We start from the raw sequence: 230,686 nt of genomic DNA, 5'->3' as shown, positions 1-230,686 counted from the left end.
ATGTCAGGCGCTGAACGCGCGGACATCGTGCGCCAGCCCCGGTGTGTCGAGCGGCCCAGATCGCTCGCGGCGGCACGAGGCTTCGCCAGGCCACATGACGATTCCTGAGCAGCGTGGGCGGCGGGAGGCGCCGCGCGTCGCCGGCGGCGCTCGCGAACATGGGTGTTCCCGCGCGAACGACCGATGGATCGATGCCTTTCATCGGAGCCCTGCTATCGTGGGGTCAGGGGCCAATGTGGTCCGCCTCCACACGGTCCCCGCAGGTGCCATTCCTGCTTTTACCGTCAACTTCGTCTCGCGACGTAAATCCACCGATGCCTGCCGCTGCGACGAGCGGCGTGAGCTCGCCATCGATAGCACCTCTCACGCGCGGGAACGAAGGACGAAGGCGAGAAAACCGGTTCAACGACGACGGGGATCCACCGTGAGCGCGCACAACATGACATCGCTGCATACGGACAGCACGACGAGCACGACGAGCACGACGACGCCCGCATCGGCCGAAAACCACGAAAGCAACGCGATCGATCGGCCATCGCTCCGGAGCGCGGCGCCTCCGGAGCTCGAGCCGACGCTGCGCCGAACGCCCGATGACGGCCAGGGGCGAGGCGCCGACACCCAGATGACCGCGAGCCTCTTCTCGACGTCGACATCGAAGACGCCGGGAGAGATCGACTCGGCCATGAAGATCCTGGCCAAGTCGGTCGCGCGGGAGCTGAGCAAGCATGGATATGGTCCTCGGGAGGCGATCGTCCTCTCGACGGAGCTCGTGCGGCTCATCTCTGCCGAGCTCGAGCAACGCAGGAAAGTGCACCAGGCCTCGCTGCCGAACGGCGCCGGCCACGAGCGCCTGTCGTAGGCGGGCTCACCCGCACGCCCAGCGAGCGCGGGGCCGCGCGCAGGGGGATCGATCCCGGACCGGATCGATCCCTCGGCCCGGTCCCCTGCCGAGGTCTCCGAGGCCGGGGCGCGCCCCGGCCCGGCCGCGACGTGGGGCCGCGCGCGTCGACGCGTCGACAGATGGCGCGCGACGCGCGCATCCCCCGCTCGGGGGCGCCCCGAACCTGGCCCAGATGTGGCCCGAGCCTGGCCCAAACGTGGAGTGAGCGCCGCCCGCGCCTTGTGGGATCACGGCCGCTCGGATAGGCTCCCGCCCGCTCAGCGCACCGGCGCGAGGAGGATGGATCCGGATGATCGGGCGAGAAGGAGCCTGCCAAGTGCAATTGCCTGTTTCGGGTGTCGCAGAGGTGAGCGCGAAGGGGCGCGCCGAGGTCTCCCCTCCCCGCGCCGTCCGGGCCGCTTTCGCCGGGCGCGGCCTGGCCGCGCTGCTCGCGTCTGCGCTCCTCGCCGGGTGCGGCTACACCGAGTTCGAATGGCAAGCTCAGCTCGACCGGTCCGAGCGCCTCCAGCGCGAGCTCGTGGCCAGCCAGGCGCGGGTCCGCCAGCTGGAGGAGCAGGGCCCGCGCGGCGACGCGGCGGCCGAGCCGCACTGGGCGAACGATCCGATCTCGGGCCTCGACGTCGGCCTGGGCGCGACGCCGTCGCGCGGCGAGCCGGCCGGGGCCCGCCCGGCGTCAGAGCGCGACAGCGACGTCCTGAGGGCGTTCCTGCCGGTCGCCGCCGGAGAGGTCACGGTCGCGCCGCGCGACGGCCGCGTGGTCATCTCGATCCCGAGCCGGGTCCTGTTCAAGGGGAACCGCGACGCGCTCTCCCCGGCGGGGGAGAAGGTGCTGCGGGACATCGCCGCGATCATCCGCGGCAACGAGCCGCTCAAGGGCCTCGACTACCAGGTCGTCGGCCACACGGCGAGCGGCGCGCCGGGCGTGGCCTGGCGCAACGGCTGGGACGTGACGGTCGCCCAGGCGCGCGCCGTGCTGCTCTTCCTGGCGCAGCCCAAGGAGGCCGGCGTGCCCCTCGCGCGGCTCAGCCTGGCGAGCTTCGCCGATCTGCCGGCTGCCGACGCGGGCGGAGGCGCCCCGGCGCAACCGCCGGAGCCGCGCGTGGAGATCGTGATCGAGGGGACAGCGCAGCTCCCGGAGGGCCCCGTTCGCCCTGCAGGCGCGGCACCGACGGGTGCGGCACCGGCTGGCGCAGCGCCGGCTGGCGCAGCACCGGCTGGCGCAGCACCGGCTGGCGCAGCACCGGCTGGCGCGGCCCGCCCGGGAGCTGGCACGAAGGGTGGGGACGACACGTATCCGTGAGAGCGACGCGAGGGCTGCCGCGGCCATCCGGCCGCGGTGAGCCCGTCATGCGCCGCGCAGCGCGTCGACCCTTCTCCTGAGCGCCGCAGCGTCCCCGAGCTCGCCCAGCAGCGCGCGCACCGCCTCCGGCGCGGCGGCCGCCACGGCGTCGCGGACCTGCGCCCGCAGCCGCCGACCGCTCGCGGCGAGGTAGGCCGCCGCGAGCGCCGCGGCCACCTCCCCGTCGGCGCCACCGCGCTGGAGGAGCGCCCCGGCCAGCGCGCAGAGCGCTTCGATCGCCTTGGCGACCTGGGCGCCGTAGATGGGGTGGGCCGAGTCGACGCCCTGGTCATGGCACGCCGCGAGGCACAGGGCCGTGCTGGTGAGCCGGCCGAGATCGGTCGAGTCGCCGCGCTCCCAGAGCCCGGACGCGAGCTGCTCCTCGAAGAGGCTCCCCAGGCCGTGGCCCTGGGGCGGGACTCCAGGGGCTGCGCTCGGCGCCGGCGCGACGGCCGCGGCCGGCGGGGGCACGTGCTGCGGCGCCGGCGCGGCGGCCGGGGCCGGCGGGGGCACCGGGTGCGGGGGGCCGCCCGGCGCGGCGGCGGCCGAGGGCGCGACCCAGCTCACCGACCGTTCGTCCGAGCCGCGCGCGGCCGCGGCCCCCTCGGTCGGCTGGAAGAGCTGCTTGGCGCGCGCCAGCAGGCCGCGCGCGGCCGGCGCCGACCTGGGCGGGGCGGCGGGCGCCGCGGGAGGGGGCGCCCCGGGAGCGGCCGCGGAGGCCCTGGCCCTCATGACGACCGGACCGCCGATCATCGGGCCGCCCCCGCCCATCGACATCGCGGCGTACACCGCGGGCGCCGCCGGGCCGCGGTGGCTCGACATCCCCCACCCCGCCGGCGCGCTCACCGGCACGGGCCGCGCCTCGGGCTGCCCATGGGCCCGCCGGTCGCCCGTCCGCCGCTCGATCACGACGAACGACGCGTGCTTCGACGCCACACGGTGCCGGACCGCGAGGTCCACGATGCGCTTCCGCATCGCCTCGGCGCGCTTGCCGGACAGCGCGCGCTCCGACTCCTCGAGCTCGCGCACCCGCGCGCCCGCCCACAGCGCCTCGAGGCCGGGCCGCGACGCCTCCGCCGCGAGCTCGACCGGCACGTCGAGGTGGAAGCGCTCCCCGCGCAGGGTCCCGCGCAGCGAGAGGCGCCCCATCCCCGGCTGCCCGTAGCGGCCGTAGAGCACCCACGGCTCCCCGTCGACGAGCGCGGGGCGCTCGGCCGGCGCGAGCTCGCCGACGTCGATCCCCTCGAAGCGCGCCTCGAGCCCGGTGACCCGGACCGCCGTCGCCCGCGCGAACTGGGCCGTGACCTTCTCGTCGATGCGCTCGCCCGGGTGGATGAACTCCGCGGCGCCCTCCGTCCGGCGCGCGAGATCGTTCACCAGCACGTCGCTCACGTTCGTGCCGATGCCGAACGTGTAGATCCGCACCCCCTTGCCCCGCTCGACGACGCGCTCGACGATCTGCGCCTCGTTGCCCACCTGCCCGTCCGTCAGCAACACGACCACGCGGTCTCGCTCCGCGTCCCCGAGCATGCCCATGGCCGCGAGCAGCGGCTCCAGCATCTCCGTCCCGCCGTCCGCGCGGAGGCCCTCGACGAACGCGTCCGCGGCCTTGAGCGTCGCCTGTGTGAACGGGGCGAGCGACGGCTCGATCGCCCGGAAACCGCTGGAAAACGCGATCACCCCGAACCGATCCCCCTCGGCGAGGTGACGGAGGCAAAGCCGGAGCGCGCGCTTCGCCTGGTCGATCGACTCGCCCTGCATGGATCCCGACACGTCGACGACGAACACGACGTCGCGCCGGGAGGACGCCCGCTTCGCGTGCGCATGCGTGTCGAAGAGGTCCGGCACCACGGTGAGGGCAAAGGTCCCCTCCTGGCCAGGGGTCCTGTCGCACACCACACCTGCCTGAACGCCGGGCGCGCCCGCCGCGAGCAGCACGATGTCGCGATCGAGCGCGGCCTTGTCGTTCCGGAGCGAGACCCGCTGGCGATACCCCTCTTCGCGGCGCACCGAGAGCGCGTGCGAGGGGCTCTCTATCGCGACGTCGCGCCCGAGGTCGAAGACGATATCCACGGTGATCCCGTAGTCGACCCGCGCGATCTCGGGGGAGATGCGGTCGGCGTCGGGCACGTCGCCCGTGGGCGCGTGGACGCCGTGCGCGGTCCGGTCGCCCCCTGTCGCGCCCGGCATGTAGCGGGGCGCGACGAGGGTCGGGATCATGAGCCGCAGCGCCCCCTCGTCGGCCGTGAGCGCCTGCACGAACGCGACCTCGACGACCGTCTCCTCCCCGGGAAGGAGGTTGCCGACGCTCGCCGTGAACACGTTGCGCCGCTCCTCGTCGAGCAGCGCCGCGCCGTGGCCTGTGGCGATCGCCTCGTCGTAGGCCTGGAACGCCTCTTCGCGCTCCTTGACCTCCCCCTCGAGCCGGCGGCCGGCGCACTCCATGGCGAAGCCCGCGATGCTCGCCTCGCCCGGGAGCGGGAAGGTGTAGATCGCCTCGATCGGGCGGCGCTCCTCGTTCCGGTAGCGCTGCCGCACGACGAGCCGCGCCGCGCCGCCGAGGACCTCGCCCGAGAGGGAGACGCCGAGCAGGGGGACGGGGTGGCCCTCGGAGGAGCGAAGGCACGAGATCGGCGACGGGTGCGAAGGATCGTGGGAGGGGTTCATCGCGAGCCTTTCGGGGCAAGGGTTGTGTAGCGAGACTCGATATCGAGGGCGATGCGCCGCGAGCGCTCCGGGGCGTCGGTCCGCACGTGGAGCTCCACCCCGTCGGCGATCTCGACCCGCTCCCAGCGCTCGCCGCGCTGTGCGCCGGAGCCGACGGGCGGAGCCGCGGCGACCTCCTCCGGGGCGGCGCAGCGCACGTCCGGATCGCGCGGCGGCGCCCCCGCGGCGATGCGCTCGATCTCGTCGAGGCCCGCGCCCGCGAGGCGCGCCTGGATCTCCTCGAGCGGCAAGTGCGCCAGCTGGAGGACCTTGATGGCGCGGAGCCGCGCGAGGTGCTCTCGCCCGTAGGAGGTGTCCTTCCCGCGGAACTCCGGCGCCGGAAGGAGCCCGCGCTGCACGTAATACCGCACCGTGCGCGGCGCCACCCCCGCCTCGCCCGCGAGCTCGTCGAGCTTGTACGTCATCACGAGGAGCACCCTGCATCGAGACACTACAACTGTCAAGTATACAGTTTCAGTCTCTCCGCGCCCCGCCATCTTCGGCGCAAAATTGAACAGGGAGCCGGGGAGACGGGGAAATCTGGGATTTTTCTCCTCGACTCCCTGCCTCCCTGTGGATTCCCCCGGAGGATTCGAGGGGGTGTTTCAGAGCAGGTACTTGACCCCGAAGCCAAACTCGATGAACCCGAGCCCAGCCGGGTCCGAGACGACATCGGCCTTCCTGTTCCAGAGGAACTTGTAGCGATAGCAGGTGCCGTCGCACCCCTCCTGATCCTTCTTCTTGAAGGGCGCCGCCAAGCGCAGGGAAGCGCCGCCGGAGACGACGAGGTGCTTCGAGAGGGCGGGCACGCCGACCATCACCTCGATCCGAGGGGTCACGGCGTTCAGGAGGACGCGGCCCGAATCCTCGTACTCGACCGCCTCCGAGCGCCGGAGCGCGAGCTCGCTCAGCGGGGCGAGGAGGTCGATGAAGGAGGGCTGGAGGGCGAGATAATAGGCATCCGTAGAACGCACGACGCCGCGCAGGTTGATGGTGTTCGCGGACGGCACGATCCTCGGCGATCCGCCCTCGGCGTCGATGTAGCTCGGGCTCCACGACACGCGCAGCCCCATGTCGGGCCTGTAGAAGGCGTGACCCCACGGGCGATCCATGCCGCCCCCCGTGCCCAGCTCCCGGAGCACCTCGACGGAGGCCTCCCGGAACGCGGCCCGGTCGGCGTCCGAAGGTACCTTGTCGTTGGCCGTCGCGAGCACGTAGACGATGAGCGCCTCGGCGAAGCGCCGGTAGATCTCGACCTGATCCCCCTCGCCTCCGGGGCGCGAGGAGAAGAACGTCCTGATCGCGCGGCTCGCTGCCTCCCCGTACTCGCCCTGGCTGGCGAGCCGGATCGCCGGCCAGAGGTCCGCCTGGAGGTCGCCGATCTTCGTCAGCGCCGAGGACTGTCGCTCGATCTGAGCGCAGATCTGGCCGATCAGGTCCCTGTCACAGAGATCGCGGAGCGCGCCGCCGGCGGCGCCGATGACGTTCACGAAGCTCACGAGCTCCAGGTTGCTCGCGCCGCCCCGGGTGCCGATGTTCCACTGGACCCGGAGGCGATCGAGGTTGCTCAACCTGGAGCGCAGCTCCCGGGCCCGAGCGGCGGCGTCTGCCTCCCCGGCGGCAGGTGCGGCGGACGCGGCGGGCACGGCAGACAAGAGGACAGGGATGATCTCGTCGAGCTTCTTGCCGCCGCGCAGGACGTCTCGCGTGACCAGGACCGCCTCGTCCAGGAGTGTTCTCCTCGCGGCGTCGTCCGTCACCTCGAGGGCCTTCGCCGCGGTCGCCCCGACCACGACCGCGGCTGCCCTGATGAAGTGCTCCTCCGCCAGGGCGTCTTTCCTCTGGAGAATGGCGCGGACGGCGAACGCGAGCTCGCACGCGTAGCTGGTCCCTGACGCGGCGCTCGCGCCGCAGTCCTTCTCGAGCGGCGATGGCGCGCCAGCGTCGGTGACGCCCGACGCGAGCTCCTCCCTGAGCACGGAGACACAGGTGTTCAACGACCGCGGGTCGAGCCTCGTCCACGTCAGCTTGCTCGCCGCCGCGCGCTCGGCGCGGGCGTCGTCGGCGCTCGCGAACTTGTGCAGGAGCTCGATGCTCTGCGTCCCCTGCGGCTTCTTTATCTGGCCCTCGTTCGACGTCAGCCCGACATAGACCATGTGCCCCGCGAAGCCCGCGACCTCGTCCGTGACGCTCGTCCGGATCGCGCTGAACTGCCGCCGGAAGACCCGCTGGAGCGTGAGGGGGAAATAGGTGAGGATCGGGAACCCGCTCCGCAGGACGGGCTTCAGCGCGTCGCGCCGCTTCTCGAGCGCGTCCTTCTCGGGGCCCGCCGCCGCGTCTTCGAGCTTGTCGAGGATCCCTGCGTATTCTTCTAGGCGCTGATCCACGCTCGCCAGGCGCGCCGTCTGGCACACCAGGTTCGGGGCGACCGCCTCGGCGACCTCCCGCTGGATCAGATCCTCGATGATCTCCCTCACGTCCTCGTAGACCGCGTCGGCGATCTGCGCGCGCGCCGTTCCCGCGAAGCTGATCACCGCCATCGCAGCGGCCGCGCACGAGATCGCGATCTTCCGGTGGTGTCTCGCCATGGCACTCTCTCGGCTGTCGCTCGATGGACGGCCAGCTCGCTCCCATCGCAGCACGACCCCCGGCGGGAGACCATCGCGCCTTCGACGGTCCCTCCGGCGCGTCACCGACGCGTCAGCCCGTCAGACCGACGCGATCGTCACCCCGATCCCTGGCAGCGCCTCGACCCAGTACACCGACGAGAACCCCTCTTCGGTGAACATCCGCTGGAACTCCTCCCCCGTCCGGTGCTGGACGAACCCCGGGTCCGCGAGCACCGAGATCGTCCGCGCCAATTCGATGAACCACGCGGGCCCGGGATCGGCGATGAACGCCTTCCCGTGCGGCGCCAGCACCGTCCGGAACGCGCGCGCGGCAGCCGCGCCGTCCGGGTAATGGTGAAACGACAGGCAGCAGAAGATGGCGTCGAAATAGCCCTCGAACGCGGCCGGCGGCCGCGCCACGTCGGCCTGGAAGAAGGCCATGTTCCGGCACCCCGCCGCCCGCGCGTTGCGGTGGGCCGTCTCCACCATGCCTCGCGAGAGATCGGCGGCGATCACCTCCCCCTCCGGGACCAGCCGCGAGAGCTGGATTGCCGCGCTCCCCGGCCCGGCCGACGGATCCAGGATCCTCGCGTTCCGCGCCAGGTGCGGCCGGAGGAGCTCGATCACCTCGGCGACGATCGGATCCGAGAAGGGACGGACCAGAGCGTCATAGTCCGCCGAGTGCGCGTCGAACTCCCGCACGCCCTCGTAGTCGTCCGGCTCGGCCGGGAGCAGCTCGGGCTCGCCATGCTGGAGCGTGAGCCGCTGCCCGCCCCCCGCCGGGACGCCGTGCACCGGCGGCGCGCCGAGCGTCGCGGGCACGTAAAGGCCGAGCTTCTTCCGGTAGATCGCCGGCTGAAACACGGCCGCGTTCCACCAGTGCAGGGAGAGCGCCAGCTGGTGCATGAGGTAGAGTCGAATCTGGTCGTTCACGGCGGATCTCCTCGCTGACTCCAACTCGCGCCCTTTGCCAACACCGGCGGTGCCTCGCGGCGGCGCGCCGCTCCCGCGCAGGGTAGGCGTTGACCGCCGAGCGCCCTACCCGATATAGTGCCTTCGAAACAGGGCTCACGGCCCGGACGCATCGCCCCTGGCCCGCCCTGAACCGCGGCGCCCATCGCGCCGAACGAGGAGACCCGATGAGCCTGTCCCCATCGTTCGCAGGGACAGCGAGGTTCGACGTGCGCGCCGAGCTCGGCCACGGCGCGATGGGCACGGTGTACCGCGTGTACGACCGCGAGCTCGACACCGAGGTCGCGCTCAAGACCATGCGCCGCCTCGGTCCCAGGGAGCTCCTCCAGCTGAAAGCGGAGTTCCGGTCCCGGGCCGGCGTCGCGCACCCGAACCTCGTCGAGCTCCACGAGCTCTTCGTCGGTGAGGACCTCTGCTTCTTCACGATGGAGCTCGTCGACGGGCTGGATCTGTCGAGCTGGCTCCGGCGGGATCTCGCCCTCTCCGGCGGCGCCGCCGCGGCCGACTCCGCCCTCCTCGGCAGCACGCTCGGCGAGGTCGTCGAGAGCGGCACGGCGCCCGTGGACTGGGCCCGCCACGCGATGGCCGAGCAGGCGCTCGCGGCCGGCGCCCCGCCGCTTCACCGCGTTCAACCGGCGCCGCGCGCGCTCGCCGCCGCGGCGCCGGCCGCCACGACAGCCGCGTCGTGGTCGCGGCTGCGGCGCGCCCTGGCCGGGCTGGTGGAGGCGCTGCACGCGCTGCACGAGTCGGGGCGCGTCCACCGTGACGTGAAGCCGGCCAACGTGTTCGTGACGCCGGGCGATCGCGTCGTCCTCTTCGACTTCGGCCTTGTCACGGAGCTGCGCGCGGCGGAGGCGGACGGCGGCGCGCAGAGGATCGCCGGGACCCCAGCCTACATGGCGCCCGAGCAGGCGCTCCGGGAGACCGTCACGCGCGCCGCGGATCTCTACGCGGTGGGGGTCATCCTCTACGAGGCGCTCACCGGCGCGCTCCCGTTCTCCGGCGAGGTGGCGACGCTCCTCCACAACAAGGTCCACCTGACCCCGCGGCCCGCGCGCGCCGTCGCGCCGGACGCGCCGGGAGACCTCGCGGAGCTCGCGATGGCTCTCCTCTCGCGCTCGCCCGAGCGGCGCCCCCCCGCCGAGCAGTGCATCGCCCGGCTGACGCGAGGAAGCGACGCCATCGCGGCCACGAGCGCGCTCGTCGGCGCGCCGGCCGCAGGGCGGCGCCGCCCGTTCGTCGGCCGCGCGGACGAGATCGCGGCGCTCCAGGACGCCGTCGACGAGGTCGCCGAGCTGCGGCGGCAGGTCACGGTGCACATCCACGGGCCTTCGGGGATGGGGAAATCCACGCTCGCGCGGGAGTTCCTCGCCAGCCAGCGCCTCGCCGGCGCCCCGCTGATCCTCGAGGGGCGCTGCCATCCGCAGGAGAGCGTGCCGTACAAGGCGCTCGACGCGGCGATCGACGCGATCGCCCGCTTCCTCGACACCCTGCCCCCGGCCGAGGTCGAGGAGCTGCTCCCGCCGAACGCCCACGCGCTCCTCCGCCTCTTCCCCGTGCTGGCGAAGTTCCCCGCGTTCCGCGGCGCGGCGGTCCCCGCGGCGCTGCCCGAGGCCATCGAGCTCCGGGCGCAGGGCGCCACGGCGCTGCGCGAGCTCGTCGCCCGCGTCGCGGAGCGCCGCGATCTCATCCTGTGGCTCGACGACGTGCAGTGGGGCGACGTCGACTCCGCGCCGCTCCTCGACGAGCTCTTGCGCGCCCCCGCGCCGCCGTTCCTCCTCCTCCTGACGTACCGGACCGACGAGCGCGAGACGAGCCCCCTCCTGCGGCACCTCTCGAGCGTCGCGCGCGACGCCGGGCCGTCTCGGGTCGTCACCATCGCGCTCGGCGCGCTCGGCGCCGAGGAGGTCGCCGAGCTCGCGCGCGGCTTCCTCGGCGTCCAGGGACCCGCGATGCAGCGGCAGCTCCAGGCCATCGTCGCCCACGCGGAGGGCAACCCGTTCATCGCCGGCGAGATGGCCCGCTACCTCGACGCGCGCGCCGCCGGACGTGCGCGCGGCGGCGCCGAGGCGCTGCCGGAGCACCTCGACGCCGCGCAGGTCGTGCTGGCGCGGATCCGGTCGCTCCCGCCCGAGCAGCGGGCCCTGCTGGAGGTCGCGGCGGTGGCCGGCGGCCCCGTGGAGCGCAGCGTCGCGCTCGACGCCGCGGGGCTCGGCGAGCGGGCGCGGCCGCTCGTCGTCCAGCTCCGCGACGCGAACCTGCTGCGCGAGGTCGCCGCTGGCGGCGCGATCGCCGTCGCCGCGTACCACGACCGGATCCGCGAGGTCCTCGTCGGCGCGATGGCGGACGGCGAGCGCCGGGCGAGGCACCGCGGCATCGCGGAGGCGCTCACGGCGCGCGCCTCCACCGACTTCGACGCGTTGCTGCTCCACTGGGAAGGCGCGGGCGATCGCGCTCGCGCCGGGCAGCACGCGATCCGCGCCGCGGATCGCGCCGCCGCCGCGCTCGCCTTCGACAACGCCGCCGCCCTGTACGAGAAGAGCCTCGCCCTCCTCGGCGACAGCGCCGAGCGCCCGGGGCTGCTCGAGCGGCTCGGCGAGGTCCTCGCGAGCCGCGGCCGCGCGCCCGAGGCCGCGGAGCGCTACCTCGAGGCCGCGGCCGCGCTCACCGGCGCCGGCTCGATCCGCCGCGTCAGCGATCTGAAGCGGCGCGCGGCCGAGCAGTACATCAAGAGCGGCCGCTTCGAGCAGGGGTGGGGCGAGATGCGCGCGGTGCTCGAGGAGCTCGGCATCCCCGTGCCGGGCTCGGCGCTCGGCACCGTCGGAACGGCGATGCTCCGGCGGATCGCGTTCCTGGCGCGCCCCGTGGAGGTCGAGCGCAAGGTGTTCACTCCGGCGCCGCCGGACGAGCAGCACCGGATGGACGTGCTCTGGAGCGCCACGACGAGCTGGGCGATCGTGAACTACACGCTCTCGGATCTGTTCCGGCTGATGCACCTGCGCCGGGCGGTCGCGTCGGGCAACGCCTCGGAGCTCTGCAGGGCGCTCGCCTATGAGGCGTCCATGGAGGCGCACGTCGGCGGGCGCTTCTTCGACGGCAATGTCCGGAAGCTGCTCGCGAAGGTCGAGCGCCTGGCGCAGCGCACGGGCGATCCGTACGACCGGGCGTGGCAGCACCTCGCGCTCGCGAACGTCGGCTACACGGGCGGGCGGTGGCGCGAGACGGCCGAGGCGTGCGCGCGGGCGGACGAGGTGTTCCGCGAGCGGTGCCCGGGTTCGGCGTGGGAGCGCGTCACCGTGGCGGTGTTCTTCCACCAGACGCTCGCCATGCTCGGCGATCTCACGAGGCTGCGCGGGCGGCTCGCGGAGCTCCAGAAGGACGCGGCGCTGCGGGGGGACATCCACGCGAGCTGCGAGGCGTACATCAACGAGCCGGCGCTCGTCTGGCTCGCCGACGACAGGATCGGAGAGGCGCGCGAGCGGGCCTCGCAGGCGCTCGCGGCGCAGTCGACGCGGGCCCCGCGGTGGCCCGTGAACGCGTACCGGCGGCAGCAGTACGCGGACCTCGTCGCCGCCGTCTACGCGGGGGCTTACCAGGGCGATCCCTGGCCGGCGTGGGCGGCGGTGGAGGCGCAGTGGCCGGCGATCAAGGCGGCGTTCCTCCTGCCGTTGCGGATCACCGGGCTCTTCATCCGGCACGCGCGCGCCCGGGCCGCCCTGGCCGCGGCCGCTGCCCTGCCGAGCGACCGCTGCGCGCCGCCGGCAGGCGTCGGCCGGGGCTGGACGAGGAGGGCGCTTCTCGAGGACGCACGGGGGCAGGCCGAGGCCATCGCCCGGGATCCGGCCGGGAGCGCGGCGCCGCTGGCCAGCCTGGTGCGCGCGGGGCTCACGCGCCTCGGGGGCGGGGGGTTCGCGGCGCAGCGGGAGCTCGCGCGGGCGATCGAGGGGTTCGATCGGCAGGAGATGGCGCTCTACCGGGAGGCGGCGCGCTACGCGCTCGGCGAGCTCCGCGGCGGCGCGGAGGGGGCGGGGCTCGTGCGGCGGGCCGAGGCGTGGATGGCGGACCAGGGCGTAAAGAAGCCGCGATCGCTCGTCGCGGCGATGGCGCCCGGGCTGGTGCTCACGCGCGGGTAGCGGCGCGCGGATCACGGGAGCGGCTCGCCGCGCGCGGCCCGGGCCGCGTTGCGCATCTGCTCATCGATCTCGCGGCGGTACTTGCGCAGGACGTCGAGCATCGAGTCCCACCCGCCTTCGGGGTAGATGGAGCGCAGCAGGGTCTCGAACGCCGCCTCGAACGAGTCCGGGAGGGAGGCGCCGAGCTTGTTCGGCGCGGCGCCGGAGATCTTGGCGTTGATCGTGTGGGAGAGGAGCGACGGGATCGTCTCCAGGCCAAACACGTCCCACGGATGCGGCAGGCCCAGGTCGAAGTTCCGCTCGTCGGCCTGCTTGGCCAGCATGAAATCGGGCATCTCCCAGCGCTCCGGGTTCCAGATCTTGCAGTAGTCGCCGCCCGGCGTCGCCGTGTAGAAGACGCTCGAGCGCATGTGCCGCGCCTCCTCGATGCGCTCCTCCTCGTCTTCGTCCGCGCGCGCCCTCACGGCCTCCCGGTGCCGCGGCGACCACCTGCCGGGGGACGTGGCGAGCCAGTGGTCGAGGATCGCGTTGGCGGCGTGCCGGCCGGACTCGTTCGCGGCCTCCATGGTCGTCATGCGCGTGAAGGTCTTGAGGTAGACGCCGGCGAAGACGAGCTTGTCCCAGTGCACGAGGTAGCCGCCGTGCCTCGCTTGCCACTCGCCCTCGAGCCGCTTCTCCTCGGGGTAATCGGGCGGGAGATTGAAGGCGACCGGGCTCGGGTCCCACGGCTGGGCGCCCGGCCGGTTGCGCCAGTCGGCCTTGATGGGAACCAGGTACGGTGTGCGGTTGCGGACCGGGCGCTCGACGTCGGGCGGATCCTTCCCGAACTCGATGTTCCGGTCGATGTGGAACCAGGTGGGGCGCGGCGGGATGCCCGCGAACGGGCTCCCTGTCTGGCCGCGCGGGGTTGCGAGCCGGATCTCCTTCGTGATCTGCCGCCAGACCTCGTCGGCGATCTCGTTCGCCGTGCACTCCCACATCGACTTGCCGACCACGCGGCCGCCATCGGCCTTTGCATCCCAGTCGCAGAGGTCGACGGTGATGAGCGAAGTGAAGCCGTCGCGCTTCTCCGTCGGGCGTCGGGTCCAGAACTGCGCGCTGTTGATCGAGGTCAGGGCCCATGCGGCCTTGTTGAAGAAGACATAGCCGTCGTTGAGCTTGAAGTCTTCGTTCTTGAAGAAGAACTGGATGCCGGACATGGTCTGGAACCTGTCCCAGAGCTGGAGGCCGAATTTTCCGGACGGGCTCCGTGCCTTCCCTGGCCCCTCCTCGGGCGGCTCCGGGCGCACCCGCGTCGTGAACCCATCCAGCCCGAGGGGCACGCCGATCCGGCCCCTGTCACCGGGCGCGCCATAGAGATTCCGGGTCACCTCCTCTGCCGTCCTGGGATCGGTCGCGATGACGTAGTAATCGGATTCGTAGCTCTCGGGGACAGGCCCGGGGCCTTGCGTGTCAGCGGCTTCGTCGGGCAGCCACACATGAGGCACGACGGTCGGTTTGCCGTCCTTTTCCTCCAGCTCGACATGGACCAACGTCCCCTGAACGAACTCGACGCCGAGCCGCGTCGTGAGGTACTGTCTCCATGGGTCGAGCCACGCCTCGCTGGTGGGGCCGTTGAGCGTGCCGTCGACCTTCGCGGCCGGCTGCAGCCAGTTGTAGAAGAGCTGGACCCAGGTGTTGCCGCACGTCCTCGCGTCGCCCCACACCGCATCGAACGAAGCCAGGGTACGCGCCTGTGTCGTGATATCCCGCTTGAACCGCTCGCTGTATTTGTACCGATAAGTGTCTGTCCTGGGATCGTACCCCTGAAGGTACTCCCACCAGGAGATCGCCTCCAGCTCCGCGGATCGCCGTTTCGAGCAGGTGCTCATGTATCGAAGCGTCCTCAGCATGAACTGCAGGACGTCGAGCGGCGTGTAGCCCAGGTCACGGAGCACCGACAGGCGCTCCTTGCGCTCATAGGCCGACTCCGGGGGCGAGCGGGGCAGGATGAGCGGGCTGAGCCCGTTCTGAGCGACGCCCTGGTTGGGCGTTGGCATCACGTTGTCGTAGACACTGCGACCGGTCTCGCGTCCGCTCTCATCGAGGATAGGGATCCGGCGCATCGTGTCGAACACGTGGTTGTAGTACGAGGGAAAGAAGCGGAACCCATGCTCACCGGGCAGCATGACGCGGCGCACATCGACCACGGCGACGCGGTTGTGCTCCATGGGCTCGCCGAGCACCGAGGCAGCCAGCTCACCCGGCCGAGCCCAACGTGCCTCGACGCGGAACTGACGACTTCTTTCTTTCGGGAGGCTATCCGTGATCAAACCAGAGATAGCCTTCGCCCGGGCCTCGGCGAGCCCTTTAGAATAGAGCGCCTGGGGCGAACTCCCATCCTCGGTGCCCTCACGACGCAGTCTCGGCTCTTTCGGATCGACCTCGGCGCCGACGTAACCGGTAACCGTAATCCTGTGGATCTCCTTGTCGCCTGTGTTCTCGAACAATCTTGTCAGCGCGTTGCGCAGCGCGGTCTTCTCCGTCTCCTCCGGCTCGCGGGCCCCTTCACCGAACTGAACGGTGACGGGACGCCACGGGGTCGCGCGGAGACCCCCAATTTCCTCGCCAGCCTCCGGGCTGCGCGGCGCCGCCGGCGAGGGGGATACATCCCCTTGTGCGGGCGGAGACTCCGACGAAGGGAGTTCCTTGGACGAGGGCATTACTCGGTACAAGTCGAACGATGGCTTCTCTGCCCGTATGATCGGGTCCGCCAGCTGCTGAACCATCAAATTCGACTGCTTTGACTCGCCGCTCCCCGACTTCGGTTTCTCCTGCACGTACTCGCACAGCGGCCCGAACCATATGCGCATCGAGGCTCCAACGAGATCGCGGCGCGAAGAGTCGAGGTTCTTGCCGCTCTGGCCCTGAGTCCGCGAGGGACGCTCTGAGACGTACAGCGTCACACGGATCGGGTCGATTCCATCCACGAGCTTGACCTCGCCCGCCGCACGAAACGTCAGATCGGCGGGTAGGTCGACGTGCGACTTTACCAGGCTCCACACGCGTGCCCTCGCGATCCGCAGGTGGCGTTCAGCGAGCTCACGGACGTGCGGATAGCCGGGTCCGCTACGTCCCGCCGTGACCACGAACCAGAGCGCGAGTTCTGCGCCGCGACGCTCAAGACTATCTTTGAGCCACGCCACGACATCATCTTTATTATCGATGCCGTCCCCGTCGGCTAGCAGATTAACAGAAATTGCACTGCCCGCTTTCAGTAGCTTCCATGGATTCGCTGGCTGCGCCTGCCCTCCGATCGGACTCAAGGTGAGCGGTGGGCTGTTGATGCGAGCCATAGTCGGATGAAGTCGCCAGACTTCCTCAAAAGCTTGTTTGACGGCCGCGGCACGCTTGCGGTGCAGATCATCGCCGATCAATTGGTCGGGGTCGACGTAGCCCTGGATTTCCACCTTTTGCGCCTCCGGAAAGTTGGAGAAGCACCAGTAGAGCTGTCGCTCGAGCTTGCTGCGATCGTCTTTGTGGATCCAATCGCTCCGGTGGCGGAAGCGGACCTTCAGCTGAACTATCTGATTGCGAGCGGGATGGAGCCGCGCATCCGCCGCCGACAGCTCGCTCTGACACCAGAGAGGCCGCGACTCGCCCGTATCATCGCGACGCGCCGCTGCGTACTGCGTGCGGGCAGCGCCGCCAATGGCCATCCCGAGCGCTCCGCGCTTGTCGTAGGCCGTATCGCATTCAACGACACGGACCTTGAATCCGCGTTCGGCCAGCTCGTGGGCGACGGTCAGCCCTGCGATCCCGGCGCCGTAGATCGTCACACTCCGCGCGCGGTCTAGCTCCTCTTTGTCTCTCGTCTCGCAACTGGGGCTCAATTTGTCCGTCATGGTAACCTCACCGCCGACTCGCGTCCGAAGTGATGTCGTCAGACCCGACGGAAGGCGGTCCTTCGACGTTCAAGCGCGCCTCGACGACCTGGCGGATGCTCATGATGAGCCGGATGAGGGCCTCACCTGTCCACGAAGGTGTCTGCTCGGCTGGCGAGAAGTGCTCGCCCTTGGGTCGCGCCGCGCTGCCAGGCGCGAGGCCCGGCGCCCACGACATGAGCATGGGTAGCGCCTCGATATTGACGAGATCCCAGGGGGGCGCGAGCTTGCGCGCGAAGCACCATGCGTCGTAGCGCTTCATCTGGGCGAGCTCCGGGATCTCGTGGTCTTCCGGATTCCATACCTCGCACAGATCCGTGACCTGACGCGCTTCGCTGCGGAGCACGCGGTTTGCTGAGCGTGGATTTCGCGCCCAGGGGGGCACGAGCGAGCCGAAGGCGCCGTGCGAGCGGCGCTCGGCCAAGCGCGTGCGGTTTAAACTACAATTGGCTGACGCCCAGAGCGTCACGAAGGCGCACGCCCCCCTTACCCCCCACGATCATTTCGGCTGGTTTCATTTTCAATTGAGCCAGCGGGCGAGCTGCGAGCACGTCGGCACGTGCAGGGTCGTGCCCCGACCCGACCGGGCCAACCTTCCCGGAACGAGGATCAGCGCGCGGCGCAGCCACGGCGTTCGCCAGCTCGCCAGGTGCGGAACGTGCTCCAGCACATAGCGGCGCATCAGGTTGGCCGTCAGCAGCTTCAGCAGCAGCGCGGCATGATTGGCGTTGAAGCAGTGGCTCGGCACGCGACCGCATCCCCACCCGTGCTTGAGCTCGCCAATGAGCGGCTCGATGCCCGCGCGCAGGTCATACCGCGCCGCGACGTCTTCCGGCGCTTCGACCGGCTCGTTGGTCAAAAAGACCTGCACCGTGTAGTCGAGCCCCTCCCAAAGGTTGATCTGCTTGCCATTCTCCCGGTCGCGTGTGCGTACGGCGATGACGCGGACCCCATCGGGCCAATCGCGGCGCCGGAAGAGCACCTCGGTCACCTGCCGTCGAGGACGACCGTCGGCATCTCGGTCGATGGTCCGCCATCCGGTGGCGTACGCGATCCTGCCCACCAGATCGGGGCTCATCCGCGCCTTGGTCAGGAAAAAGCATCCCTTCGCAGCAACGGCGTGCATCAAGGCGCTGCAATCCCCAGCGCCATCGATCCGTACGTAGATGGCTGCACTCGGAGCTGCGGCGCGCGCGCGATCAATGCACTTCTCGACGAAGGGCACATCGGCTTCGCCGAAGCTCGTGTCGCCCGGTCGCAGCTTGGCCCCGACGATGGCGTCAACCTCGGCGATCCGCGCCAGGATCGGATGATAGCTCGGCCGGCCGTGGTAGCGCGGGTTCGGGCCCGGCCGCGCCCCCTCCTGCATTCCGAAGAGCGGCTCCACGGTGGTGTCGACGTCGATATGCACGAATCGGTGCTTTCGGCGAGCAACCAGGGCAAGCCCGTGATCGACGACCATGCTGTGCAGCGCCTCGAGCGCATCGTCGTCGAAGCGGCACAGGTCCCGGTAGACGGTGTCGATGCTCGGGACGACCCCGCCGGCGAGGCGTACGAAGAGCGGATCGACGGCGAGCGCCTCGATGCCGAAGACGCGCTCCTCGCCGGCGAGCGCGCCGTCCATCAGCAGGCGCATCTGCGCGGCCATCGGGTAGATAACCGAGCGACCCGACTTCAGCCGGAAGAACCTGCGGCTCAAGGCCGCGTCGACGCCAAGCTCCCGGATGAAGGCGCCGAATGGGGCAAGCCCTGCGATGCCCGTCAGATTCTTCTCCGTGGGCGCGATGTGAATCATGGCAGGGTTTGGCCGCCGGATTCGCTCCTGGTGCCGCCCGTCGCCTTTCCTCTTGAACCCGAGTTCGCGCCGGCGCACCTTGGAGGTGCTCGGCGTGTGCCTTCGTTTGGTCATAGCAACCCGGACGGGTCGCCACGCCGAGCCTTTCTTTCAAGGCGTTCCTTTTACAGCGCCGGATTTCTCACGCCCCGGATCGGATTTCTGGGCGCGAAATCCACGCTGAGTGCCACCCCTCTCCGGAGGTCGACCATACCTCGTCGAACACGGTGTCCTTCCCGTGCTTCCCATGACTGGAGGCCAGATGCGCTCCCTGCGACTTCGCCAGGTTATCCTGCAATATCGCGTTCACGGCGCGCCGCGCGGACTCGTTGGCAGCCTCCGGCGTCGCCGTCCGCGTGCATGTCTGCATGTAATCCCCTACGAACACCAACTTGTGCCGGTGAATTACATCGGTGGCGCTGCGACCCGGCCGCGGCGCGCCGGGCCGGCGGCTCCACTCGCCCTTCTGCGGGATGGCGTACATGGCATCGCACCGCACGATCGGCCCGGCGTCCACGGCGTCAGCGCTTGGTCCCGCCCCGGTCTCCCTGATAGACCCCTTGTAGACGACGTTGTCATCGATGTGGTACCAGCGCGGCCGGAGCGGAGGAGCTCCCTCGGGGAGCCTCGTCCGGAGGTGAGGCTCGATACGCCTCCAGACCTCCTCGGCCAGCTCGCGGCGCGTGCACTGCCAGGCGCTGCGGTCTGCGAGCGGCCCCTGCCCCGCCGGCGTATCCCACGCGAGGATATCAACGCTGACCATTCCATTGAATCCGTTGCACGTCACGCGCGGCGGATAGTGCCAGAGTTTGTCGCTCGTCACGACCGTCAGAGACCAACCGGAATCGCGCACACAGAAGTACGCAGGTTCGATCCTCGCTCGCTCGTCGGTGACGAAGAAGTACTGGATGCCCGCCAGCGGCTTGAGGCGCCCGGCCGGCGGCGGGTCGTCCGCGTCCGCGTCGACCCACTCCGAGAGCTGGGCGGGGACATCGCCGTCGAGCTTCCATGTGAGCTGGCGCGTGGTCAGTATGCCGGTCGCGACAACATAATAATCGGCCGCGCTGCACACCTCTTGTCCGTCGGCCTCCCCGTCCTCGCAGAGCGGCTGGTAGTGCGCGACGACCTCTCCCCTTGCCGATTCGAGACGAGTGAGTTTTCCGTGTGTGAATTTGACGTTGAGACTCTTCAAGTACTCTTGCCACGGTGCGAGCCAGGCTTCGGTCGTCGGTGCGTTGAACGCCTGGTACGGCTTCGGCGTGGGGCGGATGGATGTCGTGAGCACCTGCAAGAACACATTGGCACACGTCCGCGCATCGCCCGCATCGGCGCTCATTCCGGTCACAATTCTGCAGAGCAGGGAGAGGTCGCTCCGAAACACGTCAGAGTACCGATAGCGGGGGATGCGAAGGAGGTTGTCACGCCCTTCGAGGTACTCCCAGAACGACAAGCTCGCGAGCTCCGCTTCACGCCGCTCCGGGCAGATCGTCGCGTACCGCAGCAGTCGGAGCAGCAGTTGCGCGAAGCTGCCAGGATCGTCACGCAGGCGCGCGAAGAAGGCCGCTGGTGTCCGGAGGTCGATCGCCTGGCCTTGCTGTCGAGCGGCGCTCCCCCCCCAGTCCGCGTCACCCCTGCCGAAGAGCGGATTCAAATTGTCGAGCACGACCCGTTCGCCGGCGGCGACGGCTGCGTCCGAAGGCCCCACGAAGATGCGGCGTAGCGTGTTGGTGAGGTGCCGGTCATAGGGCGCGACAGCGAATGGCCGATGTTCACCAGGCAGCATCGTCGGCAGAAGATGGAGCTGCGTTCTCCGCGTCGAGGCCTCGGAATTCAGCCCGCCCTGGGAGGGGTCCAGCGGCTCTCCCCGCAGCCATTCCTGGACGGCCCCCGCGAGCGTGACGTCGCTCGGATCGTGGCACTCGAACGGCCACATGAACCAGCGTGGCCATCGATGGTTAGCTGTCATGACCCTGTAAGCAGCGACCAGCGCATCGACCTTCTCGGCCCCTGCCGGCGTCAATGTCTTCTCGCTGGCATAGAACTCGATATCCGTGGGCAAACTCTGTTCGACATCGACGTAAACCACAAAATGACTTTCCGGCGGCGGAGTGAGGGGATGCACATTGACACTGCGCAAGATGACCAGCTCGCGATGAGGCTCGGTGCTCACGAGGCGCGCCCTCCCGCGCAAGCGATCCTCAATGAGGCGCACGCCCCACTCGGCCCTCTTCATACTGTCGGCGTCCGCATGCAGAACAGATGCGTCCACATGAACGATCACCCAAGGCGATCGCGTATAATTTTCTGTAACGCGATCGAGTATGCGCCCGATCATCTCGACGCTTCGCTCGCCGTCGCTGGACAGACGCGGCATCATGGGCCGCGAGTCGATAAATGTGATAGCTATCGGGAACACGTGCCCAAAGCGCACCTGGACGCCCAGGCATCCCTCTGCCTCTTCTCCTGTCCGTGCAAGGACGCCCTCCGCTTGCTTCTCCGTTGCATCTGCGGCCGCTGCGCGCGTTCCCCCTTCGCATTTGACATCAATGCGATGAAGCACATTGATCCCTGTCGCAGGATGGAGCATCTCCGCTGCGCGGGCTTCCGTCCGGGCAGACTCTCTCACCGGACCTTTGGCTCTCCCGCGCTCGTGCGCGCGTGCTTCATTCTCGAGCGCAGCACCCAGTTCATATTTCAATGCATCTTCGACCTGCTTGCTCCAGATGGCCAGGAGCCTCTCCAGTTTGGCCACTTCGGCTGAGTTCGCCGGATTCTCGGAGCCTTGGACTCCGGAGATCTCCACGCAGTACCAGGCTCGATTCGCCCTGGTCTCTGCGTCGCTTCGCCTCGGAGCGCAGCACGCTCGAATTTCGTCCACGATCCCCTTCAGCATCTTCGCCTTGTCGGCGGGAAGCCGCGCGCTTTCACTGGCCAACTCATCCTCGGGACGCTTGAACGGGATTAGAATCGGTAGCTGACGAGTGGACGCTTTCCCCGCCCAACCCAGCGCAGAGGAAGGCACCTCCGCGGTGGCGGTGGGGAGCGACGGTTCCCAGGAGTCCGGGTCGGAGAACGGGTCGGCCAGCACATACTGCGTCCGGACTTTGCCGCCCAATGCGAGCGAGCGCTTCACGCGCCCGCGATTCTTGAGGTCCGGGGCCAAGGCCGTCGCCATTTCGATCACCTCGACATCGAACCCGCGCACCGCGAGCTCGTGCGCGGCGGTGAGCCCGGCGATGCTGGCCCCGAAGACAGTCACCTTGGGCATGCCTTTTCTATCTGCCACGTCACCCTCCTCGCTCCCCGAACCTCACGCCTCTTCATCCCCCGCGAGCAGCGCCTGGAACCGCTCCAGTAGCCGCGGGAACGACGGACACCGCACAGCGCCGTGCACGTACGTCGATAACCCGGAGAGGACCTCCACCAGGCTGTCGACCGGCGCCACCGCCTCCACCTCGTCGGCGAGCACCGCGTCCGCGAGCGACCGCCGCGCCTCGAGCACGTCCCGGATGGCCCGCCGGCTCGCCGTGATCGACGCGTCCGCGCCCGCGTCGTCCTCCGGGCTTAGCCGCCGCACGCGCGCCGCCGCGCCCTCGAAGACCGCCGCGAAGATCTCCCCGTCCACCTCGATCCGCACCGTCCTCCCGGCGAGCCGCGCGCACATCCGGGCGTACGCCTCTGGCAATTCCCTGGCGAGCGTCGCGAGCGACTCGTCGAGCAGCGCCGCCACGGAGCCCCTAGTCGCGGATGAACTCGAAGACACCGGGGCCCTCCATCTCGACGCGCGCGCCGCGGACGCGGCCCTCCACGGTGACCCGGCCGCTCACCTCGTTGAGCGTGATCACCCCTTCCAGATCGTGCTCGCTCGGCATCACCACCTGGGCGACGTCCTCCGACTCGAAGCGCACCCGCAGGTCGTCGCCGTCGCCGCGCGCGCGCACCTCCATGCGCCGCGGCACGTCGCTCGCCGTGCCGGGCGACAGCATCGCCATGACGCGCGGGATCTTGAGCGGCCTCGTGAGATCGAAGCAGCCGTCGTGCGTCACGCTCATCTCGTCGTCGCGGAAGATCCGGAACGGGTGCGCGCCCCGCCAGAGGAACAGCCCCTGATAACGCGCCACCGAGCGGCCGCGGTCCGCCATCCGCACGTGGACGAGGCTCCACTCGTTGCCAGCGTCCCACGGCAGCGCCGAGCCCCACTCCCACGAGAAATCGTCGCCCCAGAGGAAATGGCCCCAGTTGTGATCGTGGTACGCGGGCGCGGCCTCGATGCGCTCGGCGCGGCCGCCGACCGAGATGGTGCCGCGCGCCACGAGGCGGGGCACGAACGCCCACGAGAGGTACCGGTCCCGCGAGAGCGGCTGATTCGACGAGAGCGCGGGGAAGGTCGTCGGCACGAGCTCGAGCTCGGCCGCGATCGGGCGGCCGCGCAGCGCGATCGAGAGCAGGTACCGCCCGCGATCAAAGCCCATCGCGTTGCGGCCGAAGCGCGCGCTCATGCCGCCAGGGATCACGTCGACCTCGGCCTCCTCGAAGCGGTCCATGTCGCCGTCCCAGCCGGCCCCGACGCGCGCGAGCACGATGAGCCGCGCTGTCTCGGCGCGCCTCGCGTCGCGGGCCCAGCGATCGTCGATGAGGTTGAAGTTCACGAGCAGGTGAGCCGCCTCGGTGTGGACAAGGAAGTGCTGCCACTCCTTGTGATCCGCTCTGCCGGTGAGCCGCGATGGCGAGCGCCGGAAGTAGTCGATCCCGGGCAGCGCGGCCGTGATCTCCGGCGACGGCGCGGGGAAGGGCGGCGCGGAGATCACCGGAGCAGATCCCGGAGCTTCGCCGCCTGGACCGCGGGCTCCTGCGCCCCCGCGGCGTCGCGCCGCGCGGCCTCGGCGTGCGCGGCGCGCAGCGGCTCGATCTCGGCCATCAGCGCGCGGCGGAGGGAGATCGCGCCGAGCACCAGGTAGAGGAGCTGATCGCCAGCGCCGCGGCGGTCGCGCGCCGACGTGACACGCTGGGCGCCGTCCGACGGCGGCAGGCCGCGCGCCTCGGGCGCGTCCGTGGGCGGCTCGGGCGCGTCCGCTGGCAGCTCGGGCGCGTCCGCCGGCAGCTCGGGCGCGTCCGCCGGCGGCTCGGGCGCGTCCGCCGGCGGCTCGGGCGTCGGCGGCGTCCCGGGGAGGAACGCGTCGAGCCTGCGGCCCACCGAGATGGCGCCCAGGAGCAGGTGCAGGAGCACATTGCGGTTCGCGAACTCGTCGCGGACGCTATCGAGCAGGGGCACGGCCGCCCTCCCCGGGTGCGTCCCGCAGCGCGCTCAGCAGGCTGTCGAGATCGGCCGACTTCGCGGCGCGGAGCAGCGCTTCCAGGTACGCCGAGGGGACGATGGTCTCTGGATCTTCTTCCAGCAGGTTGAGCGACACCGCGTCCCACACGCGCCGGCCGTGGCGGAGCAGATCCGAGGACCCGAGCGCCGCCGTCCACGCGGCGCCCTCGGGGGTCGCCGCGAACCGCCTCCCCTCGGCGATGAGGGTAGAAAAGGCGGCCTGCGCCGCGACCGGGTGCCGGAGCAGGAGGAGCTGCGCCCGGCGCAAGACATCGACGATCTCGCCCTCGCGCGGATCGGCCGTGGCCCCCTCGGGCGGAGCGGCCCCGCCGGCGCTGTCCGGCCCTCGCGCGGAAGCGCGCATGGCCGGCGCGACCAGGCGCTCGATAAGGAGGTCCTGGATGCGCCGCATCTCTTCATAGATGAGCGCCTGGATGCGGATCCAATCGAACATCGAGGGCAACGGTGGCAGTCCCGGCGCAGGCGCGACCCACCATGGACTGCCGGCGGCGCCCGGCGACGGCGCGCCGCCGTCCTGCGCCACCTCGGGGCCCGCGGCAGGCTCACCGCCCGACGACCCCGGCGGCGTGGCGTCGCGGGGAGCTCCCGGAAGCGGTCCTCCCGGAAATAGCGCTCCAGGAAGCGGCCCTCCCGCAAACGGCACTCCCGGCAGCGGCCCTCCCGCAAACGGCACTCCCGGCAGCGGCCCTCCCGCAAACGGCACTCCCGGCAGCGGCCCTCCCGCAAACGGCACTCCCGGCAGCGGCCCTCCCGCGAGCGGTGCTCCCGCAAACGGCGATCCCAGGAACGGCTGCGCCACGCTGGCGCGATAGGCCTCCGCGAACATCCGAAAGATCTCTTCCATCACTCACCTGACGCGATCGAGCACATACGAGACCAGAGCCTCCAGGAGATCGCGGTGCGCAGACGGCAGCAGCCATCCTTTGCAGGCGTCGAGCGCGCGCTGGGCCTCTTCCACCCAGGCGCGCGCCACCGCCCGCGCGTGCTCGATGCTGTCGTATCGAGCGATCAGCTCCTGCAGAAAGCGTACCTGCTCGGTGGTCTTCACGGCGTCGCCCCCGCGGTGCGCCTCTGCCAGCGCGGCGCGCAGCTGATCGCGCCCGGCCGGGGTCAGCTCTCCTCGATCGACCAGCCGCGCGAGGGTCGCGTCGATCGCCGGAGGCACCGCCGGCTCCCCCTCCACGCCGCGCGGGCGGGCCAGCGACAGGATCCGCGCCGCCTCGGCGCGCTCCTCCGGCGTCGCGCGGCGCATCATGTGGAGCAGCATCAGCGTCCGCTTGCCTTCCCAGAGGTCGCCGCCGATCTCCTTGCCGTACTCGCCCACGTCGCCGGCCAGGTTCAGGACGTCGTCCTGGATCTGGAACGCGACGCCCAGCCTGCGCGCGAACTCGGCGATCCGCTCGGTGCGCTCGGGATCGAGGCGCGCCGCGATCGCGCCGAGCACGACGGGCGTGATGAAGCTGTACCAGCAGGTCTTCTGCTCCACCATGTGGATGTAATCGTCGTCCGAGAGGTCCCAGACCTCCCGGCGCACCCAGTCGAGCTCGAGGGCCTGCCCCTCCACCGACTCGCGCGTCATCCTCGCCACCGCCTGGAGGATGCGCAGCGAGGGGCCCAGCCCGATGACGCCGACGTTGTCGAGCAGCGGCTGGAGCGAGAGCGCGAGCATGGCGTCGCCCACGTTCACCGCGATGGGCACGCCGTGGGCGCGGTGAAGCGTCATGCCGCCGCGGCGCATCAGCGACTCGTCCTCGATGTCGTCGTGGATGAGGAAGGCGTTGTGGTAGAGCTCGAGCACGGCGGCCGAGCGCACGACCGCCTCCAGCTTGCCGCCGAGCGCGCGGCACGTCGCGATGCAGAGCGCCGGCCTGAGCCCTTTGGCTTCCCGGAGGGGGTAGTCGAGCATCAGCTCGTACAGCGCCCCGCCGGAGCGCCGGTCTGCCGGGATGATGCGCCGGATCTCCGCGGCCGCGAGCGCGCGGCACTCCTCCAGATAGTGAATCAGCTCTGCCGGTGTCATCGCCGGGATGGGTCGCTCTGCGAGAGGCGCGGGCCCGATTCCTGGAGGTGGGGTCGAACGGCCACGACGGGCATGATGGTCACAAATTTCACTCGTGATCGGAATCGCGAAGGGAGACTCCGGCGAGGATCCTTGCGCCGTGGCGCCGTTATTTCGATTTCCTCGTGTCGTCGCCGGGACCACGGGCGGGGTGCTCTTCCAGTCCGAGCTCGCGCAGGCGCCTCCGCAGACCTCTCTCGGAGACCTCGAGCCATTCCACCATCCGGTCCACGTCGCCGGAGCACGTCGCGTGGGCGCGGGAGATGTCCTCGGCCGACAGGGACCCGGCCGTGCGGAAGCGCGCGTTGCCCTGGATGACGGCGTACAGCGACGCGCGCGAGATGCGGAGCAGGCTGGCTGCAGCGGCGAGGTCCCAGCGGCTCGCGCGCAGGGCCTCCGAGACCTCGTCCTCGCTCAGCTCGGCCGGCTTGCGGCGCCCTTCGGGGTGCGCTGCGTCGAGCGGCGACGAGGCGTCGCGCGGCGCGGGCGCCGGGGGCGCGCTGCTTCCTGCGGCGAGCCTCGGCTGGGCCGGAGCAGCAGGATCGCCCTCCGGGGGGCTGGAGATCGGCGCGGCTACCCCGGCCGGCAGGCTCGTTCCGGACGCGGCTACCCCGCCGGCCGGCGGGCCCGTTCCAGACGCGGCTCCGACGGCCACCGGGCCCGCTCCAGACGCGGCTCCGACGGCCGGGCTCGCGTGCATACCGTGCAGGAGCCTCACGACGCTGGGAACGAACTCGACCCGGCTCCGGCCGCGATTGCCGATGACGAGCTGCCGCGCGACGTTGCGGAGCTGCCGGACGTTCCCCGGCCAGTCGTAGTTGACCAGGCGGGCGACCAGCGAGGCGGGGAGCCAGAGCTCCCCCTGCTCCGGAGCCGAGCGGAGGCGGTGCGCGTCGCCGAGGTGTGCGAGCTCCTGCTCGCAGAAGTGCAGCAGGAGAGGTCCGATATCGTCACGGCGCTCGCGCAGGGCAGGCACCCAGAGTTCGTAGGCAGCCAGGCGGTGGAGCAGCGGCGCGCGAAAGCTGCCCTCGGTGATCTTCATGTCGAGATCGGCGTCCGTGGCGGCGAGCAGGCGCGCGTCGATCTTCTGCGGGCGCTCCGCCCCCACCGGCTGGATCTCGCCTGTCTCCAGCGCGCGGAGCAGCGCGACCTGGATCTCCTGAGGCGCCTCACCGACCTCGTCGAGGAACAGCGTCCCGCCGTGCGCCTGCGCGAAGAAGCCGGCGTGACGCCGCACGGCCCCGGTGAACGCGCCGCGGTCGGCGCCGAAGAGCTCCGAGACCGCGAGCGTGCCGGGGATGGCGGCGAGGTTCACGGCGACGAAGGGCCCGGCGCGGCGCAGGCTCGCGCCGTGGATGGCGCGGGCGACGAGCTCCTTCCCGGTCCCGGTCTCCCCGCGGATGAGCACCGGGACGTCGAGATCGGAGACGCGGCGGATGTCCTGGCGCAGCCGCTGCATGGCGGCGCTCTCGCCGAGGAGATCGGCGCGCACCGGATCGTCGCCCAGGGTGACGAACGTGGTGCCGGTCGCGATCGCGGCCCGGGTGAGGTGCAAGAGGAGGACGACCCTGCCAGCGAGCTCCAGCACGACGCCGCGCTGGAGGTCGTGGGCGGAGAGCTCGATCGCGCCCCGCAGCGGCTCACCCCCGACCGCGACGTGCGTGCGGCAGTCGCCGCGATCGAGCCGCACGCCGCTCCCGTTCGCCGTCAGGAGGAGCGGGCCGCGGCTCAGGTTCCGGTCAGCGAGCGGCTCGGCGTCCGGCTGGCTCCGCGAGGAGAACGCGGGGCTGACGCGCGAGAGCAGCACCGGCTCGCCCGCGGCGAGCTCGTGCAGCACCGCGTAGGCGCCGATACGCTCGATCAGCGGGTGGTAGGCGATCGTCAGCGCCGGGACCAGGACCGGCTGGACGAGCCCTTCGTCGACGGCTTGCGATCCACGCCAGGTGTCGAGCGCAGCCGCGGCGACAGCGACGGTGCGCGCGGGATCGGTCTCGGGATCAGGGGCCGTGCGATGCGCCATCGAGCCAACCGCGGAGTGTAGGGCGGTTCGCCGCCCGTCCGCAACAGCGGGTAGCCGGACGGCCTTGGGAGACCGTGAGAGCAGGGCACAACGGCGGAGCGCACCGCCGCGCGGCGGAGCAACGGCCCGTCGCCGACGCGTCGGTTGCGGGCCGACGCGTCGATGACACGTCGGCGCGTCAACGCGAGGGCCAGCCCTCCCGGCGATCTGCCCCCTGCCGTGCCGCCGACACGTCAGCTCCCGGCTGACGTGTCAGTGACGTTCCGCCGAGAGGGCTCCGGGCAATGCCCCCCGGCCGCTGCCCGACGCCGGGAGGCGACTTCGCCCCCCAGCGACGAGGCACGCTCCTTGCCATTACGAGAGGATGAGCACCGCGCCGCTGAGCGACGGCGGGCCGCGTCGGATGGCGTCGAGCAGAGCCGAGCGGCAGCGCTTCGCGAGGAACGAGCTCTCGTTCGAGAGAGCGAACACGACGCCGGTTTCCCGCTCGACGCCGAACGGCACCCTCAGAAATCCACAAGAACTCGCCCACACCCCGGAGTGAAACATGCTCAGACATCCTCGATGGGCCGCCGCGTTCGTCGCGCTCGCTTCAGCGCGACCCGCCTTGGCAGCGGACCCCCCGGCGCCCACGATTGAATCATTGTCTCAGAAAATACTCAACAACTCGGAGAAGGCCATACTGCAGGCGGAGGCGGGGCGCCTCGAAGAAGCGAAGAAGACGACGGACGAGCTCGACGCGGACGCGAAGACCCTCGCCGCCACGCCGGCAGCAAGCGAGGAGGAAGCCCGCAAAAAAGACGTCGCGGAGGTGACGAAATCAACGGCAGACAAGGCCGTGACCGCCAAAGTAGATGCCGTGTGCGGAGGCGGCGCCCGGTTTCACCCGTGCTTGTACGTGGGGGTCTTCGTGGCCAGCGGCTCGCTCACGACGGTGTCGCCGGGGGCCTACCACGCAGGGCAGACGAGCCACGCGCTCGTATCGGCCGCGATCCCCGCGGCGGGGATCCGTCTCCCGATGGACACGAAGGGGCGCCTCTCGGGCGAGCTCGGCCTCCTCTCGATGCTCGTCTCCAAAGATCTGGCCGCGAGCGAGCGAAACGGTTGCCGGGTCGCGAACGGCGACTTCGAGAAGAGGCTCCCCTGCGAGGCCGACGCCACGATCTCTCCCGCGTTCGGCGCGTACCTGGGCGTCACCCTCGGCACCGGCGACATCGGCCTCCTCACCCTGATGGGCATGGGCGGCGCCGCGACCACCTCGCTCGACAGGTCGCTCCACCCCTACGTGGGATTGGCAGTCGGGCTCGTCAACCTCAGCAAGACATTCAATCTGTAGCGCCGAAGGAGCACTCATGAGACGCTTCGCAATGCGCCTCGTGGCGGCCCTCGCCACGTTCGCCGGACTCGCCGCCGCGACCCCTGCGTGCGACCAGCCGAGCGGCTGCGACGATGCCAAGAGCGAGATAGAGACGACCCTGAAGGACGTCTGCAAGGACCCTGCATATCAGAACACGCCGTTTTGCACCTGCTGCGTGAGCAACGATTTCTACTCGGTCGACAACGAATGCGGCTGCCGCGGGCTCAACTTCGACGCCGAGGCCTGCTACTTCCGAACGGCGGACGAAGCTCGTCCGGCGGCGCGGCAGGCCATCGAGTTCGCGAACAGCATCTGCGAGGAGCGCACGCCGACGTTCCTGAACAGGAACGGCGAGAGCCAGCAGTGCGGCGCGAGCCGCGCAGCGTCATCGTCGTCTCAAGCGTCGAGCTCTAGCGCCGGGGGCGCCGGGGGCGCCGGAGGCGCGGGCGGCTCGACCACGGGCGGCGGCGGCGAAGGAGGCAAAGGCGCCGGAGGCAAGGACGGCGAGTAGCCGCTCCCCGCCGTCTGCGCGCTGGGCGCTCGCCGGAAGGCCGACGAACGCCCGCGCTGGCGGCGGGCCGCCGCATGCGGAATGTCGCCGGCTCACCGCGGCGACGCACACCCGCCGGGAGGGCATATGGCCGCCGACGTGACCATGGGCGGGACAGGGCTGATCGAGGGCAGGCTCCGCGCCTCTTCGGTCGACCGCCGCGCCGCGCGCGCGACCGAGCCATCGATGGTTTGCTCTGCCCCATCGCTCGACGGCATCATGCAGCGTTACGCGGCGGGCGAGGCGAGCGCCTTCGGCGAGCTCTACCGGACCCTCGCCCCACGACTGCACCGCTTCTGCCTGCGCCTCACGCGGAGCCGCAGCGACGCGGACGATCTCTTCCAGGACGCGTTCCTCCGGCTCCACCGCGCGCGCGCCTCCTACGTTCCCGGCGGGCCGGCGCTCCACTGGGCCTTCGCGATCGCGCGCTCCGCGCACCTGGACCGCGCCCGCCACCGCCAGAGACGTCGAGAGGACCTGCACGGCCCCGACAGCGGGCCCACCACGCTCCGCTCCTTGCCGAGCCGCGACGGCTCGCCGGAGGACGACGCGTGCACGCGCGACATGGCGCTGGTGATCGATCGCGAGATCGCTCGGATGTCCGAGAAGACCCGGAGCGCCTACGTCATCTTGAGGGAGGAGGGGCTCAGCGTCGCCGAGGCGGCGAGCGTGCTCGGCACGACGTGTGACGTCGTCAAGCAACGCGCCCATCGCGCGTACGAGCAGATCAGAGCTGCCCTGCGCGGCGCCGGGTGGGACGAAGACACGCTGTGACCGAGGAGCACGCGGAGGGTGACGACGACCCTCGGGGGTGCAGCACCAAGCAGGGCGCGGCGCCGATGGCGCGTCACCGACGCGTCAGCCGCCGGCCGACGCGTCAGAGTGGAGCGCCCGCGGAGCGGGTCCTCCGTGCTTGCGCTCATTCGTCGACCCACGCACGGCGGCGTAGGCAGGGACGTACCGCGCCGCGGCATCGAGCGCGCAGGCACCACGCTGCGTCGCGGTCGCAGGTACGGGTCCTGCTTGCTCGGTTCGTTCACCCCACGTTGACGACCGGCGCGCCACCCTGGGATGGCTCAGGCCATGGAGACGAGATCTGAACCATGAGCGAATCAGGCTGGAGGCCCTCGACGTTCGATGGTCGTGACATCCCGTTCCGCGCGCCGCCGCGGGCAGCTGAAGATCAGCGACCTGTCTCTGGCGAACGCCTCGCGGAGGACGGCAGCTTCACGAACCTCCCCTTCCGGCATCGTCTATCGTGTCCCCGCTCAGGCGCTCGCGTGGCTGACCGTGGGCAAGGAAGAGAGGCTTCACTCGACCTTGAACATCGCGCAGTATGGCGCGATCGCGGCGCTGCCAGGCGATCTGGACGGGGAAGCGGGCGAGGTTGCGATGTCGTACTCGGTCAAGCTCGCACCGTCGTCGGGCGCCCTGCTCAGCATGTCATCGTCGAGCTCACCGGTGGACGCGGCTGCAGTGGAGTCGTTCGGCGGGAGCGTGACGAGGGCGATCGACGCCGCGAAGACGCGCAAGGACGCGGTCGACAATGCCGGGATCGACGCGCTGGAGAAGGAAAAGAAGCGCCTCGAGTTGCTCCGCGACATCGGCAACCTGCAAAAGGAGCTGAACGGGCCTTCCATTCAGTGAGCGGCGCGGCCGGCCTGGCGCCCGCCGGTCTCCGCAGGAATACGACTCCTGGCCCTGACGTGTTCAGCCTGAGGTGATCTACCACATGAGTCCTCACCTGAGACAAAAAAGAAGCCCAATCCTGGCCGCGCTCGCGCTGACCTCGCTCAGCACCAGCTGCGGCCTCCCGACGGACCCGTCCGGGTACATGTCCCCGGCAATGGACACGTCGTTCAGCGGGCCGCTCGGAATTTCAGGGATCGCCATCTCGGATAGCCAGCGGTCGGCTGGCACCGGGCTGGCAGCGGCGACCGAAGATTGCGCTCCCGTTGGCAGTGGAAGCGGCATGTTCGAGCTGAGCTTGGAGAGCTCAGGAAGAGCGGCATTCCACTCAGACATCGATCCACAATTTGACGCCTGCGTAGCCGCTCGAGTTGGAGATTACGCGCTACCACCGGCCCTAGTTCGCGGCTACATCCGGTGGCACCGCCCAAGCGACCTGCCGAGGATGAAATATCCTTTACCCAAGGCATCATCGCGGGCTACATTGAGGACATCCGATGCCCCCGCCCAGTCGTTGAAGCTGGCCTCGGAGAGGATCGCCGACAGGCTTGCTCGCGCCGGGTACACGCGAACCTACTGGTTCGGCCTTCTGGATGGATTCGCCATCGTCACGCCGCCAGAGAAGATCGGAGCGAACAACAAGCCGCTGTACCCGGAGCCGGAGCGACGATTCTCGACCGACTTCGACACCACTCCAGACGCCATCTGGGACATCGTCGTACACCGGCTGAGGCGAACGTTCATCAACGACAGCACCCGGTACCGAATGTTCATATTCACGTGCACGAGCGGATCCATCAAGGACAGCGACCGAGTCGGCACCCTTGAGACGTTCATTGCGCCGGAAGCGGGAGACACGTCGTCCTCCATTCCTCTCGGCATCCCGGATACGCTGCCATCCCGCCAATACGCCGTTCGCGCACTTGCATATGTATTCGAGCGCCCAGAGAAGGGCGCGGAGGCGACGTTGGTCCAGAGCGGAGTCAGCGCCTCCGAGCACCTCTCAGCGGCACAGATCAGCATCACGCCATAGCGAGGCACAGCATGGACACAAAGCCACTCCTCGACTGCCAGCGCGCCTTGGCGCTACTTTGGATGGGGTTCTTCGCCGCCATATTGATCGTCGTGATAGCGCAGACGAGCTTCGGCAATGTCTTCATGACCGCGAAGGGAGAGGACTTGCAGAAGAGCGTCTGGCAGTGGATGTTGCCAGCGACGACGCCGACATTGATCCTGGTGATGGGCGTGCTCGTGAACTGCGAGCTCGTCGCCGCTGCCAGACAAGAGGCACAGCGTCGGCGGGTGTCGAAATTCTTCTTCCACCTCACGCTGGGAGCCTCGGCGTTCTATCTGACGATCGTGCTGCTCCTGCCCATCGGCGCCCCTCACAAGGGGAATGCCGCCGAGGCCGTCGACATGCTTCTTCAATCCAATGTCTACATGACTCCGATTCAAGGTCTGATCAGCGCCGCCCTCGGAGTCTTCTTCTTGTCGCCCAAAGAATGACGCGCGCGGGCGGGCCAGCACCGGCGATCTCGGGCGCATCGCCGTCGTGACGGGGATGCCCGCGGCGGCCGCCTGCGGCTCCACGCCCCGCTACAGCTTCCCGAGCGACGCGCGCACGTGCCCGATGAACACCTTGATCTTCGGTATCTCCGACAGCGCCCCCGGGACGCTGAGCCGCACGGGCCGCTCCTGCCCCACCACGTCGGGCAAGACCGGCACGAGCACGTCCGGCCCCACGTCGGGGTCGGGCACGAGCGCGTCGGGGACGAGGCCGATGCCCAGGCCGGAGATGCAGCAGTGCCGGATGAAGTGGATGTCCGTCGCGATGAGGGCCGGCTGGACGGTGAAGGGCGCGCCCCGCCATGTCCTCCAGGTGCGCGCGTCCTCGCCCGGGGCCTGCCACGCGAACAGCTCATGGTGCTTCAGATCGTCGATCGTCCGTGGCGTGCCGCGCTTCTCCAGGTACGCGCGGCTGGCGATGAGCCACTCGCGGACGCGCAGGACGACGTGCGATATCCAGTGTCCGCTCGGCGCGTCCTCGCCGAAGTGGACGGCGATGTCGATGTCCGTGAGCGCCTCCCCCAGCGGATCGTTGCTGAAGCGGCAGTGGACGTGGAGCCTCGGATACGCGCTCCGGACGGCGGCGAAGAGCGGCGTCATCATGTGCGGCGGCAGCCCCACGGGCAGGATGACCCGCAGGGTGCCCGAGGGCGCGTCGCCCACCTCCCGGATCGAGGCGAGGAGCGCGGCGGCCTCCTGCACCATGCCGCGCCCCTTCCGGGCGAGCACCTGCCCGGCCTCGGTCGGCACGACGCCGTTCCGCACGCTCTCGAGCAGGAGGACGCCGGCGCGCGCCTCCAGCGACGCGACCTGACGCCGGAGCGTCGTGCGCGACGAGCCGAGCGCGCGGGCCGCGCCCAGGAAGGAACCGGCCTCGACCACGGCGAGGAAGGCGCGAAGCTCTTCGAGGTCCATACACCCTGCCACTGTCCGCATTCTAGCCAGGGGTGACCGTCTTCGGCCATCCACATGCGGCGCCGCTCGATAGTGTCGCGGAAGGAGGAGACAAGTCGATGGCACGAGACGATTCGCACGCGCTCACGCGCACAGCCTCGCTCGCGGCGCTAACCCTCTCCCTCGCGGCGCTCGCAGGCTGCGGCGGAGGCGAGGAGACGAGCACGACGAGCACGACGCCGCAGACGACGTCCACATACGAGGACCCCCCCGAGCTCCAGCCGGGCGCGGATGGAGCTTACGAGCTGCGTTTCGGCCCGAGCGAGGTCGAGATCGACGGGCGGCGGTTCTGTCTCCGCGCGTACAACGGAATGACGAGCGGCCCCACGATCCGCATTCCGAAGGGCGAGGATCGCAAGGTCCACGTGAACCTGCATAACGACTTCACGAAGAGCGACTTCCGCGAGATCGCGAGCATGATGGGCCATGGCAGCAGGTCGTGCCACGACTTCAACCTGACGAACTTGCACGGCCACGGCCTGCACGTGCAGCCCAACTTCGCGACGGACGATCCCGCGGACCCGTGCGAGGGGGACGGCTGCGCGCCCGAAGGGAGGTATTTCGGCGACCACGTGCTGCACGAGGTGGGGCCGGGAGAGAGCGCCCGGTACCGCTGGGACCTGGACGAGGACGGGATCCACCACGAGGGCACGGACTGGTACCACCCTCACATCCACGGCTCCACGGCCATCCAGGTCATGGATGGGGCCGCCGGGGCGCTCCTCATCGAGGGCGCGCTCGACGAGCTGCCCGGCATCGCCAAGGCCAGAGAGCGGGTGATGGTCATGACGCAGGTGCCCATCGATCACGAGAACACGGTGCCCTTGAAGGAGGGAGAGGAGTGCACCGAGGACAACCTGTCGGTGACCGACTTCCTCGCCGTCGAGTCGCTCCGGGCCACGCTGATCAACGGCAAGCTCAGGCCGCGGCTCACGACGCCCCCCGGGCAGGTGGAGCGCTGGCGCATGGTCTACGCGGGCAGCCCGGACGAGATGGGGATGAAGCTCCACGTCGCGAAGGACGATTCGTGCTCCGACTTCGACAAGACGCCCATCGAGACCACGCAGATCGCGCGCGACGGGCTGACGCTCCCGCAGTTCTACAGGAGCGACACGGTGTGGGTCTCTCCCGGGTACCGCGCCGACGTGATGGTGAAGATGCCTGAAGGCAAGCAGACGCTCTGCCTCGTCGGGCGCCGGCCGAACGATCTCCTGGGGAGCGTGATCGCGATCGTCGACGTGGACCCGGGCGCGGGCGAGCCCACCGAGGTGAACCTGCCCGCGGAGGCGGACGTGGCCGCGCTCGCGCCGCCCACCTCGTGGACGGGCACGGTCGACGGCGAGCAGATGGAGGTGAGCTGCGATTCGCTCGAGAGCGTGCACCAGAAGGTGGTGCTCCTCGTGCCCACGCCGGGGAGCAAGCCGCCCGATCTCAGCAGCGATGTGGCGCTCATGTCATGTGACCCGGGAGAGCACCCGCACGAGGTCGATCCGGACGCCCCTGTGTGCATCTGCCCGGATCCGAACATCAGCTGCCGCAAGTTCGACGAGCGGCGCGCCCGCGGCTACCGGAGCGATCGCGTCATGACCGCCGGGAGCCCGGAGCGCTGGGAGATCCGCGCGTTCGACGGGCACCCGTTCCATATTCACATCAACCCGTTCCTCGTGTGCCCCAACAAATCGAACAAGGAGCCCAACTTCGCCCACTGGCGGGACACGATGTGGGTCCAGGCCGAAGACGGGCCGCGCGACGTGATCATGAACCCCCGGAGGTTCACGGGACAGTTCGTGCTGCACTGCCACAAGCTGAACCACGAGGACGAAGGGATGATGGAGCTCGTCGAGATCTGCAACCCGGGAGATGAGGAGTGCCTGTGCCAGGGGACGGACGAGAGCGGCGCGTGCATCTCCCAGGCGGGGTGTCAGCCGGACGATCTCGCGTGCCAGTTCGCAAAGACGGCGACGGACGCGTACCCGGCGCCGCCGCCGCCGAACCCGGAGCTCTGCGGGCCGTGAGCTCCCCTCGCGGTCGCTGACTCGCCGGGTGGCACTCACGTTGCCTGACGCCGCGGGCGAGGTGAGAGCACGATGGGAATGGACGGAGGCAGGCGGCCAGAGGTCGTGGTGATCACGGGGGCGTCGGCGGGCGTCGGGCGCGCCACGGTGAGGCGGTTCGCGCGCGAAGGCGCGCGCATCGGCCTCGTCGCGCGCGGGCTCGACGGGCTCGAGGGGGCGCGGCGCGAGGCAGAGGACGCCGGGGCGAGCGCGCTCGTCCTGCCGACCGACGTCGCCGATTTCGCGCAGGTCGAGGCCGCGGCCGCGGCCGTCGAGGAGCGCTTCGGCCCGATCGACGCCTGGATCAACGTCGCGATGACGTCGGTCTTCTCGCCGGTGAAGGAGACGCGACCGGAGGAGTACGAGCGCGTCATGAAGGTCAACTACCTCGGCTATGTGCACGGGACGCTCGCGGCGCTCTCGCGCATGCTCCCCCGCGATCACGGCGCGATCGTCCAGGCGAGCTCCGCGCTCGCTCACCGGAGCATCCCGCTCCAGTCGGCCTACTGCGCGTCCAAGCACGCGATCGTGGGCTTCACCGAGTCGCTGCGCAGCGAGCTGTTCCACGACAGGAGCCGCGTGCGCGTGAGCATGGTGCACCTGCCCGCGATGAACACGCCGCAGTTCCTCTGGTCGAAGTCGCGCCTCCCCTACAAGCCACAGCCGGTCCCGCCGATCTTTCAGCCCGAGGTGGCCGCCGACGCGCTCTACTGGGCCGCGCACCACGACCGCCGCGACGTCATGGTCGGCCTCCCGACGGTCAAGGCGATCTGGGGAAACCGCGTGATCCCCGGGCTGCTCGATCGATGGCTCGCCCGGGTCGGGTACACGCGGCAGCTGACCGACGAGCCCGCCGATCCCGATCGCCCCGACGACCTGTGGGCGCCCGTGCAGGGCGATTTCGGCGCCCACGGCCCGTTCGACCGGCGCTCGAAGCCCTCGAGCCCGGAGCTCTGGCTCGACCTGCATCGCGGGTCGCTCGGCGCCTTCGCGCTGTGCGCGGCGGCCGTGGTCGGGTTCGGCGCGCGCAGGGCCGCCGCGCGGCGCGCGAGCCCATGGCGGCGCCTCCTCACGTAAGTCCTCACGTAAGCAAAGCGCCGCCCTGCCTGCCCGCGCCCTGCCCGCGCCCGCGCGCATAGCGCACGCTCGCACGCGCAGCCGCGGCACGCAGCGCGCGGCGCGGCGAGGCGGCACGTTTGTCGCACGCCGCGCTGGGTCGAGCTCACGTACGAGCTCGCAGCGAGGGAATCATGGCCCAGACCGTCGGCGAGTTCCTGCTGAGACGCCTCGTCGCGTGGGGCGTCCGGCGCGTCTATGCCTATCCGGGCGACGGCATCAACGGGATCGTCGGGGCGTTCCACCGCGTTCCGGACCTCCGGTTCATCCAGGTGCGGCACGAGGAGATGGCCGCGTTCATGGCGTGCGCCCACGCGAAGTTCGCGGGCGAGGTCGGCGTGTGCCTGGCGACCTCGGGGCCCGGCGCGATCCACCTCCTGAACGGGCTCTACGACGCGAAGCTCGACCATCAGCCGGTCGTGGCCATCGTCGGCCAGCAGGACCGCGCCGCGCTCGGCGGGCACTACCAGCAGGAGGTCGACCTCGTGACGCTCTTCAAGGACGTCGCGCACGAGTACGTGCAGATGGCGTCCTCTCCCGCGCAGATCCGCCACCTCATCGACCGCGCGATGCGCATCGCCAGGGCGGAGCGCACCGTCACGTGCGTCATCGTCCCGAAGGACGTCCAGGAGCTCGACGCCGTCGAGCAGCCTCCGCACGCGCACGGGACCGTGCACTCCGGCATCGGCTACGCCTCGCCGCGCGTCGTGCCGAAGGAGGAGGACCTGCGGCGCGCGGCCGACGTGCTCAACGCCGGCAAGCGGGTCGCGATGCTGATCGGCCAGGGCGCGCTCGGGGCCGCGCCGGAGGTCACGCGCGCCGCCGAGATCCTCGGGTGCGGCGTCGCGAAGGCGCTGCTCGGCAAGGCGGCGCTCCCCGACGACCTGCCCTGGGTCACCGGCGCGATCGGCCTGCTCGGCACCAAGCCGAGCTGGGAGATGATGGCCAACTGCGACACGCTCTTCATGGTCGGCTCGAACTTCCCCTACCCGGAGTTCCTGCCGGAGGAGGGGAAGGCGCGGGGCGTCCAGATCGACATCGACGGCCGGATGCTCGGCCTGCGCTACCCGATGGAGGTCAACCTGATCGGCGACTGCGCCGAGACGCTGCGGGCGCTCATCCCCTACCTCAAGCTCAAGACCGACCGCTCGTGGCGGCGCAAGCTCGAGGAGAGCGTCGCCGACTGGTGGAAGGTGCTCGAGGCGCGGGCGATGAACGACGCCAATCCGCTGAACCCGCAGCGCGTCTACTGGGAGCTGTCGCCGCGGCTGCCCGACGGCTGCATCCTGACCGCCGACTCCGGCTCCTCGGCGAACTGGTACGCGCGCGACATCAAGGTCCGGGCGGGGATGATGGCCTCGCTCTCGGGCACGCTGGCGACGATGGGACCCGCGATGCCGTACGCGGTCGCGGCGAAGTTCGCCTTCCCCGACCGCCCGGTCGTCGCGATGGTCGGCGACGGCGCGATGCAGATGAACGGCATCAACACGCTCATCACCGTCGCGAAGTACTGGCGCGAGTGGAAGGACCCGCGCCTCGTCGTGCTGGTGCTCAACAACCGCGACCTGAACCAGGTCACCTGGGAGCTGCGCGCCATGAGCGGCGACCCCAAGCTGGAGGCGTCCCAGACGCTGCCCGACTTCCCGTACGCGGCCTACGCCGAGGCGCTCGGGCTCCGCGGCGTGCGGATCGACCGCCCGGACCAGGTCGCGCGCACCTGGGACGAGGCCTTCCGGGTCGACCGGCCGGTGGTCGTGGAGGCGATCACCGACCCGGAGGTCCCGCCGCTGCCGCCGCACATCACCGTGAAGCAGGCCGCGATGCTCACGTCGGCGCTGCTCCGCGGCGACCCGGGCGGGCGCGGGATCGTCCGCCAGGCGTACCGCGACATGATCGAGAGCTGGATCCCGCACCGGGGCTGACGATGGCCGACGAGGAGCAGCGCGCGTCGGTGCCGATCGAGCGGATCGAGGTGGCCGCGTACACCATCCCGACCGACCGTCCGGAGTCGGACGGCACGCTCGCGTGGCGCGAGACGACGCTGGTCGTCGTGCACGCGTCGGCCGGCGGCGAGCGCGCGCTCGGCTACACGTACGCCGACGTCGCGACGGCGCGGCTCGTGGCCGACCGGCTGGCCGGCGTCGTGCGCGGGCGCGACGCGATGGCCGTCCCCGGCGCGTGGGCCGCGATGGTGAGCAGCGTCCGCAACCTCGGCCGGCCGGGGATCGCGCAGATGGCGATCGCCGCCGTCGACGCGGCGCTGTGGGACCTGAAGGCCCGCCTGCTCGCGCTCCCGCTCGCGACGCTGCTCGGCATGGCGCGCGACCGCGCGCCCATCTACGGCAGCGGCGGGTTCACCTCGTACACAGAGGCCGAGCTCGCGGAGCAGCTCGGCGGCTGGGTCTCCGCGGGGATCCCGCGCGTGAAGATGAAGGTGGGGCGCGATCCCGACGCGGATCTCGCGCGCGTTCGCGCGGCGCGCCGCGCCATCGGCCAGGACGCCGCGCTGTTCGTCGACGCCAACGGCGCCTACTCCCGCAAGCAGGCGCTCGCCTTCGCCGAGCGGTTCGCCGGCGAGGGCGTGCGCTGGTTCGAGGAGCCCGTGACCTCGGACGATCTCGACGGGCTGCGGCTCCTCCGCGACCGGGCGCCCGCCGGCATGGACATCGCGGCGGGCGAGTACGGCTACGACCTCGTCTATTTCCGCCGCATGCTGGACGCCGGCGCCGTCGACGTCCTGCAGGCGGACGCGAGCCGCTGCGGGATCACCGGCTTCCTCGCCGCCGCGGCGCTGTGCGAGGCGCGATCGCTCGACCTGTCGTGCCACTGCGCCCCCTCGCTGCACCTGCACCCCGCGTGCGCGGTGCAGCGGCTCGCGCACATCGAGTTCTTTCACGATCACGTCCGCATCGAGCGGATGCTCTTCGAGGGCGCGGCGGCGCCCGCGGGCGGCGCGCTCGCCCCGGACCTCGCTCGCCCCGGCATGGGGATCTCGCTCCGGCGCGCCGACGTCGAGCGCTTCGCGGTGTGAGGAGAGATCATGCAGCACGTCGAACAGCAGCAGGAGCAGGAGCGAGAGAAGGCGCCCGCGGAGGGCAGGCCGGCCGAGGCCGTCCAGCGCGAGATCGATCGCGGCGTGATCCGCTTCCCCGGCGAGCGGCGCGTGCGGCTCGCGCCCGCGGCCGGCCCCGAGGTGGAGGCGCTCGCGGACGAGCTCTCGCGCACGGTCGAGGGGGAGGTGCGCTTCACCGCGGGCGACCGCGCGCTCTACGCGACCGACGGGTCGAACTACCGGCAGCTGCCCATCGGCGTCGTCGTGCCACGCCACAAGGACGACGTGATCGCCGCCGTCGCCGCGTGCCGCCGGCACGGCGCGCCCATCCTCGCGCGCGGGGGCGGCACGAGCCTCGCCGGGCAGACGTGCAACGTCGCGGTCGTGCTCGACTTCTCGAAGTACATGCGCGGCGTCCTCGAGTTCGACCCCATGCACAAGCGCGCCAGGGTGCTGCCGGGCACGGTGCTCGACACCCTCCGCAACGCCGCGAACGAGTTCGATCTCACGTTCGCGCCGGATCCCTCGACCCACGAGTACTGCACGCTCGGCGGGATGATCGGCAACAACTCCTGCGGCACGCACTCGGTCCTCGGCGGGCGCACGGCCGACAACGTGCACGAGCTCGAGGTGCTGACCTACGACGGCCTGCGGCTGCGCGTGGGGCCGACGAGCGAGGAGGAGCTCGACGCCATCATCCGCGCAGGCGGGCGGCGCGGGGGCATCTACGCCGAGCTGCGCGCCATCCGCGACAGGTACGCCGATCTCATCCGCGCCCGCTACCCGCGGATCCCGCGCCGCGTGTCGGGTTACAACCTCGACGAGCTCTTGCCGGAGAACGGCTTCCACGTGGCGCGCGCCCTGGTCGGCACCGAGGGCACGTGCGTCACCGTGCTCGAGGCCACCCTGCGCCTCGTCGGCTGGCCCAGGTTCCGGTCGCTCCTCGTGCTCGGCTACCCGGACGTGTTCTCCGCGGGCGATCACGTCCCCGAGATCATGCGCTTCCAGCCGATCGCGCTCGAGGGGATCGACGACCGCCTCATCGAGGACATGCACAAGAAGGGGCTGCACGAGCGCTACCTGCGCTACCTCCCGGAGGGCCGCGGCTTCCTGCTGGCCGAGTTCGGGGGTGACACCCGGGAGGAGGCCGACGCGCGGGCGCTCGACGCCGTACGCGCGCTCGAGCGCGGGCCGAACCCGCCGTCGATGAAGCTCTACGACGACCCCGACCAGGAGAACGCGCTCTGGGAGGTGCGCAAATCCGGCCTCGGCGCGACGGCGCGCGTCCCGGGCGAGCCCGACACGTGGCCCGGCTGGGAGGACTCGGCCGTGCACCCGGACAACCTGGGCGGGTACCTCCGCGACCTGCGCGCGCTGTTCGATCGCCACGGCTACCAGCCCGCGCTCTACGGCCACTTCGGGCAGGCCTGCGTGCACTGCCGCGTCGACTTCGACGTGACGACGCCCGAGGGCATCCGCAACTGGACCCGCTTCCTCGACGAGGCGACCGATCTCGTGGTCCGCTACGGCGGCTCGTTCTCCGGGGAGCACGGCGACGGACAGGCGCGCGCGCAGTTCCTGCCGAAGATGTACGGCGAGGAGCTCATCGAGGCGTTCCGCCGCTTCAAGGCGGCGTGGGATCCTTCATTCCGCATGAACCCGGGCAAGGTCGTCGACCCCTACCGCGTCGACGAGAACCTCCGCCTCGGCGCCGACTTCCGCCCCGCCGCCGTGGAGACGCACTTCCGTTTCCCGGACGACGACGGCGACTTCACGCGCGCGACCCTGCGCTGCGTGGGCGTGGGCAAGTGCCGGCGCCACGACGGCGGCACGATGTGCCCGAGCTACATGGTGACGCACGAGGAGGAGCACACGACGCGCGGGCGGGCGCGCCTGCTCTTCGAGATGCTGGAGGGGAGCGAGCTCCAGGGCTTCCGCGATCGCGAGGTGCGCGAGTCGCTCGACCTGTGCCTCGCCTGCAAGGGGTGCAAGGGCGAGTGCCCGGTCCACGTCGACATGGCCACCTACAAGGCGGAGTTCCTGTCCCATTACTACGCGCGGCGGCTGCGGCCGCGCGCCGCCTACACGATGGGGCTCATCCACTGGTGGGCCCGCCTCGGGCAGCTCGTGCCGGGGCTCGCGAACCTCGTGACGCAGACGCCCGCGCTCGCGGCGGTGGCGAAGAAGATCGCGGGCATCGCGCCCGAGCGGAGCATCCCGCCGTTCGCGCGGACGTCGTTCCGGCAGTGGTTCCAGGGGCGGCCGCGGCGCAACGCCGGCGGACCGCAGGTCGTGCTCTGGCCGGACACGTTCAACGACCACTTCTTCCCGGAGACGGCGATCGCCGCGACCGAGGTGCTCGAGTGGGCGGGCCACGAGGTGATCGTCCCGGAGCAGAAGCTCTGCTGCGGCCGGCCCCTCTACGACTTCGGCTTCCTGAAGACGGCCAAGCGCCTGCTGCGGGACGTGATGAGCGCGCTGCGCGACCCGATCGAGCGGGGCGTGCCGGTGGTCGGCCTCGAGCCGAGCTGCGTCTCGGTCTTCCGCGACGAGCTCCACGGGCTCTTCCCCGACGACCCGCTGGCGACGAAGCTCCGGCAGCAGACGCACATGTTCGGCGACTTCCTGAAGGGGGCGGCGGGGGGCGATCCAGCCCGTCCGTCGCCCGGCGGGCGCGGGCTGCCGCGCCTCGATCGGCGCGCTGTGGTGCACGGCCACTGCCATCACAAGGCGATCCTCGAGATGGACGCCGAGCGCGACGTGCTCCACGGCATGGGCCTCGACGTCGAGCTGCTGGACTCGGGCTGTTGCGGCATGGCAGGCGCGTTCGGCTTCGAGGAGGGCGCCAAGTACGACGTCTCGATCCGGTGCGGCGAGCGCGTGCTCCTGCCCGCGGTCCGGTCGGCGCCGACGGACGCGCTGATCGTGGCCGACGGCTTCAGCTGCCGCGAGCAGATCAAGCAGACGACCGACAGGCAGGCGCTGCACGTCGCCCAGGTCGTGCGCATGGCCGCGCTGCACGGCCCCGAGGGGCCGGCGGGCGACTACCCCGAGCGCGCCTACCTGCCCGGGCCCGCGGACGTCTACGTGGCGCCGCGGACGACGGTAGCGGCGCTCGCCGCGGCGCCGGCGGGCGCGGCGCTCCTCTGGGCGGGCGGCCGCCGGCTCGCGGCCGAGCGGCGACGGGCGCGGCGGCGCGAGCGATGGCTCCCGGCGGCGGGCGTCGCGGCCGCGGCGCTCGCGGCGGTGGGGCTGCTCGGGCGGCTCGCGCGGCGCCGCGGGTCGCGATCGCCGGCGCCGCGATGAGGGCGGGGCCTCGGGCGCGCGCGGGTGCGCGGGTGGAAGAACGCCTGCGCGCCCGGCGCCGGCGGCAGGGCCGGCCTGCGCTGCCCTGTCACGAACGCGCTCGGGCGTTCCTCAGCGCCCTCCACCCCTCCGGGAGCGAGAGCGCGAAGACGACCATGTTGGCCGTCAGGGCGACGAGGCAGTACGCGCACCAGGCCCTCTCCCGTCTCCGCATCTGGACGAAGAGCCACCCCGACACGGCCGCTTCGACGGCCGCCTTGGCCGCCACGGCGACGGGGATCCCGGGCGTGTCCCTGGCGCGCTCTGCGCCTCCCCAGCCGGCCAGCGCCAGGTTGGAGGCGAAGCTGGTGAGCGAGATCGGCGCGTCCGGCAGCGTGAGCCCGAACGCGATATCGGAGCTCGTCACCTTGTCCGAGTCGAACCCTGGGAGCGGAGGATCGGGCAGGTGCTCGATGATCCCGAGCTGAAACAGCGAGACGACCGCCATGCTGGCGCCGCCCGCGAGGGACGCGACGGCGATGAGACGGCGCCGGGCGAGATCGCTCGATCGGCCGCGCCGGAGCGCGGCGCGAAGCGCGCCGGCGCCGGGCAGGCGCGACGCCCGCCGCCGCCTCGCCCGCCGATCACTGCCCGATGCGCCCTGGTCTTTCCTCATGATGTCACCCCCTCTCGAGCGCGCGCCTGCATGCGCCCGGCCCCGAGCGCCTGCGCCGAAGGGCCGCACCACACGCCCAGCGCCAAGACGACTCGATTCAACGACTTACGACAATCGCAAGCAATTGCAACGAAATTGCAAGCCATCGCAAAAGGGGGCTGGGATGGGAGCTCATGAGTCGACTCGCCGTGCTGAACCGGGGAGCGAGCGCCGGCCGCGGTCGGACGCCGGGACGGGCGAGCGTTCGCCGAGCGAACGGCAGGAGCGCAAGAAGAAGGTGCTCACCCAGGGCACCTCCTCGATGGCGCAGAGCATCGCGGATGCGATCGTCCTGAAGCAGGGCGGCGTCTTCCTGGTCACCGAGCAGGGCGGCTCGATCCCCCTGCAGGGCGAGCACGGCTTTGGCCTCTACTACCACGATTGCCGGTTCCTGAACGGCTATACCGTCGAGCTCGACGACGCCCGGCCGGAGGTGCTCGCTTCGACCGCGGAGGCAGACCACGCAGGCGTCTTCCGGCTCGCGAACCCCCGGATCCTGATGCGCGAAGGGCACATCATGTCCGAGCACGACGTCGGCCTCCGGTGGGAGCGGGTCATCGACGGCGATGCGACAGCGGTCTACGAGAACATCACGGTTCACAACTATGCTCGCTCGGCGGTCGACCTCGAGGTGAAGCTGACCTTCCGCGCCGAGTTCGAGGACGTTTACGCGGTCCGCGGCCTCATGCCCGAGGCGCTGGGGAAGGTCTGCGCCCCCACGGCGAACGACGACGCACTGCGCTTCTCGTACGATGGCGCCGACGGCCTCCAGCGCGCCGTGACCATCCGCTGGGGCTGCCGGCCGGACGCGATCGACGGCACCTCCGCGCTCTTCCGCGTCCGGCTGCCGCCCGGGCACAGCCAGGCGGTCTCCCTCGTGATCTCGCTCTCGGAGTCCTCCGGCGCGGCGCCCGCCCATCGGCACGCGCCCGCGCCCTCGTGCTCGGGGGCCGACGTCGCGGCGGCGAAGCGGCGGGGAGAGGAGCACCTCGCCGCGCAGGCGCAGGAGAGGGCCCACGTCGAGACCGACAGCCTGCTCGTCAATCGCGTCCTCGCGCGATCGTTCACCGACCTGCTCCTCCTGCGGACCCCGCTCGATCACGACACGTTCTTCGCCGCGGGCGTGCCGTGGTACACGGCCCTCTTCGGCCGCGACAGCCTGATCACGGCGCTCGAGGTGCTGCCCTACCAGCGGACCGTCGCCGTCGATACGCTGCGGCTGCTCGCGCGATTCCAGGCGCGCGAGCGCGATCCGTGGCGCGACGAGCAGCCGGGCAAGATCCTGCACGAGCTCCGGGTCGGCGAGCTCGCGCGGGTCGGCGAGATCCCCCAGACACCGTATTACGGGAGCGTCGACACGACCGCTCTGTTCCTGATCCTCATCTCACGGCACGCGGCGTGGACAGGTCGGCTCGACGTCTTCCACGAGCTCAGGGAGAACGTCGACGCGGCGCTCGGGTGGCTGTCGAGCCCCGAGGCTCACCCGGAGATCAACGGCTACCTGGCTTATGACTCGACCTCGAAATCGGGTCTCGTCAACCAGGGATGGAAGGACTCCGGCGACGCGATCGTCAACGAAGAGGGGCAGATCGCGGAGCCGCCGATCGCGCTCGTCGAGGTGCAGGCGTATGTGTACCTCGCCAAGTCGGGGCTTGCCGATCTGTTCGAGCGCGCGGGCGAGGCGGAGACGGCCTCGCGGCTCCGGCGCGAGGCCGCGGACCTGAAGGAGCGCTTCGAGCGGGATTTCTGGCTCCCGGAGCGAGGGGTGTACGCGCTGGCGCTCGCGAACGGCGGCCGCCGCGCGGCTGTGTGCTCGTCCAACGCCGGACACGCGCTGTGGGCGGGCATCGCCGACCCGTCCAGGGCGCGGACATGCGCGGAGCGCCTGCTGTCGGAGAGCATGTATTCGGGCTGGGGCATCCGCACGCTCGCGGCGGACGAGAAGGCCTACAATCCGATGTCGTATCACCGCGGGACCGTGTGGCCCCACGACAACGCGCTGATCGTCGCCGGGCTGCGCCGCTACGGCCTCGACAGCGAGGCGCGCACCGTGTTCGGCGGCATCGTGAGGGCCGCCATGTATTATCGAATGTACCGGCTGCCGGAGCTCTTCTGCGGCTTCCCGCGCGGCGAGCACGGCGCTCCGGTCCGCTACCCCGTCGCGTGTCACCCGCAGGCGTGGGCCGCCGGGGCCGTCCCGTACATGCTCGCCTCGCTCCTCGGGCTCGAGCCCGAGGGCTTCGAGCGGCGCCTGCGCGTCGTTCGTCCGGTCCTGCCCCGGCTCGTTCGCCGCGCCACGCTGCGCGGGCTGGCCGTGGCGGACGGCCGCGTCGATCTGGAGTTCCGGAGAAAGCGGGGCGACGCGGTCGAGGTCGACGTGCTGCGGGTCGAGGGCGATGTCGACGTCGTGGTCGAGGAGCGCTGAGCCCGGAGCTCATCGGCACTCGCCGGCTGAATTGAATCCCTCCCCGGCGCCCGTCGCGCGCCGCCCCGCTGGCGGGTGATGGTCAACTTTGCCCGAGAAAGATCACAGGGAGACGGGGAGATTTACCAAGTTCTTCTCCCCGCCTCCCCGCCTCCCTGTTGAAATTTGACCAGTACCCGTCGGCGGGGCAGGTCGGGTCAGACCGCCGGCGGCTCGGTCTGGCGCTGCCACGCGCGGTGCATGGCGATCGCCTTGATGAACGCCGGCGCCGCCGTGGCCACCGCGTCGTCCGGCAGGACGAGGAGGCCCGGATCGGCGTCCGCGCCGGCCGCCGCGGCCCTCACGCCCGCGGCCTCGGCGAGCGGCGCGGCCGACGCCGGCACGAGCAGGGGCTTGCAGTGGCGGTACTGGAGCTGGACGAACTCGACAGCGAGCCCGTCGCGCGCCAGCGCCGCCGCGCCCCCGCCGGGCGGCAGCGCCGCGGCGTCGAAGAGGACGCTCGGGGCCGCCTCGATCGTGACCTCGACCGGCAGCTCGTCGCCCTCGGCGGTGCGCACCACCCCGAGGCGCGCTCCGACGTAGCGGGGCACCGCGCCCGCCAGCAGCAGCGCGTCGTAGAGCGCGCTCGCCGCCGCCCCGCTCACGCCGTCGGCGACGAGGAGCGCGACGCGGCGGCCGAGGATGCGGCCATCGCCGGGCCGGGCGAACAGCGACAGGGCCGGCGACGCCGCGACCTCGGGGTTCTTGACGGGCGGCGCCACCATCGAGAGCGGCTCGGGGAGCGGCATGCCGAGGTCGGCCGCGACGCGCGCGGCCAGCCCCTCGTCCACGTTCCGCAGCATCCGGACCATGCGTTCGCGGATGGCCTGCGTCTGCACGCGCGTCAGCTCGAAGCGGAAGGCGCGCGCGATGTGCGCGCGCTCGACGGGCGTCTGGCTCGCCCAGAAGAGGCGCGCCTGCGTGTAATGGTCCGCGAACTTCTCGGGCTTCGCGCGCAGCTTGCTCGGCTCGGTCGCGGCCTGCTGCGCCAGGAGCCGCTCGGCGACTGTGGCGAACCCGCGCGCGCCGGCCTGGAAGGGGCAGCCGCCGGCGAGCGAGTTGGGCTCATAGTTCACGCGGCCGCGGTTGATCGCCTGGCGGTGGAACCCGTCGCGCTGGTTGTTGTGCACCTCGGCGACCGGCGCGTTGATCGGGATCTCGTGGAAGTTCGGCCCGCCGAGGCGCGTGAGCTGCGTATCGAGGTACGAGAAATTGCGCCCCTGCAGCAGCGGGTCGTTCGTGAAGTCGATGCCGGGCACGATGTGCTGCGTGCAGAACGCGACCTGCTCCGTCTCGGCGAAGAAGTTGTCGGGGTTGCGGTTCAGGACGAGCCGGCCGACGGTGCGCAGGGGCGCGAGCTCCTCCGGCACGATCTTGGTCGCGTCGAGCACGTCGAAGCTCCACCGCTCGGCCTCGGCCTCCGTGAACGTCTGAATCTGCAGGAGGTACTCGGGGAACGCGCCGCCCTCGATGGCCTCCCAGAGATCGCGACGGTGGAAGTCGGGGTCGGCGCCCGCGATCTTCACCGCCTCGTCCCAGTCGAGCGAGTGCGTGCCGAGCATGGGTGTCCAGTGGAACTTCACCAGCGTCGCCTCGCCGGCCGCGTTGACGAGCCGGAAGGTGTGCACGCCGAAGCCCTGCATCGTCCGGAAGCTGCGCGGGATCGCCCGGTCGCTCATGTGCCACAGGATCATGTGCATCGACTCGGGCATGAGCGAGATGAAGTCCCAGAAGGTGTCGTGCGCGCTCGACGCCTGCGGCATCTGGTGGTGCGGCTCGGGTTTGACGGCGTGCACCATGTCCGGGAACTTCATCGCGTCCTGGATGAAGAAGACGGGGATGTTGTTGCCTACGAGATCCCAGTTGCCCTCTTCGGTGTAGAACTTCACGGCGAAGCCGCGCACGTCACGCACCGTGTCGGCGCTCCCGCGCTCGCCCGCCACGGTCGAGAAGCGCACGAAGACCGGCGTCCGCTTGCCGACCTTGGCGAACGGCGCGGCCTTGGTGAGCGAGGTGATGTCTTCGGTGCACTCGAAGTAGCCGTGCGCGCCCGACCCGCGCGCGTGCACGACGCGCTCGGGGATGCGCTCGTGATCGAAGTGGGTGATCTTCTCGCGCAGGATGAAGTCCTCGAGCAGCGTCGGGCCGCGCAGCCCCGCGCGAAGGGAGTTCTGGTTGTCGCCGACGGGCACGCCCTGGTTCGTCGTCAGCGCCCGACCGAGCGAGTCGACCCGATGCTTCTGCAGAGGTCCCTGGTTCGGGTTCTCGCCCGGCGCCGCCTTGGCGCCGTTCTTCTCGGACTCGTTGCTCTCGGTGATCGTGCTCGCGGTCGCGTCGAGGTTCTCGGGCTTCGCCGTGGCACCCTGCGGCGGCTGTGGCATTTTGCCGCGTAGCGCGTACTCGGCGCTCTTGTTCACGTTCTCGGAGATCGCAGCGACGAGCGCTTCCGTGGCGTCGACCTTCGCGTCGAGGCGGTCGGCTGCCGCGGCGTTGCGGACAGCGGCGTCATCGCTGCTCGTCCCGCTGCCGAGCGCGGTCGCCGCGCGCTCGAGGAGGCTGCGTTTCGTCCGTGCCGCCCGCGGCTTCGCCGACGGGCCGCCCATCGATTGTTTCGCGCTGCCCGCGCCCTTTTCGGTCGGCGCTGGATCACTGGACGACAGCTTCGCGGGGTCTTTGCGATCGGTCATGAGATGTCCTCCCGGAGAGCCGGGGTTTCAGCAAAGAACGCACCAGCACGCGAGCTTCAGGCAAGCGCGGGCGACCGACGCACGGCCGAGCCCGTTGCGGTGCCTCGGTCGGCCCGCCGCGGCCTGGTGGGGCGTCGACGTGCCGCCGGCCGCGGGCGCAGACGGGGCGCGCGTGAGCCAGAGTTCCTCCGACCGCAAGGCGCGCCGGACAAGGCCTATCGCCTCGCAGCGCATCATCCCGGACCCGCCAGCCACCCTTCGATCGCCGGTGTTCGCCGTGCTGCGGTGCGAGCGCGATCCATCAGAAATGAGACTGCCGCCACCTCGGCCCCAGCGGTGAGCTGGCGAGAATTGCATGAAATGTCGCGCCTCCAGGTGCGCCGCCGTATCGCCCCTTTCCTGAAGCCATTCCGAATTACTTCCCGGACCAGGGCGGCGCTCCCTTGATCTGGGCGGGGATCGACGCGTGGCCTCACGCCACACAGATTCAACACGGCGTCGCTCGGCGCCTCGACCCGCCAAGGCGGTCTTCATAGCCAGCCCCCGGCATACCGACGCTCGCAACCACAACGCCCACAAACAACGGAGAAACAAATGATCTTTGAAAGCATTCACGCCGCAGGGAATTACATACCCCCAAGAATAGACAAACCAGCCTCCACGACACACAAGGGGCTAAAAGGCCTACCAGCAACAGCAGGCACGGGATTTTTTCAGACCATGACACAGCACTTAACAATGACCAGAAGAGGATTCTACGATCGCAAGATCGCCGAACTTCTTGCTTTCGCGTCATCATGGACATACTCGGACATCAGTACATATGCGTACGCGATGGCAAACCACGGCCTGAAGAACAACAACTGCGTTTCCATCACATTCACGAATGACGCACTGTTCGTCGACACTTCAGCGTTCATCCTGCAAAGCCAATTCAGTGACGCCGCGATCATCTCCTTCCGAGGGACAAAGATCCGTGGCCCGATCAACTGGCTCACCGACGCAACCGCTCGAAGAGAGTCCTTCCTCTCCGCTGGAGAAGTTCACGGTGGCTTTCACCGCGCCATCCGGGCGATCTGGCCTGTGCTCAGGCCGTTGCTCATTGCCGTCGCCGAAAGGAGATCCGTCTGCGAAGAGCTCGAGTACCAGAAGCGAATATGGCTAAAGTCCTGCGGAGACACGACGCCGCATGAGTTCCCGAGCGACGAACCCACAGGTACAGTGGAAGAGCCATCAGCCGCAGCCGAGGGACCGCCTGCCCCGGCCATCAACGACCCCATCATCCCAAACGAGCCACCCATATTAATTTTGCCCGAAAAGAAGCCGCCTGCAATTTACATCACGGGGCACAGCCTGGGGGGAGCTCTGGCGGTTCTCGCTGGCGCGATACTTCATCGAGACGATGATTTCAGCACGCAATTCGGCTCTGCCGTCCGTGGCATTTACACTTACGGACAACCGATGGTCGGCGATTCCACATTTGCCCGCGAGCACAAGGACAGCATCGGCACGATCCTGTTCCGCCATATTTACGAAAGGGACATTGTACCTCGCCTTCCACCCATTACCATGGGGCGATTCGAACACATCGGACGAGAGTACCACTCAACCGAAACAGGATGGGCGCTGCGGGACGAGCCGGCGCGTAGGGCGATAACGGCCGGCGTCAGCAACATCATCGGCATCGCGGCCTGGTTGACGCAGGATGTGCTCCCCGTCAGCTGGCTACGCCTGCCATTTTCGTGGGGCCACCACTCGCCGATCAACTATATGCGAGCGTCGATGATCGCCGATCCGGGTGCCGAGTTCGATCCCTTTGCGCCCACCGTGTGAGCGCTACCTGCCATCGCGAACCGGGCGCCGCCCCTCACGTTGACGGTCCGTTTCGCCCGGCTCGTGCCTCTGCGGGAGCGCCTCCCGGAAGGCGCGGGCGCCGCTGGACGCTGGAGGAGGTCGAGGAGCTCCTCGGGCCACCCCGACGCCAGCGTCACGCAGCGCTACGCCCATCCCGCAGACTCCGCCCGCGACGCAGCGGCAAGGGAGACCCATCGGGCGTCCGGCGTATGGGCCGATCGATCAGCCCATGACATCTGGGCTGGCTCTCGTAAGTGCCCGAGATCCTTCGGCACCCCCGGCAAGAATTGAACTTGCGACCTTCGGTTTAGGAAACCGCTGCTCTATCCACTGAGCTACGGGGGCAGGGGCAACAGCCGCTACGGGCGCCGGACCCTGGCACACCTCGCCTCACGCATCAAGCCAGATCCCCAGCCACGCCCTCGTCCAGCCCGCTCTTCCGCCGCGCCTCACCGGCCGACGCTCCTCTGCCGGCCGCCAGCCCGCGCTCTCCCACCGGCCGCCGCTCTCCGCGCGCCCCAGCGGCCGACGCTCCTCTGCCGGCCGTCAGCCCGCGATCTCCCACCGGCCGCTCTCCGCGCGCCTCGATCACCTCCACACCTCGCCCCAGAGCGCCGCCCCGATCGCCAGCGCGGCCGCGCCCCGCATCAGCCCTGCCCGCAGCGCCGCCACGGCGCGCTCGCGGTCCCCCCGCACCACCCGGGCGATCTGCTCCGCCCCCCGGTAGGCATGGGTCGGCCTCACCACCTCGACCTGCACCTCGTCCCCGAGGCCGAGATCGATCCTCTCCCCCGTCCCCTTCCCCCCGGCCCGCGCAGCGCTCGCCGCTCCGCCGTCCTCTCCCGCCGCCATCGCACCCGTCGCTCCCGCCTCGATCTCGGCTGCGATCCGCTCCGCGACCTCGTCCCCCGCCCCGCTCCGCTCCCGCGGCAGCTTCAGCACCCTCGCCATCGCCACCGCGTCGACCATGCACAGCCCCGCCACCACGGCGAACCCCATCGCCGCCACGAGGCGCTCCAGGTCGGGCGCCGCCGCCCCGGGCAGCCCCGACCCCAGCTGCAGGGCCACCGCGGTCACCGCCGCCGTCGCCGCCCACACCGCCCGCCTATCCGAGAGCGCCACGGTCGATCCGGCGCGCGCCCGCCCGACGCGGTTCGCCGCGCTCAGCACCACCGCGAGCGCCGGAACGAACGGCAGCGCGAACACGGCGCCGAACGCCGCGCCGACGATCATCCCCGCCGGCCCCGCCACGAGCCCGATGGTCATCCCGTTCACGACGCCGGCCACCACGATGGCCCACAGCGCCAGCATGCCCGCCATGAACGGCCCTCGGCGGGTCCACTTCCCCGGCGCGCCCACCCACGGCGCGTCCACCCACGGCGCGCCGTCCACCGGCGCCTCGCCCGCGCCCAGCGCCATCGCGCCATCGCCCCGGACCCCTCCGATCCGCGGCGTCAGGTAGTGGCCCAGCAGCGCCGCGACGATAGGGGTCACGCCCGCGAGCAGGAAGCGGGGCACGAGCTCATCCATCTCGAGAACGTCGGCCGTGAGCCAGCCCCCCACGAGCCCGATCGCCCCGCAGGGGAGCACGAGCGACACGGGAGCATCAGGCGACATGGAATCGGACGTTGAACGCGGCATCTCGAAACCCTCCGGCTCGTTCGTTCCTCTTCGACGCGCAGGCCCTCGAGCAGCTTCCAGCTCTCTGTCGCGCTGCCCGACCTTCCATCATCCCACCACGGCGCTCCACGCGCGCTGCACACGGTCCGCGCCATCAGCCCGGCCCCGCCTGCGGGTAGTGGCTGAGCGCCACAAGGTTCCCGTCGGGATCGCGCGCGTACATCGTGTAGGCGCTCTCCCGCTCGACGACCACGCCCCCCGCGGCCAGCCGGCGACGCCAGGCCTCCCGCTCGGACGGCGCGATCCCGAGGGCGACGCAGTGCCAGCCGGGCGCCTCGTCGGCGCGCGTCGGCCCGGCGGCCCCCGCCCGCTCCACGGCCAGAAAGGCGCCGCCCCCGAGATCGAGCCACACCGACCGCGGCGCTCCGGCGTCGTCCGTCCAGCGCCGCACCACCGGCAATCCGAGGACGCCCGCGTAGAACGCCTCGGCCCGCGCCAGGTCGCCCACGACCACGGCGAGGTGATGGACCGACAGCGACGCTACCGTCCCGCTCATGCTGCGCTCTCATTTCAGCGCCTTTCACGCGGCGACGCACCCGAAAAGCCACGCAGGCGCCGCGCGGTTGGCGCCTCGCCGACGCCGGGCGCTCGATCGGCCGACGCCGGGCGCGCGGCGCGCTCGACGTGCTCGATCACCGATGCGACCTGTCTTGCCCCGGCAGGGCGCCTCGTCTATGGTCCCGCTCGCGGACGCGCTCTGCCCGGGGAGTCGCACAGTCCGGTAGTGCACGAGCTTTGGGTGCTCGTTGTCGCGGGTTCAAATCCCGCCTCCCCGACCCTCTCCGACAATCCTCGCCCCCTCGCGAGCCCGGCGGTCGAGCTGAGCCCCATGGCCCCGGCCCCGTGGCTCAGCTCGACCGCCGCGCGCGTCCCCATCGCACCCGGCACGCCCCCGCCGCGCATCGAACTTGGCCTCCTCGGGTCCGCTGCGCATAGTCCCGCCGATGTCGACGCCCGTAACACTCCTGCTCGGCGCATGCCTCTCCTTGCCCCTCCTCGCAGGGTGCGGCGGGCCGCAGACGGCCGCCCCGGCAGCGGCTCCGGCGCCGCGCGCGCACAGCGCGGCGCCGTCCAGGCAGGCGGCGCCCGCCGGGCAGCTCGCCCGCGCCGACGTCGACCGGGTGCTGATGCAGGGGCCGCCCTGGATCCTTCGGCGCGTGCCGGTCGAGGAGGTCGTCCGGGCGGGCGCGTTCATCGGCTGGAAGATCCTCGCGCTGCCCGCGGACTGGAGCAGCATCGAGCTCAAGACCGGCGACGTCGTCACCCAGGTCAACGGCTCGACCCTGGAGCGCCCGGACGACCTGTTCGCTGCCTATCGCGCCCTGGCCAGCGCCAGCGAGCTCAAGATCGCGTACGAGCGCGAGGGCGCCGCGCGCGAGCTCGTCGTGCCCATCTTCGGGGCCCCGTCCAAGGAGACCGTCGAGGCCTTCGCGAGCGACAGCCCCCCGCGCCGCCCGACGACCTCCCGGCCGCGGGGAACGACGGTGATCGAGGAAGACGACGGCGGCGCGCCGCTCGACGGCAGCGCGCCGTGAAGCGCGTGCGGGCGCCGCGCGCCGATCACGCGGCGCCGGGCCTCACATGTCGAAGGCCAGCCCCAGGACCCACGTCGAGGTGCCGACGTGCATCTGCGGGCGCGAGCCTAGCCCGTCGAGGTTCGCGAACATCCACTCGCCGAACAGGTACGTGTGGTTGATGCCCGTCGTCTCATCGAGCTGGGAGGCCGAGCGGAGGTCCAGCCAGTTGAGCGCGAGCATCCCGCCGAGCGCGAGGTGCGTGCCCCACGTGATGCCCTCGCCCCGGACGCCATCGGGCTTCGGCGTGCCGGGGCCCGACGTCGTGGTCCATAACCCCATCCCCAGGCCCACCTTCGCGTAAGGCACGATCGGGACGCCCGTCTTGCGCATCAGCTCGTCGGCGCGGAGGACGGCCGACAGGTGCATCGGCATGATGGTGAGCGAGGTCTCCTCTGCCTCGGCCCTGTCGTCGCTGCCCGCCACGAAGGCCTTCGCCGACGCCGACGTGTACCCCCAGCCGAGCCCTGGGCCGATCGCCCCGACGTACGGGATCCGGAGCGGCAGCCAGTCGACCTCGACCCCGAAATAGAAATTCTGGCCGTCGCCGAAGGTCTTCCCGTAGGGGCCCGCGCCGGAGAACTCCTCGTCGACCTGGGGAGAGTACGGGGCGAAGCGGAGCTCGAACGCGAAGCTCTGAGGAGACGCATAGCGCTCCTCCCGCTGGATCCTCGACCGATCGTGCTGCCGCCAGTCGCCCACCCCGTGGCTCGTTTGCGCGCCGGCCACGGAGGCGGCGAGGAGCGCCGCGCCGCCGGCGAGGCCGGCGACCAGCTGATGACGGAGATGACAGATCATTCGCTCTCCTGCGTGAAGGAACGCGCGTGCGCGTGTGCGTGGCGTCGACGACGACGGCTCCTGCGCCACAACCCGAGCGCCGCGCCGGCCGCGACGGCGGCGAGCGGCGCGGCGGCCCACCGGCCCGCCCCCACCGGCCCTTCGATGCTGCAAAAGCCCCCGCCGGCTTGCCCGCCGGCGTCCCGGTACTGCTCGAAGAACCCGTCGACGTCGGTCGCGGTCGCACAGGAGAGCGCCGACAGCGGCCCGGCATTCCCGACCTGGTCATAGGCCGCGACGCCGACGACATACGACTTGCCGTTGACGACGCCCTCCGTGGCCTCGCCGCGGCTGGCCCTCCCCACGCTGCCGCACTGGTACTTGGAGTCCGGGATCTCCCCCGACACCAGGAGCGACGACTGGCAGCCGGAGCTGCCGCCGCTTGTTGTGCCGCCGCCGCTCGTTGCGCCGCCGCTCGTTGCGCCGCCGCCGGCTCCCCCTGCTCCGTCACCGCCTCCAGCGGCTCCGCCGCCGCTGCCGGATCCCCCTGACCCGCTCGACGCTGCAGCGGATTGCCCCCCATCATCGCAATAGAGGTAGTAGCCCTGCACGTCCTCGTCCTCGTTCTGCGTGTAGTCGACGAGGAGACGACCATCTCCGGGGTGCGCCACCACGCCGGTCGGCGGCTTCGGGCCCTGGAGGTCCATCTTGGTGGTATCCCACTTGGCGGAATCCGGATTGTCCTGGTCCGAGGATTCGAGCCGCAGAAAATAGATGTTCAGGGGGACCGCGCCGGTGCTGGCCCTCGTGCTGTCGCACCCCTCCGCGCCGAGGGCCTCGGCGATCGCCTTCGCCGACACCTTGACGACCATCGTGTCATCCAGGTTGGACTGGGCCGACACCTGCTTGCACCGCGTGCCGGTGTCGCGGTTCGAGTACGCAAGGCAGTCCAGCGACTCGCTGACCCAGACGGCGAGCGTATCGCTCGTCGAGAAGCCGCTCAGCGTGAGCGTGAACTCGAGATCGTTGTTCGTCACGCAGTCCTCGCGGCTGATCCAGAGCGGGTACTGCGCGTCCGGCCGCTGCAGCTCGGTCCGCTTCACGTCGGTGCTGATGGTCACCGTCGCGCCGGCCTGTCGCGCGCCTCCGGCGAGCGCCGCCGCCGCGAGGGCCACCGCGCAGAGCCGGGGGAGGTGCCGCCGCCCTCGCGGCCGGGGCCGCACGAGATACCTTGTCGTGTCCATGGGCGCGTCCTTTCAGCACAGCTCGTACCACGCCGCAAATGCCCCGCACAGCCCTTCGAACGGCGGGGAAAACGGTCGTGCGCCCACGCCGGAGACCGCGTCGAACGCGCCCTCGGAGGCCCCTGCGGTCCCGTCGGAGGCGTCCTTGGAGGCGTCCTCGACGCCCCACCTCGGAGGCTCGGAGGCGCGCTGCATGACGAGCTGGCCATGCTCGCCGTCCGTTCCTGACAAGTTGGCATCGACGCCGCGGAGCAGCAGGGTGAGCGAACCGCCGCGCGGCGCCATGGGTCGACGTGCGCGCTGCGTGGCCCGAAACACGCGCTCTTCGAGGGAGCTCGGCTAGCTTGAGGCACGTGGACTCGACCGACGCCGTTCCTCCGGAGCCGGGCTCGATGGCAGGGCCGAGCGCGAAGGAGCGCGCCACGGCGCCGGAGCCGGCGCGCGCTGGGCAGCCCGGCCAGCCCAGCGAGCGCCCGGAAGGCGCGCCCTCGTCCCTCGCGTCCGGGGCCACCCCGTCGGTGCGCCCGACCTCGATCCGGCCCAGCCGGCTGCCGCCGAGCGGCGCCGCCCCCGACGCCGACACCGCCGTCCTCGGCGTCCCGCTCACCCGTGTCGAGCTGCACCGGACCGCGCTGCTCTTCTGCCTGCTCTTCCTCGCCGCCCTCCTCTTCGTCGTCGGCCGCTCCGCGCGCGACGCGCTCTTCCTCACCAGGTTCCCCGTCACCTGGATCGCGCCGATGTGGATCGTGTACGGCGCCGCCTCCGCCGTCGCCGCGCTCGCGTACGACCGCGTCGCCCGCCGCCTGCCGCGCGCCCAGCTGTGCGTCGCCTTCGCCCTCTTCGGCGCCGTCACGTTCGCCCTGCTGCGCGTCCTCATCGGCCAGGAGGTGCGCGCCGCGATCCTGGTCTTCTACATCTGGTCCGAGATCATCGCGAACTTCACCGCCGTCCTCGTCTGGGCCGTCGCCCAGGACCTGCACGATCCGCGCAGCGCCAAGCGCCTCTTCGGCCTGATCGGCAGCGGGCGCGTCGTCGGCACCGTCGCCTGCGGCTTCGCGACGGGCGCCGTCGTCCGGTGGATCGGCACCGAGAACCTCCTGTTCGTGCTCATCGCGGCGCTCCTCGCCATGGCCGCGCTCACGACCGCGCTCGCGCGGCGCCACCCGCTCGGGCGGCCCCCGTCCGGCGACGAAGCGCTCATCCAGGCCCGCCTTCCGCGCCTGGAAGTGTGGCGATCGCGCTACGCCCTCACCGTCGCGCTCCTGACCTTCCTCCTCTTCACGGTCCTCACGATCGGCGACTACCAGTTCAAGGCGATCGCCCTCACGGCCTACCCCCACGTCGACGAGCTCACCCGGTTCATGGGGTTCCTCTACGGCGCCATCGGCGTGGTCGGCCTCCTCGTGCAGCTCGTCGCGACCCCCCTGGTCCTCCGGCGCCACGGCGTGCTCGGCGGGCTGCTCGCCATGCCGGCCGCGTTCACCGCCAGCACCGTCGCGCTGCTCGCGGCGCCGTCGCTCGCCTGGGGCGCGATCCTCAAGCTGAGCGACAACGCGCTGCAGCTCACGATCTACGACGCGACGATGCAGCTCTTGTTCTTCCCGTTCCAGCCGGCGCTGCGGGAGCGGGTGCGGACGCTCGTCTCCACGATCGCCAAGCCCCTCGGCTACGGGCTCGGCGCGCTGATCCTGCTCGCCGTGGCGCCCACCGCCGCGACGGGCCCCGCGCTCGTCGAGGAGGCCGCGTGGATCGGCGTCTACTCCCTCCCGCTCTGCGCCGCCGCCATCGCCCTCCTCCCGCTCGTGCGGCGCGGCTACTTCGACGCCATGCGCCGGACCTTGATGCGCCGCCAGATCGAGCCGGACAGCGTCGCGTACGGCCCCCAGACGCGCGCGATCCTCAAGGAGGCGCTCTACAGCCGCGCCATGATGCAGGTGCTCTTCGCGGTCGAGCAGCTCCAGCAGCTCGACCCGCCCCTCGTGCGCGAGGCCGTGCCCGCGCTCGCGCGCCACGGCTCGGCCAGGGTGCGCGCGCTCGCGGTGCGCCTCGCGGCCGAGCTCGAGCACGAGGAGGGCGCCAGCATCGCGCGCGCGGCGATCCACGACCGGAACACCGACGTCCGCGTCGCCGCCGTCGCCGCGCTCGCGGCGCTGCTGCGGGAGGACGCGCACGACGAGCTGCTCGCGCTCGCGCGGGAGAGCGACGCCGCGGACGCGGACGGCGGCGAGGAGCTCCGGGCCGCCGCGATCGCCGCGCTCCTGCGCTACTGCGGCCTCGACGGCATGCTCGAGGGCGCGCCGCGGCTGCGCGCGCTGCTCGACAGCCCGTCGCCCCGCGATCGCGTCGCCGCCGCCCGGATCCTCGGCCTGGTCGGCCACGCGTCGCTCCAGCGCGCGCTCGCGCGGCTCATCGGCGATCCCGACCCCGCGGTGCGGCGCGCGGCCGTGCGCTCGTCGTCGAGCGTCGCCGACCCGCGCCTGCTCCCCCTGCTCGCGGACGCGCTCGCCGAGCGCGCCCTCGCGCCGGCCGCGGCCCGGGCTATCGAGGCGCTCGGCGACGACGCCATCCCGGAGCTCGCGGCGCGCCTCGGCGACGACGGCACCCCGCGGGCCGTGCGGCTCGCGATCCCGCGGGTGCTCGCGCGGCTCTGCAGCCACGACGCGCTCGACGTGCTGCTCGCCCGGATCGACCACCCGAACGAGGCCCTCCGCCAGAAGGTGCTCGCGTCGGCGTCGCGCCTGCGCCTCGCGCTGCGCGCGCCGCCGGCGCCTCTCCGCGCGATCCGCGCCTGCATCGACGACGAGACGGTGGAGCACGTCCGCACGCGCGAGGCGTACATCGCGGTGCGCCCGCGCGTCGCCGGCGCGCTGCTCGATCAGCACCTGCTCCGCCGGCTGCGGAAGGGGCTCATCCGCGTGCTCCGGCTGTGCGAGCTCGCCTACCCGCGCGAGGTCGTCGCCCTCGTGCGCACCCACGTCTTCGGCCCGGATCCCGCGCTGCGGGCCAACGCGTTCGAGGTGCTGGAGTCGCTCCTCGACCGCCAGCTGCGCGAGCGCCTCGTCTCCCTCGTCGAGCGCCTGCTCGAGCTGTCGGCCGCGTTCCCCCGGAGGCCCGCGCCGCCGGAGGCCGGGGTCATCTCCTGGATCCGCCACGAGATCGTGCGCGGCGACCCCTACAGCGCCGCGCTCGCGCTCGATGCCGTCGCCCGGAGATCCATCTCCGGCGCCGCCGGGGACGCGCTCGCCGCGACCTACGATCCGGACCCGCTGGTCCGCGAGGCGGCCGCCATCGCGGTCGCCGTCACGTCGCCGCCGGGCGCCCGCGAGCGCCTGGGCGCGCTGCGGGCCGACGAGGATCCCGCGGTGGCCCGTTACGCACGATACTGGACGGTCACCGGCGGCACCGGCATCGACCCCGAGGACGAGATGTACACGACGATCGAGAAGGTCCTGTTCCTCCAGCGCGTTCCGCTCTTCTCCCGCGTGGCCGGCGACGATCTGGTGGCGCTGGCGCGCGGCTCGCTCGTGGTGTCGCTGGTCCGGGGCGACGTCATCTTCCGCCAGGGCGAGCCGGGCGGCGCGCTCTACTCGATCATCTCGGGCGAGGTGAGCCTCACCCTGGACGGCCGCGAGATCGCGCGCCTCGGCGCGAACGACGTGTTCGGCGAGATGTCGCTCTTCGACAGCGAGCCGAGGGCCTCGACCGCGGTGGTGACCGAGGACGCGGAGCTGCTCCGGGTCTCCGCCGAGGATTTCCACGAGGCGGTGCGGGAGACGGCCGAGATCGCGGACGCCGTGATCCGGGTGCTGAACCGGCGCCTGCGCGAGGCTGACCGCAAGCTGGCCGACGCGCACGCGCGGCTGTCGCTCCTTCCGAAGCCGCCGGCGCTGCCCGGGAGAGCGCCGCCCCCGGGGGACGAGACGCCGGCGCTCGACGACAGCGACCTCGATTGAGGAGCGCCGACGCCTCAACATCGGTCGGGTTCCCGTGCCTCAACCTCGGTCGGGCGCAGCGGCGCATGACACGCCAGCGCGGCGCTCCGGAACGTGGCCTGCAATGTGCAACGTCGAGCGCGCAGGGACGTCTGAAGAGATCCGAGGGCGCCCGAGGCCAGCCCGACCTCTCCCTGGCACCCCCTTCCAGAAGGACCCATCATGCTGCCGATGCCTCTCCCGCTGTCCGCTTCCCCCTCGCGCCCTGCCCCCGCGGCGCCGGGCATCCCCGGGGCCCGGCTCCGCCGGCTCGGCGGCGCCCTGCCGCTGCTCGCCGCGCTCATCGCCGCGCCCGCGAGCGCCGCCGCCCAGCCCGCCGAGGCCGCGCCGGTCCAGGTCGATGTCCGCGTGAGCGCGCAGGCGCAGATCGAGGCGGACGAGTACGAAGACACCGACCCGAGCGCCCTCGTCGAGTTCCAGCAGCCGCTCGCCGCGTACGGCACCTGGGTCGACGACCCGAGCTACGGCACGGTCTGGGTGCCCTCCGCGGTCGTGGTCGGCCCCGATTTCGCGCCCTACCAGACAGCGGGCCACTGGGCGCTGACCGACGACGGCGAGTGGCTCTGGGTCAGCGACTACACGTGGGGCCACATCCCCTTCCACTATGGCCGCTGGGTCTGGATCTCCTCCCACGGCTGGGCCTGGATCCCGGGGCGCACGTACGCCCCGGCGTGGGTCGTCTGGCGCGTCGGTGACGCCGGCTACGTCGGCTGGGCCCCGATGCCGCCGACCTACACCTGGAGCAGCGGCGTCGCGGTCTCGCTGTGGACCGTCCCCCCTGCCGCGTACGTCTTCTGCCCGACGACGCACGTCTTCCACCGCCACGTCCACACGCACGTCATCCGCGATCGCGAGGTCGTCCGGCGCGTCGCCGCGCACTCGCACACCTACAGGCCGGCGCGGCCCACCGCGAGCAGGCCCGGGCGCGCCGACGTCCGCCCGGGCGGCGACGGGGGCGCGGGCCGCTCGAGCCCGTCCCACGGCATCCGTCCTGGCGGCTACCGGCCGGCCTCGCCGTCGCTCGCGGAGGCCGGCGTCCCCTCCTCGGCCGCGCCGAGGCACCGCGACAGGCCGGATCCTCGCGCCCTCGCTTACGCCCACAGGAGCACGACGCCGAGCGCACGCCTCGCGGCCCCGCCGGCGCGCCGTCCGGCGTCGCCCGCGGGCGACGACCGTCGCGCGGCGCCCGCGCTGCGCACGCCGCTGCACCCGCGGGGGACGCGCGACGGCGACGCTCCGGCCCCGGTCGCCAGGCCGGGCCTCCCGGCGCGGGGCGTGTCCGACGCGGGCGCGCTGCACCGCGCCGGCGTGAGCCCATCGCACCGGCCCTCGCGGCCGGCGGTCACGCCGGCGTCGCCCCTCCCCGCCCCGGAGACGCCGGCCTCCCCGGCGCCGCGCCCCGTCGGCACGCCGGCCGCCACGCGCGACCTCCCGCACCGATCGCCGTCGGCCACCGCGCCGCGACCGCTGCCGCAGGCGACGCCGGCGCCGCAGCCGATCGCGAAGCCGCGCGCGCTCCCGAGCGCGCCGTCGTCGCCGCCGCGCCCCAGGTTCCACCTCCCGTCGGGCCCGGCTCCGGGGAAGACGGCGCCGGCGTCCGGTCGCCCGCGGTCGAGGTAGCGCTTGGTCCACGTCTTGCGACGTCCACGAGCAGGAGAAGATCCGATGACTCTTTCCGCTGACTTTGTGAAGCGTCGTTCACTGGGGCTGTGGTCGTTCCTTCTCGTCGCCGCGCCCCTCGCCTCGGCCGGTTGCATCATCGTCGACGAGGACGGCGACCACGATGGCCATCATGTCCACGATGACTGGGACGACGGCGACGACGGCAGCGTTCCCCCGCCGCCCGCGGACGACGTGCGGCGCGTCGCCGTCGACACGGACGCCACCCTGAGCACCGAGCCGGGCGAGGGCGTCGGCATCTTCGTCGAGTACACGGCGGGCGGGACGTGGACGCTCTGGACGACCTGCGACACCAACACCTCCAAGGTCGTCTGCAGCTTCGATCTCTATGCCTCGGTCGACACGTCGTCCGAGCTCATCGACGTCGCGGGGATCGAGATCGAAAAGACGGACGAGACGCGCCTCGTGGACATCGGCGTCGCGTATTTCCACGCTGAGACCGGCTCGGACATCGACGCGATGACGTTTGCCACCACCCCGGGCGCCGTCGTCCGCTTGGAGGCCCACCTCGACGGGGCGCCGGAGCCCCGCTTCGTCTACTGGTTCGGCGACGGCGTCCTGCACGAGGGCGCGCCCAGCGACCCGATCGACTTCAAGCCGACCGCGCCCTGAGGGCGCGATCCTGACGCTCCTCCCGCTGCCCGCGCGGCGGGAGGAGCGCCCGGCGAGGACGCGCGCCGCTCGGGGCTATTTCTTCGCCTGGATCGGCTGCCCCTCGACGTCCCACGCCTCCGGCTCGCCGAGGCCGATCGCCTGGAGCTGCGGCAGGATCTCCTGCCGCGGTCCCACGACCACGACGGTCGCCCCCTTCGGATCCACGGCCCTCGCGAGCTCCGCCAGGGTCGCCAGCGTCGCGCCCTGCCGCGCCTTGCTCGCGTCGCCGTCGAACGTCTCCGGCAGCTCGAGCCGCGCCAGCGTCCCGAGGCGCTGCGCGGTGCGGTTCACTGTCTCGTAGGCGGAGACGAGATCCGCGCGGTCCTGCGCCTGCACCTTCGCCAGCTCGTCACGGGTCAGCCCGGAGTCGGCCATCTTGGCGAGCTCGGCGAGCATCTCCTTCAGGGCGGGTCCGGTCGCCTCGGTGACGACGGAGGCCCGCGCCACGAACGCGCCCGGCAGCCTCGTCTCGGTGAACGCCGAGCCGGCGCCGTAGGACCAGCCGTGATCCTCGCGCAGGTTCTGGTTCAAGCGCGACGTGAACGAGCCGCCGAGCGCGGAGTTGACGAGCTGGAGCAGCGGCCGCCGAGGATCGCTCGCGGCGACCCCCTCCCGCACGGCCGCGATCACCGACTGCGGCGCCCCCGGGCGGTCGACGAGCACAAGCCGCGGCGGCTTCCAGGCCGGCGCGGCGGCCGCCGCGCCCTGCGCTGCCGGCGCGCCCTTCGCGGCCGGCGCGGCGCTCGCCGCCGCGCCCTTCGTGGCCGGCGCGGCGCTCGCCGTGGCGCCCTTCGCCGACCACGTCCCGAGATCGCGCGAGAGCGCCTGCTGCAGCTCGTCCCGGGTGATGTCGCCGACCACGGTGATCACCGCGCGGTCCGGGCGCCACGCCGCCTTGTAGAACGCCTTCACGGCCGGGAGGCCGATCGACTTCGCGTCCGCGACCAGCCCGTCGACGGGGTGCCCGTACGGCGTGCCCGGCCCGTGGAGCGCGGCCATCGAGACCAGCCCCGAGACCCGCGTCGCGTCGTCGCCGCGCTTCCTGAGGTCGTTCTGCCAGAGCTCGCTGACGCGCTTCCACTCCTTCGCCTCGAACCGCGGGCGCGCGACCACGTCGGCGAGCAGCGAGAACGCCTTGTCGAAGTTCTTCTTCAGCACGGAGAGCGTCGCGACGCTGCCGTCGGCGCGCGCCCCGACCGAGAGCGTCGCGCCGAGGTCGTTGATCGCGCTGGACAGCTCCACCGCGCTCCGCGTCCCCGCGCCCTCGTCGAGCATGTCCGCGGTGATGTGCGCGAGCCCCGCCGCGCCCTTCGGATCGTCCGCCGCCCCCGACGCGACGGAGATGGCCACGGACACGATCGGCAGCGTGTGGCGCTCGAGCAGCCACACCTTCGAGCCGTTCGGCCCGTCGAGCACCACCGGCGCCGGCGGCGTGAACGGCTGCGGCTTCGGCAGCTCCGGCCTGGGCCCGAGCGGGTCCGCGGGCTTCGCGGCCGCCGGCGGGGCGCTCGGACGCGGCGCCTCCGCCCGGGCTGCGGACTGCGCCGGCGTCCTCGGCTCGCAGCCGAGGGCCGCGGCGACCAGCGCGATCATCGCGCCTGCGTGTGTCGCTCTCATTTCGTCACCGCCTTCTTCGCGTCTTCGCTGCCCTTCGGCACGACCCGCAGGATCACCCGGGCGTCGGGATCCAGGGTGCTCTTCGCGTACGCCTGCAGCGACTCCGCTGTCGCGTCGCGGTAGCGCTTCAGATCCTGCTCCACGAACCCGGGCTGGCCCTTCGACGTCTCGTACCGGTTGAGCATCGAGGCCCGGCCGGCGACCGACTCGAGCGCCGTCACGAAGGCGGTCTCGTACTGGTTCTTGGCCCGGTCGAGCTCCTCGCGGCTCAGCTTCGCGTCCCGCACCTTGGCGAGCTCCGCGTCGATGGCGGCCTCGACCTTCTCGAGCGGCACGCCTGGCCGCGCGATCGCCTCGACGGTGAACGTCGAGCCGAGATCGCCGGAGTGCTGCACGGCGCTCACCTCCTGGGCGAGCTGCTTGTCGTAGACGAGGGCCTTGTAGAGGCGGCTCGCCTTCCCCTGCTCGAGCGCCGTGGCGAGGAGGTCGAGATCGGCGTCGCCCGGCGCGTACTGCGGGGGGCTGTGCCAGGCCATGACCACCTTGGGGAGGTTCACGTTGTCCTCGATCGTCTTCCGCACGACGCCGCTCAGCTTCACCGGCGCGGGCGTGGTCGCCGCGGGGACGGGCCGCTCCGGGATGCCGCCGAAGAACCGCTCGATGAGGTCGCGCGTCTTCTGCGCGTCGAAGTCGCCGGCCACGACGAGGGAGACGTTGTTCGGCACGTACCACCGCCGGAAGAACGTCGTGACGTCGTCGACGGTCGCGGCCTGGAGGTCCTCGTGCGAGCCGATCACGGGGTGGTGGTAGGGGTGTCCCTCCGGGTACATCAGCGAGGGCATGAGGAGATCGACCTTGCCGTAGGGCTCATTCTCGCTCGTCTGGCGGCGCTCGTTCCGCACGACGTCGCGCTGCGCGTTGAGCTTCGGGAGGTCCATGCTGTCCGCGAGCGACGAGAACCGATCGGCCTCGAGCCAGAGCAGGAGCGGCAGCGTGTGGGCCGGCGCCACCTCGTGGTAGTCGGTCCGGTCCTCGCTGGTCCACGCGTTGTTCCAGCCGCCCTCGGCCTCCATCCACGCGTCGAACTGCTTCGTGGGGACGCGGTGGGTGCCCATGAACATGAGGTGCTCGAACAGGTGCGCGAAGCCGGTGCGCCCCGGCTCCTCGAACCGCGAGCCGACCTTGACCATGAGGTTCAGGGCGACCATCGGCAGCGCGTGGTCCTCGTGGAGGATCACGGTGAGGCCGTTCTTGAGGGTGTACTTGGTGAACGGGATGTCGAGCTTCGGCGCCTGCGAGGCCGCGGACTGAGGCGCGGTGGGTGCGGACGCCGGGGCTGCGGCCAGCGCGGGCGCCGGGGCCGCGGCTGGCGCGACCTTCGGAGCCGCGGGCGCCGGGGCCGCGGCCGGCACGGGCGCCGGGGCTGAGGCTGGCGCAGCCTTCGGAGCCGCGGCTGGCGCGGACGCCGGGGCCGCGGCTGGCGCAGCCTTCGGGGCCGCGGCTGGCGCGGCCTTCGGCGGTGAGGACGTGGCCTCGGGCGGAGCTGCTGGTGCGGGCTTCGGCCCGGACAGAGAGAGGGCCGCGGCCACGGCGACCAGGATCGGCCCGGTGGAGCGCGGGAGCGGCGGGTGACGCGCGCGGGTCTGCATGAGCCCGAGGGTTGCGCCGGTCGCGGGCGGAGCGCAAGCGGGCGGGAGCATGGATACGGAGCCGCGCCCGGCCAACGGGTGTGGTTGTCAGTTTGTCACGAAGGACGAACGCACCACAGATGCAGAAGGAGCGTGCGACGCGGACGGGGTAGGGTGGGGTTTACGAGGGCTGAGCGCCGGCCGGTGCCGTGGACGCCGCGGGCGGAGGCGGAGGCGCTGCCCCCGGCCGGTTGCCGGCCACCTTGCCCTCTGCGGTCTTGCGGGCCTTTTCCCGCCGCGCTGCAGCGCGGCGGCGCCGCTCGTAGGCGCTCGTGACCTCGCGGACGATCTCCGGATGGCGGCGGAAGACGTGCGCCGCCGTCTTCCGGATCGCGCCGATGCGCTCGAGCATGAGGTGCAGGAGCTGATTGCGGGTCGCGGTCGCGGCGGCCGAGGTGTCGCCGTCGGGGATCGTCTGCAGCGCTCGCCGTTGCAGGTCCTCCGCGAGCTTCCTGGCCTCGACGATGAGGCGGACATCGAACTCCTCATCTGCCTCGACCAGGCGTTCCTCGAGCGACGCCGCGAGCCCCGCGTAATCGCGGAGCGCCTGGGAGAGGGCGCTGGAGCGCTGGCCGTCCTGCGCGTGAAACTCCTTGATGCGCGCGAGCTGCGCGTCGGCGGGCTCGTCGACGTCATCGTCGAGCAGGAACTCGAGCGCCGACTCGAGCTCATCGACAACGAACCTGGCGCGCTCTCCGACGTCGGCCACGGCGGGGTCGACGATGAGGAGCAGCCGAGTCTGCGCCTCCTGCACGGCGTGGACGATGGAGAGCAGATCGTCGCTGCTCGAAGCGGGCAGTCGGTTCTTGACGCGCTTGAGGCCCGGGCGATCGCCGTCGGGCTCCCAGTACTTCTTCACGAACGCCGCGGCGGCGACCGCCTCGCGCACGGCGACGTCGTACGGCAGGCTCAGCGGGTTATCGGTCCGCCCCTGCTCGGCGGCGGCCTTGACCCAGCGATCGTAGTCCTTCCCCTGCTTGGCCATGATGATTGCTCGACCCCTCCTCCTGCGTCCCTCGCCCCCTCCGGGCGCGGCGCGGAGACGCGAAGATGAGTCCGCTCGAAGCGCTGTCCAGAGCAGACGCACGATCCGGACGCGATCGAGGTCCACCGGAGGGAAAAGCGTCGGGGTGGGATGTCCTGATGGCCGGCTGCCCTGTCCTGAAGACCGGGTACCCTGTCCTGATGACCGAGCAGCGTGTCCTGATGACCGGGTACCCTGTCCTGATGACCGAGCAGCGTGTCCTGATGACCGGGTACCCTGTCCTGATGGCCAGCTGCGTGTCCTGATGGCCGGGTGCCCTGTCCCGAGGGAGACAAACGCGGCAAGTTCGGCCCGTACAAGCCAAGATGATGAGTCTTTCTCATGTTCAGGAGAGCCCGGTGGCAGGACGGTTCTTTGGCAAAGGTCAGTCCAGAGCGCTCGAAGGGCTGCGGGCCTGGTATGATGCGGGCCGCCCCGCGGCATGCATCGTCCACGGTCCGCCCGGCGCGGGGAAGAGCACCGTCCTCGAACGCTTCTTCTGTTCGATCACCGCTCCTGGAACGCTGAAGCTCGTCGTCCACGCTGGACGCGTGTTCGGTGCTGCCTTCGAGGAAGAGGCGCTCGCGAGGCTCTCAGCAGGTCCGTGGCCCGAGGGCACAGGGTTCAGCGAACATGCTTTCGGCGTTCGCACGAGCCTCGTGAACCGAATCATGAACTGGGACGGCGACGACGGGCAGCCGCAGCTCCTGCTCGGTCTCATCGCGCCTGACGCATGCGTGGACTGGCCGGAGAACCCGCGCCGTTCTGTGCTGGACGACCCGGGGCCCGCCGCGCGTGTGCTGGTGGCGGTCTCCGGCACGCGCGATGTCGCCGAGCGGTGGGCAGAGCGCCTCAATTTCCGCACCGAGCGCGTGACGTACATTCCGGTCGACGGGTTCCGTATCGATGAGATCGATCCAGCTCTCCGCGACAAGCTCGCCTGGGCGGCGGTCGACGGTCCAGGTCCACGCGCCCATGTAGAGGCGATCGCGACCTCGCTTCGCGAGCGTGGTGCAGTGCGGTTGGAGACGCTCATGGCGATCCTCGCGTGCGCGTTCGCGCCGCTCGACATCTCCGCGCTGGCTCTGCTCCTCGATGCGCAGGTGGCCGAGGTGACCGGGTGGCTCGATGCGCACCGCGACGCCCTGGATTCGGTGATCATATGGCATGAAGAGGGTCACCGGATTCGCTTTCGTCACGAAGCTTTGCGCGCCGCCTGGGCGGCCGCGAACCAGGAGCACGTGGCGCTCGCCGAGCGACGGTTCGCTGAGGCTGCCCAGGCCCTCGTTCGCACCTGGGAGGGCGTCGACAACGCCCAATCTCGCGCGCTGATCTACCTCCGCCGCTATGCCGGCGATCACCTCGTCGCGTCGGGAGCGCCGCACGCCGATCTCCTCCAGCTATGCGACCCGCGGTGGGCCTGGCCGCGCTCCCGCGAGGATGTCGCCGCGCGCCGGATGGAGCTGGGGCGCGTGCGACGCACGCTGACGGCGCCGCTTGACGGCGCGGACGCCATGGGAATCCCGTCCGAAGCGCTATCGAGCTTCGTGAGGCTCGCGATGGCGCAGGGCGCGCTCGCGACGCTGCGCCACGCGTGGCCCCCTGAGGCGGACGAGCCCGGCAAGGAGGCGTGGAACGACACGGAGCGGGCGCTCGCCGTGGCGCTCTTCGCGCTCGCGGCGCACGCCTCACCATCGCTGCGCGCACACATCGAGGCGCGCGCGCTCGACGTCGTACGTCGGACCGGCGCCGCGTGGCGCGGCGATGGGTGGGAAGATGCGCTCGCATTGCTCACCGCGGCGCGTGCTGCGTCCGGGGGCGAGGCCGCGATGTGCGCGCGCTGGGCGGTCTCCGCCACATGGCGTGCGGAGAAAGGGCCCGACATCTACTTGCACGCGTGGCTCACCGCAGCCAGCTTCCTGCCCCCGTCGGAAGCGGTAGCGCTGGTCCAACAAGCCATCGAGCGCGCGCTGGTGAGCGCGAAGCCGGGGCGTGCGCTCGCGCAGCTCGCCGCGCCGGAGGGGCAGGCGCTCGCCCTCTTTCGCGCGGCGATGTCCCTCGAACCGAGGTCACGCGCGAACGCCCTGGCACCGCTCTTGTCGAAGCTGCCCGATGACGAGCGGGCCAGAGCCGTCGGGGTGGTGTTCGATGCGTTCTTCGTTGACTTTGATGCAGACGCGGAGCGGCTTGACGACGAGACCTGCACCACGGCTGTTGTTCCATTCCTAGGGCTGGTTGAGCTCTCGAAGCTCTTTGACGATCCGACGACGGGAATGGGCGCCGCGTTGGCCGTGCGGTTCGCCCAGCTCGGTGCGCCGGGACGCGTGCTCGACGTCATCCGAGAGCTCTGTGGCGGTGGCACCCACGGCGCTCGCGCGCTGCTCCGCGCCGCGGCGACCGAGGGCGGCCGCTCCCTCGTGCAAGCCGCGCGCAAGGCGGTGGCTGCGCTCGACCCCGCATGGGTCGCCGCGAAGCTCGTCTGCGAACACCCAGCCGAAGCCATCCAGGTGCTCGGCCTCGATGCTGCCGTCGAAATCGCCGAACGGGCAGGCGGAGGTGGCTCCGAGGCAGCGCGCATCACGGCCCTCGCGGCGCTCTGTCGCGCCGCCCCCGAGCCGTCGCGCCCTGCGCTCGCCGCGCGTGCCGTCGCTGCCTACCACGACGATCGAGATACCGACGGGCTGGAGAGCGTGGTGCGCTGCGCACCCTGGATGTCACTTGCGGACGCAGCGAAGCTGTTCTCCGTGAGCCTCGGGAACGCAGCCGAGCAGGTCACGCTCGTCGCGACCCTGAGCCGCTGGGGCGGCGTGGAACAGCTCGCGCCCCTCATCGCGCGCATCGGCGGGGAGGACGCGCTCGCCGCCGTCGCCGACGTCCTGCCCGAGGCGCTCCGGTGGATCTCGCGGGCGGAGGCCGGCTAGGACGTCGACTCGCACCCGCAGCCCGCGCTTCGGGTCCAACGACGCGAGCCGTGACCGCCGCTGGCGACGCGCCCGTAGCCTGCTGTGAAGAACCCTGCGCGCCTGGGTAATGCATTGCTCTCCATACAGCGGTCGCCGCGCTGACCGCTTCGCACCTCGCCCCCTCGAAGAAGTCGGAACGTTCGGAATTCTCGGAATTCTCGGATGCGCGGCGCGCGCTCCGACACCGTGTGGCAGGGCACGACGCGTGCTTTATCGCCGCCGGCGCCCGCAAAGCGCCTGGTGAATCGCTCGCGTACAGCGCGGGCGGCTTTGCCGCGTTGGAGCTCCTTTGCCTCGTGAGGGTGCTTTGAGACGACGTCTGCCTCGGATTCACGCGTTGCTCGCCCCCTTATCGGCGGCGATGCTCTGGTCCGCGCCCGCTCGCCCCGACGAGCCGCCGCAGCTCTCCTGGGACAAGCCGGTTCGCTGCATCCGGTCGCCAGACGGCGGCGCGGTGCGCGTTCAATGCGAGCCAGGCCCGGAGGGCGAGCGCTGCCTCGTCGCGCCCGATCACCTGGCCTACGACGGCGGCGCGCTCGACAAGGTGCAGCCGTGCAACGTGGTTGAAGACGCCTCGGCCTACCGGGCCCTGACCGCGCGCGGCGCCCGCCTCGTCGCCGCGATCGCCGAGGCGCCGCCGGGCTACGCACGCTCGGCCGACGGCAAGGCATTTCAGGTCAAGTTCGATCTCCTGAACCGGCTTTACCTGGGCGCGTCCTGGCTGCCCACGTTCCATGGCAACAACGGGCTCCCCGTGCCCGCGAGCTTCCCCCTGGGCCGCGGGAGGGCCGAGGCCGGCATCCACGTGAGCGTGCTCTCGACGCGCTCCCGCGCCCGCCATGACCTGCGCATCCTCGAGGGATCGGCCACGTTCGACGATCTCGAGCTCTCCGGGGTGCTCCTCAGCTACGATTACCAGCACCTGCACCGGCGGCCAGCCCACTGGCTCAGCACCTTCGTCGGTAAGCCGCGGCTTTACCCGATCTCGCCGCGGATGGGCTGGGGCTTCCGGGTGGTGTCGGTGAACGACCGCCCTCCCGCGCGCCGGGACACGCTCGACGTGGAGTTCGGCGAGGTCCATCTCGCGTGGAATCCGTGGCAGTCGAACGACATGTACAGCCATGTCCGGTTCGAGGCGGGCGCCGATCTGGGGGAGTACTGGGAGCACCGATCGGAGATCGACGACGGCCTGGACACCGGCGCTCTTTACGTTGGCCCGACGGGCGCCATCAAATCGCGCTTCAGCCTCGGCGAGGGCGGCCTCCACGCGCTCTCGACCGCGTTCACCTACCGGCGCCCGAGCATCGCGGCCGGGAGCGGGAGGGGAGCGGCGATGAACCGCATCGAGGCCACGGTCGCCTACGAGGGCATCCTCCTCGCGATCAACGATCAGCCCATCTCGCTGCGGCTCGCCGCGATGGGGGTGAGCCGCAACGACCTCGACAGCGATGTTCGCGACGTGGAGGTCAAGGCCGCCGCGGGCCTGCGGGTGTCGTTCTGGGCTCCCCCGCGGGTGTTCGAGCCGATGCCCGTCTTCGAGGACCCGTGACGGCTCGGCGCCGCTTCGCCGCGCTGCTCGTCATGGCGGCGGCCACGGCGCTCTCCCCGCGCGCCGGCCGCGCCGAGCCGGCGCGCGGGGGGAGCGAGGGCGCCGGCGGAGGCGATACCGCTGTTTCCGAGGAGGGCCGGCGCTTCCGCGTGCGCTTCGACCCGGCGAGCCGGGTGTGGCTCGGCATCGGGTCTGCGCTGCACCGGGGCGCGGGCGGGGCGATCGAGATCGAGCCCGAGATCGACGCGGGCCTGGCCTACCGCGCGCGCAGCGTCACGGGCTCCGGGCCGGGCCGCGTGATCTGGCAGTCGGATCACCGCGTCCTCGCCGGCCGGGTGTCTCCGACGGGGCAGGCGCTCGACGGCGTGCCCGCGCTCGACGGCGTGCCCGCGCTCGACGCGGCGCTGTACGGCGCATCGTTCCTGCGGCACGACGAGTCGCCGCGGGTGGTCTTGCCCATGTCGCCGCCCATCGCGGTCCCCTTCCCCTTCGACATCGGCGTGGAAGCCGAGGTGGGCCGGGTGAGCATCCCCTCGATCCCGCAGCGCCGGGGCGACGGATCGCCGGCGCCGCTGGTCCGGCTCGGCGTGGCGCGCGCCACGGCGATCCTCGATCCGTGGCGCACGGGCGAGGCGGGCCGCAGCTTCGAGATCGGGCTCGGGGTCCGTTATGACGTCGACGCTTACTACGCCGAGTCCACCTCTTCCCAGGCCGCGCCCGCGCGCCGCACGCTCGGTGAGCCCAGGGTGGTCCACCGGATCGCACCCATGACCGCGGGCTCGCTGCGGCTGCGCCTCCAGAGCGGCGACGGGCTGACGGTCTTCGATGGTCGAGGCGACGTCGTCCCGCACTGGACGAGCGAAGGGCGCTGGCGTGTCCTTGTGCGCTCGGCCGCGCACGCCGAGAGGATCCTGGCGGCGATCGACGATCAACCCATCGCCGCGGTGCTCGAGGGCGAGTACCGGCTGCTGCCGCCCGCCCTGGATGTGCAGGCGGTCCACGATCTGCGCGTGAGCCTCGGGCTCGCGTTCACGCTGGCGCTGCGCTAAGGCGACGACCGGGTTGAAACCGCCTGACGACCGCGTCTCGCCCCCGCGCCCGTCCCCCGCGGGGCGCCGCGGGCGCTCCGTTGCAGCTCGCCGCCGCACACCTCGCTTGGGATGAACCATGGCGCTCGCGCTCGTCGTGGGGTTCCTGCTCGGTTATCTCGGATCGATCCCGGCGGCGGGGCCGCTGGCCGTCTTGCTGGTGGCCGCGGCGCTCGCGGGGCAGCCCCGGCGCGCCTTGATGCTCGCCGTCGGAGGAGCCTTTGCCGAGGGGCTCTGGGCGCTCGCCGCGGCGCGCGGGCTCGGGTGGGTCCTCGAGGCGCACCCCGCGATCGATCGCGCCCTGCGGACGGGCGGCGCGGCGCTCGTCGTGGCGATGGGCCTCGCCCTGGCGCTCGCGCCGCGGCGCGCCGCCGAGGCGCCGTCCTCGGGGCGAGCGACATCGGCGCTCCTGACCGGGTTCGTGCTCGTCGCGCTCAACCCGTCGTTCCTGGCGTCGTGGATCGCCTCGTGCGCCGTGCTCCGCGCGTACCCTGCCCTCGCGCCCGCGGTAGCGCCGGCCCACGCGGCCGCGCTCGCGGTGGGCGCAGCCGTGGGCGTGGTGAGCTGGTTCGCGACGCTCGGGCGCTTGCTTGCGCGCTACCGCGAGCGGCTCGGCGCATGGCACGGGCGCCTGGTGCGCGGCCTCGGGTGGACGCTGGTGGCGCTGGGGCTCGCGGGGCTCGTGCAGCGGCTCGCGTGAGATCCGTGCCCTGTGTGGACGCCGGTCGCGCGCACGCATAACGTCGTCCGGATGGGGGTAGGCGCCGGCAGCCTGCGTGGTCCGGTCGTATGAACGCCCTTCCCACCCCGGCATCGGACCGCGCGGCGAGCCCTCGGTCGCGCGCCTCGGACGCGTCGCCGCGCGCGATCTACCGCAGGCTGCGGGCCGGCGAGCCGGCCCCGGAGGATCTCGCGGGCGAGCCCGCGCTCGAGGCCACGGCCCCCGACGGCATCGAGGCGTTCTTTGCGGCCCTGACCGCGCTCCGCGACGAGGACGAGCGATGCGGCGCGCCCGGCGACGAGGGCGAAGGCCCCGCGCGGGTCCTGCTCGGCTACGCGCCGACCGCGCTGCTCGACGGGTGCTGGCTCGCCGCGGCGGTGCGCGTGCGCCACGCGGACGGCGCGCTCGGCGCGGCCTGCCTCGACGCGTTCTATCTGGAGTGCGGCGAGGGCGACCCGGCGCGGCACCACGGCGCCCTGTACGGCGCCGCGCTGGCCGCCGCGGGGCTCGCGCTGCCCGATCTCGCGAGCCCCGGATTCGAGCGCTCGGTCTGCCTCGCCGACGCGGACTTCGCCCTCGCGATCCCGGGGCTCCGCATTGCGCAGCTCGGGGCCGCGAGGCTGCCCGAGGCGCTGGGCCACCACGCGGCGGCCACGGTGCTGGGCCCGCCCGCCGCGGTGCGCCGGGCCGCGTCGCGCGCGCGCTGCGACGGCCTGTATTTCGCCGAGCACGCGGAGGGCGCGGAGACGGCCCGCCGGGTCCGCGATCTCGCGCGTCGGTGCCTCGAGGCGCACGCCGCCGGCGGGGCGCCGGACTGGCCGCGCGTGTGGCGCGGCGCGTGGTCGCTCTGGGCCGCGCGGCGCGCGTGGCTCGCGTCGCTCCGGCCCGCCGCGGCGCCGTCCGCGTGGGAGGCGATGCTGGCGCTCGTCGAGGCGAAGGCGCGCCACGCGTTCGGATTTCACGGCCGCGTCCGGCTCGACGGACAGGCGCTGGACGGCGCGCTCGATCCGGCGCGGCTCGACGCGCGCGGCATCCTCCTGCGCCTCGCGCGCTCGCCGTGGATCGTGCCGGGGAGGCCCGACGAGAGCCCGCTCGTCACCCGCTCCGTGCAGTTCGGCGGCCCGATGTTCGGCGTGTTCACCGACGCCGAGGTCGACGTGATGCGCGCCTGGATCCGCGCGCTGATCGAGGCGCCGGAGCCTCCGGCCCCCGTCCGCGCATCGCGCGGCGGGGACGAGCGCGCCGGCTCGCCGCGCGTCGATCACGACGAGGCCTCGATCGACGGGAATGGTCGAGGATCCACCCCTCGCGCGCAGGTAGGCGCGGGGCTCCCCCTGCCGGAGCTGTACCACCGGCTGCTCTGCGCCCGCGGGCCCGGGGACGTGGACCGCGACGCGGGCGAGCTCGCGCAGGCGCACGTCGAAGGGGTGCTCCGAGAGGTGCACGGCGAGGTGTCCCCCGCCCGGCTCGCCGCGGATGGGCGCTGGCCCTGGTCCGCCGCGGGGCTCTCGCGCTGGGTCGACGCGCGGCTGCGCGAGCAGATCTTCGAGGAAGGGCACGCCAACGCGCAGTCCACGGCGGGACCGCATGCGGCCCGACGCCCCGAGCGCGAGCGCACGCAGCCCGCCGACGACGCGGGCATCGCGCGAGAGCTCACGCGCGACGAGGCCGTCTGGCTGCTCACCCAGCTCGCGCCGGCGGCCGTGATCGACGGCGCGTGGCTCCAGGGCGCGACGGCCCCCGGCGCGTTCCGCACGCCGGTCGCGGCGCTCCTGCTCCGGATCTACCGCGACGAGCTCGGCGCGGGCGTGCCCGCCCAGCACCACGGCAACGTGCTGCGCAGGGCGCTCGCGGAGCAGGGCGTGACGCTGCCGCCGTGCGACGCGCGCGCGTTCATCGAACGGCCCGACTTCCTCCCGCAGGCGTTCTCGATGCCCGTGCTCTGGCTCGCGTTCGCGCAAGGGTCCATGGCGCTCTGGCCCGAGCTGCTCGGCCTCAACCTGGCCATCGAGATGGCCGGCATCGGCCGCGGGTACGCGACGGCCGCCTCGATCCTGCGGCGCCACCGGATCGACCCGTACTTCTTCGACCTGCACAACACCATCGACAACGCCGCGTCGGGCCACACCGCGTGGTCGATCGAGGCCATCACCCGGTTCATGGACGCCTGCGCGGCGCCCGGCGACGCGCTCGCGATCGAGCGCGCAACGCTGCGGATCTGGCGCGGGTACGCCGCGTACGCGCGCGCGAGCCGGCCGCTCGTGCGCGCGGTCGCGGTGCGCCTCGGCCCACGGCTCGGCTGGCGCTGGCTCCGGCGACATCTGCTCGGGGACACGGGGAGGTAACGATCCATCATGTGCGGCATCGTCGGAGCGCTGGATCTGGCCGGGCGACGTACGTTCGATCCGGCGCGCCTCGACCGCATGGCGGCGAGCGTGCGGCACCGCGGCCCGGACGAAGGCGCCTCCTTTTCAGCGCCGGGGATCGCCATGGCCACGCGGCGCCTCGCCGTCGTCGACGTCGCGGGCGGCCGCCAGCCGATGGCCGACGCGGGCGGCCGCGTGTGGGTCTCGTACAACGGCGAGCTGTTCAACCACGCCGAGCTGCGCCGCGAGCTCGCCGCGCGCGGGCACGCGCAGCGCACGCGGTGCGACACCGAGCTGTGGCCCGGGCTCTACCTCGACGCCGGCGAGGGCGCCTTCTCCCGCGCGCGCGGGCAGTTCGCCGTGGCGCTCTGGGATCGCGAGGCGCGCACGCTGCTGCTCGGCCGCGACCGGATCGGGATCTGCCCGCTCCACTACGCGGTGGCGGACGGCTGGCTCCTCTGGGCCTCGGAGATCAAGGCGATCCTGGCGAGCGGGCTCGTGCGCCCCGAGGCCGATCCGGCAGGGATCGACCACGTCTTCTCGCTGTTCGCCGCGGGCACGCAGCGGACGTGCTTCCGCGGCGTGCGCTCGATCTGGCCCGGGCACTACCTCCGCGCGCAGGGCGGCGCGGTGGAGCAGCGGCGCTACTGGGACCTGGATTTCCCGGCCCAGGGCGAGGAGCGGCGCGTCGCCTCGCTCGACGCGCTGATCGAGGAGACGCGCGCCTGCCTGCGCGACGCCGTGCAGCGTCGCCTCGTCTCCGACGGCCCGGTGGCGACGTACCTGAGCGGCGGGCTCGACTCGACGCTGGTGCTCGGCCTCGCCCGGGAGGCCCGCGGCGACGCGCCCATCGCGTCGTTCACCGTCGGCTTCGACGGCGCCGGGCCCGACGAGCGACGCCGCGCGACCCGCAGCGCGGCGCGCCTGGGCGCGCGGCTCGAGACCCTGGTGCCCTCGCCTGCGGAGATCATAGAGACCCTCCCGCGTGTGGTGGAGGCCGCCGAGGGCCCCGTGATGGACACGGCCGACGGGTGCGTGCTCCTGCTGGCCGAGCGCGCCGCGCGCCGGGGGTTCAAGGTCGTGCTCACGGGCGAGGGCGCGGACGAGGCGATGGGCGGCTACGTCTGGCACAAGACCCACCGCGCCATGGAGCGCCTCGCCCGCGTCCACCCAGCCTTGCCGCGCGCGATCCGAAGAACGCTGGCCGAGCTCGCGGCGCCCGGCACACCCGCGCCCACGTTCCAGGACCATTTCGGCGACGTTCGCCCGAGCCTCCTCGACCTGTACGAGCCGCTCTCCCGCGCGCGCTGGCTGTTCTATTCGGATACGATGGCCGAGCGCGTCGCGGGCCACGATCCGTTCTCCGAGCTCGACATCGCGCCAGCGCGGATGCGCCGCTGGGATCCGCTGAATCGGTCGCTCTACGTGGAGTACAAGCTGATGCTGGCCGGACACCTGCTGGTGGGCAAAGGCGACCGCGCGGCGATGCGCTCGGGCGTGGAGCACCGCTACCCGTTCCTCGATGAGGCCTTCGTCGAGCTCTCCAGCGGCCTCTCGCCGGCGTACAAGCTCCGCGGGCTGCGGGAGAAGTGGCTCCTGCGCGAGGTGGCGCGGCGGGTGCTCCCGCGTGACGTCGCCGACCCGCCCAAGGGGATGTTCAAGGCCCACGCGCTCTGCGCGCTCGGGCCCCAGCCCCGCTGGATCGCGCAGCTCGTGAGCCCCGAGTCGCTGCGAAAGACGGGCTATTTCTCGCCCGCGAAGGTCGCGCGCGAGCAGCGCTTCCAGCGGATCCTTCCCGCGCTCGCCCCGCGGCGGATCGTCGCCGACGGGAGCTACACCGCCGTGGTCACCACGCAGCTGTGGCACCACCTCTTCCTCGGCGGCGGGCTGTGCGAGCTGCCCGCGTGGTCGCCGCCGGCGCCCGCAGCCGGCCCAGCGCCCGCGGCCGCAGACGAGCGCGCGGTCGCGTCGATCGAGAGGACGGTCCCATCGTGAGCCTCCAGCGCTCCGCCGATCCCGCGCTCCATGGCCACGAAGGCAACCCTCGAACGCCGCTCCACGACGGAGAGGCCGCCGCGCGCGAGGACCGGCTGCACGCGGCGGTGCGCCGGCGCTGGGACCGCATCGACTGGACGCGCCCGATCCCGGCCGATGCGCTGGTGATCCCCGAGGCGCACTACATGGACGTCGCGGGCCTCGGCCTCACGGAGCGCCAGCGCGTCGCGATCAACCGGCTGTTCGCGTGTTTCACGTGCGAGCTGTTCATCCACTTCGAGGGCTACGTGATCCGGTACCTCGAGCGGTCGGCCCACCGCGCGCCGTACCTGTCCGCGCCCGTCATCGCCCGCTTCGTCGCCGAGGAGCGCACCCACGCGGAGATGTTCCGCCGGCTCCTGCACAGGCTCCGGCCGGATCTCTACCCGACCGACGCGGCGCCACCGCGCTTCCTGCGCTGGGGCCGCGGCGACGACGCGGCGCTGCGCCTCGCCCCGGCCGGCACGTTCTTCCTGCTCGCGTGGTACTTCGAGGAGATCACGCTCTTCGTGCCGCGGGCGATCGAGGCCCGGCCCGACCAGAGCGCGGCGCTCGTCGCCGAGATCATGGCCCTGCACGCGCGCGAGGAGGCGCCGCACGTCGCCATCGACGAGCGCGTGCTCCTGCACCTGAACGAGCGCTGTCCGCGCTGGCTCGCCGCGATCCAGACGGCCCTCGCGCTGCCCTTCCTCGTGTACGTCGACGGCGTGGTCGGCGACGCCTGGCGCTGCCTCGTGGCCGCGGCCGGGAGCGAGCTGGGCCTCGACGCGTCGCAGCGGCGGCGGCTCGGCGCGCGCGCCCCGACGCAGTCCGATCGCTGGGGCACCGAGAGCTTCACGCGCAAGCTGGAGGGCCGCGGGCTCGCGGGAGCGCGGCCCCTCTGCTGGGCGCTGCGCCGCGCGCTGCGCACGGACGCCGCGTGAGCTCCGGGCTCGCGTACATCGGCGACAGCCACGGCATCCTCTCCGCGTGCCGCGACCTCATCGAGGCCGCCGAGCGGAGCGTCGTCCTGCAGATGTACCTCTTCGCGGCGAACGGCGACCAGACGACGCTGCTGCCGCGCCCGGGCGCGTTCCCCTACGCCGACACGGTCGCCGACTGGCTGATCGCCAAGAAGCGCGCGCGTCCCGACGTGACCGTCGTGGTGATCCTGGACAGCAACACGCCCGCGAACCCCGCCCTGACGCGCCGCCGCGGCGCGCTCGTGCGGAGGCGCCTCGCGGACGCGGGCGTCCTCGTGCTGAACGCCTGCCTGTTCGGCGCGCGGTTCGACCGGCGCCGCCGGCTCCTGCCCCGGATGAACTTCCACCTCGACCACGCGCGCGTCGCGATCGAGGACTGGGTCGAGCACCAGAACCGCTGGCAGGTGCTGCACAACGTCGAGGACCACCGGAAGAACCTGGTGATCGACGGCGGGCGCGCCGGCGCGATCACGTCGCACAACTTCATCGACGCGGCGTTCGACTGGCACGAGAACCTGTTCTGGCTCACGGGCGCCGTGGCCCGCCGGCTCTGGCGCGTCGCGATGGCGGCGATCGACGAGGCGCTCACCCTCCCGCAGGCGATCGGCGACGAGGGCCGCGCCGCGCTCCACGCGCTCGTCGCAGGCGCCGCGCGCGCCTCGCACGCCGCGCGCGGGCCCGACGCTCTCGGGACGGAGGTCGCCTCCCCGACGCCAACGCTCGCGCCGGTGCCGGGGTACGCCGGCGGCCTGCGCGTCCCCCTCCCCCCGCCCGGCGCGCTCACCGTCGCGGGCGACGAGACGTGCGCGCTCGTCGAGCACGAGGCGATCCGCGCGCGCCTCGCGGAGATGTTCGACGGCGCGGCGGCGGGCGACGAGCTCCTCGTCGCGACGACGTACCTCTCGGACCTGCCGGTGCTCGATGCGCTCGAGCGCGCGGCGGCGCGCGGCGCCCGGGTGCGCGTGCTGATCGACTCCATCGACGCGCTCCCGCTGCCCCCCGCGGCCGCGTGGCTCATCCGCAACCTGGTCAACCACCACGGGATCACCCGCGCGATCGAGGCCGAGGCGCGGTGGCCCGACCGCTTCGCGCTGCGCGTGCACGACTCGCGCGGCGGGGCGATGATGCACCTCAAGACCGCGGCGCGGCTGGGCGCTCGGCCGATGCTCGTGGGCGGCCAGGCCAACTTCACGCCCAACTCGTTCTCGCGCGCCTGGCTCGAGACCGACCTCGAGACCCGCGATCCGGCCTTCGTGGCCGCGTTCGCGGCGCACTTCGAGCGGCTCTGGGAGCTGCCCGCCTCGCGGCGCACGTCGAGCGGCCGGGGGGCGTGGGCCCGCTCGGCGCTGCTGGGCGCGTTCGAGCTGCTCGGCCTCCGGCCCTGACGCGCTCAGCGGAGCATGCCGATCACCAGGGCGGCGATCGTCGCGTCCGCGACGATGTGCGCGAGCACGGGCGCAAGGAGCCCGCGGGAGCGCTGCCGCAGGAGGCCCAGCATCACGGCCCAGCTGCCCGCCAGGAAGACGCCGAGCAGCCCCCGCGGGAACCCGTGCGCGTGCTGCGCGCCGAACGAGGCGGCCTGCAGGACCACCGCGACGCGCGCGCCCCACGCCGCCGCGAGGCTGGGCTGGAGCACGCCGCGCCAGATCACCTCCTCCAGCGTGGCGTTCAGCACGGCGAAGACCGCGCCTCCCGCGATGAGCACCGGCGTCGACACCTGGAGCAGCTCCGAGCCGGTGATGTCACGGAGGTCGGGCCGGGCGAACGCGAGCCACCCGACGAGCGCGACCGGCGTGACGCCGCCGACGAGCGCCGTCCAGCGCTTCGGGAGCCCGCCGGCCGCGCGCCAGCCCTCGGGCGGACGCAGCGCGGGCAAGAGCCGCGAGACGCCGGCGTAGGCCGCGAGCGCAAGGACCATGGCGAGCTGCCAGACGACGCCGAGGCGCATCGCCACCACGATGCACGCCACGAGCGCCGCGACGGCGCGCGCCGGCCCCTGCGCCACGCGGGCCGCGAGCAGCGCCACGAGGGCCGCGGCCGCGGCGACGGCGAGCGTCGCGCGCGGGAACGCGGGCGCGTCGAGCGCGGCCTGGAGCGCCAGGAGGCCGAGGGAGACCAGGCTCAGCGCGCGGTCGGCGCGCGCCTTCGGCTCGGAGGGGGCGGACGTGGACTCTTGCATCGGGATCGCGCAGACGAGTCCAATCTATCTGGTTCCACCCGCCGGAGGTCCAGACAGGGATCCGGACAGAGAGTTCAACGCAAAGGCGCAAAGGCGCGAAGGCGCAAAAACAAATGTGCATTTTTGCGTCTTTGCGCCCTGGCGCCTTTGCGTTGAACTCTCTCTCTCCGCTCGCGAGGCAGATCCCTGGCGGGGTTCCGACCCGCGGTAACTAGTCTCGCGGCACCAGGCGCGACAGGACGACCCCCGGGATCGATGCCGCGAACGCGATCGCGAAGAACGCAGTGAACCCCACGCTGGCGGCCAGGTAGCCGCTCAGGCTGCCGGCGAACGTCGCGGAGACCGACATGAGCGCTGACCCGATCGCGAAGTGCGACGACTTGTACCCGTCCACGCAGCGCCGCATGAGGAACACCGCGAGCACCGCCGTCCCGACGCCGGCGGCGAGCTGCTCGAGCGTGACGAGCGCGACGACCCACGGGAGCGCCGGCCGCGCCCACGCGAGCGCCACGTACAGCAGGATCGCCGAGCTCTGCACGAGCGCGATCGGGAAGATGGTCCGCGAGAGCCCCCACCGCTTGATGATCACCCCGCCGAGGATCGAGCCGGCGATCGAGGCGACCGTCCCGACCCCGCCCACGTTGCCGCGCGCCGCCGTGTCGAGGCCGAGGCTCTTCAGCAGCGGCGACGACATCGCGAACATGAGCGCGTCGCCTGCCCGGTAGCAGAGGATGAACGCCAGGCTCGACGCGATCTTCGGCTGCCGGAGGTATGCACGGAACGGCTCGATGTAGCGCCGCAGCCCGGTCGCTCCTGGCGCGGCGCCGGCTCCTGGCGCGGCGCCGGCTCCGGGCGTCTCGGCCGGGCGCGGCAGCCCCGCGGCGTGCGCGATCGCGAGCAGCGCGAGCCCGCCTGCCGCGACGCCGAACGCCGCGCCAAAGGACGCCCAGCCCGCGAACGCCACCAGGAGCGCGCCCGCGAGCAGCGCGAGCCGGTACGCGCCGACCCGCAGCCCGGAGAACGCCGCCTGCGCGTCCTTGTCGAGCGCCTGCAGGTAGAAGCCGTCGACCGCGATGTCGTGCGTCGCCGCGGCGACGGCGACCGCCCCGAACAGCGCCGCCACGAGCCAGATCGCGCCGCTGTGCGCCGCCGCGGCGAGCCCGAGGACGATCGCGACGAGCGCGATCTCGGCCCCGACGAGCCAGCGCCGCGGGCTGCCGTGGAGGTCGACCAGCGGGCTCCAGAGGAACTTGAGGTTCCACGGGAGCCCGTAGAGCGACGTCAGCCCGATGATCTCCAGGCTCGCCCCCGCCGCCGTGAAGAACTCCCCCGCCACCTTGTGCGCGATCGCGTAGGGCAGGCCCTCGGCAAAGTAGGTCGACGAGATCCACAGGCCCCGGCCCGCCCCTCCCGCCGCGGCGTCGGGCGCCGCCGCCACGCCGGACGACGCGGCCTCGCCGGGCGCCTCCGAAGAGGCGCCACGCCTCGGCGGCTCCGCTCCCTGCTCGGGCAGCGCGGCGCGCGCCGGGACCGCGGGCTCGACGGGCTTGTGGGATGTAACGGCAGCCTCCACGCCTTCTCCGCACCTTTACACGATGCGCCCCGGGACGGAGCAAGTTCCGGGACGCCCGACCGCCGCGCCCGACGGCGGAAGCAAGCACGACGCGGTGAGGCCGCGGCGCCGTGAGGCGGCGAGGACGCAGCGGACTCCATCGCGAGCGACGCTGTGGTATCGGTCCGGCATCTGGTTTAAACGGTGAACTGCATGCGACGGGCTCACGCTCCCTCGGTGTCCCCCTGCCGTCACGGCGGCGACGCCGATCGTGGCGCTTCGTGCCGCTCCGGCCGTGCGGCAGCGCTCGCGCGCGCCGACCTCGCGCCGACCCGGCCGGCGCCTTGCCCATCTCCGGTCTTTCCGAGGGAGCCAGCGTGAACGAGTACACCCGGCGCGAGGAGGTCCGCGCCACCTTCATCGCCTCGGCCATCCTCGTCCTGTGCATCGCCGTGGCGGTCCTGCGGCTCGTCACCGTCGAGGGCAGGCTCATCCCCGACCCGGGCGCGCGGCGCCAGGCCGAGGAGTCCGAGGCCCGCGTCGCGCCCGCTCGGGCGTGCGCCCTCGCCGGCGAGAAGCTGATCGTCGAGATCGACCTGTTCAAGGCGGCCGCGAAATCGGCGCGCATGCCCGACCCGGGCCAGGCGCCCCCCGCGCCGCCGCCGCCGCCGGCGACGACCGCGAAGGGGCGCGCGCCGCGCAACGCGCCGCCGCCGCCGAAGCCCAAGGAGCCGGACAAGCAGGGCGCGTGGGCCTCCGCCCAGCCGCTCTACAAGCAGGCCAAGACCCTGGCGGGCTGCCGCGAGGCGACCGAGGCGCTCCTCGGGGCTCGGGTGAGCGCCATCCCCGCCTGGGAGGCCATCGTCAAGGCGGCCGCGATCACGCCGCCAGGCGCCGCGGAGGCCGAGCAGTTCGAGGCGGCGAAGCAGCTGCTCTCGCTCCTCGGCGACATCCCGGCCGACAAGGTCGCGCAGGCCACGAAGGACGCCGAAGCCGCGTTCAAGGCGAGCGCGGAGCGCGACCGGGAGCGCGCGCTCACCGCGATGGTCCGCGAGCCGCTGCCTCAGGGCGTCTTCTCGCGGCGCGTGGCCGTGAGCGTCGGCGTCGGGCTGACGGTCTGCGCCCTCTTCATCAGCTACCTGGGCGTGCGGGCCGCCTCGATGCGCCGCCTCGCGACGCTGCTCCCGCTGCGCGACGCGGTCCGCAGCGGGCGCCCGGGCATGCAGGCCGCGGAGATCCTGAAGACCGCCGCGGCGCACAACAGCGGCGAGCCCGGCCTCGTGATCGGCGCGGCCATCGGCGGGTTCTCCGCGGCCCTCCTCGCCCCGAGGGACGCCGACCTGTTCGTCGCCGGCGTCATGGCGGGCCTCCTCATCGGCCTCGGCGCGCAGTGGGCCTTCCGCCTCGCCCTCGGCGCGGGCCGCTGGCGCGCCCGCACCACGGAGCTCGCCGAGGTCGAGAAGCCGGCCATCCCCATCGTGCTCGTCCTGAGCGGCGTGAAGCCCGGCCTCGAGCTCGAGTTCATCCAGTTCCTGCGCTCGCTGCCCCCCACCGACGCCGCGGCGGCGGTCGAGAAGCTCGCCTCCCAGGCCGAGGAGCGCATCCTCGCCGCCGCCGACGCGGGCGCCGCCCTCACCCAGGGGAAGCCGCCGCCAGGGTGACGCCGGCAGCGTGACGCCGGCCGGCGCGGGGGGCGCGCCTGCCCCCTGCACAGCCACAGAACTCCCGCGGGGTGTCGCCGCGAACACACAGCGGCGGCGGCCCTGCACCGAGCGCTCGATCCGCACGCCGTTCCATGGAATGGAGGCGCTCCCGACATGAGACACCCCCTGCAGGCTCGCCGGCCGTCCGGGCGATGGGCGCTCCTCTCGCTGCTCGCCGCCACCTGGTGGCTCGCCGCGCCCCCTGCAGCGGCGCAGGACACGGCCGCTCCGAAGGCCGCCGCGCCGCAGGCCGACGACGCTCCGCCCGCGACGCACACGGCCGCGCTGCAGGCCGATGCGCCTCCGGCCGTAGCGCCGCAGGCCGACAGCCCTCCGGCGGCGGGCGGCGCGCCCCCGACGGACGGGGCAGCCGGCGCCGGCGCGCCGTCGGGCGGCGCGGACGGTGCGGGTGGCGCCGGCGGCGCGGCCTCGGACGCTGGCCAGCGCAGCGCGGCGCGGCGCGACAGGCCCGGGGCGACGAGCAGCCGCGCCGCCCCCTCCAAGAAGCGCCGCGGGGACATCAACCCGTGCATGACGCCCGATCCGGGCTGGGGCGTCTACGACCCGTGGTCCCGCGCGCCCTCGATCGGGCAGATGATCATGCCCCACCGGGGCGGGGTCACGAAGCGCGGCGGCTTCGACGTCATCATCCACTTCCACGGCCACGAGGCGCTCCGGAAGGAGTTCGTGAAGACCGCCGAGGGCGCCGTCCTCGTCGGCATCGATCTCGGCATCGGCTCCGGCGCGTACTCGAGCGCGTTCTCGGCGCCGTACGTCTTCGAGAACCTGCTCGACAGCATCGAGCGCGCCGTCGCGAAGAAGACCGGCAAGAAGAAGGCCTACATCCGCAAGCTCGGCCTGTCGTCGTGGAGCGCCGGCTACGGCGCGATCGAGCAGATCCTGCGGCAGCCGGCCGGCAAGCGGGTCGACGCCCTCGTGCTGCTCGACTCGCTCCACGCCGGGTACGCCGACGAGCAGCAGCACAAGCTCAAGGTCGCGCAGATCGAGCCGTTCATCGCGTTCGCGAGGCGCGCCGCGGCGGGCGAGGCGTTCATGTTCATGAGCCACTCCTCCATCCTGCCGCCCGGCTACGCGTCGACGGCGGAGACGGCGAACTTCATCGTGCAGCAGCTGCGGGGCAAGCCGAGGGGCTCCTCCCGCGCCGACGTGCTCGGCCTCGACATGATCCTGCGCTTCGACCGCGGCGATTTCCACGTCCGCGGGTACACCGGCGACGACAAGCCCGATCACTGCGCCCACATCGGCCTGATGGCGGACGTCGTGCGGATCCACCTCAACCCGCGGTGGAAGTCGCCGCGAGGCCGGCGCTAGATGGGCGGCATCGGCGTCATCATCAACCCCCGCTCGCGCCAGAACCTGAGCGATCCCCGCGCGGCGGTCCGGCTCGCGCGCGCGCTCGGCGACCACGGCGTCGTCCGCGCCGCGCGCTCCCGCGAGGACCTCGCCCGCATCGCGGAGGACTTCAGGAAGCTCTCCATCGACGTGCTCGGCATCTCCGGGGGCGACGGCACGAACCACGTCACCATCACCGGCTTCCTCGACGTCTACGAGAACGAGCCGCTGCCGCCGATCGCCTTCCTGCGCGGCGGGACGATGAACACCGTGGCCAACGCCGTGGGCGTCCCCCGCGGGCGCCCCGACGGCCTGCTCGCGGGGCTCATCGCCCGCTACACCGACCGCGGCCGGGACCCGCTGCGCTGGGTCGAGCGCCACGTGATGCAGATCGGCGCCCACTACGGCTTCATCTTCGGCACCGGCTGCGTCCACGGCTTCATCGCCGAGTACAACCGCAGCGAGGAGCGGAGCGCGCTCTGGGCCGCGAAGGTCCTCGCCCGCGCGAGCGCCGCGGTGCTCCTCAACACGGGCACCCAGGTCGCCGCGCGCTGGCAGGGCCGCGTCCACTTCGAGGACGGCTCGGCGTTCCCGGACCGCGACTACCTCGCCGTCGCCGCCGGCACGGTGGACCAGATCGGCCTCGGGTTCCGCCCGTTCCACCGCCACGACGAGCGCCCGGAGAGCTTCCACATGCTGGGCATCCACACCTCCGCGCTCGGCTTCGTCAGGAAGCTGCCCGACATCTGGCGAGCGCGGCCGATGGGCGAGGCGCACACGTTCGAGAAGATCGCCCGGCGCGCGGTGCTCGAGGCCAGGTCGGGCGTGGTCCACTACGTCTGCGACGGCGACGTGCACGAGCACGCAGGCCCGCTCCCCGTGCGCATCGGCCCGCGGGTGAAGATCCTCGTGGAGCACAAGTCCGGCCATCGCCCCGCCCGCGCCCGGCGCGCGTCGCACGATGTGTGCACCCGCGGCGAGCACGCGCATCCCTGCGGAATCGTACGCTGATCATGCACGGATCACGCGCTGACCCTGCGCCGCCGGCGCGCCGGCGCGCGGGCAGGCAGCGGCGCGCGGGCAGGCAACGACAGACGGGTGCGCGAGACCATGGCTGTGGGAGGCCAGCAAAGTTAGACTGCGATCGCTCCATGCCGCCGCGCTCCATCTCCGCGCCCGCCTCGTCGACGGACTCGACCCCGCGGCCCGAGAGCGCGAGCCGCTCGTTCGCGGCTTCTGCGGCGTTCCCGCGCGGCAGCGCTCCGGGCTCGCTCGACCCGGAGCTGCTCGATCCGTCCCGCGTGACACCGCCCCCGGAGGCCAGCACGCCGTCGCCCGCCCCGGGACGGGCGGCGCGGCGCATCTACCGCGAGGGCGACGTGATCGGCGGCAAATACCGCCTGCGCTACGTCCTTGGCGAGGGCGGCATGGGGATGGTGTGGCTGGCCCACAACGACGTCCTCAACATCGACGTCGCCATCAAGTTCATCCGGCGCGAGGTCAACTCGACCGAGGCGACGGTGCGCCTCCACCAGGAGGCGCGCGCCGCCGCGCGGATCGATCACCCCTCGATCGTCCGCGTGATCGACTTCGGGGAGTCCGATCACCGCGACCCGTACATCGTGATGGAGGTGCTCCGGGGGGAGCAGCTGGTCGAGGCGATCGAGCGCAAGAAGCGCTTCTCGCCCACGGGGGCGCTCCGCATCCTCCTGCCCATCGCGAGCGCCGTCGCCGCGGCGCACGACCGGAGGATCGTCCACCGCGATCTCAAGCCCGAGAACATCTTCCTCGTGAAGAACGATCGCGGCGACATCACCCCGAAGATCGTCGACTTCGGCATCGCCAAGGTGTGGAGCGAGACGGCGAGCGGCGAGATGACCAAGGCGGGCACGGTGCTCGGCAGCCCCGATTACATGTCGCCCGAGCAGGCGCGCGGCATCACCGACGTCGACGGGCAGACCGACGTCTGGGCGTTCGCCGTGGTGCTCTACGAGACGATCACCGGCCAGAAGCCGTTCCAGGGCGGCAACTACCACGACCTCGTCGCGGCGATCCTCGTCAAGGATCCGACGCCGATCACCGCGCTCGGCGTGGGCGACGAGGCGCTGTGGGCCATCATCGCGCGCGGCCTCGGGAAGGAGCGCTTCAACAGGTGGCGGACCATGCGCGAGATGGGCGTCGCGCTCGCGCGGTGGGCGACCGAGAACGGCGTCGTGGAGGACGTGACAGGGACCTCGCTCGCCATGCACTGGCTGAGCGACGGCGAGCAGCGGCCCCTCTCCGAGCGGCCTGCGGTGCGGGCGCAGCAGCGGCGCCTCTCCGAGCGGCCGGCGCTGGCGGTGCGGGCGCAGAGGAGCAGCGAGGACCACCTGGAGGCCGCTGTACACCCTGTACACCACGAGGCCGCTCGCCCGAGCGGGGACCGGCGGCGCGTCGCCATCGTCGCGGCGGCGGGGCTGGCGACGCTCTTGATCCTCGGCGCCGCGCTGTTCTCCCTGCGCGCCATGAACGCGCGGGACGGCAGCGCCGAGCCCGCGCCTGCGGCGCCGCCCGCTGCGTCGCAGGCCGCCGCCGCACCATCGGCCGCACAGGGCCCCGCGCCCGAGAGCCGCCCCGAGCCGGCGCGCACGGCCGAGCCGCAGCCCTCGGCCGGCGCACCCCGCCTCGGACCGGCGGAGGGCCCCACCGCGAGCGCCCACGCGCGGGAGCCCGCGCCGGCTCCCCGGAGCGCCGGCTCGCGGCGGACCGCGCCCTCGCGGGCGGGCGCGAAGACCTCTGGCGCCGCCTTGCCGGTCCCTTCCCGGCCGAACTTCTAGCGTCGCGATGTCTTCCCAGGAAAGCCCCGCGCGCGAGGCGCGACATGGAAGGTCCACGGCCGGCGCGCGCTGGCCGCTGCTGCTCGCGCTGGCCGTGCTCACCGGCGCCTGCTCGCTGCTCGCGGAGAGCGCCCTCTCCGACAAACCCTCCGAGGGCGGGCAGGACGCGACCTCGACGGGCGGCGGCTGCGCGCCCGACTGCCCGGACGGCGCCTGCTGCGGCGGTACGTGCGTCGCGCTGGACACGGACCGGGAGCACTGCGGCGCCTGCGGCAACGCGTGCGGCGACGGGGAGTCGTGCTGCGGCGGGTCGTGCACCAGCGTGCTGAACGATCCCTCGCACTGCGGCGCGTGCGGCGCGGCGTGCCCGAACACCCTCTGCGTGGGCGGCCACTGCTCGTCCGAGTGCGTCTTCGGCTTCGACAACTGCGACGGGAACGTCGTCACCAACGGCTGCGAGGTCGATCTCACGAGCGATCCCGAGCGCTGCGGCGGTTGCTCGCTCCGTTGCCCCTCGGGCGCCATCTGCGACGCGGGGCAGTGCGCCTGCGCGCCGCCGCTCCTCGACTGCGACAACCTCCACGACACGGGGTGCGAGATCGACGGCTCCTCGGATCCCGCGAACTGCGGCGCCTGCGGCGTCACCTGCGGGCCGAACATGGCGTGTCAGGCCGGCGTGTGCGGGTGCGCTCCGGGATACGCCGACTGCAACGGCGCGCCCGACGACGGCTGCGAGGCCACGCTCGGGACAGAGGCGGACTGCCGGAGCTGCGGGGATACGTGCGCGGCCGGCATGATCTGCGATGGCCGCAGCGGCTGCGCCTGCGCGAGCGGGCGCCTCGACTGCGACGGCGCGCCTGGCTGCGAGGCGATCGGCATCGACCCGACGACCTGCGGAGCGTGCGACGTGCGGTGCGCGCCGGACAAGGCCTACTGCGACGGCGCGGCGTGCGCCGCCGGCTGCGCCCCCGGCCTCGCCGCGTGCGACGCCTCGTGCGTCGACACGCAGGTCAGCCCGTTCCACTGCGGCGCGTGCGGCGTCGCCGCGGGGCCGCACCAGCGCTGCGACCGAGGCGAGCTGGTGTGCGACGAGGGCTTCGCCGACTGCGACCCGGTCGCCCCGGGCTGCGAGTCCGATCTCACGAGGGACCCGCGGCACTGCGGCGCGTGCGCCACCGCCTGCAAGCCGGGCGCCGTGTGCGCCTCCGGCGCGTGCGCGTGCGGGGCGCTCACGCCGCACGACTGCGGCGCGGCCTGCCGCGCCTGCTGCTCGGACGAGGACTGCTCGGACGGCGACGGCTGCACCGCCGACGTGTGCGAAGACGGCGGCGCGAGGTGCAAGAGCACGGGCTGCGCCGACGGAGAGCAGTGCTGCAGCCTCGTCGCGTGCCGCCAGTGCTGCACAAGCGCGGACTGCAGCGGGGGCGACATCTGCTCCGGCGGCGCCTGCATCGCGCCGTGCGGAGGCGGCCTCGTGGCCTGCGATGGCAAGTGCGTCAGCCTGGGCTCGGCCGAGCACTGCGGCGCGTGCGGGAACGCCTGCCTGAGCGGGCGCGAGTGCCGCGCCGGCACGTGCACGCCCGAGTGGGCCCCGATGACGAGGCTCGGCGCGCCCGCGCCGCGGCAGATGGCCGCGGCGACCTGGATCGGGAGCGCGCTCTTCCTGTGGGGCGGCCGCACGTCGGCCGGGGACGTGGGCGACGGGGCGCTCTACGATCCGGCGCGCGACACGTGGTCGACGCTGGGCAACGAGGGCGCCCCCTCGCCGCGCGTGCTCGCGGCCGCGGCGTGGACGGGCTCCCGGGTGCTCGTCTGGGGCGGCGGCTCGTTCACGAGCTTGTTCGGCCTGTCCACCGGCGGCGTGTACGACCCAGCGGCGCGGACATGGCGCGCGATGAGCACCACGAACGCCCCCGCGGCGCGGCGGATGCCGATCGGCGTGTGGACCGGCACGCGCCTCCTGATCTGGGGCGGCTCCGCGGGCGGCGCCCCGGTCGCCGGCGGCGGGCTCTACAACCCGGTCGCCGACGCATGGACGCCGGCCTCCAGCGCCGGCGCGGCCCCCGCGCGCGAGGGCGTCGCGTGGGCCTGGTCGGGCACGGAGCTCTACGTCTTCGGCGGGCGAGCCGGCGACGCGACAACGAACGAGGGGTACGCCTACAACCCCACGACCGACGTGTGGCGGTCGCTGCCCAGCGCCGACGCGCCGAGCCCGAGGACCGATGCGTTCGCGGTCTGGATGGGCGATCGGCTCCTCATCTGGGGCGGGCAGGACCAGGACGGCAACGCCCGCAAGAGCGGCGCGATCTACGATCCGGCGGCCGACGCGTGGCGCGGGATCGACGACAAGGGCGCCCCCTCGGATCGCAGCCGCGCCGAGCGGCGCACCGGCTGGACCGGGTGGACCGGCGCGCACGCCCTCATCGCCGGCGGGCGGAGCGGCCTGACGTTCAGGCGAGACGGGAAGCTGTACGATCCGATGATGGCAGCGTGGGGAGCGAGCATGTCGGCCGCGAGCAAGCAGCACACCTTCGGCGTGGGCGTGTGGACGGGGACCGAGCTGATCTTGTGGTCCGGGCTCGACGGGCCCTCGCTGGTGCCCGAGGGGGAGCGGTTCAGGCCGTGACGCCGCGACGGACGCGCGCGCTCTCGGGCGTCCTGGCGCTCCTCGTCGCGGCCGCGATGCTCGGCGCGCCCGCGCCCGCCGCGGCCCAGAGCGCGGCCGACGTCGCCGTCGCGCGCGAGATCTTCATCGAGGCCTCCGAGCTCGCCAGGCAGGGCCGCTGGGAGCAGGCGCGGGAGCGGTACGAGCGCTCGCTCGCGATCAAGCGCGCGCCGATCACCCTCTACAGCCTCGGGGTGGCCCAGCAGCAGACGGGGCAGCTCGTCGAGGCGCTCGAGAACTTCCGCGCGTTCCTCGTCGAGCCTTCCGCGCAGGCGACGAAGGGGTACGAGAAGCTCGCGCGGCAGGCGATCCAGGAGCTCGAGCGCAAGGTGGCGGCGCTCGAGCTGCGGCTCTCCCCGGGCGACGCCGCCGGCCTCGAGGTGAAGATCGACGGCGTCGTGGTGCCCGCGGCGGCGCTCGATCGCCCGCGCCCGGTCAACCCGGGGGATCACACGGTGACCGCGAGCGCGCCGGGCTACCGCGAGGCGGAGCGGAGCGTCGCGGCGGCGCCGGGGAGCCGAGCCGTCGTCGTGCTGAGCCTCGAGCGCGAGGTCGTCCCGCCGGCAGCGCCCGCCGGGCCGCGGGTGTCCTCGACGAGCGCTCCGGCGAGCGCTCCAGCGAGCGGCGCTCCGGCCAGACCGGTCCTGCGCGGCGCCCCGCCGAGCTCCGCGCCCGACGCTGCGCAGAGCCACGTGGTGCCGATCGTGTTGCTCGCCGGCGGTCTGACCACCGCGGCGGCCGGCGCGGCCATCGGGCTGCTCGGGGTCGCGAGCGCGTCGGACGCGCCGACGCGGGACGGGGACGCCGCCGACGCCGCGCGCGCCCAGGCGCTCGCGGGCGACATCGTCGTGGGCGCCGGCCTCCTCGCGGCGGGCGTCGGCGCGCTCGTGATGATCTTCGACCGCGATCCCGCCGGCGCCCCGCGCAAGCAGCCCCCGCCGCGCGCCGCCCTCGACCCGTTCCGCCTCACCGTGCGCTTCTGATCTCCGATACGGGAGCTAGGCCTTCGGCATCTCCCTGCGGTCGAGGTTCACCACGACGAACGCGCCGTAATTCAGGACCGTGAGCGAGTCCTCGTCCACGATGAGCACGCGGACGCACTGGGGCGGAGACGGCGCGAGCAGGTCGACGTACGGATCGAACGGCGCCTCGTCCGTGGGCGGCAGCACGGCGTGCAGGAACTCGTGGAGCCGCGCTCGATGGTCGACGATGACGCTCGCGCCCGGCGCCTCCGCGCTGCCCCGCGCGTCGATCCGGAACAGCGCCCGGCGCGCGGCGGGGGACACGACGAGGATCGCCGCGTCCGTCACCTCGATCTCGCTGGACGTGCACAGCCGCTCCACGCGACGGCTCACGGCCTCCTCCACCGTCTGGAACAGCCGCAGCCGCCGGCGCTGCCCTTCCGTGAGGCCCGGCTCCTCGATGTAGGCCTCGAGGCTGCACCCGCGCATGTTCCGCTCGCACCCGTACGCCATGCGTCTGCACCGTGGCTCGGTCTGCTCACCCGCTTCTGGCAGCCGGGTCGGACAGCCGTCACGCCTCCCCGCACGGGCGCTCATGCACGGGATTAGCCAACACCCCCTGCACCGCGGCGCCGCTCCAGGGTTGGTCGCGGCTGCCATGGTTTCCATGGCTCGCGGGCAGCGACCGGGACGCACACCTGCGTCCTGGAAGGCGGCACGGCTGCGCGGCGGGAGATGCAGGCGCGAACGCCCGCACCTTAGTGCACAGCCGCCAGGGCGATGCGCTCACACCGCCCGATGCGCGAGAGCCGCTCCGTGTGCCCCGGGCGGCAGGGCGTGGCGCTGGCGAGAGCTGCCGCCCTCGCCCAGCGGACCGGCGCTACGGCGCTGCCGGCGGTGCGAACTTCGCGGAGAGCTCCACCTGGGCCACGCTGCGCTGCGCGGCCTGCTGGGCGGTGGCGCCGGGCGGCACAAGCAATGCCTGGAGCCGCTGCGAGGCGTCGGCCACGCCTGGCGCGAAGCTCGACGGCGACCAGGTGAGCGTGCCCTTGCCCGAGGAGTCGAGCCGGTCGATGGTCATCGTGATCTCCCCGTTCGGGCCCGGCAGCTTGAGGTCGGCCCCTTCCGCGTACTGGCGGGTGTCCACGCTGAGCGAGACGGCGCCCCCCTCCACCTTCTCGATCTTGAAGACCCGGTACCGCAGCACCGGCAGCTGCGCGCCCGACGCCACCACGCGATCGGTGACCATCCAGTAGGCGCCTGCGCCGACGGGCTTGTCCGGGAGCGGCGGCGTGAGGAGCGCGATGGCCTCCCCGAGCGCGCCGATCAGCGGCTGGAGCCCTGGATCGGCGTCCTTGGAGAGCTCGAGCTGGAGGTTACTGACCACGTTCGCCGGCGAGAGCTCGTACCGCAGCGCGCTCCCCTTCAGCCTCGCGAGCGCGTCCGAGAGCTGCTTCGGCGGGCCGCCGACCGACATCGAGGCGAGCGTCGCCGACGCGATCTTCGCGATCACCTTCGTCGGAGCCGCGCTCGCCGCGGGCGCGGCTGCGCCCTCCTTGGGCGCGTCCGCCGGCTTCTCCGCCTTGAAGCTCACGCCGAGCTCCAGGTTCGGCAGCCCCTGCGGCCCGCCGAGGCGCAGCCCGAGCGTGATGTCGAGCTTCTGCTCGGATTTCGGGTCGGGCTTCGCGGCGAGCCTGGTCCGCGGCTCGCTGCCGTCGCTGATGACCTCGATCTTGTAAGGCACGTCCTTCGGGAGCGCGGCGGCCGCGTCGGACGCCGAGAACACGCCGCTCTCCGGCGGTCCATCCGCCGGGCCGCCCGCCGCTGGCCCCTGCTTCTCGGTGCTGCCCGACGCCGCCTCCGCGAGCTCCGCGCCGAGCTTGCCGCCGACGACCGGCAGCGCCGGGCCGGCGTCGAGCGCGCCGGCGTCGGCGGCGACCTGCGCCTTGCTCTTTTCCCCCTCGCAGCCCGCGAGCCCCGAGAGGGCGACCGCCGCGAGCGTCGAAGCCATGACCCAGCGCCACCGAGTGTCCATGACGGCCGGGTGTAGTCAAAACGGGCGCCATCTTCCAGCGCTCCGTTGCGTCGCGCGTCGCGCGTCGCGCCGGACGGCTTCCGTCGAGGCGGGGCCGCCGCTTCAGGCGCGCCGCGCGGCCTTGAGCCCGCCGATGTGCTCCAGGAGCTCGAGGGGCCGGAACGGCTTGGCGTAGTAGGCGGTCGCGCCGAGCTTCAAGGCGCGGGCGCGCGCCTCGTGATCGTCGAGGGCGCTGATCACGATGATGGGGAGGCTGGAGGTGCCCGGGTGCGCGCGGAGGCGCTCGCAGACCTCGAAGCCATCCATGCTCCCGGGCAGCATCAGGTCGAGCAGCAGCACGTCGAAGGGCTCGGTCAAGGCGCGCTCCACCGCCTCGCGGCCGGTGCCCACGCCGATCACCTCGTGACCACTCGCTCCGACCAGCGCCTCGATCATGCGCCGGATCGCGTCCTGATCTTCGCAGAGGAGGATTCGCATGGTCGCGAGCACGGGGAGCGTTGCACCCGCCCCATCGCGCGGTCAAGCGGGAACGCTACGCGCGGCGAGGGCGGGCGTCCGTGTCTGCTCGGCCCGCCAAGTTGGCTCCGCCTGCGCCTGCTCCGGTTGCTTCCCTGTCGCGTCGCTGTGGGCGCGCGGCGCTGGTCGGCGGACGCAGCGCGAGCTCGATGCCGATGCGCGCCCCGCCGCCCTCGCGGCGCTCGGCGAACGCGCGGCCCCCGTGCGCCTCCGCGATGCGCTTGCACAGCGCCAGGCCGAGGCCGAGCGAGCCGCGCTCGGCGCCGCTCTCGCCGCCCGCCGCCCGCTCGCGCCGGAAGAACGGCTCGAAGATGCGCGTCTCCTCTCCCTCCGCGAACCCGGGCCCGCGGTCCTCGACCTCGAAGACGACGCTACGCTGGCCGCCGGGACGGACCCTCAACCGCTCGGCCCCGCCGGCGTGCGCGCGCGCGTTCTCCAGCAAGTTGGCGAGGGCGCGCGCCAGCAGCGTCGCGTCCACCTGGAACGCCGGCGTCCCCTCGACGACCTCCAGCAGCGTCGGATCCAGCCCGGCGCGCTCCAGGGCGCGGATCCCGGCCTCGGCCGGGTCGAGGCGGGTCACGGTGAGGGCCGCGAAATCGAGGCGCGAGCTGGCCAGGAGGTCGCCGACGAGCGCGTCGATCTCCATGACCTCGCGGTCGAGGTCGTCGAGCACGCAGGCGCTCGGTCCGTTGCCCTCGCGGGCCATCTCCGTCAGCAGGCGGATGCGGGCGAGCGGCGTACGGAGCTCGTGCGACACGGCGGCGAGGAGCTCTCTCTGGTCGGCGAGCTGGCGCTCGATGCGCGCGGCCATGTCGTTGACCGCCTCGGCGACGATCCCGACCTCGCCCTGCTGCCCGTGGCAGTCGAGCCGGACCCGGCTCGACAGCTTGCCGGCGCCGATCTCGTGGGCGACGTGGGCCAGATCGACGAGCGGGCGGGCGAGGCGGCGCGCGATGAGGCCGGAGGCCCCCCACATGACGATGGCCACGGCGAGCAGCGGCAGGGCGAACCGGAGCGACCCGCCGGAGCGGCCGCGCGCGGGGCAGAGGAGCACGGAGCCGAGCGGCCCTGCTTCGTCGCGGACCGGGGAGACCAGGGTCTGCGCCCGGCAGGGCTGGCCGTACCTCGCGAGCCGCCGCCCTGTCGCGTCGATGAGCTCCAGGTCGATCTCGAGATCCTCGGCGAACCCGCGGGCGAGGGCGTCGCGGGCCGCGGGATCGGCCCATACCCGCTCGAACTCGTGGGCCACGAACGACTGGGCGCGGGCGTGCTCGCGCCGCCAGCCGGAGTTGCCGACGCGATCGATGGCCCCCATCGTGGCGACCGCGGCGAGCGCGGTGATCAGGATGGTCGCGCCGAACCACATGAAGAGCCGGCGGTGCAGCCGCGCGCTCAGGAAGCGGCCGATCGAGACCTTGCGCCCGTTCTCGTAGAGCCAGGACCGGTACCGCCTCCTCACACGCGGTCCTTGGCGAGCACGTAGCCGACGCCGCGCACCGTCTTGATGAGCCTTGGCGACCTCGGGTCGTCGGACAGCTTCTGCCGCAGGTGCGAGATGTGCACGTCGACCGTCCGCCCGCCGACGTTGACGTCGCCGCGGCCGGCCTCCTCGAGGAGCGCCTCGCGGGCGACGACGCGGCCGGCGCGCCGCGCGAGGGCGACGAGGATGTCGAACTCGATGCCGGTGAGATCGGCGGGCTTGCCCGAGACGGTGACGACGCGGCCGGGCACGTCGATGGCGATGTCGCCGGCCACGATCCGCTCGCCGGCGGCGTCGGGCGTGGCCCGCCGGAGCACCGCGCGGAGGCGCGCGAGCAGCTCGCGCGGGCTGAAGGGCTTCGCGATGTAGTCGTCGGCGCCGATCTCGAGGCCGACCACGCGATCGGCCTCGTCGCCGCGGGCGGTGAGCATGAGGATCGGCATCGAGCTCTTCTGCCGGATGCGGCGGACGACCTCGATGCCGTCCATGCCCGGCATCATCACGTCGAGCAGGACGGCGTCGAAGGTGCCCGCGGCGAGCGCCGCCAGGCCGCGCGCGCCGTCGCACGCGACGGTCACCGCGAACCCGTTCTGCTCGAGGTAGCTCGCGAGCAAGGCGTGGAGCCGTGTGTCGTCGTCGATGAGCAGGAGCCGCAGCGCCATGGAAGGATCCGGGGGGCAGGTGCGGCGGCGACCGGCCGCCGCTCACCCCTTGTATAGCTCAGGGACCGGCGCCGGTGTCGGGGTCGGCCGCCGCGGGCGCGTGGGCCGCGCGCGGGGCGCTCCGCGGCCAGGAGCGCTCGGCCTCCCGCGCGGCGTCCACGCAGATGGACGCGACGTGGCGCTGGAAGGCGTCGCGGCGGGCCTCCGCCCGGCAGCGCAGCGAGGAGAAGCCGGAGGCGAAGCCGGCGACGGTGCCGAGCGCGAGCAGCGCGATGGTGATCTGGCGTCGCATCATCGTCTCCTTCACGCCCACCGGCCGTGGGTCCTGTAGGGATCGTCGCCGCGCCACCCGGCCCTGCCGGACCACATGTCGCGGAACGCGGCCGGCCCGATCTCGATGAGATCGGCGAGCTGCTCGCGCTGGCGGTCCTCGAGCACGGCGTGGACCTTCGCGAGCGCGCCGACCGCGGCCTTGCGCAGCGACTCGATGGCCGTGTCGTGGCGCGCGAAGAGCTCGCCGAGGCGCGTCTCGTCGAAGCTCGGGCTCCGCATCGCCGCAGCGACGTCCGCGCGCGTGCCGCGGATCTCGCTCCGCTGGGCCTCTGCGGCGGAGCGGAGCTCGTCGATGGCCGCGACGATGACCTTCTCCTGCGTCGGCGTGGTGCCGAGCCGATCGAAGAGGAAGGACAGGAAGAAGCGACGGCGGAAGCCGTGCCCCCCGAAGCCGCGCCGCCCGAAGAAGCGCGATCCAGCGCCCCAGGGCGCACCGCAGTCCCCCCTGTAGCCGCGCTTCAGCGTCATGAAGAGGCCTATCAGACAGGCCGTTCCAACCACGAATCCGAACATGATGAGTACCCTCCGTGAGCGTCTCCGCCGTCGATCCGTGCACGGGGCATGTGCGCGCGGCTTCGGCTCGTCCGAACGCGGGCGCCGCCCCGGGCAGCAACGACCGGAGCCGCAGACGCGCGGCTCCGGGACACCTCGAAGCTGCGCAGCGCGTGTGAAGGATGTTCAGGAGCGTGTGTGAAGAAGCATGAAGATCGCCGCGGGCAGCGCGGCCCCATGACGGAGCGGCGCGCCCGGCTGGTGCGGAGCGGCGCGCCCAGCTGCAGAGCGGCGCGCCCAGCGGGTGCGGAGCGGCGCGCCATCCACTCGCGGACGGCGCTTCGCGCTCCGGCGGCCCTACTTCACCGACTCGACGTCGCCGATGTCGTCGAGGTCGTCCTTGGATTTCCCGTCGCCCGACGTCGCCCACGGATTCGTGCGCTCGCTCTCGGGTGCGCCGCCTTCTCCGCCGTCGTCGTCTTCCTCCTCTTCGAGGTCGTCGAGCGACTCGACCTTGGCCCCGGCCGGCGAGGCGCTCGGCGCAGGAGGCGTCGAGGCGCGCACCGCCGGGGGCGGGGGCGGCGTCGATGCGCGCGGCGCCGGGGGCGGGGGCGGCGTCGACGCGCGCACCGCCGGAGGGGGCGGCGTCGATGCGCGGGCCGACGAGGTGCCAGGGTCGCTCGGGAGCCTGCTGCGCGACGGCTCACCCCCCTGCAGCGACACCGACGCCGCGGCGGCGCCCGCAGCGGCGGGCGGCCTGGCGGCGATCGCGCTCGGCGGCGTGACGCTGCCGCCGGCCTTCGGCCCCGCGGGGGAGCCGGCCGGCGGGCTGCTCACCGACGCCGCGAGGCCTCCCGGCGGCGAGCCGGACGCCCCGGAGGGCGCGGCGCTCGCGGCCTTGCCGGCCTGACCCGCGTCGGGCGCGCCGCCGGGCGAGCCGGAGGCAGGCGCCGACACGGGCCCGCCGCCGGACGACACGGGGGCCGGCGCCGACACGGGCCCGCCGGACGCCGACACCGCCGGCTTCGACACGGGACCGCCGTTGGATGGGACGGGAGCAGAGGCCCCCGGCGCCGATGCGGACGCCGCGCCGCCCGGCGGCGCGGCAGCGGGCGCGCCGCCGCGGCCGGACGAGAGCTCCACCGGCGCCGCCCCCTTCGGCGTGGCGGCCCGCGGCCCATCGAAGCGCATCGCCTTCTGCGCGAGCTGCACCACGGGGAGGATGTCGCGCGGCGGGATGTTCGCGGCGATGACGTCCGGCCCGGCGATCGCGAGCTCACCGTCGGCGTGGAACGGCACGCCCGGGCGCTCGCGCTCCTGCTTGAGCCGCGCGTTGTCGATGGCGACGCGGATCTCGAGCGGGATGCGGGTCTGCCACAGCCGACCGTCGATCGCCGTGCGCACGTCCCACGGCGTCAGGATCGGCGTCCTGCCGATGCCCTCGAACGGGCTGCGATCCGCGAGCAGCGCCTTGAGCAGCCACGCGACGATCTCCTGGAGCTGCGGCGTGTCCTGATCCCACGGCACCGAGTCCCGGAAGAACTGCCAGTAGCCGCCGGCCGGGCCGTACACAGCGAGATCGCGCGGATCGAACGCGTCCTCGAACGCGCGCGGGGTGATGTCGCTCTCGTCGATGACGGAGTCGATGAGCGCGCCCTGGAAGTCGGGCGTCTTGCGGCGGGCGGCCTTGGGCGAGAGGCCGGTGAGGGACGTCGTGATCTGCTGGCGCACGTCGCTCCGCTCGCGGAACCAGCCCATCCGCTCGACCGCGCCGAACTGCTCGCGCAGCTTGACCGGCGTCCACCACGGCAGATCGAGCTCGCGCAGCCGCGCGATCAGCTCGGCCACGAGCTGCAGCGCCGGCTCGCTCGCGAGGTGCACGCGCGCCTCTCTCCTCAGCGTCTCGTCATCCTTGCTCTCGGGATCCCGGTGCTGCAGCGATCGCTCCGCCATGGTTCCTCCGTGCTCCCCCGGCCGCACTGCTCAATACCAGAACCGGATCCGCGGCGGACAGCCAGCCCACGCGCGTCCGCGAAGAGCGATCTACGCGCCGCGGCGCCGCGCTCGACGCGACACGGCGCGCGCCTTCAGCGGACCGTCAGGATGTCGTTCTGCAATGCCACGCGAACAGCCCATCCGCGTGGCCGGGCCAAGCGCCCGGGATCACCCGACCACGCCGCGCGCCGCCTTGGGCCTCGGCGCTGCGTCGATCCGGGCTAGGCTCTCGCGGCCATGCACGAGGACGGGGGAAGGGGCGCGCCCGAGCGCGCCGCGCGAGGGGTCGAGCTGTGGGAGCGCGGCGGGCGCGGGCTCTCGCCGTGGGCGCGACGCGTCGCGTGGGCCGCCGCCGAGGCGATGCTCTGCGACGAGGACGAGCGCGGGGAGCTCGCCCCGCCGGGCGCCGAGGTGTGCGAGCGCGCGGTCGCCGCGCTGGATCTCTCGCTCGAGCACGGCACCCCCGAGACCCGGCGCGCTTTCGGGCTGCTGGCCGTCTGCCTCGAGCTCTTGCCGCCCTTCGTGATCGGCGCCTTCGGCCGGATGAGCCGGCTCTCGCTCGGCCGGCGGCTCGCGTACCTGGAGGCGCTCGAGTCGAGCCGCTCCGGGCTCCTCGCGATGCTGCTCCTCGCCTTCAAGGTGCCGATGTGCATGGCCGCCTTCGAGGAGGGCGCGGAGCTCGCGCTGACGGGCTTCGACCGCGAGAGCACCGCGGCGCGGCGCAGGCTGCCCGGGCTCGGCGCCGGGGGCCGCGCGTGAACGGCGGCATCGCGTCGAGCGAGCCGATCGTCAGCGGGCGCGACCTGCCGGCGGGGTTCGACGAGCCATGCGACGTCGTCGTGGTCGGCTCCGGCGCCGGCGGCGCGGTCGTCGCGGCGCTGCTCGCCGAGGCGGGGCGGCGCGTGATCGTGCTGGAGGAGGGCCCCCACGTTCGCCCTGACGACTACCAGCGCTGGAAGCCCAGCGAGTCGGTGCGGCGGCTGTTCCGCGAGGCCGGGCTGTTCACCGCGCTCGGCGTCGGCCAGACGCCGATGATCTCGCTCACCCTGGGGCGCGCCGTCGGCGGATCGTCGGTGGTGACCGGCGGGGTCTGCTTCCGCATCCCGGGCAGCGTCCACGCGCGATGGACGCGCGACCTCGGCCTCGACGAGCTCTCGGAGCGCGCCCTCGAGGCGGCGTACGAGAGCGTCGAGCAGCGGCTGGAGGTCCGCGAGGTCCCCGAGGCGCTGCGCTCCGCCTCGACGGCGCGGCTCGTCGAGGGCGCGAGGCGGCTCGGCATCCCGATGCGCCCGCTCCGCCGCAACACCGGCGGCGCGTGCGAGGGCAACGGCCGGTGCAACTTCACCTGCCCCGCCGGGGCGAAGCGCTCGGTCGACGTCGCCTACCTGCCGTCGGCGACAGCGCGAGGCGCGCGCGTGGTCGCCGACGCGCTGGTCGAGCGGATCGCCGTGAAGCGCGGGCGCGCCGTCGGCGTCGAGGGGAGGCTGCTCGGCGGCGAGCCCGGCGCCCCGCCGCGCCGCTTCCGGGTGCGCGCGAAGGCCGTGGTCGCCGCGTGCGGCACGCTGCACACGCCGCTGCTCCTCCGCGCGACGGGCGCGTTCGGGGCGAGCTCCGGGCTCGGCGACGGCGTGACGCTGCACCCCGCGGTGCGCGTGGTCGCGCGGTTCGACGACGCGCTGAACGGCTGGGACGGCGCGCTCCAGAGCGTCTACTCCGACCACTTCGACGCCGAGGGGATCAAGCTCGTCGGCGTCTACTCGGCGGTGAACGTGCTCGCGGCGGGCCTGCCAGGCGTCGGGTCCGCGCTGCGGCGGCGGGCCTCCGCGCTGTCGCGCTGCGCCGTCTTCGGCGCCATGATCCACGACGAGGGCGGCGGCCGCGTCCGCCCCGGCCCCGGCCGGGAGCCGCTCGTCTCTTACGCGATGGCGCCGCGGGACCTCGCGCGGCTCCGCCGTTCCATCACGATCCTCAGCGAGATGGCGCTCGCCGCCGGCGCGCGCGAGGTCTACACCGCGCTGCTCGGCGCGCCGCCGGTCACGTCGATGGACGCCGCGCGCGCCGCCGAGCGCGCTCCCATCGACGCGCGCCGCATCGAGTGCATGGCGTTCCACCCGCTCGGGAGCGCGCGGGTGGCGAACGATCCGCGGCGCGGGATCGTCGATCAGAGCGGCGAGTGCTTCGCGCTGCCGGGGCTCTTCGTCGCCGACGGCTCGATCCTCCCCACGAGCATCGGCGTGAACTCCCAGGTGCCGATCATGGCGATGGCGACGCGCATCGCGTGGCGGATGGCCGAGCGGTTCCCGCGGCTCGCGGCGGCGAGCCCCGCGTAGAGGGGCGCGGCGCGGTGCTACAACGTCGGCCGACGCCGACAGCCGAGGTTCCAGGATGCAAGCGACGATCGATCTCCGCTCCGACACCGTGACCCGACCGACCGCGGCCATGCGCGCCGCCATGGCCGCGGCCGAGGTCGGCGACGACGTGTACCGGGAGGACCCCACCGTGCGGGCGCTCGAGGAGCGCGTCGCGGAGCTCACGGGCAAGGAGGCCGCGCTGTTCGTGCCGAGCGGGACGATGGGCAACCAGATCGCGCTCCTCTGCCACACCCAGCGCGGCGACGAGGTGATCGTGGGCGAGGGCGCGCACTGCGCGTTCTACGAGAGCGGCGCCGCCCCCGCCTGGAGCGGCGTGCAGTTCGCCTTCGCCGGGCGCGGCGGCCTGTTCACGGCGGCCGACGTCGAGGACGCGATCAAGCCGCCGCAGTACTACCTCCCGCGCACGCGCCTCGTCGCGATCGAGAACACCCACAACCGCGCGGGCGGCCGGGTCTTTCCGCAGGAGGACGTGCTCGCCATCGCGTCGGTCGCGCGCGCGCACGGGCTCGCGCTGCACCTCGACGGGGCGCGCCTCTGGAACGCGGCGGTCGCCGCCGGCCGGACGCCCGCCGAGCTCGCCGCGCCGTTCGACACGGTGAGCGTCTGCTTCTCGAAGGGCCTCGGCGCGCCCGTCGGCTCCGCGCTGTGCGGCAGCGCCGACGTGGTCCGCGCCGCGCTGCGCTTCCGGAAGATGCTCGGCGGCGGCATGCGGCAGGCCGGCGTGCTCGCGGCCGCCGCCCTGTACGCGCTCGCGCACCACCAGGGCCGGATCGCCGAGGACCACGAGGCCGCGCGCGCCATCGCGCGGGCGATGCGCGCGGCGGCGCTCCACGCGGCGGCGCCCGCGACGATCGAGGAGCCCGAGACGAACATCCTCTACATCGAGACGCCCGGCATCCCGGCCGAGCGGCTCGTCGAGGCCGCGCGACGGCGCGGCGTGCTCGTGGGGGCGACGGGCCGGAGCGCCGTCCGCGCCGTGACCCACCTCGATCTCGCGCCGGAGCAGGTCGCGCCCGCGGCGAGCGCCCTCGCCGAGGCGCTCGCCGAGGTGCTGGCGCAGCCGCGCGATCGCGGCGCCGAGGGCGCGCGCGCATGAGCGGCCGCCGCACGAACGCCCCCGCGCCGGCGATCGCCCTCGCGATCGCCGCGCTGCTCGGCCCTGCGTGCGCGCCGGCGCTCGGCGACGCCTACCTCGCCGCGATGACCGCCGGCGAGCGCGCCTACCACGCGGGGCGCTACCGCGAGGCGGCCCGCTCGTTCGACGACGCCGCGTCGCAGGCGCTGCGCGTGAAGGACCGCGACGAGGCGCGCCTCATGCAGGCGCGCTCGTTCGAGCGTGAGGAGTCCTGGGGCGAGGCGCGCGCGTCGTACGAGCGGCTGCTCGCCGACTCGCCGCGCGGGCCGCGCTCGGAGCGCGCGGAGTTCGAGCTCGCCGATCTCGCGATCGAGCACGGCGACGCGGACGCGGGCTACGCGATGCTGCTGACGGCGACGCTCCGCCACCCGTCGCACGGGCTCGCGCGCAACGCGCTGAAGCGGCTCATCCGGCGCGAAGAGGAGCGCGCCGGCGCGGCGGGCGCGCTCGCGTGGCTGCGGCAGCGCGGCCCCGCGCTCCGCGGGACGGAGCTCGATCAGGACGTCGCCTACCACACCGCGCTCCTCCTGGAGCGGAGCGGCGATCGCGAGGCCGCGCTGCGCGCGCTCGTCGCCGCCGCGCGCGCGCACCCGTACCCCGTCGGCAGCTTGACGGACGACGCCCTGTTCCACGCGGCGGAGCTCGCCGCGTCCCTCGGGCGCCCCGAGGAGGCCATCGGCTACCTGAGGGAGATGCTCTCCGCGCGCGAGCCGGCCGTCACCGGCAGCTACGACCGCGGGAAGTTCGACGACGCGCAGCTCGAGATCGCGCGCCTCTACCGCGACGCGCTCGGCGATCGCGCGGCCGCGCGCCGCGAGCTGCACAAGCTCTATACGGACCACCCCGCGTCCATCCTGCGCGACGACGCGCTCTGGGCCGAGGCGAAGCTGTGGCGCGAGGATGGCCGGAGCAAGGAGGCGTGCGCCACCGCAGCCCGGATCGCCCGGGAGCTCCCAGAATCACGCTACGCGCGCTGCGCGCACGCGATATGTCCGTCGCTCCCGGCGGCGCCTCGCCCGTGCGCGGACTACATCCTCCGCGAGCTCGACGAACGGAAGGACCCTTGACGCGGGGACGCCGCGCGGCGCGGTCGCCGCGGCGCGCCGACCGCGCTCAGTCGTCCTCGTCGTCCGCGGGCTCCAGCTCGGCGTCGTCGTCGTCGTCGTCTTCGTCCTCGTCGTCGGCGAGGTCCTCGTCGTCGGCCTCATCGAGGTCGTCGTCGTCCTCGCGCGGCTCGTACTTCAGATCGATGCCGATGTCGCCGAGCTGGGTCTCGAGGAGCTCGAAGAGCTCGTCCACGTCGTCGCCCCCCCACTCGTCGAGCACGTCGGTCAAGAACTCAAAAAAATCACCGCTGTCCAGACGACGCTCGATCTCTTCGACCTGCTCCTCCGAGAACGCCTCGAGGACGTCCTCGCGCAGCGCTTCGGTGTCGCCTTCCTCAACGGCATCCGCCGCAGAGAGGCGGATCTGCTTTACGGCACGCTTGTCGAGGTGAATCTCCATGAAGGTGGCTTCGTTTAGGCGACCCTCGCAGCTGCCGTCAAGCGGCGTATGGTGTCGAGCTTCAAGAGACCGCTCGCCTCCCCCCTCCGTCGCGTCTTTTCCTGGGGGCGCGGCCGGGACGCCGCGGGGCGCGGAGCTGCCCCAGGCGGCCACGCGCTCGCCCACGTCGGAGGTCGGCGCGGGCACGCCGCCAGCGCCCGCGCGGCGGAGGAGCGTTGCCGGCGGCAGATCTCTCGCGTATCTCAAACAACTCGTGCGTTTGCGATCTCCGCCCGGCGCGCTCTCGGCCGCGATCATCGCGGCCGGCGCCCTGCTGTCCTTGACAGCGCGGGCCGCGCCTCCGCACCCCCAGGCCGAGGGCGCCCTCCACGGCGCCGCGCCAGGCGCTCCCGCCGGCGGCCGGACGGGAGGAGGCCCGGGCGAAGGGGCCGAGGACGGCCGCGCCCCGCCCACCGGGAGCGCGCCGCTCCACGCGGCGGGGGACGAGACCGCCGCCGAGCAGGAGCCATCGCTCGCCGTCAAGCCGCGCGTCGAGCTCGCCTCCCGACCGCCGCCGCTGCACGTCGAGTACGTGCAGTACGGCGTCGCCCTCGTGGCGGAGATGAGCCTCGATCCGGGCGCTGCATGCCCGCGCTCGGGGCCCCTCTACGCGTGCATCCTGGGCAGCGGAGGCGGGCTCGCGATCCGCGGCGGATACCGCTCGCCGGGCCCCTGGTACTTCGGCGGCGCGTACCAGTTCACCAAGATGGACTCGAGCAACCTCTACCGGCTTGGAATCTTCCAGCAGCTGCGGGCCGAGATGAGGTACCTGCCAGACATCGGCTACCGGGCGGCTCCGTACTTTTCCGCCGGGATCGGCGGCGTCGCCTACGGGAACGAGTGGGGCGTCGAGACGGGCGGCGCGCTCATCTTCGGCGGCGTCGGGGTCGAGCTGGAGGTCTCGCGCCGCGCGGTGCTCGGCGTCAGCTGCGTGTACCGGCCGGTGCTGCTCGCTGGCTGGAGGGACACGGCGAACTACCAGCGGGCCACCGCCATCGCGCAATTCGTCGGCTTCGAGCTCCTCCTCGAGGTGCGGACCGAGGTCGGCCGGCGCTGAGCGGTTCCCCTGTCCGCTCGAGAGAACGCACCGGCTACTTGACTCGACCGTCGCTCCGCGGTCCCCTCGGCAGCGTGATCTGCGATGTGTGCGGTCGCGACAACGCTGGCGATCTGACGTTCTGTCAGGATTGCGGTCGGCGGCTGAAGGCTCGAGAGGCGCGGGTCGTCCCGCCGACGCCGCCGAGCGGCTTGCCGCAGGTGTCGCTCCCGGCCCTGCCCGCGCCTGCACAGGCCGAGACGCCGCCGCCCGCGAACGACGCCCGCGCGGTCGCCAGGCCGCCGGGGCCTCGCGGCGCGCCGGGGCGCCTTCGCCCGGAGGCGCCCGTGTTCTCCTTCAGCCCGCTCAACTCGGCGAGGACGGAACCGGCGATGCCGGCGGCGCACGGCCGCGCGGAGGGCGCATCGCGCCCGGCGCGCGAGGGCGCCGCGACGCCGGCTGCCGGCGCGCTGGACAGCGCGATCCAGATGGTGCCAGCCCTGCAAGCGCCGAAGGTCACCGAGCGGGGCGACGCGCCCGCGCCTCCCGCGACGCCCTCGATCACCGACGCGATCCTGGGGCTCTCCTGCCCGAACTGCAGCGGGGAGAACCCTCCGGGCTACCGCTTCTGCGTGACGTGCGGCGCGCCGCTGAACAGGAAGGATGGCGGAGCGGCGGCGGGCGCTCCACAGCCGGTGAGCCAGGTGTCGAAGCGCGCCAGGGGAGAGCGCGGCGAGCCAGGCGCCGCGCTCTCCCCTGGCGCGCCGTACATGGCGCCCCCGCCGCACGAGGAGATCGGGACGACCGCGCGAGGTCTCGACGACGTCACGCACGTCACGCACGTCACGCCCCGGCACGCAACTCCGGCGGAGGCCGCGCCGCCGGCGGCCCGCGACGAGCGCTCCGGCGCCGGAGACGCGCAGCAACGGGGCGGCGCGCCGGCCAGGCCGCCTCCGCCCCCGCTGCCACCGGTCGCCCTGCCCCCGGCGCGGCTGACCCCGCCCGCGGCCAGCGGGAGCAGCGCCGACAAGATCGTCGGCTCGCCGGTCGTCGACATCGCGTCCTCGCAGCGGGCGCCCGTCCCGCCGGTCGAGTGCGCGCGCTGTCGCGGTCAGTGCCTGGCGGGCACGCGGTTCTGCAAGTACTGCGGCGCGCCCCTCGAGGGCGAGCGGCCCGCCTCCGAGCGCCCCGCCAGACCCGCCACCGACCGCCCGCAGCCAGCGCCCGCGCTCGCCCCGGACGCCCGGCGCGACCCGCAGCGGCCCCCGCATGCTGCCGAGCCCGCCGGGCCGCTCTCGACCGAGACGGGCAGCGCGCCTCCGCCCTCCCAGCAGCCGCTCGCTCCGCTGCGCGCGTCCCTCTCGGCTCGCCCGCCGGCGTGGGTTCCGGCCGACACCCAGCCGACCCGAGCGCCCGAGGGCAAGCTCATCGTGATCGTCGAAGACGGGACCGAGGGAAAGAGCTTCCCCCTCGCCGGCCCGCAGATCGACATCGGCCGCACCGAGGGGGAGATCCTCCTGGAGGACGACCAGTACGTCTCGCCGCGGCACGCGCGGATCATTCCGCAGGAAGGGTCCTGGGTTCTCCGTGACCTGGGCAGCGTCAACCGCATCTACCTTCGCATCCGGAAGACGCACGCCCTCCGAGATGGCGACTTGCTCCTCCTGGGCCTCGAGGTGTTACAGTTTCAGACCGTGAACGACGGCGAGCGAGGCCTCGGCCATGCCATCCAGCATGGAACGTTGCTGTTTGGCTCGCCCGCCATCCACCGCCGGGCGAGACTCTGCCAGCGGACGGTGGAGGGCGTGATGCGGGACGTGTACCACCTCTACCGGGATGAGACGGTGATCGGACGGGAGACGGGAGACATCGTATTCACGGCCGATCCGTTCCTCTCGCGACGCCACGCCGCCATCCGGAGGAACCCGGCCACGGGGGAGTTCACGCTCAGCGACCTGGACTCGTCGAACGGGACCTACGTCGCCATCCGCGAGGACGTCAGCCTCCTCGATCGCGACTTCGTGCGCATCGGGCAGCACCTGTTCCGCGTGGATCTCACCCGATGAGCGACCAGACCGTCCGCGAAACGCCGACCGAGGCGCTGGAAGTCGAGGGGCTCCCCGGCGCAGCCTCGGCAGGAACCGACTCGAGCAGCCACGCCGGCAAGGCGCTTCATGACTCCCCGCACGGCGCCGCGTCGCTCGAGCCCGGCAAGGCGGGGTCTGTGGAAGCAGGCAAGCCCGTGAACTGGAAGCCCCCGCCGCCCAAGACGCGTCCGGCCGCGAACGCCGCGCAGAAGGCTGGCATCGCCGTGAAGCCCGTGAAGGCGCCCAGCGCATCGAGCCCGGAGAAGGTCGGGCGGAAGCTCCCTCCACCGCCGCGGGTGCGGCTCACCGCGGGCGGGTCACGCGAGGAAGACGCGGATGGAAGCACGACCCGGTCGGACGACCTCGGAGACGCGGTGACCCCCGACGCGCCGCCGGCAGCCGCTCAAGCGCACGCCTCGCTCGCGGCTGCGTCGTACGACGGCGCGCTCGACGAGACCCCCGCCGCGGAGGCCGCCCATGGCGGCGGCGCGGCCGGGCGCTTCGCGGGCGAGGCGCCGGGAGCCGGCGAGCCGGACGAGGGCGGGCAGCGCCCCGACGGCATGGACGGCGCGGCGACACCGCCCGACGAGCCGCGCCGCCCCGAGGTCGTGCTGCGGCTGTTCGGCCGCACCGACGTGGGCCAGGTCCGCGAGCACAACGAGGACAACTTCATCGTCGCGGATCTCACGAACGCGAGCCGCGGCCTGATGGAGATGGACCGCTACCAGGTCGTCGGCGAGCGGGGCGCCCTGCTCGGCGTGTGCGACGGCATGGGCGGCGCCGCGGCCGGCGAGGTCGCGAGCCAGCTCGCGGTCGACATCATCTACCAGCGGATGAGCGCCGCCGGTCCCCCGGAGAACCACGACGAGCTCGCGGCGCGGCTGGTGCAGTCGATCGAGGCGGCGGGCCTCCGGATCTTCAGCGAGGCGAAGCTCGATCGGACCCGGCGAGGGATGGGGACCACCTCGACCATCGCCGCGCTCATGGACGATCACCTGTTCCTCGGGCAGGTCGGCGACAGCCGCGCGTACGTCCTCCGCGGCGATCGGCTCGTGCAGGTGACGCGCGACCAGTCGCTCGTGAACCAGCTCATCGAGGCGGGCCAGCTCACCGAGGAGGAGGCCGAGACCTTCGAGCACAACAACATCATCCTCCAGGCGCTCGGCACCGCGGACTCGGTGCAGGTCGACCTCACCTTCGTGGAGCTCAGGCGGGGCGACACGCTGATGCTCTGTTCCGACGGGCTCTCGGGCATGGTGCGGAACGAGGAGATCCGCGAGGTGCTGCGGACCGTCGACGATCCGATCGAGGCCTGCAAGGTGCTGACGGATCGGGCCAACCAGGCCGGCGGGCACGACAACATCACGGTGGTGGTCGCGAAGTTCGACGGCGACGGGCTCGCGCCGCCGGAGGCCGAGGACATCGAGGACCTCCGCTACCAGAAGTACGCGCTGCCCGAGCACCTCTTGGCGCAGAACGCCGCCGCGTCCGAGCCGGCGCGCAAGGTGAAGGAGCTCGACGAGAAGAAGATCTCGCAGCGCCCCCCCTCGCCGAAGTCGTGGCTCAGCAGCAGCGCCGACAGCGACGTGGACGACGACGGGGACGACTACGACCACGTCGCCTCGCCGCTGCCGGCCGACGACGCGCTGGACGAGCGCAACGCCCGCGCGCCCGTCCAGGGCGACGAGCCGATCATGATCCCGACCGACGGCGCGCCGCAGTGGCTGGTGATCTTGATGATCGTGAGCGCCGTCGCGTGCGTTACCATCGCCGGCTACTACCTGCTTCGTTAGGGTTCGCGCGGCGCACGTGCGCGCGCCTTCCACCGCGATGCTGCGCAGCAACGACAAGCGCGGCCGGCAGACGCCGGCCGCCCCGCAGGAAGAGTGGCCCCCCGGGCGCCCCGACGCGGACGGCCGCGTCGACGTCGAGACCGCGCAGCGCATCGTCAAGGATGCCGTCGTGCAGGCGATGCGGCGCGAGGAGAAGGCGCTCGCGCTCGTGCGCGCCAAGGCGGACGACGCGAGGCGCAAGGTGTCGCGCCACAACCTGCTCCTCGGGCTGGGCGTCGCCGCGGCGCTCGTCGCCGTGGCGGTGGCGTCCGTGGTCACGTACAGGTCGCGCCGGGCGGCCGACGCGCTGGCGCGCGAGGTCGGCCTCGGGATCGCGCCCGCGGCGCGCCCGTCGGGCGCGATCCCGGAGCAGGTACTCTCGGGGCGCGCCATCTTCGAGCAGAACAGGCTGGCGCTCTACGTGATGGGCTACAAGGTGGACAACCGCATCGGCGGTTGCTGCTCGGCGTTCGCCATCGCGCCCGATCTGCTCGCGACGAACGCTCACTGCGTCCGCGACTGCCGCGCCCGCGGCGGCACCTCGATCGTTACGCAGAACGACTCGATGGGGAAGATCCGCTTCCCCATCGTCGCGATGTCGGCCCACCCGGCGTACAAGCCGGGGCAGGCGGGCGCCGGCTCGCCGGACGTCGCCCTGCTCCGGATAACCGGCAAGGCGACGCACACGGTGAAGCTCGCGAACGACGCCGAGCTGCGGGCCATCGGGCCGGGCGACGACGCCTACGTCATCGGCTTCCCTGGTCGCCTGATGGACCCGCTGAGCCCCTCGGCGACGTTCCTGCAGGGCCGCATCGGGCGCGTGACCGGCATCGACGAGGAGGCGACGACGCCGGACCGCGCCGTCCTGATCCAGCACGACGCGGTCACGCGCGGGGGCAACAGCGGGAGCCCCATCTTCAACCAGTACGGGCACGTCATCGGCATCCACGCGGCGCACATCGACGACGAGGACGACGTCACCATCGACGGCCGGAAGGCGACGGTGACGCAGAGCTCGCCGTTCCGCATCGGGATGCGGATTGATCTGCTGAAGGGGGTCCCCGCGCCGTGATGCTGCGCGTCGTACACACGTTCGGGCGCAACGCCGGGTCTGTGGAGCTCCACGACCGGCGCGCGGTGCGCTTCGGTCGAGCGCCGGACAACGACGTCGTCTTCGACCCGAACCACGATCGCGACGCGAGCAGCCACCACGCCGAGGCGCGCCTCGAGACGACGGGCTGGGTGCTCTACGACCTCGACAGCCGCAACGGGACCTACGCGGGCGGGCAGCGGATCAAGCGGCACCCGATCGCGTCGGGCGACGAGATCACGTTCGGCGCCAAGGGCCCGCGGGTGCGGCTGGAGCTCATCGAGCGCCGCACGTCGGGTCCGCCGCCGGCGCACGCCGTGGCGCCTCACCTCTCTCCCGCCGCGGCTTACCCTGCGCCAGTGACGGGCCATCCGGCGCCCGCTGCGTACCCGGTGCCTACTGCGGGCTACCCCGCGCCCGCTGCGTACCCCGCGCCCGCCGCGTACCCCGCGCCCGCTGCGTACCCCGCGCCCGCCGCGTACCCCGCGCCCGCCGCGTACCCCGCGCCCGCTGCCGCCTCCCATGGACACGTCCCGGCCGCGCCGCCGGCCGGCGCGCGGCGGGTCGGCGAGCGGACGATCGCCATGATGATCTCCTCCGCCGTCGCGGCCGCCACGGGGCGCGCGAAGCCCCGCGGCACCGTCGAGATCAACGCCATGCTCCACAAGGAGGTGCACGCCGCGACGGCAGGCCAGCGGCGCACGACCTACATCCTGGCCGCGCTCCTCGTGATCGCGCTCGCCAGCCTCGCCGCGCTCATCGTCTACAACCGCTCCTCCCACGACGAGATCAGCCAGCTGCGGGAGGAGCTCGCGGGCCTCTCGCCGGAGGACCCCCGGCGCAAGGAGATCGAGCGCCGCCTCGGGACGCTCCACCCCTCGAACGCCAACTTCGGGCGCAACCTCCACGACCGCTCCAGGAAGGGGATCTTCATGCTCGCCGCCGGGCGCGAGGGGTTCTGCACGGCGTTCGCGGTGCGGCCCTCCGTCCTCGTGACGAACGCCCACTGCATCACCGCGGCCAAGCGCCGCGGCGGCGCGATCGTGGCGCTCGAGAACGAGGGCCGAGGCCAGATAAGCTTCGCCGTGACCGGCATGCGGACGCACCCGCAGTACCGCGACAGCGCGGATCAGCTCACCCCGGACATCGGCACCGTGACGATCGCGGGGCGCGCGGCCGCCGTGCTCGAGCTCGCGACGCGGGAGGAGCTCGCCGCGGCGGGCGCCGGCGACGACGTGTACCTGATCGGCTTCCCGGAGCGGCTCACGGACACCGCGAACCCCGTCGCCACGTTCCTCGCCGCCAACATCGGCCGGATCACGGGCGCGAACGGCCGGCCCGCGCCCGCGGCGGAGGCATGGCTGATCCAGCACGACGCCCGCAGCACGAGCGGCATGAACGGGAGCCCCATCTTCAACGGCCAGGGCAAGGTCATCGGCATCAACGCCGGCGGTTACCTCGAGGGCAACGACGAGACGATCTCTGGCCAGAAGATGGAGGTGGTAAAGGCCTCCCCCTACAAGTTCGGGATGCGCATCGACCTGCTCGACGCCATCCTGCGCTGACTCCCGGCCGAGAGAGATGCTCCGCCACGCGCTCCGCAGGCTCCTCTGGACGCTGCCGACCCTCGTCGGCGTCTCGCTGCTGACCTTCTTCGTGCTCTCGTTCGTCCCGGATCCGACGGACGACCCGCTCCTCGCCAGCTCGCTCTCCAGCGCGGAGCTCGCGCGGCTCCGCCGGGAGCGCTTCCTCGACCTGCCGCGCTTCATCAACCTGAAGCCGCGCGACGTGCGCCTGCGCGCCCTCGCGGCCGCGCAGGCCATCGCGGCCGGCGGCGACGACGCCGCGGCCGCCGCCGACGAGCTGCGTCGCCTCGGCGGCGCCGCGCTGCCGCACATCCTGCCGCTCGACGCGCTCGCGCCCGAGCCGCGCACCCGCGTCGCGCTCGCGCTCGCGCCCGTCGCGGCGCGGATGGGCCTGCCGCGGGCCGACGACGCCGCGGACCCGGCGCACGCTGTCGCGTTCTGGACGCGCTTCTGGGACGACCGCGGCATCGAGTTCCGGAGCGCGTCGGTGCGGAGCGCCGTGCGGCGCCTGGTCCGCTACGGCTCCGCGTCGCGCGCCGCCGAGCTGCTGGAGCTCGACACGTTCGCCCTGCAGGCGGTGATCGCCGCGCTACAGCCGCCGCGCGACGCCGAGTCGCTCGAGCAGGCGCGCGCCCTCGTCGACGTCGCGGCCCACATCGCGGAGATCGACGACCGGATCGCCCCGGGCGACGACCTCGCGGAGGCCCGCGCGTGCGTCACGCGGTGGAGGTCGTTCTGGAACGTGTACCGCAGCGACTTCGAGGTGTTCACCGGCCCGGCGCAGCTCGCGGCGACCGTGCTCGAGACCCGCTACGGCAAGTGGGCGCTCGGCGCGGTCACCCACCGGCTCGGCGTCGCGGCGACCGGCGAGCCGGTGCTCGACGAGCTCGCGCGGCGCGCGCCCGTCACCCTCGCGCTCGTCTTCGGGGCGATCGCGCTGGCCTACGCCGTGGCGATCCCGCTCGGCGCGCTCAGCGCGGCCTCGCAGGGCCGGCGGAGCGACTCCGCGATCGCGGCCGCCGTGCTCACCGCCGCCGTCCTCCCGACCGCCGTCGTGGCCGTGGCCGCCGTGCTCCTCTCGGGCGGCGCGCGGTCCCTGCTCCTGCCGACGTGCCTCATCGCGCTCTCGCTCGTCGCCGCGCCGGCGCGGCAGCAGCGCGCCGCGCTCGTCGCGATCCTCACGCAGGACTTCGTCCGGGCCGCGCGGGCGCGCGGCGCCGGCGCCGCGCGCGCCATCGCCGTCCACGGGCTCCGCAACGCCGTGCTCCCGGTCGTGACGCTCGCCATGCTCGAGCCGCCGATGGCGCTCGGCGGCGCGTTCGTCGTCGAGCGCGTCTTCGAGCTCCACGGGCTCGGCGAGCTCACGCTCCTCGCCGTGCAGGCGCGCGACGTGAGCTGGCTCATGGCCATCTCGATCGGCGCCGCGGCCATCGCCGCGCTCGGCGTGATCGCGACCGACCTCGCCTATGTGCTCGTCGATCCGCGGCTCGGCCCGGCGGTGCTCTCGCGGAGGAGCGAGGCGTGACCCACGCGACGGCGTTCCTCCGCCGGATGGTCGGCAGCAAGCGCGTCGCCATCGGCGCCGTGCTGCTCGGCGTCCTCGCCCTGCTGGCCATCTTCGCCGAGCTCCTCGCCGCCCCTGCGCCCATCGCCTGCTTCGGGCCGGAAGGCGCGGAGATCCTGCCCGCGGTCACCGAGGGCGCCACGCTCGATTCGCTCACCGAGGCCGAGCTCAGGGTGCGCTTCGAGGGCTTCGCGATCTGGCCGCCCATCCGCTACGGCCCGGAGCAGCGCACCGACGCTGGCCCGAACGCGTCGCCGTCCCTCGACCACCCGCTCGGCACGGACTTCGAGAGCCGCGATCTCGCCGCGCGGCTGATCTACGGCGCGCGCACGGCGCTCGGCCTGTCGCTCAGCGCGGTGCTCGTGGGCATGTTCCTCGGCGTCGTGCTCGGCGGGCTCGCGGGCACGCTGCGCGGCGTCTGGAACGACGGCCTCGTCCGCCTCGTCGAGACGGTCGACACCTTCCCGGCGATCCTCGTCGTGGCCATCGTGCGGGCGATCGAGCGCGAGCCCTCCGCGCTGTCGCTGGTGCTCGCGGTCGCCTTCGTCCGCTGGGCGGAGATCGCGCGCCTCGTGCGCGCCGAGGTGCTGCGCGCGTCGAGCGAGGAGTACGTGATGGCCGCGCGCGCGCTCGGCAGCACCCGGCTGCGCGTCTTCTACCGCCACATCCTCCCGAACGCGCTCGGCCCCGTGATCGTGAGCTCGGTGCTCGGCGTGGCGTCCGTGGTCCTGCTCGAGGCGGCGATCTCGTTCCTCGGGATGGGCGCGCCCGCGCGCGTGGCCTCGTGGGGGGAGACGCTGGGCCAGGCGGCGCGGCACCCGAGCGAGATCCGGCTGCTCGTCTTCCCCGGCGTGCTGCTCCTGGCGACGGTCGGCGGCTCTTACCTCATCGCCGACGCGCTGCGCGACTCCATCGATGCACGCACCGTGCGCGCGCGCGTCCCGCGCTGACGCGCGGGGCGCGGGGGCCGTACGTCCGCGCGCCAGCCGCCGGCCGTGCAGCGCTCTCGCGCGCCGAAATTGCGCGAAATCGCCTTCCTCTCCGCGATCTCGGCGGCGGAGCCCTCGCGCCGCTCGATCTCGCAGGAAAGGCCCGCTATGAATTCGCCCGCCATGGCCGTTCCCGAGATCAACGAGCAGGAGTTCGAGCGCGAGGTGCTCCGCAGCGAGTTGCCCGTGCTCATCGATTTCACCGCCACCTGGTGCGGGCCGTGCAAGACGGTCGCGCCCGAGGTCGACGCCATCGCGCGCGAGCTCGAGGGCAAGGCCAAGGTGGTCAAGGTCGACATCGACCGGTCGAAGCGCATCGCCACAACGCTGCGCATCCAGGCCGTCCCGACGTTCATGGTCTTTCATCGAGGCCGCCCGGTGGCCGCCGAGCAGGGCGTCCTCAACCGCAAGCAGCTCCGCGAGCTGCTCGATCCGTTCCTCCCGCGCGCCGAGGGCGCCATCCGGGCGGCCGAGCTGGCGCAGCTGATCCGGGAGGGCCAGGTGGTCCCCGTGGACACGCGCGAGACCCCCGCCTACGGCCGCGCCCACATCCCGGGCGCTGTGCACATCCCGATCGAGGAGATCGAGGGCCGGCTCGCCGAGCTCCACATGCTGGCCGGCGCGCCGGTGCTCTACTGCCGCTCCGGCGACAAGTCGAAGGACGTCGCCGCGAAGCTCGCCGAGGAGGGCGTGCCCGTCGCGTTCCTCGAGGGCGGCTTTCTCTCGTGGGAGGCCGAGGCGCTCCCGATCCAGCGCCCCGACTGACCGCTGCCGAACGCTGCGCCGCTCGGCGAGCACGGCGCCTCGCGGCGGCACCTGCGTGGGGCGGCGTTACCCCTTGGCGGCCGACAGCGCCGCCGAGACGACCTCGCGCACCGGCACGCCGTGCGTCCTCGCCGCCGCGGCGCAATCGTCGAACTCCGGCTTGATCTGCGGCGGCCCGAACGGCCCCTCGCTGATCTTCACCCGGATGGCTCCGTACGCCGTCTGCACGGTGGTGATCCGCCGCGGCCGCTCGGTGCGCGCGACAGGGATCTTCCGTAGCCCGATGCTGGTCGTCTCGCGGAGCAGCGCCGTCGCGACGGCGTCGGCCTGGGGGGCGGCCGCGAGCGCGGCGATCGTCAGGGCGGGGCGCCCTTTCTTCATGGTGATCGGCGCCGCCCAGGCGTCGAGCGCGCCCGCCGCGAACAGCGCCTCGATCGCGTGCCCTGCCACCTCGCCCGTCAGATCGTCGACGTTCGCCTCGACGAGCACGTGCGACGCGCTGCCGACGCTCTCCTCGCCGCCCGTGCGCGTCCCGAGCACGACCCGCAGCAGGTTGGGGCGGTCCGGCAGCTCGCGCTGACCGGCGCCGAAGCCGATCCGATCGGGGGCGAACGTCGGCCAGCGCTCGAACCGGGTCGCCAGCGTGGCGATGATGGCCGCGCCGGTGGGCGTGACCAGCTCGGCGTCGAGCTCGACGCCGTAGGTCGGGACGCCGCGGAGGCACGCGACCGCCGCGGGCGGCGGCAGCGGGAGGATCCCGTGCCGCGCCTTCACGAACCCGCGCCCCATGGGCAGCGGCGATCCGACGACCTCCGCCCCGATGTGCACGATCGCCGCGGCGGAGCCCACGATGTCGACGATCGCATCGACGGCGCCGACCTCGTGGAAGTGCACGTCCTCGAGGCGGATCCGGTGCACGGCGGCCTCCGCCTCGCCGAGGCGCCGGAAGATCCGGCGTGCCAGCGCGGCGACGGGTGGATCGAGCGGCGCGGCGGCGAGCATGGCGTCGATGGATCCGTAGGTGCGCTCTGGCTGCGGCGCCTCGACGTGCACGTCGAACGAGGTCGCCACGATGCCGCTCCGATGGGCGTGCCCGCGGTGCAGGTGGAACCCATCGAGCGGCAGCGCGGCGACGGCGCGCTCGATGACGAGGAGGGGCACCCCGAGATCGAGCAGCGCGGCGATGGTCATGTCGCCCGCGATCCCGCTGAACGCGTCGAAGAACAGGACCTTGCCCGCGCCCGCGCCCTCCTCGAGGAGCGGCGCGCGCGGATGGTCGTGCCCGTGGTGGTGGTGCCCTCCGTGCGCGTGCCCGTGGTCGTGCTCGTCTCCGTGCGCGTGGTGGTGGTGCCCTCCGTGCGCGTGCTCGTCTCCGTGCGCGTGGTGGTGGTGATGGCCTCCGTGCGCGTGCCCGTGGTCGGGATGGCCCCCGTGCGCGTGCTCGTGGTGGTGATGGCCTCCGTGCGCGTGCCCGTGCTCGTCTCCGTGCACATCCCCGTGCGCGTGGTCGTGATCGTGCCCGTGTCCCATCTCTCGCCTTCTCCGTTCCCCGGGCGCCTTCGCGGCGCGGCGCTCCGGCGATCGCGCTCGCTCCGCGCTACTCCTTCGGCAACATGCGATGCACCACCATCGCCGCGCCGAAGCCGCTGTCGATGTTGACCACGGCGACGCCGGAGGCACACGACGTGAGCATGCCGAAGAGCGCGGTGAAGCCGCTCAGGGCAGCGCCGTAGCCGACCGACGTCGGCACCGCGACGACCGGCGCCGCAACAAGCCCGCCGACCACGCTCGGCAGCGCGCCTTCCATGCCCGCGACAACGATCACCGCCGACGCCTTGCGCAGCTCCTCGACGCGATGGAGGAAGCGGTGCAGCCCCGCGACCCCCACGTCGTACAGCCGCTTCGCCTCGAGGCCCACGGCGCGCAGGGTCTCGATGGCCTCCTCGGCGACCGGGAGATCGCTCGTGCCCGCCGTCACGACGGCGACCGTCCCGGCGGCGCGCTTCGGCGGCGGCGCGACCTCGATGCTGCCGGTCCGCGCGAGGGGCACATAACGGAACGCGGGCACGAGCGCCGAGACCGCCGCGCCCTTCGCGGCGTCGACCCGGGTCACGAGCACGTTCTGCCCTGCCCCCGAGATCTCCCCGGCGATCAGGGCGATCTGCTCGGGTGTCTTCCCTTCGCCGAAGATCACCTCGGGGACGCCCTGCCTGAGCGCGCGGTGGTGATCGACGGTCGCGACGCCCAGGTCCCGGAAAGGCAGCCCCCGGAGGGCATCGAGCGCCTCCTCGACGGCAAGCTCGCCGGTCCGAACGCGCTCAAGCATCTCCCGGACGAGGCGCGGCTCCATGTGCGCAGCCGCTTAGCGCGGCGGCGTCCCCAGGGCAAACGTTCCGCCCCGCCTGCCCAGCCGCACTCGGAAGAGCCCTGGCGTGGGCCGCTCGAGCCGTCCTGGTCAGGAAAAGGTCCAGGCACTTTGCTCAGGAGGGGGCGACAGGACTACTTTCGGCGCCGCGTGCCCGCCTTCGTCGCTCCCCTCGTCGGCTTTGCTCTCGGCGCGCTGCTCGCCTGGTTCAGCGCTGCAGCCCCTCACCGCCTGGGCGCGCTGCGCGCGGCGGAGCCTCGGCTAGCGCCGGGCGCGCGCGCTCGGCCGCTCGTGCTCGTCTCCCTGTTCGCCTGCCTCGTCTTCGCGCCGGTTTGCGCGTACTTCCTCGTGTTCGCCCCTGACTGGAGCTTCGCGTACCTCGTCGACACGCGCCGCATCCCGTCCGCCGTCGACCTCGTGCTCGTCCTCGTCAACGCCGCCTCGGTGCCCGCCGGCTTCGCCGCCGCGAATCGCTTCGCCGGGAGCGCTGGCGGCAGGTGGACCGCCCAGCGCGCGGTCCGCGCGCTCGCCGTCCTCGCCGGCGCGCCGCTGTCGATCGCCCTGCTTGCCGTCGTGGCCCTGTCGCGGCGGCTCGCGCTCGACGGCACCTACCGGCAGGTCGAGGGCGACTTCGGCGTCCACCCGGTCGCCGGCGGCCCGCTCGGCTATGCGCTCCTCTGGATGTACACCATGCTGGCCGCCGGCTTCGCGGCCACCGTGAGCGCCCTCCTCCGGCGCGAGCCCGCGGAGGGCGGGCCGAAGGCCGAGCCCTCCCCCGGCGCGCGCCCCCGCGCCGCCCCGAGCGAGCCGGCGCCTGAGGTCGTTCCGCCCCGGCCCGCCTCGGCACGCCCTCAGCGGCGGCTCGGCGTCGGTAGCGGAGGGCGCTCCAACCGGCCGGGCTGAGACTCCCCCCCCCCGCGCGCGGGGGGGGAGCGCGCCGCGAGGCGACCGCGTCACCGCGTTGACGGAGCCAGCCCGCTCCACCACCCTGTCGCCCCATGTCCGAACGAGCCCGCGTGGAGCAGCAGGTCGAGGAACTCATGGAGCTCGCCGAGCAGGTCGTGACGCGCGCCAGGAAGGGCGGCGCCGACGTCGCGGAGGCGATCGCCCGCTCCGGCTCCGAGCTCACCACCAAGGTGCGCCTCGGCGAGCCCGAGCTCGTCGAGGAGGCCGTCCACAAGGGCCTCGGCATGAGGATCATCAAGAAGCAGCGCGTCGCGCTGACCTCGACGTCCGACCTCACGCCCCGCGGCATCGATCGCTTCGTGGCGGACGCGCTGGAGCTCGCCGACATCTCCCAGGAGGACGCGTTCGCCGGCCCCGCCGATCCGGAGCTCATCGCCAAGGGGCCCTTCCCCGCGCTCGATCTCTACGATCCCTCCGGCGGGGAGGTCACGGCCGCGCAGGCGATCGACATCGCGCGCCGAGGCGAGCAGGCCGCGCGCGACGCCGACCCGCGGATCACGAACAGCGAGGGCGCGACGTTCTCGCGGAGCGCGGGCGCCTTCGCCCTCGTCCTGTCCGGCGGGTTCCGCGGCGGCTTCGCCGGCTCGTACGCGCAGCTCGTTGTCTCCCCGATCGCCGACGACAGCGGCGACAAGAAGCGCCGCGGCTTCTACTTCACCGGCCGGCGCCACCTCGCCGACCTGGACGCCCCGGACGCCGTGGGCCGCGAGGCGGCGCGCCGGACGCTGCGCAAGCTCGGCGCCCGCAAGGTCCCGACCTGCGAGGCGCCCGTCGTCTTCGACCCGGACGTCGCCCGGTCGATGCTCGGGTTGCTCGGCTCCTGCATCATGGGCAGCTCGATCTGGCGCAAGTCGAGCTACCTCGTCGGCCGCGAGGAGACGCGCATCGCCAGCGATCTCATCACGATCGTCGACGATCCGCTGATCCCGCGCGCGCCCGGCTCGCGCCCGTTCGACGGCGAGGGCCTCCTCGCCCGGCGCAACGTCGTGGTCGAGCAAGGCGTCCTGAAGACTTACCTCTGCGACAGCTACAGCGGCCGGAAGCTCAAGCGCCCGCCGACCGCCAGCGCCTCGCGCGGCGCTGGCGGCGGCGTCGGGCCGTCCACGTCGAACTTCCTCCTCCAGCCCACCTCCACGCCAGCGGCGGAGATCGTGCGTTCCACGCCGCGCGGGCTGTACGTCACCGAGATGATGGGCTTCGGCTTCAACGCCGTGACCGGCGACTTCTCCCGGGGTGCGTCCGGCTTCTGGATCGAGAACGGAGAGCTCGCTTACCCCGTGAGCGAGGTGACCATCTCGCTGAACCTCGACGAGCTCTTGCAGCGGATCGACGCCGTCGGGGACGACCTCGATCTCCGGACGTCGACGTGCTCGCCGACGTTCCGGGTCTCCTCCATGACCATCGCTGGAAGCTGAAGCGCTCCGTCCGAGGAGCCATGCTCCTCGAGCGCGTCTTCCTCCAGGAGACGCCGACGCGGACCCTGCAGCGGGGTTGCGAGCGACCCATCAACCGGCCCCGGGTTGTGCTGCGGGAGGGGGTTCTGACCTCAGCGGCTCGCTCTGCACTGCTGCGGCTGTGCTGCGGCTCCTGGCGGAGCCTGCTCGGGCGCGACCGGCCGTCCTAGCCCAGCCTCTTCTGCCGGGCGTAGGACGGCCGGGGGCCCTGGCTCAGCGTGAAGACCCGCCTGCGGCGAGGCTCCGCGGCGGCTCTTCCGACGCCGGACCGCTCGCCGCCTGGAGCGGCGTCGCCGTCTGCGCGGCCGCTTCGGGCATGAGGAAGCCCTTCAGCTGCTGCGCGTCGCTTCGGCCGATCCGGCCGACGAACGACGGCAGGCTGATCGGCTCATCCGACAAAGCGACGAACGTCCCCTGCGAGTTCGCTCGATGGAGCGCCTCGAAGAGGGAGGGGACGTCCACGTCGCTGGACACCGCCCGCACGTCGACGATGTACACGTCCGCGGGGTCCGCCCCCGCGAAGATCAGCGCGTCATACGGGTGGCTCGCGTGCCGGATGGGCACGCCTTCCCCGAGGGCTCGCGCCACGTGGGCCATCGTATCCTTGGTGCCGATGGCCATCATCGACTTGGAGGTCGCCTTGGCGAGCTCCCGGGGCACCGAATAGCCCCACGCACGGAGGAACTCGGCCACGTCCGCGGCCTTGAAGCGCAAGTGTCTCCCCGGCGTACGGAAATGGGCAATCCTCCCTCGATCTACCCAGTTATGGATTGTCTTCAAGTCGACCTCGCACAAGGCTGCGAGGTCCGATGCCGTCAACAGCTTTTCACGAACACCAGCCATCGCCGAACTCCACGCGAAAGGCACCTGCCGCACAGCTCGCGTTCACAGCGCGGCAGCGTCTCCTCAGGTGGCGGCCCCCCCACCCGTCTGTCTACTCGATTGAAACCTAGCTCTCATAGACGGGTCCGTCACCCGCTTTGCTCGAATTTTCTCGGCCCCATGGCGAGTTCGCCCCGCGCGGAGGCAAACTCCCCATCCTTCAGGGGATCTCCTGGTTCATTATGTTCACGCGACCGGGCGTCGGCCAGCTGGTCGCGAAGGAGCCAGCCGAGCCGTCTGGAGCGTGCGGAGCGACGCGGGCCAGGCTCATCCCCGGCTTTGGCGTGGGCGCGGCGGGCGACCTGGACAAGACAGCACCTCCTCGATCCTTCAATTTGAGCGGTTCTCCCGAGTTCGACAGCCCATGGTTGCCAAGTTTTGGCACGCGGAGAAGAAGCGTCTCGGGAGCAGACGGAGGGTCGAGCTCATCATCAGAAACGTAGTCCTCGTTGACGACCAGAGCGTACGCGCCGGGCATGAGGGAAATAGGGGGCAATTCGGTCTCACCACCCACATCGGCGAGTACAACCCCTGTGAGCTCAGCAGGGACGTCACCGTCATTGTAGAGCTCGACCCACTCCTGTCCTGGCTCCGGCCCGACGGGGTTTGCCAGCACCTCGTTGATGATCACATGGGGCATGGGGGCGAGCGTCATGGCCGAGAACGTCCGGCGCTCCACGACCCCGGCGTTGTCGACGGTCGCAATGGCGAGCTCCACGGGGCTCAAGGGCGGCAGTGGAGCGAGGACGAACGGCTCGCCCGGCGGCACCGCGAGGACTTCGTCGAGCCCCGCGCCCGCGATCGCCCAGAGCAGCGGCGCATCCGCCGAACGAACGAGAATCCGATCGTCGGCGATCTGGGCACAGCCCGGCCCGAGCGCGAGCTCGTCCGGCGCGCACGCCGTCGCGATGGCTGGAAGCGGATCCGATTCCAGCATAAACGGACGCGGATCGAGGCTCACCGCCGCCGGCTCGCCCGGGAGCGCGACCGGAGGCCCCACGAGGCGCAAGCCGTCGGTGTCGGGCGGCGCCGTGGCGGTTGGCTCCCCCTCGAAGCGCAGGCAGCGCGCGCCGATGTCGTCGACGGCGCCGCGGCGCAGCTCGCCCGCCGGTCCGCCAGGCGCGAGCGTCGCCGCGGCGACCACCTCCGGGAGGGGCGCGTCGCCGCACCACACCCCCAGGCCAAGGGTCGCGCCGGCGTCGGGCGGCGGCCAGAGCCGTGAGAGCACGGGCGGCGAGCCCTCGGTGGCGATCTGGATGTGGTGCGAGAACACAGGGCTGCCGCTCGCGATGGCGTAGGTCTCCCCGGGCGCGAGCGGGGCGAGCGGCGCCACGGTCAGCGAGAGGTCGCCAGGGGGCGTCCCGTTCAGCCAGGCGATCGAGGGGACGACGCGCTCCGACAGCGCCGTCGACAGCTCGCCTCGCTCAATCTGCCGGAGATGCGCCGCGCTGAGCTTGCCGCGGACGACCAGCGCACGGGCGGGATCGACGCTCTCGAGCGCGACGCCCGGGAGGAGCACGCGCACCCGCAGCACCGGAGGCGCGGCGTCCAGCGGCGCGGGGGGCTCGATCTGGAGCTCGGGGCCGGCGTTTGTGGGGCCAGCGACGTTGGCGTCCTCTTCGTCACCGCCCTCATCGAGTTGCGGGGGGACGACGAGCTCCGGCGCGCAGGACAGGGGTGAGGCCACGAGCGGCGCGAGCGCAAGCGGCAGTGCGCGTAACGCGCGGGGGGTCCACGAGGGGTGAATCGGGCAACGATGGGTCATGACGCGGAGTTCGGCGGGAGCTCGCGGCCGGTTGCTCGACGTCGCTTTCTTTTTTCGAGGCCGCTACCCTCGCCCCGCATGGCCCCCGAGGACATCAAGAAGCTCCGGCAGGAGCTCGGCTGCACGGCCCGCGAGCTCGCCGGAGCGCTGGGCATCGAGCAGGAGACCGTGCTCGCGTGGGAGCACGGAGATCTCTTTCCCACGAAGCGCTTCGTGGGAATGATGGAGGATCTGCGACGGAAAGGTCCGGAGGCGATCCCCCGCAAGAAGAGGAAACAGGTCGCCGCCTCGCCGCTCCAGATGCTCGCCGATCCCGAGCTCTGGCGGCTCTTCCGCAAGCTCCTCGCCCACCCCGAGCTGAGGAGCGCCGCAACGAAGCTGGCCGAGGCCTATCCCGATCCGACGGATGCTCCACCGCCGTGAGCGACGGGGCGACGCGCTGGACGCTCAGACGAGGATGAACGTTCAGTCATCGTCCTCGTCATCTTCGTCGTCCTCGTCTTCATCATCTTCGTCGTCCTCGTCTTCGTCCTCGTCGTCCTCCTCGTCATCATCGTCTTCGTCTTCGTCCTCGTCGTCCTCCTCCTCGTCGTCGCCCTCCTCCTCGTCTTCGTCGTCTTCGTCGCCCTCCTCCTCGTCTTCGTCGCCCTCCTCGTCTTCGTCGTCCTCCTCGTCGTCTTCGTCGTCTTCATCCTCGTCGCGCTGTTCATCCGCGACATCGTTGGCGTGCTGGAAAGCGTCCTTCTCAGCAGCCTCACCAAGCGCTGCGTCCGCTCCCACGACAGAGATCTCTTCAGGCATTTCGTCTTCCCTTGCTTCCATCGCGACCTCTCCCTCCCGCGGCGCAGCAGACGACGCGCCGACGTCTTCCGATAGGTTTTCCCCCGCACTGGCGGCGACGCTCGTCCGGATCGATCCCTCCGCGCCGGCGAAGCTCTCCTGTCCGGACGTCACCACCCCCGTCTCGGGCGGCTCTTCGCCGAGCTCGCGCTCATAGGCGCGGCGCGACTCGTCGGTCAGCTCGGTGAACTCGCGCAGGGTGGGCAGCTCGCCGAGCGCCTTCAGGCCGAAGAACTCGAGGAACTGCGCCGTCGTGCCGTACAGCATAGGGCGCCCAGGCTCGTCCTTTTTGCCCAGGATCCTCACGAGATCACGCTCCAGGAGCGACTTGAGCGCCGCGCCGGAGTCCACGCCGCGGATCTCGTCGATCTCGGGCCGCGTGATCGGTTGCCGGTACGCGACGATCGCGAGCGTCTCGGTCTGGGCGCGAGACATCTTGACCGGCTTCTGCTCTGTCACCTCGCGAACGAAGGGCGCAAATGCGGCGCTCGTGCGAAAGACATACCCTCCGGCGACCTCGTCCAGGCGAAACCCTCGCCCGTCGTACTCCGCGACGAGCTCGGCCAGCAACTCTCGCACGACGCGGTGCTCTGCATTCGCCGAGCGCGCGAGCTCCCGGGCCGGCACCGGTCGCTCCGCCACGAAGATGAGCGCTTCCAGCACTCCCTTCAGGTGCTTGCGCGCGACGGCAGAGAGCCCGGGCGCCGTGGTCGCGCTCCGGACCGGAACGTCGGCGCGGCGCGCCGGATGACCGAGCTGGTCCCATGCGCCAGCGCGGAAGCGAGCGACCGGATCTTGCCGCGTCCCTCTCGATACGCGCGGCTCCTTCTTCCCGCCCCTCGGCCGCTTCGTTCCGCCGAGCCACGCGTGCGCCGCTGCCCTCAGCCGCGCCGGCGTGGCCTGCGCGCTCGCCCTCGCCGGCGTGCCCTGCCCTGCCGTCTTCGGCGCGCGTGGCTCCTTCTTCCCGCCCCCCCTCGGCCGCTTTGTTCCGCCGAGCCACGCGTGCGCCGCCGCCCTCAGCCGCGCCGGCGTGGCCTGCGCGCTCGCCTTCGCCGGCGTGCCCTGCCCTGCCGTCTTCGGCGCGCGTGGCTCCTTCTTCCCGCCCCCCCTCGGCCGCTTCGTTCCGCCGAGCCACGCGTGCGCCGCTGCCCTCAACCGCGCCGGCGTGGCCTGCGCGCTCGCCTTCGCCAGCGTGCCCTGCCCTGTCGTCTTCGGCGCACGCGGCTCCTTCTTCCCGCCCCTCGGCCGCTTCGTTTCGCCGAGCCATGCGTGCGCCGCCGCCCTCAGCCGCGCCGATGCGCCCTGTCCTGTCGTCGTCTTTGCTATGCGCCGCCGCTTCGCCGCGGCATCAGCCACCGTCACGGCCACTCCCCGCGTCTACCTCATCCACCTCTGCCGGCGGCGCTGCGAAGTCCTCTGCGGCCGAGTGCGCATTCGGGTCCACGACCGCATCGCGCTCCGCCTCTCCCGGAGCCGGGTCGGCATCACCTTCCACCGCTTCCATCGCAGGCTCGCCCGCTGCGGCGTCGTCCGCACGACTCGTCTCCTCCGCGGCCCCGGGGAGGTCCGTCGCCGATGCTTCGCCGCTCGATTCCTCAGCTGGCTCGGCCAGCTCCTCAGCTGGCTCGGCCAGCTCCTCAGCTGGCTCGGCCAGCTCCTCAGCTGGCTCGGCCAGCTCCGACCACGCCGGTTCGCCGCTCGTTGGCTCAACGGCCTCCGCCAGCTCCGCGTCCCCCGCCTCGACGTTCCGCTCTTCCACGGGCTCAGCCAGCTCCGACCACGCGGGTTCGCGGCTCGACTCCTCCGCTGCCTCCGCGGGCTCCGGCTCTGCTGCTTCGGCGCTGACTTCCTCCAGCGGCTCCACAGGCACAGGCTCAGCCAGCTCCGACCATGACGGTTCGCTGCTCGACTCCTCCGCTGCCTCCGCGGGCTCCGGTTCTGCCGCCTCGGCGCTGACGTCCTCCAGCGGCTCCACAGGCTCCACAGGCTCGGCCGGCTCGGGCCACGCCGGTTCGCTGCTCGACTCCTCCGCTGCCTCCGCGGGCTCCGGTTCTGCCGCCTCGGCGCTGACGTCCTCCAGCGGCTCCACAAGCTCCACAGGCTCGGCCGGCTCGGGCCACGCCGGTTCGCTGCTCGACTCCTCCGCGGGCTCCGGTTCTGCCGCCTCGGCGCTGACGTCCTCCACCTGCTCCACGGGCTCGACCGGCTCCAGGCTCTCCGGTGCGACGCCCGACGCCCCCGCGGGCTCCGCTCCCGACGGCGCTCCGCTCGTCGGCTCGACCGGCTCGACGAGCTCCGGCCCGGCCGGCTCGCTTCGCCCCACCTCGACGGCCTCCGCCTTCTCGCCCTCGGCGGCAGCAGGCGGCGCTCCTGCCCCCTCGCTCCCCGCCGTCTCGATCCGCTCCGCCGTCGGCGCGCCGTCCTCGGAGCCGTCAAATGCCATCGGCACGCCGTCCTCGGAGCCGTCAAACACCACCGGCGCGCCATCGGCGACCGCGAGCTGGATGTGAATGGGCGCCAGCGGGTCCGTCTGGTGGACCCGGATGAGCCTCAGCTTGCACATCTCGAGCACGGCCAGGAACGTGATCACGACCTCGAAGCGCGGGATCACCCCCCCCTTCGAGACGCTGTCGAGCAGCAGATCCTCGAACCGCATGGCGCGCCGCGCCGAGAGCTTCTCCGTGAGCTCGACGATGCGATCCGTGATGCTGATGCGATCGAAGACGACCTCATGATCAATCTGGACGTTCGTCCGCTTCAGCACCCGCTCGAAGGCGTCCAGCAGGCTGAAGATCGCCGTCTGCGCGAACGGAGCCGGGCCCTTGGGCACCTCGCTCTCGCTCATGCCGCGCGTGAACACGTCGCGCCCGAGCGTCCCGCGCTCGGCCAGGTCGGCTGCGGCGACCTTGTACTTCTGGTACTCGAGGAGCCGCCGGACGAGCTCCGCCCGCGGATCCTCCTCCTCGCCCGGCATCCCGTCGTCGTCCTGCCCCGCAGGCACGCTCGGCAGCAGCATCTTCGACTTGATGTGCGTCAGCGTCGCCGCCATCACGAGGTACTCGCTCGCGAGGTCGATCGACAGCGACCGCATGAGCTTCAGGTACTCGAGGTATTTTTCCGTGACGAAGCTCACGGGGATGTCGAGGATGTCGAGCTCGTGCTGCTGGATGAGGTGAAGCAGCAGGTCGAGCGGCCCCTCGAACGTGGGAAGCGTGACGACGTACTCGCCCTCGCGCGGCCCTGCGTCGGCCGCCGGCGAGTCGATCTCCCGGGCCGGCGAGGCGACCTCCCGGGCCGGCGAGGGGGCGGCCTGGCGCGCGGCGGGCGCAGGGGCGGCACCCGCGTTGCCGCGCCCTCTGCCGTTGCGCGCCCGTGCTGCACTCGCCTTGGAACCGCTCACGCCGCGACCGTAGTCGCAAGGCGCCGGTCGGTCCACGTCCGAGCGTCCTCGGGCGCCGCGGCGCGCCGAAACGCCGCTCCGTCCGAGAATTTATGGCGGGAGCGGTGCTAGGATCAGCGCCGTCGATGGAGCCGTCCCCCGCGAAGAGCTGCCCCTCGTGCGGTGAGCGCTACGACGCGGGCGTCCTCTATTGCCCGCGCGATGGCACCCCGCTCGCGAGCTCGCGCAAGAGCCCCACGTTCGGCGCCGCGGAGCGCGACCCGTACGTGGGCATCACGCTCGGCGGGCAGATCCAGACCCGCCACCTCATCGGCATCGGCTCGATGGGCCGCGTCTACCGCGCTTTCCAGGCCGGGATCGAGCGCGACGTGGCCGTGAAGATCCTCCACCGCGAGCTCAGCAGCAACGCAGAGCTCGTGAGCCGCTTCCACCGCGAGGCCAAGATCGCGAGCCGGCTGGTCCACCCGAACGTGGTCCAGGTCCTCATGACCGGGAGCGTGCCCTCAGCGGCCGACCCCCGGATCGGCGGGGAGCTCTACCTCGTCATGGAGCACCTCGACGGCATCTCGCTGCTCTCCGCGCTCGCCGCGGCAGGGGCAGGTGGCGAGAGCGAGGCGCTGCCGCTCCCGAGGGCGCTCCACATCGCCCTCCAGGTGTGCGACGCGGTCGGCGAGGCGCACGCGCAGGGCATCGTCCACCGGGACCTCAAGCCCGAGAACATCATGCTCGTCCGCCGCAGCGAGGACCCGGATTACGTGAAGGTGCTCGACTTCGGCATCGCCCGCCTCGACTGGGCCGACAAGGCGATGACCACCCAGGCGGGGCTCATCTTCGGCACCGCCAAGTACATCTCGCCCGAAGGCGCCGAAGGGCAGCGGGTCGGTCCGCCGGCGGACGTCTACTCCATCGCGACGATGCTGTACCAGTGCCTCGCGGGGCGCGCCCCGTTCGAGGGCGACTCGCCGGTCGCGCTCCTCGTCCAGCACACGCACGCCCCGCCGGCGGACCTGCGCAGCATCGCGCGCTCCAGCTACGTGCCCGAGCCCATCGCGCGGATCGTGATGCAGAACCTCGCCAAGAAGCCCTCGGACCGGGCCCCCGACGCGCGCGCCCTCGGCCGCGACCTCGCCCTCGCCGTCCGGGCGAGCGGGCTCGACCCCGAGGAGATCGCCGCCCAGCCCGGGCTCCTGCGCGCCAGCGCGGTCATGAAGCTGGCCTCGAAGTCGCGCACCAAATCGCTCGATCTCTCCCCCGCGCTCGCCGCCCAGATCGGCGGCATCGCCGCGCCGACGCTCGAGAGCGCCCACATCGGCGACCTCGAGCCCCGCCTCCCGGGGGGCGACGCGGCGCGCTACAGCGACCCCGCGTCGCATCGCCGCGAGGAGGAGCGCTCCTCCGCCAGCGGCGCCGAGCGCGCTTCGTCCAGCTCGTTCAGCTCGGCGCCCTCGTGGACAACGCCGCTCGCAGCGTCGTCCCAGGCCGAGCGGCCTTCGAGCGGCGGGCGGTTCGGCGGCGCGCTCGCCGAACCGGCGGAGCGGCTCGACGCCGGAGCGCGCGCATCGTGGGGCCCCGCTCGCCACGGCGGCGCGGCGGACGAGCCCGCGCGCACGGCGATCGGCCTCGGCATCGATCCCATGCGCGACGCTGCGCCCGTCCCGTCGACCATGCAAGGCGTCGAGTCCGCCGCGCCGCCGCTCCCCCGTCGGGCGATGATCGCGCGCGCGACCGCCCTCCTCGCGTGCGCCAGCGCGGTGGGGTTCGTCGTGTTCCTCGGCGGGCGGCACCTCGGCGCCTTCGGGGGGCCGTCCGCGCGCGACACCATCGAAGGGCACATCGAGCGCGCGCGCGACTGCATGGGCAGGCACGCCTGGGACACCCCGCCCCGCGAGAACGTCAAGGAGATCGTCTCGCAGGCGCTCGCGCGGTGGCCAGGAGACGCGCGCCTCGCCGAGCTCCGCCGCGAGTCGTCCGAGCGCATCGTCGCCGACGCCCTCGGGCGGAAATACGCCGGCGACAAGGCCGGCGCCATCCAGCTCGCGAAGCTCGCGCTCGAGCTGCAGCCGACGCTCACCACCGCCCAGCACCTCGTCGCCGAGCTCTCCGGGGGCCCGCCGGGCGCCGCCCCGGCGCCGCCCCCTCAGGTCGCTCCACAGAGCTCGGGGACACAGGCCGCAGGCCCCGACCGCAGGCCTGCGCCGCGCCGCCCCGCGCCGGCCGAGGCCCGCGGCGCTCCTCAGGGGCAGCCGCCGGCGCCCGTCCCCCGGGGCGCGCCGGCCCCGTTCCCGACGCCGGGAGGCGCGGGTTCGCCCGACGGCACCGGCGCTGCCTCGCCGCCGGCCAGCGCCGCGCCAACCCCGGTCCTGCCTCCCTCGCCGCCGCCGCTGCCCACGGACGCCGCCTCGCCGCTCCCCTCGTCGACGGGTCCATGGCTATAATCCAGAGAACGTGAGTCCAGGCGGCCGGTACCCGACGTCGCAAGCGCCCTCCGACGCCCGCGCCGGGCAGGGCGGCCGGGCAGCGCTGGCGGGGCGTGACAGCGCGCGATCAGCGAGCGTGCGCTCGCGCGGCGCCGCGTGCGCCGCCGCGCTCGCCGCGCTCGCCGCGCTCCTGATCTCCACACCCGGCCGCGCCGACGAGAGCAGGGCCGCCCGCCGCGCGGTCGCCGCGCGCGAGCGCGGTTTCCCCTACACCATGGTGGAGGTGAGCAGCGGCGTGATGACGCTCCCTGGCGCCGACGTCTGCCCCGTCTCGGTGTCTCCGGGCGCCTGCGAGCAGGGCGAGACGAGCGTCTCCCTCGGCATCCACAACCTCTACCGCTGGCGCGACATCGGCTTCGGCGCAGGCATCTTCTGGGCGGCGACGCTGACCTCCGACGCCGCGCGCGGCGCGCGCAGCCTCGAGCGCGATCACGCGCGCAGCTACTTCATGCTCGATGGGCTGTTTCGCTATTACGCCCTCCGCATCCACAGCTCGGAGTGGTGGGCCGGCGTGACGATCGGCGGCGTCGTCGTCAACGACTCGTGGTCGGTCGAGGCCGATCGCAACCCCTATTCGGACACGGCGTATGTCGGGCCCAGGGCGGCGACGATCGGCACCGAAGGCGTCGCCGCTGGGCTCGCGTTCGGCGGCGACTGGGCCTTCGCCGACAACTGGAGCGTCGGGAGCCACATCCGCTACTCGAGCTGGTTCCTCCCCGAGAAGCGCAAGGTCTCCCCGACCGGCGATCTCGCCTCGCTCTCCCAGCGCGTCGACATGTTCAACATCGGCGTCCTGATCGCGTACCGCCTCGCGCTCTGACGCCGCGCCGGGCGCCGCCGGCAGCGCCGCGCGCTGTGACGCCGCGCTCCGCTCGGCGGGCGGCAGTTGACGCGACATCGCCAGGTCGGTACGCCTGCCCGGCCGTTTCCATCCTGCGAGGAGCCCCCGATGCCGCTGAATCTCTCGAAGGTCGGCTACACGACCCAGCCCAGCGCGTTCACCTTCAACTGGAAGACCCTGGCCACCTACGCGCTCGGGATCGGCGCCAAGCGCGAGGAGCTCGAGTACCTGTACGAGGGCACGCCGGGGGGCATGAAGGTCTACCCCACGTTCGGCGTGATCCCCTCCCAGGGGACGGTGTTCGAGGCGCTCGAGGCGGCCGGGGCCGAGCTGGCGCTCATCGTCCACGGAGGGCAGACGCTCCGGGTGCACCGCCCGCTCCCGACGAGCGGGACGCTGTTCACGACCGCCACGCTGACGGGCATCTACGACCTCAAGAAGTTCGCGCAGGTGATCGTCGAGACGAAGACGACGCTCGACGGCGAGCCGCTCTTCGACACGGTGTGGTCGATCATCGTGCGCGGCGTCGGCGGCTTCGGCGGACCGCGCCCGCCGCACGCCGAGTCGGAGGCCCCCGTGCCGAAGGACCGCGAGCCGGACTGGGTCGTCGAGCAGGCGACGACGCCCGAGCAGGCGCTGCTGTACCGGCTCTCGGGCGACGACAACCCGCTGCACGCCGATCCGGAGGTCGCGGCGAAGGCGAGCTTCACGCAAGGCCCGATCCTGCACGGCCTCTGCACGTACGGCTTCGCGGCGCGCGCGATCATCCAGAAGGCGGCGGGCGGCGACGCGAGCCGGCTGCGGGCGTACGGCGCGCAGTTCCGCAAGCCGGTGTGGCCGGGCGACACCCTCATCACGCGAGGCTGGGCGCTGGCCGGCGGCAAGGTCGCGGTGGTCACCTCTGTCAAGGAACGCCCCGATCCGGTGCTCACGAGCGCGTGGGCGGAGATCGGCTGACGGCCGGCGTGGTCGCGTGCTAAGGGCCGAGGCCCGGATCAGGGAAGCTTTATGAGCAAGACGAGCGAGAAGGACAGGGCCAAGGACGACGAGGACCTCGACGACGAGGCCGGGTCGGCCGACGAAGGCAACGACGACGGCGAGGAGGAAGAGGCGAAGGCCACCGCGGCCCGCGGCCGTGGCCACGGCCACGCGCACGACGACGACGACGCAGAGGACGACGGCGCGGAGCCGGAAGATCCGTACTGGTGGGCGCCGCACGCCGTGCTGAGCGCGCTCGTGCTGATCGGCCTCCTCGGCTTCTTCGGCATGTTCAACAAGACGCCGCTCGCTCGGCTCGCGGCCCCTGTCGCCCCGGAGCCCGACGAGCACGAGCACGCCACCGCCGCCGCTCCGCCGCCCGCTCCCACACCCCGCCCTGCACAGGCGGCGCAGGCGCCGAGGGAGATGTTCGGCGCGAAGCACCTGCTCGTCATGTACAAGGGGAGCCGCCGAGCGCCCCCGACCATCGAGCGCACGAAGGACGAAGCCAAGGCCCGCGCGACCGAGGCCATGACGAAGGCCAAGGCCGATCCGAGCAAGTTCGCGGACGTCGTGAAGGAGTACTCGGACGAGCCGGGCGCGGACAAGCGCGGCGGCGACCTCGGCAAGTTCCCGAAGGGCGCGATGGTCCCGGAGTTCCAGGCGGGCCTCGAGAAGATCAAGGTCGGCGAGGTGAGCGACCTCGTCGAGACGGCCTTCGGCTACCACGTCATCCTCCGCACGCAGTGAGCGCACGGCGCCGCCCGGGCCGCGGCGCGCGGCGCCACAGCGTCGCGAGCCCCGGGCGGCTCGACCCCTCCCGCGGCGATCAGCGCGCGGGCGCGGTGACGAGCTTCTTCAGCCTCGCCGTCTTCTCTTCCTTGGTCAGCGTCAGCTTGGCGTGCTCGTCGGCCGTCATGCCGTTGCGGAGCACGCGGGCCTCGTCGCCGATGCCGTAGACGGTCTTGTCGGCGCGCGCGAACACCCACTCGGTCGCGGAGCCCTCGCCGTCCTTGCTCATGAGGCGCACCGAGCCGTCGCCGATGCCCTTCTCCCTGGCCGCGCCCGGTAGCTTCGCCAGCGTCGACACCACGTCCTTGGCCTGGTCGACGTCGCCGCGCACGACCGCGACCACGCGGTAGCGCTTGTCGACCTCCTTGTAGTAGCCGAACGCGCCGGGCCCAGCGCCATCCACCCCGAGCACGTCCTTGGTCTCGTAGCGGATCCCGAGCGGGATCATGTTGTCCCTGGGCAGCGCCGCCGCGGCGGGCGGCAGCGACGGCTCGCCGGGCAGCTTCGCGCCCATCTCCTTCACGAGCCCAGGCAGGACCTTCTCGCTCGACGACTTGAGCGCCGCCTCGGCCAGCGCCTCGTCGTTGTAGGTGATCTCGGCGAGGTACTGCCCGCGCCAGAGGTACGCGTTGCCGACCCCCATCGCGGCCGCGCCGCCCCCCTCGATCGGGCGCGGCGTCGCCTCGTCGGCGGGGTCGCCGTCGCCCACGGTGCGCTTCGTGAACATCCCGTAAGCGCCCTCCGTGGATCCGAATTTCGAGAGGTGGACGTCGACGGTCGCGGAGCCGCCCTCGCCGCTCACGTACCGCGCCTCGACGACCCGCCGCACGCCGAATCCCTTGTAGATCTCGCACTCCCCGTCGAACATGTCGCAGATGCTGTCGAGCGGCAGGGGCGCCGATTCGCCGAACGTCTTCTCCCCGCCGTTCGGGTCGAGGCAGAACCCGCCCGTCGTGCGCGGGAAGAACGGCGCGCTCGCCGCGTCGCCGATCGTCCCGCCGCCGCCGGCGCAGGCGGCCGGCTTCGCGGCAGGCGGAGGCGGCGGCGGCGCCCCGAGGGGCTCTTCCTTCTTGCTGCAGCCCGAAGCCAGCGCGGCCGCGAGCGCGCCGGCCAGCAGCGCGCAGTTCCACGCAGGGGAGCGCAACGGCCTCCCGGAGCACGCGCGCGTCGCGCGGCTCGCGCGAGTCGGAACTGACGCGCTGTGGTCCAAGGGGCCTCTCGGTGAACACCTTTCGGGCGGGAATCGCATGGCCCGTTCGCCTTGCACCTTTTTTCATAGCGCCGCAATCGTTAGCGCCCGCGGCGAATCGCTTTGAGAGATTCACCATGAAGTTCAATGGCTTAGCGCATCCCGTCGAGGGCATGCAGCTTGCCTTTGCCGAGCCTTTGGTGCGCCCTACCTCCTGTTCGCGACGTCCCCCTCGTGATTCCGAAAGGCCGCGGGCTTGCTCTCCGGGGCAGCGCGCGCTGCGCCGCCGTGGCGCGCGCGGCTTCACCCTGCCGGAGCTGCTCGCGGTGGTGGTCCTCATCGGCATCCTGGCAGCCGCGGCGTCGCCGAGCTTCGTGAGCGGCATGCGCGATCGCCGCGTGAACCGGACGGCGATGGAGATCAGCGGCATCTACCGGCTCGCGCGCTACCAGGCGATCGGGCGCGGGACGGCGGTCCTCGTGCGGTGGACCGCCTCGACGGGCGAGTTCCAGGTGCGGCAGGCGCAGGTCGATAGCACCCCCGCCGGCCCGATGATCGCGAAGAGCTGCCTCAGCGTCGTCGACTGGATGAACGCGGCCGAGACCGAGCCGGTCACGACGTTCCACACCGAGGGCGTCGAGCTGGCGTCGATGCAGCTGCTCGATCCCACCGGCACGGCGCGCGCCGACGCCGACGTCTGCTTCACGCCGCGCGGGCGGACGTTCGTCCGCTACGACCCCAGCACGGGGTTCGCGCCGCTGCTCGGCGCGCTCCGGGTCAACGTGACCAACACGAGGACCGGCCTCCTGCGCTCGGTCTTCGTCCCGCCGAACGGCGTCGCGAGGCTCGGGCTGTGAGCGCGGCGCGTGCGAGGAGGGCGGCGAGCCGCGGCTACACGCTCATCGAGGTCATGGCGGCGCTCGGCGTGCTCGCGATCGGCGCCACCGGCGTGCTCGCGCTGCAGAAGGCGACGCTCATCAGCAACACGAACGCGCGCAACCTCGCGATCGCCAACAGCATCGCCATGACCTGGGCAGAGCGGCTGCGGGTGGACGCGCTCCAGTGGAACGAGCCCCTGACCGACCCCGACACCGACCTCGGTACCGACACCAACTGGCTCGCGCTCAGCACCACCGCCCCGTTCACGAAGGTGACCCCCACGGAGATCACCGCGCTCGGGTCGCCGAGCGCCGACGTGCTCGGGGCCGACATCTACCCGGGCGACACGTCGGCGTCCGCGTTCTGCACGCACGTCCGCTTCCGCCAGTTCACCGATGCCGTGTCGGGCGCGCCGATCTGGGACAGCCTCATCCGCGCCGAGATCCGCGTCGTCTGGGAGCGCAACGGGAACCCGATCAACTGCACGATCATCACCCCGTTCGACGTCGATACGGCCCCGGGGCGCTTCGGCGCGGTTTACCTGACGACCGGCGTGCTCCGGAACACGAGCGAGCGATGAAGACGACCCGACACATCATCCACCACCCTCCGCGCGCGCGGGCCTCAGGACAGCGAGGCTTCACGCTCGTGGAGCTGCTCGTGGCGATGGCGGCCGGCCTCGTCGTGTCGCTGGCGGCCTTCCTGCTCTCGAAGAACGCGACGCGCTTCTTCCAGAACGAGGCGAGGGCCTCCGCCTCGCACCTCGCGGCGACGATCGGGATGAACCGGCTCACCGCGGACCTGCAGCGCGCGGGCTATCTCTCGTCGCCCAACATCCTCCTGGACCCGGAGGTCTGTCAGGTCCCGGCCTCGCCGGTCGGCCTGAGGCGCCTCGCCGGGATCTCGATCTTGCGTCAAGGGTCGGAGTTCCTCCACGGGACGGAGCTCAGCCAGAGCATCGCCAACGGGCTGCACCCCGACTCCATCATCATCGGCGGCAGCTTGAACAGCACCGAGCTGTTCGAGTTCAGGAAGATCAGCGATGAGTCGGGCGACTGGATCGTCGAGCTCAACCCGAGCAGCACCGCCGTGCAGCGCACGCTGGAGCGCGCGCGGGGCGGCGGGCAGAGCCTGACCCAGATCTTCGCTCCTCACCGCTTCCTGCGCATCATGGTCCGCGGTCAGGAGAAGTTCCTGTATGGCGTCATCGATCAGGTCAACGTGGTCGGCGATCCGCCCATCACGATCTCCATCCTGCTGAAGGCTGATCCCGGCCTGCCGACGCTGGTCGGGCTCGCCGATTGCGGCGTGACCCCCGGCGGCTCCACCGGCGACGGAGGATGGGTGAACGTCGTCTCCCGCGTCCGCTACGACATCCGGAGCCTCGCCAGCAAGGGGACGGCCTACGACCCTCTCGTGGCGCCCGTCACGCCGTCGCTCACCGGCGACAACGGCCGCACCGAGCTCGTGCGGGTCGAGCTCGACGAGAACGATGCGGAGCTCCCGGACACGCTCGAGCTCATCGCGGAGTACGCCGTCGATCTGAAGTTCGGGATCTCCGTCGCGCAGGAGAGCACCACCCCTGGAGTGACCAATCCGCAGATCACGCGGTATCCCATCCTGGCGACCGACAACGCGCTCGTGTACAGCACCGCCGCCGCGCTCGATGCTGGACCGCCCGGCACGCCGCAGCGCGTGCGGGCGGTCCAGGTCCGGCTCTCGACCCGCACCCGGGCGCCCGATCGCGACGTCGGTCTCCCCGTCCCCGTGGGCCCGGATGGCCGCAGGCTCAGGTTCCTGATCCCCGGCATCGTCGCCAGCGCCAACACCTATGGGAACACGGCGCCCTCGGGATCGCCGCCTGTCTATGCCCGGATGCGCACGCTCTACGCCGACATCGCGCTCCCCAACCAGGCCTACGTCCAATGGTGAACGCAAGCATCGCCCGGTCCCGCCGGCGCTCCCGTGAACGGGGCGCCGCCGTCTTCATCGTCGTGCTGGTCATCACGATGCTCACCGCCATCGGCCTGTTCGCGGCCCACGCGGCCACGCTGTCGACCATCGCCAGCGGCAACGAGCGCCGGATGACGCAGACCCACTATCTCACCGAGTACGCGATGCAGCTCGCGATCGCCGAGATCGAGCAGAAGGGAGGCCTGGAGATGATCCCCAGGTCGACGACCTGCTCGGTCGCCACCAGCGAGTGCTGGCCGCTCCTGCCGCACACGTTCGGCGCGGCAGAGCCGCTCCTGGAGGAGCCCACGGCCGGCCCGTCGGAGACGCCCGGGAGCCTTGGTCGCGCCGCCGTCCAGTGGATCGCCAAGGTGGAGATCACTGATAAGATAAGGCCTGCGATAGGGAACCGCGCCGGCAGCGACATGGGCGGCCCGAACCCGGTGAGCGTCGATTACTGCACGGTCACCATGAGCGCGCGTCTCATCGCCTGGCCCGGCGGCTCTGCCATCGCGACGGCGGGCAGCCAGGAATCCATGTCTGTCGTTGCCGATATCCTTTGCTCGAAGTGACGAACCGGAGCGCACGATGCGAAACCTGACGAAGGTCCTTGTCACCATGAGCTCCGCGGCGACGCTCGGCCTCATCGCGGGGCGCGCACGCGCGCAGGCGATGGATGTGGAGCCGCCGCTGCCCAACGTGCTCTTGCTCGTCGACACGTCGGGCTCGATGGAGAAGACGGTGGCGGGCGGAGAGCCGGACTGCAACCCGGGCACTCCCCCCGCCTCCGAGGCCCTGAAGAGCCGCTGGACGAAGCTCGTCGAGTCGCTCACGGGCCCGATCCAGAACTTCAGCTGCGTCGCGCAGCCCCGCACGGGCGCCGCGTTCGTCAACGAGTTCAGCCTTGGGGGAGAGCCGCCCTACGACAGGAACTACTACGTCCCGTTCCATCGCATGATCTCGGGCCACTGCACGAAGGGCCCTGGGGCGACCTACGATCTGGTGGGAGAGCATCGCTGGGACAACGCGGCCACTCCTTGTACGACGCCGTTCGCACAGCTCAACTCCGGCCTGCTCGACGTCTATCAGGATCGGATCCGGTTCTCGCTCATGACGTTCGACACGCTCCCCGACGCGAGCACCGGGCTCCTCTCCGGTGTTCCCGATCCGGTGGGCGGCATCGAGGGGATGTGGAGCTACTTCCTCGGGTTCGAGAGCGGCGCGGGATACCCGGCGCGGGGCAACCCGCCCGCCTGCGCTGCCGCGGACATGGAGGTCGGCGCCAGGAACCCGTCCGCGCCGCTCTGGGAAGGGCCGCTCATCCCCTTCCCGACCTACACGGCGGACACCACCGAGATCCGCAGCGTGAACGAGAGCATCCAGAACGCGCTCATCGCGGCGCGCCCCTACGGCGCGACGCCGCTCGCCGGGATGCTTTCCGACGCGCGCGACTACATCCTGAACGAGGCCTCGACCTGGAAGAGCCGGCCGCTCGGGCCGCGCGACGATCCGTTCATCAGCGGCGGCTGCCGCAAGACCTCGATCGTGCTCATCTCCGACGGCGAGCCGAACCTCGACCTGCGCCCGACCTGCACGCAGGGCGCCGGCCCCGGCCCCGAAGGGACGGGCTGTCCCTACGAGGAGCCGCAGGTCATCGCGCACTCGCTCAACACCCACGTCAACCCGAACCGGCGCGTGCCGACCTATACCGTCGGGTTCGGCCTCTCCACGGAGGCGGGCACCGACTGCTCGACGATCTCCTCGTCCGATTTCCTGGCCGGCGGGCGCTGCGACGGCGCGTCCGGCGCGCTCAAGGCGTGCTGCACGCTCTCGCGCATCGCCATCGAGGGCGGGACCGACCGCGGCTATTTCCCGAACGACGCCAACGAGCTCTCCGCGGTGATGTCGCGGATCTTCGCGCAGATCGCCGCGAACTCGACGAGCCGCACCCTCCCCGTCTTCGCCAACGCGGCCACGACCGCGAACACCGGGAGCACCGCCGCGGGGGTCGCCTACCAGTTCGCCTCCTCGTTCAGCCCGCCGCCGGACGGCTCGCTCTGGAGCGGCAACCTCGAGCGCAAGCGCTTCGTCTGCGAGTCGGTGAGCGGCGTCATGACGACGCAGCTGGAGGACATCGACCCCGGCAAGGGCGATGACTTCGCGGCCAACGTCAACTCGAACACCGGGCAGCCGCGGCGGTTCTTTACCGTGATCGGCGACCTCGACACCACCGCGCAGCGCATCTGGTCGAGCCGGAGCATCCGCCCCGAGGCCGCGGCCGCGAACGCGGACAATCTCAGCGACTACGCGGGCACGGTGACCGGCAGCGGCGCGCCCGCGCAGGCGACGGCGTTCGCGACCGATCTCGCCAGCGCGTCCCGCGCGCTCGATCTCGATCCCAGCGCGGCAATCCCGCCGCAGTGCTCGGGCGGCCTGCAGGCGACCAACGCCGGGGACTGCGCCCGGCGCCTCATCGAGTGGGAGGTCGGCGCGCCGATGCCCTCGGGCGTCGCCTCCCGCGAGGGCAACGTGCTCGGCAGCATCTATCACTCCACGCCGGTCGTCGTGGGGCCGCCGAACGACTACATCCCCGACGAGTCCTACCGGGCCTTCGCGGAGCACCCCGATCAGGCGAACCGGCCGCTCGTGCTCTACACGGCGACGACCGACGGGCAGCTGCACGCCTTCCAGGTGACCGCGGCGACCGCGTCGGACCCGCTCAAGGTGGACAAGGTCGCGAACAACGAGCTCTGGTCGTTCCTGCCGCCACACGTGCTCCCCCGGCTGCTCGCGACGTTCAACCAGCAATCGCTGCTGCTCGACGGCGCGCCCGTCGTGAAGAACGTCGTCTTCGAGCGCACGTCGGCGCACGTGAGCAGCGCCAGCGCGACCTGGAACACCGTGCTCGTCGCCGGCGGCGGCGCGGGCGGCAGCTTCTACTACGCGCTCGACGTGACGAACCCGAAGGCGCCGCGGTTCCTCTGGCAGCTCTCCACGGACAAGGCCGGCAACCCGCTGTTCGGCGACGCGACGCCGACGCCGGCGATCGGCATGGTGGAGATGCAGGACGGCGGTCATATCAAGGAGATCGCGGTCGCCATCCTGCCCGGCGGCTCTGCCCCGCTCGACACGAGCCAGCCCGCGTGCAACCGGCAGAACACGACGCACCCGCTCTTCTATCCGACGGGCACCCTGGCGGTCCGCGACTCGGTCCGGTGCTGGGGCAGCGCGGGCAGCGGCGGCCTCGTCGGCCCGTCGCGCTCGCTCACGATCGTCCGGCTCGACACGGGCGAGATCATCCGCACGTTCCGGGGCCACCTCGACGAGGCCCCGGCCGGGCTCGGCTCGAGGCGCAAGGTGGTCGACTTCGACTCGCCGATCACCGGCGTCCCCGTGCCGTTCCCGGCGGGCGTCGGCGAGGTCGCCGAGCGCATCTACGTCGGCGACGCCGACGGGACGCTCTGGCGCGTCAGCCTGACGAGCACCAACCCGGACAACTGGACCGTGGACCTCGCCTGGGACGCGTACTCGTTCCCGACCGACACCGCGGCGAGCAGCCAGCCGATCCAGACGACGCCGATCGTGAGCACCGATCCGCTCGGCAACAAGGTCATCCTGTTCTCCACCGGCGATCAGGAGGCGTTCACGGCGAGCGGCACCATCGAGACGCGGGTCTGGTCGATCACCGAGCGACCGCACAACAGCAGCCTCCGCTTCAGCGAGAACTGGGTCGTCCCCCTCATGGGCGGCCAGCGCGTGACCGGGCCCATCTCCCTCTTCAACGGCTGCGCGTACTTCGCGACGTTCACGCCCGTCGCCCCCGGGACCTACACGTGCGCGGACGGGCGCGGCTCGATCTGGGGCGTCGACTACCTGTTCGGCGCGCCGGGGACACCGGCCGCGCTCCCGAACGGCTGCCTCGTCCCGCACGATCCTAACGAACGCTTCGAGGATCAGTCGCCGGGCACCATCGTCTTCGGCGTGGCCGTGACCCAGAAGCCGACCTGCACGGACACGGGGGAGTACATCGATCCGTACTTCGGCCCGCAGACGATCGTCCGGCAGTCCACCCCGCCCGAGTACCAGCTTGTGTTCCACACCGGCGCCGCCGGCGACGCGGACGCCCAGGGGGGCGCGACGCGAACGAGCACGAGGACGCTGCAGCGGCCGCGCAAGGTCGTTAAGATCGACTCGTGGGCCACCCTCATCGAATGAAGCGAGCCGGCCTGTCACGCGCCGTCGGCGCGCTCGCCGCGCTCGTCACGTGCGCTTCGGCCGCGCCCGCCTGCCGCAGCGACGCCGGCGCGCCGGCGCCGGCGCCGCAGGCGAGCGAGGCCGCGGCCCCGAAGCCGCCGGTCGACCAGGCGCTGCCGGGCGAGCTCGCCGAGGGGGCCGAGCAGGCGTTCGGCCTGCCCATCCCGCGCCGCATGAAGGTGCGCGCGCGCTTCTCCGATGCCGTCTTCGCCGTCGGGGAAATCCCAGCCGAGCGGGTGGCGAACTACGTGCGCACGCGCGTCCTCGCCGGAAATGTCGAGACCGGCCCTGCGAAGACGATCTTCTCGCGCGCCACCGTGAAGAGCGCGCCGCAGCGGATGATCCGGATCGAGGTCGTCTCGCGCGCGCACACCTCGGAGCTTGTCGTCCGCGACGAGACCCGGCCGCCTGCGGAGCAGGGCCTGTCGGTCGAGGAGCGCTGGCGTCGCAGCGGGCTCACGCCGGACGGCAAGGTGATCGATCCCACCCACCTCGAGTGAGCACAGCGGCGGCGGCCTCGACCTCCCGCGCCGCGGGGCCCGCTGCGCCAGTCGACATCTACGACCTTTCGAAGTAGATCGCGGCCGTGTCGACCAAGCCGCTCCCCACCGCTCCGCTCCGAAGGACGCCGCTCTACGACGAGCACATCAAGCTCGGCGGCCGCATGGTCCCGTTCGCCGGCTGGGAGATGCCGGTCCAGTACAAAGGCGTCACCGAAGAGCACAAGGCGGTGCGCTCCGCCGCCGGGCTGTTCGACGTCTCGCACATGGGCGAGATCATCCTGAGCGGCGAGCACTCCGGACAGGTGGTCGACTACCTCGTCACGAACGACGTGAAGAAGCTGGAGGACGGACACGCGCTCTACACGTGCGCGTGCAACGAGGCCGGAACGATCCTCGACGACCTCATCGTGTACCGGATCGACGCGCGGCAGTGGCTCATCGTCTGCAACGCGTCGAACCGCGACAAGATCGCCGCCCACATCCGGGGCGCGGCGCAGGGCCACTGCAGCTTCGAGGACGCGTCGGATCGCACGGCGATGATGGCGCTCCAGGGGCCGAAGGCGCTCGACATCGTCGCGCTCGCGGGCGGCGACGGCCCTGCGCTGCGCGAGCTCACGCCGTTCCACTTCCGCGACGCGACGCTCGCCGACGTGCGCTGCACCGTGGCCCGCACCGGCTACACCGGCGAGGACGGCATCGAGATCTTCTGCTCGCCCTCCGACGCGCAGCGGCTCTGGCGCGCGCTCGTCGAGCTCGGCGGTCCGCTCGGCCTCGAGGCGACGGGCCTCGGCGCGCGCGACACGCTCCGCCTGGAGGCGCGCCTGTCGCTGTACGGCAACGACATCGACGAGACGACGAACCCCATCGAGGCGGGCCTCGGCTGGGTGGTGAAGCTCGACAAGGGCGATTTCGTGGGGCGCGCCGCGCTCCAGCGCATCAAGGACGAGGGCCCCGCGCGCAAGCTGGTCGGCTTCGAGATGACGGGCCGCGGCATCGCGCGCCACGGCTACCCGCTGCTCGACGTGAGCGGCGCGAAGGTCGGCGTCTGCACGAGCGGCAGCCCGGGGCCGACCGTCGGCAAGAACATCGGGCTCGGCTACCTGCCGGCGCCGATGGCGGCGATCGGGACCGCCTTCCAGGTGGACTGCCGCGGGCGCTCGGTCGAGGCGGTCGTGGTCAAGACCCCGTTCTACAAGCGGGCCTGACCCGCGCCGAGGCGCGCCGCGGCGGGCTGATCCGAGCGACCGTGCGCGTCAACCAGAGACTCAGGTTGGCAAAGGGAGAAGAAGTCACATGGCGAGCGACAATGTCCGAACGGACCGGCGGTACACGAAGGACCACGAGTGGGCCAAGCAGGAGAACGATCTCGTCGTGATCGGGATCACCGCCTTCGCGGTCGAGCAGCTCGGCGACATCACGCTGGTCAACCTCGACGTGAAGCCGGGCGACACGATCACCGCGGGCACGGCGTTCGGAACGATCGAGAGCGTCAAGACGCTGAGCGATCTGTTCGCGCCGGTGAGCGGTAAGGTCCAGCGCGTCAACGGGGATCTCGAGAACCGCCCCGAGCTGGTCAACGACGACTGCTACGGCACGGCGTGGATGATCGAGGTCGTGCCCTCGGACGAGGGCGAGCTCGGCACGCTCATGGATCCCGACGCGTACAGCGAGCTCCTGAAGACCGCGGCGCACTGAGCGCCGCGCCCCTCCGCATTCCGCATCACCCTTCCTGCTTTCCGCTGCACAAGACCATGCGCTACCTGCCCCACACGCCCGAGGAAATCAGCGAGATGCTGCAGGCCGTCGGCCTGTCGTCGCTCGAGGAGCTCTACAGCGCGATCCCGAAAGAGGCGCGCCTCACGCGCCCGCTCTCGATGGAGCCTTCGCTCGACGAGGCCTCGCTCATGCGGCACCTCGAGGAGCTCGCCCAGAAGAACCGCGCCGGCCGCATGCTCTCGTTCCTGGGGGCCGGCGCCTACGAGCACCATTTCCCGCCGGCCGCCGATCAGCTGCTGCTCCGCAGCGAGTTCTACACCGCCTACACGCCGTACCAGCCCGAGGTCTCCCAGGGCACGCTCCAGGTGATCTTCGAGTTCCAGACGATCGTGAGCGAGATCCTCGGGCTGCCGATCGCCAACGCGTCGATGTACGACGGCGCGAGCGCGCTCGCGGAGGCCGTGCTGATGGCCCGCCGGCTGACGGGGCGCGAGCGCACGGTGCTGTCCGGGGGCGTGCACCCCGACTATGTCGGCACGGTCGAGACGTACGTGCACGGCATCGGGACCGGCAAGGCGTCGCTGGTCGGCGTCGACGTCGGCCGCGACGGCACGGCGGACGTCGAGGCGCTGACGCGGGCGATCGACGAGACGACGGCCTGCGTGGTGGTCGGCTATCCGAACTTCTTCGGCGTCGTTGGCGACATCCGGAAGGTGGCCGAGGTGTGCCACCAGAAGGGCGCGCTGCTGATCACGGTCACCCTGGACCCGTACGCGCTCGCGCTGCTCGAGTCGCCTGGCGCGCTCGGCGCCGACATCGCGGTGGCGGAGGGCCAGCCGCTCGGGCTGCCGCCGCAGTACGGCGGCCCCAACGTCGGGCTGTTCGCTTGCCGGAACGACCGCAAGTACCTCCAGCAGGTGCCCGGCCGCCTGGTCGGCGAGACGGTCGACAAGCACGGGACCCGCGGGTACGTGCTGACGCTCGCGACGCGCGAGCAGCACATCCGCCGCGAGCGGGCGACGAGCAACATCTGCACGAACAGCGGCCTCTGCGCGACGGCGGTCACGATGCGGATGTGCATGCTCGGCAAGCGCGGGTTCGTGGAGGCGGCGAAGCAGTGCCTCGCGAAGGCCGAGCACCTGAAGCGGGAGATCGCGCGGCTCGACGGGTACTCGCTGCCGATGTCGGCGCCGACGTTCCACGAGTTCGTCGTGAAGGTCCGCGGCGGGGACGCGGGGCGGCTCACGAGGGCGCTGGCGGAGCAGGGGATCATCGCGGGGCTCGATCTCGGGCGGATCGACGCGCGGCGGCGGGACGAGCTGCTGGTCGCCGTGACCGAGCGGCACAGCCGCGCGGATCTCGATCGGCTCGTGGCGGGGCTCGCGGGGTTCTCGGGCTGAAGCGGAGGAGGCGGCTCCGAGCCAGGCGCGGCGGCGGCTGATCGGAGCGCGGTGCGGGCGCGGGAGGGTGTGCCGAGCTGCCCGGCCCCCGGCGAGGGTGCTCGCCGCGCGGGCGCGGGGTGGGGCCCCGCCGAACTCGCCTGAGCCATCTCTCCTCCGGCATAGCCGGAGGAGAGATGGCTATTGGGCTCGGACAGCGGCCCGTCCCCACCCCGCGCCCGCGCGGCGAGCACCCTCGCCGGGGGCCTACCGCCCAGTTGGAGGAGCCCTCGCTGGACAGGTGAGCCCCGCGGCCTGCCGCAAGGCTTGATGCAAGCCTTGAAACGGGTGACTCGGTCGCCGAGTCGGCCCTTTCAAGGCTCGAGACGGCCAACTCGGCGGGCCAGCGGGGCGTTTCAAGGCTTGAGACGGCCGACTCGGCGGGCCAGCGGGGCGGATCAAGCCTCGAAATCGCTCACTCGGCGACCGAGTCGCCCGGTCCAAGGCTTGAAACGGGGACCCGGATGCCCGGGAAGGCGATCTATGCCTTCGAGAACGCCCGACATGGCCTCCGGACCGAAGACGGTGGCCTTCCAGACCGCCCGACAGGGCTTCCGGAGGGCGGCGGCGGCCCTGCTCGGCGGGGCGGGAGCGCCTCATCGGGCCGATGCGCCGGGGATCGCCCGGCTCGCTCCACTCGGTCACCTGCTCGAGCACCGGCTTCGCCGTCGCGATCTCGTCGATCGGGAACTCCCGCGTCCGCCCCGAGGGGCTGTCGCAGGCGACGCACACCTTGAGCTCCGGCATGCCCGTCAGCACGTCGAGCTTCGTGAGCGCGATCCTGTCGAGGCCGTTCACGCGCGCCGCGTAGCGCAGCGCCGGCAGGTCGAGCCAGCCGGTCCGCCGCGGGCACCCGGTCGCCGAGCCGTACTCCCGCCGATCGACCGCAGCCGCTCGCCCAGCGCGCCGCCCCGAGCTCCGTCGAGAACGGGCCCTCGCCCACGCGCGTGCAGTACGCCTTCGCCAGGCCGAGCACCCGGCGGATGCGCGTCGGGCCGACCCCGGCGCCCACGCACGCGCCCCCTGCGATCGCCCCCGACGACGTCACGAACGGGAACGTGCCGTGCTCGATGCGATGGCTCGGAGGCGGAGCGCCAGCGGATGCGCTGAAATCGTGCTGGGAAGCGGGCGGAGCTGCCGGCTTTTGTGGCGGGGTGGCGCTGTCTGTTATCGGTTGTAATTGCTATTTACTCATCGCCCTGGTCCCTTCGCGCCCGCGGAGGAAAGCAATGACATTCAGATGGGTGAAGTGGAGAGCGCTCGCGGGCTGCGTTCCGGTGCTCCTCGTAGGGGCATGCAGCTCCGGATCGCCGGACGATGAGGAGCTGCGCGGCACGGCGAGGCTCGCGGCGAGCGCCGAGGACGCGACCTGCATGACGATCCAGCGCGGTACGGCCGGCGCGGTGGAGGACGCGACGATCTGGGAGACGTACCCGACCTGAGCGACTCGACCGTGCTGCTCCGCACGGGCACGCTGGCCGGCTTCGGCGTGCGGCACGCCGTCCTCCGCTTCGACCTCTCGCCGGTGCCCACCGAGGCGCAGGTCGTCTCCGCGACGCTGCGCCTCCGGCAGATCTACCGGGACGATACCAGCTCCAGCACCATCAACATCCACCGGATCCTCTCGCCGTGGACCGAGCCGACAGTGACCTGGCAGAGCCTGGCGAACGGTACCGACTTCGACCCGGCGATCGCGGCGTCCTTTCAGTCGCTTCCCGGCGCCGGCATGCGTTCGGCCGATCTGACCGCGCTCACCGCGGCGTGGCTCGCGGGGACCACGCCGAATCACGGCGTGTTGCTGGAAGAGGCGCCGGTCCTCACCACCTCCTTCCGGAGCAGCGAGGAGCCGAATGTGGCCACGCGGCCGAGCCTCGAGGTCTGTTACACGACCGCGCCGACTTGCACCGGCACGCTCGACGACGGCGACGCGTGCACGACGGATACCTGCGACCCGGTGCTGGGCATCCTGCACACGCCCATCGCGACCGACGACAGCGATCCGAGCACGATCGACACGTGCGACCCGGCGACCGGCGCGGTGACGCACGTCGCCTGTCCGGCGCTGGACCCGACCGTGGCCACGCGGCTCATCGACGCCGTGGGCTGCATCTACCAGGGGCCGAACGCGCCGCAGACGGGCATGACGGCGACGATCGCCCCGGCCTCTGTGGCGGTCGTCAAGGGCAAGGTCGCGACGCGGGTGGGGGTTCCGATCTCGGGCGTGAAGGTGAGCGTGCTTCACTACGGTGCGGGAGACGCGGAGAGCTACGGGCAGGTCCTCACGCGCGCGGACGGGGCCTTCGAGCTGGTCGTGCGGGGAGGTCAGCCGCTCACGATGAAGTACGAGAAGGACGGCTATCTGCCGGTGCAACGGCAGGTGGGCACCCAGTGGCAGCGCTGGTCCGCGGCGCCCGACGTGGTGCTGATCGAGAGCGATCCGGTGGTGACGCCCGTCGCGCTGGGTAGCGCGGCCGGAGCGCAGGTGGCGCGCGGGAGCGTCCAGACGGACGAGAGCGGCACGCGCCAGGCGACGCTGCTCTTCCCCTCGGGCACGACGGGGACGATGACCGTGCCGAACCCGAGCGGCCCGCCGGGGGCGACGATGACCGTGGCGCTGCCGGCGGAGGTGCACGTGCGCGCGACCGAGTACACGGTCGGCCCGAACGGCCCCGAGGCGATGCCGGGGACCTTGCCGCCGACCAGCGGGTACACGTATGCGGTGGAGCTCGGGCTCGACGAGGCAGTCGCCGCCGGGGCGACGAAGGTCGAGTTTAACCAGCCCATTCCGTTCTATGTCGAGAACTTCCTCGACTTCCCGGTCGGAATGCACGTGCCGCTCGGCTATTACGACGCCGAGAAAGGTGCGTGGGTGCCGGCGAACGACGGGCGTGTCATCGAGATCGTCGACGTGAGCGGCGGGGTAGCGTTGGTCGACATCGACGGTGACGGCGCGGCCGACGACGCGAGCGAGCTCGGCGCGCTCGGGATCAGCGCCGAGGAGCTCGGACAGCTCGCCGCGCAGTACACAGCGGGGATGAGTCTCTGGCGGTCCCTTGTCACGCACTTCACCCCGTGGGACTGCAATTGGCCGATCGGCCCGGGCCCTGGCGCCACGCCGCCGCCGATCGGTCCTGGCGGCGGCTCCGGCAGCGGCAGTGGCTCCGGCGGTAGCGGCGGTCCCGGCGGCGGGGATCCGGACGACCCCAGCCGCGAGTGCGGATCCATCATCGAATGCGAAAGCCAGACGCTCGGGGAGCGGCTGCCCATTGTCGGGACGCCGTTCGATCTCCGCTACAAGAGCGACCGAACGGCGGGAGGCAACCGAGAGCTCTATCGCCTCGCCATCCCGCTCACGACGTCGTCCGTGCCCCCAAACCTCGAGCGGATCGATTTCAAGGTGACCGTGGCGGGGAGGACGTTCGATGTCAGCGTCGACTGCCCTTGTTCGCCAGGCCAGCAGTACACGTTCGAGTGGGACGGGAAAGACGCGTTCGGACGCACGGTCCCCGGACCGCAGCCGGTCACGGTGGACATCGATTACGTTTACGGCGCCTTCTACTACGTACCCGCCTTGCAGGGCTCGATGTCGGGCGGCGGCGGCCGCTTCTCGTCCTTCGGGCTCCCCTCCGACGCCGTGATCACGGGGATCCGCGCGCGGGAGAAGATCTACATCGGCCGACGCTGGGAGAGCACGCTCAGCGCCTGGACCAACGGCTCGCCTGCGCTCGGTGGCGTCAGCTTGAGTCATCATCACGTCTTCGATCCCAGCACGTCGACGCTCTACCGCGGCGACGGCTCGCGCCGCACCGGCCGGAACATGGTCACCATGCTCCGGCGCGTCGCCGGCAATCCACCTCCTCCTGCGAGCAGCGCCACCGCCGAGGGAGCCCGCGCCGAGAGGGTGCCTATTGATTTCTCCTACGGAATCGCCGTCGGTCCGGATGGAAGCATCTACTACTCCGAGTCGGGCAACGATCGCATCCGCAAGATCTCGCCCGCCGGCTTCGTCACCACGATCGCCGGCGTCTACGCGCAGGCCGGATTCAATGGAGATAACCAGCCTGCGACACAGGCTTTATTGGACGATCCTCGGCGACTCACGATCGGACCCGACGGCGCCATCTATTTCATCGACACGGGCAACCGCCGCGTCCGCAAGATTTCGCCCGACGGAATCATCACCAGTGTCGCAGGCAATGGCCTATCGGGCACTCGACCGCCCGACGGTGCGCTTGCCACTTCCGGCGCTCTGGGCTTCGCATATGGCCTCGACGTTTCCAGCGACGGCAGCCTCTACCTGGCACTCAACAATTCTATCCGCAAGATGGCGCCTGACGGGATCATCACGACGGTTGCAGGCTCATGGAACACCAATTCCGCGTTTAGCTCCGGTAACGGCGGCCCCGCTGTCGATGCGCGATTCAATTTGATCCGAGACGTGGCGCTTGGTCCGGACGGATCGATATACATCTCGGAGCAATCCGGAACGGGGCTTGGTTACGCGATCCGGCGGATCGATCGCAGTGGAATTATCAACAAGATTGCGGGCAGCGTCGAGACGACCACGTCGGAGGATGGGGTGCCAGCGATCTCGGCTTCGATCGGTGTTCCCTACTCATTGGCGGTCGGACAGGACGGCAGCGTGTACTTCGCCGCGGAATCCGGCGAGCTGCTGCGGGACAAGCTCATCCGGCGCATCTCGCCCGATGGGGTACTGACCACGGTCGTCGGCAACCGAGCTCCTCGCCCTTGGAATTGCTATGCTTGCGGTGTTGGCGGGCCCCCGACCGCGGCTTGGGTCATGCGAATGATGGATTTTACAGTTACTCCAGATGGCCGCCTGATGTTCATCGATGGCGACGGCGGCCCCTACTACATCGGCCTCGTCGACATGGCGCTCGTGGGTATCAAGGCCCCCGGCGTCGCCGACGCCATCGCGAGCGAAGACGGGACCGAGGTGTACACCTTCGATCAGCAGGGGAGGCATCTCACCACCCGCGACGCGCTCCTCGGCACCGTGCTCTACACGTTCGGCTACGACGCTGCGGGCCGGCTGGCGACCATCACCGATATCGACCAGCAGGTCACGACCATCCAGCGCAACGCGACTGGCGAGCCGACGGCCATCGTTGCGCCGAGCGGACAGAGCACCTCGCTCACGCTCGACGCGGAGGGCAATCTCTGGACGTTCACGAATCCGGCGAACGAGACGACGACGCTCTTGTACTACCCGAACAGCGGCCTGCTCCAGTCCCTGGAGGACCCGCTGGGGCGGCTGCACGAGTTCGAGTTCGACGCGCAAGGACGCCTCATCAGGGATGAGAATCCGGCGGGCGGCTACAAGCAGCTCACCCGGACCGAGATGCCCAACGGTCGCCGTGTCACGGTCACGACCGCGATGGGGTTGCCCCGGGGGTACGAGTTCTCGAGGTTCCCGGACGGAAGCAAGCAACGCATCCGCACCGGATCGGACGGGCTCTCGACCGTGGAGCAAATCAGCACGAGCGGAGCCAGGACGATCACGGCGACGGACGGAACCGTGACCTCCATCGAGGTGCAGGGAGATCCGCGCTTCGGCATGCAGTCGTCGATCGTCGGCAAGGAGACGACGACCACGCCGCTCGGCAGGACGAAGCAGGTCACCCGGTCGCGCTCGGTCGTGCTCGCGCCGCCGAGCGATGATCCCCTGAACGTCACCTCGGTGACCGACCTCGTGACCACCAATGGACACACGTTCTCCACGGTGTTCAACAAAGCCGCGAGGGCGACCGTCCACACATCCCCTGCGGGGCGCCAGTCCACGGTCACCCTCACACCCAAGGGGCGCCCCCAGCGCATCGCGGTGCCCGCGATCCTGCCAATAGATTTCACGTACTATCCGGATGGTCGCTTGAGCGCGCGAACCCAGGGAGCCAGGACGTGGACGTACACGTACGAAGATAACGGCTGGCTCACGACGGCAACCGATCCACTGCTCAACACCGTCTCTTTCCTTCACGATGCGGTCGGCCGCTCCACGCAGGTGACGAGGGCCGACGACGAGGTGATCGGAACGAGCTACTATTCCGGCGGACTCGTCCACACGGTGACGCCGCCGGACCGGCCGGCGCACACATTCGGTTATACGCCGGCAGATCTCCTGGAGGAATACCAGGCTCCGGCCGTCGGCGGTGCTCCCGGGAATACCTCGTGGTCCTACGATCTGGACGGCATGCTCACGAGCTCGGCGCGGCCGGGTGAGTCCGCGACAGGCTACACGCGGGACCCGTCTACGGGTCGCCTCAGCCAGGTGGCGCTGCCGCTGGGGATGGGCACCATCAGCTACGCCTATCATCCGTCGACTGGAAGACTCACGACCATCGCCGGTCCTTCAGGTATCTCGCTCAATTTTGCCTACGATGGCATGCTCTTGACCGGTCTGACGTGGACAGGAGCCGGGTTCGGGGGCAACTCCTCGAGTGTGCAGTGGGTCTACGACAACGACTTCCGCATCGATACGGAGACCGTGGGCAGCGGTGCGACCATCAACTTCGACTACGACGCAGACGGCCTCCTCACCCAAGCGGGCGGGCTCACGCTCTCCCGGCATCCCAACAACGGGACGTATACCGGGAGCACGATCGGCGTCGTGAGCGATACGATCACCCGCGACGCCTACGGCGCAGTGGCGACGTACGTCGCGCAGGCGAGCGGCTCGACGCTGTACGAGGTGACAACTACGCCCGACGCTCTAGGGCGCATCCAGAGCATGACGGAGACGATACAAGGGCAGACCGCAACGTACGAGTATGTTCGCGACCTCGCCGGCCGTCTTACCGACGTGTATCGCGATGGCGTGATCGCGGCGCACTACGATTACAACGCGAACGGGAATCGCCTGTCGCGAACGTCGCCCGCAGGGACGGAGAGCGGTACGTATGATGACCAGGATCGGCTCCTGAGCTATGCGCTCAAGACCTACGGGGTGAGCTCGGCGGGCGACCTTACGAGCATCACCGATACGGCCACGGGAGCGACGACGACGCTCACGTACGACGCGCGCGGTAACCTCCGTCAGGTGGTGCTGGGCACCGGTGACGTGATCGAATACATGGTGGATGGGGAGGATCGCCGGATCTGGAAGAAGAAGAACGGCGCGGTGGTGCAGGGGTTCATCTACCGCGACGACCTGCAACCCGTGGCGGAGCTCAACGCCGCGGGCGCGGTGGTGGCGCAGTTCGTCTATGGTCAGGGTCGCAATGTCCCTGATCTCATCCTGAAGGGTGCGGCGACCTACCGGATCCTGACGGACCATCGGGGCAGCCCGCGGCTGGTCGTCAACACCGCAACCGGAGCGATAGCGCAGCGCATCGACTATGATGAGTTCGGCCGCCTCCTCCAGGACACGAACCCGGGCTTCCAGCCGTTCGGCTTCGCCGGCGGGCTGTACGACGCCGACACGAAGCTGGTGCACTTCGGAGCGCGAGATTACGATGCGGAGGTGGGGCGGTGGACGGCGAAGGATCCGATCCGGTTTGACGGTGGAGACACAAACCTGTACGGGTACGTGCTCAACGATCCGATCAGCTTCACGGATCCGAACGGCCTCGGCCCCATCGTATTTTTTGATTGTCTTCTGAGCGGACGTAGCTTGGCGGACTGCTGGGCTGAAGAGAAGTCCAAATTGGGTTCTAAGTCCGAATCCGATTCTGGGCCAGGATCCGATCCTGGGCCGGGATCGCATCCTGGGGAAAGTCCGAAACCGAAGAATGGATTTGGGATGTGTCCCGCGAATCCATACCGGGAGCCGGAGGAGCCCGATTGGAAGAAGAAGGCGAAGAGCTGCAGCGGGACGTCCGGTGGTGCACGCGTCAAATGCTGCATGGATGCGTGCGATGTGCGCGATCTTGGTGAGGTTGCCAGTGGCATTTGCTTTGCACATTGTCTGATGCAATGAGTAGTGCGAGTGAGACATGGACAAGTCGATCGACGAGATTCTTGCTGAGTTCACCGGTTGGTATGGTCCAGAGGAGGTCTGGATCCTCTCGCTGAGCGACGCCGAGATTATCGAGCGACTGAAGGCCATCGGGAATCATCCATGCACCGCCTTGGCCGAATACCTCGAATCGTTGTTCGTTCGGGTCCAAGTTGATCCAGCGTCGATCAAGCGCGAGCTGGAGGAGTCAGCGGGTTCCGTATCTGGTGGCTTTAGGAGTTGGCTAGATCCCAATGAGAGAACTGCCGACGGCCTCGATGCGTGGGTCGCCTATCACTTGGCCAATGGACGGGCCATCGCCCGACGCTTGATCCTGGATTGGGTCAAGCAGGAGCCCTACCTCTCAAGCGTGGCCCCCTCCTCCACCCCCTCCGATCCGGAATGATCTACCGCGGGCTGCGGCCGCGTTAAGCCGTCATCGACGGACGAGCGCCGGCCGCGTGCCCGCGGGCGCCCCACACCCGCCCGCGCCGCCCCCAGCGACGGACTTCCCGGCGGGGCGCCCGCGCAGGCGGCGCGCCCTCAGCCCTGCGGCATCACGCGAACGCGTTGCGCCGGACAATGGTCGCGTCGCGGTCCGCGTCGACCGACGCCACGTCGACCGGCATGCCCGTTTCCTTCTCGACCATCTCCACGTAGTGCCGCGCCGCCGCTGGCAGCTCGGTCATCGACCGCGCGCCGTCGATCGGCTCGCTCCACTCGGCCACCGACTCCAGCACCGGCTTCGCCGTCGCGATCTCGTCGACCCTCCGCGCGTGACATCCGATCCGGCGAGGGGCAACGTGAATGAACGCGAGGAGGAGGATGGCGAGCGCGGCGACGACATCCATGACGCGCCCCTGGCCGCACCCTCCCGGGGTACGACTTCGCCGGTCAACCGGCGTCCGCGGCGCCAATGCGCGTCGCGCGCCCGGTCCTCGACTGCCCCTTCCCGGCTCGATGGCTCCCCATCGTGTCCGGAGAGACGCTCGCGCGCCCCTCAGCGCGAGGCGACGTCTCGGCTCTGCTGCGCGGGGAACGGGTTCGGCCACAGCGGCAGGAGCGACTGCCGGTAGACGGTGAGACGCAGCAGGTCGATGCCCGCGATGGCGGCGAACGCCATGGCGTTGTCGGTCCCGTAGCTCCCCTGGAGCGAGAGGCTGATGCCGAGCGGCGCCCCGAGCGTGAGCGCGCCGGCCACGCCCGTGGAACCCGCGCCCCAGAAGCGGCGGTAGCCGCCCGCGTCGAGGGCAAGGCCCAGCTGGCCGGCCTGGAAGCCGCGCGTCGCGACCCGGGCGAGCAGCGCGAGATCGATGCCGCTGTCGAGGATCGGCGTCGCACGCATCAGGCCGCCGACGATGACGGGCGCGTCGGGCGTGGTCCCGACGCCGACGTCGCACGACAGCGCGCCGTCGAAGACGAGATCGCTTTCCCCCTGCTTCCAGCCGACCGCGCCGGCGCCCACGAAGGTCCACGCGGAGGTGTCCGCGCGCGAAGGCGAGGACCAGGCGAGCGGGGCGAGCAGGGCCCCGACGGCGGCGAGGCAGGCGATGGGCGAGCGCACGCGAGCGAGCTAGCACGAAGCGCCGAGCGGCGATAGGTCAGCGCGCGGGGCCGCGCCGCTCGACGATGTGCCGCGCCACGAGCGCGGCCACCTCGGGATCGAAGAGGAGCGTGTTGTGCCCCCGCCCCTCCATCACCCGCACCTCGCCGCCCGGCAGCGCGTGCGCGATGGGCGAGCGGACCAGCGTGTCGGCCCCCGCGACGATCGACAGGTGCGGGATGCTCGAGCGCGCCGTCCCGAGGAGGACGCGCCGGAGGACCGGGCTCGACGCGTCGAGATCGCGCGCGCCGCCGAAGCCGAGCAGCGCCACGCGCGGGATGCCGCCAAACGGGCTCGCCATGGAGATGGTCTGCACGACGCGCGGATCGCCGACCTCCTGCGCGAAGAAGCGGCACACGATGCCGCCCATGCTGTGACCGACGAGGTGCAAGCGCGCGCCGTCCGGCAACGCGGCGACGAGCGCCGCGAGGCGCTCTGACAGCGCCTCGACGCCGGGCCCCGGCGCGTAGGACATCGTCGCCGTGTGGACCGACCACGACGGCTCGGCGCGCGCCGGGTCCGTCCGACCGCGCGCCCGCGAGGCGCGCGACAGGGCGGCGTGGCGCTCGATCGCCGTGCGCAACGGCCGGAGGACGCCGGCGGAAGCGAAGAGCCCGTGAAGGATGACCACCACCTCGTCGCCGTCGCGCGCCCCGTCAGGGATCACCGGCGCGAGGGTGTCGTACGGCAGGAGGACCGCCTGCCTCGCGAACGAGGCCACCTCCCTGCCAGCTGTCGCCGCGAAGGCCGACGCACGGAACCACCTCGCCACGTGGTGGCTCTTACCATGGATCCGTCGCGCGACGTCCCCGTGGCTCGCGACGCGCTGTGTCGCGGGCGCGCGCCACGAGGACGCCGCGCGGGCGGCAAGGAAGCCGATCACGGCCGCAGCAGCCAGACATGGAAGCTGCGGAACGTCCCCCGGAGCGCGCGGATCCGGACCAGGTCCCCCGGCGCGACGTCGCGCAGCGCCACCCGGATCTCGAACCAGCGGTCCAGAGGGCGCTCTGGCACCTCGACGCGCGCCTCGTCCGCGGCGCGCTCGACCGCCACGCCGATCGCGATCGGGCCGCCCCCGTCGGTGCGCAGCGCGAGCACGGCGGGCCCGGGTGCGATCGCGGCGGCCGCGGCGGCCGATCCGATTGCGAACGACTGCTCGCGCCCCTCGGGGATGATCCTGCCGGCGTCGAACCGCGGCGCACCGCCGCCGTCGCTCCCGTCCCGCAGCACGGCGCCGACGACCCAGCCGCCGCGCGGCGACGGGAACGCGTAGCCGTGCGCCCGCTCGTCGACCAGGTCGGCGATGTCCACCTCGTCGATGGCGCCGTCGCGGCGCTCCCCCGGCGGAGCGAGCGCCGACCAGTCCGCCTCGTAGATCACCTTCTCGTCCGCGGCGCACATCACGTTGTTCTCGATCTTCACCGCGTCGACGCGCCGGCCGAAGACGTCCGCGAGCCCGCCCCACCACGAGGGGTACAGGGCAAAGACGTCAGGCCGCTCGGCGGCGTCGAGCCGCTCGATGAGCTCGACCACGGCCGGCACCCCGTGCACCGAGGCCCGCGCGAACGGCATCCCCCGGTACCCGCCGAGCCCGAGCCCGTCGATGGCCGGGATTCCCGACAGGTACGGGATCGCGCCCGCGTCGCCGAGCAGCACCCGCCGCGGCCGCGGCGCGCGCGCGGCGAGGCGCCGCGCGACCTCGACCTGCTGCCCGGCGATGTTGGCCGAGGAGCGGGCGAAGTGGTCGATCTGCCGCCCGAACCACGGGGAGGGCGCCGCGAGGGCCGCGAGCGCGAGCGCCGCGGCGACGCCCGCCGCGAGCCGCCCCCGCCGCGCGAGCGCCTCGGCCCCGAGGGCCGCCGCGACGAGCAGCATCGCGAGCGCCGGGGCGGCGTAGCGGAGGTTCTGGTAGCGCGCCGTCGCGTTGAGCGAGACGAGGAGCAGCGAGCCGTAGGCGCCGATCAGGAGCGGCACGGCCAGGCGCCGAGCGCGCCGGTCGAGCGCCGCGATCGCGCCGAGCAGCGGCAAGAGGAGGGCGTAGGACGGCCCGCCGAGCGCGCTCTCCAGCGCCTGCACCCGCAGCGCAGCGAGGTTCTTGATCACCTCCACCGCCTTCTCGAGCGGCGCCGGGTACGGGTTCGACAGGATGAGCTTGCGCACCGCCCCCGCGGCGCTCCACTCCCCCGTGAGCGCGCGGTTCGCGGCGGCCTGCGCGCCGAGGAGCAGCGCGGTCGGCAGGGACGCGCGCGCGAGCGACGCCGCCGCGCCCAGCGAGCCCGACGCGTGGGCCACGGCGATCGCGAGCGGCGCCGCGAGCGCGACGGCCTCGGGCCGCGTCGCGACGAGCAGCGCGGCGAGGAGCCCTGCCCGGAGCTGCTCGGCCGGGCGCTGCGCCGGCGGGGCGAGCTCGGCGCGCCGCACCGCGACGAGCGCCCGGCCCATCACCGCGCCGAGCAGCGCGACCTCCATCCCGGAGAACCAGCTCCAGTCGAGCAGCGGCACGGCCACGACGAAGAGCGGCGCGACCCAGGCGACCCAGCGGGAGGACGCGGCGCCGGGCCCGGCGCGCGGATCGAGGAGCCGCCGGAGCGACCGGCAGAGGTCGAGCAGCGCGGCGCACGCGAGGAGCGCGGCGAAGAGGCCGAGCCACGCGCCGCGAAACCCGAGCAGGTACCCGGGCGCGAGGGCGAGGGGGTACACCAGGCTGGTCCCGCCCGAGGAGTAGCCGTTGCCCGGGATCCACGAGAACGGGTGGCCAAGGGCCGCGGCGCGGGCGAAGCCGAAGTGGATGTAGACGTCGTCGAGGGGCGCCGGCCAGACGCCGCCCGTCCTGGCGAGCGCGGGCCCGTAGAACGCCGCGGCGGCGCCGAGCACCGGGATAGCGGCGCTCGCGTGCCACAAGAGCAGCCGGATCCGCGGCGGGCGCCTCACGGCCCGGCCGGTACCACGAAGGAGCCCAGGACGGCGCGCCGATTCTGGCTAGACTGCGCGCCATGGTGCTCAGAGCCGTGGTGGACGAATCGATTGACTCCGCCCACTGGGAGGCCGTCGAGGAGGCGGCCGAGCTCCTGCAAGAGGAGCAAGTCCAGGAGGCGCTCGTCGCGCTGCGCGACGTGATCAAGGCCTCCCCGTCGAACCCGTACGCGTACAACCTGCTCGGGCACGCGCTCTACGAGCTCGGCCAGCTCGAGCCGGCGCGCGATGCATACCGCGCCGCCGTGCGGCTCGCGCCGAGCTTCCTCGGGGCGCGGGTGGCCCTGTCGCACGCGCTCCGTCGCGTCGGCGACACGGAGGGCGCGATCGCGCAGGCGAAGGAGGCGCTCCGCCGGTTCCCGAAGGACGGCGAGGCGATGCACGCGATGGGGCTCGCGTACGCGGCCCGCGGCAACCGCGCGCTCGCGCGGAAGCACCTCCAGGGCTTCCTGGACGCGGGCCCTGAGGTCGAGTCCGCCATGGAGGTGCGGCAGATCCTCGAGATGCTCGGCGTCGGGGACGACGACGAGCCGCTCCAGTTCGAGTAGCCTTCCCTGGCGCACGCGCGCGCGGCGCGCCGGAGGCAAGGAACTCGATGGCGACCACCCCGCACTTCGATCTCATCATCATCGGCACGGGGCCGGGCGGCGAAGGCGCCGCCATGACGGCCGCGAAGCACGGCAAGTCGGTCGCGGCGATCGAGCGCTACACGCGGGTCGGCGGGGGCTGCACCCACTGGGGGACGATCCCCAGCAAGGCGCTGCGCCGCGCGATCTACCACATGAACCTGATCAACCAGAGCCCCATCTACAAGCGGATGGATGTGGTTCCGGAGTACCCGTTCGCCGAGCTCCTCGCGACCGCGAACCGCGTCATCGACGAGCAGGTCGATCTGCGGGAGAGCTTCTACGACCGGAACCGCGTCCAGCTCATTCCGGGGCAGGCCAGCTTCGTCGATCCGCACACGATCGAGGTGGAGGGCGACGGGGGCCAGCGCCGGCGTTACACGGCCGACAGCTTCGTCATCGCGACCGGCTCGCGGCCGTACCGGCCGGCCGACATCGACTTTAGCCACCCCCGCATCTTCGACAGCGACACGCTGCTGCGCATGGATCACACCCCCCGGAGCATCACGATCTTCGGGGCGGGCGTCATCGGCTGCGAGTACGCGTCGATGCTGCGCAACATGCAGGTCGCCGTGAACCTCGTGAACACGCGCGCCCATCTCCTGGAGTTCCTCGACGACGAGATCACCGACGCGCTCGGGTACCACTTCTGCGACAAGGGGATCCGCGTCCTGAACGGCGAGGAGCACGAGGCGGTCGAGGCCACGAAGGAGGGCGTCGTGCTCTCCCTGAAGAGCGGGAAGAAGCTCCGGAGCGACGTCTTCCTCTGGGCCAACGGGAGGTCGGGCAACACGGCCGATCTCGGCCTGGAGAGCGTCGGCATCACGCCGAACAAGCGCGGTCAGATCGAGGTGAGCGAGACATTCCAGACCAGCCAGCCGCACATCTACGCGGTCGGCGACGTCGTCGGCTTCCCGGCGCTCGCGAGCGCGAGCTACGACCAGGGCCGGTACGTGGCCAGCCACCTCTGCGGCGATGCCGACGACAAGCTGGTCCGGGACATCCCCACGGGCATCTACACGACGCCCGAGATCTCGTCGCTGGGCAAGAGCGAGCGGGAGCTCACGGCGGAGAAGGTGCCCTACGAGGTGGGGAAGTCGACGTTCAAGACGCTCGCGCGCGCCCAGATCACAGGCCAGCAGGTCGGGATGCTGAAGCTGATCTTCCACCGCGAGACGCTCGCGCTGCTCGGGATCCACTGCTTCGGCGAGAACGCCGCGGAGATCATCCACATCGGGCAGGCGATCATGTCGCAGCCTGCGCCGCACAACACGATCCGGTACTTCGTGAACACGACGTTCAACTACCCCACCATGGCCGAGGCCTACCGCGTCGCGGCGCTCGACGGGCTGGGGCGCGTGTTCTGAGGGCGCGGCTCCCGAGCGCCCCGGGCCCGCCCCTGGCAGCGTCCGGCGAGTCCATGGCGCGCGTCAGGGCCGTCGAGCGGGGCAGCGGCGCACGGGCGCTGGGATCGGCGGTTGCCAGCGCGCGGCGCGGGGGTGATACTCCCGGGAGGAGCACGCTGTCATGGCCGCCGCTGCACCCCTCCTCGCCCCCCCTGCCGGCGCCGCCGACGCTGTCGCGGCGGACGGCTCGGAAGACCAGCTCTTCGTCGTTCATGACGTCTCGTGGGAGCAGTACGAGGCCATCCTGGCCGCCCTCGGCGACCGGGCTGGCGTGCGGGTGACGTACTGCGAGGGAGTGCTGGAGCTGATGAGCCCGGGCGGACCCCACGAGGGGCGGAAGACGATCCTGGCCCGCCTCGTCGAGGCCTATGCCGAAGAGGCGGAGCTGCCGCTCAGCGGATACGGCAGCATGACCGTCCGCAAGAGGCTCGCGGAGCGGGGGGTGGAGCCGGACGAGTGCTACGTGCTCGGGACGGTCGAGGACGGGGAGATCCCGGAGCTCGCGATCGAGATCATCGAGAAGAGCGGGACGATCAACAAGCTCTCCGTCTATGCGGGGCTCGGCGTGCCCGAGGTCTGGTTCCTGAAGAAGGGGAAGCTCTCCATCCACCTCCTCGGCCCGGACGGCTACGCGGAGACCGGGCAGAGCCGGCTCCTGCCCGGCCTCGACGTCGCGGGGCTGACGGAGTTCATGCTGCGCAAGGGGGATCAGACGTCCGTGGTGCGCGCGTGGCGCGCGAGGCTCCGGGAGCGATGCGCCAGGTGAGCTCGGTCCGCTGAGCGACGAAGCGCCGTCTGCCGAGGCGCTTCGAGGCCAGCCCCCTACCCCCCGCCGCTCGCCCGCGCCGCGCACGCCGCGGCGATCGCCTCCGCCCCCGCCTCTCGCGCCGCGATCTCGCACGCGCGCCACGCCGCGAGCCGCTCGGGCCCCGCGGCGCCACGCGGCGCCGCCGCGACCCGCGCCTCGACCGAGCGCGCGAAGGCGTCCAGCGCCGCCTCGTCCCCGCGCTCCGACAGGAGCGCGCCCAGCGTGAGCGCCGCGTGCGCGACCTGCCGCTCCGCGCCCGGGTACATCTCCTCCGAGAGCGCCTCGACGAGCGCCGGGAGGTCGCGGCGCGCCGCGGCCTCGCGCGCCCGCACCTCGGGCCCCGCGGCCTCGGCCCCTGCGACGCCGAGGCGCCGCTCCAGGTAGCCGACCACCGAGCGTGCGACGCGCTGGAACGACGCGAGCCCGTCGGTCGGCGCCTCGAGCACGCCGCCTCCGCCCCGCGCGCCCGCGACGTCGAGATCGAGCACGATGACGAGATCCTCCCGCTCCCCGATGACCAGGAGGTCGTGCGCCCAGTCGAGCGAGCGCTCCTCCGCGAGCCACGCCGTCGCCCGCGCGACGTCGCCGCGCGGCAGGATGAGCGTCCCGTCCGGGAGCGCGATGCCGTCCGCCGCCGCGTAGAGCGCCGCGAGATCCGGCGGCTCGGCCAGCGCGAGGGACCACGCGCCCGCCCCTGCCGCCGGGGGCCGCGCCTCCACGCCGGAGCGCGCGAGCAGCGCGGCGACGCGCGACGCGAGCACGAGAGCCGCGCTCATGGAGCCGGCACCCGCCCGCGGGGCGCGTCCGCGAGGTTCTGGAGGAAGCCGTGGGCCTGCGCGGCAGCCGCTGGCACGTCGAAGATCACGAAGTGCCCGTCGCTCCCCTCGGGGACCGGCCACTGCGCGAGCAACCCCGACGCGCGGCCGTCGGCGAGGTTGCCGGCGAGCCCTCCGGGCGGCACCTCGACGGGCTCTGGGCCGCCGAAGCCGTACTCTCGGATCGGACGCTGCGCAGGCAACTGCAGCGGCAAGCGCATCGCCAGCGCGTGCATCTCGATGCCGCGAGGCGGCGCGAACGTGTCGCCGGTGCCATCCGGGTTGATGCCCTCGGTCATGTAGATGCTCTTCGGCGCGAAGCCGTCGCGGGGCGCGACGAACAGGCGCGCAGCGTAGTGGATCGGATCGACAACGTCGACGATCGACTGCGCGAGCGAGATCGCGGGGTGGAACTCGTTCACCTCGCCGTCCTCCTCGCCCATCAGCCCGAGGAAGACCGACTTGACCAGCGCCGCGATGCTCGGCGGCGGGTTCGTCTTCTCGAGCAGGGTGACCGACATGACGGCCGATGCCCCGGAGAGCACACCGCCCCGCGCCGAGTCGTCCGCCGCGAGGTAGAGCGGCCCGTTGAGCCCGCCCTGGGAGTGCCCGAAGAACAGGATCTTCGACGGGTCGAACCGGATCTGCTCCCCCGTGCTGGACACGGCGGCGGGCACCGCCATCCGCGACTCGGTGAAGAGGCGCGCCCGCTGCACCTCGTCGAGCGCCGACTGCCGCGCGTTCGTCCGCGCCGCGGCCACGTTCTGCACGTTGTAGTAGAGGAGCCCGGCCTGCGACGGATCCTGCGGCGCCTCCGGGCGCGCGCCGTGGAAGATCTGGTCCACGCCCATGACCGCGAGGCACCGCTCCGCGAGCTCCTGGCCGGTGCCGCGGCGGACGTAGGAGCGGTAGTCGCCGCCGGTGCCGTGAGCGAAGAGCACGACGGGGTAGCCGGCCTCCGGCATGGGGCAGCGGCTCGCGTTGGGGACCGTGAGCGAGAAGCGCAGGTCGAAGTAGCTCGCGATCACCGGCTCGCCGGCCTTGCTCCCGAAGCCGCCGCCGTCGTCGTGGCTCAGGTACGGCGCCCGGCCGATCTGGTAGTTCGGAGACGGGCCGTACACGCCGGCGTACTCGTCGCACGTCGCCTTGTGGCTGAGGCGCCGCCAGAGCGCGGGCCGCGCCTCCGGCGGCGGGACGTTCGCGAGCAGGTGGTCGCGCAGCGCGAAGAGCTCCGCGGTGGGGTCGGACGTGGTGAACACCGTGAGGTGAACGATGCGCTCCCGGTCGACGCCCGCGGCCTCGATCTCGTCCACCGCCGGCGCCAGCGCCTCCCTGACGGCGTCGGACGTGACGCCGGCCTGGCCGATCCCGAGCGCGTCGCGCAGCTCCGGGCTCGCCTCCACCGCGCCGCCGCCCTCGCCGCGCACCGCGTCCGTGACGACGAGCGCGTACCGGGTCCGCGGCCGGAGCGGGAAGCCCATCACGGGCATGAAGGCGAGGGTGTTCGCGGGCCAGTAAACGCCGGCCTCACGCCGGAAATAGATCGAGATCGGCCGCCGCGCTCCGCGCTCCGGCGAGCCCGGATCCACGTCGATGAGCTGCACCGTCCCGAGGGGGCTCATGGCGAGCGCGGGCGTCGACGGGAACGAGGAGACGTCGATCGGCCCGGCGAACCGCAGGAACCCCGCCGCCGCCGGAGAGAAGCCGTCGAGGACCGAGTCCATCTCGTGGATGTACTCGTCGAGGATCCTGAGGCGCCGCGGGTTGTTGTAGCCGTCGAGCCGAACCAGGCCGCCCTCGCGGCGCAGATCGCTCGGCCACGGCGCGTCGAAGAACCGCTCTCCTCGGAGCTCGCCGTGCCGCGCAGGCGAGACCCAGATGGACGAGACGCTCGGACGCGCATCGCCGCAGCCGAGCGCCGCGACGAGCGACGATGCCGCGGCCGTCGCCGCAGCGAGGGAGGGGCGCATGAGGGCATGGTGGCGCATGCATTCGTCGAGATCGACGGTTCGAGCTCGCGCTGAAGCAGGCAGACCACCGCGGCGCGCGCGGCGCTTCGTCGCGAACGCGCTCGCCTTCATCACCGGTGCGCATGCAGCTCCGTCGCGGACGCGCGCGAGCCAGAGCACACGGCACGCCCGCTCTGGCCGTACTCCATGCTCTCCGCCCACTACGTTCCAGGCGACGCTCGGCGGACGCCGAGCGCGGTGAGCGCGACGAGCGCGACGAGAAACCAAGCGCCAGTCGAGCGAGGAGAGCGACGAAATCGAGGCCGATCCGCGCGTTCCGTCGCGAGACGGCCGACTCCGACCTCAGCGGGCGGGCGGCGCTGCGAGCGCCGACGAGGGTGACTTCGCCTTGTGCTTCATATATATATGATTTAGGTGCTCCGGATGTCCCTGGAAGGCAGGATCGCGCTCGTCACGGGTGGGGGTCGCGGCATCGGCAGGGCGATCGCCGAGCGGCTGGCGCAGGGCGGCGCGCGCGTCGCCGTCGCAGGCCGCACGCAGGCCGAGATCGAGGAGACGGCCGCGGCCATCGGGGGCGTCGCCGTCCGGCTCGACGTCGGCGATCGCGAGGGCGCGCCGCCGGCGATCGCCGCGCTCGAAGGCCAGCTCGGGCACATCGACGTGCTCGTCAACAACGCGGGCGTCGCCGAGAGCGCGCCGTTCGACAGGACCAGCGACGCGCTCTGGGACCGCATGCTCGCGGTCAACGTGACCGGCGCCTTCGCGCTCTGCCGCGCCCTGATCCCGAAGATGATCGCGCGCGGGTTCGGGCGCGTCGTCAACGTCGCCTCGACCGCCGGGCTCGTCGGGTGCGCCTACTCGACCGCGTACTGCGCGTCGAAGCACGCCATGGTCGGCATGACCCGCGCCATCGCGGTGGAGATCGCCCGGACGCCGGTGACCATCAACTGCGTCTGCCCCGGGTGGGTCAACACGAGGATGGCGGACGAGGCGATCTCCCGCATCGCCGAGAAGACCGGGCGGGGCGAGGACGCGGCGCGGCGGTCGCTCGAGTCGATGTCGCCTCAGGGCCGGATGGTCGAGCCCGCCGAGGTCGCGCTCGTCGTGGCGATGCTCTGCAGCGACGAGGCGCGCAGCATCCATGGCCAGGCGATCCCGGTCGACGGGGGGCAGGTGATGCGGTGAACGGCGATCTCGAGATCGTGCAGCCGGCCGGGTGGCCTGCGCCGCGAGGCTACGCCAACGGCGTCGTGACGCGCGGCAGGACGCTGCACATCGCGGGGCAGATCGGGTGGGACCCCGCGTCCGGGCAGCTCCGGAGCGACGATCTGGCCGAGCAGTTCGCCCAGGCGCTCGACAACGTGCTCGCGGTCGTCGCGGCCGCCGGCGGGGAGCCGGGCGACGTCGCGCGCATGACCGTCTACGTGACCGATCTCGAGGCGTACAGGGGCTCGCTCCGCGCGATCGGCGCCGCGTGGCGGGCGCGGTTCGGCAAGCACTTCCCGGCGATGGCCCTCGTCGGCGTCGCGGGGCTCGTCGAGCGGCGCGCGCTCGTGGAGATCGAGGCCGTCGCGGCGCTCGACGCGCGCGGCGAGGCCGCGGCCCAGGGCGCGGCCGTGGAGATCGACGCGGCCGCGGCGGCGCCGCCCTCCACGGGCGCGCGCGGCGAGGGCGGCCCGTGAGGCGCGGGGCGCCGGCGAGGCGGCCGCTCGCCGTGGTCCCCCCGCCGGAGAGCGCGCGCGGCGACCAGGCGGCCGTGCGCGCCTGGGTGCGCATCCTCGCCGTCCACAAGCGCGCGCTCGCGGCCATCCGCGAGGACCTGGAGCACGAGATGACCCTCCCGCGCTTCGACCTCCTGGCGAACCTCGTGCGCAGCGACGGGCAGACGCTCGCGTCGCTCTCCCGCAGCATGCTCGTCACGGCGGGCAACCTCACCGGGCTCGTCGATCGCGCGGCGCGCGACGGCATGGTCGAGCGGCGCGCCGACCCGAGCGACCGCCGCGCGTGGCGGGTGCACCTGACCGCCAAGGGGCAGCGCGCGTTCCGCGACGCCGAGCGGCGGCACGCCGCGCGCGTGGCAAAGGTGTTCTCCGGGCTGAGCCCGGCCGAGCTCTCCACGCTGACGCGGCTGCTCGACAAGCTGCGCACCACGCTCCGCGAGCCGGACATGCCCGTCCCGTCGCGCCCCGGCAGCGCCCGCGCTCACGCCGAGCGGAGCGCGCGCAGCCCCCCGCGGCGCACGCGGACGAAGCCCTGATCGCGCGAGGCTCGCCTCCGACGCGCACCGGACCCAGGAGATCCCCATGACCCTCACACCCCGCTCCTTCCAGCTCGAGATCAGCCGCGGCGTCGCGGAGATCACGCTGAGCCGCCCCGACCGCCTGAACGCCCTCACCTTCGAGGTCTACGGCGAGCTCACGGCGACGTTCCGCTCGCTCGAGCGCTCGGCCGCGCGCGCGGTCGTGCTCACCGGAGCGGGGCGCGGCTTCTGCTCGGGCGGCGACGTCGAGGGGATCATCGCCGAGCTGTTCGCGCGCGACGCGCGGGGGCTGCTCGAGTTCACCCGCGCGACCGGCGCGCTGATCCAGAGCATCTGCGAGCTCCGGCGCCCGGTCATCGCCGCCGTCAACGGGGTCGCCGTCGGCGCGGGCGCGGTGATCGCCGCCGCGTGCGACCTGCGCATCGCCGCGGCGAGCGCCCGCTTCGGGTTCATCTTCCCCAAGGTCGGCCTGTCCGGCGCCGACATGGGCGCCTCGTACCTCCTGCCGCGCATCGTCGGCCAGGGGCGCGCCGCCGAGCTGCTCTTCTTCGGCGATCTCATCGGCGCCGACGAGGCGCTCCGCATCGGCCTCGTGAACCGCGTCGTCGCCGACAGCGACGCGCTGGGCGTGGCGCGCGGCTGGGCCGAGCGCCTCGCGCGCGGGCCGGCGTTCGCGCACGCGATGACCAAGCAGATGCTCGAGAGCGAGCGCACGATGCCCCTCGCCGCCGCGATCGAGGCCGAGGCGCAGGCGCAGGCCATCTGCATGGCCCACCCCGACTTCCGCGAGGCCCACGAGGCGAACAGGGCGAAGCGGCCGCCGCGCTTCGAGGGCGCCGATCTCGGCGACGCGCCGGCCGCGCCCGGCGACGCCGACGCGCCCCCCACCCCGCGGTCCACCGGCCTGGAGACGCCCCGCGTATGAGCAGGCTCGCGCTCTCCTCGGCCGATCTCCCCGTCTTCTTCGAGGAGCGCCACGCCGCGCTCGCCGCGCGGCTGACGCCCGAGGCGCTCGCGCCGCTCGCGCGGCTCGCCGAAGCGCACGACGCCGCCGCCGTGGCGCGCTGCATGGGCGAGCCGCTCGGGCTCTACGCGCACCTCGTCCCCGAGGCGCTCGGCGGCGCGCCGAGCGGCGGCGGCGTCCCCGCGGACGCGACCGCCATCGACGTGCGCTCGCTCGTCCTCATCCGCGAGGCGCTCGGCCAGGTCGCCCCGCTCGCCGACGCGATCTTCGCGGTGCAAGGGCTCGGCTCGTACCCGATCGTGCTGGCCGGCAGCGACGCGCAGCGCCGCGCGATCCTGCCCGACGTGCTCTCGGGGCGGCGCATCGGGGCCTTCGCGCTGACCGAGCCCGAGGCGGGCAGCGACGTCGCCTCGCTGAGGACCGAGGCCCGCCGCGAGGGCGACGGATGGGTCCTCGACGGCGAGAAGGTGCTGATCTCGAACGTGCCGCTCGCGCACCACGTCGTGGTCTTCGCCCGCACGGGCGCGCCGCCGCGCGACGGCGGCGCGGCGGGCGAGCGCGGCGGCGGGCGCGCCGCGATCACCGCGTTCCTCGTCGACAGCGGCGCGAAGGGCGTCGCCTCGGAGCCGCTCCCGATGTCGGTCCCGCACCCGATCGGCCGGCTCCGCTTCGAGGGCTGCCGCGTGCCGGACAGCGCGCGGCTCGGCGAGGTGGGCGGCGGCTTCAAGCTCGCGATGCAGACGCTCGACGCCTTCCGGATCTCGGTCGGCGCGGCGGCGAACGGGATGGCGGCGCGCGCGCTCCGCGAGGCGATCGCCCACGTCACGCGGAGGAGGCAGTTCGGGGCGCCCCTGTCCGAGCAGCAGATGGTGCGCGCCTACCTCGCCGAGATGGCGACCGAGCTCGACGCGGCCCGCCTGCTCGTCGCCCGCGCGGCCCACAAGCGCGACACGGCGGCGGCGCGCGTCTCGACCGAGGCGGCCATGGCGAAGATGTTCGCCACCGAGGCGGCGCAGCGGATCATCGACCGCGCGGTCCAGCTCCACGGCGGCATGGGGGTCATCGAGGGGACCGAGGTCGAGCGGCTGTACCGCGAGATCAGGCCGCTGCGCATCTACGAGGGGACGACGGAGATCCAGAAGCTCATCATCGCGAAGGGCATCCTCGAGCGCGCCGCCGCCGAGCCCCCGGCCGACGAGCGCGCTCGCGACGGGGCGCGGTAGCCATGTGGAAGCCGCCGGAGCGGATCCGCCACGCGCTGCCCCGCGAGGAGCCTCCGGCCGCGGGCGAGGCGGCGCGCGCGCGCCTCTTCTCGCCGCTCCGCCTCGCCTCGGGCCTCGAGCTCGCCGAGCGCTCGTGGGTGCCCGCGATGGTTCCATGGCGCGCGACGGAGGAGGGCGTCGTCACGCAGGACGTGCTCGACTGGTACGGCCGCTTCGCCGACGGTCAGCCCGGCGCCCTGGTTGTCGAGGCGACCGGGATCCGCGACGTGCCGAGCGGCCCGCTGCTCCGCGTCGGACACGATCGGTTCGTCCCTGGGCTCCGGGAGCTCGTCCGGACGGTCCGCGCGCGGAGCGCCGGCCGGACGCGCGTGTTCCTGCAGCTCATCGACTTCCTCCGCATCCGCAGGCGCCCGCCGAAGGACAGGTTCCTGCGGGAGTTCCTGGAGATCACCGGCGCGCACCGGCGCGCCCTGTCCGAGGCGCTCGAGGAGCCGCCGCTCCGGGACGCGCCGGAGCTCGAGGTGCGCGCGCGGCTGCTCGCGCTCGACGACGCTCGGCTCGAGGCCGTGCTCGCGCCTCGCGAGCTCGAGGCGCTGCGCTTCGGCGAGCGGGAGCGCGTCACCGACGTCGCGCTCCCGCACATCCGCGACCTGCCGCGGACGCTCCCCGGCCTGTTCGCCGCGGCCGCCGTGAGGGCGCGCGAGGCGGGCTTCGACGGCGTCGAGCTCCACTACGCGCACGCCTACACCATGGCCTCGTTCCTGTCCGCGCTGAACACCCGCTCGGACGGCTACGGCGGCGATCGCGAGCGCCGCGCGCGCCTCCCGCTCGAGGTCTACGCGGCGGTGCGCGCCGCCGTCTCCTCTCGCTTCACGGTGGGCTGCCGCTTCCTCTGTGACGACGTCATCGCGGGGGGCAGCCGGGTCGACGACGCGGCGTTCTTCGCGATCGCGTTCGCGCGCGCCGGCATGGATTTCCTCTCGCTGTCGACCGGCGGCAAGTTCGAGGACGCGAAGCAGCCCAAGGTCGGCGAGGCCGCGTACCCCTACACCGGCCCGAGCGGGTACGAGTGCATGCCGACCGCGCTCTCGGACGCGGCGGGGCCGTTCGGGCGGCAGGTGCCGAAGCAGGCGCAGATCCGGCGCGCCCTGCGCGCGTCCGGCCTCGGCACGCCGGTCGTCGTGGCGGGGGGGATCTGCACGTTCGCCCAGGCCGAGGCGATCCTCGCGCGCGACGAGGCCGATCTCATCGGGGCGGCACGGCAGACGCTCGCGGATCCCGACTGGTTCCTGAAGGTGCGGCTCGGCCGCAGCGGCGAGGTCCGGCGCTGCATCTATTCCAATTACTGCGAGGCGCTCGATCAGCGCCACCGACCCGTGACGTGTCAGCTCTGGGATCGCGAGGGGCTCGACGAGCCGGGGGTCGCGACCACGGAGGGCGGAAAGCGGCGGCTCACGGCGCCGCGATGGAGGCGAGAGGAGGCGTGACGATGACCGCACCGACGTTCCCTGACGAGTTCAACCTCGCCGACTACTTGCTGTTCGATCGGCTGCGCGAGGGGCTCGGCGACAAGGTCGCGCTGCTCTTCGGCGATCAGCGGCACACCTACGCCGACGTCGCCGAGAAGGTCCGGATGCTCCAGGCGCACCTCGCCGTCGAAGACGTCGCGCTCGAGCAGCGGGTGCTCATCGTCCTGCACGACTCGCCCGCGTTCGTCTGGTCCTTCTTCGCGGCGCTGGGCCACGGCGCGGTCGTGGCGATGGGCAACCCCGAGGCGCCCGCGCCCGACCTCGCGCACCTCGTCGAGTACACGCGCGCCGCCGCGGTCGTCACGATCCCGCGCGTGGCCGAGGCGCTCGCGCTTCAAGGCGCGCTCGCGGCCACGAACGTCCGCACCGTCGTGCTGGTGCCCGAGGTCCCGACCGGCGGCGATCTCGAGGCCGATCTCCCGGTCTCGCCGGCCCTCGCGGCGCTTCGGGGTACCTCGCTCCGCGGCGCCCTCGCGCAGGGGCGCGCGGCGCTCGCGGCGAAGCGCGCCCCGGCAGGCCCCCGCCCCACCCGGCGCGACGACGTCGCCATCTGGCTGTTCACGTCCGGCTCCACCGGCAGGAGCAAGGCGGCCATGCACACGCACCGCGACTTCGCCTTCAACACCGAGCGCTACGCCAAGGCGACCGTTGGCTACCGCAAGGACGACATCACCGTCTCGGTGCCGCGCCTCTTCTTCGGCTACGCAACGGGCACCAACCTGATGTTCCCCTTCGCCGTCGGGGCGACGTCCGGCCTCTTCGTCGAGCGGCCCACGCCGGAGTCGCTCGCGCGGTACATCGAGCGCTATCGCCCGACGGTCGTCACCAACGTCCCGACGATGATGGGCAAGCTGCTCGATCACGACGACGCCCTCGCGGCGCGCGGCGAGCCGCGCCTCGATCTCTCCAGCGTCCGCTTCCACCTGTCCGCGGGCGAGGCGCTGCCGCCGGCGCTCCTCGAGCGCTTCCGCGGGCGGTTCCACGCCGACGTCTATGACGGCATCGGCTCCGCGGAGATGTTCCACATCTACTGCACGAACCGCCCCGGCGATGTGCGCCCGGGGTCGCTCGGCCGCGTCGTGGAGGGGTACACGATCAAGATCCTCTCCTCGGACGCGGCCGGGCCGGGCGCGCCCGAGCTCCCGCCAGGCGAGACCGGCGTCATGTGGGTGAAGGGCGACTCGGTCGCGCTCGGCTACTTCCAGGATCGCGAGAAGAGCTGGGGCACCTTCCACGGCCACTGGTGCCGCACCGGGGATCTCTTCCGCATGGATGCCGAGGGTTACCTCTGGTTCAGCGGGCGCGCCGACGAGCTGCTCAAGGTGGGCGGCGTCTGGGTCGCGCCGGTCGAGGTGGAGGAGTGCCTGACCGAGCACCCGGCCGTCAGCCTCGCCGCCGTGATCGGCGCCGAGGAGGCGGGCCTCGTGAAGCCGAAGGCGTTCATCGTGGTCCGCGACGACGCGCGCGGCCGCGTCGCCACCGACGAGGGGAGGGCCGAGCTCGCCCAGGAGCTCAAGGCCTTCGTGAAGGATCGGCTGAGCAAGCACAAGTACCCGCGCTGGGTCGCCTTCGTCGATGACATCCCGAGGAACGATCGCGGCAAGGCCGATCGCAAGGCGCTCCGGCAGCGCGAGGTCGCCGGCGAGAACCCGGCGGGCCTGTAGCCCATGCAGGCCGCGCCGCGCCTCGCGGAGCTCACGACCGAGGAGCTCGCCGCGCTCCTCTCGGCCGGCGCGCCGTGCGTCGCGCTCGTGCCGGTCGGCTCGGTCGAGCCGCACGGCCCGCACCTGCCGCTCGGTACGGACACGCTCATCGGCGAGGCCGCGGCCGAGCAGGCCGGCCGCCGGCTGTGGGAGCGAGGCGTCGCCGCGCTCGTCGCCCCGCCCGTCGGTTATGGCGTGACCGACTTCGCGGCAGGCTTCGCGGGCGCGATCTCGATCCCGGCGCCCGCGCTCACCGCCTTTCTGCGCGCCGTCGCCGAGGCCTACCTGTCGGCCGGCCTGGCCCATGTCTGCTTCATCAACAACCACCTCGAGCCGGAGCACGACCGCGCCGTGCGCGCCGCCGCCAGCGACCTGCCCCTGGGCCGCGCCTCCGTCGCGTGTCCGCTCGCGCGCCGCTGGGCACGGACGCTCTCCGCGGAGTTCCGGAGCGGCGCCTGCCACGCGGGCCGTTACGAGACCTCGCTCGTCCTCGCCGCGGCCTCCGCGCTCGTCCGGAGAGACATCGCCCATGCGCTGCCCGATCTCGCGCTGAGCCTGTCGGAGGGAATTCAAGCAGGGGTGAAGAGCTTCCGCGCCCTGGGCATGGACGCCGCCTATACCGGCTCTCCGCGCGAGGCATCCGAGGACGAAGGCCGTGCGTTGCTCGATCTGCTCGCGACGATGGTCGTGACCGAGGTCGAGGAGGGGCTCTCCAGGGCTGCCGGTCACGAGCCCATGCCAGGAAAAGGCAGCGGGTAAGCCAAACGGTGGCCAGGTAGACAAAAGTAGGCGCCTCTGCCCCATCGCCACTGCCTCACGCTCGCCTGAACGGCAGAATCCGCCATCGACTCACGCGCCTCGGCAAGCTGAACAGGTCACTCAGGCCGCGCGCGCCGCGTGGAAGCGCGCAGAACGTAGAACGTGAGCGACATCACAAATGTGCTTCACGGCGCTCGACAATCACCATCGACTTGAGCAATAATGATTATTTTTGTCCTGACATCACAAGCAATATTATCAGATTTTCGACAACAAGCCTCGCTTCCCAATTGACGTATTCAAAGAGAAGCCGTAAAACGGTATCGTTTTCCTCGCGCGCTGTTTGACGCCAGAACGATCCGACGGCTGACCTGATGAAGGTGATGCTTTACGGCGCGCATCCAGATGGTGGTTTTGGCGGGGGCGCTCTCTGGCGTTCCTGCGCGATGGCATCACATGCAGCCTCGCGGGCGGAGCTGGCCCGGCGATGCGGATCGGAGAGCATCATGAGGAATCGAACGATCGTGCGAGGGTCTCGGCATCTGCTCCTGGCCTCTCTTGCCGCCGCCTCCGGCGCGGCGCTCGCCGGGTGCGTTGGCGTACAAGACGAAGGTGGCGAGCTGCTCGGTGAGGCGCAGCAGGCCGTGACGGTCTGTGTGACTCTCCAGCGCACCGGGACGACGGGCGTGGTCAAGGATGCCCTCCTCAATTCGACCTATCCCAACTACACGCCCACCGGGGCCGACATGTACGCCGGCGAGAGCTCCGGTTCCCAGATGCGCGCGCTGATCGCGTTCGATCTCTCGTCGATCCCTGCCAACGCCACCATCGTCTCAGCGGATCTCTCCCTCAACATAGGTGCCGCGCCCCCCCCGGGTGTGATGCGGGCGCACCGGATCACGACGGCCTGGGACGAGAACACGGTGACGTGGAACTCGCACTCGGCCGCCTGGGATCCGACGGTCCTGGGGTACCTCACGGCGGACGCCGGATACAACTACTCTTACCACACGCTCAGCCTCACCGAGCTTGTGCAGAGCTGGGTGAGCGGCGCCGTCCAGAACCACGGCGTGCTCTTCGAGCAAACCACGAGTCGCACCCACATCAGAACGAGCGAGGCATCGCTGGATAGGCGGCCGTCTCTCCGCGTCTGCTACGACAGCGCGACGGGGGGCACGACGGCGACGTCGAGCAGCTCCAGCTCCTCGACGACCTCCTCCACGACGGCGAGCTCCAGCTCCTCGACGACCTCCTCCACGACAGCGAGCTCCAGCTCCTCGACGACCTCCTCCACGACGGCGAGCTCCAGCTCCTCGACGACCTCCTCCACGACGGCGAGCTCCAGCAGCGCGGGCGGCGCCGGGGGCGCGGGCGGTGCGGGCGGCGCCGGGGGCGCGGGCGGCGCCGGGGGCGCGGGGGGTGGAGGCGGGGGCGGCGTGCCTGGCCTGCCGATCAGCTGCAACAGCAGCACCCCAGGCGCAGGTGCCAATTGCGGCGTCGAGGGGGGCGATAACTGCTGCTCTACCCTCCCGGTCCCGGGCGGCACGTTCAACCGGCTGAACAATGCGGGCCTGCCGGCGACGGTCAGCAGCTTCTACCTCGACAAGTACTCGGTCACGGTGGGGCGGTTCCGCCAGTACCTCGAGCAGACCGGCGGCCCGACCCAGGCCAACCCGCCGGCCGCCGGGGCGGGTGCACACCCGAAGATCGCGAACAGCGGCTGGGACCCGTCGTGGAACACTAACCTCACGGCCAACACGAGCGCGCTCAAGACGGCGCTCATCTGCGATCCCTATGGATGGCCGTCCTGGAGCGACACGCCGGCAGGTAAGGAGAAGAAGCCGATCGTCTGCGCGACGTGGTACGAGCTGTTCGCGTTCTGCGCGTGGGACGGCGGCCGGCTGCCGACCCAGGCGGAGGTCAACTACGCCTCTGCGGGCGGCAACGAGCAGCGCCTCTATCCGTGGGGCGGCTCGAGCGTCTACGATATCACGCTTCAGGACGCGTCCTGGTGCTGCCAGGGCGACGGCTCGGTGGCGGGCGACTGCGTCACTGGGTATCCGTCGCTCTATCCCTGCTCGCAGACGGACCTCACGGACGTCGGCAAGTTCCCCCATGGCGCCGGGCGGTGGGGTCACCTCGACCTGGCCGGCAACGCGTACAAGGCCACCCGCGACGGCTCGGACAACTATTCGCTGCTGACGCCCTGCAACGACTGCTCGCGGCTCGACAACAGCTCGAGCACGCGCTTCATGCACGGCGGCAGCTTCCTGGCCGCTGCCTTCAAGCAGACGACGGACTATCAGGTCTCCTACGCGGGCACCTCGCGGCGCTACTACGTCACAGCGACGTGCGCGCGCGATCTCCCCACGCCGTGACGCCGCTCCAGCCGGCGGCGCGGCGAGGCGGCCGCGCGCCGCGCTGGTGAAGCCGGCGGGCGCGGGTCCGGCCGCGCACGTCGCGCCAAGGCGCCCGCCGGCCCTGCCGGGCCTCCTGGCGCCTCCTGCCGGCGAGCCGCTCGCTCCCGTGCCCTCCCACGCTGCTGAACCCCCTTGAACTTGGCCCTCGTCGGCGCCTCCTGATACGCGCGCTCCATGCGCGTGAGAGGCGTCCTCCTCCTGCCGGCCATAGCGCTCGCGACGCTGAGCGTGAGCTGCCCGCGCCCTGCCTCCGAGCCAGCCGCGACGTCCCCGGCCCCTGCGCCCGCCGCCGCCGTCACCGCGCCGCTCGCCGCGACCGCGCCCGCCGTCGCTGCCCCGGCGTCCTCCACCGCCAGCGTCGAGGACGCCGCGCCGCCCAGCGCGGAGGCCGCGATGGCGCCGGGCGCTCTCGCGATGGCGCCGGGCGCTCTCGCGGCAGCGCCTGGCGGTGACCCGCTCGCGTTGCCGGCGCTGCCGCCGGAGCTCGTCGATGACGGATCCGACAAGCTGCCCGAGATCGATCCTCCCCCGGCCACCTCGCCGACGGCGGCCGAGGAGGAGGTCCACGAGCTCGCGAGCATCGCCAGGGAGACCTGGGTCTTCGCCGAGCCGCGCTGGACCAGCCGGCGGATCGGGTACCTGCGCGCCGGCGCCGTGGTCGCGCGCAGGCCGCAGCCGTCCGGCAGGACGTCGTGCGCCGAGGGCTGGTACCGCATCGAGCCGAACGGCTACGTCTGCATCGGCGCCAGTGCGACGCTCAACATTCACGACCTCGCGGTCGAGGCATCGTCTCGCCGCCCGGCCCGCCGGTTCGCTCCGCCCGCCTTGCCGGTCGTTCGTGGCGAGGCCGCGCCTGCCACAACACAGCCGGGCGAGACCCCAGTTGCCGCTGCGCAGACGGGCGAGACCACAATTGCCGCTGCGCAGCCGGGCGAGACCACAATTGCCGCTGCGCAGCCGGGCGAGGCGACAATTGCCGCAACGCAGCCGGGCGAGACCGCACTTGCCGCAACGCAGCCGGGCGCAAACGCATTTGCCGCGGCGCAGGCGGGCGAGGCCACACTTGCTGCAACGCAGCCGGGCGAGACCGCGCTTGCCACAACGCAGGCCGGCGCAAGTGCGCTTGCCGCAACGCAGGCCGGCGCAAGCGCACTTGCCGCAATGCGGGCAGGCGACGCGACAACCCTGCTCGGCGGCCTGCCCTACACGTACGTGATGTCTCGCTCCCCCACCCCGCTGCTCTATGCGCGCCTGCCCGACGAGGACGAGCAGCGCGGCGCCGAGCCCGACCTCGCCGCGCACCTGCTCCGCGCCGCGACCGCCGCGCGCGCGCCGGACTTCGTCGCGCCTCCGCCTCCGGACGTCACCCCCTCGGTCCTGCTCTATGGGCGGCCGGCGCCCGGGCTCGCCGGCGATCGCCGCTCGCCCGGCGCGCTCGTCCTGGGCCGCGCCCGGACGCGCTCCGGCTTCGCCCTGCTCTCGACCTTCGACCACGACGGGCGCCGCTTCGGCCTGACGACCGACCTCGCCGTCCTGCCGCTCGACCGCACCCGCGTCATCCGGCCGAGCGCCTTCGCCGGGCTGGCGCTCCCGGAGGGCGTCACCTTGCCCGTGGCCTTCGCCAGGCGCCGCCACGCCGCGCGCCTCGTCCCAGGCGAGCGCGGCGTCACCCGCGCCCCGCTCCGCTTTCGCGAGGCGATCCCGCTGTCCGGCGCATCGCGGCGTGTCGGCGGCATCGACTACCTCGAGGCGCGGGACGGCTCGCTCGTCCGCGCCGACGAGGTCGTGCGCGTCGACCCGCTCCCCAGGACCCCCGCGTGGGCGGTGCGCGGGCGGAAGTGGATCGACGTCTCGATCGACAAGCAGAGCCTCGTCGCCTACGAGGGCGCTCGCCCGGTCTACGTGACCCTTGTCTCGACGGGGGCCGACGGGCTCGGCGATCCCAAGACGACGCGCTCTACCATCCAGGGGCTGTTCCGCATCCACACGAAGCACGTCACGGTCACGATGGACGGCGACGAGGAGGAGGAGGATCCGTTCGACTTCCGCGACGTGCCTTTCGTCCAGTACTTCACGGAGGGCTTCGCGTTCCACGCGGCCTACTGGCACGACGATTTCGGCACCCCGCGCAGCCACGGTTGTGTGAACCTCTCTCCGCTCGACGCCGCCTGGCTGTTCGAGTGGACGACCCCCGAGGTGCCGGCCGAATGGCACGGCGCGCTCTCGCTACGGAAGGGCACGCTCGTCTCCATCCGCCCCTGAGCCGCCGGCCCGCCGGCGCTGCCCCTTCCGCGCCGCGCGAAGGCACGCTACACGCTCGCTCCATGGCCACCCAGGAGCCCCACTCGCTCGATCAGCTCATGGCGATCGATCCGCTGCTCTCCGAGGAAGAGCGCATGATCCGCGATGCCGTCCGTCGCTTCGTGCGCGAGCGGTACCTCCCGCGCGCCGCGGATCTGTTCGCGCGCGAGGAGTTCGCGACCGACCTGATCCCCCAGATCGCCGCGCTCGGCCTGCTCGGCGGCTCGCTGACCGGCTACGGCTGCGCCGGCATGAACTCGGTCGCATACGGCCTCGCGCTGCAGGAGCTCGAGTATGGCGACAGCGGCCTGCGCAGCTTCGTGAGCGTCCAGGGCTCGCTGGCGATGTATCCGATCTGGAAGTACGGCTCCGAGGCGCAGAAGCAGCGCTGGCTGCCGAGGATGGCCGCCGCCGAGCTGATCGGCTGCTTCGGCCTGACGGAGCCCGACAGCGGGTCGGATCCGAGCTCGATGAAGACACGCGCCCGGAAGGACGGGAGCTCGTACGTGCTGACGGGCACGAAGATGTGGATCACGAGCGCGCCCATCGCGGACCTCTGCGTTGTGTGGGCCAAGGTCGACGATGGAGGGGCCGAGTCCATCCGTGGCTTCGTGGTGGAGCGCGGGATGAAGGGCCTGGAGACCCCGCTCATCCACGGCAAGATGAGCCTGCGCGCCAGCCCGACAGGCGAGATCGTCCTGAACGAGGTGCGCGTACCGGAGGAGAACGTGCTCCCGGGCGTGGTCGGCCTGAAGGGCCCGCTCGGCTGCCTGACCCAGGCGCGCTTCGGCATCGCGTGGGGCGCGCTGGGCGCCGCGCGTGCCTGCTACGAGACGGCGGTCTCCTATGCGCGCGAGCGCACCCAGTTCGGCCAGCCGATCGCGTCACGGCAGCTCATCCAGTCCGAGCTCGTCGAGATGGCGACGGAGATCGCGAAGGGGCAGCTCATGGCGCTGCACTTCGGGCGGCTGAAGGACACGACCGGCATCAGCCCGGTGCAGGTCTCGCTGTGCAAGCGGAACAACGTCGGCTGGGCGCTCAAGATCGCGCGGACCGCGCGGAGCGTGCTCGGCGCGAACGGCATCCTGCTCGATTACCCGGTCATCCGGCACATGCTCAACCTGGAGAGCGTGTACACCTACGAGGGCACCGACGAGGTGCATTGCCTGATCCTCGGCAACGCGATCACGGGGCACAACGCGTTCTGATGGCAACCGCCCGGATTCTGCGCTGCCTCGGTCCCGAATCACCGTGATAGATGCCCCCGAAAGGGACTATCGCATCTCAACGCGGGTATGGATCGCTGTCCCAGTGGGTATGATCCAGGAGAGCCGTAGGCCCCCGGAGAGGGTGTTCGTGGGGCGGCGCGGGGGACGGACCGTTGTTTGAGCCCAATTGACGTTCTATCTCCGGCGTGCTGTGCACGCCGGAGATAGAACGTCAATTGGGCGAGTTCGGTGGGGCCCCCGCGCCGCCCCACGAACACCCTCTCCGGGGGCCGGGCAGTACGCCAAGACCTCTCCGCCGCCCCGCTCCCCTACCCCGTCTTCCCCGCCGCTTTCCTTCGCAGCCCCACCAGGAAGATCTCCACGCTGTTCGCCCGCGTCCCCTCGGGCCGGATGCTCCGGACCTCCTCGCAGAGGTTCCTCAGCGCGTCCCGGGCCTTCACGAAGTCCTCGCTCATGAAGATCTTCCCGACGAACGCCCCCCCCGGCGCGAGCAGCGCCTCGGCCACGGCCACGGCGCGCATGAACAGCTCGTAGCTCCGGGCCTGGTCGGCGATCTTGCTGCCGCTCGTCGCGGGCGCCATGTCCGACAGCACCACGTCGTACGGCGCGAACTGCGCGAGCGCCTCGTTCGTCAGCGACAGCGCGTCCCCCTGCACCACGGTCGCCTGCGGGCCGAACGCCGCCGTGATCGGCGACAGATCGACCGCGAGCAGCTTGCCCCCCGCGCCGATCCGCTGCGCCGCGTACATCGACCACGAGCCCGGCGCTGCGCCCAGGTCGAGCACCCGCTGGCCAGGGCGGAGCAGCCGCACCCGGCGATCGATCTCCTCGAGCTTGAAGACGCTGCGCGCAGGATAGCCCTGCGCCTTCGCCGCCTTCGTGAAGGCGTCAGGCCGCTTGTACGGGTTCTTCGGCTTCTGCGACACGGAGGGACACTCGGCAGGCACGACCGGCGGGGCGCTCGCTCACGGGAGCGCCACCGCCGTCGGCCGGGATCAGCCGCCCTTCTTCTTGGTCGGCTGCTGCACCGGCACGATCCCCTTGCCGCCGCGCTTCTTCACGGCGCCGCGGATCGTCACCACCTGGTTCTTCGGGCCGGGGACCGGACCCTCGATGAGGATCAGGTTGTCCTCGGGGAGGAGCTTCGCGATCTTGAGGTTGAGCGCGCTCACCGTCTCGTCGCCGTAGTGGCCGGGCATCTTCAGGCCGGGCAGCGTGCGGCCGGGGGTCATGTTCGTACCGATCGAGCCGCCGTGGCGGAAGTACTCGTGCGTACCGTGCGAGCTGACCGCGCCGGCGAAGCTCCACCGGCGGATGACGCCGCTGAAGCCGCGGCCGCGCGAGCGGCCCTGGGCGTCCACCCGCTGGCCCACCTCGAAGATCTCGTCGACCTTGAGCGTGCTGCCGAGCTCGTACTTCGCCGCGTGCTCCGGGCTGCAGCGCAGCTCGCGCACGATCCGCTTCGGCGTCTGCCCCGACTTCTTGTACGCGCCGGCGACCGGCTTCGTCGTGTGCTTCTCCGCCCGCTCGCCCAGGCCGAGGATGAGGGCGCTGTAGCCGTCCTTCTCGAGCGTGCGCTTGCCGATGACGACGCAGCCCGCCTGCACGACCGTGCAGCGCAGGACCTCGCCCGTCTCGTTGAAGATCTGCGTCATGCCGATCTTCTTGCCGATGATGCCGGGATGCTGATTCATGATGGGATTGCCTTGCTCGCTCCGTCTGGGGTGGCTGGGACTGGCTCCGCGCGGCGCGCCGCGAGAGCGATCCCCTCGGTGCGCCTCGTCACGAGCCGGTTCGGAGCGAAGAACCGGGGCGGCTTCCCGCCGGGCACGTTGGGGGGCGCAGAGCTTACCCACGGAGCCCCCAAAGGGAAGCGAAAACCACCGCCATAACGGTGATCCGCACTACATCTCTTCAAGACGCATCGCGTCACGATCGCCCGGACATTGTCCTTCTGGGCGGACATTTCCTGTCTCTCCCTGGCATCGAAGTTCCGAGGAGCGGGCCTCACATTGCCTCATTGGAGGTCACGGATGACAGACATCATCGCTCACGGTGAGCCGGACGACGTCGAGCGCCTCATGGATCGTTACTGGTTCCTCCTGAGAGGCGAATCGCACGGCGCCGCGGAAAACAGCGCGGGCGCGGCCCGGACCCGGGTGGTCCGCGACGGCGAGTTCGTCGTGGTGAGCATCGAGGCGTCGGCGCTCGGGTGGCCCGAGGGGACGCTGCTCTTCAGGTTCCGATCGGAGGTGGCCCCCTGCGCCGAGTGCATCGAGCGCGCCGCCGCGATCGCGCGCCACCGGACGCGCGGCATGCTCGGCTCGGGCGACGTGCGCGAGATGCTCCGCTTCGCCGTCGCCCGCTGCGCCGCGGCCGGGATCGACGTGGCCCACGCCGGCGCGCCCGCTCGAGGCGACGGGGCGCGCCGGGACGACGCGCCGGGCAGCGCGGGGGAGCCCGCCTCGGGGAGGCGCCGCGCGGCGCAGGACACGGGCGGCAGCGCGAAGCGCTACGACGCCGAGCTCTGGCTCATGCTCTGACAGCGCGCGCGCCTCGCGACGGGCGCGGCCGCGTCACGAGCCGACCACGTTGATGGTCGCCTTGACCATCGCCATCCAGCACTGAAGCACCATCTTCCCCTCCTTCTGCGGGGTGACGGCCACCTCGACCTGCGTGTTCAGCGGCAGGTCCTTCTCGATCTTCAGATCGGGAATCGCGATCGCCTTCAGACACTCGCTCTTCGTCGTCCGCGTGAAGCGCAGCACCACGGGCTCTCCCTTCTTCAGCTCGATCGTCGACGGGGAGAAGCCGCTGTCGTTCACCGCGATGTCGATGCGCTTGACGTTCGCCGGCGCGGCGAGCTCGGCGGCCGCCACCACCGGCGCCTCCTCGGCGGGCTTGCTGCAGGCGAGGGAGGACAGGGAGAGGGCAAACGCGGCGACGAGGAGCTGCAGGCTCATGGTCAGCGCGTTCTTACTCGGCCCAAATCGCGCGTCAAGCCGCCCTCCGGCCGTCCGCCCCGGGCAAGAGACCCGAGGGCGGTCAGGCGCGGGAGCGCGCGCGCCGTGGACGCGGCCGGTTCAGCTCGTCAACCGCGGCCCGAGAGGATCTGCAGAATCGACGAGAAGAGGTTGATGAAGTTGAGGTAGAGGTCGAGCGCGCCGCCGACGGGGTCCTCTTCGTTCGAGTGGAGCAGACGCGACGTGTTGTAGAGGACGTATCCCCCGAACACGAGGACGGACACGCTGGCGATCGCGAGGCCGAGGAGCGTGCTCCCGAGCAGGGCGTTCAGCAGCATCGCGCCGAGGACGACCATGGCGCCCATCACCAGCCCGCTGGCCATGAACGACAGGTCCTCCCTCGAGAGGAAGACACCCAGCGTGAGGCTCCCGAACGTGAGGACGGTCAGGATGAAGGTGTCCCGCACCGGGGCCGACGACAGCGTGCCGCCGAGGCCCGCCGCCGCCTGGGCCATGTAGAGCGCAGGCGCCGTGGTGACCCCCAGGACGGCCGCCATCCCGAAGAGCGCGAGGACGTTGACGCCGGGGATCTTGCGCACCGCGCGCGCGCCGAACATCACGCCGAACACGACGCCCATCGAGAGGATCGGGTGTTGCGCGAACAGCTCGACAACCGGCGGCATCGCGCGCCCCAGAGCCCCCTCCTCCACGTCCGGCGCCCCGATGTACAGCGCGCACATGGCGCCCAGGGAGGAGACGACAAGGCTCGCCGTGAAGAGCCCGTAGACCTTCTTGAGAAAGTCGATCCGCAGCGCCAGCTTCGGGCTGGCCGATACGCTCGCCCCGAGGGGACTCGCCTGGCGTGAGTTCATCTGCTGCGCTCCTCCTTCAGGGCATTTCGCCGCGGCTGCACGAGCGCCTAGTCGTGCACCATTCACCATGGACATGCAACACCGGCACGGCGCAGCCGTCGGCCATCTGCTGCCCGCAAAAAATCACGTTCCAGCGGCATAGCGCGCACATGGAGGGGCCGGCGCGGCGTGAACGGCGCGCTGACATCGTGCTCGCTTCTAACTAAAATCGGCCCGGGTCCAGAGAAAAATCTTTCACATCCGGCTAAAATCGGCCCCAATCCAGAGAAAAATCTCTCACATCCGGCAAACAACAGCGCGGATCCAGAGAAAAATCTCTCGCTTCCGACCAAACTAAGCCAAGATCCAGAGAAAAACCTCTCGCTTCCGGCGAAGAGAAGCGTGGATCCAGAAAAATCTCTCACTTCCGACGACAACCCGCTCGGCTGCAACGCCGGCGCCGGGCGACAGCGCCGTCGACCTGGCTGCGCGCGCCGTGGGAAGGATCCGAGAAAGGTCCAGAGCTCTTCTCGGCGCTGCGGAACAACGACCGCACACGCTCCCCAGCGGACCCGGAGCACGACCGTTCACGACGATCGACAATCGATGCCTCGGAACAAGCACCTTGCCAGGCCCAAGCGCTCACGCCGGACAGCAGGAGCGCGCCGCGCCCGGGCGCGCTCCTCTCCACGTCGCGCAGCCGCGATGGGCGCCCGCACGCGGCCCGTTGTCGCGCGCCGCACGCTCGTGTACGAAGGACAGCGAAGGATCACGAGCGCGCCGCGCAGCCCGGGGAGGACGAGGTTTCATGAACGTCACGACGATCGCCGTTGCCGACGTCGAGCCCGCAACGGCGCCGTTGCCGGGATTCGATAGCGAAGCTGCGGTGCAGAGCCTGCTCGTCTCCCAGATCGAGGCCTCCTACCGCCACCGCCTGCCCCTCGTGGGACGCACGGACCTCCACCCGCTCGTCCAGGCCGCCTATACCGCCTTCACCCAGCGCTATCCCCTCGTGCTCTCGCCCGACGTGGTCTGGCTCTGCCTGGCGCGCGGCTTCACCTTCCACCTCGCCGCGAACGACGAGCATCGACGCCGCTTCCTCCCCGACGATCGCGAGTTCGCGCTCGTCGTCGATCGCCCGGACTTCACCCTGGGCGACGTGAACCCGTGGCCGGCTTTGTTTCCGGACTTTTCCAGGCAGATTTCGTCCCGTGTCGGCTCGCTGCGGGACCTCGTGACATCCAATTTCTCCACCACGGGGCCTGTCGAGCGGGTGTCGTCGGAGCTCACGGTCGCGACCCCGCTCGCGCCGCACCACGCGTGGGAGCCGCCGTTCCCGGGCGACATGGAGTTCCCGCAGCGCGGGATCCCGCGCGTGTACCTGCTCGGCACGTCCGACGACTGGCGCTGGGTGCGCCAGCGCGTGGCGATGCTCGGCTCCGTCGGGCAAGATCGCTGGACCCGCGCGCTCCTGCCCGTGCTCGACCAGATCGCCGCCTCGGCGGAGGGGCGCGCCGACACGATGTTCTGGCGCGCGTTCTTCAGGTACGAGAGCTCGGCCGACGAGCTGACCGGGTGGATCCACGTGCTGTTTCCCTACCTGCGCGCCTGGCCCAACGACTACTTCGCCCCGAACCCCTATATCGAGACATGGCACGAGCGATGGCGGACGGCGGAGGCCCGGAGCGACGCGCTCGGGGGCCTCGGGAACCCGCAGGGACCAGGGCTCTCCGAGGTGCCGCCCGGCCTGACCAGCGCCCAGCTGCGCTTCATCGACGGGGGCAGGCGCGAGCACCCCATGGAGTTCATCAGCGGCCTCATCGGCGTCACGCAGGACCCGCACTCCCTCGCGCTGCTCCCGGAGTTCGTCTGGGCCATCGCGCACCAAGCCCCCGAATCGGCAGCGCAGCGCCCCGCCGAGGCCTCATGAGCCGCGCGCTCTACGGCGATTTCCGCCCACCTCTGCCACGTGCAGAGCGGCGGTCACCCGCACAGGAGACGGGCCCAGATCGGCGTTTTCGGCGCGCAAGCGCACTCCGGTGCGCTGAGCACCGAAAGCGCCGAGGTGGGCCCGTATCCGAAGCGGGTGACCGTCGCTCTAGTTCGGCGTGGACGGGCGGCGCACCCTGACATAGGATTGTGCGGTCCGCGACACGGCGACGCCATGCGTCGTCCATCACGCTCGGAGGCTCCAGTGTCCGGAGGCAAGTTCGCGCTCCTCGAAGTACCGGATCTGAACGGCGGGGAACCGTCCTACCTCCGCCTCGGGGCCGCAGCGCCCCTCGGCGAGAGCGCGGGGGACGATCTCGCCGAGCGGATTCAGACGTTCACCGACGACGACCGCAAGCGGGACGGCTCGCCCGATTTCGTGCCCGTGGGCGAGCGGAAGGCCGAGACCGCGAAGCTGCACACGAAGGGCGGCTGGCGCGATCACACCGACGGCAACCGCATCTCGACCACCAAGGGCGACAAGGTCGAGGTGATCGGAGGGAACTACCGCCTGCTCATCCTCGGCCGCGGGGAGCACCAGGCGGGCTGGGACGTGTCGGGAGGGCACGTCACCGAGGTCAGCGAGACCTTCGGCGGCGGCACCACGATCGAGTGGGTGCAGAACTACGGCGGGACGTGGAAGGTGGTCGAGACGACCATCAAGGGCGAGGTGCACACCGTCTACCACGGCGACGTCTTCGACTATTACTTCGGGAAGGTCAAGGAGAGCCAGACCGGCACAGACACGTTCCCCACGCTGAACGTCACCGATGATTTCATCGATGACAAGAACCCGCCCTCGCCCCAGGCGATCCCGACGGAGAACCCCACGATCGTCGACAGGACGTGGGCCAAGAGCATCTCGTCCTATACCGGCTCGGAGAAGCTGCCGGTGCCGTCGATCACGGACGAGACCTGGGCGGAAGTGATGGTGACGAAGACGAACGCCACCTCGATGACCGACGAGACGACCGTCAAGGGGGAGTCGAAATCCACCATGCACGCCGCGTCGATCACGTCCTCCACCAAGGTCGACGGGACCATGGATGACCACACCGAGGCCGACACCATCAAGAGCTACACGAAGGCGAGCAAGATCATCTCCGAGACCCACGCCGACACCGAGGACAAGATGTACGGCGACGCGGACTCCTACACGCAGGGCAACAGCAAGACCGTCGTCGACGGGATCGAGACGACGATCAACCTCGGCATGGTCAACGAGGTCGTCCTGGGGGGGATGATCGAGGCGACGCTCGGCGCGGAGGTGACCTTCACGGCCGGCGGCATCGTCGACGTGACCGTCGGGCTCAAGGCGGATTTCAGCTTGACCGGGAGCATCGACGTCTCCGCCGGACCCACGCTCGAGATCAGCCCGGCGGGCGTGGAGCTCCACATGAGCAAGACGGAGATCGCGCTCGCGAACAAGATCGTCTCTGCGTTCAACCTCTTCGTTTGAGGGCGCGAGCACCACGCTCCACGCGCCACCGGATACGGAGCTCCCATGGCCGGCGATGGCAAGTACGGTATCCTCCATGTGCCTGATTTCGGCGACGGCATGTCGTCGTACCTGCGCATCGGCGCGGCCGAGGGCGACGAGTACTCCTGGCGAGATCACACCGACGGCAACCGCGTCATCACCACGCGGGGCGACAAGGTCGAGGTCATCGGGGGCACCTACAAGATGACCGTCCTCGGGCGCCGCGAGTTCGAGGGCGGCTGGAAGGCGGAGGACGGGCAGATCAACGAGAAGAGCATCACCTTCCACGGGTCGGGCGAGTTCGACTTCATCCAGGGCCCCCGCGGCGAGAAGCGCCTGCGCGAGAAGACCGTGAAGGGCGAGGTGCACACCACCTACCACGGCGATGCCTTCGAGTTCCATTACGGCAGCAAGCTGGAGAGCGTCACCGGACACGACAGCCCGCCGCGCGACCTGGACGCGCTCACGGCGCCCTGGGGCCTCCCTCCGTCAGGCGTCCTCGGGGAGAACCCCACGATCGTCGACAGGACGTGGGCCAAGAGCATCTCGTCCTATACCGGCTCGGCGAAGCTGCGGGTGCCCTCGATCTCCAACGAGACCTGGGCGGACACGATGGTGTCGAAGACCCACGCCACGTCGATGACCGACGAGACGACCGTCAATGGACCGTCGAAGTCGACGATGAAGGCAGGGTCGATCACGACCTCGACCACGGTCACCGGGACCATCGATGACCACACCGAGGCCGACACCATCAAGAGCACTACGAAGGCGAGCAAGATCATCTCCGAGACCCACGCCGACACCGAGGACAAGATGTACGGCGACGCGGACTCCTACACGCAGGGCAACAGCAAGACCGTCGTCGACGGGATCGAGACGACGATCAACCTCGGCATGGTCAACGAGGTCGTCCTCGGGGCGATGATCGAGGCGACGCTCGGCGCGGAGGTGAGCTTCACAGGCGGCATCTCGGCCAGCGCCACGATCGGCCTGGAGGCGTCCGTCACCGTCGCCGCGTCGCTCGATGCCAGCATCGGGCCCACGCTCTCGATGGGGACGGAGAAGTTGAAGGTCACCCTGGACCGGGGCAAGGTCGCGCCCGTCCGCACGAACATCGCGGCAGTCCACCTCATGACGTGACGCGCAAGCGCGGCGACCCTCACGGATGGCGAACAAGAATCTCACCCCGTTCCTCTTCGGCAGCAAGGTCACCTCGCGGAGGCCGCCCCAGCCGGAGATGACCCTGATCGTCCGGGCGAAGTTCATCCTCACGCCCGGAGCGCCGCTCTCCCTGCCCGAGGGCCACCCGGCGCTCGCGCAGGAGACGCTGCGCGGCGACGTGTTCCACGACGACGATCACGAGCAGACCGGCGAGTGCCTCTACCCGAGCGATCTGGTGGACTTCAAGCCCCAGGCCGACGTGCTCCTGATCGGCACGTGCCACACGCCGGGCAAGGCGCGTATGACCGAGTGTCCTGTGCGGTTCGGCGTCGGGTCCTGGTCGAAGATCCTGCGCGTTGTCGGCGAGCGCGTGTGGATGGATGGGCTGCTCGGGCCCGCCATGAGCGATCCCGTGCCGTTCGACCGGATGCCCCTCGGCGATCGGCGCAGCTTCGGAGGGCCGGGGCACCCGCTCAACCCGGTGGGCAGGGGCCACGGGACGCGCGAGCTGCCCAACGTCGAGGGCGCGGACGATCTGCTGCTGTCGCGCTCGGATCGGCCGGCGCCCGCGGGGTTCGGGCCCCTGTCGCCGAACAGGCCCGATCGGCGCGCCCGGGTCGGGAAGAACTACGGCAAGGCGTACCGCGAGAAGCGAGCGCCGTACTACGCCGACGACTTCGACTGGACGTACTTCAACTCGGCCCGGCCCGACCAGTGGCTCCCGTACCTGCGCGGCGACGAAGATCTCCTGTTCCAGAACCTCCACCCGGACGCGGAGGTCTTCCGGTCGCGGCTGCCGGGCCTCCGGATCCGCGTCTTCGCGAACGACGCGGAGCGCGGGTTCCGGGAGGTGCCGATGCACCTCGACACGCTGCTCGCCAACCTGGACGAGGGGGCCCTGTTCCTCACGTGGCGCGGCCTCACGGAGGTGACCGACGACGAGCTCTCGCGCGTCACCACGCTTGCCGCCTCCGAGCCGCTCGACGGGCCGGCGCTGCCCGAGGAGCATTACCGGGAGATCCTCGCGCGCTTCGAGGCCGACCCGCTCGAGATCGAGGAGCAGCTCGCGCCGGAGCTCAAGGAGGAATGGGGGGCGCTTCAGGCGCTTCAGAAGAAGGGCGACGGCGCGGCGCCGCCCGGCGGCGGCGGCGCGGCGGGGCTCGACCCGCTGTCGGCGCTGCTCAAGGCGCGGCTCGGCGACGTCGCGAAGCCGCAGCAGGAGAGGATCGGTCGGGCGATGGCGGGGCTCTCGGGCGTCGCGTTGCCGGGGGGGAAGGTCCTCGGCAGCGTCATCGCGGAGGCGCTGCGCAACCTGCCGAAGGCCTCGCAGGCGCTGCCGCCGATGAGCTCCGCCGCGTCGCCCATGCTGATGGACGCGGCGCTCCGGACGGCCTTCCGGCGCGTCGCGCGGGCGGTGGAGGAGGCGAAGGCGCTCGCGGCCGCGCGCGGGACGCAGGTCCCGGCGCTCGCGGCGTGGGACAAGCTCGCCGGCGATCCGAAGCTCGCGTCGATGGGCCTCTCCACGGCCCCGCCTCGGCCGCCCGGGCAGATCGGGCCAGGGAGCGACCTCCGCGACCAGGACCTCAGCGAGCAGGACCTGAGCGGCCGCGACCTGACCGGCGCGAACCTCACGGGCGCCATCCTCACGGGCGCCAACCTCCGGGGCGCCAGGCTCACGCGCGCCATCCTCAGGCAGGCCGTGCTGTTCGACGCCGACGTGAGGGAGGCGGATTTCACGGGCGCGGACCTGAGCCTCGCCACCCTCCAGAGCGCCTGGGCAGAGCGCGCCGTCTTCCGCGGCGCAACGCTGGAGGGCACCACGTTCGACGGCGCGCGGCTCATGGAGGCCGATCTCTCGGGCACGCAGGGGTCGCAGCTCGTCTTCTCGAGGGCGGACATGACGGGGGCCGTCGCGCGCGGGGCGGCGTGGGCCGTGGCCTTCCTGGAGGACACCGTGCTCGAGCGCGCGGACCTGTCGCAGGCCTCGCTCACGCGGTGCTTCGTGTCGAAGGTCAAGGGCGCCTCCGCCACGTTCGCGGGCGCCACCCTCACCGGATCGAGCTTCTCCGGGTCCGACCTGACCGGCGCGAGCTTCACGGGCGCGCGGGGCGACGGGAGCGTGTGGATGGCCGCGACCCTCACCGGCGCGGATCTCAGCCTCGCCGTGCTGACGGGCGCCCTCTTCAGCGAGGCCACGGCCGACGGCGCGAGCTTCTTCGGGGCCAACGTGCGGGGCGCCCGGTTCGACAGGGCAAACCTCACGCGCGCCGACTTCACGCGGGCGAACCTCTTCGAGGCGGACCTGCTCAAGGCGCGGGTCCCGGAGGCGAAGTTCGTCGACGCGAACCTCTACGATGCAAAATTCTACGAGACCTCGGGATCCGGCTGTGATTTCAGGGGGGCGAACCTGAAGAAGTCGACGCTGGAGCGAGATCGATGACCCCGGACGAGCTGAGGGCGCTGCTCCAGGCGGGCGAGGCGCTCGAGGGCAGGACGCTCGGCGACATGGACCTGCGGGGGGCCGATCTCCGCAAGGCGCGGCTGCGCGGCGTGAAGCTCGGGCGGGTGCAGCTGGAGGGAGCCGACCTCTCGGGGGCCGATCTCCGCGGCATCAAGATGGCCTGGTGCGCGCTCCGCGGCGCGGACCTGTCGGGCGCCGATCTCCAGGGAGCGGCCATCGCCCAGAGCGACCTCTCGGGCGCGAACCTCGCCGGGGCGAACCTCACGGGGGCGAGCCTGGTCCGCGGGCAGCTGACCGGGGCGAACCTGCGCGGCGCGCGGCTCCAGGAGGCGAACCTGGCCGAGTCGAAGCTCGCGGGGGCGGAGCTGTCCGGGGCGACCCTGAAGGGCACACGGCTCGACCTGGCCGACCTGTCGGGCGCGGCGCTCGACGGCGCGACCGTCTCGCAGTCGTCGTTCACGCGGGCGGATCTCTCGGGCGCCTCGCTGTCGCAGGCGCGGATCGAGAGCTCGTCGTTCGCCGAGGCGAACCTGACGCGGGCCGATATGTCGGGCGCAGAGCTCGATACGGTGGTGTTCCTGAAGGCCGATCTCCGGGAGGCCGTGCTCCCGAAGAAGCTCACGAAGGCGGTGTTCGACGGCGCGCGCCTCGGCCGGCTCGACCTCTCCGGGGCGGACCTCGCGGGCGCGGCGCTGGAGGGGATGGACTTCGCGGGGGTGAGCTTCGAGAACGCGAACCTCACGCTGTCGTCGCTCCAGGGCACGGACCTCCGGGGCGCGAGCTTCCGGGGCGCGACGCTCGACCAGACGGTGCTCGCGAGCTGCGACCTCACCGGCGCGGACTTCCGGGGCGCGACGGTGAGGTCGTGCATGCTGTACCGGGCGCGGCTGCCGGGCGTGGATCTCTCGGGCAAGGACCTCGAGATGGTGGTCTTCAAGGAGGCCGATCTCTCGGGCGCGAACCTGTCCGGGTCGCGGCTCGTGCGCTGCGTGCTGGAGGGCGCCAACCTGACGGGCGCGAACCTGACGCGCGCGCTCGTCTCGCAGACCACGCTGCGGACGGCGGTCGTGGAGGGCATCACCTTCGAGAAGGCGATCTTCGACTGCGTGGACTTCTCCGGCGTGGACCTGACGCGGGTGTCGCTCTCCGGGCTGACCATCTCGCGGTGCTTCTTCGCGCTCGGGAATCTCTCGGGGATGGACCTCTCGGGGTGCAACCTGTCGAACTGCGACTTCACCTCGTGCAACCTGGAGCGGACGCGCCTCGACGGCGCCATCCTGGCGAACGCGAACTTCAAGGGGGCGAACCTGCGGCAGGCCTCGCTGGCGGGCGTGATGGCGAAGGCCGCCTTCTTCGGCGAGGGCGTGCTCGCCGGCGCCGGGCTGACGCAGGCGATGCTCCGCAATGCGATCTTCGTGAAGGCCGATCTCTCGGGGGCGAACCTCGCGGGGGCCGACATCCGGGAGACGGTGATGCACGAGGTCCGCGCGGCCGAGGCGCTGTTCGTGGGGGTCAAGGCGCACCACGCCGATCTCTCCCACGCGGACATCTCGGGCGCCGACTTCACCGGCGCGGACCTGCACTGGGCGAACCTGCACCACGTCCGCGACGAGAAGACACGGTATCTCGACGCCAACCTCACCACGGCGAGGCGCACGGACGTGGATCGCCTGGAGGCCGAAGCATGGATGCCGCCCGAGCGGCGCTCGCAATGAAGGAGGAGCGATGTCGATGGGAGCCATGAAGGAGAGCGATCGCGCGGCGGCCGTGCGGGTGGATGCGCCGGCGGGCGAGGAGCACGCGCCTCGGGCGTACGGCGCGCACGGCCCGCGCGGCGCGGACGTGCTGCGGATCGGCCTCCCGCGGGACGGGGCCTCGGCGGCCGACGGCGCCGGGCAGGAGGGCGCCGCGGCGCTCCCGAAGGAGTACCTGGGCCCGGGCCGGGTCACGGCGGCGGAGGGGGGCGCGATCGCGGTGGAGCTGCCGGGCGGCCAGCCGGTCGCCGTCGAGATGGCGCTCGCGCTGCCCTACGAGCCCGCCGTGGGCGACACGCTGCTCGTCATCGGCAGGGAGGAGCGCTACTACGCCATCGGCGTGCTCCACGGCGCGGGTCGGACGGTGCTGTCGCTCCAGGGGGACGTGGCGGTGCACGCGAGGGACGGAGAGCTCTCGCTGTCCGGGGACAAGGGCGTCTCGATCCGGGGGCCGGAGCTCGAGGTGCAGGCGGGCAAGATCCGGATGGTGGCCGACGCCGTGGTCCAGAGGTTCACCTCGATGGTCCAGCGGGTGAGCGCGCTGCTGAGCGTTCAAGCGAGCGAGTCGCACACGGTCGTGGAGAAGACGGCGTTCACGAAGGCGAAGAACGCCACGATCCTGACCGAGGAGACGGTCACGGTGAACGGCAAGCAGATCCTCTTGGGATAGGAGGCCGGCGCGATGCTCCCTGCGAACAACAAGTGTACAGGCATGAGCGCCGGGTACCCCGACGTGTGCATGTCGCCTGCGCTCGGCCCGTTCCCGTTCCCCAATTTCGATCTGAACGCGGTGAAGTTCCCGTTCTCGTTCAACGTGTGGTTCTCGATGGGGCCTGCGCTGAGCCTCCTGGCGCGCGCGATCCTCACGATGGGCGACTGGCTGGGCACGCTGCACTGGACCTTCATGGGAACAGGCCAGTACACGTTCGGCAACGTGCGGGTCTTCATCAACTATGCCCCCGCCACGTCGCTGCTCTCTCCGAGGGCCGGCAACAATTACAACTGCTTCATCGGCGTCCAGGTGTTGCCGAGCGTGACCAACGTCTTCATCACGTACAACGCGGGCACCGCCGGGGGCGAGCGGCCCGCCGGCGCCCCGATGCTGGCCGATCTGGACGCGCTGGTCACGTCGCTCCACCCGTGCGGCGGCGCGTCGCCCGTCGAGAGCGTCCAGCTCGAGCCGGGGGTCGGGTACGTGAAGATCCGCACCTTCTCGCTGGACGTGCCCGCCCGGGTCCACACGGCAGTAAAGGCGCTCGAGGCCGAAGGGCTGGAGACGCTCGTGCTGGATCTGCGGGACAACCCCGGTGGGGAGCTGACGGCCTTTCTCGAGCTCGCGGGCGACTTCCTGGAGCCGGGGAGCGTCCTCGGGAGGGCGATCGACGCGGACGGCGACGAGATCGCGTACCGGTCGAGCCACCGCGATCCGTGCCGTGTGCCGCTGTGGATCCTGGTGAATGGCGGGACGGCGTCGGCGGCGGAGCTCTTCGCCGGCTGCCTCCAGTGGCACGGGAGGGCGGTCGTGGCGGGCGAGCGCACGTACGGAAAAGGGACGGCGCTGAAGGTCGCGGCGGATCCGGAGGATCGCGCGCCGGTGCTCGCGCCGGCTGCAAAGATGGTCCTGCCTGGCGGGGAGCCGGTCCACGGGACGGGGATCCGGCCGGACGTCGAGCTGGGGGGGATTGATGGGGCTGAGCGAGGCGGGGAGCGGCGATCGCTGATGGACTTGATCGCCGGCGCGAAGGCCTGAGGGCGAGGCGCCGCTCGGCTCAGGGGCGTACCGCGAGGTACACGGTGCTCCAGAGCTGCACCGCGTTCGACTCGTCGTGGTGCAATCGCTCCGCGCCGAAGGGCACCAGCTTGTAACAGCCGCCCTCGAAGGCCCAGCTCCAGAGCTCCCGCGTGCTCGCCTCGCGCGTCGCCGCGATGACCTCCCAGAGCGCGCTCCGCGCCCGCTCCAGCGCGCCCCGCGCGCGGGCCGGCAGATCGCCGCGGCCGAGCTGCCGCTCGACGCCCGCGGCGAGCATCGCCTGCTGCCACGACCAGGTGACCGTCCCGTGGTAGTGGGCCGCCGTGAACTCCCTCCAGAGCGCCGGATCCTGCGCGAACGCGGGGTTCGCGACGAGGATCCCCACCGGCGTGCGCAAGCCGGCCGGGAACGGGCGGATCAGGCGGCCCGCGATCTCCTCCAGCGCAGCGGGCGGCGGGTCCGTGAACAGCATGACGAAGCTGTCGTCGGAGTGCATGATGGGGATCGGCTTGCCCTCGCTGTCGAGCGCGACGGCAGGAAACGAGAGCGTCCCCGAGAGCGACGCGAGCGCCGGCGCCGCGTCCAGGCCCAGCGACTCCGCATAGGACGACACGCGGCGCCTGGCCTCGTCCTCCGGCAGCTCCACATGGAAGAACACGCCGGCGTCCTTCCACGCGCGCGCGAGCCGCTCCGCCCGGCCGGCGCGCTCCGCGTCCGCGCCGAGCAGCGGGCTCGCGAGCAGCCGCGCCGACGCGCGGAGCGCGGCCGGAACCAGCGCAGCGTTCACGTCGTAGGGGATCCGGCCGCCCGCGAGGCCTTGCTCGCTGTCACGCCACTCGCCGACCTTCGTGCCCGCCTTGAGCCCGATCAACTTCATCGGATCCCCTGTCTCGGCGAACGGGGCGGCGAGGTGGAGCACGAGCGACACGTTCCGCGCGAGCGCCTCCGCGTACGTGTCGCCCCGCGGCGTCCTGCGCGACAGGAACTCCGCCGCGCGCTCCCGGCCGGCCGCGGTGCCGAGGAGGTACTCGGCGGCGACCGGCGCGAGGAGGAAGTCGCCGTCGATCATCTTGTAATCGTAGATGGGCTCGCGCAGCGCCCCGGGGATGCGCGAATCGAGGTGCATGAGCGCGGCGTACTCGCCGATCGCCTCCTCGTGCGCGACCTCGCCGGCCAGGCTCAGCCGATCGAGGACCGAGCCGATGCCCGCCTCGACCACCGCCGGCTCGAGGACGGGCAGGAGCATCCTCACCGCGAGCAACGTGTCCCGGCCAAAGTACGTGAGGAAACGCCAGGACCCGGCCAGCAGCTTCTCCCGGTACGCGAGGAAGCCGAGCGCCTGGCGGTGGCGCAGATCGTCGCTGGCGCGCTCCGTCACGAGCTCCTCGAGGGGCACCGGCGTGAGCGGCGCCTCGTCCGAGAGCGCCGTCACCCGGACACGGAGGCCGCTCGGCCCCGCCGCCAGCTCGATCCGGCCGTCGTCCCCGAGCGCGGCCGTCGTGCCGTCCTGCGGCTCGATGAGCAATTCGAGGTGGTGCTCGCCGTCCAGCGTGGTGCGCCGCACGGCGATCGCCGCCCCCCGCAGCGAGGCGAACGCCTCGACATCGTTCCGTAGCCAGGCCGGAACCTCGGCGTCGCGCCCCACGTCGCGGAGCGTCCGGACGCTCCCGAGGATCACCCGATGGACACGCAGCGCCGGCGCCGCGCTCGCGAGGAGCGCCGACACGCCGCGCATGACGCCGGGCCGCTCCGCGCGCTCTACGCGCTCCACGCCAGCGACGTCCCCCTCCACCGAGAGATCGACCGGCGCGGGCAGAGAATCGAACCACACAGCGATTCCCATGTTGCCCGCCGGAAAAGCGACGATGAGCCGCGGCGAACCACCCGAGGTCGTCAAGAGATGGGCGGCGATATGACCACGACGGAAGAAGTGGTTGTCTATCAGGCCTTCTCGCAAATCGAAGGCCAGGAGCTCGGCGGGTGGCGGCGCGGAGGGCGCCTCGCCGTGCGGTGCGCCGGAGACGCAGGAGGCGGCAAGCAGCGTGGACAAGGTGGTTCCCCTCAGAAATCGCTCGATCTTCGTGGGCCTCGTGGGCACCGCGGGACCGTACCCAGCCGCGGCGCGCCTGCCAAGGACCAAGGATCTTCCGGTGGCCGCCAGCTTACGTCTCCGACGCGCTGGCCGTTTATCGCGTGTTTTCGGCGAAATTTACCGAGGCAGAGCGGATTCGGCAGGACGCCTGGAAGGCCGTCGCCACGGCCTCACGCCGCGCGGCACGTCTGGCCCCGGGAACGGACGCAAGAGGCAACGGACGCAACAGACGCAACGGACGCAACCAACCAGAGCGCCAGAGGGCGCGTTCGCGATGACGAAGTGACAAAGAAAGAGTTCACGCCATTGTTGCCCTGTGATAACCCATCCGAGAACTCGGTTGTTGATAGTGGGTTCGCAGCAGGCGAATGGCCTGCGAGCCATTTTGAGGAAGGGGGTTCGAGATGAACGAGAGCATCTCCGGCCAGGCCGCGTCCGGCAGCAATGGTTCTGATCGCGCGAAGCTCAGCATTCCGCAAGAGGGCCTGATCTACACCTGGGTTGATGGCAGCCTGGGCGTCGTCGAGGAGATCGTGCGCGCGGGGTTCGGCTTCCTCGAGGACGTGCGCGTCGAGACGCAGGAGCGGCTCGGCGCCACGCTCGACCTGATCGAGGGGGTCGATCGCAGCGTGTTCCGGGTCGCGCGCAAGGCGCTGGTCCGCTTGGACGGAATCAGCGAGCGCGCCCTTTCGAGCAGCCAGATCGGCTGGCTCGCGCTGCTCGGCACGATCCGCCGCACGTCGCAGGGCGCGGCGGGGCTCGCCTCCGAGACGGTGGTCGCCGTCGTGGGCGAGCGCAGGGCGACGCAGCAGCTCATCATCCAGCAGTCATCCTGAGTTCGACGAGCCCAAAACGCCGCTCGGCCCGCCGGCGATAACCCTCTTCATCCTAGCGGGGCGCAGATCCGTGGGATACGGGCTCAGCCGCCAGGCAGGCGAGTGAGGCGTACGCCGGTCAGCGCCCCTCGGCCCCTGGCTTCGCACGGCGGTAGAGCCCGATGGCCAGCGCGAGCACGGCGGCGCCCAGCGCGACGGCGGCGATGAGCCGCGCCGTCGTGCTCCACCGGCCGAGCGGCCGGGGGCTGGCCTGTCCCGCGCCGTCTGCCTCGCCGCCCGCGCGGGGGAGCGGGACGAGCGCGCGGCGCGCCGCCGCCGCCTCGGCGAGCGCGCGGCGGACGCCGGCGGCGTCGAGCGAGGCGCCGGCCGGGATCAGGGCGCGCAGCGCGGCGCGCGCCCTGAAGAACGGGGCGCCGTCGGCGCTCCACGCGGCGGGGGCGCTGTCGAGCGCCTCGTCGAGCGCGGCCGGGATCACCTCCTTGACGATCGCGTCCACCGCGCCGGGCGACGCCGACCTCGCGAGCGCGATGTAGCCGGCGTCCTGGATCCCGCGGCGAAGGCTCTTCAGGCGCATCGAGGGGAGCACGCCGGGAAAGCCGACGGATCGGGAGGAGAACGCGCCCCGCTGCGTCCCGGGATAGAGCAGCATGCCGTCGCCGAGGCACGCGTCGCCGTCGCGGTTGTGGAAGTTCTCGGCGACCGTGAACGGGTCGATGGGCCCTCGGCCGCCGCGGTTGCCGTCGTGCCAGAACGCCGTCTCCCACAGGAACCAGCGGTCCACCTCGTGGGAGGCCGCGATCCAGCCGTCGGCCATGAGCCCGGTGAGCGGCGCGTCGATCATGAACGTGCCGGTCCGCGGCAGCGCGCCGTTGTACACCCAGAGCCGCTTGCCCGCCTCGCGCGCGGCCCGCGCCCACGTGGAGTCGAAGCGGTTCGCCGGCGTGAGCACGAGGTCGACGTCCTGCTCCACCGGAGGGACCTCGCCGCACGAGTGCCCCACGAGGACGCGCGACGACAGGCGCGAGCCGCGGATCAGCCTGCGCCAGCCGGGCCCGCGGGGGCTCTCGCACTGCTCGTCGATCGCGTAGAGCATCACGTCGTCCACCGCCGGCGGGAGGAGATCCGCGACCGCCTCGACGCGGTGGAGGGCCGCTTCCCCGGGATCGCCGAAGCCGCCATAGGCGCCGAGCGCCACCGCCGCGGGCGGCACGCCCGCGCCCGGCCCCCGGTAGCCGTGGGCCTCCGTGAAGAGCGAGCCGTCGATCGCCGCGCGCAGCCGCTCGACCTCGGCGGGGCTCTGGACCGACGCGAAGCCGTCGACGTGGTGCTCGTGCAGCAGCTGCCAGAGCTGCTGCTCGACGGCGGGCCCGTCGCCGACCCGCGCGGCGACCTCGTCGACGTCGTAGAACGCGATGAAGTCGACCGCGCCGTACGGCAGCGTCGCCGGGGCGACGTCGAGCCTCAGATCGAGCGACGCGAGCTCGCCGTGCGACGCCGATCCGACCACCACCCTCCCCTCGTAAGCGCCGGGGATGGCGCCCTCCGGGACGTGGAGATCGATCCAGACCGCCCGGGTCTCGCGCGCGCCGACCTCGAGCGGGTACGGCGCCCAGGGGGGCGCGAGCTCGACCGGGATGAGCGCGTCGGGGAGGAACCCGAGGTGCAGGTCGTCGGGCGGCCGCGCCGCGGGGCTCCACCCGAGCGACTCCCGGGGGCGCTGCTCGTTGCGCGAGCGCCGGGTGATCTCGACGTAGTGCTCGACGAAGCGGCGGATCGAGATCGCCCCCGCGGGCGCCGTTCCCTGCCCCTGCGCGGGCTGCTGCAGCGCCTGCGGCGCCTTGGCCGGCGCGCCCGGGCCGGCCGCGGGGCCGAGCGCGGAGAGCTCGACCGTGACGCCGCGCACGGGCTCGGCGCCGGCCTCGACGACGACCTGGAAGGCGACGACCTCCGCGCGGAGCGCGCCGAGCCGGATGGGCTCGCCGGGCCGGAAGACCGCGTTTCCTTCGCCGCGCGAGAGCGGCAGGCCGACGTCCTCCCGGCGGACGCGCGTGCCGTCGTCGGCCACCCAGACGCGCGCGCGCTCGGGCTGCCCCTCGCCGGCGGCCGCTGGAGCGAGCGCGCCACAGGCCATGGCGAAGAGCAGCGCGGCGGGGAGGTGCGGGAAGGATCGCGGCATGTCGCTCGGCTCTTCGAGGAGGAGCGACCGCCGGTGTCGGCCGCGATGCCATCCTAGGGGCGCCGCGCCCGCCCGCTCAAGCGCGGCGCGGCCGGCGGCGCGCAGGCGGGGGCGCGGCGGTTGACAGGCCGGCGGGGCTCGGGCGATCTCGCGCCGTGGATCTGACCAGAGCGGCACTCCTCGCCGGCGGCGCCGCCGTGGCCGGCGCCATCAACGCGGTGGCCGGGGGCGGCACGCTTGTGTCGTTCCCCGCTGCGATCGCGGCGGGGCTGCCCCCGCTCGCCGCGAACGCGACGAACGCCGTGGCGCTCACGCCCGCGTCGCTCGCGTCGGCGTGGGCGTACCGCCGGGAGCTCTCCCGGGACTACCGGGTCCTCGGCGTCCTGTTCCTGCCGTCGCTGCTCGGCGGCGTCGTGGGCTCGGCGCTCCTGCTCGTGACCCCGCAGCGCGTGTTCGACGCCGCGGTGCCGGGGCTCGTGCTCGTCGCGACGCTGCTCCTGCTCTGGCAGAACCTGCGCCCGGCGAAGCCCTCCGCGAAGGACGGCGCGGCGGATCCCGGCGCGGAGCGCTTCGCGCTGCCCTCCCGGCCGTGGGTCGTGTTCCTGCTCCAGTTCCTCGTGAGCGTCTACGGCGGCTACTTCGGCGCGGGCATCGGCATCATGATGCTGGCGCTGCTCTCCTCGTTCGCGGGCGACGTGGACATCCACCGGCTGAACGGGATCAAGACGGTGCTCGCGAGCCTGATCAACGGCGTGGCGGCGCTCGCGTTCCTGTTCGCGGGCGCGGTCGACGCGGTCGCCACGCCGATCATGATGGCGGCGGCGGTGGTCGGCTCGCTCGCTGGCGCCGTGGTCGCCCGCCGCATCGAGCCAAGGAAGGTACGGTGGTTCGTCGTCGCGCTCGGCCTCACGCTCACGGCCAAGCTCGCGTGGGACCGGTTCGGCGCGTAGCCCAGGCGCTACGCGACCCGCGGCGAGCTTCAGGTTCCGATCAAGTCCCGATCACGTCTCAGCCGGCGAGGTCGAGGATCACGAAGCGCGAATTCTGATAGACGACCTTGCCGGGCAGATCCCTCTGCCGGCCGCGGCCCACCACCACGTAATCGAACTTGTATTTCTTCTGCAGCGGGTCGAGCCGGGCGGCGTCGAGATCCCCGTAGCCGTCGGCCAGGTCGTCCGAGCGCCGGAAGCCCTTGCGCCCGGAGACGTCCTCCAGCCGCCGGTACCATTCCACCAGCTCGCTGGGCACGTAGGCGCTGCCCTTCCAGTCGACCACGATGGCGCGCTCGCCGAGGAGCCGGAAGCGCTCCAGCTGCGGCGGCGTGAGGAACACCGCGTCCTTCGGGGTGTTGGCGCGGATCCAGGCGTACATATCGGCCTCGGGCCCGCGCATGCCCTTGATCACGTTGGACCGCTCCTCGTAGCCCCTCACCTTGGGCACGCCGAAGCGGAGGCAGGCGAACGCCGCGTAGGCGACGAGCGCATAAGCGCCGAAGCGCAACAGAAATGCGCGCGCCGGGGCGAGACCGACGCCCCGGCGCTCGAGCAGCGACGCCGCCGCGCCGACGAGGGCGCCCGCGGCGCCGGGCGCGAGGGCCAGCAGGAGCGGCGGCGCCAGATCCCCCTCCTTGTCGAACATGGCCAGGGCGACGAAGCCGCCCAGCGTCAGCGCCAGGCCCGCGGACGGGATGCGCCGGAAGAGGGAGGGGCGGGCCGCGATGCTCGCCGAGGCCGCGCAGGCGAGCAGCTGCATGAGGAGATCGAGGAACGGCGCGAAGCGCCACACGAAGAGCTGCGCGACGCGCGGGATCTGCACCCAGGTGGTGAGCAGCGTCCCGGTCCAGATGACGATCGCCATCGCGAGCACCACCGCGCCGAGGCGGCGCCCGCGCCCCTCCCGGCCGCGCAAGAGCCACCCGCCGGCGCCGAGGCCGAACATCTGCCACGCCGCCACCGGGAAGAAATTACCCTTGTAAGTCCTGGGCGCGTAGTGGTGCGGCGAGCGGATGTTGAAGAGGATCTCCTGCGCGAACGCCGCGTCCGGCGAGCGCACCGAGCGGAGGATGAGCGGGGAGAGGAGCAGGAACACCGCGATGGCCGGCCCGACCTGCATGGCGATGCGCCGCGCCAGACCCTTCCAGCCGTCCCTCCAGCCGAGCAGGAGCTGGGCGAGGCCGAAGGTGCCGATCCCGAGGACGAGGTAATTGGCGTGGAACAGCCCGCTCAGACCGAGGAACACGCCCGAGAGCAGGGTGCGACCTGCCACGAGGGGCGGCAGCGCCGCGAGGAGGAAGAGGCTGCCCAGGGTGGAGGGCTGCAGGATGAAATCGAAGATGTAGCTGGACGCGACGCTGTCGGTGCGGGTGACGAAGGCGATCGCCATCACCAGCAGGAAGGTGGCCAGCGCGAGGCGCCGGTCCTTCAGCAGCTCGGCCGCGAGCCAGTACACGCACAGGGCGCCGAGCGTCGCGGTGACCACGAGGCCCCAGCCCACCGCCGAGCCGCCGCGGTCGATGGCGAGCAGCAGCCAGCCCACGTAGGAGAAGGCCGGGTGGTAGTTGGCCGGGCCGGTCGCGTACCAGTCCTTCGTGAGCACGCTGGGGTCGAGCAGCCGGAGGGCGCCCAGCATGTACGCCGTCTGGTTGCTGGCGCCGTAGTTGACGCCGTAGCTCAGCCCGAAGCAGACGGAGATGACGAGCGCGATGAGCGCGGCCGGCAGCTCGGGGAGGAGCGGCGCGAGCCTCTGCCGCGGCGAGGGCCGCGCCGGCCCGGCCGCGGCGGCCTCGGGCCCGGCGGCGCGCGGGGAGCTCTCCCCGCCGTCTGCGCCCTCCGCGCCGGAGCTCTCCCCGCCGTCTGCGCCGGCGGTGATCTCGTCATCCCCGGCCATGTCGGCCTCGGGTGCACCGGGCCCGGTCCCCATCTTGGTCCCCATCTCGCGGCGCGAGCCCTAGCACAGGTGACACGAGGCGTGCGTGATGTCTTGACAGCGCGCGGCGGGTTCGGCCAAGTTCCGGCCGTGATCGCGGAGCTGCTCCGAAGCCGCCGTTCCTTCGGATCCTCTGGGTCCGTGGAGGCGCCCACCTGCCCCATTCCCTCCTTCTCGGGCGTGCGGGCGCGAGTCTTCCTCGACGTGCAGGCCGAGGAGGGCGTGGAGTCGTCGTGGGGCGTGCGCACCAGCGAGGCGCGCATCTTCGAGTGCCCCGCCTCGGGCCTGCGCTTCCGGCTGCCGGCGCCGCGCGAGAAGATCGCGGCGTTCTACCGCTCCGAGTACCACGAGCGGATGGGCGGCGAGGAGGACGTGCGGCGCGCCGAGGCGTACCGCAAGGAGAACCAGGAGCGCGTCGGCGTGCTGAAGCGCTACGCCCCGTCGGGCCGGGTGCTCGACGTGGGCTGCTCCACCGGCCAGTTCGCGGCCCAGCTCCGCGAGGCGGGCTACGACGCGCTCGGCTGCGACATCTCCGAGGACGCCTGCCGGAAGGCCGCGGCGCTGCTCGGCGAGGACCGGGCGCTGTGCGGGCCGGTGGAGTCGCTCCTCGACAGGCTGCGCGGCTCGCTCGACGCCATCACGATGATGGACGTCATCGAGCATTTCGACGACGTGGTGTCGCCGCTCCGGGCGATGCGCGAGATGCTCCGGCCAGGCGGGACCCTCTTCCTGCGCACGCCCACGCTCCGCTCGCCGTTCTACAAGGTGGCCGACCTCAGCTACCAGCTGAGCGGCGGCCGCTACAAGGACGCGGTGCTCAAGATCTACCACGCCGAGCATTTCTTTTTCTTCACCGAGCGGGCCATGCGCGCGCTGCTCGAGGACACCGGCTACGAGGTGCTGGCGATCGATCCCGACCCGCTGCTCTGGGAGAATTTCCGCTCGGCGGAGATGCGGCAGGGTCCGCTGGTGAACTCGGTGCTGGCGGCTGTGTACTTCGCCGGCCGCCTCGCCGATCGCGGCCACGGCATGAAGGTCGTCGCGCGGCGGCCGGGCTAGCCGGCGGAGGGCGCGGCGGTGAGCGTGGACATCTCGGTCGTCATCCCCGTCTACAACGAGGAGCCGGCCATCGAGCACAGCCTCGAGGTGGTGCGCGGGCACCTCGACAAGATCGGCCGGAGCTACGAGCTCGTCTGCGTGGACGACGGCTCCCGCGACCGCACCCTGGAGCGGCTCCTGGCCGCGGCCGCGGCGGATCCGCGGGTGCGCCCGGTGCCGCTCGCGCGCAACTTCGGCAAGGAGGCGGCGATGGCCGCCGGCCTGAGCGAGGCCCGGGGCCGCGCGCTCATCTTCATGGACGCCGACCTGCAGCACCCGCCCTCGCTCATCGCGCGCATGGTCGAGCTCTGGGCCGAGGGCTACGACGTGGTGAGCGCCGTCAAGGAGACGCGGGCGCGCGAGAGCCTCGTCTACCGGATGATGACCTGGGTGTTCAACGCGCTCATGGCCGGCGCGGCGCGGGGCGACTTCCGGGGCGCCTCCGATTTCAAGCTGATCGACCGCCAGGTGGTCGACGCGCTCATGCAATGCGCGGAGCGCAACCGCTTCTTCCGGGGCCTCGTGACCTGGGTGGGCTTCCGGACCACCGAGATCCCCTTCACCGTGGCCGAGCGCCTGCACGGCACCACCAAATGGTCGCTGGTCGGCCTCATCCGCTACTCCATCCGCAACCTCATCGCCTTCTCGGCGCTGCCGCTGAAGATGGTCACGGCCATGGGCTTCGGCACCCTGGTGTTCGCGGCCGGGCTCGGCGCGCAGACCCTGTGGCGCTACCTGGACGGCGAGGCGCTCAGCGGGTTCACCACGGTGATCCTGCTCCAGCTCATCCTCGGCGGGCTCCTGCTCACCAGCGTCGGGGTCATCGCGCTCTACGTCGCGGTGATCTATGACGAGGTGAAGCACCGGCCGATGTTCCTTGTGCGGCGCCCGCGGCCCGGGGAGGACGGCGGCGCGCGCGAGGACCGCGGCGCCCCGGCCCGGGCCGACGCGGACCGCGCGGGCAGCGGCGCCGATGGCTGAGCCGGCCCCGGTCCACGAGGGCGCCGCACCGGCAGCCGGCAACCTCGCCCGGCGCCGCGCGCTGGGGCTCCTCGGATCGCTCGTCGTCGCGGGCTGCTTCGTCTGGCTGATGCGCGCCGGCACCCTGCCGGTCGTGCCGGCGGCCGAGCACCTCGCGCGCGTGCCCGTATGGGTCCCCGTGGCCTACGGCGCGGTGTGGCTGCTCGTGCTGACCCTGCGCGCGATGCGCTGGTACTGGCTGCTCCGGCCGCTGCGCCCGGTGTCGATGCGGCGGGTGCTCACCGTCTCGTTCATCGGCTACGGCGCGCTCCTGCTCCTGCCCTTCCGCATGGGCGAGCTGGTGCGCCCCGCGCTCATCCGCCAGCAGGGCGGCATCTCGGGCTGGGCGGCCACGGGCAGCGTGGGCGCCGAGCGGGTGCTCGACGGCCTCTACCTGAGCGCGCTGCTCTTCGCCGCGCTGCAGATCGCGAGGCCCCTCGACCCCCTGCCGGACCGCATCGGCGAGCTGCAGGTCTCGGCGGCGGTGGTCCCCGGCGCCGCGTACACCGCGCTCGCCGTCTTCTTCGCCGGCTTCGTGACCATGGGGGTGTTCTACTGGCGGCGCGCCTGGGCCCGCCGCACCACCGAGCGGGTCGTCGGGCTTGTCTCGCCGCGGCTCGGCGTCTGGCTGGCCGACCGCGTGGAGCACGTGGCCGACGGCCTGCGCTTCCTGCCCCGCTTCCGCTACACCGGCCCGTTCCTGGCGGTCACGGTGGTGTACTGGGCCGTCAATGCGGCCGGCATCTGGATGGTGTGCCGGGGCGCGGGCGTCACCGGGCTCACCTTCGGCCAGGCGTGCGTGGTGATGGGCGTGCTCGCGCTCGGGGTGCTCGTGCCCAACGCGCCCGGGTTCTTCGGCGCGTTCCAGATCTCGGTCTACGCCGGGCTGTCGATGTACATCTCCCCGCGCGACGTGGTCGGCCCCGGATCCGCCGCGGTGTTCTGGCTGTACGTGCTGCAGGTCGGGGTGACGTTCCTGGGCGCGGGAGCGGCGCTGCTCGTCGAGCGGATCTCGCCGAAGGACGCGCTGGCCGCCGCCGGGGATCGGCAGGCCGAGGCCGGGGAGCCGGGCGCCGGGCCGGCCTGATCCCCCGCCGTCGGCCTCCTCCCTTCCTCGGCCTCGTCAGATGACCGGCGGCGACGTGACGACGGCCCGGCTCGGCCTCGGGCCCACGAGCACCGGATAGAGGACGCCCGCGAGCATGCCGCCGGCGAGCGGGGCGAGCCAGAACAGCCACAGCTGAGACAGCGCCCCTCCGCCGACGAACAGGGCAGGACCGGTGGAGCGCGCCGGGTTGACCGACGTGTTCGTGACCGGGATCCCGATGAGGTGAACCACCGTGAGCGCGAGCCCGATGGCGATCGGCGCGAACCCGCGCGGCGCGCCGTGCTCGGTCGCGCCGAGGACCACCGTCACGAAGCCGAACGTGAGGACGATCTCGGCCAGGAGGCTCGCGAAGAGCGAGTATCCGCCGGGCGAGCGCCCGCCATAGCCGTTCGACGCGAACCCTGCGTGCACGGTGAACCCGGCGGCGCCGCTGGCGATCGCATAGAGGATCCCGGCGGCGACGATGGCGCCGGCGATCTGGGCGAGGACGTACGGCAGGAGGTCTCGCGCGGGAAAGCGCCCGCCGGCGATCAGGCCGAGCGTGACGGCGGGGTTGAAGTGCGCGCCCGAGATGTGGCCCACCGCGTAGGCCATCGTCAGGAAGGAGAGCCCGAACGCGATCGCCACGCCCAGGAAGCCGATCCCCAGCCTTGGATACGCGGCCGAGAGCACGGCGCTCCCGCAACCGCCGAGCACGAGCCAGAACGTTCCGAGAAACTCTGCGGCCGTACGCCTGGACAACGACATCTCCATCTCTTCATCTCCCCCTGCGGCAGGCCCCCTCGGCGCGGATCGGGGCGCGGCGGGGGCCGCGCCCGACCGTGGAGCCATCCCGACGGCTGGCGCAGGCCGCACGGTCGACCGGCGGGCACCCCGCCGAGGCGACGCTCCACCGGCCCTTCGTCGACATTGGATGAGCTCCGGCCCGCCGCGTTGCGGTCGGACCGCTTCGAGTGGGCTCTCCTGGTCGAGCGCGCCTCCCCGGAGGCGGCCGGACGGGCCGCGCGGCCAGAGGAAACGAGGCTCCCGCCGGCGGCGCCTCCGGGAGCCTCGCGCTGCGGACCATCGCGGCAGCGACCTCGCGGGATCGGGGCGTCTTACAGACCGACGAGCTGCGGCGGGCAGCTGTACGCGTTGCCCATGTGGGTGACGTCGGTCTGCTGGCCGGAGATGTTGCCTCGGTCGCCGGAGATGGTGGTCCCGGCGTTCGTGTTCTCCAGGACCACGTAGTTGCCGCCCAGGCCATGGGCCTTGTTCTTCATGTCGTTGACCGCGCCCTCCTGCAGGTTCGCATTGCTGGTGAACGCTCCAGACAGGGAGCCGCCCTGCTCTCCGATCACCGTCCCCAGGAACCGGCACCCCTGCGGGGCCGGCTGCTTGGTGACGATGACCCGCTCGGCGCCCGGGCTGAGCTCGACGGCGGCACAGGCGGGCAGGGTCAGACAACTCAGGAGGAGAGCGAACGCACCGTGGATCGATGTCTTCATGGCAAGCACCTTGTGTCGATTGCTACGTGTGCGAGCGAGCGATTCTTCCTCGCTGAACCTCCAGGACGGCGGGATTCCAACAGGCCTCCTCCACGGTCGGCCTCGCGTCGATCGCCCTCGTGACGTCGCGGTTCGAGCGCCCCTCACCGCTGCTCGATCTTCCGCAGCCGGTACGCCCGCGCGTCCCACAGCGAGAACACCCGCTCGCCGCTCGTGAGGACGTCGAACCCGTGGCGGGCCGCGAGCCGCGCGACGTCGGCCGCGTCGCGCGCGGGGTCGCCGCGGTACGAGTAGCCCAGGACGACGAGCTCCCCGCCCGGCCGCAGCGCCCGGCGCGCCTCCGCGACGAGCCGATCCACGACCTCCGGGCCCGCGGCGACGATGTACGGGAACGAGTCGACCGCGTACACGAGATCGAAGCGGGCCGACGGCGCGTCGCCCAGATCGACGCCCGACGAGACCGCGAGCACGACGTTCGAGCGCCCCGCGCAGCGGCGGCGCGCTGCCTCGATCATGCGCGGCGAGACGTCGAGCCCCCACGCCTCGCGCACCCTCGGCGCGAGCGCCGCCTCGAAGCGGCCGATCCCGCAGCCGATCTGCAGGATCGCGCGGTCCTCCCCGATCGCGCCCCACCGCTCGAGGAGCTCGACCACCTCCCGCGTCGCCCGCTCGAGGAGCTCCGGATCGCCGAGCGAGTACGCAGCGACGCTCGCCTCCTCCGAGCGCTCGCAGAGCTCGTCGAACAGCCGCGCGGTGGAGCGACAGGCTCCCCGCGCGTCCTCCCCGGCGATGCTGGGCGCGCCCCGGTGCGCGCCCAGCATCGCCGCCACGGTCGTGCACCCGGCGCGCCGCTCGTCCAGGCAGCGGCGCAGCGCCTCGAGGCGCGCGGCCTGCTCCCCCTCCCCTGCCGCCGGCCGCGCGGCGTCGATCGCGCCCGCGGCGGCCTCGAGGTCCCCCGCGGCGCCGAGAAGCCGCACCAGGCCGACCTCCGGCGACGCCTCGCCGGACATGACGGCCTGCACCGCGCCCTCGCCCTGTCCGACCTCCCGCCCCGCCCCGTGTGCGCCCCGGCGCCGCAGCCGCCGGCGGAACGTCCAGCGGTCGACGGCGCCCCAGTCGTACTTGTACGGCTCGCGGCCGCGGAGGAAGTCCACGGTCCGCGCGCCCTCGCGCGCCGCGTGCTCGATCGCGCTGGCGAGCATCACGAGCCCCGGGCTGTACCACGCGAGCTCCGGATCGAAGCCGGTGATGTACGACGCGAGCCCGCCGCGCTCGGCGAACCCGTAGAGCGACGCGATGATCCGCCCGTCGAGCCGCAGGCCGAAGAGCCGCAGCGCGCCCCGCGCGCACAGCGCGCGCGCGGCCTCGCGGTGGAACGGCCGGAGCGCCTCGTCGAGGACGCCCCCCTCGCCGCGCGAGCGCCAGCGCGCCTTGTGGTTGGCGAACAGCGCCTCGATCAGCTCGTCCACGCTCGCCGCGTCGGCCACGTCGAGGCGCAGGTCCCCGGCCCGCGCGAGCCGCTTCCGCGCGCGGGCGACGCGCGCGCGCATCCCCGGCGGGAACAGCGCGTCCAGCCCGGCGCCCTCGGGGATCGTCACCGCCGGACACGCCTCGTGCTTCTCGACCTCGTCCGACCAGCCGGGGGGCGCCTCGGCGAGGAGCAGCGGCGACGACGGGCGTAAGTCGTGGAGATCGGCGACGTCCCACGCGTCGGCGCGCTCTTCGAGGCAAGCGAGCGCCGCGTCCGCGACCGCGCGCTCGTACCCGGACGCGGCCAGGACATCGTTGTAATCGGAGATCCCGGCGCCGAGCAGCGCGACGACGCGCTCGCCGCCGATGCGGTGAACCGCGAGGGGCGCGAGGCCGACGATCCCCTCGTCCGACCGGAAGACCAGGGCGAGCACCTCCTCGGGCCCGAGCGCGCGGCACCACGGGATCAGCCACTCCGGCCGCTGGAACGCCGTCGCCGCCGGGCAGCGCTGCCACAGCGCGCTCCACGGCTCCCGCAGCGCCTCGAGCTCCTCGCGGCGGCTCAGCACCTCTACGTCGAGTCGTTCGCTCACCTGCCCTCCGAGCGGCAGGCTCAGCGCTCCTCGGTCGTCGTCGAGCGCGCGCGGGCGCTCACCGGGCTCCCCGCCCCTGCCGGCGCCGTATCCTCGCAGGCGCGCGCGGCCAGGCAACCGACGCGCGCTACCTCGGAGGGGGTTCTGGAACGCTCGCGCCGGCCCGCCCGTCGCCCCTGGCCGCTGGTTGCCGAGCTTGCCAGCCCCCGCCGGGTCAAGCGAGGACGCCGCGTCCCGGCCGGTGTATCCTCCCGCGGGAGATCCTCGGACCATGCGAAATTTTGACCGGATCACCGCGCACCCTGGCCGAATGAACGGGCAGCCGTGCATCAGGGACCTTCGTCTGACGGTGAAGCGGGTGCTGGAAGTGCTGGCGACCTATCCGGACCGCGAAGAGCTGCGACGCGACTACCCGGAGCTGGACGACGAGGACATCCGGCAGGCCCTGGCCTTCGCCGCCGCCATGATCGGGGATGAGGTCATCGACCTGCCCCGGAGCGCATGACGCCGACCTTTCGATTGCTCCTGGATCAAGGGCTTCCGCGCTCGGCGGCAGAGCGGTTACGCGCGGCCGGTGTCGACGCGATCCATGTAGCCGAGATCGGGATGTGGGCCGCGCTCGATGAGGAGATCCTCGAACAGGCCCGGCAATCGAAGCAGGTGGTCGTGACGCTCGATGCAGATTTTCACACACTGCTCGCACTTGCTGACGCGAACGCCCCTTCTGTGTTGAGGCTGCGGGTAGAGCGACTGAACGGAGAGGCATGTGCCAGGATGATCCTGGATGTGCTCGCGGTGTGCGGCTCAGAGCTCCTTGCGGGCGCGGCGGTGACAGCGGATCTTACCCGCGTCAGGCTCCGGCGATTACCGCTGACCGATCCAGGACGATAGGACGATAGACCGAGGCCCGAGCGCGCTCAGCTGTGGCCGAGCACCGGGTGCGGCCGGTACGGCTCGGCGAGCGCGCGCAGCTCCTCGGCGTCGAGCTTGAGCTCCACCGCCTTGGCCGCGTCGTTGACGTGCGACAGCTTGGTCGCCCCCACGATCGGCGCGGTCACCCCCGGCTGCTGGAGCAGCCACGCGAGCGCCACCTGCGCGTTCGGGACGCCGCGCTTCGCGGCGATCTCGGTCACCTTCTCGACGACGGTGAAGTCGGAGTCCTGGAAATAGAGCCGCTGCGCGAACTCATCGCTCTTCGAGCGGACCGTCTCCCCCTTCCCGTCCTTGCCCCGGTTGCCCGCCAGGAACCCGCGCGCGAGCGGGCTCCACGGGATGACCCCGATGCCCTCAGACTTGCAGAGCGGGATCACCTCGCGCTCCTCCTCCCGGTAGACGAGGTTGTAATGGTTCTGCATGGCCACGAACCGGTGGAGGCCCAGCCTGTCCGAGGCGTGGAGCATCTTCGCGAACTGCCACGCGAACATGGACGACGCGCCGAGATAGAGCGCCTTGCCCGCCTTGACGACCTCGTTCAGCGCGTCGAGCGTCTCCTCGATCGGCGTGTTCGGGTCGAAGCGGTGGATCTGATAGAGATCGACGTAATCGGTGCCGAGACGACGAAGGCTGTCGTCGATGGAGTGCCTGATGTGCTTGCGCGAGAGCCCGCGCTGGTTCGGGTCGTCGCCCATGGGGCCGTTGACCTTGGTCGCGATCACCAGCCTGTCGCGCGAGGGGCCGAGATCCTTGAGCGCGCGGCCCAGCACCTACTCGCTCTCGCCGAGCGAGTAGACATCGGCCGTGTCGAAGAAGTTGATACCGAGGTCCAGCGCTCGCTTGATGAGCGTGCGGCTCGCCGCCTCGTCGAGCACCCAATCCCGCCATTTGGGCGAGCCGAACGTCATGGCGCCGAGACAGATCCGCGAGACCTTGAGGCCAGTCGAACCGAGATTTGTGTACTCCATGGGCGAGCTCCTCGTGCCGCCGCGTGGGAAGGGATGTCCGGAAGGCAAGGCAGCGGCGGCGCGGCCGAATGCAGGTGCCGTGCCCGAATCGCCCCGAGGTCCCACGCCGCCTTGTCGATCGCGGCGGCTCCGGCTGCTGCTCCGGGGGCAGCGCATGCTGCTCCGGGCGCAGCGCCTGCTGCTCCGGTGATGCCAGAGGAGCACCTCGAGAGCCCGCGACGGCTGGCTTCCCTCGGGCGGGCGTGTCCCCGCCTCGACGTTGTGTTCCGCGGAGCGGCCGCTCAGCCTCCCGCGCGGGCGACGGCGAAGATCAAATGACGTTCCAGCCGGATCCCCTCCGGCGCGCGGCGGCGCTCGAGCTCGGCCGCGAGCGCGGCCTTGACCCGCGCGGCTTCCGCCGGATCGAGGTCCGACAGGAAGTTGCCAAACGAGCTGGCCAGGTAGAACGCGACCACGTCGTCCGTGTCTGCGAAATGGTCGGTGAAGGACCGGATCTGGAGCCTCGGATCCTCGAAGCCGGCGAGCAGGAGGGTGCTCGTCAGGTCGTCCGAGGTCACCTTGTAGGTCGTGTTGCCGAGCGTCTCCGCGGTGCCGGTCAGGCCGAGAGACGACAGCACCCCCTCGATCACCCGCTCGAACTCGTGCGGGCGCTCCCTGGCGGCCGAGCTGATGCCGAGGCGCCCTCCCCGCCTGAGCACCCGGCGCGCCTCGCGCAGCGGGCCGAGCTTCTCGGGCAGCCAGTGGAGCACGCTGTTCAGGAACACGACATCGAAGCTCCCGGCGGCGAACTGCGAGAGATCTTCGGCCTGGCCGACGCTGGCGCGGAAGTTCGGCCGGCGCTTCCCGTTCGCCAGCTCGACCCGGAGCGGCAGCGGATCGACGCCGGCCACCGCGCCGGAGGGGCCGACCCGATCGGCGACATACGCCCCGAGCCGGCCCGTCCCACACCCGACGTCGAGGACGCGCTCGCCCGGGGAAACCTGGAGATCTTCGATGAGCAGCTTCCCGTGGTTGAACTGCCGATCGCTGACGCGATCGTAGGTCTCGGCCAGGACAGCTGAATCGAGCGAAAGGCTGACCATCGTGGCTCCTTGTGAGAGGAGGTGGAGATCGGCGAAAGACGGCTCCGGATGGAATGTCTCTCCGCGCACCACGTCTGTTATCGAGGACAATAGTCCGCCATAGCGGACCGAGCAAGCGCGATCTCGACGGCCGCGCGCGATGGCGGCGATGCGCCCGAGGCGCGCGGTCCGGGGGTGCGCGCCGGCCGTGACGCCGCGGGCGATAGCGACGTCGCTGTCCAGGTTTCACCGTCGCGGGCGGGCGTGGTAGCGTTCGCCGGCTCTCGAACAACGAGGAGTCGCTCATGAGCTGGATCGACCAGTACCGCGCCTTGGCTCGCTACAACCGGTGGATGAACGACAAGCTCTTTGCGCTGGTCGGCAAGCTCGACGACGTGGAGCGCAAGCGCGATCGCGGGGCCTTCTTCCGGTCGATCCACGGCACGTTGAACCATATCCTGCTCGCCGACCGCACGTGGATGGGGCGCTTCACCGGCGACGCGGAGCGGTTCGTCTCCCGCGATCCGAGCGGGAAGGCCATCGAGATCACCGCGCTCTCGCAGGAGCTCTATGCGGACTTCGGCGATCTCTCCCGGGAGCGGGCCACGACGGACGCGGACATCCTCGCCTGGGTGCACGAGATCGACGAGCGGGCGCTCGCGGGGGACCTGACGTACACGCGGAGCGGGACGGTCTACACCTCTCCGCTCTGGTGGTCCGTCGGGCACCTCTTCAATCATCAGACCCATCACCGCGGTCAGGTGACCACCCTGCTCACACAGATGGGAATCGACCCCGGCTCGACCGATCTTATCGCGATGCTGCGGGACGAAAGGCGCGGGCCGTGACAGGTGCTTCGCCCCGCGGCGAGCGCGGCTGTCCGGTGATCCGATAGCACCTGGGGCAGGCGGGCGAGGCCAGCCCTGGATCACCGGGCTGCGCGCCGCCGGCTGACCTGTCGCGCCTGGCTCGCCGCCCTGACCTCGACGAGCGGATTGCGCGCCTCGGCGGCGCGCAGCCGCTCGAAGCGCTCGATCCGCGCGCGGTTGCCGCTCTGCCGCAGCGTCCGCGCGAGCACCACGGTCTTGGCGAGCCGGATGAACCGCAGGCGGTGGGCCGAGTCCACGTCCTCGACGTCTCTCCTGCCCACCCCGGGCCCGAACTCGCGATGGTAGGCGGCCCGGAGCCGGTGCTCTCCATGGAGGCCGAGCGCGTCCGAGAGCCCCTCGAGGGCGGCCCGCTCCGCCGGGGTCGACCACGAGAGGACCCTGGAATAGGGGGTCGCCATGGTCTCGTGATCGGGCTTGTTGACGTAGCGGCGCAGGAACACATCGGACGTCGCGACCGGCACATCGCCCGTCTCCTGGTGGAGGAGGGCGTACGCGAACGCCTCGTTCATCCCCACGAGCTGGTTCCGGTCGTAATCGGCGCCGTCGACGCGCTTCCCGAGGCGATCGACGCCCGAGAGGGCGGCGAAGAAGAAGCTGCTGAAATCGGTGTAGTCCGCCTCGTCGATCTCGGGTGTGCAGCCCGACGCGGGGCGGTCCCGGGTCGCCGCGAAGAACCCGACGACGTCGCGCTCGACCAGCTCGCCGTCGGGTCGGCCGCCCTCGAAGAGGAGGTTCGCGAAAGAGCCGGAGTAGCACTGGGCCATGACGAGGACGACGGGGGTGCCGGCGGGCAGCTCCTTCATGCGGGCAGCGAGGTCGCGCACGGACAGCGCTCCGCCGCCCCAGAGGTCGAAACCGTTGTTGTCGAGGTCGTGCCCTGGATCCGGGCTCCCGTGGCCGGCGAAATAGAGCAGCAACGGGTCGGCGGGGCGCGCGTGGACGAACCTGCGCCAGATCGCGTCGAACCCGGGGCGGGTGGTCGCCCCGTCGATGCGCGGCAGCCTGGGCGCGCGATAGCGCGTCTGCTCGCCGTCGAGGAACTGCACGCTCCGCGTGCCGCGGCGCCCGTCGGCGAAGAGGACGCGCCGCTCCGCCGTGGCCGGGAGCAACGACTGGAAGTACCGGATGTGGCCTTCGATGGCCACCTGGTTCATGGGCGGCCTCGGGCCGCCGCCCACGACGAGCGCGCGCCAGGCGGCGGGCTCGGGAGAAGCCGGGGCAGGCAAGGCCGGAGAGGCGGGCGAAGCCGGGGGCGCCTGCGGGGCGGCCGGCGCAGGCAACAGGGCCTGCGGGGCGGCCGGCGCAGGGCGCGGCGGGCGCCCCGGCGAGGGGGGCGGCGCGGGGCGCGGCGGGCGCCCTGGCGAGGGGGCTGCCGCGGGGCGCGGCGGGTGGGCCAGCGAGGCCGCCGGCGCGGGGCGTGGCGGGCGCGCGCCCGCGGTCGCGGCGGTCGCCGTGGCAACGGCGATCACAGCGACCCGGAGGAGCAGATGGTGCGCGGCGGTCACGTCCTCGGCCTCGGCAGCGCGCATCGCGGCGCTCGATTCTAGGTAGCACGACCGGCTCACCCGCGTCGACATGCGCTCCCTCGATCTCTCGGCCGCCGCCCACCCGGGTTGGCCCAGCCCACGTGGTTGCGTCGAGCGCGAGCTACAATGGGGACGCCTGGTTCCGTGGCGAGCGCGCCACCGAGAGAGATGCCCTCGCAGCGTACGCGTGTGCCTCCGCGAGGGTGCCGTGCGTCCCCTGTCGGGCTGTTTCAGTCAGCCAGGCAGTCTGTCTGTCGGCCGTCAAGCAGCCTGTCTGCCGGGCCGTCTGCCTGCCTGTCTGCTTCAATCCGGGCCAGGACAACGCCCTCGCTTTCGAGCGAGGACCTGCGCCGACCGGCAGTATTTCGCCGCAGGCGGGGCAGATTGCATCGCCGAGCCCATCCTCGGCCACTGCAGAGCTCCCCTCCTTTCACCACGGTCTCGCCCGGTGATCGCGGCGCGTTGCCTGCGCGACGGCACGGCTCGCGGCGGGAGGGATCGGCGGCGCGCCACGCTCGCTCCAGGGAGCCACCGCATGGCCGAGGTCGGTCATCTCCTGCGCGGATCTTCTCATCGACCTCTGGCACGCAGATTGCCGTTTTCCGCGCCATCGAATGCACGAACACAGGAGGGAAGATCATGTCGGCCAGCTCATCAAAGACGACCATCGTTCATGACGAGATCCGCCAGTGGGCCGAATCGCGCGGAGGCCGCCCGGCGACGGGTGAAGAGCACCGAGGAGGGCGGTGAGCCTGGCATCCTCCGCATCGATTTCCCCGGCTACAGCGGGGAAGACACCCTGGAGGAGATCTCGTGGGAGGACTTCTTCGACAAGTTCGAGGAGTCGAACCTCGCCTTCGTGTACCAGGAGAAGACAGCGGACGGGCAGCCGAGCAACTTCTCCAAGCTGGTGAGCCGCCCGGACGACATGGTCCAGAAGGGCAAGCCGACGTCGCGCGCGGCGAAGGGCAGCACGGAGAAGGCGAGCAGCGCCAGGAGCACGAAAGAGAAGCGCGAGAAGGCCGAGCTCGACGTCGAGGTGGAGGTCCAGATCGATCTCGACGAGGAGCCCGGCGGCGCCGAGCAGCGTCCTCGCGGGAAGCAGGCCCGCCCGAGGGGCGCCGAGGGCGATCACGCGTCCCACATGACCATCGACCACGACGAGATCCGCGCGTGGGTCGAGGCGCGCGGCGGCCACCCGTCGACGGTGGCGCGGACCGAGAAAGAGGGGGAGCCCGGCGTCCTCCGGATCGATTTCCCAGGGTACAGCGGGGAAGACACCCTGGAGGAGATCTCGTGGGATGATTTCTTCGACAAGTTCGAGGCGTCGAACCTGGCCTTCGTGTACCAGGAGGCCAAGGCGAGCGGCGAGCCGAGCTACTTCTCGAAGCTGGTGAGCCGCCCGGACGACATCGGCGGCAAGAAGGCGAAGCAGAGCAAGCAGAAGTCGAGAAAGGCAGCCTGAGCCAGGAAACGAGGACCCGGGAAGGAGCCCCGGTGGGCGGCAGGAAGAGCGATGCTGAGGCTCAGCGCCGGCGCGCGGGCGCCGTCCGGGCGGCATCCGGCGCGCCGGACACGTCCGAAGCGCCCGGTGCGCCCGACGCATGGTTTCTCTGCCACGCCGAGGCGTTCGTGAGCAGCGCGTCCCGGAGCTCCGCGGTAGCGCCCTGGAGCTCGCCGCCGCGCCTGCGGACGAGATGGAAGACCTTGCGCGGCAGCTCGGGCAGCGGGCGCGCGACGAGGCCCCGGGGGAGGCGGCAGCAGGCGTTGACCACCGCGATGCCGACGCCGAGCTGGACGAAGTGGACCATCAGCTCCCAGCCGTTCGCCTCGACCGCCGGCTCCCAGCGGACACCTGCCGAGAGCAGCGCCTGAGCGAGCAGGGCCCGGTGGGGCTGCGACGGGCCGGGGACGACGAGCCGCGCCCCCTCGAGGTCGCGCAGCCGGACCTGGCGCTTCCGGGCGAGCGGGTGGCCGTCGGGGACGACGAGGACCTGCGCCACCTCGGTGAGGCGATCCGCGGCGAGCCCGTCCGGCGCCCCCTCGAGCGGCGCGACGCCGAGGTGCGCCTCGCCCGCCGCGACGGCCTCGAGGGTGCCCTCGCGGTCGCGCGTGAGCAGCCGGAGCGGGGCCGCGGCGCGCGCGGTGAAGGCGCGGATGCCCTCGCCGAGCAGGTAGAGGTACGAGCCCTCCCCGGCGCAGAGCACCACCGGCTCCCGGCTCTCGCCGTGGCGGAGCACGTCGAGGAACGAGCGCGTCCGCTCGCCGACCTCGCGCCCGAACGCCGCGACGCGCTTGCCGTCGGCCGTGAGCTCCAGCCGCTGCCCGCGCCGCTGGTAGAGCGTGACGCCGAGCGCCTCGCCCAGCTTGCCGATCTGGGCGTGGAGCGCCGGCTGCGAGACATGGAGCGCCCGCGCCGCGCGCGTGAAGTTGAGGTGCTCGGTGAAGACCACGAAGGCGCCGAGCCAGTCGAGGTTGAGCATGGCGGGAAGCTATCGCAGAACGCGATAGCGACTCCAGAAATACTTCTTCCGGATGATAGCCGGGCGTCTATTCTTTCTCTCGCCGATTCCCTTCACGGTTTCGGTCCCGGTCCCGACCAGGGACCTTCCGGAGGCCTCTGCCTGCCCGCGCGGATCGCGGGCCGCGGCTCCGGTTCACGAGACGAGAATGGAGCTTGAGATGGGCCGCGATCGCTTGACCGACACGAGCAAGAAGCTCTCCTGGCTGCTCCGCCACGCGGCGCCCGCGCAGGGCGTCGCCATGGACCACGCCGGCTGGGTGGCCGTGGACGACGTCCTCAAGGCGCTCCGGATCTCCCGGCCTGTGCTCGACGAGGCGGTGGAGAACAACACGAAGAACCGCCTCGAGATTCGCGGCGACCGGATTCGCGCCTCGCAAGGGCACTCGCGCGACGGGATGCCTGTGACGCTCGCGGGCCTCGAGGCGTCGTGGGAGGAGGTCCACGGCGACGCGTCGATCTGGCACGGCACGAGCGTGGACGCCGTGAGCGGCATCGCGCGCGAGGGGATCCGGCCGGCGGCGCGCACGCACGTCCACTGCACCGACGCGCTGGGAAGCGCGGTGGGCAAGCGCGCGAAGGTCGACGTGATGCTCGAGATCAGCCCCGCGAAGCTCCGGGCGCGCGGCGTGCGCGTCTTCCGCAGCCAGAACGGGGTGATCCTGGTGCGGGAGGTGCCGGTCGAGTGCCTCGTGGGGCTCTTGCCGATCGCCGCGCGGGCGCAGCGGGAGGCCGAGGCCCTGCGGGCGATGCTCTTCGGCGAGGGGTCGCGCGGGGCGGCGTGATGGCCTTGTCCGCGGGCCAGAGAGCCCGGCCGCAAGCATGCCTTCGCAGACCCTCTCGACCAGGCTCGCCCTGCCAGCCGGTGAGCAGCTGAAGGCGCAAGCCATGGATCCCTGGCTCTTCCCGGTGTTCTTCCTCTCAGGCTCGGCAGCGCTGGTGTAGCAGGTCGTCTGGCAGCGCGTTCTACGCGTTCTACGGCATCGACATCCTGTCGGTCACGATCGTCGTCACCGCGTTCATGCTTGGTCTCGGCCTCGGGAGCCTGGCGGGTGGGGCGCTTTCGCGCCGGTACCCGCAAGCTGCGGTGACGCTGTTTGCGCTCTCCGAGATCGGGATAGGCCTCCACGGCGCCTTCAGCCTTCGCCTCTTCGCCCTTGTTGCAGAGGTCACGCACGGCATTGGCCATGTCGCCACGGGCGGGGTGGCCTTCCCGCTCGTGGTGCTCCCGGTCATGCTGATGGGAGCCACACTTCCCCTCCTGGTCGCGCACGCCACGTCGCGATCGCGTAACGTCAGTCGCTCGCTAGGTAACCTGTACTTCACCAACACGCTTGGCGCTGCGTTCGGTGCCTTTCTGGCGGCGCGCTACCTGCTGGGCGGGCTGGGCCTCCGGGCCACGGCGGAGGTTGCCGCGGCGCACGACGCATTTCGCGGTGCGCTCGTGATGGTCCTGCGCCGGGGGCGTCGCGGCGAGCCATGAGGCTCCTCGTTGCCGTCCTCGTCGCCATGCTCGGCGGTTATCTCGCGCTCTCGCACGAGGTCCTCTGGGTCCGGGTCTACGGCTTCATGCTCGAAGGCGCTCCGGACGCCTTCGGCTTTCTGCTCGCGGCCTACCTCGCCGGTCTGGCGTCGCCTCCGCCTCGTACGAGGTCGTGGTGCTCGCGCCGCCGCTCACCGGATTCGCGACAAACTTGTTGCTCCCAGGGGCGCCGCCCCTGCGTTAAACCTTTCGTTGCCGGCGGACGGCGCGCGAGGACGCGACGCGCTCTCCGCGGATCGGCACGAGCTCCCCTGCGTGAGATCGAAAAGGAGTACGTCTTCGTGAGCCGAGCGGGCGCGCGTCGCGCCGCGATTTGTTCGAGAGACCGTCGTCACGTGGACGCTCACCCAAGTCCACGGTGGCACCCGGATTGGCCTGGCGTCAGACTGGTCGATAGCGAGGAGCGGAGTTCGCACGCATACCGCCAGAAGCACCCCTTCGGGATGGTGCCGGCCTTCGAGGCGGATGGTCGGGGGCTGTTCGAATCGGGCGCCATCGTGCATCACATCGCCGCGGACTCCGAGGCTCTGATGCCCGTCGACCGGCACGACCGCGCCAACACGGTCGCCAGGATGTTCGCCGCCCTCAACACGGTCGGCCCGCCGATCCAGAACCTCTTCGCGATGGACCTGCTGCACAGCGAAGAACAGTGGGCGAAGCTGGGGCGTCCCCGGGCCGTGGATGCGGTGAAAGTTCGGCTGGGCGCGCTCTCCGCTTGGCTCGACGGGCGCGACTATCTGGTCGATCGCTTCACCGCGGCGGACGTCCTGATGACGGCCGTGCTGAGGTTCCTTCGGCATACAGACCTGCTGACCGAGCTTCCCGTGCTCGACGCCTACGTCAAGCGCTGTGAGGCGCGGCCGGCCTTCCAGAAGGCCTTGCGCGACCAAGCGGGAGAGTACGCTCGAAACGCTCCTGTCGCAGCCTGAGGCTGTGAATGGCCAAGGCCTTCGACTTCAGTAGCGGCGGTCACGGCGAGCTCCCCAGGCCCGGGGCTTGACCGTTGGGCCCGGGTTAGGTCCATGCCTTCCTGTTGCCGGGCCCCTCGATGCGCTGCCGCCTGTTCGAAATCGCGCCTGCGCCCCCGCGCTCTTCCGGCCCAACGCCGTTGAACGGACCGATGTGTAGACCCGCGATGCGCTTCGAGTTCGGCACGGAGTCCTCCGAGCTTGCCTGGGCCGCCCAACGTTCGGATTGAGCCGCGCGTGTGAGTTGCTAGCGCGGCTCGGCCCCGTCGGGCTCCCAGATGAGATAGTGCGGCGCATCGTACACCAGCGTGCTCGCGACCTCACGGCCAAGGACCTCCCGCATCGCGCGCACCACCATGAGGCGCAGGAAGAGGCGGTTCGGGGCCGTGGCCATGCGCGCGGTGACGGCGATCCACCGGGTGGTGTGCGCGGACAGCGGCGCCGCGAACCAGCGGCGGGAGTAGCCGACGGTCTGCACGAGCTCGCCGCCCTCCCGCGCGAAGGGCCAGTCCTTCGCCCAGGCGACGGCGCCGCCCGCCTCGCCGGCCGGGCGTCCGCAGCAGGTTCCGCCCTTCCGCCGCGAGGAGGTCGATTTCCGGTCACACGGACAGGGCTCCCCGTCTCGAACCCGAGAGAAAGGTCGGACGCCGCGTGCGTACGGCCGGGAAGGACGGGATCTATGGGTACGAGCTCGAAGAAGAGAGTTTGCATCGAGGGCCACGAGATGGCCTATGTCGACCAGGGGATGGGCGCGCCGGTGGTGTTCCTCCACGGGAACCCGACGTCGTCGTACCTGTGGCGGAACATCGTTGGACCAACCTCGGCGCGGCATCGCTGCCTCGCGCCGGACCTCATCGGCATGGGCGACTCGGACAAGCTGCCGGAGATGGGCAGGAAAGCCTACGGGTACGCCACACATGCGAGGTTCCTCGACGCCTGGTTCGACGCGGTCGTGCCTGAGGAGCCCGTCGTGCTCGTCGTACACGACTGGGGCTCGGCGCTCGGCTTCGACTGGGCTCGACGGCATCCGGATCGCGTGCGCGGCGTCGCGTACATGGAGGCGATCGTCGGATCGATGCCGCTCGGGAAATGGCCCGCACCGGCGAGGGAGTTCTTCGAGGCGATCCGCTCCGACGCGGGCGAGATGCTCGTCCTCGAGCAGAATGTCTTCCTGGAGCGGATGATCTCCGAGGGCAGCATGCTGCGTCCGCTCTCTGACGAAGAGCGCGCCGAGTACCGTCGTCCGTTCCTCGTGCCGGGCGAGGGGCGGCGGCCGACGCTCTCGTGGCCGCGACTGCTGCCCTTCGACGGAGAGCCGAAGGCGATCTGCGCGCTCGCCGACGCCTACGTCGCGTGGCTCACGGCATCGAGCGTGCCCAAGCTGTTCGTGAACGCGGAGCCGGGCCGCATCCTCACGGGGGAGCTCCGCGAAATCTGTCGCGGGTTCCCGAACCAGCGGGAGGTCACGGTGCGCGGTCTGCACTATCCTCAGGAGGACTCGCCGATGGAGATCGCCGACGCGCTTGCAGGCTGGCTCGATACCCTCGCTCCGCCGACGCGCGCGCAACCGGTAGCGTCATGAGCGAGGCGGGTCTCGACGCGCTGGCGATCCGCGCATGCGCGGGCGACCGAGAGGCGCTCGAAGCGCTCGTGCGAGGACTGCAGGATCCCCTGTTCCGCCTCGCGCGCAGGTTCCTCGGCCACCCCGAGGACGCGCGCGACGCGACGCAGGAAATCCTCATCCTCATCGTGACGAAGCTCTCCACGTTCCGAGGCGAGAGCTCGATCTCGACGTGGGCGTATCGCGTCGCGTGCCGACACCTCCTCCGCGCACGCGCGACGTACCGCCGCCTGACCTTCGAGCAGCTCGTCGACGAGGATCTCGCCAAGGCGCCGAACGCCATCGGCGCGGAGGTGCTCGAGAGCGCCGAGGCGCGTCTGCTCGAGGAAGAGGTCTTCCTCCGTTGCACCCAGGCGATGCTCCAGGCGCTCGACAGGCCGCTGCGCATCGCCTACGTGCTCGGCGGCATCTGCGAGCTCGAGTCGACCGACGCGGCCTACGCGCTCGGCATCACGGAAGCTGCCTTCCGCAAACGACTCTCCCGTGCGCGCGCGGCGCTCGACGCGTTCGTGTCGAAGCACTGCGGTGTCGCGAATCCAGCGAACCCGTGTCGCTGTGCGTTCCAGGTGAACCACAACGTGGCGCTCGGGCGTCTGAACCCGCGCGGCCTGGTTCACGCGAAGCCCACGGAGCGTACCTCTCTCGAGGCGCTGCAGGCCCTCGGCGAGATCCGCGCCGTGCGCCGCTCGCTCGAGCTCTACCGCGCGCAGCCCGCGTTCACCTCCCCCGAGGACCTCGCCGCGCGGGTGCGGTCCATGATCGCAATCGGTCGCGGGAGCAGGCTCTTCGATGCGTGAAGACGGCTGACGTCGACTGACGTCGACTGACGTCGACTGACGTCGACTGACGTGGAGCCGGGCAGCGCGGGCGAGAGCAGTCGACGTGGCTCACAGGCCGTGCGATCTGCTGAGCCATCTCCCCGGCCAAGAGCAGGGCGCCCCACGTCTCGTCGACGAAGCAGAGGTGATCCGGCGCGTGCCCCGGCGTGCGGAGCACGCCCGGATCGTGTTCCCTATCCCTTGACCGTGACGAGCGGCCAGAGTCGCGCCACGCGCCGCGCGATCCCTGCCTCCTCGACGGAGCGCACGACCGGCGTGATGGGTTTGTAGGCATAGGGCGCCTCCTCCTTCATCCGCTGGTGGTACTTCGCGAGGATGTCGCGCCGCCGCCGCACGTGGGGCGCGTCGGGGTCGAGCGGCGTCACGACATGCAGCTTCTCGACCGCGCGCCGGTAGAGGTCCTCGTCCGCGTGCGCGGAGCGGCCGCGGGTGAGGCTGCGGCCCGCGCCGTGGCACGCGCTCGCGAGCAGCGCCGCGTGCCCTGCGCCCGCGAGAACCCAGCTCGAGTCGCCCATCGACCCGGGGATGATCACCGGGTCACCCGTGTACGAGAACGCTCCGCCCTCGCCATCCGGTCCCCCGGCGGGCGTCGCGCCCTTGCGGTGCAGGTAGCGCGGCTCGGCCCCGTCGGGCTCCCAGATGAGGTTGTGCGGCGCATCGTACACGAGCGTGCTCGCGACCTCGCGGCCAAGGACTTCCCGCATCGCGCGCACCACCATGAGGCCCAGGAAGAGGCGGTTCGCGAACGCGAAGTTCGCGGCGTTCCGCATCGCATCGAGGTAGACCGACGCCTCGTGGGCGTGGGGGCCCACCGCCGGCAGCACATAGAAGCCGTGCGCCGGATGGGGCACCCCCGCGGGGTACAGCGCGCGGGCGCGCTCGTTGAAATAGCCGCCGACCGCGTGTCCGAGCCCGACGGAGCCCGCATGGGCCATGATCGTGACGGCGTTCTTCGTCAACCCGAACGAGCGCGCCGTCGCGCCGTCGACCAGCTCGTCGACGGCCTGTATCTCGACGAAATGGTTGCCGCCGCCGACCGTGCCGATCTGGATGTCACGCCCGTCCGCCCGGCCCGACGCCTGGATGTACGCGTCGAACGCGAACGTCCCGCGCGCGGGGAGCCCGCCGTGGAAGTGCACGCGATCGAGATCCGCGCGCTGCGCGCGAGGATCGTAATGCGCCCACAGGCCGGTGCGGGCGTTGTCCGCCGCCGTCTCGTGCAGCCCGGACAGGCCGTCACGGAGCATGGCCGCGCGCTGCCGCGGCGACATGGGGATATCGCGCTGCCCCTGGAAGAAGATCGCGCGGAGCCGCTGCTTCAGGGCGCCGATGTGCGGCGCGAGCTCGTCCCGATCCACGTCGGTCGCGAGCAGGCGCATGCCGCAACAGACGTCGTTGCCGACGGCCTGCGGCACCACGAACCCCCGGGCATCCACGACGGTGCCCACGGGGATGCCCGCGCCCTTGTGAAAGTCGGGCGTGAGCACGATGGAGCGGATCTCGCCGGCTGTGCCGCCCCAGAACGGGGCGATCCTGCCGGCCTTTTCCCATGTCCGAAGATCGCGGAGCGTGCCTTCAAGCGAGGCGAACCGGAGGAGCTCCTCGATGCCGTCGGCCTCGACGACGACATCTTCCCTCGCCACGAGGGTGATCGGAATACCGAACGGATTGTCGATGCGGGCCGTCGCGCCATCCAGGCGACGCACCACCGCATCGAGATGCAATTTGCCAACCATGCTGCTGTCCAATCCACGAAGACGCACGCGGCCGACGCGTTCACGCGACGGGGCCGCGGCTCACTCTCCCCCGATCTGGACCCGGTGCGCGCACGAGGGAAGCGCACACCGCAGCAGCGGCGCTCACTATAAACGAGGAACGCCGATCGTCAAGCGGCGCCGGCCGGTTCCACCTGCCCGGCTGGCGCGGGGCCGGGGCGGCGCGTTCGGTCGCCGCGGGCCCCGCGCTCATCGCGATTCAGTGGACGCTCAGCAGCGGCAGCCGCAACACCTGGAAGGGTGGGATTCCGACGCGGAACGAACACGACTGGTTCGCGAGGCTCGCGAGAGCCTGCTTGCGGTTGTCCATCTCCGCGAACGAATGGCTGAGCCCACGGTTGTCCGTCACCGTCAGCGGACCTTGCAGGAAGGCCGAGATGCTGGGGACGCCGCCGGGCCCCGCGGGGCGGATGTGGTAGAAGAGCGTGTCCGTCTCGCCCGTGTGGCAGCCGCTGCACGTATTGGACGAGAACCGAAAGCGCGCCTCGAGCTCCGCCGACGTCTTCAGGTCCGGGTGATCCCAGAACGTCCCGGCGTTGTAGGTCGACGCGCCACCCATGAAGGGCACGCCCCCGGGGGCTTCGGGCATCGTGTAGCCGGAGCCCATGGAGGCCAGGATCTCCGTGAGCAGCGCGTCGCTGCCATTCAGATCGATCGGCGCCGGGGTCGTGCCCGGAACCGACGTGAAGCTCGCCTGGTGCTCGCGGGGGTTGTTCTTGGTGGTGGTCTGTTGCAAAGGTCCGCTCCCGGGGCGGATCACGAACTCGCGCATCTGCCAGATCCCCGTGAGATCGATCTCGTTCGTGCGCAGCTGGTTGAGCGCGTTCTGGTTGGGGTTGCCCGGCGCGGCGCCGCTCCTCACCACCTGCTCTGTCAACGCCTCGAGCGCCGTTCCGTAGGCGGGGTCACCGGGGAGCAAGGCGCTCAGGTTGACCCACTTGTTCGCCCAGTCCTTGATGTCGACGCAGCTCGTGATGGGCACTCCGTACTCGAAGATCGCCGCGGCCTCGATCGGCTGGCAGGTGTCCACGCTGTCCCTGGCGTCGCCGTCCCGATTTCCGTCGCGAACCTCCATCAGGCCGAACACGAAGCGGAGCTCGCCGCCGTTGTTGCCGGCAGCCCCGCCGAGGTAGGGCGAGCTCTGCGCGAGGTCGGGGCGGTACAGGATGGCCTGCAGCCGAAACGGCGCGATGCTGAGGTTCAACGCGCCCCCGCCGCTCCTCTGGCGCCAGGGGTTGATGATCATGCTGTCCACGTTCGCCGCGGCGGCCGCGCTGGTAGCATCGAGGACCAGGCCGCCCGAGCTCGCGTTGACGATCTGCTGGGTGCGCCAGGAAGCCAGCCACTGCTCGACGAACTGGCTCGCGGTGAGCCCGGACCCGATGGCCATCTGTTCCATCAGGTAGCCGAAGGTCCACTTCTTGAGCGGGGCGTTCGCGGCGCTCGAGTCGCACGGGTTCATGGTGCGCGCCGGGTCCTCGATCACCGGCAGTGAACGGATCAACAGCGATTTCTGCGGGTTGATGGCGGCCGTGGTCACGCCGCCGAGCGTGCGCAAGGGGCCGAGCTCCGCGAGGTTGGGCAAACGGATGGTCGCTCCCTTTTTCAGCGCCTCGATGTCGATAGCGTTCGTTTGCGAGATCTCGATGGCCTTGGAGGCGATACGCGACCCCGGCTCGAACGTCTGGAGCGTGCGGGTCTTGAGCTTCGAGATCTCGCTGTTGATCTGGCTCAGCCGTTCCAGATCGATGGGGATCGAGGCGGAGAACAAGCCGTCTCCCGCCTTGAGATCCGGCTTCGTCCCCGAGTCGTTGAAGGTGACCGCCTTCTCGCGCGCATCGAGGCTCATCTGGAACGCCGCGCCCTTGTTCTCTTCGATCACACGCTTGCGGTCGCCCGGCGCGAGCTCGAGCGAGAGCACCCCGACGCCATCCGACGTGAGCCGCAGGTGCAGTTGTTCGACCTTGGGCGCCCGCCTGGAGGGCGCCACGATGAGCGAGTCGCTGTTCGATGCGGCGAGCTCCGGCTCTTCCGGCTCGGTGCCGCAAGCGGTCAACAGCAGGGCGCAGGTCAACGCCGCGCCTATCGATCGATTCTTCATGGAATTCTCCATCGCTGGTCGTTGGTGCGCGCGGCGCGAAAGGCTCCCGCGCGTGACGAGAAGCTCCAGACGTCTGCAATCCTCACGCAGAGCTGGACGTATCCCCTGCCCCTGGCCGCGGATCCCGGGCCGAGTGATGGCTATCCGGGCGCCTGACCGCCCGGTCGGGGAGACGCTTGCCGGCATTGCAGCTCCGGTGCCAACCGGACGGATGATCGCGTGTGGCCAGAGCTGGCCCTTCAAGCGCGTGCCCAATACCGACGCCCGCGCCTCGACGGGGTGATGCCGAACGGCTGGACGTGCCGTTCCATGGCGGCGCATCGTTCATGGCTTCACGCCGAAACCGACCGCCGGCCCGGCGCATCGGTACTGTCGCCCTCCTGTGACGCCCCCTGGCTCCGCGCCGCGCGGTGCAACAGCAGGGCGCCCGACCTGTTACGGGGACACGTGCTCGGCGCGTTTTTCCTCAGCGCAACACGGTGTATCACCGGCGTAACACCCCGTTTTATCGCGGGCGCCGGGCGCGCCACGCCGGGCTCACCGCGCCGGCGCTCGGCGCTCGGCGCTGCCTCGATGGGACGGCGAACGTGCCGCCCACGGTCAGAACCAGGCATCCAGCCACGCTGGTGAGCAACGGCGCGCAGCGCACACCGTGGCACGAAAGATGCCTCGGCGGCGGCAATAGCCATTCAGCATCGATGCGGCCAGCTGGCCAACCGCTGCGCGTCCGTGTCAGGATGCGCGCCCACGAGGGGCGCTCACCTCGCGACTCGAGTCCAGAAGAAGGAGAATACCTGTGGCCATAGGCCGTTTGTACATGGCGCTAGCCTGCATCGGCGTGGGTTCTTTCCTCGGGTGCAGCGGGTGCGTCATCGTGACGACTCCCGGCGGGCCTGTGACGCCGGCGCAATCGGCTGGGCCAGCAGAGCCAGTCGCTCCCCCGGGGCAGCTGCCTCACAACGGCATGCCCAAGAACGGCATCAGCGTGGAGGCGCTCCGCGCGAACAGCGAATTGCTCGAGCGCCTCAAGGTGAGCAAGCTGAACAGCCTGAAGCTCGACGATGTCAAGCCTTTCAGCACGCAGGACCCGACGCTGGAGCCTCGCGCCGTTCAGCTGATGCACTACATCGTATCTTTTGCGCTGAAGGAAGGCCAGAAGGTGTCGGTCCGCGTGGGGAACAAGCGCTACGAGTGGAATGGGCAGATCGGGGCATGCGCCAGCGGGGGACCCTTGGGGGACTGGTTCAACGACCTTCCATCCCCGGAATGCCTGCAAGCGGTCTCCGCAGGCGTGCTCGCCCGGGTGAACGCGCTCAACAAGGTGGTCGTGGTATCCATGCGCGGCCCAGGGGATCTCGTCGCGCTCCATGACAAGGTCCCCGCCGAGACAAGGTCTCGAGAGAGGAACACCAGCACAGGGGAGGCCACGCAGATCGAGAGCTTCGCCGCTTGCAACCCTCCCGGCGGACCGCGTCGGGCGACGAGCGACTGCGGGTGGACGGCGCGTTACGTCGGGCAATGCCTGGCGCAGAGGTCAGGCGATAGTGGGCCGAGGACGGTCAGGCTCAAGCTCGACTCGGCCCACGCCAGCTCATCTCCGGTGTTCGTGCGTGTATGCGCGGGTAACCATGGATGCAACCACGTGGACTACGACGCGGCAGATCCTCGGAGCAGGTACATCAAGCACATCAAGAGCGATGTGCTCGACGGTCCTGGCGACACGGTCGACTTCACATGCCCCGCGAATGGCCCTGCTGGCACAGGCATTGTCGACGAGGCGAGCTCCACCCCCGAACAGGTCGGGTACTTCAGCGTGATGCTGTCGGAGCGAAATTTCGCGGTCGACGTGAAATTCGCGAGCTCCGATGGGGTGAGGTATCCGGCGAAGGAGGTGGAGCTGTTCAGGTACCGCGAGGGCGGGTTCTACGGGAACATCTTCGATTCGAACCCCGGGGGGGCTCGGCCCGACGGGGTGCTCTTCGACAAGCAGTACGCGTGTTATGGCGAGGACTGGAATCAAGGCATGGCGAACCTCGCCGACAGGCTCTGCGCCCTCCCTGCGTCCGATGCGGCAGCGCAGTGCTTCGTCCACGAACCGAAGCCATGCTCTCCTTTCAACGGGAATCCGGGCGCTTGCGTTCGGTCTGCTGGTGCCAGGCGATCCATCTACACCCCGTGCGATGGGGCGGGCGCGCAGTGGAAATACCCCGTCACGGTCTACTTGAACCATCCATGCGATCTCAGGAGCGACTCCGGGTGCTCTTCGTTCAAGCCCTGGTTGATCGACCGCTCACTCAAGTAGCCTCGCCGCGAGCCGCCTCATCGATTCGACCGCCGGGACAGGGGCGTCCACCACCGACCACGCCTTGATCACCTGCTGGGCCAGCCCGAGGGCCCTCTGCCTGTCCCCGCGCCTCGCCGCGCGCTCCGCCTCGCGCACCGTCTTCAGGCTCGCGCCGTTCAGGGCCTCGCTGTCGTCCCGGCTCGCCCGCTCCAGCCGGTCAACGAGCTCGTGCTCCCCCTCGCGCTCATAGGTCGCGACCATGGCGTCGCCAAGCACCTCGACGAACGGCTCAGGCTCCTGAAGCAGCGGGCGCCACGCCAGCGCGGCGCCCCGCTGGTCTCCGCTGGCATAACGCTCGGCTCCCGTGATGAAGCTCTCGGTGTTCGGCAGCTCGCCTTCCGGGAACCTGACCCGGAGCTTGCGAAGCCGCTCGAAGCAACGCCGCGACACCGCCCGACTGGCACGGGCGCAGACGGCTCCCATGCGCAGCGGGACGCTGATGTGGGTGCCCTCGAGGAGGGGTGGCTCCGGGTCGAGGAAGCGGGCGACGATGAGGTCGGCTATCTCGCGCTCGCGCCCGAGGACGAGCGCGAGCTCCAGCGCGCGCCAGGCGATCTGGAGGCGCTGCACGCGAACGAACCCGGAATCACCGGGGGAAATGGCCATCGCGCGCCTCGCCCGCTCGAGGGCGGCGCCGATGCCGGCCTCGCTCGCCTCGACGCGGATGAGGAGGAGCTCGCTGCCGACCTTGTGCAGCACCTGGCTTCCCTGGCCCACCGCGAGCGCTATCCCGCGCGCCTCCTGGCGCGCTCCATCCTGGAGGAGCCGATCGACCAGCGTGTCGGCCACGTTCATGTCCAGGGGCGAGAGGACATAGGCACGCCGCGCGAACCCGAGGGCGCGCGTACGAGCATGCTGCGGGGGAGCCTCTGCCGCTCCAGGGTCGGAGTCCTCGAACAGCCACCCATACGCCTCCCACGGCATCCAGGCCCGCATTCCCTGCAACGCGCTCGCCGCGCTCGGGGTCCCGTGGGTCACCGTCGCCAGCTGCACCCAGGGCGCGCACCACTCCCCGATCGGGTTCTTCGGCTCGGCCTGCACCGCGCTGAACGCCATGTCCTTGGCGAGCGTCGTCCTCTCCGTGGCGCGCTCCTCATCGGGCGACGGCAGCAGGCAGGATATCGTCGCCGCCAGGGTCGAGCGTCCCCAGGCCGACGCCTCGCGATCATAAAGGCGCTGGAGCTCCGCCACCGCCGTCGGATCGACAGCACGCCGCATCATGAGATCGACGCGGGCGCGCGCGGCGAGCTCACCCGGTGAGGCATTGGCGCCGACCGGCGGGAGCGTGACCACGGGAGCGGGCTCGCCGAGCGTGTAGGCGCAGCGGAAGCGCTCGCCTGGTCCCATCTCCGCGAGGCCGCCGCCGCGCGCCTCGAACCGGGCGCACTCCTGTCGGAGCCCGCCGGCGTTGTGGGTCATGGCCAGCGTCAGGTCGAGCAGATCCAGCGCCCCGTCGACCGTGCGCGCCCTCGAGAAATCGGCCACGGCGTCGTCGAGGCGTGAGGCCTTTGGCAACACCCCTGCATCGACCCAGGGATCCATGGCGTTCCTCACGGCCTCATAAAGCGCGCTCCCCCTGCCGACCGAGGACGCGAGCTCCCTACCGTCGGCGGCTCGCAGCGTGACCGTGAGCTGAAAGGCGCGGGACGGCTCGAGGACGATCGCCCCGTCCACATAGGCCGCTCCCCTCCTGCGCGCCGCGTCCAGCGATTGCGCGCGAGCCTCCGGCCCGGCATAGGGATCGATAGGAACCGTGTCCGCGTGCGGCCGTGGGAGCGAGAGCAGCTCCGCAGGGACCAACGTGCGCGCCGCGCGGCCTCCGAGGAGGACCCGAGCCCGCTCGCACAGCGTCGCCGCGGCGGCCGCTCCCAGCCATCCCGCCGGCGCCTCGACCCCGGAGGCCTCCAGGATCGGGCAAGCGAGCACCGTGCTGTCGGGCTCCAGCGGAGATCGCATGACCGTGGGTGGAGGACCAGGCGCTGGCCGGTGAGGGAACGCCCACCGGACGGCGCCCAGACCCAGGGCGGCCAGCGTGACGCTCGAGGCCGCGATCCAGCGCCACCGGCGCGACCGATGCACGATGGCCTGCGGCTGCCGAGGGGGGCTCGGGTCCGTTGCGTCGCTCTCGGACTCGAAGCGAGGCGGCGCGGGGCCGGGCCCCCCTGCGCCGGCCACCGAGTCCGTGCGTCCCACTCCCTCGCTTCCACCCAGATGCCCGTCGGACTGGAACGTGTCGGTCCACGTCGATTGCTCGTCGACGGGCGGCGTCCCCTCACGCGCTTCGGCCCCGGCGGGCTGCTGTGCTGGCAGCTCGTAGCCTGGCACGCCGAGCGCTCGCGCGAGCGCCCCCACGGCGGCGCCCGCGGTCGGGAAGCGCTGGCCCGGCGCGAGCGCCGTCGCGCGTGTGAACCACGCGTCGAACGCGGGCGGCAACGTCACGCCGTACCGCGCGGCGCGCTCGCACGCAGGCTCCTTGGGGCCCTGCAGCGCGACGAGCGCGAACGCGACGGGGCTGTCGCCGATGCCGACTTCTTCTTCCCAGTAGGGTCTGCCGACGAGGAGCGTGTACGCGATCAACCCGAGCGCGTAGATATCGGCGGAAGGAGTGATCCTGCCGCTCTGGAACTGCTCCGGCGCCATGTAGATCGGCGTCCCGGCCGCGCCGGTCGAGCCGCGGGTCGCGCCCTCGTTCAGCACCTTCGCCACGCCGAAATCGAGGATCTTGATGCGCGGGGCGTCGTGCTCTCGCTGCTCCAGGAACAGGTTGCTCGGCTTCAGGTCGCGGTGGACGATGCCGAGCTGGTGCATCTTGTCGATGGCCGGCGCGGCTTGACCGAGATAGGCGAGCACCTCGGCCGGCGCGTGGCCGCCCACGCGCGCGATCCGCTCGCTCAAGGTCTCCCCCCGGAGCAGCTCCATCACGAGGAACGGAGTCCCCGTGGCGTCATCGACGCCCGCGTCGACGACGTCGACGAGCGCGGGGCTGTCGACCTGGCCGGACACGCGGGCCTCCAGCGCGAATCGCTCCCTCAGGTCGGCGCGCTCGACCGTATGAGCGTGCATCACCTTGAGCGCCCGTCGGCGCTCCGTCTGGAGGTCGATCACCTCGTAGACAGCGCCCATCGCGCCCGCGGCCAGGCGACGCAGGACGCGGTAGCGAGACGCGACGACCGTGTCCGGCGTCATGCCCGCCTCACCCCACGGCCGCGGCGCAGCACCTCAGTGGCGGAAATCATCCGGGTCGATCTCGTAGCGCTTCAACCAGCGATGGATCTGCATCCTGGCTTTGCCCATGGCGCGCGCCACGCCGGCGATGTTGCCGCTGTGCGCGCGCAGGAGCGCCTTGAGCTCCTCGGGCCGGGTAGGATCGTCTCCCTGCTCCGTCGCGTCGGCGGCGTTGCGCCTCAGCGCGCTGTTCAGGTGATCGAGCTCGATGGTACCCCGCTGCGCCAGCACCACCGCGGTCGTGATGCACTGCTCGAGCTCGCGCACGTTGAGCGGCCAGCCGTACGTGACGAGGGCGCGCGCCGCGCGAGGGTGCAGCTGGATGTGCTCGGCGCGCTCTCCGTCGACGCGCCGCAGGATCGCGCCGAGGATGAGGCCGAGGTCCTCCCGGCGAGCCCGGAGCGGCGCGAGCTCGATGGCGTGGCCGGCGAGCCGCGCGAGCAGGTCGGAGCGGAAGTCGCCCGACGTCGCCATGCGCTCGATCGGCCGGTGTGTGGCCGCCACGACGCGGAGGTCCACGGGGATCGAGCGCGTGCCGCCGACGGGGCGCACCTCGCGCTCCTGGAGCACGCGGAGCAAGGCCACCTGGGCGGACAGGGGCAGATCGCCGATCTCGTCGAGGAAGAGCGTCCCGCGATCGGCGCTGCGCACGAGCCCGGGGCGATCCTCGGTGGCCCCGGAGAAGGCGCCCTTCCTGTGCCCAAAGAGCTCGCCTTCGACCAGGTCCCGCGGCAGCGCACCGCAGTTGATCGCCACGAACGCGCCCGGCCTGCCCGAGAGCGAATGGATGGCGCGCGCCATGACCTCCTTGCCGGTGCCCGTTTCGCCCTGGATCAGCACGGGGATGGTGGAGGCCGCCACCACCCTGAGCTGCTCGAACATCTCGAGCTGCGACGGGACGAGGGAGAGCAGCCCAGGGACGTGCGCGGCGAGGCTCGACGCTTCCAGCAGAGTGACCTGCTCGGCGCCGCGGGGAATCGCCGCGCGGTAGAGGAAGAACGTGCGGCCCAGCTCGAGCACGTCGCCCTCCCCGAGCTCGGCGTGCTTCCTCGGCGCCCCGTTGAGGATGCTGCCGTTCTTGGAGCCGCAATCCTCGAAGCACCACCGGCCGAGGACCCGCATGATCCGCGCATGCCTCGACGAGAGCCAGGGGTCGTCGAGCTGGATCTCGACGCGCCGGCGTGAGCCGCTGTCCGCGACCTCCAGCCTCCGGGCATTGCCGCGGCCGATAACGACCTCCTCGACGTCGTCGAGGGCGATGCGCGCCGACGACGCAAGCGGCCGATGGCTGTCCGCGATCAGAAACAAAAAGCTGCCGTTGCCTGATTTGTCCAGATACCGCTGTCCGCCCGTGGCGGATAGCGTTCGTTGATCAGGTTCACCCGGCACGAACCAGTCGTACCCAGTCGGGCAGACGCGGTCAATATGCCAGGGGCGGCATTCCGAGCGGCAGACGCGCGGGTTGCTCGTCGTCCACGGGCGTGCGCTGCATCGGGTCGTCGATCGACAAGGAACGCCGCGAGCGCCTCGCGCAGCGCACAGGAGCGCCCGGACGGGGGCTCGATCGAGCCATCGTGGGCGCTGCGCGCCGTCGTCGCGAGGGTTCGTTCGGGCATGGCCTGGATGGGACGAACGGAGCGTATCGCGAGGCGACCGGCTGGCCGATTCGACCAACTCCCAGGCCGGCGCGACCAGGCCGCAGCCGAGGCCAATCGCTACATCTGCCTCACGTCCGGTCGCGGAGGCGCGTGCGTCGCGCCTCGCCGGACACGTGGAGGCTCAAGCCATGATCGGTCGAATGAAGTTCTCGCGAAATTCAGGGAGGGGCTCAATGGCCCTTGCGCTCATCACCACCCTCGCGGTCGCAGGGTGCTGCCATGACTCGGAGAACGATGAACATGACGGCGGCTCGACGAGCGCAGGGCACGGCGGCTCGTCGAGCTCCGGTGGGGGCGGCTCCCCGAGCTCCGGTGAGGGCGGCTCCCCGAGCTCCGGTGAGGGCGGCTCATCAAGCTCCGGCGAGGGCGGCTCGGTCCGCTGCCCGGTCGCGACGCACAACGGGATCATCTCGATCCAGGATGTATCGATTCAAGGCGCTCCGCAGGCAGGCCACGGCCTCACGGTGCAAGTCCTGTTCACCCCATCCAGCCCTCCCGCTTACGAGCAGATGCCCGGGGAAATCGAAGGGTGCAGGGCGTGGGTCTACGACATGCAGGACAATCCGCCGCCCGCTCTGACGGATCAGGGGGTGATCACGATTGCCGGCCTCGAAGGCGGGCCCCTCGCGTGCCGCTTTGCTGGCTCGGGTTATGTTTGCCCGACGTCGACGGGGGCCGGACAGGCGAGCGTCGCTCCAGGGCAGACGGGGACGGCGGCCTACACGATCG

Annotated in this window: 172 protein-coding genes, 2 tRNA genes and 3 pseudogenes (1 of these 177 only partly in view); 106 read left to right on the top strand and 71 right to left on the bottom strand. The window is 71.9% G+C overall.

The features are described 5' to 3' along the window. Positions 1-439 precede the first annotated feature (439 nt). A complete protein-coding gene (locus WMF14_RS12175) occupies positions 440-859 on the top strand; it encodes a hypothetical protein (protein ID WP_437801044.1) in 420 nt (139 codons plus the stop codon). A 358-nt stretch (positions 860-1,217) separates the two neighbouring features. After that, a complete protein-coding gene (locus WMF14_RS12170) occupies positions 1,218-2,201 on the top strand; it encodes an OmpA/MotB family protein (RefSeq protein ID WP_437801042.1) in 984 nt (327 codons plus the stop codon). A 45-nt stretch (positions 2,202-2,246) separates the two neighbouring features. On the opposite strand, the gene WMF14_RS12165 is transcribed toward WMF14_RS12170, so the two are convergent. From WMF14_RS12165 to WMF14_RS12150, 4 genes are all read right to left on the bottom strand, one after another. Continuing rightward, a complete protein-coding gene (locus WMF14_RS12165; RefSeq protein WP_437801040.1) occupies positions 2,247-4,907 on the bottom strand; it encodes a VIT domain-containing protein in 2,661 nt (886 codons plus the stop codon). Next, entirely contained in the window at positions 4,904-5,371 is a 468-nt protein-coding gene (locus WMF14_RS12160) for a helix-turn-helix domain-containing protein (protein WP_272103855.1), read from the bottom strand. The genes WMF14_RS12165 and WMF14_RS12160 overlap by 4 nt, the downstream gene beginning before the upstream one ends. Positions 5,372-5,551: 180 nt before the next feature. Beyond that, entirely contained in the window at positions 5,552-7,534 is a 1,983-nt protein-coding gene (locus tag WMF14_RS12155) for a hypothetical protein (RefSeq protein ID WP_437801038.1), read from the bottom strand. A 120-nt stretch (positions 7,535-7,654) separates the two neighbouring features. Then, positions 7,655-8,488: a class I SAM-dependent methyltransferase gene (locus tag WMF14_RS12150; protein WP_437801036.1), complete on the bottom strand. Its 834-nt coding sequence runs from the start codon at positions 8,486-8,488 to the stop codon at positions 7,655-7,657. Between the two features lie 206 nt (positions 8,489-8,694). Between WMF14_RS12150 and WMF14_RS12145 the strand changes: the two genes are divergently transcribed. After that, positions 8,695-12,660: a serine/threonine-protein kinase gene (locus WMF14_RS12145; RefSeq protein ID WP_437801034.1), complete on the top strand. Its 3,966-nt coding sequence runs from the start codon at positions 8,695-8,697 to the stop codon at positions 12,658-12,660. 11 nt (positions 12,661-12,671) lie between these two features. On the opposite strand, the gene WMF14_RS12140 is transcribed toward WMF14_RS12145, so the two are convergent. The 11 genes from WMF14_RS12140 to WMF14_RS12090 all read right to left on the bottom strand — a co-directional run bounded on the left by WMF14_RS12140 (position 12,672) and on the right by WMF14_RS12090 (position 28,380). Then, positions 12,672-16,544, bottom strand: a complete 3,873-nt coding sequence (locus tag WMF14_RS12140; RefSeq protein ID WP_437801032.1) for an FAD-binding protein — start codon at positions 16,542-16,544, stop codon at positions 12,672-12,674. Positions 16,545-16,551: 7 nt separating this feature from the next. Beyond that, positions 16,552-17,052: a hypothetical protein gene (locus tag WMF14_RS12135; protein ID WP_437801030.1), complete on the bottom strand. Its 501-nt coding sequence runs from the start codon at positions 17,050-17,052 to the stop codon at positions 16,552-16,554. Positions 17,053-17,103: 51 nt separating this feature from the next. Beyond that, positions 17,104-18,492 (bottom strand): IS1380 family transposase, encoded by a 1,389-nt coding sequence (locus WMF14_RS12130; RefSeq protein WP_437789980.1) that lies wholly within the window; start codon positions 18,490-18,492, stop codon positions 17,104-17,106. Between the two features lie 67 nt (positions 18,493-18,559). Then, positions 18,560-21,703: a hypothetical protein gene (locus tag WMF14_RS12125; protein ID WP_437801028.1), complete on the bottom strand. Its 3,144-nt coding sequence runs from the start codon at positions 21,701-21,703 to the stop codon at positions 18,560-18,562. Between the two features lie 24 nt (positions 21,704-21,727). Next, on the bottom strand, positions 21,728-22,147 hold the full coding sequence (locus WMF14_RS12120; protein WP_437801026.1) for a sterol-binding-like protein: 420 nt from the start codon (positions 22,145-22,147) through the stop codon (positions 21,728-21,730). Between the two features lie 7 nt (positions 22,148-22,154). Then, positions 22,155-23,225 (bottom strand): hypothetical protein, encoded by a 1,071-nt coding sequence (locus tag WMF14_RS12115; protein WP_437801024.1) that lies wholly within the window; start codon positions 23,223-23,225, stop codon positions 22,155-22,157. Beyond that, entirely contained in the window at positions 23,222-23,689 is a 468-nt protein-coding gene (locus WMF14_RS12110) for a hypothetical protein (protein ID WP_437801023.1), read from the bottom strand. Before WMF14_RS12110 ends, WMF14_RS12115 begins: the two co-directional genes overlap by 4 nt. After that, positions 23,673-24,185 (bottom strand): hypothetical protein, encoded by a 513-nt coding sequence (locus tag WMF14_RS12105; protein ID WP_437801021.1) that lies wholly within the window; start codon positions 24,183-24,185, stop codon positions 23,673-23,675. The genes WMF14_RS12110 and WMF14_RS12105 overlap by 17 nt, the downstream gene beginning before the upstream one ends. A 414-nt stretch (positions 24,186-24,599) precedes the next feature. After that, on the bottom strand, positions 24,600-25,772 hold the full coding sequence (locus WMF14_RS12100) for a polyprenyl synthetase family protein (protein WP_437801019.1): 1,173 nt from the start codon (positions 25,770-25,772) through the stop codon (positions 24,600-24,602). A gap of 148 nt (positions 25,773-25,920) precedes the next feature. After that, positions 25,921-27,831 carry a sigma 54-interacting transcriptional regulator gene (locus WMF14_RS12095; RefSeq protein ID WP_437801017.1) on the bottom strand — a complete coding sequence of 637 codons (1,911 nt, stop codon included), beginning with the start codon at positions 27,829-27,831 and terminating at the stop codon, positions 25,921-25,923. 354 nt (positions 27,832-28,185) lie between these two features. Further along, entirely contained in the window at positions 28,186-28,380 is a 195-nt protein-coding gene (locus WMF14_RS12090; RefSeq protein WP_437801015.1) for a hypothetical protein, read from the bottom strand. Positions 28,381-28,474: 94 nt separating this feature from the next. On the opposite strand from WMF14_RS12090, the gene WMF14_RS12085 reads away from it, so the two are divergent. The 6 genes from WMF14_RS12085 to WMF14_RS12060 all read left to right on the top strand — a co-directional run bounded on the left by WMF14_RS12085 (position 28,475) and on the right by WMF14_RS12060 (position 32,933). Beyond that, a complete protein-coding gene (locus WMF14_RS12085; protein WP_437801013.1) occupies positions 28,475-29,167 on the top strand; it encodes a hypothetical protein in 693 nt (230 codons plus the stop codon). Between the two features lie 16 nt (positions 29,168-29,183). Further along, on the top strand, positions 29,184-29,699 hold the full coding sequence (locus WMF14_RS12080) for a hypothetical protein (RefSeq protein ID WP_437801011.1): 516 nt from the start codon (positions 29,184-29,186) through the stop codon (positions 29,697-29,699). A gap of 126 nt (positions 29,700-29,825) precedes the next feature. Beyond that, positions 29,826-30,512 (top strand): RNA polymerase sigma factor, encoded by a 687-nt coding sequence (locus tag WMF14_RS12075; protein ID WP_437801009.1) that lies wholly within the window; start codon positions 29,826-29,828, stop codon positions 30,510-30,512. 369 nt (positions 30,513-30,881) lie between these two features. After that, positions 30,882-31,385, top strand: coding sequence for a hypothetical protein (locus WMF14_RS12070; protein ID WP_437801007.1), 504 nt, complete (start codon positions 30,882-30,884; stop codon positions 31,383-31,385). Between the two features lie 199 nt (positions 31,386-31,584). Next, positions 31,585-32,460, top strand: a complete 876-nt coding sequence (locus WMF14_RS12065) for a hypothetical protein (protein WP_437801005.1) — start codon at positions 31,585-31,587, stop codon at positions 32,458-32,460. 11 nt (positions 32,461-32,471) lie between these two features. Further along, on the top strand, positions 32,472-32,933 hold the full coding sequence (locus WMF14_RS12060; protein WP_437801003.1) for a hypothetical protein: 462 nt from the start codon (positions 32,472-32,474) through the stop codon (positions 32,931-32,933). 90 nt (positions 32,934-33,023) lie between these two features. Here the strand turns inward: WMF14_RS12060 and WMF14_RS12055 are convergent, their stop codons facing one another. Further along, a complete protein-coding gene (locus tag WMF14_RS12055; protein WP_437801001.1) occupies positions 33,024-33,908 on the bottom strand; it encodes a LysR family transcriptional regulator in 885 nt (294 codons plus the stop codon). A 98-nt stretch (positions 33,909-34,006) separates the two neighbouring features. Here WMF14_RS12055 and WMF14_RS12050 point away from each other — a divergent pair, with 98 nt between their 5' ends. The 5 genes from WMF14_RS12050 (at position 34,007) to WMF14_RS12030 (ending at position 43,475) form a co-directional block, all read left to right on the top strand. After that, positions 34,007-35,962 carry a multicopper oxidase family protein gene (locus WMF14_RS12050; protein ID WP_437800999.1) on the top strand — a complete coding sequence of 652 codons (1,956 nt, stop codon included), beginning with the start codon at positions 34,007-34,009 and terminating at the stop codon, positions 35,960-35,962. A 78-nt stretch (positions 35,963-36,040) separates the two neighbouring features. Further along, positions 36,041-37,078: an SDR family oxidoreductase gene (locus WMF14_RS12045; RefSeq protein WP_437804189.1), complete on the top strand. Its 1,038-nt coding sequence runs from the start codon at positions 36,041-36,043 to the stop codon at positions 37,076-37,078. 173 nt (positions 37,079-37,251) lie between these two features. Next, positions 37,252-39,039 (top strand): thiamine pyrophosphate-requiring protein, encoded by a 1,788-nt coding sequence (locus tag WMF14_RS12040; RefSeq protein WP_437800997.1) that lies wholly within the window; start codon positions 37,252-37,254, stop codon positions 39,037-39,039. A 2-nt stretch (positions 39,040-39,041) separates the two neighbouring features. Beyond that, the gene (locus WMF14_RS12035; RefSeq protein WP_437800995.1) at positions 39,042-40,148 is read left to right on the top strand and encodes an enolase C-terminal domain-like protein; all 1,107 of its coding nucleotides are present in this window, start codon (positions 39,042-39,044) and stop codon (positions 40,146-40,148) included. 9 nt (positions 40,149-40,157) lie between these two features. Continuing rightward, positions 40,158-43,475, top strand: coding sequence for an FAD-binding and (Fe-S)-binding domain-containing protein (locus WMF14_RS12030; protein ID WP_437800993.1), 3,318 nt, complete (start codon positions 40,158-40,160; stop codon positions 43,473-43,475). Between the two features lie 88 nt (positions 43,476-43,563). Here the strand turns inward: WMF14_RS12030 and WMF14_RS12025 are convergent, their stop codons facing one another. Then, positions 43,564-44,130, bottom strand: a complete 567-nt coding sequence (locus tag WMF14_RS12025; protein ID WP_437800991.1) for a vitamin K epoxide reductase family protein — start codon at positions 44,128-44,130, stop codon at positions 43,564-43,566. A gap of 163 nt (positions 44,131-44,293) precedes the next feature. On the opposite strand from WMF14_RS12025, the gene WMF14_RS12020 reads away from it, so the two are divergent. Beyond that, positions 44,294-46,594: an amylo-alpha-1,6-glucosidase gene (locus tag WMF14_RS12020; protein WP_437800989.1), complete on the top strand. Its 2,301-nt coding sequence runs from the start codon at positions 44,294-44,296 to the stop codon at positions 46,592-46,594. A 197-nt stretch (positions 46,595-46,791) separates the two neighbouring features. Here WMF14_RS12020 and WMF14_RS12015 read toward each other — a convergent pair whose 3' ends face one another. Then, entirely contained in the window at positions 46,792-49,320 is a 2,529-nt protein-coding gene (locus WMF14_RS12015; RefSeq protein ID WP_437800988.1) for a catalase, read from the bottom strand. 594 nt (positions 49,321-49,914) lie between these two features. Between WMF14_RS12015 and WMF14_RS12010 the strand changes: the two genes are divergently transcribed. Next, complete coding sequence (locus WMF14_RS12010; protein WP_437800986.1) at positions 49,915-51,153, top strand: lipase family protein; 1,239 nt, start codon at positions 49,915-49,917, stop codon at positions 51,151-51,153. Positions 51,154-51,446: 293 nt separating this feature from the next. On the opposite strand, the gene WMF14_RS12005 is transcribed toward WMF14_RS12010, so the two are convergent. The 3 genes from WMF14_RS12005 to WMF14_RS11995 form a co-directional block, all read right to left on the bottom strand. Beyond that, a tRNA-Arg gene (locus WMF14_RS12005) sits at positions 51,447-51,519 on the bottom strand. Between the two features lie 243 nt (positions 51,520-51,762). Further along, positions 51,763-52,791 (bottom strand): hypothetical protein, encoded by a 1,029-nt coding sequence (locus WMF14_RS12000; protein WP_437800984.1) that lies wholly within the window; start codon positions 52,789-52,791, stop codon positions 51,763-51,765. A gap of 157 nt (positions 52,792-52,948) precedes the next feature. Beyond that, entirely contained in the window at positions 52,949-53,350 is a 402-nt protein-coding gene (locus WMF14_RS11995; protein ID WP_437800982.1) for a VOC family protein, read from the bottom strand. Between the two features lie 206 nt (positions 53,351-53,556). Here WMF14_RS11995 and WMF14_RS11990 point away from each other — a divergent pair. Then, positions 53,557-53,630 (top strand) — tRNA-Pro (locus WMF14_RS11990). Between the two features lie 168 nt (positions 53,631-53,798). Next, on the top strand, positions 53,799-54,389 hold the full coding sequence (locus WMF14_RS11985) for a serine protease (RefSeq protein ID WP_437800980.1): 591 nt from the start codon (positions 53,799-53,801) through the stop codon (positions 54,387-54,389). Positions 54,390-54,431: 42 nt separating this feature from the next. Here the strand turns inward: WMF14_RS11985 and WMF14_RS11980 are convergent, their stop codons facing one another. Genes WMF14_RS11980 through WMF14_RS11970 form a run of 3 tightly spaced genes read right to left on the bottom strand, consistent with a single transcriptional unit; the run spans position 54,432 to position 56,680 of the window. Then, on the bottom strand, positions 54,432-55,226 hold the full coding sequence (locus WMF14_RS11980; RefSeq protein ID WP_272101762.1) for an MXAN_2562 family outer membrane beta-barrel protein: 795 nt from the start codon (positions 55,224-55,226) through the stop codon (positions 54,432-54,434). Further along, a complete protein-coding gene (locus tag WMF14_RS11975; protein ID WP_437800978.1) occupies positions 55,223-56,449 on the bottom strand; it encodes a hypothetical protein in 1,227 nt (408 codons plus the stop codon). Before WMF14_RS11975 ends, WMF14_RS11980 begins: the two co-directional genes overlap by 4 nt. 12 nt (positions 56,450-56,461) lie before the next feature. Then, positions 56,462-56,680 (bottom strand): hypothetical protein, encoded by a 219-nt coding sequence (locus tag WMF14_RS11970; RefSeq protein WP_437800976.1) that lies wholly within the window; start codon positions 56,678-56,680, stop codon positions 56,462-56,464. 122 nt (positions 56,681-56,802) lie between these two features. Between WMF14_RS11970 and WMF14_RS11965 the strand changes: the two genes are divergently transcribed. The 3 genes from WMF14_RS11965 to WMF14_RS11955 all read left to right on the top strand — a co-directional run bounded on the left by WMF14_RS11965 (position 56,803) and on the right by WMF14_RS11955 (position 62,733). After that, positions 56,803-60,402 carry a HEAT repeat domain-containing protein gene (locus WMF14_RS11965; protein ID WP_437800974.1) on the top strand — a complete coding sequence of 1,200 codons (3,600 nt, stop codon included), beginning with the start codon at positions 56,803-56,805 and terminating at the stop codon, positions 60,400-60,402. 201 nt (positions 60,403-60,603) lie between these two features. Continuing rightward, positions 60,604-62,061, top strand: coding sequence for a DUF6600 domain-containing protein (locus WMF14_RS11960; RefSeq protein ID WP_437800972.1), 1,458 nt, complete (start codon positions 60,604-60,606; stop codon positions 62,059-62,061). A 66-nt stretch (positions 62,062-62,127) separates the two neighbouring features. Continuing rightward, on the top strand, positions 62,128-62,733 hold the full coding sequence (locus WMF14_RS11955) for a hypothetical protein (protein ID WP_437800970.1): 606 nt from the start codon (positions 62,128-62,130) through the stop codon (positions 62,731-62,733). Positions 62,734-62,808: 75 nt separating this feature from the next. On the opposite strand, the gene WMF14_RS11950 is transcribed toward WMF14_RS11955, so the two are convergent. The 3 genes from WMF14_RS11950 to WMF14_RS11940 all read right to left on the bottom strand — a co-directional run bounded on the left by WMF14_RS11950 (position 62,809) and on the right by WMF14_RS11940 (position 67,065). After that, the gene (locus WMF14_RS11950) at positions 62,809-64,392 is read right to left on the bottom strand and encodes a M16 family metallopeptidase (RefSeq protein ID WP_437800968.1); all 1,584 of its coding nucleotides are present in this window, start codon (positions 64,390-64,392) and stop codon (positions 62,809-62,811) included. Then, positions 64,389-65,804 carry a M16 family metallopeptidase gene (locus WMF14_RS11945; RefSeq protein WP_437800966.1) on the bottom strand — a complete coding sequence of 472 codons (1,416 nt, stop codon included), beginning with the start codon at positions 65,802-65,804 and terminating at the stop codon, positions 64,389-64,391. Before WMF14_RS11945 ends, WMF14_RS11950 begins: the two co-directional genes overlap by 4 nt. Positions 65,805-66,201: 397 nt before the next feature. Further along, on the bottom strand, positions 66,202-67,065 hold the full coding sequence (locus tag WMF14_RS11940) for a hypothetical protein (RefSeq protein WP_437800964.1): 864 nt from the start codon (positions 67,063-67,065) through the stop codon (positions 66,202-66,204). Between the two features lie 158 nt (positions 67,066-67,223). On the opposite strand from WMF14_RS11940, the gene WMF14_RS11935 reads away from it, so the two are divergent. The 9 genes from WMF14_RS11935 (at position 67,224) to WMF14_RS11895 (ending at position 80,172) form a co-directional block, all read left to right on the top strand. Then, positions 67,224-67,370 (top strand): hypothetical protein, encoded by a 147-nt coding sequence (locus WMF14_RS11935; RefSeq protein WP_437800963.1) that lies wholly within the window; start codon positions 67,224-67,226, stop codon positions 67,368-67,370. A gap of 93 nt (positions 67,371-67,463) precedes the next feature. Then, complete coding sequence (locus WMF14_RS11930) at positions 67,464-70,025, top strand: hypothetical protein (protein ID WP_437800961.1); 2,562 nt, start codon at positions 67,464-67,466, stop codon at positions 70,023-70,025. Positions 70,026-70,404: 379 nt separating this feature from the next. Then, positions 70,405-71,616, top strand: coding sequence for a hypothetical protein (locus tag WMF14_RS11925; protein WP_437800959.1), 1,212 nt, complete (start codon positions 70,405-70,407; stop codon positions 71,614-71,616). Continuing rightward, positions 71,613-72,665, top strand: coding sequence for a hypothetical protein (locus tag WMF14_RS11920; RefSeq protein ID WP_437800957.1), 1,053 nt, complete (start codon positions 71,613-71,615; stop codon positions 72,663-72,665). The genes WMF14_RS11925 and WMF14_RS11920 overlap by 4 nt, the downstream gene beginning before the upstream one ends. 118 nt (positions 72,666-72,783) lie before the next feature. Next, positions 72,784-73,404: a LysE family transporter gene (locus WMF14_RS11915; protein ID WP_437800955.1), complete on the top strand. Its 621-nt coding sequence runs from the start codon at positions 72,784-72,786 to the stop codon at positions 73,402-73,404. 89 nt (positions 73,405-73,493) lie between these two features. Next, a complete protein-coding gene (locus WMF14_RS11910; protein WP_437800953.1) occupies positions 73,494-75,770 on the top strand; it encodes an iron-containing redox enzyme family protein in 2,277 nt (758 codons plus the stop codon). Positions 75,771-75,779: 9 nt separating this feature from the next. Then, complete coding sequence (gene asnB / locus WMF14_RS11905; protein ID WP_437800951.1) at positions 75,780-77,786, top strand: asparagine synthase (glutamine-hydrolyzing); 2,007 nt, start codon at positions 75,780-75,782, stop codon at positions 77,784-77,786. Further along, positions 77,783-78,748, top strand: coding sequence for a diiron oxygenase (locus WMF14_RS11900; protein ID WP_437800949.1), 966 nt, complete (start codon positions 77,783-77,785; stop codon positions 78,746-78,748). The genes asnB and WMF14_RS11900 overlap by 4 nt, the downstream gene beginning before the upstream one ends. Then, on the top strand, positions 78,745-80,172 hold the full coding sequence (locus WMF14_RS11895; RefSeq protein ID WP_437800947.1) for a phospholipase D-like domain-containing protein: 1,428 nt from the start codon (positions 78,745-78,747) through the stop codon (positions 80,170-80,172). The genes WMF14_RS11900 and WMF14_RS11895 overlap by 4 nt, the downstream gene beginning before the upstream one ends. A gap of 5 nt (positions 80,173-80,177) precedes the next feature. On the opposite strand, the gene WMF14_RS11890 is transcribed toward WMF14_RS11895, so the two are convergent. Next, positions 80,178-80,966 (bottom strand): CPBP family glutamic-type intramembrane protease, encoded by a 789-nt coding sequence (locus tag WMF14_RS11890; RefSeq protein ID WP_437800945.1) that lies wholly within the window; start codon positions 80,964-80,966, stop codon positions 80,178-80,180. A 211-nt stretch (positions 80,967-81,177) separates the two neighbouring features. Further along, on the bottom strand, positions 81,178-82,539 hold the full coding sequence (locus WMF14_RS11885) for an MFS transporter (protein WP_437800943.1): 1,362 nt from the start codon (positions 82,537-82,539) through the stop codon (positions 81,178-81,180). A gap of 356 nt (positions 82,540-82,895) precedes the next feature. On the opposite strand from WMF14_RS11885, the gene WMF14_RS11880 reads away from it, so the two are divergent. The 6 genes from WMF14_RS11880 (at position 82,896) to WMF14_RS11855 (ending at position 92,038) form a co-directional block, all read left to right on the top strand. Next, positions 82,896-84,179 (top strand): hypothetical protein, encoded by a 1,284-nt coding sequence (locus tag WMF14_RS11880; protein WP_437800941.1) that lies wholly within the window; start codon positions 82,896-82,898, stop codon positions 84,177-84,179. A 156-nt stretch (positions 84,180-84,335) separates the two neighbouring features. Continuing rightward, the gene (locus WMF14_RS11875; RefSeq protein WP_437800939.1) at positions 84,336-85,553 is read left to right on the top strand and encodes a hypothetical protein; all 1,218 of its coding nucleotides are present in this window, start codon (positions 84,336-84,338) and stop codon (positions 85,551-85,553) included. After that, positions 85,554-86,585, top strand: a complete 1,032-nt coding sequence (locus WMF14_RS11870; protein ID WP_437800937.1) for a diacylglycerol/lipid kinase family protein — start codon at positions 85,554-85,556, stop codon at positions 86,583-86,585. Between the two features lie 140 nt (positions 86,586-86,725). Next, positions 86,726-88,390 carry a serine/threonine-protein kinase gene (locus WMF14_RS11865; protein WP_437800935.1) on the top strand — a complete coding sequence of 555 codons (1,665 nt, stop codon included), beginning with the start codon at positions 86,726-86,728 and terminating at the stop codon, positions 88,388-88,390. A 7-nt stretch (positions 88,391-88,397) separates the two neighbouring features. Beyond that, positions 88,398-91,016, top strand: a complete 2,619-nt coding sequence (locus tag WMF14_RS11860) for a Kelch repeat-containing protein (protein ID WP_437800933.1) — start codon at positions 88,398-88,400, stop codon at positions 91,014-91,016. Next, complete coding sequence (locus WMF14_RS11855) at positions 91,013-92,038, top strand: hypothetical protein (RefSeq protein ID WP_437800931.1); 1,026 nt, start codon at positions 91,013-91,015, stop codon at positions 92,036-92,038. The genes WMF14_RS11860 and WMF14_RS11855 overlap by 4 nt, the downstream gene beginning before the upstream one ends. A 15-nt stretch (positions 92,039-92,053) precedes the next feature. Here WMF14_RS11855 and WMF14_RS11850 read toward each other — a convergent pair whose 3' ends face one another. The 8 genes from WMF14_RS11850 to WMF14_RS11815 all read right to left on the bottom strand — a co-directional run bounded on the left by WMF14_RS11850 (position 92,054) and on the right by WMF14_RS11815 (position 99,488). Continuing rightward, a complete protein-coding gene (locus WMF14_RS11850; RefSeq protein ID WP_437800929.1) occupies positions 92,054-92,506 on the bottom strand; it encodes a hypothetical protein in 453 nt (150 codons plus the stop codon). Between the two features lie 391 nt (positions 92,507-92,897). Beyond that, positions 92,898-94,028 carry a hypothetical protein gene (locus WMF14_RS11845; RefSeq protein ID WP_272101736.1) on the bottom strand — a complete coding sequence of 377 codons (1,131 nt, stop codon included), beginning with the start codon at positions 94,026-94,028 and terminating at the stop codon, positions 92,898-92,900. A gap of 126 nt (positions 94,029-94,154) precedes the next feature. Further along, positions 94,155-94,529 (bottom strand): response regulator, encoded by a 375-nt coding sequence (locus tag WMF14_RS11840; protein WP_012234686.1) that lies wholly within the window; start codon positions 94,527-94,529, stop codon positions 94,155-94,157. A gap of 55 nt (positions 94,530-94,584) precedes the next feature. Further along, positions 94,585-96,027 carry a HAMP domain-containing sensor histidine kinase gene (locus WMF14_RS11835; RefSeq protein WP_272101734.1) on the bottom strand — a complete coding sequence of 481 codons (1,443 nt, stop codon included), beginning with the start codon at positions 96,025-96,027 and terminating at the stop codon, positions 94,585-94,587. Beyond that, positions 96,024-96,710: a response regulator transcription factor gene (locus tag WMF14_RS11830; protein ID WP_272101733.1), complete on the bottom strand. Its 687-nt coding sequence runs from the start codon at positions 96,708-96,710 to the stop codon at positions 96,024-96,026. The genes WMF14_RS11835 and WMF14_RS11830 overlap by 4 nt, the downstream gene beginning before the upstream one ends. Positions 96,711-96,768: 58 nt before the next feature. Then, positions 96,769-97,005, bottom strand: coding sequence for a hypothetical protein (locus WMF14_RS11825; protein ID WP_272101732.1), 237 nt, complete (start codon positions 97,003-97,005; stop codon positions 96,769-96,771). Between the two features lie 8 nt (positions 97,006-97,013). Then, a complete protein-coding gene (locus WMF14_RS11820) occupies positions 97,014-97,556 on the bottom strand; it encodes a Spy/CpxP family protein refolding chaperone (protein WP_437800926.1) in 543 nt (180 codons plus the stop codon). Between the two features lie 336 nt (positions 97,557-97,892). Then, a complete protein-coding gene (locus tag WMF14_RS11815; RefSeq protein WP_437800924.1) occupies positions 97,893-99,488 on the bottom strand; it encodes a hypothetical protein in 1,596 nt (531 codons plus the stop codon). Positions 99,489-99,767: 279 nt separating this feature from the next. Between WMF14_RS11815 and WMF14_RS11810 the strand changes: the two genes are divergently transcribed. Genes WMF14_RS11810 through WMF14_RS11795 form a run of 4 tightly spaced genes read left to right on the top strand, consistent with a single transcriptional unit; the run spans position 99,768 to position 104,104 of the window. After that, positions 99,768-100,289: a hypothetical protein gene (locus WMF14_RS11810; protein ID WP_437800923.1), complete on the top strand. Its 522-nt coding sequence runs from the start codon at positions 99,768-99,770 to the stop codon at positions 100,287-100,289. Continuing rightward, the gene (locus tag WMF14_RS11805; protein ID WP_437800922.1) at positions 100,286-101,860 is read left to right on the top strand and encodes a GMC family oxidoreductase N-terminal domain-containing protein; all 1,575 of its coding nucleotides are present in this window, start codon (positions 100,286-100,288) and stop codon (positions 101,858-101,860) included. The genes WMF14_RS11810 and WMF14_RS11805 overlap by 4 nt, the downstream gene beginning before the upstream one ends. A gap of 55 nt (positions 101,861-101,915) precedes the next feature. Continuing rightward, positions 101,916-102,998 (top strand): low-specificity L-threonine aldolase, encoded by a 1,083-nt coding sequence (ltaE, locus tag WMF14_RS11800; protein ID WP_437800920.1) that lies wholly within the window; start codon positions 101,916-101,918, stop codon positions 102,996-102,998. Then, positions 102,995-104,104 carry a tetratricopeptide repeat protein gene (locus WMF14_RS11795; protein WP_437800918.1) on the top strand — a complete coding sequence of 370 codons (1,110 nt, stop codon included), beginning with the start codon at positions 102,995-102,997 and terminating at the stop codon, positions 104,102-104,104. Before ltaE ends, WMF14_RS11795 begins: the two co-directional genes overlap by 4 nt. 46 nt (positions 104,105-104,150) lie before the next feature. Here WMF14_RS11795 and WMF14_RS11790 read toward each other — a convergent pair whose 3' ends face one another. Further along, a complete protein-coding gene (locus WMF14_RS11790) occupies positions 104,151-104,543 on the bottom strand; it encodes a hypothetical protein (RefSeq protein WP_437800916.1) in 393 nt (130 codons plus the stop codon). 253 nt (positions 104,544-104,796) lie between these two features. On the opposite strand from WMF14_RS11790, the gene WMF14_RS11785 reads away from it, so the two are divergent. The 8 genes from WMF14_RS11785 (at position 104,797) to trxA (ending at position 115,531) form a co-directional block, all read left to right on the top strand. Next, positions 104,797-105,639, top strand: coding sequence for a hypothetical protein (locus WMF14_RS11785; protein WP_437800914.1), 843 nt, complete (start codon positions 104,797-104,799; stop codon positions 105,637-105,639). Between the two features lie 38 nt (positions 105,640-105,677). Further along, entirely contained in the window at positions 105,678-107,684 is a 2,007-nt protein-coding gene (locus tag WMF14_RS11780) for an FHA domain-containing protein (protein WP_437800912.1), read from the top strand. Next, on the top strand, positions 107,681-109,498 hold the full coding sequence (locus WMF14_RS11775) for a Stp1/IreP family PP2C-type Ser/Thr phosphatase (protein WP_437800910.1): 1,818 nt from the start codon (positions 107,681-107,683) through the stop codon (positions 109,496-109,498). Before WMF14_RS11780 ends, WMF14_RS11775 begins: the two co-directional genes overlap by 4 nt. Before the next feature lie 16 nt (positions 109,499-109,514). After that, on the top strand, positions 109,515-110,609 hold the full coding sequence (locus tag WMF14_RS11770; protein WP_437800908.1) for a S1 family peptidase: 1,095 nt from the start codon (positions 109,515-109,517) through the stop codon (positions 110,607-110,609). Then, on the top strand, positions 110,609-112,192 hold the full coding sequence (locus WMF14_RS11765) for an FHA domain-containing protein (RefSeq protein WP_437804187.1): 1,584 nt from the start codon (positions 110,609-110,611) through the stop codon (positions 112,190-112,192). The genes WMF14_RS11770 and WMF14_RS11765 overlap by 1 nt, the downstream gene beginning before the upstream one ends. Positions 112,193-112,208: 16 nt before the next feature. Beyond that, positions 112,209-113,738, top strand: a complete 1,530-nt coding sequence (locus WMF14_RS11760) for an ABC transporter permease subunit (protein WP_272101719.1) — start codon at positions 112,209-112,211, stop codon at positions 113,736-113,738. Next, positions 113,735-114,727: an ABC transporter permease gene (locus tag WMF14_RS11755; RefSeq protein ID WP_272101718.1), complete on the top strand. Its 993-nt coding sequence runs from the start codon at positions 113,735-113,737 to the stop codon at positions 114,725-114,727. Before WMF14_RS11760 ends, WMF14_RS11755 begins: the two co-directional genes overlap by 4 nt. 162 nt (positions 114,728-114,889) lie before the next feature. Beyond that, positions 114,890-115,531: a thioredoxin gene (gene trxA / locus WMF14_RS11750; RefSeq protein WP_044964524.1), complete on the top strand. Its 642-nt coding sequence runs from the start codon at positions 114,890-114,892 to the stop codon at positions 115,529-115,531. Positions 115,532-115,597: 66 nt separating this feature from the next. On the opposite strand, the gene larC is transcribed toward trxA, so the two are convergent. Both larC and larB read right to left on the bottom strand, forming a co-directional pair. Next, positions 115,598-117,061: a nickel pincer cofactor biosynthesis protein LarC gene (larC, locus tag WMF14_RS11745; protein ID WP_437800905.1), complete on the bottom strand. Its 1,464-nt coding sequence runs from the start codon at positions 117,059-117,061 to the stop codon at positions 115,598-115,600. A gap of 67 nt (positions 117,062-117,128) precedes the next feature. Then, a complete protein-coding gene (gene larB, locus WMF14_RS11740) occupies positions 117,129-117,881 on the bottom strand; it encodes a nickel pincer cofactor biosynthesis protein LarB (protein WP_437800903.1) in 753 nt (250 codons plus the stop codon). 165 nt (positions 117,882-118,046) lie between these two features. On the opposite strand from larB, the gene WMF14_RS11735 reads away from it, so the two are divergent. Both WMF14_RS11735 and WMF14_RS11730 read left to right on the top strand, forming a co-directional pair. Further along, positions 118,047-118,799, top strand: coding sequence for a hypothetical protein (locus WMF14_RS11735; protein ID WP_437800901.1), 753 nt, complete (start codon positions 118,047-118,049; stop codon positions 118,797-118,799). Between the two features lie 95 nt (positions 118,800-118,894). Next, a complete protein-coding gene (locus WMF14_RS11730; protein ID WP_437800899.1) occupies positions 118,895-120,277 on the top strand; it encodes a TldD/PmbA family protein in 1,383 nt (460 codons plus the stop codon). Between the two features lie 252 nt (positions 120,278-120,529). Here the strand turns inward: WMF14_RS11730 and WMF14_RS11725 are convergent, their stop codons facing one another. Together WMF14_RS11725 and WMF14_RS11720 are read right to left on the bottom strand one after the other, a co-directional pair. Beyond that, positions 120,530-121,159: a helix-turn-helix domain-containing protein gene (locus WMF14_RS11725; protein WP_437328761.1), complete on the bottom strand. Its 630-nt coding sequence runs from the start codon at positions 121,157-121,159 to the stop codon at positions 120,530-120,532. A 199-nt stretch (positions 121,160-121,358) separates the two neighbouring features. Next, a complete protein-coding gene (locus WMF14_RS11720; protein ID WP_437800898.1) occupies positions 121,359-122,885 on the bottom strand; it encodes a lamin tail domain-containing protein in 1,527 nt (508 codons plus the stop codon). A gap of 156 nt (positions 122,886-123,041) precedes the next feature. Here WMF14_RS11720 and WMF14_RS11715 point away from each other — a divergent pair, with 156 nt between their 5' ends. Continuing rightward, a complete protein-coding gene (locus WMF14_RS11715; protein WP_272101711.1) occupies positions 123,042-123,386 on the top strand; it encodes a helix-turn-helix domain-containing protein in 345 nt (114 codons plus the stop codon). Between the two features lie 42 nt (positions 123,387-123,428). Here the strand turns inward: WMF14_RS11715 and scpB are convergent, their stop codons facing one another. Together scpB and WMF14_RS11705 are read right to left on the bottom strand one after the other, a co-directional pair. Next, on the bottom strand, positions 123,429-124,466 hold the full coding sequence (gene scpB / locus WMF14_RS11710) for an SMC-Scp complex subunit ScpB (RefSeq protein ID WP_437804186.1): 1,038 nt from the start codon (positions 124,464-124,466) through the stop codon (positions 123,429-123,431). 685 nt (positions 124,467-125,151) lie between these two features. Then, positions 125,152-127,203 carry a segregation/condensation protein A gene (locus tag WMF14_RS11705; protein WP_437800895.1) on the bottom strand — a complete coding sequence of 684 codons (2,052 nt, stop codon included), beginning with the start codon at positions 127,201-127,203 and terminating at the stop codon, positions 125,152-125,154. A gap of 125 nt (positions 127,204-127,328) precedes the next feature. On the opposite strand from WMF14_RS11705, the gene WMF14_RS11700 reads away from it, so the two are divergent. The 4 genes from WMF14_RS11700 to WMF14_RS11685 all read left to right on the top strand — a co-directional run bounded on the left by WMF14_RS11700 (position 127,329) and on the right by WMF14_RS11685 (position 132,249). Beyond that, on the top strand, positions 127,329-129,638 hold the full coding sequence (locus tag WMF14_RS11700; RefSeq protein WP_437800892.1) for a serine/threonine-protein kinase: 2,310 nt from the start codon (positions 127,329-127,331) through the stop codon (positions 129,636-129,638). Between the two features lie 118 nt (positions 129,639-129,756). Then, the gene (locus WMF14_RS11695) at positions 129,757-130,500 is read left to right on the top strand and encodes a hypothetical protein (protein ID WP_437800890.1); all 744 of its coding nucleotides are present in this window, start codon (positions 129,757-129,759) and stop codon (positions 130,498-130,500) included. Positions 130,501-130,629: 129 nt separating this feature from the next. Further along, a complete protein-coding gene (locus WMF14_RS11690; protein ID WP_272101706.1) occupies positions 130,630-131,478 on the top strand; it encodes a MaoC/PaaZ C-terminal domain-containing protein in 849 nt (282 codons plus the stop codon). 51 nt (positions 131,479-131,529) lie between these two features. Continuing rightward, complete coding sequence (locus tag WMF14_RS11685) at positions 131,530-132,249, top strand: peptidylprolyl isomerase (RefSeq protein WP_437800888.1); 720 nt, start codon at positions 131,530-131,532, stop codon at positions 132,247-132,249. A gap of 79 nt (positions 132,250-132,328) precedes the next feature. Here the strand turns inward: WMF14_RS11685 and WMF14_RS11680 are convergent, their stop codons facing one another. Beyond that, complete coding sequence (locus tag WMF14_RS11680; protein ID WP_437800886.1) at positions 132,329-133,435, bottom strand: DUF6599 family protein; 1,107 nt, start codon at positions 133,433-133,435, stop codon at positions 132,329-132,331. Between the two features lie 182 nt (positions 133,436-133,617). Here WMF14_RS11680 and WMF14_RS11675 point away from each other — a divergent pair, with 182 nt between their 5' ends. The 9 genes from WMF14_RS11675 (at position 133,618) to gcvPA (ending at position 144,185) form a co-directional block, all read left to right on the top strand. After that, positions 133,618-134,337, top strand: a complete 720-nt coding sequence (locus WMF14_RS11675) for a pilus assembly FimT family protein (RefSeq protein ID WP_437800884.1) — start codon at positions 133,618-133,620, stop codon at positions 134,335-134,337. Continuing rightward, complete coding sequence (locus WMF14_RS11670) at positions 134,334-134,939, top strand: type IV pilus modification PilV family protein (RefSeq protein ID WP_437800882.1); 606 nt, start codon at positions 134,334-134,336, stop codon at positions 134,937-134,939. The genes WMF14_RS11675 and WMF14_RS11670 overlap by 4 nt, the downstream gene beginning before the upstream one ends. Next, positions 134,936-136,291, top strand: a complete 1,356-nt coding sequence (locus WMF14_RS11665; RefSeq protein WP_437800880.1) for a PilW family protein — start codon at positions 134,936-134,938, stop codon at positions 136,289-136,291. The genes WMF14_RS11670 and WMF14_RS11665 overlap by 4 nt, the downstream gene beginning before the upstream one ends. Further along, on the top strand, positions 136,285-136,884 hold the full coding sequence (locus WMF14_RS11660; protein WP_437800878.1) for a hypothetical protein: 600 nt from the start codon (positions 136,285-136,287) through the stop codon (positions 136,882-136,884). Before WMF14_RS11665 ends, WMF14_RS11660 begins: the two co-directional genes overlap by 7 nt. A 16-nt stretch (positions 136,885-136,900) precedes the next feature. Continuing rightward, the gene (locus tag WMF14_RS11655; protein ID WP_437800876.1) at positions 136,901-140,527 is read left to right on the top strand and encodes a hypothetical protein; all 3,627 of its coding nucleotides are present in this window, start codon (positions 136,901-136,903) and stop codon (positions 140,525-140,527) included. Further along, complete coding sequence (locus WMF14_RS11650; protein ID WP_437800874.1) at positions 140,524-141,066, top strand: hypothetical protein; 543 nt, start codon at positions 140,524-140,526, stop codon at positions 141,064-141,066. The genes WMF14_RS11655 and WMF14_RS11650 overlap by 4 nt, the downstream gene beginning before the upstream one ends. A gap of 86 nt (positions 141,067-141,152) precedes the next feature. Further along, positions 141,153-142,274 carry a glycine cleavage system aminomethyltransferase GcvT gene (gcvT, locus tag WMF14_RS11645; RefSeq protein ID WP_437800872.1) on the top strand — a complete coding sequence of 374 codons (1,122 nt, stop codon included), beginning with the start codon at positions 141,153-141,155 and terminating at the stop codon, positions 142,272-142,274. 88 nt (positions 142,275-142,362) lie between these two features. Further along, the gene (gene gcvH, locus WMF14_RS11640; RefSeq protein ID WP_437800870.1) at positions 142,363-142,764 is read left to right on the top strand and encodes a glycine cleavage system protein GcvH; all 402 of its coding nucleotides are present in this window, start codon (positions 142,363-142,365) and stop codon (positions 142,762-142,764) included. 56 nt (positions 142,765-142,820) lie between these two features. After that, positions 142,821-144,185, top strand: coding sequence for an aminomethyl-transferring glycine dehydrogenase subunit GcvPA (gene gcvPA / locus WMF14_RS11635; protein ID WP_437800869.1), 1,365 nt, complete (start codon positions 142,821-142,823; stop codon positions 144,183-144,185). Positions 144,186-144,833: 648 nt separating this feature from the next. Here the strand turns inward: gcvPA and WMF14_RS11630 are convergent. Continuing rightward, a pseudogene (locus WMF14_RS11630) lies at positions 144,834-145,296 on the bottom strand (adenylosuccinate synthetase); the annotation flags it as partial. 157 nt (positions 145,297-145,453) lie between these two features. On the opposite strand from WMF14_RS11630, the gene WMF14_RS11625 reads away from it, so the two are divergent. Genes WMF14_RS11625 through WMF14_RS11615 form a run of 3 tightly spaced genes read left to right on the top strand, consistent with a single transcriptional unit; the run spans position 145,454 to position 152,584 of the window. Continuing rightward, entirely contained in the window at positions 145,454-145,666 is a 213-nt protein-coding gene (locus tag WMF14_RS11625; RefSeq protein ID WP_437800867.1) for a hypothetical protein, read from the top strand. An 11-nt stretch (positions 145,667-145,677) separates the two neighbouring features. Further along, complete coding sequence (locus tag WMF14_RS11620) at positions 145,678-152,160, top strand: DNRLRE domain-containing protein (RefSeq protein ID WP_437800865.1); 6,483 nt, start codon at positions 145,678-145,680, stop codon at positions 152,158-152,160. Between the two features lie 16 nt (positions 152,161-152,176). Continuing rightward, positions 152,177-152,584, top strand: a complete 408-nt coding sequence (locus tag WMF14_RS11615) for a hypothetical protein (protein WP_437800863.1) — start codon at positions 152,177-152,179, stop codon at positions 152,582-152,584. A gap of 151 nt (positions 152,585-152,735) precedes the next feature. On the opposite strand, the pseudogene WMF14_RS11610 reads toward WMF14_RS11615, so the two are convergent. The 4 genes and pseudogenes from WMF14_RS11610 to WMF14_RS11595 all read right to left on the bottom strand — a co-directional run. Beyond that, positions 152,736-152,945: pseudogene (locus tag WMF14_RS11610) on the bottom strand (adenylosuccinate synthetase); the annotation flags it as partial. A gap of 233 nt (positions 152,946-153,178) precedes the next feature. After that, positions 153,179-153,742 carry a hypothetical protein gene (locus tag WMF14_RS11605; protein WP_437800861.1) on the bottom strand — a complete coding sequence of 188 codons (564 nt, stop codon included), beginning with the start codon at positions 153,740-153,742 and terminating at the stop codon, positions 153,179-153,181. Between the two features lie 37 nt (positions 153,743-153,779). Beyond that, positions 153,780-154,553: an esterase/lipase family protein gene (locus tag WMF14_RS11600; protein ID WP_437800859.1), complete on the bottom strand. Its 774-nt coding sequence runs from the start codon at positions 154,551-154,553 to the stop codon at positions 153,780-153,782. Positions 154,554-154,660: 107 nt separating this feature from the next. Beyond that, on the bottom strand, positions 154,661-156,712 hold the full coding sequence (locus tag WMF14_RS11595; protein ID WP_437800857.1) for a hypothetical protein: 2,052 nt from the start codon (positions 156,710-156,712) through the stop codon (positions 154,661-154,663). Between the two features lie 62 nt (positions 156,713-156,774). Here WMF14_RS11595 and WMF14_RS11590 point away from each other — a divergent pair, with 62 nt between their 5' ends. From WMF14_RS11590 to WMF14_RS11580, 3 genes are all read left to right on the top strand, one after another. Further along, on the top strand, positions 156,775-157,302 hold the full coding sequence (locus tag WMF14_RS11590) for a tetratricopeptide repeat protein (RefSeq protein ID WP_272101689.1): 528 nt from the start codon (positions 156,775-156,777) through the stop codon (positions 157,300-157,302). Between the two features lie 47 nt (positions 157,303-157,349). Then, positions 157,350-158,747, top strand: coding sequence for a Si-specific NAD(P)(+) transhydrogenase (gene sthA, locus WMF14_RS11585; protein WP_437800855.1), 1,398 nt, complete (start codon positions 157,350-157,352; stop codon positions 158,745-158,747). Between the two features lie 160 nt (positions 158,748-158,907). Then, positions 158,908-159,552: a Uma2 family endonuclease gene (locus WMF14_RS11580; RefSeq protein ID WP_437800853.1), complete on the top strand. Its 645-nt coding sequence runs from the start codon at positions 158,908-158,910 to the stop codon at positions 159,550-159,552. A gap of 56 nt (positions 159,553-159,608) precedes the next feature. Here the strand turns inward: WMF14_RS11580 and WMF14_RS11575 are convergent, their stop codons facing one another. Continuing rightward, positions 159,609-160,370, bottom strand: coding sequence for a hypothetical protein (locus WMF14_RS11575; RefSeq protein WP_437800851.1), 762 nt, complete (start codon positions 160,368-160,370; stop codon positions 159,609-159,611). Beyond that, positions 160,367-162,379, bottom strand: coding sequence for a hypothetical protein (locus tag WMF14_RS11570; protein ID WP_437800850.1), 2,013 nt, complete (start codon positions 162,377-162,379; stop codon positions 160,367-160,369). The genes WMF14_RS11575 and WMF14_RS11570 overlap by 4 nt, the downstream gene beginning before the upstream one ends. Positions 162,380-162,802: 423 nt before the next feature. On the opposite strand from WMF14_RS11570, the gene WMF14_RS11565 reads away from it, so the two are divergent. The 11 genes from WMF14_RS11565 to WMF14_RS11515 all read left to right on the top strand — a co-directional run bounded on the left by WMF14_RS11565 (position 162,803) and on the right by WMF14_RS11515 (position 176,746). Next, positions 162,803-163,564 carry an SDR family NAD(P)-dependent oxidoreductase gene (locus WMF14_RS11565; protein WP_437800848.1) on the top strand — a complete coding sequence of 254 codons (762 nt, stop codon included), beginning with the start codon at positions 162,803-162,805 and terminating at the stop codon, positions 163,562-163,564. After that, positions 163,561-164,061 (top strand): RidA family protein, encoded by a 501-nt coding sequence (locus WMF14_RS11560; RefSeq protein WP_437800846.1) that lies wholly within the window; start codon positions 163,561-163,563, stop codon positions 164,059-164,061. The genes WMF14_RS11565 and WMF14_RS11560 overlap by 4 nt, the downstream gene beginning before the upstream one ends. A 32-nt stretch (positions 164,062-164,093) precedes the next feature. Further along, positions 164,094-164,636 carry a MarR family winged helix-turn-helix transcriptional regulator gene (locus WMF14_RS11555; protein WP_012234634.1) on the top strand — a complete coding sequence of 181 codons (543 nt, stop codon included), beginning with the start codon at positions 164,094-164,096 and terminating at the stop codon, positions 164,634-164,636. Between the two features lie 40 nt (positions 164,637-164,676). Next, the gene (locus WMF14_RS11550) at positions 164,677-165,564 is read left to right on the top strand and encodes an enoyl-CoA hydratase family protein (RefSeq protein WP_437804185.1); all 888 of its coding nucleotides are present in this window, start codon (positions 164,677-164,679) and stop codon (positions 165,562-165,564) included. Further along, positions 165,561-166,826 carry an acyl-CoA dehydrogenase family protein gene (locus WMF14_RS11545; protein ID WP_437800844.1) on the top strand — a complete coding sequence of 422 codons (1,266 nt, stop codon included), beginning with the start codon at positions 165,561-165,563 and terminating at the stop codon, positions 166,824-166,826. Before WMF14_RS11550 ends, WMF14_RS11545 begins: the two co-directional genes overlap by 4 nt. A 2-nt stretch (positions 166,827-166,828) precedes the next feature. Next, positions 166,829-168,313, top strand: a complete 1,485-nt coding sequence (locus tag WMF14_RS11540) for an NADH:flavin oxidoreductase (protein WP_437800842.1) — start codon at positions 166,829-166,831, stop codon at positions 168,311-168,313. Between the two features lie 2 nt (positions 168,314-168,315). Next, a complete protein-coding gene (locus tag WMF14_RS11535; protein WP_437800841.1) occupies positions 168,316-170,019 on the top strand; it encodes a benzoate-CoA ligase family protein in 1,704 nt (567 codons plus the stop codon). A 3-nt stretch (positions 170,020-170,022) separates the two neighbouring features. Continuing rightward, positions 170,023-170,817, top strand: a complete 795-nt coding sequence (locus WMF14_RS11530) for a creatininase family protein (RefSeq protein WP_437328728.1) — start codon at positions 170,023-170,025, stop codon at positions 170,815-170,817. Between the two features lie 506 nt (positions 170,818-171,323). Further along, positions 171,324-173,195, top strand: coding sequence for a DNRLRE domain-containing protein (locus tag WMF14_RS11525; protein ID WP_437800838.1), 1,872 nt, complete (start codon positions 171,324-171,326; stop codon positions 173,193-173,195). 216 nt (positions 173,196-173,411) lie between these two features. Beyond that, positions 173,412-175,499: a L,D-transpeptidase family protein gene (locus WMF14_RS11520; RefSeq protein WP_437800836.1), complete on the top strand. Its 2,088-nt coding sequence runs from the start codon at positions 173,412-173,414 to the stop codon at positions 175,497-175,499. Between the two features lie 62 nt (positions 175,500-175,561). After that, positions 175,562-176,746 (top strand): acyl-CoA dehydrogenase family protein, encoded by a 1,185-nt coding sequence (locus WMF14_RS11515; RefSeq protein WP_437800835.1) that lies wholly within the window; start codon positions 175,562-175,564, stop codon positions 176,744-176,746. Between the two features lie 329 nt (positions 176,747-177,075). Here the strand turns inward: WMF14_RS11515 and WMF14_RS11510 are convergent, their stop codons facing one another. Next, positions 177,076-177,693, bottom strand: a complete 618-nt coding sequence (locus WMF14_RS11510; RefSeq protein WP_437328725.1) for an SAM-dependent methyltransferase — start codon at positions 177,691-177,693, stop codon at positions 177,076-177,078. A 69-nt stretch (positions 177,694-177,762) separates the two neighbouring features. Further along, positions 177,763-178,461 carry a 50S ribosomal protein L3 gene (gene rplC / locus WMF14_RS11505; RefSeq protein WP_272101674.1) on the bottom strand — a complete coding sequence of 233 codons (699 nt, stop codon included), beginning with the start codon at positions 178,459-178,461 and terminating at the stop codon, positions 177,763-177,765. A 339-nt stretch (positions 178,462-178,800) separates the two neighbouring features. Between rplC and WMF14_RS11500 the strand changes: the two genes are divergently transcribed. After that, a complete protein-coding gene (locus WMF14_RS11500) occupies positions 178,801-179,310 on the top strand; it encodes a hypothetical protein (protein ID WP_437800833.1) in 510 nt (169 codons plus the stop codon). Between the two features lie 33 nt (positions 179,311-179,343). Here the strand turns inward: WMF14_RS11500 and WMF14_RS11495 are convergent, their stop codons facing one another. Next, on the bottom strand, positions 179,344-179,730 hold the full coding sequence (locus WMF14_RS11495; protein ID WP_272101672.1) for a cupredoxin domain-containing protein: 387 nt from the start codon (positions 179,728-179,730) through the stop codon (positions 179,344-179,346). Positions 179,731-179,858: 128 nt separating this feature from the next. Next, the gene (locus tag WMF14_RS11490; RefSeq protein WP_272101671.1) at positions 179,859-180,602 is read right to left on the bottom strand and encodes a Bax inhibitor-1/YccA family protein; all 744 of its coding nucleotides are present in this window, start codon (positions 180,600-180,602) and stop codon (positions 179,859-179,861) included. Positions 180,603-181,389: 787 nt separating this feature from the next. Here WMF14_RS11490 and WMF14_RS11485 point away from each other — a divergent pair. From WMF14_RS11485 to WMF14_RS11455, 7 genes are all read left to right on the top strand, one after another. Beyond that, a complete protein-coding gene (locus WMF14_RS11485) occupies positions 181,390-182,511 on the top strand; it encodes a DUF4419 domain-containing protein (RefSeq protein ID WP_437800830.1) in 1,122 nt (373 codons plus the stop codon). A 264-nt stretch (positions 182,512-182,775) separates the two neighbouring features. Beyond that, the gene (locus WMF14_RS11480; RefSeq protein WP_272101669.1) at positions 182,776-184,029 is read left to right on the top strand and encodes a hypothetical protein; all 1,254 of its coding nucleotides are present in this window, start codon (positions 182,776-182,778) and stop codon (positions 184,027-184,029) included. Between the two features lie 45 nt (positions 184,030-184,074). Continuing rightward, positions 184,075-185,193, top strand: coding sequence for a hypothetical protein (locus WMF14_RS11475; protein WP_437800828.1), 1,119 nt, complete (start codon positions 184,075-184,077; stop codon positions 185,191-185,193). Positions 185,194-185,218: 25 nt separating this feature from the next. Then, entirely contained in the window at positions 185,219-187,654 is a 2,436-nt protein-coding gene (locus WMF14_RS11470; protein ID WP_437800826.1) for a DUF2169 family type VI secretion system accessory protein, read from the top strand. After that, on the top strand, positions 187,651-189,390 hold the full coding sequence (locus WMF14_RS11465; RefSeq protein ID WP_437800824.1) for a pentapeptide repeat-containing protein: 1,740 nt from the start codon (positions 187,651-187,653) through the stop codon (positions 189,388-189,390). Before WMF14_RS11470 ends, WMF14_RS11465 begins: the two co-directional genes overlap by 4 nt. A 16-nt stretch (positions 189,391-189,406) precedes the next feature. Then, positions 189,407-190,099, top strand: a complete 693-nt coding sequence (locus tag WMF14_RS11460; protein ID WP_437800822.1) for a DUF3540 domain-containing protein — start codon at positions 189,407-189,409, stop codon at positions 190,097-190,099. A gap of 12 nt (positions 190,100-190,111) precedes the next feature. Next, positions 190,112-191,179: a S41 family peptidase gene (locus tag WMF14_RS11455; RefSeq protein WP_437800820.1), complete on the top strand. Its 1,068-nt coding sequence runs from the start codon at positions 190,112-190,114 to the stop codon at positions 191,177-191,179. A 19-nt stretch (positions 191,180-191,198) separates the two neighbouring features. On the opposite strand, the gene WMF14_RS11450 is transcribed toward WMF14_RS11455, so the two are convergent. After that, positions 191,199-193,229 carry a hypothetical protein gene (locus WMF14_RS11450; protein WP_437800818.1) on the bottom strand — a complete coding sequence of 677 codons (2,031 nt, stop codon included), beginning with the start codon at positions 193,227-193,229 and terminating at the stop codon, positions 191,199-191,201. 446 nt (positions 193,230-193,675) lie between these two features. Here WMF14_RS11450 and WMF14_RS11445 point away from each other — a divergent pair, with 446 nt between their 5' ends. Then, the gene (locus WMF14_RS11445; RefSeq protein WP_437800817.1) at positions 193,676-194,107 is read left to right on the top strand and encodes a hypothetical protein; all 432 of its coding nucleotides are present in this window, start codon (positions 193,676-193,678) and stop codon (positions 194,105-194,107) included. A gap of 118 nt (positions 194,108-194,225) precedes the next feature. Here the strand turns inward: WMF14_RS11445 and WMF14_RS11440 are convergent, their stop codons facing one another. Next, positions 194,226-196,283 carry a hypothetical protein gene (locus WMF14_RS11440; RefSeq protein ID WP_437800815.1) on the bottom strand — a complete coding sequence of 686 codons (2,058 nt, stop codon included), beginning with the start codon at positions 196,281-196,283 and terminating at the stop codon, positions 194,226-194,228. A 155-nt stretch (positions 196,284-196,438) separates the two neighbouring features. On the opposite strand from WMF14_RS11440, the gene WMF14_RS11435 reads away from it, so the two are divergent. Further along, positions 196,439-197,233, top strand: a complete 795-nt coding sequence (locus WMF14_RS11435; protein ID WP_437800813.1) for a sulfite exporter TauE/SafE family protein — start codon at positions 196,439-196,441, stop codon at positions 197,231-197,233. 58 nt (positions 197,234-197,291) lie between these two features. On the opposite strand, the gene WMF14_RS11430 is transcribed toward WMF14_RS11435, so the two are convergent. After that, positions 197,292-199,214 carry a DUF6798 domain-containing protein gene (locus WMF14_RS11430; protein ID WP_437800811.1) on the bottom strand — a complete coding sequence of 641 codons (1,923 nt, stop codon included), beginning with the start codon at positions 199,212-199,214 and terminating at the stop codon, positions 197,292-197,294. Positions 199,215-199,349: 135 nt separating this feature from the next. Between WMF14_RS11430 and WMF14_RS11425 the strand changes: the two genes are divergently transcribed. The 3 genes from WMF14_RS11425 to WMF14_RS11415 are packed head-to-tail and all read left to right on the top strand — an operon-like array spanning position 199,350 to position 202,413. After that, complete coding sequence (locus tag WMF14_RS11425; RefSeq protein ID WP_437800809.1) at positions 199,350-200,267, top strand: methyltransferase domain-containing protein; 918 nt, start codon at positions 199,350-199,352, stop codon at positions 200,265-200,267. Positions 200,268-200,285: 18 nt separating this feature from the next. Further along, complete coding sequence (locus tag WMF14_RS11420; protein ID WP_437800807.1) at positions 200,286-201,287, top strand: glycosyltransferase family 2 protein; 1,002 nt, start codon at positions 200,286-200,288, stop codon at positions 201,285-201,287. Continuing rightward, positions 201,280-202,413 (top strand): lysylphosphatidylglycerol synthase transmembrane domain-containing protein, encoded by a 1,134-nt coding sequence (locus tag WMF14_RS11415; protein WP_437800805.1) that lies wholly within the window; start codon positions 201,280-201,282, stop codon positions 202,411-202,413. Before WMF14_RS11420 ends, WMF14_RS11415 begins: the two co-directional genes overlap by 8 nt. A gap of 36 nt (positions 202,414-202,449) precedes the next feature. On the opposite strand, the gene aqpZ is transcribed toward WMF14_RS11415, so the two are convergent. The 3 genes from aqpZ to WMF14_RS11400 all read right to left on the bottom strand — a co-directional run bounded on the left by aqpZ (position 202,450) and on the right by WMF14_RS11400 (position 205,984). Further along, complete coding sequence (gene aqpZ, locus WMF14_RS11410) at positions 202,450-203,187, bottom strand: aquaporin Z (protein WP_437800803.1); 738 nt, start codon at positions 203,185-203,187, stop codon at positions 202,450-202,452. A gap of 344 nt (positions 203,188-203,531) precedes the next feature. After that, entirely contained in the window at positions 203,532-203,921 is a 390-nt protein-coding gene (locus WMF14_RS11405) for a DUF4156 domain-containing protein (protein WP_272101654.1), read from the bottom strand. Positions 203,922-204,064: 143 nt separating this feature from the next. Continuing rightward, positions 204,065-205,984 carry a GNAT family N-acetyltransferase gene (locus WMF14_RS11400; protein ID WP_437800801.1) on the bottom strand — a complete coding sequence of 640 codons (1,920 nt, stop codon included), beginning with the start codon at positions 205,982-205,984 and terminating at the stop codon, positions 204,065-204,067. A gap of 271 nt (positions 205,985-206,255) precedes the next feature. Between WMF14_RS11400 and WMF14_RS11395 the strand changes: the two genes are divergently transcribed. After that, complete coding sequence (locus tag WMF14_RS11395; protein WP_272101652.1) at positions 206,256-206,489, top strand: DUF433 domain-containing protein; 234 nt, start codon at positions 206,256-206,258, stop codon at positions 206,487-206,489. Further along, entirely contained in the window at positions 206,486-206,875 is a 390-nt protein-coding gene (locus tag WMF14_RS11390; RefSeq protein ID WP_437800799.1) for a DUF5615 family PIN-like protein, read from the top strand. The genes WMF14_RS11395 and WMF14_RS11390 overlap by 4 nt, the downstream gene beginning before the upstream one ends. A 26-nt stretch (positions 206,876-206,901) precedes the next feature. Here the strand turns inward: WMF14_RS11390 and WMF14_RS11385 are convergent. Both WMF14_RS11385 and WMF14_RS11380 read right to left on the bottom strand, forming a co-directional pair. Next, positions 206,902-207,885 (bottom strand): annotated as a pseudogene (locus WMF14_RS11385) (aldo/keto reductase). 281 nt (positions 207,886-208,166) lie between these two features. After that, entirely contained in the window at positions 208,167-208,967 is an 801-nt protein-coding gene (locus tag WMF14_RS11380) for a class I SAM-dependent methyltransferase (protein WP_437800797.1), read from the bottom strand. 284 nt (positions 208,968-209,251) lie between these two features. Here WMF14_RS11380 and WMF14_RS11375 point away from each other — a divergent pair, with 284 nt between their 5' ends. Further along, a complete protein-coding gene (locus tag WMF14_RS11375) occupies positions 209,252-209,794 on the top strand; it encodes a DinB family protein (RefSeq protein WP_437800795.1) in 543 nt (180 codons plus the stop codon). A gap of 80 nt (positions 209,795-209,874) precedes the next feature. Here the strand turns inward: WMF14_RS11375 and WMF14_RS11370 are convergent, their stop codons facing one another. Next, the gene (locus tag WMF14_RS11370) at positions 209,875-211,365 is read right to left on the bottom strand and encodes a hypothetical protein (protein ID WP_437800793.1); all 1,491 of its coding nucleotides are present in this window, start codon (positions 211,363-211,365) and stop codon (positions 209,875-209,877) included. 670 nt (positions 211,366-212,035) lie between these two features. On the opposite strand from WMF14_RS11370, the gene WMF14_RS11365 reads away from it, so the two are divergent. Further along, on the top strand, positions 212,036-212,827 hold the full coding sequence (locus WMF14_RS11365; protein ID WP_437800792.1) for a hypothetical protein: 792 nt from the start codon (positions 212,036-212,038) through the stop codon (positions 212,825-212,827). 61 nt (positions 212,828-212,888) lie between these two features. Here the strand turns inward: WMF14_RS11365 and WMF14_RS11360 are convergent, their stop codons facing one another. Beyond that, positions 212,889-213,845, bottom strand: coding sequence for a LysR family transcriptional regulator (locus WMF14_RS11360; RefSeq protein ID WP_437800790.1), 957 nt, complete (start codon positions 213,843-213,845; stop codon positions 212,889-212,891). A gap of 187 nt (positions 213,846-214,032) precedes the next feature. Between WMF14_RS11360 and WMF14_RS11355 the strand changes: the two genes are divergently transcribed. The 4 genes from WMF14_RS11355 to WMF14_RS11340 all read left to right on the top strand — a co-directional run bounded on the left by WMF14_RS11355 (position 214,033) and on the right by WMF14_RS11340 (position 216,355). Then, positions 214,033-214,668, top strand: a complete 636-nt coding sequence (locus WMF14_RS11355; protein ID WP_437800788.1) for an RNA 2'-phosphotransferase — start codon at positions 214,033-214,035, stop codon at positions 214,666-214,668. A 37-nt stretch (positions 214,669-214,705) separates the two neighbouring features. Further along, positions 214,706-214,828, top strand: coding sequence for a hypothetical protein (locus WMF14_RS11350; protein WP_437800786.1), 123 nt, complete (start codon positions 214,706-214,708; stop codon positions 214,826-214,828). A 142-nt stretch (positions 214,829-214,970) separates the two neighbouring features. Then, complete coding sequence (locus WMF14_RS11345; protein ID WP_437800784.1) at positions 214,971-215,366, top strand: hypothetical protein; 396 nt, start codon at positions 214,971-214,973, stop codon at positions 215,364-215,366. A gap of 395 nt (positions 215,367-215,761) precedes the next feature. Next, complete coding sequence (locus WMF14_RS11340) at positions 215,762-216,355, top strand: glutathione S-transferase family protein (protein WP_437804184.1); 594 nt, start codon at positions 215,762-215,764, stop codon at positions 216,353-216,355. Positions 216,356-216,641: 286 nt separating this feature from the next. Here the strand turns inward: WMF14_RS11340 and WMF14_RS11335 are convergent, their stop codons facing one another. After that, entirely contained in the window at positions 216,642-216,872 is a 231-nt protein-coding gene (locus WMF14_RS11335) for a hypothetical protein (protein WP_437800782.1), read from the bottom strand. Positions 216,873-217,073: 201 nt separating this feature from the next. Between WMF14_RS11335 and WMF14_RS11330 the strand changes: the two genes are divergently transcribed. Both WMF14_RS11330 and WMF14_RS11325 read left to right on the top strand, forming a co-directional pair. Beyond that, positions 217,074-217,976 (top strand): haloalkane dehalogenase, encoded by a 903-nt coding sequence (locus WMF14_RS11330; RefSeq protein WP_437800780.1) that lies wholly within the window; start codon positions 217,074-217,076, stop codon positions 217,974-217,976. After that, positions 217,973-218,812, top strand: a complete 840-nt coding sequence (locus WMF14_RS11325; protein WP_437800778.1) for an RNA polymerase sigma factor — start codon at positions 217,973-217,975, stop codon at positions 218,810-218,812. Before WMF14_RS11330 ends, WMF14_RS11325 begins: the two co-directional genes overlap by 4 nt. A 215-nt stretch (positions 218,813-219,027) precedes the next feature. Here WMF14_RS11325 and WMF14_RS11320 read toward each other — a convergent pair whose 3' ends face one another. Together WMF14_RS11320 and WMF14_RS11315 are read right to left on the bottom strand one after the other, a co-directional pair. Then, complete coding sequence (locus WMF14_RS11320) at positions 219,028-220,590, bottom strand: RtcB family protein (protein ID WP_437800776.1); 1,563 nt, start codon at positions 220,588-220,590, stop codon at positions 219,028-219,030. A 238-nt stretch (positions 220,591-220,828) separates the two neighbouring features. Next, on the bottom strand, positions 220,829-222,730 hold the full coding sequence (locus WMF14_RS11315; protein WP_437800774.1) for a hypothetical protein: 1,902 nt from the start codon (positions 222,728-222,730) through the stop codon (positions 220,829-220,831). A gap of 964 nt (positions 222,731-223,694) precedes the next feature. Between WMF14_RS11315 and WMF14_RS11310 the strand changes: the two genes are divergently transcribed. Next, positions 223,695-225,032 carry a hypothetical protein gene (locus tag WMF14_RS11310; RefSeq protein ID WP_437800772.1) on the top strand — a complete coding sequence of 446 codons (1,338 nt, stop codon included), beginning with the start codon at positions 223,695-223,697 and terminating at the stop codon, positions 225,030-225,032. Here WMF14_RS11310 and WMF14_RS11305 read toward each other — a convergent pair. Further along, positions 225,021-228,260 (bottom strand): serine/threonine-protein kinase, encoded by a 3,240-nt coding sequence (locus WMF14_RS11305; protein ID WP_437800770.1) that lies wholly within the window; start codon positions 228,258-228,260, stop codon positions 225,021-225,023. The two genes, WMF14_RS11310 and WMF14_RS11305, sit on opposite strands and share 12 nt — an antisense overlap. A gap of 33 nt (positions 228,261-228,293) precedes the next feature. Continuing rightward, positions 228,294-229,688 (bottom strand): sigma 54-interacting transcriptional regulator, encoded by a 1,395-nt coding sequence (locus WMF14_RS11300; RefSeq protein ID WP_437800768.1) that lies wholly within the window; start codon positions 229,686-229,688, stop codon positions 228,294-228,296. 442 nt (positions 229,689-230,130) lie between these two features. On the opposite strand from WMF14_RS11300, the gene WMF14_RS11295 reads away from it, so the two are divergent. Continuing rightward, positions 230,131-230,686: the 5' portion of a hypothetical protein gene (locus WMF14_RS11295; RefSeq protein WP_437800766.1), read on the top strand. The gene runs 722 nt beyond the window's last position; 556 of the gene's 1,278 nt are visible here — the first part of the coding sequence; it begins with the start codon at positions 230,131-230,133; its stop codon lies off the right edge, out of view.

The organism is Sorangium sp. So ce693, assembly GCF_051521375.1.
GTDB classification, from domain to species: Bacteria; Myxococcota_A; Polyangia; order Polyangiales; family Polyangiaceae; genus Sorangium; species Sorangium atrum.
Note: the sequence above shows the minus strand (reverse complement) of the source record. Positions and strands in the feature narration are given on the sequence as shown.

What these genes read in the sequence shown, in the direction of transcription:
- WMF14_RS12040 (WP_437800997.1), top strand. Translation starts at nt 37,252, where the DNA reads ATGGCCCAGACCGTCGGCGAGTTCCTGCTGAGACGCCTCGTCGCGTGG.
- WMF14_RS11940 (WP_437800964.1), bottom strand. Translation starts at nt 67,065, where the DNA reads ATGGCCAAGCAGGGGAAGGACTACGATCGCTGGGTCAAGGCCGCCGCC.
- WMF14_RS11865 (WP_437800935.1), top strand. Translation starts at nt 86,726, where the DNA reads ATGCCGCCGCGCTCCATCTCCGCGCCCGCCTCGTCGACGGACTCGACC.
- WMF14_RS11575 (WP_437800851.1), bottom strand. Translation starts at nt 160,370, where the DNA reads ATGAGCGCGGCTCTCGTGCTCGCGTCGCGCGTCGCCGCGCTGCTCGCG.
- rplC (WP_272101674.1), bottom strand. Translation starts at nt 178,461, where the DNA reads ATGAATCAGCATCCCGGCATCATCGGCAAGAAGATCGGCATGACGCAG.
- WMF14_RS11530 (WP_437328728.1), top strand. Translation starts at nt 170,023, where the DNA reads ATGCAGGCCGCGCCGCGCCTCGCGGAGCTCACGACCGAGGAGCTCGCC.
- WMF14_RS12095 (WP_437801017.1), bottom strand. Translation starts at nt 27,831, where the DNA reads ATGGCGCATCGCACGGCCCCTGATCCCGAGACCGATCCCGCGCGCACC.
- WMF14_RS11715 (WP_272101711.1), top strand. Translation starts at nt 123,042, where the DNA reads ATGGCCCCCGAGGACATCAAGAAGCTCCGGCAGGAGCTCGGCTGCACG.
- WMF14_RS11830 (WP_272101733.1), bottom strand. Translation starts at nt 96,710, where the DNA reads ATGGCGCTGCGGCTCCTGCTCATCGACGACGACACACGGCTCCACGCC.
- WMF14_RS11590 (WP_272101689.1), top strand. Translation starts at nt 156,775, where the DNA reads ATGGTGCTCAGAGCCGTGGTGGACGAATCGATTGACTCCGCCCACTGG.
- WMF14_RS11910 (WP_437800953.1), top strand. Translation starts at nt 73,494, where the DNA reads ATGAACGCCCTTCCCACCCCGGCATCGGACCGCGCGGCGAGCCCTCGG.
- WMF14_RS11545 (WP_437800844.1), top strand. Translation starts at nt 165,561, where the DNA reads ATGAGCAGGCTCGCGCTCTCCTCGGCCGATCTCCCCGTCTTCTTCGAG.
- WMF14_RS11460 (WP_437800822.1), top strand. Translation starts at nt 189,407, where the DNA reads ATGGGAGCCATGAAGGAGAGCGATCGCGCGGCGGCCGTGCGGGTGGAT.
- WMF14_RS11445 (WP_437800817.1), top strand. Translation starts at nt 193,676, where the DNA reads ATGAACGAGAGCATCTCCGGCCAGGCCGCGTCCGGCAGCAATGGTTCT.
- WMF14_RS12075 (WP_437801009.1), top strand. Translation starts at nt 29,826, where the DNA reads ATGGCCGCCGACGTGACCATGGGCGGGACAGGGCTGATCGAGGGCAGG.
- WMF14_RS11915 (WP_437800955.1), top strand. Translation starts at nt 72,784, where the DNA reads ATGGCGCTCGCGCTCGTCGTGGGGTTCCTGCTCGGTTATCTCGGATCG.
- WMF14_RS11650 (WP_437800874.1), top strand. Translation starts at nt 140,524, where the DNA reads ATGAAGCGAGCCGGCCTGTCACGCGCCGTCGGCGCGCTCGCCGCGCTC.
- WMF14_RS12045 (WP_437804189.1), top strand. Translation starts at nt 36,041, where the DNA reads ATGGACGGAGGCAGGCGGCCAGAGGTCGTGGTGATCACGGGGGCGTCG.
- WMF14_RS12140 (WP_437801032.1), bottom strand. Translation starts at nt 16,544, where the DNA reads ATGACGGACAAATTGAGCCCCAGTTGCGAGACGAGAGACAAAGAGGAG.
- WMF14_RS12130 (WP_437789980.1), bottom strand. Translation starts at nt 18,492, where the DNA reads ATGACCAAACGAAGGCACACGCCGAGCACCTCCAAGGTGCGCCGGCGC.
- WMF14_RS12090 (WP_437801015.1), bottom strand. Translation starts at nt 28,380, where the DNA reads ATGTTTCACTCCGGGGTGTGGGCGAGTTCTTGTGGATTTCTGAGGGTG.
- WMF14_RS11700 (WP_437800892.1), top strand. Translation starts at nt 127,329, where the DNA reads ATGGAGCCGTCCCCCGCGAAGAGCTGCCCCTCGTGCGGTGAGCGCTAC.
- WMF14_RS11520 (WP_437800836.1), top strand. Translation starts at nt 173,412, where the DNA reads ATGCGCGTGAGAGGCGTCCTCCTCCTGCCGGCCATAGCGCTCGCGACG.
- WMF14_RS11615 (WP_437800863.1), top strand. Translation starts at nt 152,177, where the DNA reads ATGGACAAGTCGATCGACGAGATTCTTGCTGAGTTCACCGGTTGGTAT.
- WMF14_RS11360 (WP_437800790.1), bottom strand. Translation starts at nt 213,845, where the DNA reads ATGCTCAACCTCGACTGGCTCGGCGCCTTCGTGGTCTTCACCGAGCAC.
- WMF14_RS12060 (WP_437801003.1), top strand. Translation starts at nt 32,472, where the DNA reads ATGGACACAAAGCCACTCCTCGACTGCCAGCGCGCCTTGGCGCTACTT.
- WMF14_RS11565 (WP_437800848.1), top strand. Translation starts at nt 162,803, where the DNA reads ATGTCCCTGGAAGGCAGGATCGCGCTCGTCACGGGTGGGGGTCGCGGC.
- WMF14_RS11935 (WP_437800963.1), top strand. Translation starts at nt 67,224, where the DNA reads ATGGCCGGCTGCCCTGTCCTGAAGACCGGGTACCCTGTCCTGATGACC.
- WMF14_RS11355 (WP_437800788.1), top strand. Translation starts at nt 214,033, where the DNA reads ATGGAGCTTGAGATGGGCCGCGATCGCTTGACCGACACGAGCAAGAAG.
- WMF14_RS11975 (WP_437800978.1), bottom strand. Translation starts at nt 56,449, where the DNA reads ATGGACACGACAAGGTATCTCGTGCGGCCCCGGCCGCGAGGGCGGCGG.
- WMF14_RS11515 (WP_437800835.1), top strand. Translation starts at nt 175,562, where the DNA reads ATGGCCACCCAGGAGCCCCACTCGCTCGATCAGCTCATGGCGATCGAT.
- WMF14_RS12175 (WP_437801044.1), top strand. Translation starts at nt 440, where the DNA reads ATGACATCGCTGCATACGGACAGCACGACGAGCACGACGAGCACGACG.
- WMF14_RS11500 (WP_437800833.1), top strand. Translation starts at nt 178,801, where the DNA reads ATGACAGACATCATCGCTCACGGTGAGCCGGACGACGTCGAGCGCCTC.
- gcvH (WP_437800870.1), top strand. Translation starts at nt 142,363, where the DNA reads ATGGCGAGCGACAATGTCCGAACGGACCGGCGGTACACGAAGGACCAC.
- WMF14_RS12050 (WP_437800999.1), top strand. Translation starts at nt 34,007, where the DNA reads ATGGCACGAGACGATTCGCACGCGCTCACGCGCACAGCCTCGCTCGCG.
- WMF14_RS11850 (WP_437800929.1), bottom strand. Translation starts at nt 92,506, where the DNA reads ATGCGCGGGTGCAGCCTCGAGGCCTACATCGAGGAGCCGGGCCTCACG.
- WMF14_RS11465 (WP_437800824.1), top strand. Translation starts at nt 187,651, where the DNA reads ATGACCCCGGACGAGCTGAGGGCGCTGCTCCAGGCGGGCGAGGCGCTC.
- WMF14_RS11330 (WP_437800780.1), top strand. Translation starts at nt 217,074, where the DNA reads ATGGGTACGAGCTCGAAGAAGAGAGTTTGCATCGAGGGCCACGAGATG.
- WMF14_RS11875 (WP_437800939.1), top strand. Translation starts at nt 84,336, where the DNA reads ATGAGACACCCCCTGCAGGCTCGCCGGCCGTCCGGGCGATGGGCGCTC.
- WMF14_RS11810 (WP_437800923.1), top strand. Translation starts at nt 99,768, where the DNA reads ATGCACGAGGACGGGGGAAGGGGCGCGCCCGAGCGCGCCGCGCGAGGG.
- WMF14_RS12105 (WP_437801021.1), bottom strand. Translation starts at nt 24,185, where the DNA reads ATGTTCGATTGGATCCGCATCCAGGCGCTCATCTATGAAGAGATGCGG.
- larB (WP_437800903.1), bottom strand. Translation starts at nt 117,881, where the DNA reads ATGGAGCCGCGCCTCGTCCGGGAGATGCTTGAGCGCGTTCGGACCGGC.
- WMF14_RS11995 (WP_437800982.1), bottom strand. Translation starts at nt 53,350, where the DNA reads ATGAGCGGGACGGTAGCGTCGCTGTCGGTCCATCACCTCGCCGTGGTC.
- larC (WP_437800905.1), bottom strand. Translation starts at nt 117,061, where the DNA reads ATGGGACACGGGCACGATCACGACCACGCGCACGGGGATGTGCACGGA.
- WMF14_RS11455 (WP_437800820.1), top strand. Translation starts at nt 190,112, where the DNA reads ATGCTCCCTGCGAACAACAAGTGTACAGGCATGAGCGCCGGGTACCCC.
- WMF14_RS12020 (WP_437800989.1), top strand. Translation starts at nt 44,294, where the DNA reads ATGGGAGCTCATGAGTCGACTCGCCGTGCTGAACCGGGGAGCGAGCGC.
- WMF14_RS11325 (WP_437800778.1), top strand. Translation starts at nt 217,973, where the DNA reads ATGAGCGAGGCGGGTCTCGACGCGCTGGCGATCCGCGCATGCGCGGGC.
- WMF14_RS11760 (WP_272101719.1), top strand. Translation starts at nt 112,209, where the DNA reads ATGCTCCGCCACGCGCTCCGCAGGCTCCTCTGGACGCTGCCGACCCTC.
- WMF14_RS12165 (WP_437801040.1), bottom strand. Translation starts at nt 4,907, where the DNA reads ATGAACCCCTCCCACGATCCTTCGCACCCGTCGCCGATCTCGTGCCTT.
- WMF14_RS11485 (WP_437800830.1), top strand. Translation starts at nt 181,390, where the DNA reads ATGAACGTCACGACGATCGCCGTTGCCGACGTCGAGCCCGCAACGGCG.
- WMF14_RS11415 (WP_437800805.1), top strand. Translation starts at nt 201,280, where the DNA reads ATGGCTGAGCCGGCCCCGGTCCACGAGGGCGCCGCACCGGCAGCCGGC.
- WMF14_RS11315 (WP_437800774.1), bottom strand. Translation starts at nt 222,730, where the DNA reads ATGAAGAATCGATCGATAGGCGCGGCGTTGACCTGCGCCCTGCTGTTG.
- WMF14_RS11365 (WP_437800792.1), top strand. Translation starts at nt 212,036, where the DNA reads ATGACGAGATCCGCCAGTGGGCCGAATCGCGCGGAGGCCGCCCGGCGA.
- WMF14_RS11795 (WP_437800918.1), top strand. Translation starts at nt 102,995, where the DNA reads ATGAGCGGCCGCCGCACGAACGCCCCCGCGCCGGCGATCGCCCTCGCG.
- WMF14_RS12100 (WP_437801019.1), bottom strand. Translation starts at nt 25,772, where the DNA reads ATGACACCGGCAGAGCTGATTCACTATCTGGAGGAGTGCCGCGCGCTC.
- WMF14_RS11655 (WP_437800876.1), top strand. Translation starts at nt 136,901, where the DNA reads ATGCGAAACCTGACGAAGGTCCTTGTCACCATGAGCTCCGCGGCGACG.
- WMF14_RS12015 (WP_437800988.1), bottom strand. Translation starts at nt 49,320, where the DNA reads ATGACCGATCGCAAAGACCCCGCGAAGCTGTCGTCCAGTGATCCAGCG.
- WMF14_RS11690 (WP_272101706.1), top strand. Translation starts at nt 130,630, where the DNA reads ATGCCGCTGAATCTCTCGAAGGTCGGCTACACGACCCAGCCCAGCGCG.
- WMF14_RS11540 (WP_437800842.1), top strand. Translation starts at nt 166,829, where the DNA reads ATGTGGAAGCCGCCGGAGCGGATCCGCCACGCGCTGCCCCGCGAGGAG.
- WMF14_RS12000 (WP_437800984.1), bottom strand. Translation starts at nt 52,791, where the DNA reads ATGTCGCCTGATGCTCCCGTGTCGCTCGTGCTCCCCTGCGGGGCGATC.
- WMF14_RS11980 (WP_272101762.1), bottom strand. Translation starts at nt 55,226, where the DNA reads ATGATCTGTCATCTCCGTCATCAGCTGGTCGCCGGCCTCGCCGGCGGC.
- WMF14_RS11890 (WP_437800945.1), bottom strand. Translation starts at nt 80,966, where the DNA reads ATGCAAGAGTCCACGTCCGCCCCCTCCGAGCCGAAGGCGCGCGCCGAC.
- trxA (WP_044964524.1), top strand. Translation starts at nt 114,890, where the DNA reads ATGGCCGTTCCCGAGATCAACGAGCAGGAGTTCGAGCGCGAGGTGCTC.
- WMF14_RS11495 (WP_272101672.1), bottom strand. Translation starts at nt 179,730, where the DNA reads ATGAGCCTGCAGCTCCTCGTCGCCGCGTTTGCCCTCTCCCTGTCCTCC.
- WMF14_RS12010 (WP_437800986.1), top strand. Translation starts at nt 49,915, where the DNA reads ATGATCTTTGAAAGCATTCACGCCGCAGGGAATTACATACCCCCAAGA.
- WMF14_RS11370 (WP_437800793.1), bottom strand. Translation starts at nt 211,365, where the DNA reads ATGCGCGCTGCCGAGGCCGAGGACGTGACCGCCGCGCACCATCTGCTC.
- asnB (WP_437800951.1), top strand. Translation starts at nt 75,780, where the DNA reads ATGTGCGGCATCGTCGGAGCGCTGGATCTGGCCGGGCGACGTACGTTC.
- WMF14_RS12080 (WP_437801011.1), top strand. Translation starts at nt 29,184, where the DNA reads ATGAGACGCTTCGCAATGCGCCTCGTGGCGGCCCTCGCCACGTTCGCC.
- ltaE (WP_437800920.1), top strand. Translation starts at nt 101,916, where the DNA reads ATGCAAGCGACGATCGATCTCCGCTCCGACACCGTGACCCGACCGACC.
- WMF14_RS11790 (WP_437800916.1), bottom strand. Translation starts at nt 104,543, where the DNA reads ATGGAGATTCACCTCGACAAGCGTGCCGTAAAGCAGATCCGCCTCTCT.
- WMF14_RS11845 (WP_272101736.1), bottom strand. Translation starts at nt 94,028, where the DNA reads ATGGCTTCGACGCTCGCGGCGGTCGCCCTCTCGGGGCTCGCGGGCTGC.
- WMF14_RS12035 (WP_437800995.1), top strand. Translation starts at nt 39,042, where the DNA reads ATGGCCGACGAGGAGCAGCGCGCGTCGGTGCCGATCGAGCGGATCGAG.
- gcvPA (WP_437800869.1), top strand. Translation starts at nt 142,821, where the DNA reads ATGCGCTACCTGCCCCACACGCCCGAGGAAATCAGCGAGATGCTGCAG.
- WMF14_RS11685 (WP_437800888.1), top strand. Translation starts at nt 131,530, where the DNA reads ATGAGCAAGACGAGCGAGAAGGACAGGGCCAAGGACGACGAGGACCTC.
- aqpZ (WP_437800803.1), bottom strand. Translation starts at nt 203,187, where the DNA reads ATGGAGATGTCGTTGTCCAGGCGTACGGCCGCAGAGTTTCTCGGAACG.
- WMF14_RS11725 (WP_437328761.1), bottom strand. Translation starts at nt 121,159, where the DNA reads ATGGCTGGTGTTCGTGAAAAGCTGTTGACGGCATCGGACCTCGCAGCC.
- WMF14_RS11985 (WP_437800980.1), top strand. Translation starts at nt 53,799, where the DNA reads ATGTCGACGCCCGTAACACTCCTGCTCGGCGCATGCCTCTCCTTGCCC.
- WMF14_RS11775 (WP_437800910.1), top strand. Translation starts at nt 107,681, where the DNA reads ATGAGCGACCAGACCGTCCGCGAAACGCCGACCGAGGCGCTGGAAGTC.
- WMF14_RS11840 (WP_012234686.1), bottom strand. Translation starts at nt 94,529, where the DNA reads ATGCGAATCCTCCTCTGCGAAGATCAGGACGCGATCCGGCGCATGATC.
- WMF14_RS11405 (WP_272101654.1), bottom strand. Translation starts at nt 203,921, where the DNA reads ATGAAGACATCGATCCACGGTGCGTTCGCTCTCCTCCTGAGTTGTCTG.
- WMF14_RS11375 (WP_437800795.1), top strand. Translation starts at nt 209,252, where the DNA reads ATGAGCTGGATCGACCAGTACCGCGCCTTGGCTCGCTACAACCGGTGG.
- WMF14_RS12145 (WP_437801034.1), top strand. Translation starts at nt 8,695, where the DNA reads ATGAGCCTGTCCCCATCGTTCGCAGGGACAGCGAGGTTCGACGTGCGC.
- WMF14_RS11860 (WP_437800933.1), top strand. Translation starts at nt 88,398, where the DNA reads ATGTCTTCCCAGGAAAGCCCCGCGCGCGAGGCGCGACATGGAAGGTCC.
- WMF14_RS11320 (WP_437800776.1), bottom strand. Translation starts at nt 220,590, where the DNA reads ATGGTTGGCAAATTGCATCTCGATGCGGTGGTGCGTCGCCTGGATGGC.
- WMF14_RS12155 (WP_437801038.1), bottom strand. Translation starts at nt 7,534, where the DNA reads ATGGCGAGACACCACCGGAAGATCGCGATCTCGTGCGCGGCCGCTGCG.
- WMF14_RS11665 (WP_437800880.1), top strand. Translation starts at nt 134,936, where the DNA reads ATGAAGACGACCCGACACATCATCCACCACCCTCCGCGCGCGCGGGCC.
- WMF14_RS11625 (WP_437800867.1), top strand. Translation starts at nt 145,454, where the DNA reads ATGACATTCAGATGGGTGAAGTGGAGAGCGCTCGCGGGCTGCGTTCCG.
- WMF14_RS11395 (WP_272101652.1), top strand. Translation starts at nt 206,256, where the DNA reads ATGCGAAATTTTGACCGGATCACCGCGCACCCTGGCCGAATGAACGGG.
- WMF14_RS11675 (WP_437800884.1), top strand. Translation starts at nt 133,618, where the DNA reads ATGAAGTTCAATGGCTTAGCGCATCCCGTCGAGGGCATGCAGCTTGCC.
- WMF14_RS11350 (WP_437800786.1), top strand. Translation starts at nt 214,706, where the DNA reads ATGCCTTCGCAGACCCTCTCGACCAGGCTCGCCCTGCCAGCCGGTGAG.
- WMF14_RS11430 (WP_437800811.1), bottom strand. Translation starts at nt 199,214, where the DNA reads ATGGGGACCAAGATGGGGACCGGGCCCGGTGCACCCGAGGCCGACATG.
- WMF14_RS11730 (WP_437800899.1), top strand. Translation starts at nt 118,895, where the DNA reads ATGTCCGAACGAGCCCGCGTGGAGCAGCAGGTCGAGGAACTCATGGAG.
- WMF14_RS11380 (WP_437800797.1), bottom strand. Translation starts at nt 208,967, where the DNA reads ATGGTCAGCCTTTCGCTCGATTCAGCTGTCCTGGCCGAGACCTACGAT.
- WMF14_RS11305 (WP_437800770.1), bottom strand. Translation starts at nt 228,260, where the DNA reads ATGACGCCGGACACGGTCGTCGCGTCTCGCTACCGCGTCCTGCGTCGC.
- WMF14_RS11490 (WP_272101671.1), bottom strand. Translation starts at nt 180,602, where the DNA reads ATGAACTCACGCCAGGCGAGTCCCCTCGGGGCGAGCGTATCGGCCAGC.
- WMF14_RS11475 (WP_437800828.1), top strand. Translation starts at nt 184,075, where the DNA reads ATGGCCGGCGATGGCAAGTACGGTATCCTCCATGTGCCTGATTTCGGC.
- WMF14_RS11960 (WP_437800972.1), top strand. Translation starts at nt 60,604, where the DNA reads ATGCTGCCGATGCCTCTCCCGCTGTCCGCTTCCCCCTCGCGCCCTGCC.
- WMF14_RS11950 (WP_437800968.1), bottom strand. Translation starts at nt 64,392, where the DNA reads ATGAGAGCGACACACGCAGGCGCGATGATCGCGCTGGTCGCCGCGGCC.
- WMF14_RS11535 (WP_437800841.1), top strand. Translation starts at nt 168,316, where the DNA reads ATGACCGCACCGACGTTCCCTGACGAGTTCAACCTCGCCGACTACTTG.
- WMF14_RS11440 (WP_437800815.1), bottom strand. Translation starts at nt 196,283, where the DNA reads ATGCCGCGATCCTTCCCGCACCTCCCCGCCGCGCTGCTCTTCGCCATG.
- WMF14_RS12160 (WP_272103855.1), bottom strand. Translation starts at nt 5,371, where the DNA reads ATGACGTACAAGCTCGACGAGCTCGCGGGCGAGGCGGGGGTGGCGCCG.
- sthA (WP_437800855.1), top strand. Translation starts at nt 157,350, where the DNA reads ATGGCGACCACCCCGCACTTCGATCTCATCATCATCGGCACGGGGCCG.
- WMF14_RS11660 (WP_437800878.1), top strand. Translation starts at nt 136,285, where the DNA reads ATGGTGAACGCAAGCATCGCCCGGTCCCGCCGGCGCTCCCGTGAACGG.
- WMF14_RS12065 (WP_437801005.1), top strand. Translation starts at nt 31,585, where the DNA reads ATGGACACGTCGTTCAGCGGGCCGCTCGGAATTTCAGGGATCGCCATC.
- WMF14_RS11390 (WP_437800799.1), top strand. Translation starts at nt 206,486, where the DNA reads ATGACGCCGACCTTTCGATTGCTCCTGGATCAAGGGCTTCCGCGCTCG.
- WMF14_RS11525 (WP_437800838.1), top strand. Translation starts at nt 171,324, where the DNA reads ATGAGGAATCGAACGATCGTGCGAGGGTCTCGGCATCTGCTCCTGGCC.
- WMF14_RS11765 (WP_437804187.1), top strand. Translation starts at nt 110,609, where the DNA reads ATGCTGCGCGTCGTACACACGTTCGGGCGCAACGCCGGGTCTGTGGAG.
- WMF14_RS11870 (WP_437800937.1), top strand. Translation starts at nt 85,554, where the DNA reads ATGGGCGGCATCGGCGTCATCATCAACCCCCGCTCGCGCCAGAACCTG.
- WMF14_RS11570 (WP_437800850.1), bottom strand. Translation starts at nt 162,379, where the DNA reads ATGCGCCCCTCCCTCGCTGCGGCGACGGCCGCGGCATCGTCGCTCGTC.
- WMF14_RS11820 (WP_437800926.1), bottom strand. Translation starts at nt 97,556, where the DNA reads ATGTTCGGATTCGTGGTTGGAACGGCCTGTCTGATAGGCCTCTTCATG.
- WMF14_RS11580 (WP_437800853.1), top strand. Translation starts at nt 158,908, where the DNA reads ATGGCCGCCGCTGCACCCCTCCTCGCCCCCCCTGCCGGCGCCGCCGAC.
- WMF14_RS11310 (WP_437800772.1), top strand. Translation starts at nt 223,695, where the DNA reads ATGCCCAAGAACGGCATCAGCGTGGAGGCGCTCCGCGCGAACAGCGAA.
- WMF14_RS12025 (WP_437800991.1), bottom strand. Translation starts at nt 44,130, where the DNA reads ATGAGGAAAGACCAGGGCGCATCGGGCAGTGATCGGCGGGCGAGGCGG.
- WMF14_RS12055 (WP_437801001.1), bottom strand. Translation starts at nt 33,908, where the DNA reads ATGGACCTCGAAGAGCTTCGCGCCTTCCTCGCCGTGGTCGAGGCCGGT.
- WMF14_RS12030 (WP_437800993.1), top strand. Translation starts at nt 40,158, where the DNA reads ATGCAGCACGTCGAACAGCAGCAGGAGCAGGAGCGAGAGAAGGCGCCC.
- WMF14_RS11825 (WP_272101732.1), bottom strand. Translation starts at nt 97,005, where the DNA reads ATGATGCGACGCCAGATCACCATCGCGCTGCTCGCGCTCGGCACCGTC.
- WMF14_RS11815 (WP_437800924.1), bottom strand. Translation starts at nt 99,488, where the DNA reads ATGGCGGAGCGATCGCTGCAGCACCGGGATCCCGAGAGCAAGGATGAC.
- WMF14_RS11470 (WP_437800826.1), top strand. Translation starts at nt 185,219, where the DNA reads ATGGCGAACAAGAATCTCACCCCGTTCCTCTTCGGCAGCAAGGTCACC.